Source organism: Paracoccus pacificus (assembly GCF_042680785.1).
Taxonomy (GTDB): Bacteria; Pseudomonadota; Alphaproteobacteria; order Rhodobacterales; family Rhodobacteraceae; genus Paracoccus; species Paracoccus pacificus.
Genome location: NZ_JBHUEN010000020.1, coordinates 1 through 193,918 on the forward strand (window position 1 = coordinate 1; position 193,918 = coordinate 193,918).

The 193,918-nt window shown below is 64.8% G+C and carries 172 protein-coding genes, 3 tRNA genes and 5 pseudogenes; 92 read left to right on the plus strand and 88 right to left on the minus strand.

The window, feature by feature from the left end; all coding sequences use genetic code 11:
* Nucleotides 1-61: 61 nt before the first annotated feature.
* From ACFSCT_RS07200 to pepN, 7 genes are all read right to left on the minus strand, one after another.
* Complete coding sequence (locus ACFSCT_RS07200; protein ID WP_379141423.1) at nucleotides 62-1,549, minus strand: NAD(P)(+) transhydrogenase (Re/Si-specific) subunit beta; 1,488 nt, start codon at nucleotides 1,547-1,549, stop codon at nucleotides 62-64.
* A 10-nt stretch (nucleotides 1,550-1,559) separates the two neighbouring features.
* Nucleotides 1,560-3,134, minus strand: coding sequence for a Re/Si-specific NAD(P)(+) transhydrogenase subunit alpha (locus ACFSCT_RS07205; protein ID WP_379141425.1), 1,575 nt, complete (start codon nucleotides 3,132-3,134; stop codon nucleotides 1,560-1,562).
* Nucleotides 3,135-3,231: 97 nt separating this feature from the next.
* Complete coding sequence (locus ACFSCT_RS07210) at nucleotides 3,232-3,930, minus strand: D-lyxose/D-mannose family sugar isomerase (protein WP_379141427.1); 699 nt, start codon at nucleotides 3,928-3,930, stop codon at nucleotides 3,232-3,234.
* Between the two features lie 52 nt (nucleotides 3,931-3,982).
* Nucleotides 3,983-4,429 carry a methyltransferase family protein gene (locus ACFSCT_RS07215; RefSeq protein WP_379141429.1) on the minus strand — a complete coding sequence of 149 codons (447 nt, stop codon included), beginning with the start codon at nucleotides 4,427-4,429 and terminating at the stop codon, nucleotides 3,983-3,985.
* A 5-nt stretch (nucleotides 4,430-4,434) separates the two neighbouring features.
* Nucleotides 4,435-6,573, minus strand: coding sequence for a malate synthase G (locus tag ACFSCT_RS07220; RefSeq protein ID WP_379141430.1), 2,139 nt, complete (start codon nucleotides 6,571-6,573; stop codon nucleotides 4,435-4,437).
* 145 nt (nucleotides 6,574-6,718) lie between these two features.
* Nucleotides 6,719-7,456, minus strand: coding sequence for an SDR family oxidoreductase (locus ACFSCT_RS07225; RefSeq protein ID WP_379141720.1), 738 nt, complete (start codon nucleotides 7,454-7,456; stop codon nucleotides 6,719-6,721).
* Nucleotides 7,457-7,461: 5 nt separating this feature from the next.
* Nucleotides 7,462-10,065, minus strand: coding sequence for an aminopeptidase N (gene pepN / locus ACFSCT_RS07230; RefSeq protein WP_379141432.1), 2,604 nt, complete (start codon nucleotides 10,063-10,065; stop codon nucleotides 7,462-7,464).
* Nucleotides 10,066-10,229: 164 nt separating this feature from the next.
* Here pepN and ACFSCT_RS07235 point away from each other — a divergent pair, with 164 nt between their 5' ends.
* Nucleotides 10,230-10,958 (plus strand): hypothetical protein, encoded by a 729-nt coding sequence (locus ACFSCT_RS07235; protein ID WP_379141434.1) that lies wholly within the window; start codon nucleotides 10,230-10,232, stop codon nucleotides 10,956-10,958.
* A gap of 415 nt (nucleotides 10,959-11,373) precedes the next feature.
* Here the strand turns inward: ACFSCT_RS07235 and ACFSCT_RS07240 are convergent, their stop codons facing one another.
* Entirely contained in the window at nucleotides 11,374-12,018 is a 645-nt protein-coding gene (locus tag ACFSCT_RS07240) for a transglycosylase SLT domain-containing protein (protein WP_379141436.1), read from the minus strand.
* Between the two features lie 193 nt (nucleotides 12,019-12,211).
* Here ACFSCT_RS07240 and gatB point away from each other — a divergent pair, with 193 nt between their 5' ends.
* The 3 genes from gatB to ACFSCT_RS07255 all read left to right on the plus strand — a co-directional run bounded on the left by gatB (nucleotide 12,212) and on the right by ACFSCT_RS07255 (nucleotide 16,153).
* A complete protein-coding gene (gatB, locus tag ACFSCT_RS07245) occupies nucleotides 12,212-13,771 on the plus strand; it encodes an Asp-tRNA(Asn)/Glu-tRNA(Gln) amidotransferase subunit GatB (RefSeq protein WP_379141438.1) in 1,560 nt (519 codons plus the stop codon).
* Between the two features lie 240 nt (nucleotides 13,772-14,011).
* Nucleotides 14,012-15,496 carry an inorganic phosphate transporter gene (locus tag ACFSCT_RS07250; RefSeq protein ID WP_379141440.1) on the plus strand — a complete coding sequence of 495 codons (1,485 nt, stop codon included), beginning with the start codon at nucleotides 14,012-14,014 and terminating at the stop codon, nucleotides 15,494-15,496.
* A 111-nt stretch (nucleotides 15,497-15,607) separates the two neighbouring features.
* The gene (locus ACFSCT_RS07255) at nucleotides 15,608-16,153 is read left to right on the plus strand and encodes a DUF4177 domain-containing protein (protein WP_379141441.1); all 546 of its coding nucleotides are present in this window, start codon (nucleotides 15,608-15,610) and stop codon (nucleotides 16,151-16,153) included.
* 174 nt (nucleotides 16,154-16,327) lie between these two features.
* Here the strand turns inward: ACFSCT_RS07255 and ACFSCT_RS07260 are convergent, their stop codons facing one another.
* Entirely contained in the window at nucleotides 16,328-16,534 is a 207-nt protein-coding gene (locus ACFSCT_RS07260; protein WP_379141442.1) for a SlyX family protein, read from the minus strand.
* Nucleotides 16,535-16,610: 76 nt separating this feature from the next.
* Here ACFSCT_RS07260 and hisS point away from each other — a divergent pair, with 76 nt between their 5' ends.
* From hisS to lhgO, 10 genes are all read left to right on the plus strand, one after another.
* Nucleotides 16,611-18,092 (plus strand): histidine--tRNA ligase, encoded by a 1,482-nt coding sequence (gene hisS, locus ACFSCT_RS07265; protein WP_379141443.1) that lies wholly within the window; start codon nucleotides 16,611-16,613, stop codon nucleotides 18,090-18,092.
* The gene (locus ACFSCT_RS07270; protein WP_379141444.1) at nucleotides 18,089-19,156 is read left to right on the plus strand and encodes an ATP phosphoribosyltransferase regulatory subunit; all 1,068 of its coding nucleotides are present in this window, start codon (nucleotides 18,089-18,091) and stop codon (nucleotides 19,154-19,156) included. Before hisS ends, ACFSCT_RS07270 begins: the two co-directional genes overlap by 4 nt.
* Entirely contained in the window at nucleotides 19,150-19,830 is a 681-nt protein-coding gene (gene hisG / locus ACFSCT_RS07275; protein WP_379141445.1) for an ATP phosphoribosyltransferase, read from the plus strand. The genes ACFSCT_RS07270 and hisG overlap by 7 nt, the downstream gene beginning before the upstream one ends.
* A 116-nt stretch (nucleotides 19,831-19,946) precedes the next feature.
* Entirely contained in the window at nucleotides 19,947-21,125 is a 1,179-nt protein-coding gene (locus ACFSCT_RS07280) for an alpha-hydroxy acid oxidase (protein ID WP_379141446.1), read from the plus strand.
* A 57-nt stretch (nucleotides 21,126-21,182) separates the two neighbouring features.
* The gene (locus ACFSCT_RS07285) at nucleotides 21,183-21,425 is read left to right on the plus strand and encodes a BolA/IbaG family iron-sulfur metabolism protein (protein ID WP_379141447.1); all 243 of its coding nucleotides are present in this window, start codon (nucleotides 21,183-21,185) and stop codon (nucleotides 21,423-21,425) included.
* A gap of 68 nt (nucleotides 21,426-21,493) precedes the next feature.
* Nucleotides 21,494-21,871, plus strand: coding sequence for a Grx4 family monothiol glutaredoxin (grxD, locus tag ACFSCT_RS07290; RefSeq protein ID WP_379141450.1), 378 nt, complete (start codon nucleotides 21,494-21,496; stop codon nucleotides 21,869-21,871).
* A 166-nt stretch (nucleotides 21,872-22,037) separates the two neighbouring features.
* Nucleotides 22,038-22,994, plus strand: coding sequence for a TAXI family TRAP transporter solute-binding subunit (locus tag ACFSCT_RS07295; protein WP_379141452.1), 957 nt, complete (start codon nucleotides 22,038-22,040; stop codon nucleotides 22,992-22,994).
* Between the two features lie 61 nt (nucleotides 22,995-23,055).
* On the plus strand, nucleotides 23,056-25,149 hold the full coding sequence (locus tag ACFSCT_RS07300; protein ID WP_379141454.1) for a TRAP transporter permease: 2,094 nt from the start codon (nucleotides 23,056-23,058) through the stop codon (nucleotides 25,147-25,149).
* Nucleotides 25,150-25,156: 7 nt separating this feature from the next.
* A complete protein-coding gene (locus tag ACFSCT_RS07305; protein ID WP_379141456.1) occupies nucleotides 25,157-25,516 on the plus strand; it encodes a DUF1850 domain-containing protein in 360 nt (119 codons plus the stop codon).
* Nucleotides 25,513-26,745: an L-2-hydroxyglutarate oxidase gene (gene lhgO / locus ACFSCT_RS07310; RefSeq protein WP_379141458.1), complete on the plus strand. Its 1,233-nt coding sequence runs from the start codon at nucleotides 25,513-25,515 to the stop codon at nucleotides 26,743-26,745. Before ACFSCT_RS07305 ends, lhgO begins: the two co-directional genes overlap by 4 nt.
* Before the next feature lie 85 nt (nucleotides 26,746-26,830).
* Here lhgO and ACFSCT_RS07315 read toward each other — a convergent pair whose 3' ends face one another.
* The 4 genes from ACFSCT_RS07315 to ACFSCT_RS07330 all read right to left on the minus strand — a co-directional run bounded on the left by ACFSCT_RS07315 (nucleotide 26,831) and on the right by ACFSCT_RS07330 (nucleotide 29,995).
* Complete coding sequence (locus tag ACFSCT_RS07315; protein ID WP_379141459.1) at nucleotides 26,831-27,520, minus strand: phage holin family protein; 690 nt, start codon at nucleotides 27,518-27,520, stop codon at nucleotides 26,831-26,833.
* Between the two features lie 25 nt (nucleotides 27,521-27,545).
* Entirely contained in the window at nucleotides 27,546-27,986 is a 441-nt protein-coding gene (locus tag ACFSCT_RS07320) for an ElaB/YgaM/YqjD family protein (protein WP_379141461.1), read from the minus strand.
* 166 nt (nucleotides 27,987-28,152) lie between these two features.
* On the minus strand, nucleotides 28,153-29,700 hold the full coding sequence (locus ACFSCT_RS07325) for a calcium-binding protein (protein ID WP_379141462.1): 1,548 nt from the start codon (nucleotides 29,698-29,700) through the stop codon (nucleotides 28,153-28,155).
* 218 nt (nucleotides 29,701-29,918) lie between these two features.
* Nucleotides 29,919-29,995: transfer RNA gene (locus tag ACFSCT_RS07330), tRNA-His, on the minus strand.
* Between the two features lie 138 nt (nucleotides 29,996-30,133).
* Between ACFSCT_RS07330 and ACFSCT_RS07335 the strand changes: the two genes are divergently transcribed.
* A complete protein-coding gene (locus tag ACFSCT_RS07335) occupies nucleotides 30,134-30,379 on the plus strand; it encodes a DUF6324 family protein (RefSeq protein WP_379141464.1) in 246 nt (81 codons plus the stop codon).
* Between the two features lie 68 nt (nucleotides 30,380-30,447).
* Here the strand turns inward: ACFSCT_RS07335 and ACFSCT_RS07340 are convergent, their stop codons facing one another.
* Nucleotides 30,448-31,380, minus strand: a complete 933-nt coding sequence (locus tag ACFSCT_RS07340; protein ID WP_379141466.1) for a GlxA family transcriptional regulator — start codon at nucleotides 31,378-31,380, stop codon at nucleotides 30,448-30,450.
* A gap of 172 nt (nucleotides 31,381-31,552) precedes the next feature.
* Here ACFSCT_RS07340 and ACFSCT_RS07345 point away from each other — a divergent pair, with 172 nt between their 5' ends.
* From ACFSCT_RS07345 to ACFSCT_RS07380, 8 genes and pseudogenes are all read left to right on the plus strand, one after another.
* Entirely contained in the window at nucleotides 31,553-32,803 is a 1,251-nt protein-coding gene (locus ACFSCT_RS07345; RefSeq protein ID WP_379141722.1) for a sarcosine oxidase subunit beta family protein, read from the plus strand.
* An 8-nt stretch (nucleotides 32,804-32,811) separates the two neighbouring features.
* Nucleotides 32,812-33,111, plus strand: a pseudogene (locus ACFSCT_RS07350) (sarcosine oxidase subunit delta); the annotation flags it as partial.
* A 71-nt stretch (nucleotides 33,112-33,182) separates the two neighbouring features.
* A complete protein-coding gene (locus ACFSCT_RS07355) occupies nucleotides 33,183-36,146 on the plus strand; it encodes a sarcosine oxidase subunit alpha family protein (RefSeq protein WP_379141468.1) in 2,964 nt (987 codons plus the stop codon).
* The gene (locus ACFSCT_RS07360; RefSeq protein ID WP_379141470.1) at nucleotides 36,139-36,732 is read left to right on the plus strand and encodes a sarcosine oxidase subunit gamma; all 594 of its coding nucleotides are present in this window, start codon (nucleotides 36,139-36,141) and stop codon (nucleotides 36,730-36,732) included. Before ACFSCT_RS07355 ends, ACFSCT_RS07360 begins: the two co-directional genes overlap by 8 nt.
* Before the next feature lie 4 nt (nucleotides 36,733-36,736).
* Nucleotides 36,737-37,636, plus strand: coding sequence for a bifunctional methylenetetrahydrofolate dehydrogenase/methenyltetrahydrofolate cyclohydrolase FolD (gene folD, locus ACFSCT_RS07365; RefSeq protein WP_379141472.1), 900 nt, complete (start codon nucleotides 36,737-36,739; stop codon nucleotides 37,634-37,636).
* A gap of 42 nt (nucleotides 37,637-37,678) precedes the next feature.
* Nucleotides 37,679-38,635, plus strand: coding sequence for a formyltetrahydrofolate deformylase (gene purU / locus ACFSCT_RS07370; protein ID WP_379141474.1), 957 nt, complete (start codon nucleotides 37,679-37,681; stop codon nucleotides 38,633-38,635).
* Between the two features lie 82 nt (nucleotides 38,636-38,717).
* The gene (locus tag ACFSCT_RS07375; RefSeq protein WP_379141476.1) at nucleotides 38,718-40,061 is read left to right on the plus strand and encodes an NAD(P)-binding domain-containing protein; all 1,344 of its coding nucleotides are present in this window, start codon (nucleotides 38,718-38,720) and stop codon (nucleotides 40,059-40,061) included.
* Nucleotides 40,062-40,092: 31 nt separating this feature from the next.
* Entirely contained in the window at nucleotides 40,093-42,462 is a 2,370-nt protein-coding gene (locus ACFSCT_RS07380) for a DUF1989 domain-containing protein (RefSeq protein ID WP_379141477.1), read from the plus strand.
* 36 nt (nucleotides 42,463-42,498) lie between these two features.
* On the opposite strand, the gene ACFSCT_RS07385 is transcribed toward ACFSCT_RS07380, so the two are convergent.
* The 4 genes from ACFSCT_RS07385 to gatC are packed head-to-tail and all read right to left on the minus strand — an operon-like array spanning nucleotide 42,499 to nucleotide 45,491.
* Nucleotides 42,499-43,098 carry an N-acetylmuramoyl-L-alanine amidase gene (locus ACFSCT_RS07385; RefSeq protein ID WP_379141724.1) on the minus strand — a complete coding sequence of 200 codons (600 nt, stop codon included), beginning with the start codon at nucleotides 43,096-43,098 and terminating at the stop codon, nucleotides 42,499-42,501.
* A 38-nt stretch (nucleotides 43,099-43,136) separates the two neighbouring features.
* Nucleotides 43,137-43,667 carry a hypothetical protein gene (locus ACFSCT_RS07390; protein ID WP_379141479.1) on the minus strand — a complete coding sequence of 177 codons (531 nt, stop codon included), beginning with the start codon at nucleotides 43,665-43,667 and terminating at the stop codon, nucleotides 43,137-43,139.
* 55 nt (nucleotides 43,668-43,722) lie between these two features.
* The gene (gatA, locus tag ACFSCT_RS07395; protein ID WP_379141481.1) at nucleotides 43,723-45,207 is read right to left on the minus strand and encodes an Asp-tRNA(Asn)/Glu-tRNA(Gln) amidotransferase subunit GatA; all 1,485 of its coding nucleotides are present in this window, start codon (nucleotides 45,205-45,207) and stop codon (nucleotides 43,723-43,725) included.
* Entirely contained in the window at nucleotides 45,204-45,491 is a 288-nt protein-coding gene (gene gatC / locus ACFSCT_RS07400) for an Asp-tRNA(Asn)/Glu-tRNA(Gln) amidotransferase subunit GatC (RefSeq protein WP_379141483.1), read from the minus strand. The genes gatA and gatC overlap by 4 nt, the downstream gene beginning before the upstream one ends.
* A gap of 112 nt (nucleotides 45,492-45,603) precedes the next feature.
* On the opposite strand from gatC, the gene ACFSCT_RS07405 reads away from it, so the two are divergent.
* Both ACFSCT_RS07405 and ACFSCT_RS07410 read left to right on the plus strand, forming a co-directional pair.
* On the plus strand, nucleotides 45,604-46,521 hold the full coding sequence (locus ACFSCT_RS07405; RefSeq protein ID WP_379141485.1) for an AEC family transporter: 918 nt from the start codon (nucleotides 45,604-45,606) through the stop codon (nucleotides 46,519-46,521).
* Nucleotides 46,522-46,586: 65 nt separating this feature from the next.
* Nucleotides 46,587-47,279 carry a metal-dependent hydrolase gene (locus ACFSCT_RS07410; protein WP_379141487.1) on the plus strand — a complete coding sequence of 231 codons (693 nt, stop codon included), beginning with the start codon at nucleotides 46,587-46,589 and terminating at the stop codon, nucleotides 47,277-47,279.
* 21 nt (nucleotides 47,280-47,300) lie between these two features.
* Here ACFSCT_RS07410 and ACFSCT_RS07415 read toward each other — a convergent pair whose 3' ends face one another.
* The 5 genes from ACFSCT_RS07415 to ACFSCT_RS07435 form a co-directional block, all read right to left on the minus strand.
* On the minus strand, nucleotides 47,301-48,230 hold the full coding sequence (locus ACFSCT_RS07415) for an NAD(P)H-dependent flavin oxidoreductase (RefSeq protein ID WP_379141488.1): 930 nt from the start codon (nucleotides 48,228-48,230) through the stop codon (nucleotides 47,301-47,303).
* Nucleotides 48,231-48,402: 172 nt separating this feature from the next.
* Nucleotides 48,403-48,477, minus strand: a tRNA-Val gene (locus ACFSCT_RS07420).
* A 91-nt stretch (nucleotides 48,478-48,568) separates the two neighbouring features.
* Entirely contained in the window at nucleotides 48,569-48,997 is a 429-nt protein-coding gene (locus tag ACFSCT_RS07425) for an HU family DNA-binding protein (protein ID WP_379141489.1), read from the minus strand.
* 111 nt (nucleotides 48,998-49,108) lie between these two features.
* On the minus strand, nucleotides 49,109-51,523 hold the full coding sequence (lon, locus tag ACFSCT_RS07430; RefSeq protein ID WP_379141491.1) for an endopeptidase La: 2,415 nt from the start codon (nucleotides 51,521-51,523) through the stop codon (nucleotides 49,109-49,111).
* A gap of 148 nt (nucleotides 51,524-51,671) precedes the next feature.
* Nucleotides 51,672-53,006: an ATP-binding protein gene (locus ACFSCT_RS07435; protein WP_379141493.1), complete on the minus strand. Its 1,335-nt coding sequence runs from the start codon at nucleotides 53,004-53,006 to the stop codon at nucleotides 51,672-51,674.
* Nucleotides 53,007-53,070: 64 nt separating this feature from the next.
* On the opposite strand from ACFSCT_RS07435, the gene ACFSCT_RS07440 reads away from it, so the two are divergent.
* The 6 genes from ACFSCT_RS07440 (at nucleotide 53,071) to ACFSCT_RS07465 (ending at nucleotide 60,071) form a co-directional block, all read left to right on the plus strand.
* Nucleotides 53,071-53,943: an MBL fold metallo-hydrolase gene (locus tag ACFSCT_RS07440; RefSeq protein ID WP_379141495.1), complete on the plus strand. Its 873-nt coding sequence runs from the start codon at nucleotides 53,071-53,073 to the stop codon at nucleotides 53,941-53,943.
* A 67-nt stretch (nucleotides 53,944-54,010) separates the two neighbouring features.
* Nucleotides 54,011-54,085 (plus strand) — tRNA-Asn (locus ACFSCT_RS07445).
* 400 nt (nucleotides 54,086-54,485) lie between these two features.
* Entirely contained in the window at nucleotides 54,486-56,297 is a 1,812-nt protein-coding gene (locus ACFSCT_RS07450) for a S9 family peptidase (RefSeq protein ID WP_379141497.1), read from the plus strand.
* A gap of 29 nt (nucleotides 56,298-56,326) precedes the next feature.
* Entirely contained in the window at nucleotides 56,327-57,931 is a 1,605-nt protein-coding gene (locus ACFSCT_RS07455) for an ABC transporter substrate-binding protein (protein WP_379141500.1), read from the plus strand.
* 67 nt (nucleotides 57,932-57,998) lie between these two features.
* Entirely contained in the window at nucleotides 57,999-58,997 is a 999-nt protein-coding gene (locus tag ACFSCT_RS07460; protein ID WP_379141502.1) for a serine hydrolase domain-containing protein, read from the plus strand.
* 132 nt (nucleotides 58,998-59,129) lie between these two features.
* A complete protein-coding gene (locus ACFSCT_RS07465) occupies nucleotides 59,130-60,071 on the plus strand; it encodes a LysR family transcriptional regulator (protein WP_379141504.1) in 942 nt (313 codons plus the stop codon).
* A 19-nt stretch (nucleotides 60,072-60,090) separates the two neighbouring features.
* On the opposite strand, the gene ACFSCT_RS07470 is transcribed toward ACFSCT_RS07465, so the two are convergent.
* The 9 genes and pseudogenes from ACFSCT_RS07470 to ACFSCT_RS07510 form a co-directional block, all read right to left on the minus strand.
* Nucleotides 60,091-61,464, minus strand: a complete 1,374-nt coding sequence (locus ACFSCT_RS07470) for an MmgE/PrpD family protein (RefSeq protein WP_379141506.1) — start codon at nucleotides 61,462-61,464, stop codon at nucleotides 60,091-60,093.
* A 21-nt stretch (nucleotides 61,465-61,485) separates the two neighbouring features.
* Nucleotides 61,486-62,253: an ABC transporter ATP-binding protein gene (locus ACFSCT_RS07475; RefSeq protein WP_379141507.1), complete on the minus strand. Its 768-nt coding sequence runs from the start codon at nucleotides 62,251-62,253 to the stop codon at nucleotides 61,486-61,488.
* A 14-nt stretch (nucleotides 62,254-62,267) separates the two neighbouring features.
* Nucleotides 62,268-63,137, minus strand: a complete 870-nt coding sequence (locus ACFSCT_RS07480) for an ABC transporter ATP-binding protein (RefSeq protein ID WP_379141509.1) — start codon at nucleotides 63,135-63,137, stop codon at nucleotides 62,268-62,270.
* Nucleotides 63,130-64,053, minus strand: coding sequence for an ABC transporter permease (locus tag ACFSCT_RS07485; RefSeq protein ID WP_379141511.1), 924 nt, complete (start codon nucleotides 64,051-64,053; stop codon nucleotides 63,130-63,132). Before ACFSCT_RS07485 ends, ACFSCT_RS07480 begins: the two co-directional genes overlap by 8 nt.
* Before the next feature lie 12 nt (nucleotides 64,054-64,065).
* Complete coding sequence (locus tag ACFSCT_RS07490; protein WP_379141513.1) at nucleotides 64,066-65,139, minus strand: ABC transporter permease; 1,074 nt, start codon at nucleotides 65,137-65,139, stop codon at nucleotides 64,066-64,068.
* Nucleotides 65,139-66,737, minus strand: coding sequence for an ABC transporter substrate-binding protein (locus ACFSCT_RS07495; RefSeq protein ID WP_379141514.1), 1,599 nt, complete (start codon nucleotides 66,735-66,737; stop codon nucleotides 65,139-65,141). The genes ACFSCT_RS07490 and ACFSCT_RS07495 overlap by 1 nt, the downstream gene beginning before the upstream one ends.
* Before the next feature lie 103 nt (nucleotides 66,738-66,840).
* On the minus strand, nucleotides 66,841-68,268 hold the full coding sequence (locus ACFSCT_RS07500) for an amidohydrolase (RefSeq protein ID WP_379141516.1): 1,428 nt from the start codon (nucleotides 68,266-68,268) through the stop codon (nucleotides 66,841-66,843).
* A gap of 1,056 nt (nucleotides 68,269-69,324) precedes the next feature.
* Nucleotides 69,325-69,486, minus strand: a pseudogene (locus tag ACFSCT_RS07505) (IS3 family transposase); the annotation flags it as partial.
* A gap of 948 nt (nucleotides 69,487-70,434) precedes the next feature.
* Nucleotides 70,435-71,067, minus strand: a complete 633-nt coding sequence (locus ACFSCT_RS07510) for a hypothetical protein (RefSeq protein ID WP_379141519.1) — start codon at nucleotides 71,065-71,067, stop codon at nucleotides 70,435-70,437.
* A 128-nt stretch (nucleotides 71,068-71,195) separates the two neighbouring features.
* Here ACFSCT_RS07510 and ACFSCT_RS07515 point away from each other — a divergent pair, with 128 nt between their 5' ends.
* Nucleotides 71,196-72,017 carry an enoyl-CoA hydratase/isomerase family protein gene (locus tag ACFSCT_RS07515; RefSeq protein ID WP_379141521.1) on the plus strand — a complete coding sequence of 274 codons (822 nt, stop codon included), beginning with the start codon at nucleotides 71,196-71,198 and terminating at the stop codon, nucleotides 72,015-72,017.
* Between the two features lie 88 nt (nucleotides 72,018-72,105).
* Here the strand turns inward: ACFSCT_RS07515 and ACFSCT_RS07520 are convergent, their stop codons facing one another.
* From ACFSCT_RS07520 to ACFSCT_RS07535, 4 genes are read right to left on the minus strand one after another with little or no spacing between them, the layout of a single operon-like run.
* Nucleotides 72,106-73,260, minus strand: coding sequence for an MBL fold metallo-hydrolase (locus tag ACFSCT_RS07520; RefSeq protein ID WP_379141522.1), 1,155 nt, complete (start codon nucleotides 73,258-73,260; stop codon nucleotides 72,106-72,108).
* Nucleotides 73,257-74,333, minus strand: a complete 1,077-nt coding sequence (locus ACFSCT_RS07525) for an ABC transporter ATP-binding protein (protein ID WP_379141524.1) — start codon at nucleotides 74,331-74,333, stop codon at nucleotides 73,257-73,259. The genes ACFSCT_RS07520 and ACFSCT_RS07525 overlap by 4 nt, the downstream gene beginning before the upstream one ends.
* Nucleotides 74,321-76,024 carry an ABC transporter permease gene (locus ACFSCT_RS07530; RefSeq protein WP_379141526.1) on the minus strand — a complete coding sequence of 568 codons (1,704 nt, stop codon included), beginning with the start codon at nucleotides 76,022-76,024 and terminating at the stop codon, nucleotides 74,321-74,323. The genes ACFSCT_RS07525 and ACFSCT_RS07530 overlap by 13 nt, the downstream gene beginning before the upstream one ends.
* 5 nt (nucleotides 76,025-76,029) lie before the next feature.
* Nucleotides 76,030-77,013, minus strand: coding sequence for an ABC transporter substrate-binding protein (locus tag ACFSCT_RS07535; protein ID WP_379141528.1), 984 nt, complete (start codon nucleotides 77,011-77,013; stop codon nucleotides 76,030-76,032).
* Nucleotides 77,014-77,308: 295 nt separating this feature from the next.
* Here ACFSCT_RS07535 and ACFSCT_RS07540 point away from each other — a divergent pair, with 295 nt between their 5' ends.
* Nucleotides 77,309-78,049: a hypothetical protein gene (locus tag ACFSCT_RS07540; RefSeq protein ID WP_379141529.1), complete on the plus strand. Its 741-nt coding sequence runs from the start codon at nucleotides 77,309-77,311 to the stop codon at nucleotides 78,047-78,049.
* Between the two features lie 4 nt (nucleotides 78,050-78,053).
* Here the strand turns inward: ACFSCT_RS07540 and ACFSCT_RS07545 are convergent, their stop codons facing one another.
* Complete coding sequence (locus tag ACFSCT_RS07545; protein WP_379141530.1) at nucleotides 78,054-78,710, minus strand: GntR family transcriptional regulator; 657 nt, start codon at nucleotides 78,708-78,710, stop codon at nucleotides 78,054-78,056.
* A 115-nt stretch (nucleotides 78,711-78,825) separates the two neighbouring features.
* On the opposite strand from ACFSCT_RS07545, the gene ACFSCT_RS07550 reads away from it, so the two are divergent.
* The 4 genes from ACFSCT_RS07550 to madM are packed head-to-tail and all read left to right on the plus strand — an operon-like array spanning nucleotide 78,826 to nucleotide 82,944.
* On the plus strand, nucleotides 78,826-80,163 hold the full coding sequence (locus ACFSCT_RS07550; RefSeq protein WP_379141531.1) for a malonyl-CoA decarboxylase domain-containing protein: 1,338 nt from the start codon (nucleotides 78,826-78,828) through the stop codon (nucleotides 80,161-80,163).
* Nucleotides 80,164-80,211: 48 nt separating this feature from the next.
* Nucleotides 80,212-81,720, plus strand: coding sequence for a malonate--CoA ligase (locus ACFSCT_RS07555; RefSeq protein WP_379141532.1), 1,509 nt, complete (start codon nucleotides 80,212-80,214; stop codon nucleotides 81,718-81,720).
* Nucleotides 81,721-81,780: 60 nt separating this feature from the next.
* Nucleotides 81,781-82,176 carry a malonate transporter subunit MadL gene (madL, locus tag ACFSCT_RS07560; RefSeq protein WP_379141534.1) on the plus strand — a complete coding sequence of 132 codons (396 nt, stop codon included), beginning with the start codon at nucleotides 81,781-81,783 and terminating at the stop codon, nucleotides 82,174-82,176.
* A gap of 3 nt (nucleotides 82,177-82,179) precedes the next feature.
* A complete protein-coding gene (gene madM, locus ACFSCT_RS07565) occupies nucleotides 82,180-82,944 on the plus strand; it encodes a malonate transporter subunit MadM (protein ID WP_379141536.1) in 765 nt (254 codons plus the stop codon).
* Between the two features lie 77 nt (nucleotides 82,945-83,021).
* On the opposite strand, the gene ACFSCT_RS07570 is transcribed toward madM, so the two are convergent.
* The 10 genes from ACFSCT_RS07570 to ACFSCT_RS07615 all read right to left on the minus strand — a co-directional run bounded on the left by ACFSCT_RS07570 (nucleotide 83,022) and on the right by ACFSCT_RS07615 (nucleotide 94,030).
* Entirely contained in the window at nucleotides 83,022-83,954 is a 933-nt protein-coding gene (locus ACFSCT_RS07570) for a pirin family protein (RefSeq protein ID WP_379141538.1), read from the minus strand.
* 61 nt (nucleotides 83,955-84,015) lie between these two features.
* On the minus strand, nucleotides 84,016-84,957 hold the full coding sequence (locus ACFSCT_RS07575; RefSeq protein ID WP_379141540.1) for a ring-cleaving dioxygenase: 942 nt from the start codon (nucleotides 84,955-84,957) through the stop codon (nucleotides 84,016-84,018).
* Nucleotides 84,958-85,071: 114 nt separating this feature from the next.
* Nucleotides 85,072-86,061 (minus strand): type VI immunity family protein, encoded by a 990-nt coding sequence (locus ACFSCT_RS07580; protein WP_379141542.1) that lies wholly within the window; start codon nucleotides 86,059-86,061, stop codon nucleotides 85,072-85,074.
* Nucleotides 86,062-86,084: 23 nt separating this feature from the next.
* The gene (locus tag ACFSCT_RS07585; RefSeq protein WP_379141543.1) at nucleotides 86,085-87,203 is read right to left on the minus strand and encodes a DUF4150 domain-containing protein; all 1,119 of its coding nucleotides are present in this window, start codon (nucleotides 87,201-87,203) and stop codon (nucleotides 86,085-86,087) included.
* Nucleotides 87,200-88,174, minus strand: coding sequence for a hypothetical protein (locus ACFSCT_RS07590; RefSeq protein ID WP_379141545.1), 975 nt, complete (start codon nucleotides 88,172-88,174; stop codon nucleotides 87,200-87,202). The genes ACFSCT_RS07585 and ACFSCT_RS07590 overlap by 4 nt, the downstream gene beginning before the upstream one ends.
* The gene (locus tag ACFSCT_RS07595) at nucleotides 88,171-89,202 is read right to left on the minus strand and encodes a DUF2169 family type VI secretion system accessory protein (RefSeq protein ID WP_379141547.1); all 1,032 of its coding nucleotides are present in this window, start codon (nucleotides 89,200-89,202) and stop codon (nucleotides 88,171-88,173) included. Before ACFSCT_RS07595 ends, ACFSCT_RS07590 begins: the two co-directional genes overlap by 4 nt.
* Before the next feature lie 3 nt (nucleotides 89,203-89,205).
* On the minus strand, nucleotides 89,206-89,472 hold the full coding sequence (locus ACFSCT_RS07600; RefSeq protein WP_379141549.1) for a hypothetical protein: 267 nt from the start codon (nucleotides 89,470-89,472) through the stop codon (nucleotides 89,206-89,208).
* Nucleotides 89,473-89,484: 12 nt separating this feature from the next.
* Nucleotides 89,485-90,579 carry a hypothetical protein gene (locus ACFSCT_RS07605; RefSeq protein WP_379141552.1) on the minus strand — a complete coding sequence of 365 codons (1,095 nt, stop codon included), beginning with the start codon at nucleotides 90,577-90,579 and terminating at the stop codon, nucleotides 89,485-89,487.
* 54 nt (nucleotides 90,580-90,633) lie between these two features.
* On the minus strand, nucleotides 90,634-91,959 hold the full coding sequence (locus ACFSCT_RS07610) for a hypothetical protein (RefSeq protein WP_379141553.1): 1,326 nt from the start codon (nucleotides 91,957-91,959) through the stop codon (nucleotides 90,634-90,636).
* A gap of 4 nt (nucleotides 91,960-91,963) precedes the next feature.
* On the minus strand, nucleotides 91,964-94,030 hold the full coding sequence (locus tag ACFSCT_RS07615; protein ID WP_379141554.1) for a type VI secretion system Vgr family protein: 2,067 nt from the start codon (nucleotides 94,028-94,030) through the stop codon (nucleotides 91,964-91,966).
* Nucleotides 94,031-94,376: 346 nt separating this feature from the next.
* Here ACFSCT_RS07615 and ACFSCT_RS07620 point away from each other — a divergent pair, with 346 nt between their 5' ends.
* Entirely contained in the window at nucleotides 94,377-95,084 is a 708-nt protein-coding gene (locus ACFSCT_RS07620; protein ID WP_379141556.1) for an epoxyqueuosine reductase QueH, read from the plus strand.
* A 91-nt stretch (nucleotides 95,085-95,175) separates the two neighbouring features.
* Here ACFSCT_RS07620 and modC read toward each other — a convergent pair whose 3' ends face one another.
* The 25 genes from modC to ACFSCT_RS07745 form a co-directional block, all read right to left on the minus strand.
* The gene (gene modC / locus ACFSCT_RS07625) at nucleotides 95,176-96,306 is read right to left on the minus strand and encodes a molybdenum ABC transporter ATP-binding protein (RefSeq protein WP_379141557.1); all 1,131 of its coding nucleotides are present in this window, start codon (nucleotides 96,304-96,306) and stop codon (nucleotides 95,176-95,178) included.
* Entirely contained in the window at nucleotides 96,303-97,016 is a 714-nt protein-coding gene (modB, locus tag ACFSCT_RS07630; protein WP_379141725.1) for a molybdate ABC transporter permease subunit, read from the minus strand. Before modB ends, modC begins: the two co-directional genes overlap by 4 nt.
* 4 nt (nucleotides 97,017-97,020) lie before the next feature.
* Nucleotides 97,021-97,791, minus strand: a complete 771-nt coding sequence (modA, locus tag ACFSCT_RS07635) for a molybdate ABC transporter substrate-binding protein (RefSeq protein WP_379141560.1) — start codon at nucleotides 97,789-97,791, stop codon at nucleotides 97,021-97,023.
* Between the two features lie 62 nt (nucleotides 97,792-97,853).
* Nucleotides 97,854-98,225 (minus strand): winged helix-turn-helix domain-containing protein, encoded by a 372-nt coding sequence (locus tag ACFSCT_RS07640; protein ID WP_379141562.1) that lies wholly within the window; start codon nucleotides 98,223-98,225, stop codon nucleotides 97,854-97,856.
* Nucleotides 98,226-98,272: 47 nt separating this feature from the next.
* Nucleotides 98,273-99,391, minus strand: coding sequence for an ABC transporter permease (locus tag ACFSCT_RS07645; RefSeq protein ID WP_379141564.1), 1,119 nt, complete (start codon nucleotides 99,389-99,391; stop codon nucleotides 98,273-98,275).
* The gene (locus tag ACFSCT_RS07650) at nucleotides 99,388-100,287 is read right to left on the minus strand and encodes an ABC transporter ATP-binding protein (protein ID WP_379141566.1); all 900 of its coding nucleotides are present in this window, start codon (nucleotides 100,285-100,287) and stop codon (nucleotides 99,388-99,390) included. The genes ACFSCT_RS07645 and ACFSCT_RS07650 overlap by 4 nt, the downstream gene beginning before the upstream one ends.
* Nucleotides 100,284-101,228 (minus strand): HlyD family secretion protein, encoded by a 945-nt coding sequence (locus ACFSCT_RS07655; RefSeq protein ID WP_379141567.1) that lies wholly within the window; start codon nucleotides 101,226-101,228, stop codon nucleotides 100,284-100,286. Before ACFSCT_RS07655 ends, ACFSCT_RS07650 begins: the two co-directional genes overlap by 4 nt.
* Nucleotides 101,228-101,893 (minus strand): CerR family C-terminal domain-containing protein, encoded by a 666-nt coding sequence (locus ACFSCT_RS07660; protein ID WP_379141568.1) that lies wholly within the window; start codon nucleotides 101,891-101,893, stop codon nucleotides 101,228-101,230. The genes ACFSCT_RS07655 and ACFSCT_RS07660 overlap by 1 nt, the downstream gene beginning before the upstream one ends.
* A gap of 122 nt (nucleotides 101,894-102,015) precedes the next feature.
* Nucleotides 102,016-103,326 (minus strand): TRAP transporter large permease, encoded by a 1,311-nt coding sequence (locus ACFSCT_RS07665; protein ID WP_379141570.1) that lies wholly within the window; start codon nucleotides 103,324-103,326, stop codon nucleotides 102,016-102,018.
* Between the two features lie 2 nt (nucleotides 103,327-103,328).
* Nucleotides 103,329-103,844, minus strand: a complete 516-nt coding sequence (locus ACFSCT_RS07670; RefSeq protein ID WP_379141571.1) for a TRAP transporter small permease — start codon at nucleotides 103,842-103,844, stop codon at nucleotides 103,329-103,331.
* Nucleotides 103,841-104,845: a TRAP transporter substrate-binding protein gene (locus tag ACFSCT_RS07675; protein ID WP_379141572.1), complete on the minus strand. Its 1,005-nt coding sequence runs from the start codon at nucleotides 104,843-104,845 to the stop codon at nucleotides 103,841-103,843. Before ACFSCT_RS07675 ends, ACFSCT_RS07670 begins: the two co-directional genes overlap by 4 nt.
* Nucleotides 104,842-105,537, minus strand: a complete 696-nt coding sequence (maiA, locus tag ACFSCT_RS07680) for a maleylacetoacetate isomerase (protein ID WP_379141574.1) — start codon at nucleotides 105,535-105,537, stop codon at nucleotides 104,842-104,844. Before maiA ends, ACFSCT_RS07675 begins: the two co-directional genes overlap by 4 nt.
* A 2-nt stretch (nucleotides 105,538-105,539) precedes the next feature.
* On the minus strand, nucleotides 105,540-106,805 hold the full coding sequence (gene fahA / locus ACFSCT_RS07685; protein ID WP_379141576.1) for a fumarylacetoacetase: 1,266 nt from the start codon (nucleotides 106,803-106,805) through the stop codon (nucleotides 105,540-105,542).
* A gap of 171 nt (nucleotides 106,806-106,976) precedes the next feature.
* Entirely contained in the window at nucleotides 106,977-107,459 is a 483-nt protein-coding gene (locus ACFSCT_RS07690; protein WP_379141577.1) for a MarR family winged helix-turn-helix transcriptional regulator, read from the minus strand.
* 253 nt (nucleotides 107,460-107,712) lie between these two features.
* Nucleotides 107,713-108,600 (minus strand): ATP-binding cassette domain-containing protein, encoded by an 888-nt coding sequence (locus ACFSCT_RS07695; RefSeq protein WP_379141579.1) that lies wholly within the window; start codon nucleotides 108,598-108,600, stop codon nucleotides 107,713-107,715.
* On the minus strand, nucleotides 108,597-109,436 hold the full coding sequence (locus tag ACFSCT_RS07700) for an ABC transporter ATP-binding protein (protein ID WP_379141581.1): 840 nt from the start codon (nucleotides 109,434-109,436) through the stop codon (nucleotides 108,597-108,599). The genes ACFSCT_RS07695 and ACFSCT_RS07700 overlap by 4 nt, the downstream gene beginning before the upstream one ends.
* Before the next feature lie 2 nt (nucleotides 109,437-109,438).
* Nucleotides 109,439-110,353, minus strand: coding sequence for an ABC transporter permease subunit (locus ACFSCT_RS07705; protein ID WP_379141584.1), 915 nt, complete (start codon nucleotides 110,351-110,353; stop codon nucleotides 109,439-109,441).
* Nucleotides 110,350-111,357, minus strand: coding sequence for an ABC transporter permease subunit (locus tag ACFSCT_RS07710; RefSeq protein WP_379141586.1), 1,008 nt, complete (start codon nucleotides 111,355-111,357; stop codon nucleotides 110,350-110,352). The genes ACFSCT_RS07705 and ACFSCT_RS07710 overlap by 4 nt, the downstream gene beginning before the upstream one ends.
* A gap of 70 nt (nucleotides 111,358-111,427) precedes the next feature.
* Nucleotides 111,428-113,032 (minus strand): ABC transporter substrate-binding protein, encoded by a 1,605-nt coding sequence (locus ACFSCT_RS07715; RefSeq protein ID WP_379141588.1) that lies wholly within the window; start codon nucleotides 113,030-113,032, stop codon nucleotides 111,428-111,430.
* Between the two features lie 312 nt (nucleotides 113,033-113,344).
* Entirely contained in the window at nucleotides 113,345-114,040 is a 696-nt protein-coding gene (locus ACFSCT_RS07720; protein WP_379141591.1) for an alpha/beta fold hydrolase, read from the minus strand.
* Nucleotides 114,041-114,094: 54 nt separating this feature from the next.
* Entirely contained in the window at nucleotides 114,095-114,898 is an 804-nt protein-coding gene (locus tag ACFSCT_RS07725) for an HpcH/HpaI aldolase/citrate lyase family protein (protein ID WP_379141593.1), read from the minus strand.
* Nucleotides 114,892-115,755, minus strand: coding sequence for an HTD2 family dehydratase (locus ACFSCT_RS07730; protein ID WP_379141594.1), 864 nt, complete (start codon nucleotides 115,753-115,755; stop codon nucleotides 114,892-114,894). Before ACFSCT_RS07730 ends, ACFSCT_RS07725 begins: the two co-directional genes overlap by 7 nt.
* Complete coding sequence (locus ACFSCT_RS07735) at nucleotides 115,752-116,906, minus strand: CaiB/BaiF CoA transferase family protein (protein WP_379141597.1); 1,155 nt, start codon at nucleotides 116,904-116,906, stop codon at nucleotides 115,752-115,754. The genes ACFSCT_RS07730 and ACFSCT_RS07735 overlap by 4 nt, the downstream gene beginning before the upstream one ends.
* Nucleotides 116,906-118,072 carry an acyl-CoA dehydrogenase family protein gene (locus tag ACFSCT_RS07740; RefSeq protein WP_379141599.1) on the minus strand — a complete coding sequence of 389 codons (1,167 nt, stop codon included), beginning with the start codon at nucleotides 118,070-118,072 and terminating at the stop codon, nucleotides 116,906-116,908. Before ACFSCT_RS07740 ends, ACFSCT_RS07735 begins: the two co-directional genes overlap by 1 nt.
* Before the next feature lie 131 nt (nucleotides 118,073-118,203).
* Nucleotides 118,204-119,610: a hypothetical protein gene (locus ACFSCT_RS07745; protein ID WP_379141601.1), complete on the minus strand. Its 1,407-nt coding sequence runs from the start codon at nucleotides 119,608-119,610 to the stop codon at nucleotides 118,204-118,206.
* 198 nt (nucleotides 119,611-119,808) lie between these two features.
* On the opposite strand from ACFSCT_RS07745, the gene ACFSCT_RS07750 reads away from it, so the two are divergent.
* The 3 genes from ACFSCT_RS07750 to ACFSCT_RS07760 all read left to right on the plus strand — a co-directional run bounded on the left by ACFSCT_RS07750 (nucleotide 119,809) and on the right by ACFSCT_RS07760 (nucleotide 123,190).
* Nucleotides 119,809-120,816: a LysR substrate-binding domain-containing protein gene (locus ACFSCT_RS07750; RefSeq protein ID WP_379141603.1), complete on the plus strand. Its 1,008-nt coding sequence runs from the start codon at nucleotides 119,809-119,811 to the stop codon at nucleotides 120,814-120,816.
* A 29-nt stretch (nucleotides 120,817-120,845) separates the two neighbouring features.
* Nucleotides 120,846-122,363, plus strand: coding sequence for a fumarate hydratase (locus tag ACFSCT_RS07755; RefSeq protein WP_379141605.1), 1,518 nt, complete (start codon nucleotides 120,846-120,848; stop codon nucleotides 122,361-122,363).
* 197 nt (nucleotides 122,364-122,560) lie between these two features.
* Nucleotides 122,561-123,190 (plus strand): LysE family translocator, encoded by a 630-nt coding sequence (locus ACFSCT_RS07760; protein WP_379141608.1) that lies wholly within the window; start codon nucleotides 122,561-122,563, stop codon nucleotides 123,188-123,190.
* Between the two features lie 43 nt (nucleotides 123,191-123,233).
* Here the strand turns inward: ACFSCT_RS07760 and rpiB are convergent, their stop codons facing one another.
* From rpiB to ACFSCT_RS07775, 3 genes are all read right to left on the minus strand, one after another.
* On the minus strand, nucleotides 123,234-123,683 hold the full coding sequence (gene rpiB / locus ACFSCT_RS07765) for a ribose 5-phosphate isomerase B (RefSeq protein ID WP_379141609.1): 450 nt from the start codon (nucleotides 123,681-123,683) through the stop codon (nucleotides 123,234-123,236).
* A gap of 201 nt (nucleotides 123,684-123,884) precedes the next feature.
* Nucleotides 123,885-124,889 carry a TRAP transporter substrate-binding protein gene (locus ACFSCT_RS07770; RefSeq protein ID WP_379141611.1) on the minus strand — a complete coding sequence of 335 codons (1,005 nt, stop codon included), beginning with the start codon at nucleotides 124,887-124,889 and terminating at the stop codon, nucleotides 123,885-123,887.
* A 262-nt stretch (nucleotides 124,890-125,151) separates the two neighbouring features.
* Nucleotides 125,152-126,063 (minus strand): LysR family transcriptional regulator, encoded by a 912-nt coding sequence (locus ACFSCT_RS07775; RefSeq protein ID WP_379141613.1) that lies wholly within the window; start codon nucleotides 126,061-126,063, stop codon nucleotides 125,152-125,154.
* A 202-nt stretch (nucleotides 126,064-126,265) separates the two neighbouring features.
* Here ACFSCT_RS07775 and ACFSCT_RS07780 point away from each other — a divergent pair, with 202 nt between their 5' ends.
* From ACFSCT_RS07780 to ACFSCT_RS07815, 8 genes are all read left to right on the plus strand, one after another.
* Nucleotides 126,266-127,312 (plus strand): ABC transporter substrate-binding protein, encoded by a 1,047-nt coding sequence (locus ACFSCT_RS07780; protein WP_379141614.1) that lies wholly within the window; start codon nucleotides 126,266-126,268, stop codon nucleotides 127,310-127,312.
* 2 nt (nucleotides 127,313-127,314) lie between these two features.
* Entirely contained in the window at nucleotides 127,315-128,115 is an 801-nt protein-coding gene (locus ACFSCT_RS07785) for an ABC transporter ATP-binding protein (protein ID WP_379141615.1), read from the plus strand.
* Between the two features lies 1 nt (nucleotide 128,116).
* Complete coding sequence (locus tag ACFSCT_RS07790) at nucleotides 128,117-128,905, plus strand: ABC transporter permease (RefSeq protein WP_379141616.1); 789 nt, start codon at nucleotides 128,117-128,119, stop codon at nucleotides 128,903-128,905.
* Between the two features lie 88 nt (nucleotides 128,906-128,993).
* Nucleotides 128,994-130,346: an FAD-dependent oxidoreductase gene (locus tag ACFSCT_RS07795; protein ID WP_379141617.1), complete on the plus strand. Its 1,353-nt coding sequence runs from the start codon at nucleotides 128,994-128,996 to the stop codon at nucleotides 130,344-130,346.
* Between the two features lie 11 nt (nucleotides 130,347-130,357).
* A complete protein-coding gene (locus ACFSCT_RS07800) occupies nucleotides 130,358-131,521 on the plus strand; it encodes a CaiB/BaiF CoA transferase family protein (RefSeq protein WP_379141619.1) in 1,164 nt (387 codons plus the stop codon).
* Complete coding sequence (locus ACFSCT_RS07805; RefSeq protein ID WP_379141621.1) at nucleotides 131,518-132,297, plus strand: enoyl-CoA hydratase-related protein; 780 nt, start codon at nucleotides 131,518-131,520, stop codon at nucleotides 132,295-132,297. Before ACFSCT_RS07800 ends, ACFSCT_RS07805 begins: the two co-directional genes overlap by 4 nt.
* Nucleotides 132,298-132,322: 25 nt before the next feature.
* Nucleotides 132,323-132,670 (plus strand): ferredoxin, encoded by a 348-nt coding sequence (gene fdxA, locus ACFSCT_RS07810; protein WP_379141623.1) that lies wholly within the window; start codon nucleotides 132,323-132,325, stop codon nucleotides 132,668-132,670.
* Nucleotides 132,667-133,578, plus strand: a complete 912-nt coding sequence (locus ACFSCT_RS07815) for a dihydrodipicolinate synthase family protein (RefSeq protein ID WP_379141624.1) — start codon at nucleotides 132,667-132,669, stop codon at nucleotides 133,576-133,578. The genes fdxA and ACFSCT_RS07815 overlap by 4 nt, the downstream gene beginning before the upstream one ends.
* A gap of 220 nt (nucleotides 133,579-133,798) precedes the next feature.
* On the opposite strand, the gene ACFSCT_RS07820 is transcribed toward ACFSCT_RS07815, so the two are convergent.
* Entirely contained in the window at nucleotides 133,799-134,692 is an 894-nt protein-coding gene (locus ACFSCT_RS07820; protein ID WP_379141626.1) for a serine hydrolase domain-containing protein, read from the minus strand.
* A gap of 221 nt (nucleotides 134,693-134,913) precedes the next feature.
* On the opposite strand from ACFSCT_RS07820, the gene otnK reads away from it, so the two are divergent.
* Together otnK and mprF are read left to right on the plus strand one after the other, a co-directional pair.
* On the plus strand, nucleotides 134,914-136,200 hold the full coding sequence (gene otnK, locus ACFSCT_RS07825) for a 3-oxo-tetronate kinase (protein WP_379141628.1): 1,287 nt from the start codon (nucleotides 134,914-134,916) through the stop codon (nucleotides 136,198-136,200).
* Between the two features lie 246 nt (nucleotides 136,201-136,446).
* Nucleotides 136,447-139,104, plus strand: coding sequence for a bifunctional lysylphosphatidylglycerol flippase/synthetase MprF (gene mprF / locus ACFSCT_RS07830; RefSeq protein ID WP_379141629.1), 2,658 nt, complete (start codon nucleotides 136,447-136,449; stop codon nucleotides 139,102-139,104).
* Nucleotides 139,105-139,266: 162 nt separating this feature from the next.
* Here the strand turns inward: mprF and ACFSCT_RS07835 are convergent, their stop codons facing one another.
* The gene (locus ACFSCT_RS07835) at nucleotides 139,267-140,166 is read right to left on the minus strand and encodes a LysR family transcriptional regulator (protein ID WP_379141631.1); all 900 of its coding nucleotides are present in this window, start codon (nucleotides 140,164-140,166) and stop codon (nucleotides 139,267-139,269) included.
* Between the two features lie 92 nt (nucleotides 140,167-140,258).
* Between ACFSCT_RS07835 and ACFSCT_RS07840 the strand changes: the two genes are divergently transcribed.
* The 10 genes from ACFSCT_RS07840 to ACFSCT_RS07885 all read left to right on the plus strand — a co-directional run bounded on the left by ACFSCT_RS07840 (nucleotide 140,259) and on the right by ACFSCT_RS07885 (nucleotide 152,138).
* Nucleotides 140,259-141,710 (plus strand): aldehyde dehydrogenase family protein, encoded by a 1,452-nt coding sequence (locus ACFSCT_RS07840; RefSeq protein ID WP_379141633.1) that lies wholly within the window; start codon nucleotides 140,259-140,261, stop codon nucleotides 141,708-141,710.
* A gap of 44 nt (nucleotides 141,711-141,754) precedes the next feature.
* The gene (locus tag ACFSCT_RS07845; RefSeq protein ID WP_379141726.1) at nucleotides 141,755-142,768 is read left to right on the plus strand and encodes a membrane dipeptidase; all 1,014 of its coding nucleotides are present in this window, start codon (nucleotides 141,755-141,757) and stop codon (nucleotides 142,766-142,768) included.
* A gap of 86 nt (nucleotides 142,769-142,854) precedes the next feature.
* A complete protein-coding gene (locus tag ACFSCT_RS07850; RefSeq protein ID WP_379141635.1) occupies nucleotides 142,855-144,411 on the plus strand; it encodes a BCCT family transporter in 1,557 nt (518 codons plus the stop codon).
* 60 nt (nucleotides 144,412-144,471) lie between these two features.
* A complete protein-coding gene (locus tag ACFSCT_RS07855; protein WP_379141637.1) occupies nucleotides 144,472-146,169 on the plus strand; it encodes a hypothetical protein in 1,698 nt (565 codons plus the stop codon).
* Nucleotides 146,166-146,942 (plus strand): DUF3726 domain-containing protein, encoded by a 777-nt coding sequence (locus ACFSCT_RS07860; RefSeq protein ID WP_379141639.1) that lies wholly within the window; start codon nucleotides 146,166-146,168, stop codon nucleotides 146,940-146,942. The genes ACFSCT_RS07855 and ACFSCT_RS07860 overlap by 4 nt, the downstream gene beginning before the upstream one ends.
* A gap of 30 nt (nucleotides 146,943-146,972) precedes the next feature.
* Nucleotides 146,973-147,326, plus strand: a complete 354-nt coding sequence (locus tag ACFSCT_RS07865) for a RidA family protein (RefSeq protein ID WP_379141641.1) — start codon at nucleotides 146,973-146,975, stop codon at nucleotides 147,324-147,326.
* Nucleotides 147,327-147,500: 174 nt separating this feature from the next.
* Nucleotides 147,501-148,145: a CatB-related O-acetyltransferase gene (locus tag ACFSCT_RS07870; protein WP_379141643.1), complete on the plus strand. Its 645-nt coding sequence runs from the start codon at nucleotides 147,501-147,503 to the stop codon at nucleotides 148,143-148,145.
* Nucleotides 148,146-148,581: 436 nt separating this feature from the next.
* Complete coding sequence (locus tag ACFSCT_RS07875; RefSeq protein ID WP_379141645.1) at nucleotides 148,582-148,956, plus strand: hypothetical protein; 375 nt, start codon at nucleotides 148,582-148,584, stop codon at nucleotides 148,954-148,956.
* 127 nt (nucleotides 148,957-149,083) lie between these two features.
* Nucleotides 149,084-151,261 (plus strand): TonB-dependent receptor, encoded by a 2,178-nt coding sequence (locus tag ACFSCT_RS07880; protein ID WP_379141646.1) that lies wholly within the window; start codon nucleotides 149,084-149,086, stop codon nucleotides 151,259-151,261.
* Nucleotides 151,262-151,334: 73 nt separating this feature from the next.
* A complete protein-coding gene (locus tag ACFSCT_RS07885) occupies nucleotides 151,335-152,138 on the plus strand; it encodes a DJ-1/PfpI family protein (protein WP_379141648.1) in 804 nt (267 codons plus the stop codon).
* A gap of 182 nt (nucleotides 152,139-152,320) precedes the next feature.
* On the opposite strand, the gene ACFSCT_RS07890 is transcribed toward ACFSCT_RS07885, so the two are convergent.
* A complete protein-coding gene (locus ACFSCT_RS07890) occupies nucleotides 152,321-152,791 on the minus strand; it encodes an Lrp/AsnC family transcriptional regulator (RefSeq protein ID WP_379141727.1) in 471 nt (156 codons plus the stop codon).
* A gap of 95 nt (nucleotides 152,792-152,886) precedes the next feature.
* On the opposite strand from ACFSCT_RS07890, the gene ACFSCT_RS07895 reads away from it, so the two are divergent.
* The gene (locus ACFSCT_RS07895) at nucleotides 152,887-154,056 is read left to right on the plus strand and encodes an MFS transporter (RefSeq protein WP_379141649.1); all 1,170 of its coding nucleotides are present in this window, start codon (nucleotides 152,887-152,889) and stop codon (nucleotides 154,054-154,056) included.
* Nucleotides 154,057-154,154: 98 nt separating this feature from the next.
* Here the strand turns inward: ACFSCT_RS07895 and ACFSCT_RS07900 are convergent, their stop codons facing one another.
* Complete coding sequence (locus ACFSCT_RS07900) at nucleotides 154,155-155,042, minus strand: LysR substrate-binding domain-containing protein (protein WP_379141651.1); 888 nt, start codon at nucleotides 155,040-155,042, stop codon at nucleotides 154,155-154,157.
* A 116-nt stretch (nucleotides 155,043-155,158) separates the two neighbouring features.
* Between ACFSCT_RS07900 and ACFSCT_RS07905 the strand changes: the two genes are divergently transcribed.
* The 11 genes and pseudogenes from ACFSCT_RS07905 (at nucleotide 155,159) to ACFSCT_RS07955 (ending at nucleotide 166,657) form a co-directional block, all read left to right on the plus strand.
* Nucleotides 155,159-156,385, plus strand: coding sequence for an MFS transporter (locus ACFSCT_RS07905; RefSeq protein WP_379141653.1), 1,227 nt, complete (start codon nucleotides 155,159-155,161; stop codon nucleotides 156,383-156,385).
* Nucleotides 156,386-156,809: 424 nt separating this feature from the next.
* A pseudogene (locus ACFSCT_RS07910) lies at nucleotides 156,810-158,603 on the plus strand (methanol/ethanol family PQQ-dependent dehydrogenase); the annotation flags it as partial.
* 729 nt (nucleotides 158,604-159,332) lie between these two features.
* Complete coding sequence (locus tag ACFSCT_RS07915; protein ID WP_379141654.1) at nucleotides 159,333-159,845, plus strand: c-type cytochrome, methanol metabolism-related; 513 nt, start codon at nucleotides 159,333-159,335, stop codon at nucleotides 159,843-159,845.
* Nucleotides 159,845-160,684: pseudogene (locus ACFSCT_RS07920) on the plus strand (substrate-binding domain-containing protein); the annotation flags it as partial. The gene ACFSCT_RS07915 and the pseudogene ACFSCT_RS07920, both read left to right, overlap by 1 nt.
* Nucleotides 160,679-161,314: a PQQ-dependent catabolism-associated CXXCW motif protein gene (locus ACFSCT_RS07925; protein ID WP_379141729.1), complete on the plus strand. Its 636-nt coding sequence runs from the start codon at nucleotides 160,679-160,681 to the stop codon at nucleotides 161,312-161,314. The pseudogene ACFSCT_RS07920 and the gene ACFSCT_RS07925, both read left to right, overlap by 6 nt.
* A gap of 393 nt (nucleotides 161,315-161,707) precedes the next feature.
* Nucleotides 161,708-162,934, plus strand: a complete 1,227-nt coding sequence (locus ACFSCT_RS07930; protein ID WP_379141655.1) for an ABC transporter substrate-binding protein — start codon at nucleotides 161,708-161,710, stop codon at nucleotides 162,932-162,934.
* Nucleotide 162,935: 1 nt separating this feature from the next.
* Complete coding sequence (locus tag ACFSCT_RS07935) at nucleotides 162,936-163,904, plus strand: YVTN family beta-propeller repeat protein (protein ID WP_379141658.1); 969 nt, start codon at nucleotides 162,936-162,938, stop codon at nucleotides 163,902-163,904.
* Nucleotides 163,905-163,916: 12 nt separating this feature from the next.
* On the plus strand, nucleotides 163,917-164,483 hold the full coding sequence (locus tag ACFSCT_RS07940) for a cupredoxin domain-containing protein (protein WP_379141660.1): 567 nt from the start codon (nucleotides 163,917-163,919) through the stop codon (nucleotides 164,481-164,483).
* 58 nt (nucleotides 164,484-164,541) lie between these two features.
* Nucleotides 164,542-165,273 carry an ATP-binding cassette domain-containing protein gene (locus ACFSCT_RS07945; RefSeq protein ID WP_379141661.1) on the plus strand — a complete coding sequence of 244 codons (732 nt, stop codon included), beginning with the start codon at nucleotides 164,542-164,544 and terminating at the stop codon, nucleotides 165,271-165,273.
* The gene (locus tag ACFSCT_RS07950) at nucleotides 165,270-166,079 is read left to right on the plus strand and encodes an ABC transporter permease (protein WP_379141662.1); all 810 of its coding nucleotides are present in this window, start codon (nucleotides 165,270-165,272) and stop codon (nucleotides 166,077-166,079) included. Before ACFSCT_RS07945 ends, ACFSCT_RS07950 begins: the two co-directional genes overlap by 4 nt.
* Complete coding sequence (locus ACFSCT_RS07955) at nucleotides 166,076-166,657, plus strand: hypothetical protein (protein ID WP_379141663.1); 582 nt, start codon at nucleotides 166,076-166,078, stop codon at nucleotides 166,655-166,657. The genes ACFSCT_RS07950 and ACFSCT_RS07955 overlap by 4 nt, the downstream gene beginning before the upstream one ends.
* Here the strand turns inward: ACFSCT_RS07955 and ACFSCT_RS07960 are convergent, their stop codons facing one another.
* The gene (locus tag ACFSCT_RS07960; RefSeq protein WP_379141664.1) at nucleotides 166,658-167,686 is read right to left on the minus strand and encodes an MBL fold metallo-hydrolase; all 1,029 of its coding nucleotides are present in this window, start codon (nucleotides 167,684-167,686) and stop codon (nucleotides 166,658-166,660) included. It lies immediately after the preceding gene.
* Nucleotides 167,687-167,797: 111 nt separating this feature from the next.
* Here ACFSCT_RS07960 and ACFSCT_RS07965 point away from each other — a divergent pair, with 111 nt between their 5' ends.
* From ACFSCT_RS07965 to ACFSCT_RS08015, 11 genes are all read left to right on the plus strand, one after another.
* Nucleotides 167,798-168,580, plus strand: a complete 783-nt coding sequence (locus tag ACFSCT_RS07965) for a quinoprotein dehydrogenase-associated SoxYZ-like carrier (protein ID WP_379141666.1) — start codon at nucleotides 167,798-167,800, stop codon at nucleotides 168,578-168,580.
* Between the two features lie 97 nt (nucleotides 168,581-168,677).
* A complete protein-coding gene (locus tag ACFSCT_RS07970; protein ID WP_379141668.1) occupies nucleotides 168,678-169,367 on the plus strand; it encodes a response regulator transcription factor in 690 nt (229 codons plus the stop codon).
* Nucleotides 169,368-169,394: 27 nt separating this feature from the next.
* Nucleotides 169,395-170,564 carry an FIST signal transduction protein gene (locus tag ACFSCT_RS07975; protein WP_379141669.1) on the plus strand — a complete coding sequence of 390 codons (1,170 nt, stop codon included), beginning with the start codon at nucleotides 169,395-169,397 and terminating at the stop codon, nucleotides 170,562-170,564.
* Entirely contained in the window at nucleotides 170,542-171,882 is a 1,341-nt protein-coding gene (locus ACFSCT_RS07980) for an ATP-binding response regulator (RefSeq protein WP_379141670.1), read from the plus strand. The genes ACFSCT_RS07975 and ACFSCT_RS07980 overlap by 23 nt, the downstream gene beginning before the upstream one ends.
* A gap of 6 nt (nucleotides 171,883-171,888) precedes the next feature.
* Nucleotides 171,889-172,518: a hypothetical protein gene (locus ACFSCT_RS07985; RefSeq protein ID WP_379141672.1), complete on the plus strand. Its 630-nt coding sequence runs from the start codon at nucleotides 171,889-171,891 to the stop codon at nucleotides 172,516-172,518.
* Complete coding sequence (locus tag ACFSCT_RS07990) at nucleotides 172,515-172,877, plus strand: hypothetical protein (protein ID WP_379141674.1); 363 nt, start codon at nucleotides 172,515-172,517, stop codon at nucleotides 172,875-172,877. Before ACFSCT_RS07985 ends, ACFSCT_RS07990 begins: the two co-directional genes overlap by 4 nt.
* Nucleotides 172,878-172,950: 73 nt before the next feature.
* Nucleotides 172,951-173,922 (plus strand): ABC transporter substrate-binding protein, encoded by a 972-nt coding sequence (locus ACFSCT_RS07995; RefSeq protein ID WP_379141676.1) that lies wholly within the window; start codon nucleotides 172,951-172,953, stop codon nucleotides 173,920-173,922.
* A gap of 85 nt (nucleotides 173,923-174,007) precedes the next feature.
* Nucleotides 174,008-174,799: an ABC transporter permease gene (locus ACFSCT_RS08000; protein WP_379141678.1), complete on the plus strand. Its 792-nt coding sequence runs from the start codon at nucleotides 174,008-174,010 to the stop codon at nucleotides 174,797-174,799.
* On the plus strand, nucleotides 174,789-175,391 hold the full coding sequence (locus ACFSCT_RS08005; protein WP_379141680.1) for an ATP-binding cassette domain-containing protein: 603 nt from the start codon (nucleotides 174,789-174,791) through the stop codon (nucleotides 175,389-175,391). Before ACFSCT_RS08000 ends, ACFSCT_RS08005 begins: the two co-directional genes overlap by 11 nt.
* Before the next feature lie 141 nt (nucleotides 175,392-175,532).
* Nucleotides 175,533-176,663: an S-(hydroxymethyl)glutathione dehydrogenase/class III alcohol dehydrogenase gene (locus ACFSCT_RS08010; protein WP_379141682.1), complete on the plus strand. Its 1,131-nt coding sequence runs from the start codon at nucleotides 175,533-175,535 to the stop codon at nucleotides 176,661-176,663.
* 159 nt (nucleotides 176,664-176,822) lie between these two features.
* Complete coding sequence (locus tag ACFSCT_RS08015; protein WP_379141684.1) at nucleotides 176,823-177,263, plus strand: GFA family protein; 441 nt, start codon at nucleotides 176,823-176,825, stop codon at nucleotides 177,261-177,263.
* 446 nt (nucleotides 177,264-177,709) lie between these two features.
* Here ACFSCT_RS08015 and ACFSCT_RS08020 read toward each other — a convergent pair whose 3' ends face one another.
* Nucleotides 177,710-178,615, minus strand: coding sequence for a LysR family transcriptional regulator (locus ACFSCT_RS08020; protein WP_379141685.1), 906 nt, complete (start codon nucleotides 178,613-178,615; stop codon nucleotides 177,710-177,712).
* A gap of 99 nt (nucleotides 178,616-178,714) precedes the next feature.
* Between ACFSCT_RS08020 and ACFSCT_RS08025 the strand changes: the two genes are divergently transcribed.
* Nucleotides 178,715-179,896, plus strand: coding sequence for an MFS transporter (locus tag ACFSCT_RS08025; RefSeq protein WP_379141686.1), 1,182 nt, complete (start codon nucleotides 178,715-178,717; stop codon nucleotides 179,894-179,896).
* Between the two features lie 11 nt (nucleotides 179,897-179,907).
* Nucleotides 179,908-180,945, plus strand: coding sequence for an aldo/keto reductase (locus ACFSCT_RS08030; protein WP_379141688.1), 1,038 nt, complete (start codon nucleotides 179,908-179,910; stop codon nucleotides 180,943-180,945).
* A 43-nt stretch (nucleotides 180,946-180,988) separates the two neighbouring features.
* Here the strand turns inward: ACFSCT_RS08030 and ACFSCT_RS08035 are convergent, their stop codons facing one another.
* On the minus strand, nucleotides 180,989-181,900 hold the full coding sequence (locus ACFSCT_RS08035) for a LysR substrate-binding domain-containing protein (RefSeq protein ID WP_379141689.1): 912 nt from the start codon (nucleotides 181,898-181,900) through the stop codon (nucleotides 180,989-180,991).
* A gap of 95 nt (nucleotides 181,901-181,995) precedes the next feature.
* Between ACFSCT_RS08035 and ACFSCT_RS08040 the strand changes: the two genes are divergently transcribed.
* Complete coding sequence (locus tag ACFSCT_RS08040) at nucleotides 181,996-183,027, plus strand: zinc-dependent alcohol dehydrogenase family protein (RefSeq protein ID WP_379141692.1); 1,032 nt, start codon at nucleotides 181,996-181,998, stop codon at nucleotides 183,025-183,027.
* Between the two features lie 453 nt (nucleotides 183,028-183,480).
* Here the strand turns inward: ACFSCT_RS08040 and ACFSCT_RS08045 are convergent, their stop codons facing one another.
* On the minus strand, nucleotides 183,481-184,299 hold the full coding sequence (locus ACFSCT_RS08045; RefSeq protein ID WP_379141694.1) for an NmrA family NAD(P)-binding protein: 819 nt from the start codon (nucleotides 184,297-184,299) through the stop codon (nucleotides 183,481-183,483).
* A 122-nt stretch (nucleotides 184,300-184,421) separates the two neighbouring features.
* Here ACFSCT_RS08045 and ACFSCT_RS08050 point away from each other — a divergent pair, with 122 nt between their 5' ends.
* A complete protein-coding gene (locus tag ACFSCT_RS08050) occupies nucleotides 184,422-185,021 on the plus strand; it encodes a TetR/AcrR family transcriptional regulator (protein WP_379141695.1) in 600 nt (199 codons plus the stop codon).
* A 313-nt stretch (nucleotides 185,022-185,334) separates the two neighbouring features.
* Here the strand turns inward: ACFSCT_RS08050 and ACFSCT_RS08055 are convergent, their stop codons facing one another.
* The 3 genes from ACFSCT_RS08055 to ACFSCT_RS08065 form a co-directional block, all read right to left on the minus strand.
* On the minus strand, nucleotides 185,335-186,702 hold the full coding sequence (locus ACFSCT_RS08055) for a sulfotransferase family 2 domain-containing protein (protein ID WP_379141697.1): 1,368 nt from the start codon (nucleotides 186,700-186,702) through the stop codon (nucleotides 185,335-185,337).
* A gap of 11 nt (nucleotides 186,703-186,713) precedes the next feature.
* Nucleotides 186,714-187,172: a hypothetical protein gene (locus ACFSCT_RS08060; protein WP_379141698.1), complete on the minus strand. Its 459-nt coding sequence runs from the start codon at nucleotides 187,170-187,172 to the stop codon at nucleotides 186,714-186,716.
* A 271-nt stretch (nucleotides 187,173-187,443) separates the two neighbouring features.
* Nucleotides 187,444-187,863 carry a hypothetical protein gene (locus tag ACFSCT_RS08065; protein WP_379141699.1) on the minus strand — a complete coding sequence of 140 codons (420 nt, stop codon included), beginning with the start codon at nucleotides 187,861-187,863 and terminating at the stop codon, nucleotides 187,444-187,446.
* Between the two features lie 182 nt (nucleotides 187,864-188,045).
* Between ACFSCT_RS08065 and ACFSCT_RS08070 the strand changes: the two genes are divergently transcribed.
* From ACFSCT_RS08070 to ACFSCT_RS08080, 3 genes are read left to right on the plus strand one after another with little or no spacing between them, the layout of a single operon-like run.
* The gene (locus ACFSCT_RS08070) at nucleotides 188,046-188,777 is read left to right on the plus strand and encodes a phosphoadenylyl-sulfate reductase (RefSeq protein ID WP_379141701.1); all 732 of its coding nucleotides are present in this window, start codon (nucleotides 188,046-188,048) and stop codon (nucleotides 188,775-188,777) included.
* A gap of 17 nt (nucleotides 188,778-188,794) precedes the next feature.
* Entirely contained in the window at nucleotides 188,795-190,912 is a 2,118-nt protein-coding gene (locus tag ACFSCT_RS08075) for a glycosyltransferase family 4 protein (protein WP_379141703.1), read from the plus strand.
* Nucleotides 190,909-191,661, plus strand: a complete 753-nt coding sequence (locus tag ACFSCT_RS08080; RefSeq protein WP_379141705.1) for a glycosyltransferase family A protein — start codon at nucleotides 190,909-190,911, stop codon at nucleotides 191,659-191,661. The genes ACFSCT_RS08075 and ACFSCT_RS08080 overlap by 4 nt, the downstream gene beginning before the upstream one ends.
* A gap of 59 nt (nucleotides 191,662-191,720) precedes the next feature.
* Here the strand turns inward: ACFSCT_RS08080 and ACFSCT_RS08085 are convergent, their stop codons facing one another.
* Together ACFSCT_RS08085 and ACFSCT_RS08090 are read right to left on the minus strand one after the other, a co-directional pair.
* Complete coding sequence (locus ACFSCT_RS08085) at nucleotides 191,721-192,929, minus strand: NAD-dependent epimerase/dehydratase family protein (protein ID WP_379141707.1); 1,209 nt, start codon at nucleotides 192,927-192,929, stop codon at nucleotides 191,721-191,723.
* Between the two features lie 336 nt (nucleotides 192,930-193,265).
* Nucleotides 193,266-193,538: pseudogene (locus tag ACFSCT_RS08090) on the minus strand (protein NO VEIN domain-containing protein); the annotation flags it as partial.
* A 113-nt stretch (nucleotides 193,539-193,651) separates the two neighbouring features.
* Here ACFSCT_RS08090 and ACFSCT_RS08095 point away from each other — a divergent pair.
* A partial coding sequence (locus ACFSCT_RS08095; RefSeq protein WP_379141709.1) for a transposase occupies nucleotides 193,652-193,918 on the plus strand: 267 nt, incomplete at its 3' end.

The following is a 193,918-nucleotide window of genomic DNA, read 5'->3' on the forward strand; positions in this document are numbered from 1 at the left end:
TTCAAGGCCTTCGTCTCCATCGCATGCGCCATGGCCTGGTTGGCCTGAATGAAGACGCCCTCTAGTTGATCAGCGGCAGAAGCGCGTCGATCGACTGTTTCGCGTCGCCATAGAACATGCGCGTGTTCTCTTTGAAGAACAGCGGGTTCTCGATGCCGGAATAGCCGGTGCCCTGACCGCGTTTGCTGACAAAGACCTGCTTGGCTTTCCAGACCTCCAGCACCGGCATGCCGGCGATGGGGCTGTTCGGGTCGTCCTGCGCGGCCGGGTTCACGATGTCGTTCGAGCCGATGACGATGACCACGTCGGTATTCGGGAAATCCTCGTTGATCTCGTCCATTTCCAGCACGATGTCATAGGGCACCTTCGCCTCGGCCAGAAGCACGTTCATATGGCCCGGCAGGCGGCCGGCGACCGGGTGGATGGCGAAGCGGACCTTCTTGCCCGCCGCCCGCAGCTTGCGGGTCAGTTCGCTGACCGATTGCTGCGCCTGCGCCACCGCCATGCCATAGCCCGGCACGATGATGATCTCATCGGCATCGTTCAGCGCCGCCGCCACGCCCTCGGCGTCGATGGCGATCTGTTCGCCCTCGATCTCCATTGCCGGGCCGGTGGTGCCGCCGAAGCCGCCAAGGATCACGCTGACAAAGCTGCGGTTCATCGCCTTGCACATGATATAGGACAGGATCGCACCGCTTGACCCGACCAGCGCGCCGGTGACGATCAGCAGGTCGTTCGACAGGGTAAAGCCGATCATCGCCGCCGCCCAGCCGGAATAGCTGTTCAGCATCGAGACGACAACCGGCATGTCGGCGCCGCCGATGCCCATGATCAGGTGATAGCCGATGAAGAAGGCGGCAAGCGCGATCAGGATCAGCCACAGCCCGTCCGGCCCCCAGCCGGCGCAGTAAAGGATGGTGCACAAAAGCGCCAGCAGCGCCGCACCCGCGTTCAGCATATGGCCGCCCGGCAGCTTTTTCGGCTTGCCGTCGATCTTGCCCGCCAGTTTGCCGAAGGCGACGATCGAGCCGGTAAAGGTCACCGCGCCGATGAAGATGCCGAGTGCCACCTCGATCTTCAGCATGGCGATCTCGGGCGGGGTCTTGTGGGCCAGAACGGCCGCGAAACCGTGGAAGGTTTCGGCGGCGTCGGCGGCCCGGGCGCGCAGGACCCGGCCCAGTTCGATCTGGGCGTTGAAGCCGACGAATACCGCCGCCAGACCGACCAGCGAATGCATGGCGGCGACCAGTTGCGGCATCTCGGTCATCTTGACGCGGGTGGCCACGTACCAGCCGACCGCGCCGCCGATGGCGATCATCACCAGCGACAGGAACCAGTTGCCCGCGCCCGGTCCCATCAGCGTGGCGACCACGGCAAGCGCCATGCCGACGATGCCGTACCAGATCGCGCGCTTGGCGCTTTCCTGTCCGGACAGGCCACCCAGCGCCAGAATGAACAGAATGGCCGCGACCACATAGGCGGCGGTGGTAAAGCCGAAGGCCGGCAATTCCTGCATGACCTGGCTTACCGGCGAGATTTGGTTGTCCATGTCCGTCCCCTCACGACTTCTGGAACATGGCCAGCATCCGGCGCGTGACCAGGAAACCGCCAAAGATGTTGATGCCGGCCATCAGGACCGACAAAGCCGCAAGGATCACGATCAGCCAAGACCCGGATCCGATCTGCATCAGCGCGCCCACGATGATGATCGAGGAGATGGCGTTGGTGATGGCCATCAACGGCGTGTGCAGCGAGTGGCTGACGTTCCAGATCACCTGGAAGCCGATGAAAACGGCCAGAACGAAGACGATGAAATGCGACAGGAAGCTGGCCGGGGCGAACAGCCCGATCAGCAGCATGATCACCGCGCCCACGCCCAGAAGCACATATTGGTTCCGGGTTTCGGCCTTGAATGCCGCAGCCTCGGCCGCGCGCTTTTCCTCGGGGGTCAGTTCCTTCGGTTTCTCGCGCGGCTTTTGCGCCGCGATCGCCGCGACCTTGGGCGGTGGCGGCGGGAAGGTGGTGTCGCCGGCATAAGTCACCGTCGCGCCGCGAATCACGTCGTCTTCCATGTTATGGGCGACGACGCCGTCCTTGGCCGGCGTCAGGTCGGCCATCATGTGGCGGATGTTGTTCGAATAAAGCTCGGACGCCTGCGCCCCCATGCGCGAGGGGAAATCGGTATAGCCGATGATCGTCACGCCGTTCTCGGTCACAATCTTCTCGTCCGGGACGGTCAGTTCGCAGTTGCCGCCACGCTCGGCCGCAAGATCGACGATGACGCTGCCCGGTTTCATCGCCATCACCATATCCTCGGTCCACAGCTTCGGCGCGGGCCGGCCGGGGATCAGCGCGGTGGTGATGACGACATCCATGTCGGGCGCCAGCTCGCGGAATTTCTCAAGCTGCTTTTCCCGGAACTCGGGGCTGGAGGGGGCGGCGTAACCGCCCGTGGCGGCGCCGTCCTGCGCCGTTTCCTTGAAATCGAGATAGACGAATTCGGCGCCCATCGAATTGATCTGCTCGGCCACTTCCGGGCGCACGTCGAAGGCATAGACGATCGCGCCAAGCCCGCGCGCCGCCCCGATCGCGGCCAGACCGGCCACGCCGGCACCGACCACCAGCACCTTGGCGGGCTGGGTCTTGCCGGCCGCGGTCACCTGCCCGGTGAAAAACCGGCCAAAATTGTTCGCGGCCTCGATCACCGCGCGGTAGCCCGCGATATTGGCCATCGAGGACAGCGCGTCCATCTTTTGCGCGCGGCTGATCCGCGGCACCATATCCATGGCGATGGTGTTCACGCCCTGACGCCGCGCCAGATCCAGCATGTCCTTGTTCTGGCCGGGGTAGAAGAAACTGATCAGTGTCTGGCCCTCTTTCAGGCGCTTCACTTCGGCTTCGGTGGGCGGGCGGACCTTGACGATCACATCGACCTTGCCGACCAGCGCGGTGGCCGTGGGCACCACGGTGACCCCGGCTGCCTCGTAATCCGCATCCGAAATTCCCGAACCGGTGCCGGCCCCCGCCTCGACGAAAACCTCATAGCCCAGCTTTTGCAGGTGTTTGGCCGAGGCCGGGGTGACCGCCACCCGCGCTTCGCCCGGTTCGATTTCCTTCAATGCCCCGATCTTCACCGGCGTTCCCCCCGAAAAAGGTTATAAGACGTCAGCGCATGTCTAGCATCGCGCAACAATATTTCACAAGTCCGTGGAAGCATAGAATTTAGCGCTATCATACCATGCGGGGACCCAGCCACGCATCATAATCGCTGACCAGAAGATGGGTCGGCGCCTCATCCTCGTCTATTTCGGCGAAGCGGCCGATATCGGCCTCGAAGATATTATCGGTCAGGTCATCGTTCACGGTCGAAACCTCGCCCACCAGCACGGAACCGCCCTCGCCCCAGAAGGCATGCCAGTCGCCGGGCCGAAGCGTGACCGATTCCCCGGGTGCAAGGCGCAGGATGTCCCCTGCCGCGACCTTGCGCGCGATGCCGTCGCAATCGACGGTGACGCCACGGCCGTGGTCGATCGCCCCCGCCGCGTCCGAGCCGTAAAGCTGGATCGCCAGCGTCGCACCCGAGCGGTTGATGATATCCTCGGTCTTGATGACATGGGTATGCATGGGCGTGACCTGCCCTTCGCGCGAAATCAGCAGCTTCTCGGCATAGACCATGCCCCGGCTGGCGTTCAGCTCGGCCAGATCGCCGTTGCGCAGCGTGAACAGGAACAGCCCGGTCTTGCTGAAATCGCCTTGGGCGTAATCGGTGATGTCCCAGCCCATTTGTGCGTCGACGATACGCCGGGCGGCGGGCAGGTTCGCGCTGAATTCTTCCGGTGTCCAGAAGGCGAATGGCGGAAGCGCAAAGCCCCCGGCCCTGATCATCTCCTTGGCATCGGCCATGATCCGGTTGATTTCGCTGCGTTTCATCATCAGCACCCCAAAAAGATGTCGCCCGCCCGACCGCAGGGCCCGGTGCCGATTAAAGCCAGCGGCGCGTGACAGCGCAATAGGCGGCGAAATCGGCACCGTATTCGCGCGACAGCATGGCCTCTTCGGCGCGGATGAACAGCGCGTTGGCCAGAAGGATAAAGGCCGGCACCATGATCAGGCCCAATACCGCGTGGCCGGCCAGCATGATCCCGGTCAGGACCAGCGCGTCGCCCAGATAGATGGGATTGCGGCTGAAGGCGAACGGGCCCCATGTGACCAGCCGCGCCGGCTTTTGCCCCGGCATGACCGTGGTGCCGGCGCGCCGCATGATCAGCGCCGCCCAGATCATCAGCACGATCCCCGCCACGATCAGGAACGTGCCGGCCAGATCAAGACCCAAGGGCAGCCGGACCGGCACCAACCTTCCCAGCAGCCAGCCGATGACCGCGAAACCAAGAACCCAGACCTGCGGCAAACGGATCAGGGTCGCCATCATGCGGCTCAGGCCTCTTCCTTGACCTGACGGCGGCGTTGGTGAAGCACCGGCTCGGTATAGCCCGAAGGCAGGTGGCGACCCCGGAACACCAGATCGCAGGCCGCCTGAAAGGCGATGCCGTCATAGCCGGGCGCCATCGGCTTATACAGGGGATCGCCCTCGTTCTGGCGGTCCACGACCTTGGCCATCTTGCGCAATCCGTCCATGACCTGCTGTTCCGAGATCACGCCGTGATGCAGCCAGTTCGCCAGCGCCTGAGAGCTGATGCGCAGCGTGGCCCGATCCTCCATCAACCCGATGTCATGAATATCCGGCACCTTGGAACAGCCGACCCCTTGATCGACCCAGCGCACCACATAGCCCAGAATACCCTGACAGTTGTTCTCGATCTCGGCCTGAATCTCGTCGTCCGAATAATTGCGCCCCCCGGCCAGCGGAATGGTCAGCAGATCGTCCAGCCGCGCCGGGCGGTTCTCGGCCTGGATTTCCTTTTGCCGGGCGAACACGTCGACGTCATGATAATGGGTCGCATGCAGCGTCGCGGCGGTCGGGCTGGGCACCCATGCGGTATTGGCGCCGGATTTCGGGTGGCCGATCTTCTGCGCCAGCATGTCCGCCATCCTATCCGGCGCCGCCCACATGCCCTTGCCGATCTGCGCCTTGCCGGCCAGCCCGCAGGCCAGCCCGATATCGACGTTGCGATCCTCATAGGCCGAGATCCACGGCTGGGTCTTCATCTCGCCCTTGGCCAGCATCGGGCCGGCCTCGATCGAGGTGTGGATCTCGTCGCCGGTGCGGTCGAGGAAACCGGTGTTGATAAACGCGACGCGGTGGCGCGCGGCGCGGATGCATTCGGCCAGATTGGCGCTGGTCCGGCGTTCCTCGTCCATGATGCCAAGCTTGACGGTATAGCGCGGCAGGCCCAGCGTTTCCTCGACGAAATCAAAGATCTCGCTGGCAAAGGCGACCTCTTCGGGGCCGTGCATCTTGGGCTTGACCACATAGATGCTGCCGGTGACCGAGTTGCGCGAACCTTCGGTCTTTTGCAGGTCGTGCATGGCGCATAGCGTGGTCACCATGGCGTCGAGCAGCCCCTCATAAACCTCATTGCCCTTGGCATCCAGAACCGCGGGCGTGGTCATCAGGTGCCCGACGTTGCGCACCAGCATCAGCGCCCGGCCCTTGTGGGTGCGGGGCTTGCCGTCGGCGCCGGTATAAGTGACGTCGTCGTTCAGGCGGCGGGTGATGGTCTTGCCGTTCTTTTCCAGCTTTTCGGTCAGATCGCCTTTCATCAGGCCCAGCCAGTTGTGATAGGCCAGCGCCTTGTCGGGACCGTCGACCGCCGCAACCGAATCCTCGCAATCCATGATCGCCGAGATCGCCGATTCCAGCACGATATCCGAGATCCCGGCCCGATCCGAGCCGCCGACCCGGGTCGAAGGGTCGATCACCAGCTTGATCAGCAAACCGTGGTTTTGCAGGAATATCTCGGTCGGCTTCGCGGCATCGCCGTTATGGCCGGCGAATTGTGCGGGATCCTTCAGCGCCGGGACAAGCGCGCCGTCCTTGACCGAAAGCGCGTCGATATCGGCCCATGAGCCATCGGCCAGCGGCGCGGCGCGGTTCAGGAAATCGCGGCCCCAGTCGATCACGCGCTGCCCGCGCGCCGCGTCATAGCCTTTGCCGGTGGGCAGATCGCCAAGCGCGTCGGTGCCGTAAAGCGCGTCATAAAGACTGCCCCAGCGGGCGTTGGCGGCGTTCAGCGCATAGCGCGCATTCATCACCGGCACGACGAGCTGCGGGCCGGCGATGCTGGCGAATTCCGGATCGGTGTTCCGGGTGTCGATGGCGAAACTGTCGCCCTCGGGCACCAGATAACCCAGATCGGTCAGGAAATCGCGGTATTCAGCCACGTCGATCGGCTTGCCCCGGCGTTCCACATGCCATGCGTCGATCGCCGCCTGAAGGGTCTCGCGGCGGTCCAGAAGGGCGGCGTTGCGCAATCCGAAATCATGCAGCAGCCGGGCAAGTCCGGCCCAGAAGTGATCGGCGTCCACGCCGGTCCCCGGCAGCGCCTCATCGGTGATGAAACGCGCCAGTTCGTCATTCACCCGCAGGCCGGATTTCTCGATACGCGCCGCCATGACGGTCCCCCTGATCAGCTCAATTCGGTCATAGTGCTAGGGCAGCATGGCGCGGCAGGCAAGCGCCACGGTACAACCAATTGCCGAAAAGACTGTCCTCGGCACGGCGATAATCACCGCCCGCCAGAATCATCGGCCGCCGGAATCACCGCCCGCCGGTCACGTCCAGTATAGCGCCGGTGACATAGCTCGCCTTGTCCGAGCAAAGCCAGACCACGGCCTCGGCGATTTCCTCGGGCCGGCCCGCGCGCCGCATCGGCACCGTCGAAACCCAGTTCCGCAGCCGGTCCGGGTCGCCGCCCTTGCCATGGATCGGGGTTTCGATCAGGCCGGGACGGATGGCTGCGGTCCGGATGCCTTCGGTCGCCACCTCGTCGGACAGTGCCTTGGTCATCAGGTCGATCCCGGCCTTGGCCGCGGCATAATCGGCATAGACATTGGCCGAGCCAAGCCGCGCCGCGCCCGAGGACATGTTGATGATGACACCGCCCTGCCCGCCTTTCGCCGTCGACATGCGCCGCACCGCATGACCCGCGCACAGAAATGGCGCGATCAGGTTAAGGGCGAACATGCGCGCCAGCCGCGCGGCGTCCAGCTGGTCGATGCGGCGCGCCAGATCGACCGCGCCGGCATTGTTGATCAGCGCGTCGAGCCTTGGGAAACGCGCATCAAACGCCTGAAACAGCAGATCCGGCCCGTCGGGCTGTGCCAGATCGGCCTGTAGCACCTCGGCCCGCTGACCCATGTCGCGGATTTCCGCCGCCACCTTTTCGGCGCCTTCACGGTCGCCCCGGTAGTGCACGGCGATATCCCAGCCATCGGCCGCGAGTGCCAGCGCCGAAGCCGCCCCGATGCCCGAGCTTGCCCCGGTGACCAGCGCCACCCGGGTCAAGCGTCATACCCCAAAATGCGGCCGACCATTTCCGCGGTATTGCGCGACAGGCCCGGCTGTTCGGCCAGCCGCTGCAACTCGGCCCGGACCAACGCCTGCCGGGCGGGGTCATAGCGGCGGAAGGTCTCGAAGGCCGAGCACAGCCGCGCGGTGGTCTGGGGATTGACCGGGTCCAGACGCAAAAGCCAGTCGGTATAGAACCGATAGCCCGCCCCGTCGGCGCGGTGAAAGCCCGCGTGGTTCGCCGCAAGCCCGCCCAGAAGCGCCCGGAAACGGTTCGGGTTCTTCCAGTCGAAATCCGGTCGTTCGGCCAGCGCGGCGGCGATCTCGGGGGCGCGGTCGGGGCTTGCGGCCAGCGGCTGGACCATGAACCATTTGTCCATGACCAGACGGTTGGCCCCGAACTGCGCCTCCATCTGGGCAAGCGCATCCCCGGCCCGGTCGGCCTCGATCAGGGCCATCAGCGCGCCCTGCTTTTCGGTCATGTTGCCAGCACTTTCCCACAGCGCCGCCGCCCGCGCCCCGCCGTCGATCCGGTTCAGCAGCCCAAGCGCAGCCAGACGCAGCGCGCGCTGGCCCGCCGGACCGGCGTCGGGCGCGTAGGGGCCCGGCACCGCCATGGCGTCATAGGTCGCCTCCAGCGCGGCGCGGTGGGTGGTGGCGATGTCGCGGGCAAGCGCCTCGCGCGCGGCGTGGATCCGGTCGGGGTCGGGCACGTCGCCGGCGGCGTTGATCGCGGTCGCGATCTCTTCCTCGGACGGCAGGCGCAGGGCCAGCGCCCGGAATGCCGGATCGGCCGCGGTATCCGCCAGCAGCCGCCCCACGGCGGGAATATATTCGGCCGAGGGTTTTCCGCCCTGCGACATGGCGATGATGCTGTCGCGGGCCAGCGCGCGCCCGGCCTCCCACCGCGTGAACGGATCGGTGTCATGGGCCAGCAGGAACGCCTGCGTCGCCGCATCGATCGGCCGTTCCAGCATCACCGGGGCAGAAAAGCCGCGCAGGACCGAGACCACGGGCCGCGCCGCCAGACCGTCAAAGGTGAAATCCTGGCTGGCCCCGGTCATCTCGAGCACCTGCGTCGGCAGCACCTCATCGCCATTGGGCGAGATCAGGCCGACCGCGATCGGAATGACGCGCGGCGGCTTGTCCGGCTGGCCCGGCGTCGGCGGGGTCGTCTGGGTAAATCGCAGCGTCAGCCGGCCGGCATCGCCGTCCCATGCCTCGGTCATGGTCAGGCGCGGCGTGCCGGCGTCGACATACCAGCGTTTGAACTGGCTCAGGTCGCGGCCGGTGGCATCCTCGAACACCTTCAGCCAATCCTCGATCGTTGCGGCGTGGCCGTCATGGCGCTGGAAATACAGATCCAGCGCCTTGGCATAGCCGTCATCGCCCACCAGCCGCTTCAGCATGCCGATGACCTCGGCGCCCTTTTCATAGACCGTGGCGGTGTAGAAATTGTTGATTTCCTGATAGTGATCGGGGCGTGGCGGATGGGCCAGCGGACCCTGATCCTCGCGGAACTGACGCCCGCGCAGGTTCAGCACATCCTCGATCCGCTTCACCGGGGCCGAGCGCATGTCGCTGGTGAACTGCTGGTCGCGGAACACCGTCAGCCCTTCTTTCAGGCAAAGCTGGAACCAGTCGCGGCAGGTGATCCGGTTGCCGGTCCAGTTGTGGAAATACTCATGCGCGATCACCGCCTCGATCCGCTCATAATCGGTGTCGGTGGCGGTTTCGGGGCTGGCCAGCACCAGCTTGGAGTTGAAGATGTTCAGCCCCTTGTTCTCCATCGCGCCCATGTTGAAATCGTCGACGGCGACGATGTTGAACACGTCGAGGTCATATTCGCGCCCATAAACCTGTTCGTCCCAGCGCATGGATTTCTTCAGCGCCTCAAGCGCGAATCCGGCCCGGTCCTCGTCCCCCGGCCGCACCCAGACGTTCAGCGCCACCTTGCGGCCCGACATCGTGGTGAATGCGCCCGAGACCGCCCGCAGGTCCCCCGCCACCAGCGCAAACAGATAGGCGGGTTTCGGCCAGGGATCGTCCCATTCCGCCCAGCCCTCGCCCTGCCCGACCGGATTGCCGTTCGACAGGATCACCGGCTGGTCGGCGGTGATCCTGACCCGGAACGGCGCCATCACGTCGGGCCGGTCTGGATACCAGGTGATATGACGAAAGCCCTGCGCCTCGCATTGCGTGCAATAGATGCCCCCGGACAGATACAGCCCTTCCAGTGCGGTATTCGCGGCCGGGTCGATCTGAACCCGCGCGGCGAAGGTGAAGCCGCCGGGCGGCAGGGCGGCGGCCGCGATGGTCAGGGTTTCCTCGCCTCGGCTCACATGCGTCTCGTCGATCGTCTGGCCGTCGATGGTCAGCGCAAGGGTGTTCAGCCCGGCCCCGTCCAGCACCAGATCCGCCGGACCTTCCGCCCCCGGCCCGTTCTCCCCCGGCCCGAACACGAGCGTGGATTCGACCGTGGTCGCCTGCGGGGCGATGGTGAACGCCAGCCGCGTGCTGTCCAGTTTCCACGGATAGGGCCGCCAGTCGGCAAGCCGGGTTTCGGTGTGTTCTTGGCGGGTTTTTTGGGTGGGCATTGTCGGCCATCCGTATGATTGTGCGAAAAAAACTTGAAATCCGTTGGAACTTCGGGGTTGCGCTGACGTTAGACGTAGCCAGCCCGGCTCGCAACCCAAGGCCAGGGCAGCTTCTCAACACGCATGCCCAACATGCACCTGACGATGCCAATAGGAGGCGCCATATGGCTGATATTGACCCCAAGACCCGCAAAACGGAAACGACGACCACGACGGACGGCACGAATTACACCCGTACGACCTATGTCGAGCCGGTGGAAAAGCGCGCCTCGCCCCTGCCGCTGATCATCGGCATCCTGCTGGCCCTCGCGGTGGCATATTTCCTGCTGACCCGTTTCATGACCGATGAAACGCCCGCGACCACGGCTGAAACGCCGGCCACCACCAGCACGGAAACCCCGACCGCTTCGACCCCCGCCGCCGATGCCGCGAACTCGGCCGCCGATGCCGCGAATGACGCAGCGACCGCCGCCGGTGATGCCGCACGAGCCGCCGGCGACGCAGCCGGCGAGGCCGCCGATGCCGCGACCCAGGCGGCGGGCGCCGCAGCGAATGAGGCCGCGACCGCGGTCGAAAACGCGGCAGGCGATGCCGCGACGGCCGCCGGCAACGCCGCTGAGGCTGCTGGCGAAGCGGCCGGTAACGCCGCCGATGCCGCCAGCAACGCCGCCGATGCGGCGCGCGATGCGGCCGGCAATGCGATCGACGCCGCCGAATCCGCCGCGAAGGATGCCGCGAACGCGGTCGAAGAGGCCGTGACGCCCGCACCCGAGACCCCGGCACCGGCACCGACCACGCCGCCGGCCAGCACGACCCCGGCGCCCGATGCCGTGACGATCGAACCCGCGGCCCCGGCCACCGGCTCGACCACGACGCCGCCGGCGGCGAACTGATCCCCCTACGGATCCCGGGCTTTCACCAGCCCAACCACAAGGAAAACCGCCGCGCAAGACTTGCGCGGCGGTTGTCGTTTGCGAAGGTTTGACGGCGTGGTCTGGCCGAGCCGGTGGCGAACTGAGCGCGGTACGCATCCCGGGCTTTCACCGGTTTGATCACAAAGAAAACCGCCACGCAAATCCTGCGCGGCGGTGGTCGTTTGCGAAGGTCTGGTGGCGCCGGCCAGCACCACCACAGCGCCTGATGCCGTGACGATCGAACCCGCGGCCCCGGCCACCGGCTCGACCACGACGCCGCCGGCGGCGAACTGATCCCCCTACGGATCCCGGGCTTTCACCAGCCAGACCACAAAGAAAACCGCCGCACAGATCCTGCGCGGCGGTTGTCGTTTGCGAAGGTCTGGTGGCGTGGTCAGGCCGAGCCGGCGCCCGAGCAATAGCTTTGCTTGCGGGTCCAGGCCGCGATGTCGTTGCGCTTGGCGCTGTTCCGCATCGGCATCCAGTCCCGCGCGACCCCGCGCCAGCCGCCGTTTGCGCCCTGCGCGATCGCGCCGTCCCGCGACACGTTGCGCGCCATGATCTTCACCGCGCAGGCAACATTATCCTCGCCGTTCAACAAGCCGCCGTCGCAGCCGTATTGCCGGGCCGTCGCCGGCGCGATCTGCATCAGCCCCAGCCAGCGGCCGCCGCCGCCCTTGGCGGCCGGGTTATGACTGCTTTCGAATTTGGAGACCGACGAGACCAGACCCGCCCAGAACGCGCGGCGCTGGTCGGGATCGGCGCGCAGATAGGCCGGGCAGTAAAGGTTGATGTCGGCCGGGACCGTTGTGACCAGCGAAACCCCGCTTGCGCGCAGCTCATCCAGCGCGGCCTGCGTCCAGGCGTCCGATCCGCGCCGCGCGTCCCAGCGCATCACAGGTGCCGCCATGCGCATCGCGGCCGCATCGCCGGCCGCCGCCGGATTCGGTGAGCTCGCATCAATCGCCGAGGTTTCGGCCTCGCAACCCGCCAGCAAGACGATCATTGCCACTACGCCCCAGCGTCTCAATCCAGTCATCACCCGTCGGTCCGTGTTGTTTCGTCACGCTTCGCATAGCGCAATCATGCGGTCCCCGGATACGACGGCGTTGCTGACGGAATCGCGATGGGCGAAAACCTGCCGCCCTGAACAGTGGCGCGGCGCACTTGCCGGGCTGGCGCGCCTGCCCTATCAAGGCGCGAATTTTCCGATAACCACCCGAGGCCCCCCGATGCTGGACCATCTGAGCTATACCCCGCCCGCACCCAAGGTCATTCAGGGCGCGCGTGAGGATTGGGAGCTTGTGATCGGGCTCGAGGTGCACGCGCAGGTTTCCTCGAACGCCAAGCTGTTTTCGGGCGCCTCGACCGCATTCGGGTCTGAGCCGAACAACAACGTGGCCTTCGTCGATGCCGCCATGCCGGGCATGTTGCCGGTGATCAACGAATTCTGCGTGGCACAGGCGGTGAAAACCGGCCTTGGCATCAAGGCGGCGATCAACCTGACCAGCGCCTTCGACCGCAAGAACTATTTCTATCCCGACCTGCCGCAGGGTTATCAGATCAGCCAGCTTTATCACCCGATCGTCGGCGAGGGCGAGGTGATCGTGGACATGGGCCCCGGCATCGCCCGCCGCGTCAGAATCGAGCGGATCCATCTGGAACAGGACGCCGGCAAGTCGATCCACGACATGGACCCGAACATGTCCTTCGTCGACCTGAACCGCACCGGCGTCGCGCTGATGGAGATCGTCAGCCGTCCCGACATCCGCGGCCCCGAGGAAGCGGCGGCCTATGTCGCGAAACTGCGCCAGATCATGCGCTATCTGGGCACCTGCGACGGCAACATGCAGAACGGCAACCTGCGCGCCGACGTGAACGTCTCGGTCTGCCGCCCCGGCGATTACGAGAAATATCAGGAAACCCAGGATTTCAGCCATCTGGGCACCCGCTGCGAGATCAAGAACATGAACTCGCTGCGCTTCATTCAGCAGGCGATTGATTACGAGGCCCGCCGCCAGATCGCGATTCTGGAGGATGGCGGCACCGTCACTCAGGAAACCCGGCTTTACGATCCCGACCGGGGCGAGACGCGCTCGATGCGGTCCAAGGAAGAGGCGCAGGATTACCGCTATTTCCCCGATCCCGACCTGCTGCCGCTGGAGATCGAACAGGCCTGGGTCGATGGCATCGCCGCCGACATGCCCGAGCTTCCCGATGAGAAGAAAGCCCGCTTCGTCAAGGAACTGGGGCTGTCGGAATATGACGCCGGCGTGCTGACCGCCGAATTGGAAAACGCGGCCTATTTTGAAGGTGTTATCTCTGTCGCTGAGGCCGCTCGCCTACATGATGCTGGGAAATATTCTTCTGCTTTTGACAACAAACTTGCGGCGAACTGGGTCATCAACGAATTGTTCGGGCGGCTGAACAAGGAAGGTCTGACGGTCGAGACCTCGCCGGTCGGCGCGGGCCAGCTTGGCGGCATCATCGACCTGATCGCCAAGGGCGACATTTCGGGCAAGATCGCCAAGGACCTGTTCGAAATCGTCTGGACCGAGGGCGGCGATCCGGCCGAGATCGTGGACGCGCGCGGCATGAAACAGGTCACCGATCTGGGCGCGATCGAGGCCGCGGTCGACGAAATCATCGCCGCGAACCCGGCGCAGGTCGAAAAGGCCAAAGCCAACCCGAAACTCGCCGGCTGGTTCGTCGGTCAGGTGCTGAAGGCCACCGGCGGCAAGGCCAACCCGGCGGCGGTGAACGAGCTGGTTGCGAAGAAACTGGGCCTTTAGGTCCCGAATCAACGCGCCTCAGCGCCGACAGCCGGGTCGCCCGTTGGTCACCTGTTGGGCGCAGGTCGTGGGTCGCGGGTCGGGGCGATTGAAGCGCCATTGAACCACCCTTGAAGCGATGTGATAATCCCGGCCCGCGCGTGCGGTTGGGCCCGGGATCATCCCCCGGCCCCGACCGGACAGGCGACCCGATCCGTAACCGAACCCCTTCCGGCAGCTGCGCGGCAGCAAAGGCGAACCATGTCTGACAAGGATCTTGAGGCCCGGCATCTTGAAACGCTGGACCGCGACCTCGGGCGGTTCTCGAATCTGGAGATCGCGGCGGCCTATATCGCGCGGCCGCTGGTCGCGCCGGGCATCGCCCTGGTGTTCATCGTTCTGGCCGGGCTGGCGGCGGCATTTCTGCTGGGTCAGACCGGGGCCGCGCCCATCGTCGTCGCCGCAGCGGTTTTCGGGGCCTATATGGCGCTGAACATCGGCGCGAACGACGTGGCCAACAACATGGGGCCGGCGGTCGGGGCGAATGCGCTGAGCATGGGCGGCGCGATCGCCATCGCCGCCGTCTTTGAAAGCGCCGGCGCGCTGATCGCCGGGGGCGACGTGGTGTCGACCGTGGCCAAGGGCATCGTCGCGCCCGAGACGCTGGCCTCGCCCGCCGTTTTCATCTGGGCGATGATGGCGGCGCTTCTGGCCTCGGCGCTTTGGGTCAATCTGGCGACATGGATCGGCGCGCCGGTATCGACCACCCATGCGGTGGTGGGCGGCGTCATGGGCGCGGGTATCGCCGCGGCGGGTTTTGGCGCGGTGAACTGGTCGCAGATGGTCGCGATCGCCGCAAGCTGGGTCATTTCCCCGGTTCTGGGCGGCGCCATCGCGGCGGCGGTGCTGTGGTTCATCGAAACCCGGATCATATTCCAAAAGGACAAGCTGGCGGCGGCGCGGGTCTGGGTGCCGATTCTGGTCGGCATCATGGCGGGCGCTTTCGCCACCTATCTGGTGATGAAGGGGCTCAAGCAGCTTGTCCATGTCTCGCTGGGCGCGGCGCTGGTGCTGGGGCTGGCGGCAGGTCTGGGGACGTGGCTTCTCATGATCCCGGTGACGCGCCGGCAATCCCGGGGGCTTGAGAACCGGAACAAATCGCTGAAGGTGCTGTTCGGCATTCCGCTGGTGGTATCTGCCGCGCTGCTGAGTTTCGCGCATGGCGCCAATGACGTGGCGAATGCGGTCGGTCCGCTGGCGGCCATCGTGCAGACCGCGCAGACCGGCAGTATCGGCGCCGAGGTCTCGATTCCGGTCTGGGTGATGCTGATCGGCGCCTTCGGCATTTCCTTCGGCCTGTGCCTGTTCGGCCCCAAGCTGATCCGCATGGTGGGCAGCCAGATCACCAAGCTGAACCCGATGCGCGCCTATTGCGTCGCGCTCTCAGCCGCGATCACCGTCATTCTGGCCAGCGCGCTGGGGCTTCCGGTCAGTTCGACCCATATCGCCGTCGGCGCGGTTTTCGGCGTCGGCTTCTTTCGCGAATGGGACGCCGAGCGCCGCCTGCGTCTGGCGCGGATGGCCGTGCCGGAGGCAGAACGCATCCCGGCCGACGAACGCCGGCGCCGCAAGCTGGTGCGCCGTTCGCATGTGCTGACCATCGGCGCCGCATGGGTGATCACGGTTCCGGCCGCGGCGCTTCTGTCGGCAGCGCTGTTCCTGATCCTGCGGCTGATGCCGGGCTAGGATCGCCCGGGGAACCGAAAGACCGGTGACTTCCCCGTGACCGCGGCCCGCGAAACACTGGCGCGCTGCGCGGCGTTGGGGTAGGACCGCACCGACATACAGGAGCGCACGATGCAGCAGTACGAATACACCGTCGTTCCCGCGCCGCTTCGCGGGGAAAAGGCCAAGGGGCTTAAAACCACAGCCGATAGGTTCGCCCATACGCTGACCGCCACCCTGAACGCGATGGCCGCCGATGGCTGGGAATATGTGCGCGCCGAGACGCTTCCGGCCGAGGAACGCAGCGGCCTGACCGGGCGCAACACGACCTGGCAGAACCTGTTGGTGTTTCGTCGGCCGATGCCGGGCGCGGCCATCGCCGCAGCCCCTTCCACGGCGCCGTCTGCGTCCGCGTCCGCCCCGGCCGCCGTGGCTGAACCCGTCACGCCACCGGCACCCGCGCCCGTGCCCCCTGCGGCACCTTCGCCCGCGCCGGTTGCCGCACCCACACCCGCCCCCGCGCCGCAGCCGTCCGTGGCGGCCAGCAGCGGCGGGCCCCGTTTCGCCTCGCCCGTGCGGCTGAACGAAGGGCCCCGGGCGCCGGCACCATCCTCGCCGCAGGTCCCCGACCCGATCGCGCCAAGCGCGGGCCCGCGCCTCGGTCCGGCCGAGAAATAGGATCGGCCGCGCGGCCCTGGTAACTCCCGCCCCGGTAAATTCCGCCCGACAAATCTAGGCGGACGAATCCGGGCCGCCAAATTCTGCCGGACAAATCCCGCACGCCAAATCCCGTGCGAAAAATCCCGACCGGGCCGGTCACGGGGTGCGGCCAGCGGGCCTAGTAATGCGGTCCTAGTAATGCGGCGGTCGCTGATCGGCCAGCGGGATCGTGCCGCCCTGTTCGGCCTCGCGCGCGGCTTCGCGCTCCATCAGCATGCCGACGCGCGATTTCAGCCGGGTGATCTCGATCTGCTGCCGGGCGACGATGTCCGACAATTCCTCGGTCAGCCGGGTCAGATGCGCCACGGTTTCCTCCAGCCGTTCGGCCCGCTTGTCCATCCTTGCCCCTTCCGTTACACCCGCGCCAACCCGTCCCGGCGCCGCAGCCCCGTTTTCACAGCCCTGATCCATAGCCATGACCGACACCCAGAAAAAGCCCCGCCGTCCCCGGGCCGAAACCCCGAAAGGTTTTCGTGACTATTTTGGCGCCGAAGTGACCGAGCGCAAGGATATGCTGGATCGTATCGCCGCCGTCTATCACCGGCACGGCTTCGACGCGCTGGAGACCAGCGGCATCGAGACGGTCGAGGCGCTGGGAAAATTCCTGCCCGACGTGGACCGCCCCAATGCCGGCGTTTTCGCCTTTCAGGAAGAGGAGGTGCCGGGCGGCGGCTCGGGCGACTGGCTGGCGCTGCGCTATGACCTGACCGCACCCCTTGCGCGCGTGGCGGCGCAGTTCAGGAATGACCTGCCCAGCCCCTATCGCCGCTATGCGATGGGGCCGGTCTGGCGCAACGAAAAGCCGGGTCCCGGCCGTTTCCGCCAGTTCTATCAATGCGATGCGGATACGGTCGGCTCGGCCTCGGTCGCCGCCGACGCCGAGATCTGCGCCATGCTGGCCGACGCGCTGGAAGCGGTTGGGATCCAGCGCGGCGATTACATCGTTCGGATCAACAATCGCAAGGTCCTGAACGGCGTCCTTGAGGCCGCTTCGGTCCGCCCCGATCAGGCCGATGACGTGCTGCGCCAGATCGACAAGTTCGACAAGGTGGGCGCCGAGGGCGTGCGGCAGCTTCTGACCGTGGGCCGCAAGGATGACAGCGGCGCCGAGATCGCGGGCGTGGGGCTGACCGACGATCAGGCCGGCCCGCTTCTGGCCTTTCTGACCTCGAAAGGTGCGGATAATGGCGCGACGCTGGCGAACCTGCGCGCCGCCGTCGGCGGCTCGGCCATCGGCGCCGAGGGTGTTGACGAGCTCGCCCAGATCGCCGACATGCTGACAGCAATGGGCTTGGGCGAGGACCGGATCATCATCGACCCCTCGATCGTGCGCGGGCTTGGCTATTACACCGGCCCGGTGTTCGAGGCCGAGCTGACCTTTGAAATCCTTGACGAAAAGGGTCGCAAACGCCAGTTCGGCAGCGTCGCGGGGGGCGGGCGCTATGACGGGCTGGTCGAGCGTTTCACCGGCCAGAAGGTGCCCGCGACCGGGATCAGCATCGGCGTCGACCGGCTGCTGGCGGCGCTGCGGGCCAAGGGGCTGGCCGGGCGGGACAGCGCCGGGCCGGTCGTCGTCACGGTGATGGACCGCGACCGCATGGCCGATTATCAGGCCATGGCGGCCGAGCTGCGCGCCGCCGGGATCCGCGCCGAGGTCTATCTGGGCAACCCGAAGAACTTCGGCAACCAGCTCAAATATGCCGACAAGCGCCGCGCCCCGATCGCCATCATTCAGGGCGGCGACGAGGCTGCGCGCGGCGTGGTGCAGGTCAAGGACCTGATACTTGGCGCGAAGATCGCCGCCGAAGCCTCTGTCGAGGAATGGAAATCCCAACCCGCCCAGACCGAGGTGCCGCGTGACCGGCTGGTTGCCGAAGTGCGGCGCATCCTCGGATGACGGCCAAGCGGGACAAGCAGGCGGTGGGCCAGCGCCTTCTAGCCGCGTTCCGCGACGCCGGCGCGGTCGAGGTCGCGCCCGACATCCTGCTGCCCGCCGGCTCGCTTCTGGATCTGTATGGCGAGGACATCCGCGCCCGCGCTTATGTCACCGACGATCCGTTGCGGGGCGAGATGATGCTGCGCCCCGATTTCACCGTGCCGGTGGTGCAGGCGCATATGGCCAACGGGGCCGAGCCGGCCCGCTATGCCTATCTGGGCGAGGTTTTCCGCAAGCAAGACCACATCGAACGCCGGCCCGAGCATCCGCGCGACAGCGAATATCTGCAGGTCGGCTATGAGGTGTTCGACCGCGACCGCGCCGCCGCCGATATCGAGGTTTTCGCGCTGTTCCATCGGCTGCTGGCGCCTTTCGGCCTGACCGCGACCATGGGGGACATGGCGCTGATCTTCGACGCCGTGGACGGGCTGCCGCTGTCGTCGCCGCGCCGTGCGGCGCTGCGTCATCACATCTGGCGGCCGCAGCGGTTCCGCCGCCTGATCGACCGGTTTTCGCGCCCGGGTTTGGCGCGGAGCTTCGCGGACACCGCCGCGCCCTGGACCGGCGCGCGCCAGCCCGCCGAAATGCAGGAACGGATCGCTACCCTGACCGAGGATGCCGCCCAAGCCCCGCTTGGCGCCGAATGGCACGACCGGATGGAGCGGCTTTCGGCGCTGTCGGGCCCTGCCCCGCAGGCTTTGGCCGCCTTGGGCGAACTCGCCGCCGAATGGCCGGCGTTGCGGGCCGGCGCCGACCGGCTGACGGCGCGCATCGCCGCGTTGGCCACGTCCGGGATCGACCCCGCCACGGTCGGTTTCGATGCCAGTCTTGGCCGGCAGACGCTGGAATATTACGACGGCTTCACCTTCACATTCACCGCGCCCGATCACCCCGACTGGCCCCCGGTCGGCACCGGCGGCCGCTATGACGCGCTGACCGCCGTTCTGGGCACCGGCCGGGCTATCCCGGCGGTGGGCGGCATCATCCGGCCCGGTCTCGTCGCGGAACTGGAGGCGTCATGCTGAAGCTGGGCGTGCCCTCGAAGGGGCGGCTGATGGAGCAGACCTTCGACTGGTTCGCGGCCCGCGGGCTGCGGCTGTCGCGCAGCGGGTCGGACCGCGAATATGCCGGGCGGGTCGATGGCGCGGACGGGGTGCAACTGGTCCTGCTTTCGGCCGGCGAAATCCCGCGCGAACTCGCCGCCGGGCGGATCCAGATCGGGGTCACGGGCTCGGATCTGGTGCGGGAAAAGCTGCCCGGCTGGCGCTCCGACGTGCGCGAGCTGGCGGCGATGGAATTCGGCCATGCCGATCTGGTGCTGGCGGTGCCGGCCTGCTGGACCGATGTCGAGACGCTGGACGATCTGGCCGCCGTCGCGACCGCGTTCCGCCGCGCGCATGGCTTTCGGTTGCGCATCGCCACCAAATATCACCGGCTGATCCGCGCCTTCCTGTCCGAAAACGGCGTGGCGGATTATCAGCTTGTCGACAGTCAGGGCGCGACCGAGGGCACCGTCGCCAACCTGACCGCCGAGGCGATCGCCGACATCACCAGTTCGGGCGCCACCTTGCGGGCCAACCACCTGAAAATGGTCGATGGCGGTCTGGTCCATCAAAGTCAGGCCACCCTGTTCGCCGCGAACAGCGCCGATCCGGCCGAGGTGGACCGGCTGGCCCGGCATCTGGGGCTTGCCGGCTGACCATACACCGCATTCGGCCCCGGTCCGGATGTTTGGGCTTATGTTTGGGCTTGCCGCCGCCGCCGGCCAGTCGCTACACCGGCAATTAGCGGTGTCTGTAAACAGGAGGACGGGTCATGCCGGTCATCACGTCGATCGAGGATCTCAAGCAGATCTACAAGCGGCGCGCGCCGCGGATGTTCTATGACTACACCGAATCCGGCAGCTATACCGAGCAGACATTCCGCGACAATACCGAGGATTACGCCAAGATCCGGCTGCGTCAGCGCGTCGCCGTCGACATGACCGGCCGCTCGACCGCGACCGAGATCATCGGCCAGCCCGCCACCATGCCCGTCGCCCTTGCCCCGGTCGGGATGACCGGGATGCAGATGGCGGATGGCGAGATCAAGGCCGCCCGCGCCGCCGAGGCCTTCGGCGTGCCCTATACCCTGTCCACCATGTCCATCGCCTCGATCGAGGATGTGGCCGAAGCCACCACCAAACCCTTTTGGTTCCAGCTTTACGTGATGCGCGACGAGGAATTCGTCGATGCGACGATCGAGCGGGCGAAAAAGGCCGGCTGCTCGGCGCTGGTGCTGACGCTGGACCTGCAGATCCTCGGCCAGCGCCACAAGGACCTCAAGAACGGGCTGTCCGCGCCGCCGAAACTGACCCTGCCGACGATGATCAACCTGGCGACCAAGGTCGGCTGGGGCCGGCAGATGCTGGGCACGAAACGGCGGTTCTTCGGCAATATCGTCGGCCACGCCAAGGGCGTCGGCGATACCTCCAGCCTGTCAAGCTGGACGGCGGAACAGTTCGATCCGAAGCTCGACTGGTCCAAGATCGCCCGGATCCGCGACCAATGGGGCGGCAAGCTGATCCTGAAAGGCATTCTGGACGGCGAGGACGCGCGCATCGCGGCCGATTTCGGCGCCGATGCCATCGTCGTATCGAACCATGGCGGGCGCCAGCTTGACGGGGCGTTGTCCTCGATCCGCATGCTGCCCGAGATCGTGCGCGCCGTCGGCGGCAAGACCGAGATCCATATCGACAGCGGCATACGCTCAGGCCAGGACGTGCTGAAGGCGCTGGCGCTTGGCGCGCATGCGGCGTGGATCGGGCGGGCCTATATCTATGGGCTGGGCGCGATGGGCGAGGCCGGCGTGACCAAGGCGCTGGAGGTGATCCGCAAGGAACTCGACACCACCATGGCGCTGTGCGGCGAAAGAAACGTCCACGATCTTGGCCCGCAAAACCTTCTGGTGCCGAAGGGATTTTTCGACGCTTACGAGCACCCGCAACCGGCCTGACCCTTGTAGCAGGCACCCCCGCAGCCTAAATCTGGCTTACACCCAGAAGGAAATGAAATGGCGATTGAAGCCCACGAAATCGAAAGCCTGTTGCGGGAAACCTTCCCCGACGCAAAAATCACCATCACGGATCTGGCCGGCGATGGTAACCACTATGCCGCCGAGGTGATCGACGAAAGTTTTCGCGGGCAAAACCGGGTTCAGCAGCAGCGCGCGGTCTATGCCGCGTTGAAGGGCCGGATGGACGGGCCCAGCGGCGCGCTTCACGCGCTGGCCCTGACCACCAAGGCACCAGGCTGACGGCAGCCGCCGCCGATATTCAGATTCACCCGGCAACATTCCCCGGGTTTTGGCAAAGGACGATCAGGATGAACACAACCGCCACGACCGACGCGCAAGCGCAGATCCAGCAGACCATCGACGCCAACCCGGTGGTTCTGTTCATGAAGGGCACTAAGGAAATGCCGCAATGCGGTTTTTCCAGCCGGGTGGCGGGCGTGCTGAATTACATGGGCGTCGATTATCAGGACGTGAACGTTCTGGCCGATGAGTCGATCCGGCAGGGCATCAAGGAATTCTCGGACTGGCCGACCATTCCCCAGCTTTATGTAAGCGGCGAGTTCGTCGGCGGCTGCGATATCGTCACCGAAATGACCCTGTCGGGCGAGCTGGACCAGTTGTTCGATAAAAAGGGCATCAGCTATGACAAGGATGCCGCCGAAAAGATCCGTCAGGCCAACGCCTGAGACCGCGCGCGGCCCCGCCGCCCTCCCGGTGCTCACCGCATAGCCATAAGCCAAGGCCCCGCCCGTCAAGGCGGGGCTTTTGCATTTACCTGTCGCCTTTGGCGCGTTAGGGTTTGGCCATTCGCGGGCCCGGCCCGCCGGACCGATAATAAATCAGGGAGAGACCATGAATATCAGAACAACCTTCGCGGCGCTGATCGCCGGCGCGTCGTTCAGCCTTGCGCCGGTGGCATCGGGCGCGGCCGATTTCATCAACGTGCTGACGGGTGGTACCTCGGGCGTTTATTATCCGATGGGCGTGGCGCTGTCGAAAATCTTTACCACGGCGCTTCCCGACGCCAAGGTTCAGGTCCAGTCCACCAAGGCATCCGTCGAAAACCTCAACCTGCTTCAGCAGGGTAAGGGCGAGATCGGCTTTTCGCTGGGCGATTCGGTCAAGCTCGCGGCCGAGGGCGATGCCGATGCGGGTTTCCCGGCGCCGCTCGACAAGCTCCGCGGCATCGCGGCGATCTATCCGAACTATATCCAGATCGTGGCCAGCAAGGAATCGGGCATCACCACGCTGGCCGATCTGAAGGGCAAATCGGTGTCGGTCGGCGCGCCGAAATCGGGGACCGAGCTGAACGCGCGCGCCATTCTGGAAGCCGCCGGGATGAGCTATGACGATCTGGGCAAGGTCGAATACCTGCCCTTCGCGGAATCGGTCGAGCTGATGAAGAACCGCCAGCTTGATGCGACGCTGCAATCGGCCGGTCTGGGCGTGGCCTCGCTGAAGGATCTGTCGACCTCGATCCCGATCACCGTGGTGTCGGTTCCGGCCGATGTCGTCGAGAAACTGGGGGCGCCCTATGTCGCGGGTGAAATTCCGGCCGGGACCTATGAAGGTCAGGCCGAAACGGTTCCGACCGTGGCGGTGATCAACTATCTGGTCAGCTCGACCGCGGTCAGCGACGATATCGCCTACGCGATGACCAAGGCGATCTTTGAAAATCTGGACGAACTGAAGGCGGCGCATGCGGCGGCCGGCGCCATCGACGTGCAGAAAGCCCTGCTGGGCATGCCGATCCCGGTCCATCCGGGGGCGCAGAAATACTATGACGAAGTTGGCGTGAAAGCCCAATGACGTATCCGGGCCGGGACGCATCAGCGCGCCCCGGCCCATTTCCCTTTTCGAAAGCACCGACATGAGTGACCTGTCCCATCAGCCCGCTGCGGTCGATGTCAGCCTGCACGATCCGCTGGCCGAAAGCTTCCCGCAGAACACGGCGGGGCGCATCCTGTTCTGGATCGCGGTTGTCTTTTCGCTGTATCAGATCGCGACGGCGGCGCATCTGCTTAACCTCAACAGCCAGATCCAGCGGGCGTTTCACCTTGGTTTCCTGCTGTTGCTGGGTTTCCCGCTTCTGACGCTGCTGCGCGGGCGCAGTTCCGGGTGGCAGGTCCTGTCCTGGATGATGGGTCTGGTCGGGGTCGGCATCGCCCTTTACCAGTATTACGAATACGTGCCGCTGATGATGCGCGCGGGCGATATCAACAATATCGACATCTTCGTCGGCATCGTGACGCTGATCGCGGTTTTCGCCGCGGCCTGGGTGGTGATGGGGCCGGCGCTGCCGATCGTGGCGGGCCTGTTCCTGTTCTATGCGATGTTCGGCGAATATTTTCCGGGCGCGCTTCAGACCCGGGGCTATTCGGTCGGACAGGTGGTCGAACAGATGTCCTTCGGGACCGAGGGCATCTATGGCACCCCGCTTTACGTCAGCGCGACCTATATCTTCCTGTTCATCCTGTTCGGCTCTTTCCTTGAGAAAGCCGGGATGATCAAGCTGTTCACCGATGTTTCGCTGGGGCTGGTCGGTCACCGGATGGGTGGCGCCGCCAAGGTCGCGGTGATCTCGTCGGGGCTGATGGGGACGATCTCGGGCTCGGGCGTGGCGAACGTCGTGACCACCGGGCAGTTCACCATCCCGCTGATGAAACGCTTCGGCTATCGCGCCGCCTTCGCCGGCGGGGTCGAGGCGACGGCCAGCATGGGCGGCCAGATCATGCCGCCGGTGATGGGCGCGGTCGCCTTCATCATGGCCGAGACCCTGGGTGTGGCCTATGTCGAGGTCGTCCGCGCCGCGGTCATCCCCGCGATCCTTTATTTCGCCTCGGCCTTCTGGATGGTGCATCTTGAGGCCGGACGCCGCGACCTGCGCGGCATGGCAAAGGCCGATCTGCCCTCGGCGACGCGGGCGCTGCGCGAGGGCTGGTATCTGATCCTGCCGCTTGCGGTGCTGGTGTTTCTGCTGTTTTCGGGCTTCACGCCGCTTTACGCCGGCGCCGTCGGCCTTGCGCTGACGATCATGCTGATCCTTGGCGCCTCGCTGATGCTGGGGGTGCCGAACATCATCATCCGGGTGATCTTCTGGGTCGGCGTCGGCCTGATGGTCGGCTATCTGCTCCAGAACCGGCAGGAAGTGCTGCTTTGGGGGGTCGTTGGGCTGCTTCTGGCGCTCAGCGTATTCACCAATGGCGGCCGCGCGACGATCTGGCAGGTGATCGACAGTCTGGCCGAGGGCGCAAAGACCGCGCTTTCCGTCGGTGTGGCCTGTGCGCTTGTCGGCGTGATCATCGGCACCATGACCCTGACCGGGGCGGCCAATACCTTCGGCATCTTCATCGTCAGCGTGGGGGAAAACCACCTGATGCTGTCGCTGGTCCTGACCATGCTGACCTGTATCGTGCTGGGCATGGGGATCCCGACGATCCCGAACTATATCATCACCTCCTCGATCGCCGCCCCGGCGCTGTTGGAGTTGGGCGTGCCGCTGATCGTCAGCCATATGTTCGTGTTCTATTTCGGCATCCTCGCCGATCTGACGCCCCCCGTCGCGCTGGCCTGCTTCGCGGCCGCCCCGATCGCGCGCGAATCCGGCTTCAAGATCAGTCTCGAGGCGATCAAGGTCTCGGCCGCGGGCTTCATCATCCCCTATATGGCGGTCTATACGCCGACCCTGATGCTGCAAACCGGCGGCCCGCTTGAGGCGGCGATGGGCTTCTATCCGGGTGTCGCCTATATCGTGGCCAAAACCGTGATCTCGATCGGGCTTTGGGGCATCGCGGTGATCGGATGGCTGGGGTGGCGGTTGGCGGTCTGGCAGCGGGTATTCGCGATGATCGCCGCCTTCGTGCTGGTCGTGGCGCATCCGTGGTCGGACGTGATCGGCTATCTGCTGACGGCCCTGTTCGTGCTGGCATGGTGGTACCTGCGCCCAAGCATGCGAACGGCGTAAGCGCGGCATGGGCAGTTGCCTGATGGTCGGCGCGGTTGCCATGACGCTGAGCGGATCCGGTTTCAGTCTGGAATGGAGCCATTCCATCGAGCATTCCGGCTGGCGCGAGTGGTACAGCATCACCCCCGCCGGCCTGACCCTGACACGCGCCGCCGTTCAGGGATCGGGCGCGGGGATGGAGCCGGGGCCGGACGCCGTGCTGCGGGACGGATGGTGGGAATGGGTGCCAAAGCTGCCGCCGCAGCCGTCGATCACGCTTGCGGCCTCGGGCGCAACGGGCGCCGGGTGGCGGCTGTGCGACGGCGACAAATGCCGGGAACTTGGCCGTGATCCGGCACAGCCCATAACCCTGAGGCCCTGCCCATGACCCGATCCGAAGCCCCCGGCCCCGCGACCGATCACCAATATCCCGATCTGGTGATCGTCGGCGGTGGTATCGTCGGCCTTGCCACCGGGCTTGCCGCCCAAAGCCGCTGGCCCGGTGCGCGCATTCTGATCCTTGAGCAGGAAGAACGTGTCGGCCTGCACCAGACCGGCCGCAATTCGGGGGTGATCCATGCCGGGGTCTATTACGCGCCGGGCAGCCTCAAGGCGCAGTTCTGCCGCATCGGCGCCGCCGATATGCGGGCGTTCTGCGATGCGAACGGCATCCCGCATCAGACCTGCGGCAAGCTGATCGTCGCGACCGAACCGGGCGAATTGCCCCGCATGCGCGCCCTTCTGGAACGCGCCCGCGCCAACGGCATCCGCATTGAAGAAATCGCCGCCGAGGACGCCCGCAGGATGGAGCCCAACATCCGCAGCATCGGCGCGCTTTTGTCGCCCGACACCGGCATCGTCGATTTCGGCGTCGTCGCGGCACGCATGGCGCAGATCTTCACCGCAGCGGGCGGCACGATCCGCACCGGCGCGCGGGTGACCGGCGGGCGTGAAACCGGCGCGCAGGTCGAGCTTGATCTGGGGTCCGAGCGGATCCGTGCCGGCCGGGCGGTGTTCTGCGCGGGGCTTTGGGCCGACCGCTTGGCGCGGGCCTTTGGCGCGCCCGAGCCGTTCCGGATCATCCCGTTTCGCGGTGAATATTTCCGCATCCGCAACCAGCCCGCCGATCTGGTCAGCCATCTGATCTATCCGGTTCCCGACCCCGAGCGGCCGTTTCTGGGCGTGCACCTGACCCGCAAGATGGACGGCGGCTTTACCGTCGGTCCCAACGCGGTGCTGGCGGGGGCGCGGGACGGCTATTCTCGGCTGCGGGTGTCGCCGCGCGACATGGCCGAGGCCGTCACCTACCCCGGTTTCTGGCGGATGCTGGCAAGGAATGCCGGCCCGGCCATGGGCGAGCTTGCGGGCTCAGTCAGCAAGCGGCTGTATCTGCGCAAGGTCCAACGCTATTGCCCGCGTGTGGGGCTGACGGATCTGACGCCCTATCGCGCCGGCATAAGGGCGCAGGCGGTTGCACCGGACGGGCGGCTGATCGACGATTTCCTTTTCGCGCGGACGCCGCGGACATTGCATGTCTGCAACGCACCCTCGCCGGCCGCGACCTCATCGCTGCCGATCGGGCGCTATATCGTCTCGAAACTGGGCGACGGCGCATAGCCGGGCGATGAAAAAGACCGCCCTTTGGGGCGGCCTTGTCACCTTTTGCGCTGCTTGCCGGTCCGGAAAACGCGACCGAGCCCGGTCAGCGCAAATCATACTCGTCATATTCGGCGTATTCGGCGACATCATCGTCGTCATAGTCGCCATCATAATCGTCGTCATAGTCATCATCGTCGGACTGGTTCGCGTATCGCCAGTCCTGAACACGCTCGGCAACTTTCATGCCGATCATGAATGCGCCGATCAGGGGCGGCAACACCGCCGCACGCTTGCCGAAACTGCCAAGCATGTTGACGGTTTCAGGGGACATGCCGGTAGCGCGCACCACGGTTTCGCCGGCGTCGCGCGTCAGGCTTTCGACCTTGCGCTCGGCCCGGTTGGCCAGGTCATTGGCCTTGAAGCCGACGCTGTCGACCAGACCCTTGACCTTGTTTTCGGCCAGATTGGCGAACTCATAGACCTTCGCCTCGGCCTGATCGGCCGCGCGGCTCATCGCAAGGTTGACGCGGGTCTGCATCTCGTCGCGCAGATCGTCGACCGAGGGGGGCTGATGACGCACCCTGCCCGCCATGCTCATGACGATCAGCGCCACGACGACAAACACGCCGCCGACCGCGACCGAGGCCCAGAGCGGACCCCAATCCAGATATTCGCGGCGCGCCAGAAACGTCCACAGCGCCGCGATCAGAAACCCGGCACCAATGGCCGCGACGACCCCGGCGGCGGCTTTGATGCCGGTCCGCCGGGCCGTATCGGCCAGCGCGAGTTTCATGTTTCTCGCGTAATCGAACATCAGGTCAGCGACGCGCCAGAATCAGACCGAACAGAAAGCCGACGCCAACGGCGATGCCCAGTGCGGCGGCCGGCTGACGGCGCACCATGTCGGTGACCTCGTCGTAATATTCACCGGCGTGATCCTTGACCTCGACCGCACGATCCTCGGCCGCGCGGTACAGGCGGCGGGCTTCCTGCTTGGCGGAATCCGCCAGATCGGCGCCACGGTCGCGCGCGGCGCTGACGTAATCGGAACCCTTCTCGCGCAGATCATCGACCTTCTGGGCGGCCGCATCCACCAGATCATGGCCCTTTTCCTTGATCCGGTCCACGGTCGAGCCTTCGGTCACGTTGCGGATGCCGTCCTTGACATCGCGCGCCACGTCCTGGGCGGTGTCCTTGACTTCGCGGGCCGCATCCTTGGCGTCCTTTTTCAGATCGGAGGCGGAGTAGTTGCTAGCCATTTGAATGCTCCTTGCAAAGGCTGATCGTCTGATGCCTTTTAACGAACGGCGGATAGGCTTTGTTCCATTCAAATCGTGCAATAAAAATCAGCCCGCGGCAGGTGGCGCGGGCTGATACGGGGTCGTTCGGGACGGCGCGGCCCGAGAACACGGCCCGGGAACGCCGTCAGGTAAAGATGAAATCGGCCGCGCTCAGATCGTTCGCGTCAAAGTTGATGAGCGTGACCTGATCGGCGCCGTAGGCGATGCGGGTTTCGGACCCGACCTGACGGATGGTCAGATCGGCAAAGCTTTCGGCGCCGCTGCTGAACTCGATGCGATCGACGCCGTCCTCGAAATCCGAGATGCGGTCAAACCCGTCAAGGCGGCCAAAGGCGAACCGGTCGGCGCCCGCGCCCCCCGCCAGCAGGTCGTTGCTTTGCCCGCCTTCCAGAAAGTCGTTGCCGCCGCCGCCCAGCAGACGGTCATTGCCGGTGTCGCCCCGCAGCGTGTCATGGCCGTCGCCGCCGAACAGGATGTCGTTGCGCATGCCCCCCAACAGCGTGTCATTGCCGGCGCCGCCTTCCAGCCGCTCGTCACCGCCGCTGCCCTCAAGCCGGTCGTTGCCCTCGCCGCCGACCATGCGGGTGTTGTAGCCCCGAAGAAGCACATCGTCACCGCGGCCACCGATCAAGAGCGTGATGCCGGCGCCGGCGATCATGCGGTCATTGCCGTCGGTGCCCTGCACCTTTTCAATGCTGCTCAGCGTGTCGCGGACGCCACCGACCCATGCGACGCCGGCGGAAAGATCAACCGATACCGCGCTTTCGCCGTGAAAGCTGACCATGTCGATGCCGGTGCCGCCGTCCATGACATCGGCCCCGGCGCCGCCGACCAGCACGTCATTGCCACCGTCGCCCTGCAGCGTGTCGTTGCCCGCATCGCCATAAAGCCGGTCCGAGCCCCAGCCGCCGATCACCCGGTCATTGCCGTCACCGCCGAACAGATACCCCGTGCCGGCGCCGCCATCCAGCGTGTCATTCCCCGCCAGTCCGAACAGCCGGTCAATGCCGCCGGCGCCCCGCAGATGGTTGGCGGCCCCGTTCCCCCTGAAAACGTCGTCGCCCGAGCCGCCCAGAACGTCTTCGATATTCGCGATTCTGTCGATGCCGTATCCGGTCTGCTGGCCGCCCAGATAGGCCAGATTCACCCGCGCCGCTTTGTTGCCGAACGCCAAAAGGTCAACACCGGCGCCGCCGTTATAAACGTCGTTGCCGGCCTCGGCCAGAATACCGTCATCGCCATTGCCGCCGAAAATCTGATCGTTGCCAGCGCCGCCCGACAGGACGTCGGAGCCGTTATGGCCCAGCAACGTATCGTTGCCCGCAAACCCCATCAGCCCATCGTTACCCGACGAGCCCTCGAGTACATCATTGCCACGCAGGACCAGCTCCATCAGCGCGGCCATGTCGCCGTCCACGATCAGATCGGCGACCCGACCGGCATCCGCGTTCGCCCCGGTCACCTGAAACTGAAGATTATCAGAAATCAGGAACTTGTAACCGGTCATCGTTCCGGCGACCCAATCGTCGGGATAGGTGAAGCTGCCGGAATAGATCGACTTGGCCCCCCCTTCTTCCACCCAGATCTCGGAGGCGTTGTATTTCGTGATATCGCCGTAGAAAAAGCCGAGATCGAACATGTTGTAGGGGTAATAAAGCTGAACGCGGGCCATACAGGGTTCCTTATAACAAATTCCAAATCCCGCTAAGCCCAGTCCGGTATCAGCGTCAAGCGGTCCCTTGATTGTCGGATCCGGTCAAGCCGCCGATCGGCTGATTTGACGCATCCCGGCACCCTGCCCGGCGCGATTGCCACGATACGGGGGCACGACGCGCCCCCGCGTGCGGGCGTTCTGGGACAGGTGTTCTGGGGCAGGCGTTCTGAGGGGAATGGTACCGCCTCCCCGGCTTGAACGGGGGACCTCTGGATCCACAATCCAGCGCTCTAACCAACTGAGCTAAGGCGGCACTGAGCGGCCATTTAGCCCCTTGGCGCTCGGGATGCAAGACGGTTCCCGCACGGCGCATGGGCAGGCTTGCCGGATTGGGCGGCAGGCGTTAACTGTGACGGATGCGGCGCGTCATGCGGCAGGAGCGGTCACCGGAATGAGCATCAACAGCGAAAGCAACGTCTCGGCCAACCTTCAGATCGGCCCCACGACGCTGGGCATGGTCCGCATCTATATCGAGGGCGATGGCATAGATCTGCCGCTGGATTTCGACCCCGATGAGGCGACCGAGATCGCCGAGGAATTGCTGGCCGCGGCCGAGGCCGCGCGCGGGGCGGCGAAACAGGGCGGCAAAGCCGGGCCGGGACCGAAGGGCCGCCCCGGCGCGCCCCGACGGCGCTAGGCCCCCACGTCGCGTCCACGCTTCCCGTCGCGCCCACCCTTCGCTTCGCCCCCTTTACGTCGCCCCCTTCACGTCGCGCCCCGCTCGGCCGCCACTTCTTTGCGCAGATGGCCCAGACGACGGTCGCGCGGCGCGGCGCCGTATTCGGCCCGGAAGGCGCGGGCGAAATGGGCCGGGGTGACGAAACCCGTCGCCTGCGCGATCTGACCGACCGAAAGCTGGGTCTGCCGCAACAGGTCATCGGCCTTTTCAAGCCGCAGCCGGCGATAGAAATCCATCATCCGCCGCCCCTGTTGCTGGCTGAACAGCCGCTGCAACTGGCGCGCGCCGATACCGGCAAGTGCGGCAAGCTGTTCGGCATCCAGCGGATCGGCGATATGGGACTGCATCATCTCGATCGCGGTCAGAAGCGCGGCATGGTTCGTGCCCCATTGCTCGGCCAGACCGGCGCGCTGCGGATCGTCCGGTTCGCGGATACGGGTGTGGATGAACCAGTCGCTGACCTGCCGGGCGAAATCCGCGCCGTGATCGGCCGTGATCAGCGCATGCATCATGTCCAACGCCGCCACGCCGCCGGCGCAACTGACCCGGTCGCGGTCGATGACGAAGATCCGCCGCTCCATGATGAAATCGTCGGAAAGGTCCTTCAGCGCGTCGAAATGATCCCAATGCACGGTAAAGCGCCGCCCCGCCATCAGCCCGGCGCGGGCCAGAACCGCCGCCCCGCCCGAGATCCCGCCCAGCCGCACCCCGCGCGCGGCCAGCCGGCGCAGCCAGCCGGTCAGCGCCGGTTCGTTGACCGCGATCGGATTGCCGCCCGCAACCACCAGCACCAGATCGAAATGATCGCCGGCCTCGGACACGGCTTCGGTCTCGAACTGGCTTCCGGCGGACGACCGCACGACGCCGCCGGCGACCGACAGCATGCGCAAAGCGTAAAGCGTGCGTCCGGCCAGCAGGTTCGCGGCCCGCAAAGGCTCGATCGCCGAGGCGGTGGACATCAGCGCATGGTCCGGCAGCAGGACAAATCCGATTCGCTTGGCGTTGGGCTGTTCGGGCGGGCGGGGCTGGCTGGGCAATGTCGCAAATGGATGATTGAATGTCCGTCCAAGAACAATCCCATTGCCCCGCCCATGTCAATCATGACCAATGTCGACCATGGGCGAGGCTGATTTGCGCTATTCCGGTTTCAAGGTTTTTTGGGAGGGGCTGCGCGGCAATACCGGCTGGAAACCGGTTTGGCGCGACCCGGCGCCCAAATCCGAATATGACATCATCATCATCGGCGGCGGCGGTCACGGGCTGGCAACGGCCTATTACCTTGCCAGCGTGTTCGGTCAGGCCCGCATCGCGGTTCTGGAACGCGGCTGGCTGGGCGGCGGCAATGTCGGGCGCAACACGACCATCATCCGCTCGAACTATCTGCTGCCCGGAAACCAGCCGTTCTACAGCTTCTCGATGAAACTGTGGGAAGGGATGGAGCAGGACTTCAACTATAACGCCATGGTCAGCCAGCGCGGCGTGCTGAACCTGTGCCACACCGATGGCCAGCGCGACGCGTTCCGGCGCCGGGGCAACGCAATCCACCTGTCGGGCGACGATGCCGAGCTTCTGGACAGCGCGCAGGTCCGCGCCATGTGTCCGTTCCTGAATTTCGACGATGCCCGTTTTCCGATCAAGGGCGGGTTGTTGCAGCGCTCGGGCGGAACCGCGCGCCATGACGCGGTCGCATGGGGCTATGCGCGCGGGGCCGACATGCGCGGCGTCGATCTGATCCAGAATTGCGAAGTCACCGGCATGCGGATCGAGAACGGCCGGATTCTGGGGGTCGAGACCAAGCGCGGCTATATCGGCGCGAAAAAGGTCGGCGTGGCCGTCGCCGGATCGTCGGGCCTGCTGATGGCGATGGCGGGGATGCGCCTGCCGATCGAAAGCCACGTCCTGCAGGCCTTTGTCTCGGAGGGGCTGAAGGAAACCCTGCCCGGGGTCATCACCTTCGGTGCGGGCCATTTCTATGTCAGCCAGTCCGACAAGGGCGGTCTGGTCTTTGGCGGCGACATCGACGGCTATAATTCCTACGCGCAGCGCGGCAACCTGCCGGTGATCGAGGATGTGGCCGAGGGCGGCATGGCGCTTATGCCGATGATCGGGCGGGCGCGGCTGTTGCGCGCATGGGGCGGGATCATGGACATGTCGATGGACGGCAGCCCGATCATCGACCGCACGCCCGTCGAGGGGCTCTATCTGAACGCCGGCTGGTGCTATGGCGGGTTCAAGGCGACGCCCGCCTCGGGCTACAGCTTTGCCCATCTGATCGCCCGCGACGCCCCGCACCCGACCGCCCGCGCCTATCGTCTGGACCGTTTCCGCCGTGGCTATGCCATCGACGAAAAGGGCCAGGGCGCGCAACCGAACCTGCACTGAGGCCTCAGATGCTTATCCCCCACCCCCTTCTGGGCCTTCGCGACGCGCAGGAATTCGTCTATCTGGGCGATGCCGCGCTGATCGAACGGCCCGAGTTCACCTTTCCGGTCGCGAAAGAGCCCGAGGCGCTGGACCAGATGCATGACTGGCTTTACCTGCGCGACAACCCGGCCGGGCCGCATCGCGAACTTTGGTATCACGAACAGGGCGACCGGTCGTGGCTGGTGGTCACCCGCGACACCCGCACCCATGAAATTCTGGGCGCCGAGCTTGCCGTCGACGTGGCCCGCGCGGCGGGTCGCGGCCGCGGCCCGGAACTGCCCCCCGCCCCGGCAGCCAAGACGGCGAAAACCGGGGCCACAAAAACCGGGGTGACGTCATGAGCGGCGGGACGGCGCAACCGAACCGGCTGGCCGGCGGCGGCAAGATTGACCGCGGCCGGACGCTGAAATTCAGCTTTGACGGCAAGACCTATCACGGCCATCCCGGCGACACGCTGGCCTCGGCGCTGATCGCGAACGGGGTCCGGCTGATGGGACGCAGCTTCAAATACCATCGCCCGCGCGGCGTGCTGACCTCGGGTTCCGAGGAACCGAACGCGCTGGTCGAACTGCGCAGCGGCGCCCGGCGCGAACCCAACACCCGCGCCCCGGTCGTCGAGCTTTATGACGGGCTTGAAGCCAAAAGCCAGAACCGCTGGCCCAGCCTTGGCTTCGACGCGCTGGCGATCAACGATCTGGGTTCGCGGTTTCTGGGCGCGGGGTTTTACTACAAGACCTTCATGTGGCCGAAAGCGTTCTGGGAACGCGTCTATGAACCGATCATCCGCCGCGCCGCCGGTCTGGGCCGGCTGTCGATGCAGCCCGACCCGGACCGCTATGACAAGGGGTTCTTGCATTGCGATCTGCTGATCGCGGGCGCCGGCCCCGCCGGTCTGGCGGCGGCGCTGACCGCCGGGCGTGCGGGCGCGCGGGTCATCCTCGCGGATGAGGATTTCCTGACCGGCGGGCGGCTGAACGCCGAGACCGAGATGCTGGGCGATGTCGCCGGTGCCGATTGGGCGGCGCAGGTGACCGCCGAACTGGCCGCGATGCCGAACGTGCGCATCATGACCCGCACGACGGTGTTCGGCACCTTCGATCACGGCATTTTCGGCGCGCTGGAGCGGGTCTCGGACCACCGCGCCGTGCCTGCCGACGGCCAGCCCCGGCAAACGCTGTGGCGCATCTATGCCAGGCGCGCGCTGGTTTGTGCCGGCGCGCTGGAACGCCCGATCGCGTTTCCGAACAACGACCGGCCGGGCATCATGCTGGCGGGCGCGATGCGGGCCTTTGTCAACCGGTTCGCGGCCGCGCCGGCGATGCGGGTCGCGATCTTTGCCAATAACGACGACGCCCATCGCACCGCCCGCGATTTGTTGGCGGCGGGGGTCGAGGTCGCCGCCGTCATCGACCCCCGCGCCGATGCACCCGCCGGCGACGGCTACCCGGTGATCCGGGGCAAGGTGGTCGACACCAGCGGCCGACTTGGTCTGAAATCCGTCGCGGTCGAAACCGAGGACGGCGGGTCCGAAAACATCGCCTGCGAGGCGCTTGGCGTCTCGGGCGGCTGGAACCCGAACCTTGCCCTGACCTGCCACAAGCGGGGCCGGCCGACATGGGACGAACAGCTTTCGGCCTTTGTCCCCGATCTGGCCGGCCAGCCCGAGCTTGGCGTTGCGGGGGCGGCGGCGGGTCGGATGACCACGGCCGAGGCATTGCGCAGCGGCGCAGGCGTTGCGCAGGCCGCGCTGTCCAGCATCGGCATCGACGCCGATCTGCCCAGCCTGCCGCAGGGCGATGATCAGGCCCCCCGCCTGACGCCGCTGTGGCATGTGCCCGGCAGCGGCAAGCGTGCCTGGGTCGATCTGCAGAACGACGTCACCACCAAGGATGTGGCGCTGGCGCATAAGGAAAACTTCCGCTCGGTCGAGCATCTGAAACGTTACACCACGCTTGGCATGGCCACCGATCAGGGCAAGACCTCGAACGTGACCGGGCTTGCGGTGATGGCCGGGCTGACCGGGCAGACGATTTCGCAGACCGGGACCACGATCTATCGCCCGCCCTTCACCCCGGTGGCGATCGCGGCACTTGCCGGCGGCTCGGTCGGGCCGGATTTCAAGCCCCGCCGGCTGACCCCCACGCATCACTGGGCCGCCGCCCGCAACGCCGTCTTTACCGAGGTCGGCAACTGGATGCGGGCGCAATGGTATCCGCTGCCGGGCGAAACCACGTGGCAGGAAAGCGCCGAACGCGAGGCCCGGGCCGTGCGCTCGGCCGTCGGTCTGTGCGATGTGACGACGCTCGGCAAGATCGACGTGCAGGGCGCCGACGCCGGGCTGTTTCTTGACCGCATCTATGCCAACCGGATGTCGAACCTGAAGGTCGGGATGATCCGTTACGGCCTGATGCTGCGCGAGGATGGCCACGCATGGGACGACGGCACCGCCGCCCGCATGGCCGAGGATCATTTCATCGTCACCACCACCACCGCCAATGCCGTGCCGGTGTTTCGCCACATGGAATTCTGCCGGCAATGCCTGTGGCCCGATCTGGATGTGCAACTGATCTCGACCACCGAGGCATGGGCGCAGATCGCCGTCGCCGGGCCGAATGCGCGCGAGTTGCTGACCCGCGTCATCGATCCCGAACACGACATTTCGGATGCCGCGTTCCCGTTCATGGCCTGCGGCACCGTTTCGGTGGGCGGCACGCCGGCGCGGTTGTTCAGGATCAGCTTCTCGGGCGAGCTGGCCTATGAAATCGCCGTGCCCGCCCGCTATGGCCACGCGCTGATGCAGCTTTTGATGGATCGCGGCGCGGATCTGGGCGTCACCCCCTACGGGACCGAGGCGCTTGGCATTCTGCGCATCGAAAAGGGCCACGCCGCGGGGAATGAGCTGAATGGCCAGACGACGGCGCTGATGCTGGGGCTTGGGCGCATGGTCTCGAACGTCAAGGACAACATCGGCAATCTGATGACCCGGCGCGAGGGGATGGTTCAGGACCATCGCCGCATGGTCGGGCTGATGCCGATTGACCCGAAACTGCCGGTGCCCGCGGGGTCCCATATCGTGGCCGAGGGCATGGCGGTGAACACCGAAAACGATCAGGGGTGGGTGACCTCGGCCTGCCGGTCGCCGCATCTTGACAGCTATATCGCGCTCGCCTTTGTCGAACGCGGAGACGCGCGCATGGGCGAGGTCATCCGGGCGGTGAACCCGCTTCAGGGCTCCGAGGTGCGCGCCCGCATCGTCAGCCCGCATTTCATCGACCCCGAGGGAGGGCGCGTCCGTGGCTGATCAAACCACCCTGCTGAAACCGGTGACCGCTTTCGGGGCCGAGACCGCGCGCGTCGATCGCATCGGCGCGATCACCATCACCGAGGATCCCGGCGTGGCGCTGGCATCGGTCGCGGCGCGTCTGGGCGCGACGCCGGAGGCCATCCCGCGCCCTGAACCCGGACAATATACCGAGGCCGACGGGCGCGGCGCATTGTGGACCGGCCCCGGCCAATGGATGATCATCGCGCCCCTGGCCGATGCCCCCGATCTTGCCGGAACCCTTGCGGCGGAACTGGGCAAGACCGCATCCGTGACCGACCAGACCGACGCATGGGTCTGTTTCAGGATCGACGTGACGGACCGATCGGACGACACCCGCCGACCGAAGCCGGCCACCGCGCTGTTCGAGCGGCTCTGCAATCTGGACATCGCCCGGATGGACGGTCATAGCGGTACCCGCACGATCATCGAGCATCTGGGCTGCCTTGTGATCTGTCATCAGGCGGATCGGCGCTTTACGGTGCTGGGCCCCCGTTCCTCGGCGGGGTCGTTGCATCACGCGCTTACGCTGGCCGCCAAGACGGTCGCCACCAGAGAAGGTTGAACGGATGGACGCGGACAAGCAGGCAAACATCATCGACGGCAAGGCCTTTGCGGCCCGGCTTCGCGGCCGGATCGGGGCCGAAGTGGCGCGGCTGAAGGCCGAACACGACCTGACGCCCGGTCTTGCGGTGGTGCTGGTGGGCGAGGATCCCGCCTCGGCCGTCTATGTGCGCAACAAGGGCATCCAGACCCGCGAGGCCGGCATGAACTCGTTCGAGCACAAGCTGCCGGCGGATACCAAGGCCGAAGATCTGTTGGCGCTGATCGCGAGGCTGAACGCCGATCCGGCGGTCCACGGCATTCTGGTGCAACTGCCCCTGCCCGATCATCTGGACAGCGATCTGGTGATCAACGCCATCGACCCGGCCAAGGACGTCGACGGCTTCACCATTCTGAACGTCGGCCGTCTGGGCACCGGGCAATCGGCCATGGTGCCTTGCACGCCGCTGGGCTGTCTGATGATGCTGAACGACCGCTTGGGCGACCTGTCCGGTCTGAACGCGGTGGTGGTCGGCCGCTCGAACATCGTGGGCAAGCCGATGGCGCAGCTTCTGCTTGGGGCGAACGCCACCGTCACCATCGCCCATTCGCGCACCCGCGATCTGGCGGCCGTCTGCCGCAACGCCGACATCGTCGTCGCCGCCGTCGGCCGGCCCGAGATGATCAAGGGCGACTGGATCAAACCCGGCGCCACGGTGATCGACGTCGGCATCAACCGGGTCGAGCGTGACGGCAAATCCCGGCTGGTGGGCGATGTCGATTTCGCCGGCGCGGTCGGCCATGCCGGGGCGATCACGCCGGTGCCCGGCGGGGTCGGGCCGATGACCATCGCCTGCCTGCTTGCCAATACGCTGACCGCCTGCTGCCGTATCAACGGCCTGGCCGATCCGGCAACGTCCGTCTGAACACTGGCCTGAACCTGACCGAATACGAGGAGCGTCGGAACCATGACCAAAGCCCCGCAACCCGCCCCGAGCACCGCACCCGCCGCGAACGGAGGGGTGGATTCGCACGACCTGCGGGACCGCTATTTCCTTACCGTGACCTGCGCGTCGACCCGGGGGCTTGTCGCCGCGATCTCGAATTTTCTGGCCGAGCATGGCTGCAACATCACCGACAGCTCGCAGTTCGACGATTTCGAAACCGGCAATTTCTTCATGCGGATCAGCTTTTCAAGCGAGACCGGCGCCGGGCTGGAACAGTTGCGCAAGGATTTCGCGCCGGTGGCCGAGAAATTCGGCATGGAGTGGAATTTCCACGCCGAGGACGAAAAGATGAAGACCATCATCATGGTCTCGCGGTTCGGGCATTGCCTGAACGATCTGCTGTATCGCTGGCGGATCGGGGCGCTGCCGATCGACATCGTCGGCGTGATTTCGAACCACATGGATTATCAGAAGGTGGTCGTGAACCACGACATCCCCTTCTACCACATCCCCGTCACCAAGGCGAACAAACCCCAGGCCGAGACCCGGCAGATGGAGATCGTCGAGGAAACCGGGGCCGAGCTGATCGTTCTGGCCCGTTACATGCAGGTTCTTTCGGACCAGATGTGCAAGGCCATGTCGGGGCGGATCATCAACATCCACCATTCGTTCCTGCCCAGCTTCAAGGGCGCCAACCCCTATAAGCAGGCGCATGAGCGCGGGGTGAAACTGATCGGGGCGACCTCGCATTACGTCACCGCCGATCTGGACGAGGGCCCGATCATCGAACAGGATATCGTGCGCGTGACCCACGCCCAAAGCCCGGGCGATTATGTCAGCCTTGGCCGCGATGTGGAAAGCGCGGTTCTGGCGCGGGCCATTCACGCCCATATCCATCGCCGGGTATTCCTGAACGGGAACAAGACCGTAGTCTTTCCCGCCAGCCCCGGCGGCTATGTCTCGGAACGCATGGGCTGATTTCCTGTCACGAAACTTTATTGACGTTGAGGGACAGTTGCCTGCATCATCGCCGATAAGAAACTGACCAGCAGGAGCCGCCATGTCCAAGAAAGTTGCAGTAATCGGCGCGGGCCCGTCGGGCCTGGCCCAGCTTCGCGCCTTTCAATCCGCGAAGCAGAAAGGGGCCGAGATCCCCGAGATCGTCTGCTTCGAGAAGCAATCGAACTGGGGCGGCCTGTGGAACTATACCTGGCGCACCGGGGTCGATGAATATGGCGAGCCGGTGCATTGCTCGATGTACCGCTATCTGTGGTCGAACGGCCCCAAGGAGGGGCTTGAATTCGCGGATTATTCCTTCGAGGAGCATTTCGGCAAGCAGATCGCCAGCTATCCGCCGCGCGCCGTCCTGTTCGATTACATCGAAGGCCGGGTGAAAAAGGCCGGGGTGCGCGACTGGATCCGGTTCAGCTCTCCGGTGCGGAACGTCGAATACGACCCGGATACGGAAAAATTCACCCTGACCGTCCACGATCTGGAAAAGGACAGCGTGTATAAAGAGGAATTCGACTGGGTCGTCGTCGCGACCGGCCATTTCTCGACCCCGAACGTGCCCTATTTCAAGGGGTTCGAGCGGTTCAACGGCCGCGTCGTTCACGCCCATGATTTCCGCGACGCGCGCGAGTTCATCGGCAAGGACATCCTGATCGTCGGCACCAGCTACTCGGCCGAGGATATCGGTTCCCAATGCTGGAAATACGGCTGCAATTCGGTGACCGTTTCACACCGCACCGCGCCGATGGGCTATGACTGGCCCGACAATTGGCAGGAAGTCCCGTTGCTGACCCATCTTGACGGCAAGACGGCGCATTTCAAGGACGGCACCACCAAGGACATCGATGCGATCATCCTGTGCACCGGCTACAAGCATCACTTCCCCTTCCTGCCCGACGATCTGCGACTTAAGACGGCGAACCGGCTGGCGACGGCGGACCTGTGGAAGGGCGTGGTCTGGATCGACAATCCAAAGCTGTTCTATCTGGGCATGCAGGACCAGTGGTTCACCTTCAACATGTTCGATGCACAGGCCTGGTTCGTCCGCGACGTGATCCTCGGCCGGATCGAGGTGCCGAAAGACCGCGACGTCATGCTGGCCGATGTGGCCGACCGGGTCGCGCGCGAGGATGCCGGCAAGGACGCCCATGACGCGATCGAGTATCAGGGCGATTACGTCAAGGAACTGATCGCCGAGACGGATTATCCCAGCTTTGACGTCGATGGCGCCTGTGAGGCATTCTATGAATGGAAGCATCACAAGGCCGAGAACATCATGACCTTCCGCGACCACAGTTATAAATCGGTGATTACCGGCTCGATGGCGCCCAAGCATCATACGCCATGGAAGGACGCGCTGGACGATTCGCTGGAATCCTATCTCCAGAACTGATCCCGCGCCGCCGACCAATCGGGAGGACGACATGAACGACCTTCGCCCCGCCATGTTCCGCGCCGGCCCGCCCCGCGCCAGCCAGATCCGGCTGCCGGGGCTCGCCCCCTTCGCCGGTGGCGCGGAACGCACCGTGGTGCCGGGCGGCGGCATGGCGGTGATGCCGGTCGCGGCCGGCGACAGGCTGCGGATCACCAACAGCGAGGGCGGGCAGCGGTGCGAGTTGCTGGCCGCGGACTCCGATGGCCGGATCGACATGGCCGTTCTGGGCACCGTCGGCGATACCGACGCCGCCGGGATCCGCGCGCTTCTGACCAGCGATCAGGCCAGCCTGAAGCGGTTGCGGGGTCGTCTGGCCGCGCGCGGTATCGGGCTCGAGGGCGCGAAGGGCGCCGGGCTGTTCGGGGCGGATTCGCCCGCCGGCGATCATCAGGAATTCACCGCGACGCGCGACGGGCTGGTCATCGTGGCCGCCCCCGGCAACGCCATGTCGCCATGGGATCAGGACACGCTGTCGCCGCTGACCGTGGTGATCACCCGCGCGGCGCGGCAGGGCAAGCTGCGCCGCCCCCTGCCCGAGCCGCTGGCCGATCCCGGGCTTGACCTGCGCGTCGCATCAGCCACCGCGCGGGCGTACCGGGTAAAGGCGGGCGATTATATCCAGATCATCGACATCGACGGCCGGCAATGCACCGATTTTCAGGCCTTTGACGCGCGCAAGCTGGATCAGGGCATCACCCACCCGCTGGACATGACCACCACGCGGACGCTTCAGGGCCGCGACTATGCCATGCCGGGGCTGCACGGCAAATTCTTCGATCAGGACATGGTGCCGCTGATCGAGGTGGTGCAGGACACCTGCGGCCGTCACGACGCCTTTGCCATGGCCTGCGCGGCCAAATATTACGACGACATCGGCTATCCCGGTCATCCCAACTGCTCGACCAATTTCAACGGCGCATTGGCCGATTACGGCGCCGAACAGCGTCCCGGCTGGATGGCGATGAATTTCTTCTTCAACACCCGGATCGACGAACACGGCGTGATGTATATCGACGAGCCATGGTCGCGGCCCGGCGATTATGTGCTGATGCGGGCGCTGACCGATCTGGTCTGCGTCAGCTCTGCCTGCCCCGACGACACCACGCCCGCCAATGGCTGGGATCTGACCGATATTCATGTGCGGACCTATGACGGGGCCGAGAAATTTCAGCGCGCCACCGCATGGCGCGCCACGCCGGAGGCCATGCCGATCATGACGCGCGAAACGCCATTCCACGACAGCTTCGCCGCCCTGACGCGCGATTTCGTCGAATACAAGGGGTTCTGGCTGCCGAACAGCTTCCCCTCGGTCGGGACGCTGGGCGAATATTGGGCCTGCCGCGAAAAGGCGGTCGTCATGGATCTGTCGCCGCTGCGCAAGTTCGAGGTGACCGGCCCCGATGCCGAGGCGCTGATGAACCATGCCGTCACCCGCGACATGGAAAAGCTGGCGCAGGGGCAGGTCGTCTATACCGCCATGTGCTATCCCCACGGCGGCATGCTGGACGATGGCACGGTTTTCCGGCTGGGACGCGACAATTTTCGCTGGATCGGCGGCAGCGATCTGGGCGGTGAGCATCTGCGCGAGCTGGCCGACCAGCTTGGGCTGAAGGTCATGATCCGCTCGTCCACCGACCAGCTTGGCAATCTTGCCGTGCAGGGGCCGGCCAGCCGCGAAATTCTGTCCCAGATCGTCTGGACCGCACCGCATCAGACCGCGTTCGGGGAACTCGAATGGTTCCGCTTTACCGTCGCGCGGATCGGTGGCCCCTCGGGCCCGCCGGTCGTGGTGTCGCGCACCGGCTATACCGGCGAATTGGGATATGAGGTCTTTTGCCATCCGAAGGACGCCAAGGAGGTCTTTGACGCGATCTGGCAGGCGGGCGAGCCGTTCGGGATGCAGCCGATGGGGCTTGCCGCGCTCGATATGGTGCGGATCGAGTCCGGGCTGATCTTCGCCGGCTATGATTTCAGCGACCAGACCGACCCGTTCGAGGCCGGCATCGGCTTTACCGTGCCGCTGAAATCCAAAGCTGCCGATTTTGTCGGGCGCGAGGCGCTGCAACGCCGCAAGGACCACCCCAGCCACCGCTTTGTCGGGCTGGAGATCGACGGCAATCTGGATGTGGGCCACGGCGACGGCATCTATCTGGGCCGGGCGCAGGTCGGCGTCGTGACCTCATCGACCCGCTCGCCGATCCTGTCGAAAAACGTGGCGCTGGCGCGCGTCGATATCGCCCATGCCGCGCCGGGCACGGAACTGGAGGTCGGCAAGCTCGACGGCGCGCAAAAGCGTCTGCCGGCGAAGATCGTGCCGCTGTCCTTCTATGATCCGCAAAAGACCAAGCCGCGCTCCTGAGATGCCGTCCTGAGACGCGGTCCTGAGATGCGGGCGTCAGCCCGGTAACCGCGCCACCGCATCGGCGATACGCCGGTCGGTCTCGGTCTCGGCCCCGCGCGCGCCCGGACGAAACCGCAGGCGAAACGCGGCCAGACGCTGCGCCGCATCGGCGGGGGGATAGCCGATCGCATCCAGACTTTCGGCCAGCGGCGCGTTCCGGCCCGGGGCGTCGGGCCAGACCGAAAGGCCCATCAAGGCCAGCCGCCGCCAATCAAAGCGCGGACCGGGGTCGATCTTGCGCCCCACGGCCAGATCCGAATGGGCGATCACACCGGCTTTCGGGATAGACCAGCGGTCGAATATCCCGCGCAGGACCGTCTCGAGCGTCAGCATCTGCGGCGCGGTAAAGGGGCGGTCGCCGGGGTTGTCCAGCTCGATCCCGATCGAACGGCTGTTCACATCGTCACGCCCGCGCCATGCCCCCGCCCCCGCATGCCACGCGCGCAGGCTTTCATCCACAAGCTGCTCGGCCCCGCCATTCGCGTCGATCAGCCAATGCGCCGAAACCTCGGCCACGGGATCGCACAGCCGTGCCCGGGCGCCGGCGCAATCGGCCATGCCGGTATAATGCAGGACGATCAGTTCGGGCCGCATGCCGTCACGGCGCGGCCCGTGATTGGGCGAAGGAAAGCTCACAACCGGCGGGGGTTCGGATCCCAGCCGCAGACAAAGCCGTCGCCATCCGGATCCATCCCGGCCGGATCCTGCGCCGGACCGCCCCGCGACAGGAACGCGAGTTGCGCCGCGTCGATCGAGGTATAGGCGGCACAGGCGCGTGCGGCGCGCGACATGTCGGCGGGCGCGGAACGGCTCCAGACCCGGGTTCCGGGCTGATGTTTGACCGAATTGGCATAGCGCGTCAGCGCGGGAACCGAGCCGGGATAGGGTCCGCTGGTCACCGCGCCCTTGGCAGGCACGACAACGGTCGCGGGGGCCGCGGGGGCCGCGACAACGGTGACCGGCGCGGTGCCCATGATCTCGGCGGGGGTGGGTGCGTTGGCGGGCAGCGCCACCGGAATGGTTTGCGATTCCCGTTTGACCTGCCCGGACAGGACGGTTTCGCGGTATGCCTTGTATTCCGCGTAGCGCGGGTTGTTCGCGCATCCGGTGATCGCGATCAGCGCACCAAGCGCGACCGGTATCAGGTATTTTGCCTGCCCCATCCCTGTCCCCTTGCTTATCCCTGTGTCAGCCGGTCGGGCCGGCTGCCGTGCCAGCCTACCACCACCGGTCCGGGCGCGCCACAAATCCCGCTGCGCGTTCAAGAACTTCGGCATGGTTCAGCAAACCGGCCTCGTCCCAGGGACGGCCGATCAGTTGCAGCCCCAGCGGCAGCCCCTGCGCGTCAAGACCCACCGGCACCGAAATGCCCGGCAGTCCGGCAAGGTTCACGGTAACGGTGAAAACGTCGTTCAGATACATCTGCACCGGATCGGCGTCCTGCATCTCGCCCAGACCAAAGGCCGCGCTGGGGGTGGCTGGGGTCAGGATCGCGTCGACGCCCTGTGCAAAGGCCTGATCGAAATCGCCCTTGATCAGCGCGCGGACCCGGCGGGCGCGGTTGTAATAGGCGTCATAGAACCCCGCCGACAGCACATAGGTGCCGATCATCACCCGGCGCTGAACCTCGGCGCCAAAGCCTTCGGCGCGGGTTTTCTCGTACATCTCGGTAATGCCGTCACCGGCCGACAGCTTGGCCCGGCGGCCATAGCGCACCCCGTCATAGCGGGCGAGGTTCGAGGACGCCTCGGCCGGCGCGATGACGTAATAGGCCGGCAGCGCGTATTTCGTATGCGGCAGCGAGATGTCGACGATCTCGGCCCCCGCATCGCGCAGCATCTCGGCACCCTTCTGCCACAGCGCGTCGATTTCCGCCGGCATCCCGTCCATGCGGTATTCGCGCGGAATGCCGATCCGCTTGCCGCGGATATCACCGCTCAGCGCGGCTTCGTAATCGGGTACCGGATAGTCGGCGCTGGTCGAATCCTTCGGGTCGACCGAGGCCATCGCGCCCAGCATGATCGCCGCATCGCGGACCGTGCGGGTCATTGGGCCGGCCTGATCGAGGCTCGAGGCAAATGCCACCACCCCCCAACGGCTGACCCGGCCATAGGTCGGCTTCAGCCCGACCGTGCCGGTGAAGGCCGCCGGCTGGCGGATCGAGCCGCCGGTATCGGTGCCCGTCGCCCCCAGACACAGCCCCGCCGCCACAGCCGCGGCCGAGCCGCCGGACGAGCCGCCGGCGGTCAGCGCCGCATCGCTGCCCTTGCGCCGCCACGGGTTCACCGCCGGGCCGTAGACGCTCGATTCGTTCGAACTGCCCATGGCAAATTCGTCCATGTTCAGCTTGCCCAGCATGACGGCGCCCACGTCCCACAGGTTGCGGGTCACGGTCGATTCATATTCCGGGCGGAAGCCTTCCAGAATGCGGCTGGCGGCCTGGGTCGGCACGCCCTGCACGCAGAACAGGTCCTTGATCCCCAGCGGAATGCCGCAAAGCGCCGGCGCATCGCCCGCTTTCAGGCGCTGGTCGGCGGCCGCCGCCATCTCGCGCGCCTGATCGGCGGTATGGTGGACAAAGGCGTTCAGCGCGCCCGCGCCCTCGATCTGGGTCAGGCAGGCGTCGGTGATCTGGGCCGAGGTCACCTCGCCCTTGCGCAGGTTGTCGCGGGCCGCGGCGATGGTCAGGTCGTTCAGGCTCATTCCACCACCTTAGGCACGGCAAAAAACCCCTCGCGCGCGTCGGGCGCGTTCTTCAGGATACGCGCCTGCATTTTTCCGTCGGTCACCACGTCCGCGCGCCGCTTGAGCCGCATCGGCTCGACGCCGGTCATCGGCTCGACGCCGGTGACATCGACCTCGTTGAGCTGTTCCATGAAGCTCAGGATCCCGCTCAGGCTTTGCGCCAGACGCGGCAGATCCGCATCGGCCACGGCGATGCGGGCCAGTTTCGCGACCTTCTTGGCCTCGGATTCAGAGATGGACATCGGCTAATCCTTTTCGTTGCGGCCGGTTTATCCTCCGCATCCCGGCTGGGCAAGCAGTCGCAGGCCCAAAACGGCAATTGACCTTGCATCCCGGTGCTTTCACTGTGGCGCCATGCATTTCGCCCTGATGATCCTGCCCACGATTCTGGTTATCCTGTGTGGGCATTTCGTGCGGCGTTACGGCATCGTTCCGGCCGCGCAATGGCCGGGCATCGAGACGCTGAGCTTTCGGGTCCTGTTTCCGGCGATCCTGATCGTATCGATCCTGCATTCGCCGTTGCAGATTTCGACGGTCGGCCCCATGACCATCGCGGTGGCGCTGGCCTTTGCGGTGACCGGCGGGCTGATTTTCGTCCTGCACGGCCCGATCCGCCGCGCCGGGCTGGATGATCCGGGCTTTACGACGCTGTTCCAGACCGCGCTGCGCTTCAACGGCCTGCTGGTGCTGGCGCTTGCCTCCGACATCACCGGCCCCGAGGGGTTGGCGCTGATCTCGGTCGTGGTGGCGTTGACCGTGCCGGTCATCAACATCGTCAGCATCGTGGTTCTTGCGCGCTATGGCCGGGGGCAGGCGACGCTGCGCAGCGTCGCGGCGCAGGTGGCGCGCAACCCGATGGTTCAGGGCTGCGGCATCGGGGTGTTTCTGAACCTGAGCGGCATCGGCCTGCCGGATTTCCTGCTGAAACCGCTGGAGATGATGGGTCAGGCGGCTCTTGCCGTGGGGCTTCTGGCGGTGGGCGCCGGCATCCAGATCCGGCGGCTGTGGGCGCGGTCGGGCTGGATGTGGCTTGGCATCGGCATGCGCCTGTTGTTCTGCCCTGCCGTGTTTCTGATCATCGCCACCGCCATGGGGCTAAGCGGTTTGCCGCTTCTGGCGGGGCTGATCACGGTCGCCATGCCGACCGCAACCGCAGGCTTCATCATCGCCCGGCAAATGGGTGGTGACGCGGAACTTTATGCCGACATAATGACTTGGCAAACGGTACTCTCGGCACTGACCATTCCGATATGGCTTTGGGCGCTGTCCTGAACCACGGGGAAGGCGGCACGCCGGGCAGCGGCGGCGCCGGAAAAACGCGACGAAAGGAACGGGCGATGAAACTGACATGGCTGGGACATTCCGGTTTTCGGCTGGAAATCGAGGATGCGGTGATACTGATCGACCCCTGGCTGTCCGGGAACCCGGTTTTCCCCGAGGAACGGCGCGCCGAGGCGATCAAGGATGCGACCCATATCCTGTTGACCCATGGCCATGGCGATCACGTGGGCGACGCCCTGTCGATCGCCAAGGAAAAGAAGATCCCCGTCGTCGGCATCTACGACCTGATCAACTTCTGGACCGATCACGAGGAAATTCAGGGCATCGGCTTTAACAAGGGCGGCACGGTCGATCTGGGCGGCGCCCGGGTGACGATGGTCAACGCCACCCATTCGTCGTCGCTGCAAGGCGCCGAGGGGCCGATCTATGCCGGCCATGAATCGGGCTATATGATCGCGGGCGACGACCATGTGATCTATGTCTCGGGCGATACCGACATCATGGCCGACATGGAATGGATGGGCGAATACCACAAGCCCGACATCGGCATTCTATGCGCCGGAGGTCATTTTACCATGGACATGGACCGCGCGGCATGGGCGGCGCGGAAATACTTTGATTTCAAGACCGTGATCCCCTGCCATTACCGCACCTTCCCGCTTTTGGCCCAGAATGCCGAGCCGCTGGTCAAGGGGCTTCCGGGCGTCAAGGTGATCGAGCCCGAGGTGATGCAGCCGATCGCGCTGTAAGCGCCGAACCGATCGCCGGTCTCAGATGCCCGCAAGCCGTTTGCGGGCATCCTGATATTCGGCGATCAGCCGGGCGACCAGATCGGCGGCGGCGGGAATATCGTCGATTCCGGCGACACCATGCCCGGCTGACCAGACCGTCTTCCAGGCCTTCGCCTCTTCATCCATGTTCAGATCGCCGTGCTTGGCCAGATTGTCGGGGTCCAGCCCGACGGCGCGGATACTGTCGCGCAGAAAGTTCGCGCTGACGCCGCTGATCGCGTCGGTATAAACCACGTCGCCGGCCGCCGCGCCGACGATCATCTGCTTGTATTCGGGCTGCGCCAGCGATTCCCGCGTGGCGATGAAGCGCGTGCCCAGATAGGCCATGTCGGCGCCCATCGCCTGCGCCGCCAGCACCTGACCGCCGGTGTTGATCGCACCCGCCAGAACGATGGTCTTGTCGAAGAACCGCCTGAGTTCGGTTACCAGCGCGAACGGGCTGAGCGTGCCCGCATGGCCCCCCGCCCCGGCGGCGACGGCGATGATTCCGTCCACACCGGCCTCGGCCGCCTTCTGCCCGTGACGCGCCTTGATCACATCGTGAAAGACCAGACCGCCATAGCCGTGAACGTGATCGACCAGATCCCGCACGGCGCCCAGCGAGGTGATGACCAAGGGCACCTTTTCCTCGGCGCAGATCGCCAGATCGGCCATCAGCCGCGGGTTCGAATTATGCACGATCAGGTTGACCGCGAAGGGCGCCGCGTCCGGCGTATCGGCCAGACGTGCCCTGATCTCGCGCAGCCAGTCGCGAAACCCTTCCGAGCTGCGCTGATTCAACGCCGGGAACGCGCCGATCATGCCGGCGCGGCAGGTTTCGACCACCAGATCGGGCCCCGAGACCAGAAACATGGGCGAAGCGATGGCGGGCAGGCGCAGGCGGCCGGCGAAGGCGTCAGGAAGTGACATCGGCGATCCCTAAGATTTCATTGGCCGCGATGCTGGCCCGGGGTTTCGCCTGCGTCAATGCGCCTTGCGCCCGGCGCGGGCCTACCGGACGCAACGTCCCCAAGGCGGGGCAACGCCGCGCCACGGTGCAAACACGGGGGCAAACACGGGGCAAAACGGTAAATAAGGGAAATGGTGGGCGATAACGGATTTGAACCGCTGACATCTTCGATGTGAACGAAGCGCTCTACCGCTGAGCTAATCGCCCGTGGCGGGCTAGATAGCCTCTGCCGCCAGCGGCTGCAAGAGGCTTTTGCAACCCGGGGATCTGCACCGTCGTATGCCGGGATCAGACGGGACTATTCATCGTCGTCGTCATCGGCATCGGCGGTGGCTGCCACGCCGTCGCGGGTCTTGCGGCGCAGGCGCAGGATCAGCACCTCGCCATTGTCCAGATCCTTCTGGCGGCTGACGCGGGCCTTGCCAAAGGGCGGCAGCGCGACCGTCTCGCCGGCCGCGAAGGCCGCGCCCAGTTGTTCCAGCGTGGCTTCGATCACGGGTTTCGCCTCGCGGCGGGTGACACCGCTGGCGGCGACGACGCGGGCGATGAAATCCTTCTTGTGCAAGGTGACCATCGGCGCGGTGACCGGCTTGGTCCGGCTCGCCGACACCGGCTTTTTCTCTGCGGATTTCGCTGTAGCCTTCGCTGCGGCCTTCTCTGCTGTCTTTTCTGCGGCCGGGGCGGCCTTCTTCTCGGCGGGTGGATCGGATTTCTTCCGATGAGCCATCTCGGATCACTCCTGAAACTGCGCGTATCATCTGCGCTACGCATAGCAGAATTATCAAAGGCTGCCGAATGTAAACATCCGGCAGCCCTGTTTTTTTCGGCCTGACCTGACCTAATGGGCCAGGACGCCCCCGACATCGCCGCCGCGTTGCGCGGCAACCCGCGCGGCCTCGGCAGCTTCTTCGGCGGCTTCATCCCATTCGATCGGTTCGGGCATCCGCACCAGCGCGTGTTTCAGCACCTCGCGGACCGATGAGACCGGGATGATCTTCATGCCTTCCTTGACGTTTGCCGGGATTTCGGCAAGGTCCTTTTCGTTATCGGCCGGGATCAGCACCGTCTTGATGCCGCCCCGCAGCGCCGCCAGCAGCTTTTCCTTCAGCCCGCCGATGGCCAGCGCATTGCCGCGCAGCGTCACCTCGCCGGTCATCGCCACGTCCTTGCGGACCGGGATGCCCGTCATCACCGACACGACCGAGGTCACCATCGCCAGACCGGCCGACGGGCCGTCCTTGGGCGTCGCGCCTTCGGGCACGTGGACGTGGATGTCACGCCGCTCGAACTCCGGCGGACGAATCCCCAGTTCAGGGGCGACCGAGCGCACGAAGCTGGAAGCCGCGTCGATCGATTCCTTCATCACCTCGCCCAGTTTCCCGGTCGTCTTCATCCGGCCCTTGCCCGGCAGTTTCAGCGCCTCGATCTGCAGCAGATCGCCGCCGACCTGGGTCCAGGCCAGCCCGGTGACGACACCGACCTGATCCTCTTTCTCGGCCAGACCATAGCGGTGCCGACGAACGCCAAGATATTCCTCGGCCTTCTCGGGGGTCACCTCGACGGATTTGACCTTGCCCTTCAGGATCTCGGTCACGGCCTTGCGGGCCAGTTTCGCGATTTCCCGTTCCAGCGACCGCACGCCCGCCTCGCGGGTATAGTAGCGGATCACATGGGTCAGCGCCGCATCCGAAACCGAGAACTCACCCTTGCGCAGACCGTTGGCGTTGATCTGCTTGGGCAGCAGGTGCTGCCGGGCGATTTCGCGTTTTTCATCCTCGGTATAGCCGGCCAGCGGGATGATCTCCATCCGGTCCAGAAGCGGCCCCGGCATGTTGTAGCTGTTGGCCGTGGTCACGAACATCACGTTCGACAGGTCGTATTCCACCTCGAGATAGTGGTCCACGAAGGTCGAGTTCTGTTCGGGATCCAGAACCTCCAGCATCGCCGAAGCCGGGTCGCCACGGAAATCCTGCCCCATCTTGTCGATTTCATCGAGCAGGATAAGCGGGTTCGTGGTCTTGGCCTTTTTCAGCGCCTGGATGATCTTGCCCGGCATTGAGCCGATATAGGTCCGGCGGTGACCGCGGATCTCGGATTCGTCGCGCACCCCGCCAAGCGAAATGCGGATGAACTCGCGCCCCGTGGCTTTGGCCACCGACCGCCCAAGGCTGGTCTTACCGACGCCCGGAGGGCCGACAAGGCACAGGATCGGGCCTTTCAGCTTGGCCGAACGGTTCTGAACCGCCAGATATTCGACGATCCGTTCCTTGACCTTCTCCAGACCGTAATGGTCGACGTTCAGCACCTCTTCGGCTTTGCTGAGGTCCTTCTTGGTGCGCGACTTCACGCCCCATGGCAGCGCCAGAAGCCAGTCGAGATAGTTGCGGCTGACCGTCGCTTCGGCCGACATCGGCGACATCGACTTCAGCTTTTTCAGCTCGGCATTGGCCTTTTCACGGGCTTCCTTGCTGAACTTGGTCTTTTCGATCCGTGCTTCCAGCTCGGCAACCTCGTTCTGGCCGTCCTCGCCGTCGCCGAGTTCCTTCTGAATGGCCTTGATCTGCTCATTCAGATAGTATTCGCGCTGCGTCCGCTCCATCTGGTTCTTGACGCGCGACTTGATCTTTTTCTCGACCTGCAGAACGGACATCTCGCCCTGCATCAGGCCATAGACCTGTTCCAGACGCTCGGCCACGTTCAGGGTTTCAAGCAATTCCTGCTTGCGGGGCACCTCAATGCCCAGATGGCCGGACACGAGGTCGGCCAGACGGGCGGGTTCGCGCGTCTCGGCGATGGCGGCGACGGCCTCTTCGGGGATGTTCTTGCGCACTTTCGCATAGCGCTCGAACTCATCGCCGACCGTGCGCACAAGCGCGGTCAGGGTATCGCTGTCGCCCGGCTCTTCCGCCAGTTCGACCGCCTCAGCCTCAAAATAATTCTCGTTCTCGACGAAATCGGTGATGGTCACGCGGGATTTGCCCTCGACCAGAACCTTGACGGTTCCGTCCGGCAGCTTCAGCAGTTGCAGGACATTGGCCAGAACACCGGCCCGGAAGATATCCTTCTGGTCCGGATCATCGACCGAGGCATCCTTTTGCGCGGCCAGCAGGATCGGGCGATCCTGCGACATCACTTCTTCCAATGCGCGCACCGATTTCTCGCGCCCCACGAACAGGGGAACGATCATATGCGGGAACACCACAATGTCCCGCAGCGGCAACACCGGATAGGTAGCAGCGTTAAGTTCACTCATCGGATATCGGTCCTTTCTTGCCCGAGGGGGCGTCCCCAAGATTGGCGGATCGCACCCTCCGCGAGACCAAATCTAGGGGTTTGCGGCGCACGGTTCAATGGTTCGTCGCGTGAAGCCATCCGCAAGCCCGGCGGGCGTGGCCATACGGTCAGCGCGGGATGACGATTTCGGCCCGAAGCCCCTTCAATTGCCGCCCCTCGGTCAGGCGAAGCTGGCCGCCATGGGCGCGCGCCACATCGGCGGCGATCGACAGGCCAAGCCCCACACCCGAGCCGCGATCCTGATTGCGGGACTTGTCCAGACGGGTGAACGGGCGCACGGCTTCTTCGCGGCGGTCCTCGGGGATGCCGGGGCCGTCATCCTCGACGGTGATGCGCAGGCTGCGCGGGCCAAGCGTGGCATCGACCACCGCCCGGCCGCCATAGCGCACGGCATTGCCGATCAGGTTCTCGATCGCGCGGCGCAGCGAGCCGCTGCGGAACATGGCGGTGCCCTGCCCCGTCATCGCGCCCAGTTCGACCGGCTGGCCGGCGCGGCGGGCATCGGCCACGATGTTGCGCACGAACTCCATCGCATCGGCCTGTTCGGCCGGGGATTGCTGCACCTCGTCGCGGGTGAACGCCAGAAACGCATCGACCAGCCCGGCCATCTCGTCGACGTCACCTTCAAGCGCGGCGATGTCCTGCCGGTCCGGCGGAACGTCATCGGACAGCATCGACAGACCCAGCCGCATCCGCGTGAGCGGCGTGCGCAGATCGTGGCTGATCCCCGACAACATCAGGGTCCGCTGTTCGTTCAGACGCTCCAGCCGGTTGCGCATGTCCAGAAACGCCGCTCCGGCGCTGCGGATCTCGACCGCGCCCTGTGGCCGGAACGGGATCACCCGCCCCTTGCCGAATTCCTCGGCCGCGCGGGCAAGGCGGCGAATCGGCCGCAACTGATTGCGCAGAAACACCGACGCCACGCCCGACATCACCAGCGAGGTGAAGATCATCAGCACCAGCAATTGATGCGGGTTCGAGGCGCTGACCCGGCGCCGGTCGAAATCCAGCCGAAACGGCCCCCAGCGGCCATCAAGCGTCACGCTTACCTGCCGCTTGTCGCCCAGATCAATCGCCCGGACATTCGGCACCGTCTTGCGCAGCTCGTCGGCCAGGTAATAGCCGGACAGGTCATCCCATGCGCGCCGCTCGGGCGGGTCGGCCGGGGTCGGCAGGGTCAGGGACAGCCCCAGAGGTGCCGCGACCTCCTGCCCGCGCGCGACCGCCGTCACCAGATCCGGCGCCGTCTCGATCCGCGCCGACACGAACGCCAGTTCGCGCGCCATGCTGTCGGTCATCTGACGGGTCACGCCCTCGAAATGGCGCTGAAGGAAAACCACAGTGACCACCAGGATCACCGTGACCATCGGCAGCAACAGGATCAGCGCGGCCCGGCCGTAAAGCCCGCGCGGCATCATCCGCTTCAGCCAGTCGAAATTCATTTCGCCCCTTTCGGCAAGCCGCTAGGTTGCAACCATATCGCGCCGGCCCCAAGGATGGAACGTCATGAAGATGCAACGCCTCATCGCCCCCAATCCGGGGCCTTTGACCGGGACCGGCACCAACACCTATCTGCTCGGCGACGGTGACGCGCTTGCCCTAATCGACCCGGGCCCCGACGATTCGCGGCATCGCGCGGCGATCATCGCGGCGTTGCGCCCCGGCCAGCGCATCAGCCACATTTTCGTGACCCACCCGCACCGCGATCATTCCGAGGGCGCCACAGCACTGGCCACGGCCACCGGCGCGCAGGTGCTGGCCTTCGGGACGCCCGACTCGGGGCGCTCGGCGGCGATGCGGCGGCTGGCTGCGCAGGGTCCGCTTGGCGGGTCCGAAGGGGTTGATGCCGGCTTTCGCCCCGATCAGTCGCTGACCGACGGCCAGATCGTGACCGGCGAGGACTGGCAACTTACCGCGCTGCATACCCCGGGGCATTTCGGCGCGCATCTGTGCTTTGCCCATCCCGGCGCGCAGGGCCCCGAGGTGTTCAGCGGCGATCTGGTGATGGGCTGGGCGACGACGCTGATCTCGCCCCCCGACGGGGATCTGCTGGATTTCTTCCGCTCGCTCGACAGGCTGGCGGGGCTGGCGGCGGCGCGGCTGCACCCAGGCCATGGCGAGCCGGTGACCGAGGTCGCCGCGCGGCTGGACGCGCTTGCCCGGCACCGCCGCGCCCGCACCGGCCAGATCATGCGGGCGCTGGATGACGGCCCGGCCAGCGCCGCCGAACTGGCCGCGCGGATCTATACCGACCTGCCCCCCGCCCTTCTGCCCGCGGCGACCCGCAACGTTCTGGCCCATCTTCTGGCCCTTGCCGATCTGGGCGCCGTCACCGCCCGCGGCCCGATCGCCGCCGACGCGATATTCGAACGCAGCTGAAAGCCAAAAAAACTTGCCCGCCCCCTCTGGACGGGTCGTCACGGTGCCGATATACACCGCCCCGTGTTCCGGCGTAGCTCAGCGGTAGAGCAGTTGACTGTTAATCAATTGGTCGTAGGTTCGATCCCTACCGCCGGAGCCAAAATCTCAGCATATCGTTGAAATGATGGCAGTTTTCTGCGTCAGGTGATACGGCCACGACGCAGATGCACATGGACGCGCAGAATTGCGCGCATATCGGCCGTGCGATCGTGGTGACATCAGGCGCCCCGCGCAGCCTGTCCCTCTTCATCAAGCCGTTTTTATGTTTCGCGCCGCGAACACACGTCCTCCGCAAAATTGCAGAGACGAGCCGGCGCCTTTCAGCCCTCCAGCTAGACGATCCCGTTTGCCAGCAGATTCACAGAACTATGCCTCAGATGACTTGAATCTTTCCAAAGGATTGTTGGAACCGCGCGCAATATCCGGCTCAACTTGAAGGCAATACCGCGCCGCCGAGGAGGAGCCTCATGGACTGCCCGAAACCAACCCGAAGAATTTCCATGTCCGACTATATCGGCATTCCAGAGGTCACCAAGGGCGTCCTCTCGGCCGATGGCGAAATGCTGGTCTATCTGTCGAATCAGACTGGACTCAACCAGATCTGGACCGTGGCGATACGTGACGGGCGCCCCTCTGGCGCGGCGCGGCAACTGACCGATCTGCCCGAGCGGGTGGTCGATCTGGCCTTTGCGCCGGTGGGGAAGAATCTGATCTATACGACAGATTGTGGGATGGACGAGCGTTTCCAGATCTGGCTGCTGGCAGATGGCACGGCGCGACCGCTGACCAACGCCCCCGGTCGCGTGCATGTCTGGGGGTGCTGGGCGCCCGATGGTGGCCGCATCGCCTTTGCCAGCAACGAACGCGACGCGCGGCAAATGGACGTGCATGTACTGGATCTGGCATCCGGGATCCGTCAGACTGTCTGGCAGGGTGAAGGCTATGCGCAGCCGCTGGCCTTCGCCGCTGATGGTCGTCTGCTGATCCGCGATTCTCGCCGGTCGATGCGGGATCAGGATCTTCTGTGGGTCGATCCGGCGACCGGTACGGTCACTGCTGCGCTTCCCTCGCAAGGCCCGGCGCAGCACCTGTCGGTCAAGCTGGCCCCCGACGGAGGGCCCGGGATCGTGCTGACGGATCAGGGATCGGATGTGACCCGCCCCTGCCGGTTCGATACCGCCACGGGCGCTCTGACGCCGGTATACGAAGTACCGGGATGGGAGATCGAAAAGATCGCCCTGCCCCAAGCGCGGGATCGAATGGCTTGTCTTGTCAACCGCGACGGCATGAATGACATCACGCTGATCGACCTGACAACCGGCGCCGAAACGCGGCTTGGTGCCCCCGGCAACGGGATCATCAACGAACTGAGCTTCAGCAAGGACGGCACTCGGCTGCTGCTGGATTTCGCCAGTCCGTCGCAACCTTCGGGAATCTGGACATGGACCGAAGCAGAGGGTTTTCGGAAACTCGACCTGCTTCCGGAGCAACGGGTACAGACCGCGCATGTCTCGCCAGAGGTTCGACGCTTCGACAGTTTCGACGGGCTCGAGGTGCCGTATTTCCTTTATACGCCGCAGGGGCCGCGCCCCGAGGCGGGTTGGCCGGTTCTGTTCCTGATCCATGGCGGCCCCGAAATGCAATGGAAGGCGCAGTATCGTCCCGATATCGCCTGGTATCTGGACCGCGGGATCATGGTCGTCGCGCCGAATGTGCGGGGATCCTCGGGCTATGGCAGGCGCTATTGCGCCGCAGACGATCACGACAAGCGGATGGAGGCGGTCGGCGATCTTCTGGCTTTGCGCGACCATATCGCGGGCTGGCCCGAGACCGACCCCGCGCGGACCGGCGTCGCCGGGCAAAGCTATGGCGGTTTCATGGTGCTGGCCGCGCTGACCGAAGCGCCGGGGCGTTGGTCCTGCGGGATCGACATTTATGGCGTGTCAAATTTCACCACGATGATGAAAACGACAGGTCCCTGGCGTCAGGTGCTGCGGGCGGCGGAATATGGCGATCCCGTCCGGGATGCGGAGCTGCTGCACCGGATTTCCCCGATGACCCGGATCGAGCGGATCGAAGTCCCGCTGCTGATCGTGCATGCCAACGACGATCCCCGCGTGGCGATCGAACAGGGTGAACAGGTTTGGGCGGCGCTGCGCGGTCTGGACCGGCCGGTGGAATATCTGCGGATCGAACACGAAGGCCACGGCTTTTCCCGACTGGCCAATCGCAGCCGCGTTTTCGAAACCATCTCCGATTTTCTCGCCCGCAATCTCTTGGCGCCGGAACAAAGCGCCGGAGACGAAAAATGACAACCCAAAAACCCAACAGGAAAACCATGATGAATATTCACTCTCTTCTGGGCGCAACCGCAGTTGCAACCCTTGCGGCCCTGCCCTTCACCAGTGCGGCAACCGCCGAGACGCCCGACAGCGCGCTGGTGATGGCTTACAATATCGACGCCATCACGACCTTCGACCCGGCCCAGATCGCCGAGGTGGTGCCGGATGAAATTCTCATGAACGCCTGCGATTCGCTGGTGACCTTCGACCCGAAGGACGAAACGGCTTTCGTTCCGGGGCTGGCGGAAAGCTGGGAGGTTTCGGAGGACGGACGACAAGTCACCTTTCGCCTGAAGGATGGCATCGTCTTTCCCGATGGAACGCCGGCAAAGGCCAGTGATCTGGTCTGGTCGATGGAGCGGGTGGTGAAGCTGAATTTCGGCAACGCCGCGCAATTGACGGATTACGGCTTTACCGCGGACAACATCGCCGATCTGATCAGCGCCCCCGATGACCGGACCGTGGTGATGAAGCTGGACAAGCCCTATCCGGTCAATCTGGTGCTCGCCTCGATCGCTGCGAACCGCGTCGCGGTGATGCTGAACCGGGCCGAGATCGAAGCGAACGAACGTAACGGCGATCTTGGCAACACCTATCTTCAGGACAAGACCGCCTGCGTCGGCCCCTATACGCTGCGCCAGTGGAATCCCGGCGAAAGCATCCTTCTGGAGGCAAACGAAAATTACAACGGGACCGCACCCAACCTGCCCCGCGTCCTGGTCCGCCATGTCGCCGAGCCGGGGACTCAGCGGCTGCTGCTGGAAAAGGGCGATGTCGACATCGCGCGGAACCTCACCGCCGAGGATTTGGCCGAAGTCGCGAAGCAGGATGGAATCGAGGTCGTCCGGACGCTGATCCCTTCGCTGTTCTATATGGGCATGAACGCCTCTCGCCCGCCGTTCGACAATCCCAAGGTCCGCTTGGCGATGCGCTACCTGATTGATTATCAGGGGCTGATGGAAACGGTGATGAACGGGGTCGGCGTCCCGCGCGCCTCGTTCGTGCAGCTTGGCGCGTTCGGCGCGCTGGACGAAAAGGAAGGCCAGCCGTTCAAGCTGGACATCGAAAAGGCCAAGGCGCTTCTGGCCGAGGGCGGCTATCCCGACGGGTTCACGACCACGATGATCATCGGCACCCAGCCCTATAGCGATCCGATCGCGCAATCCATTCAGCAGGCGGCGGCGCAGGCGGGCGTCACCATGAATATCGAGCGGATGGCCAATGCCCAGCTTTATGCCCGCAATCGCGGCCGCGATTTCGACACCGCACTGCTGGGCTTCAAGACTACCGTGCCGGACGCCAATGGCATGGCCTCGCGTTTCGTTCTCAACCCCGACAACTCGCCCGAAGCCAAGCTGACGCAATATCCGTCCTGGCGCGTCGGCTATCAGGATAAGGAGATGAACCGCCGCGTCGAAGAAGCCCTGTTCGAGCCGGACCAGGCCAAGCGCGAGCAGATGTATTTCGATCTTCAGCGTGACATCATGGAACAGGGCCCGGTGGCCTATATCATGCAGACCATGAATGTCGCGGCCAAGCGCGACACGCTGAAGAATTGGACGTGGAACGGCTTCCGCGTCTATTACGGCATGGCCTCGAAGTAAGCCGCCCAGCAAAATGCCGCCCCCGCCGCGCCGGCGGGGACGGCGCGACGTCACAAGGGGCAATACCGTGACTCACTTCGATACCAATCCCGGGACGGTCTGGCCGGCCTATGACACGCCTGAGGCTGCCGGCTGGTCCGAAAACGGAACGGCGGCGTTGCGACAGGTTCTTGATGCGCAGAATTCCGACTGTCTGCTGGTTGCACAGGGCGGCAGGATCGTTTTCACCCATGGCGATATCGAGCGGAAATATCTGTGCCATTCGATCCGCAAAAGCTTTCTCGCCGCGCTGATGGGCGAAGATGTGGCAGCGGGCCGGATCAGGCTTGATGCAACCATGGAAAGCCTTGGGATCGACGATCACGATCCGCTGAGCCGGGTCGAGCGGCAGGCAACCGTTCACGACCTGCTGATGGCGCGATCGGGCGTCTATCATCCCGCGGGTTACGAAACCGAATGGATGCAATTGATCAAGGAAAAGCGCCACAGCCATGCGCCGGGCACCTTCTGGTGTTACAACAACTGGGATTTCAACGCGCTTGGCACGATCTTTCGGCAAGCGACCGGGAAAAGCGTCGCGGAGGCCTTTGCCGAACGGATCGCCGGTCCTGTCGGCATGCAGGATTTCACCCTTGGCGGCGAACAGCCGGACGCCTGGATCGAGGAATTCGAGGTATCGCGCCATCCCGCCTATCCATTCCGCATGTCCAGTCGCGATCTTGCGCGTTTCGGCCAGCTTTTTCTGCAGGGCGGCCGATGGTTGGGCCGCATGATCCTGCCCGAAAACTGGGCGGCCGAAAACGTCATGCCCTATTCCCACGCGGGTCATCGCGGCGCCTATGGCTATTGCTGGTGGCTGGAACGCGATGGGGTTTTCGTGCCCGGGGTAAAAACGCCGCCCGGCAGCTATGCGGCACAGGGCGCGGGGGGCCATTACTGCATGGTGATCCCCAATCTGCATATGGTCGTGGTCCACCGCGTCGATACGGACGTCAAAGGCCGCGCCATCACCAAGCACGAATTTGGATATGTCCTCAAGGCGCTGTTAAAAGCGGCGGCTGCCTGACATTATCGCAGAGACCACATATCTTCGCCGGCTCTTTGGGCGGTCCCGTCGGTGCAGCAAGCTTGACAGGGGCCGCATCGTCCCGCCTGATGGAAACGTTGATCCTCAATGAGCCCGCCGGACGTCAGCCGCATGGAACTCAAGCTGCTTGAAGATTTCGTCTGCCTCAGCGATGTGCGCAACTTCTCGCGCGCTGCCGAGATTCGTCATATCACACAATCGACACTGTCCAAGCGCATTCGCACGCTGGAGCATTGGATTGGCGCACCTCTGATCGACCGGTCGAGTTATCCTGTGCAACTGACGGCTGAAGGCCGGGTGATGATCCGGCAGGCCCGCGATCTGGTGCAACAGATCAACAACCTGCGCTCGGGCATCAAAGGCATTTCGGAACAGCCGCGAGATCAGCTTAATATCCTGTCCATGCACACGCTGCGGCTGACCTTTCTGCCGCAATGGCTGAAACGGATCGAGGCGCGGATCGGCAAGCTGTCCGAAACCCCGATCCCCGCTCATTCTGCCTATAGCGACACGATACGCATGTTCCGCAATGACGAAAGCGACCTGCTGGTGAGCTATGTCCATCCGGCGGTTCATTTCGGTCTCGACTCGAAGGAACTCGACCAACTGACCCTTGGCACCGAACGGATTCTGCCCGTCAGCGCGCCGGATGCGGATGGCAAGCCCTTGCACGATCTGGATCGCGGAAATGTGGTCCGCTTTCTCAGTTACGGAACCCAAAGCTTTTTTGCCCAGGTGCTTTCACCGCTGTTGCGTGAAAAGCTGGTGGCGATGAACGTGGTTGCCACCAACCCGATGTGCGTGGGGCTGCATTCTCTGGCCGTCATCGGCTCGGGCATGGCGTGGATCCCCGAAAGTCTTGCGCGCGACGATCTGCGCGACGGGCGGCTGGTGCTGGCGGGCAAGGATGACTGGATCATCCACACCGAGATCGCCATCTATCGCAAGAAGGGTAACCACCGGCCGGTTGTGCAGCGCCTCTGGGCGGCCGCCGAAGAGATGTCGCTGACGCCGATTCCCTTTGAAGAGCATCGGCGCAACCTGCCGTTATGATCCGCGCCCGGGAAAGGGATCACTCCGCCGGGGCGAGGTCCGGCGCCACCTGCGCCGAGATCAAAGCCGCGATCGCCCGAAGATTCGGCTGGTCCCCGATGGTTTCCAGAACCGTCCGGACCTGGGTGTCGAACGGCAACCCCGCATAGGTGAAACAATCGCGCAGCTTGGCCAGCCGTGTCGCCTCATCCAGCGGATCGGCAAGACTGCCCCTGGCATTGGCCAGATCCGCCGACAGCACCCGTCCGTCGCCCAGCCGGATCTCGGCATGGTGCGGCGGGCGATCATGGGCCTGTTCCACCTCAAGCGGCATGACCTTCATGCTGATCCGGCTGAACAGCGCGCGCACATGTGGCCGGGCAACCGCTTCCGGGGTGAAATCGCCGAGCGATAGCAGATCCTGCAGCAGGGCCAAAGCGACGCAATACTGCATCGAAAAGCGCGCCTCCATCGGCGTCTGCGGTGTCGGATAGGCCAGATTGCGATAGTTCGCCCGCGCGACCGTCAGGGTAACGGTTTCGACCTGATCGGCGCTAAAACCGTGCTCTTTGCGCAAGGCCAGGACCATGTCGACGGAATTATGGGTTGATCCGCAGCAGGGATGGATTTTCGGCACAAGGCCCCAGGTCTGAATGACATGCGGCACATCGGCGCCGGGAATGTCCCAGTCGGCCGGCGCTCCGCCCCCCATCAATTCGCCAAAGCCCTGCGCCCGTTCCAGAATATCCGCCCTTCCGTAAAGACCGGCGGCAGCCAGTTGCGCCGCCTCGACCGCGTTCCGCGCCGCCATTCCTGCATGAAAGGGCTTGGCCGGGGTACCGAACTGCCCTTTCATCCCCGAGGCCATGCTGACCGCCAGCGACATGGCCCGCGCGATGCCATCCTGATCCAGACCCAAGATTGCCGCGCAGCCCGCTGCGGTGCCGATGGTGCCAACCGTCGAAGTGCCGTGCCAGCCGGCCACGTAATGCTCCGGCTCAACGCCGAAGCCGACCAGCGCCTGCGCCTCCAAGCCCGTCAGATAGGCCGTGACCAGATCGGCGCCGCTTGCCCCGGTTGCCTGACCAAGCGCCAGCAACGCCGGAACCAGCACCGCCGAGGCGTGGCTCATCCCGGGCGTGAAATTGTCGTCGAAATCGAGCGCATGGGCCGAGGTGCCGTTGACCAGCGCAGCCAGCGGCGCGGATGCGTCGCCGCCGCCCACCAGTGTCGCGGGTCCGCGCGATTCTGCAGTGATGCTTGCCTTGCGGACGGCCTGCGTCGCGATATCCGCCTGCCCCGCCACCAGACAGGCCAGGGTATCGGCTATGGCGTGTTCCGCCGCCAGCCGGTCGGCGGCAGTCACAACGACTCCGCCCGCCGCGCGCGCGGCGATTTCATTCAGAATGGTCATCTTGTCTCTTGCGTCTGTTGGTTAGTCGATACGCATCACTTCGGGGGCGGATGCGGCCAGGAATTGCCGGGTATAATCCTCTTCAACCGCGCCGTGGCGCAGCTGATCAGGGGTCAGTTGCTCAAGGATCCGGCCGTCCTTCATGATTGCGACCTGATCGCACATATGGGCGATGACGGCGATGTCGTGACTGACCATCAGATAGGTCAGGCCCCGTTCGCGGCGCAGCCGGTTCAAAAGATTCAGGATCTCGGCCTGCACCGAAACATCCAGCGCCGAGGTCGGTTCATCCAGCAACAACAGCTCCGGCTCGACCACGAGCGCGCGAGCGATGGCGATGCGCTGCCGCTGGCCACCCGACAGTTCGTGCGGATAACGAAACCGGAAACTGGAATCGAGCCCGACGGCCGCCAGGATGTCGTCGATCCTTGCCTGACGGCGATCCAGCCCCATGATCTCCAACGGCTCCAACAGCACGTTCTGGACCATCTTTCGCGGATGCAGCGAGGCATAGGGGTCCTGAAACACCATCTGGATCTTGCGGTAAAGCGACTTGTCCCGCTTGTGCGGCAACGCGGCACCGTTCAAGGTAAGCGAACCTTCGTAATCCGGGTTCAAACCGGCCACCGCGCGCAGAATCGTCGACTTGCCGCAGCCTGATTCACCGATCAGCCCGAAACTATGCCCCTTTGCGATATGGAAATCGGCATCCTTCACCACGGTGACCCGCGAACGGCCATGTCCGAAGGCGATGTTCAGCGAGGTCGCTCTGAGATAGGCGTTATCCATCACAACTCCATCGCTCAGGCTGCCGGCGCGTCGAGCCATGCCGGATCACGGACCGGCACGGCAAGCTCTTGGCAGGGTTGGTCAAGACGCGGCAGGCTGTCCAGCAATCCGCGCGTATAAGGATGCCGGGCCTGACCAAGCTCTGCCGCCGGCAGATCCTCCAGCACGCGGCCGCGATACATCACCAGCACCCGCTCGCAGAAATCGGCGACAAGATTCAGGTCGTGGCTGATGAAGATCAGGCTGGCGCCCGCGCGGTCCACCAACTCCTGCAGGACGGAGAGCACCTGCCGGCGCACGGTGACATCCAGCGCCGAGGTGGGTTCATCCGCGATGATGACCTTCGGCTCGGCGATCAGCATCATCGCGATCATGATCCGCTGGCCCATGCCACCCGAAACCTCGTGCGGAAGCAGGTCATAGACCCGCTGCGGGTCGCGGATATGGACGTTTTCCAGCATGGCCAGGGCTTTTTCGCGCGCCTCGGACTTGCCGCTGCGGTGATGGAGCCGATAGGCCTCGGCGATCTGGCGACCGACCTTCATCAGCGGATTCAGCGAATATTTCGGATCCTGCAGGATCATCGCGATCTCGTTGCCGCGAATACGCATCATCTGGCGTTCGCTGGCGCCCAGCAGATCGACCGAGCCGTATCGCATGCGTTCCGCCGTGACCCGCGCAGAGGGCGGCGACAACCGCATCAGCGCGCGCCCGGTCTGGCTTTTGCCCGAACCGGATTCGCCGACAATGCCCAGCTTTTCGCGACCGAGATCGAAGCTGACATTGCGAACCGCATGGGTCACCCGACCTTCGCTGGTGAAGGTGATGTTCAGGTCACGCACGCTGAGGATGGGTTCGGGGCGCATGTTCGCGTTCTCATTCATGGCGGGGGTCCAACACGTCGCGCAGCCCGTCACCGACCAGATTGAAGGCGACCGAGGTCAGCAGGATCGCCATGCCCGGCGCGGCCGCGACATAACCGTTCGACAGGATATATTGGCGGGCCGATGACAGCATCGCCCCCCATTCCGGGCTGGGCGGCTGCGCGCCAAGACCCAGGAAACCCAGACCGGCGGCTGAGAGGATGATCCCGGCCATGTTCAGCGTCACCCGCGCCACGACCGAAGGCAGGCACATCGGCACGACATGCCGCATGATGATCCGCAGCGCCGAAGCGCCTTGCAACCGCACCGCCGCAATATAATCCGAACGCCGGATGATCATCGTCTCGGCCCGCGCCAGACGGGCGATGGGTGGCCATGCAGTCAACGAGATTGCGATGATCGCATTGTTGATCCCCGGCCCCAGCGCCGAGACGAAGGCCAGTGCCAGCACCAGCGAGGGGAAAGCCAGAAAAATCTCGGTCACCCGCATCAGGACGGTATCGACCCAGCCACCGAAATAGCCCGAGACCGTTCCGACCAGCAGCCCGATCGGTGCCGCGATGATCGCGGTCAGGCTGGCGATGTAAAGTGTGATCCGCGCCCCGTAAAGCAGCCGCGAATAGATATCCCGGCCCAGTTCGTCCGTCCCCAGCCAATGTTCAGCCGAGGGCAGCGCAAGCCTGTCACCCAGATCCTGCGCATAGATGTTATGCGTCGCCAGCAGCGGTGCGAAGATCGCGGCAAAGACGATCACCATGAGAATCGCCAGCCCCAACAACGCCGAGCCGTTGCGGCGCAGCTTGCGCCACATGCGCCAGCTTTGATGCAGCCGCGCCTGCAAGGGCGAGCGTGGGTTCGGGTCAGACAGCCAGTCGCGCATCGAGGCGCGGCGGGGCGATGAAGCGGTATCGGTCATGCCAGTCTCCTTTCAGCGCGTGCGCGGGTCGATGATGTTATAGAGGATGTCGCAGATCAGGTTCAGGACCACGAAGATCACCCCGATCACCAGCGTGCAACCGACTACCGAATTCATGTCCCCCGCCAACAGCGAATTGGTCATGAAGCGGCCAAAACCGGGCCATGCAAAGACCGTCTCGGTCAGCACCGCCCCCTCCAGCAGAAAGGCATAGGACAAGGCTACCACCGTGATGACTTGAACCGCCACGTTGCGGAACACGTGGGTCCACACGATCCGCCACCGGCCGACGCCCTTGGCACGCGCCGCGACCACGTATTCCTGTTCCAACTGGTCGATCATGAAGGTGCGGGTCATCCGGCTGATATAGGCCATTGCGCTAAGCGCGAGGATGGATGCCGGCAGGATCAGGTGGCTGAACACATTGCCGAACAGCTCCCAGTTGCCGGCTAGCAGGGCATCGACCAGATAGAAGCCGGTGACGGGAACCAGATCGAATTCATAGATCATGTCGATCCGGCCCGGGCCCCCGACCCAGCCAAGGGTCGCATAAAACAGCACCAGCCCCATCAGGCCCAGCCAGAAGTTTGGGGCCGAATAGCCCAGCAGGGACACGATCCGCGCGACATGGTCGATGATCGAATTGCGGTAGACCGCCGCGACCACGCCCAAGGGAACGCCGATGCCGGTGCCGATCAGCATGGCCATCGTCGCCAGTTCGATCGTCGCGGGAAAGACGCGGGCGATTTCGTCGGCCACGGGACGGCCCGACAGCAGCGACACGCCCAGATCAAAATGCAGAAGGCTCCACAGGTAGTCCGCGAACTGGACCAAAAGCGGACGATCCAGCCCCATCTTGGCGGCCATCTTGTCATAGGCTTCCTGCGTTGCATTATCGCCCAGAACGGCCAGCACCGGATCAATCGGCAGCAACCGGCCGATCATGAAGGTCAGCGCCGCCAATCCGACCAGCGTCACCACGACCGATCCGAGCAGTTTCAGCACCCGAAGCGCACGGGGCAGAAAGACACCGCCGCCGCGATCATCGGCCGGGGGCGCTTGTGTGATGGTCCCGATATCGGCCATCACTTGCCCGCCATGCCGTAATAGACCTGAAAGCCATTCCAGGTCCAATTCTTCAGGCTGTCGCGCACGGCAGCGACGTAATAGGTCTGGAACATGACGGCCAATTCGCCGGTCTGCATCCAGTCCTTCTGAAGCTGAGCATACATCGCCTTGCGCTTCGCGGGATCGGGCTCGACGACGGCCTTCAGCACCATTTCATTATAGTTGGCGTCGAAATAACTGGCCCGCCATGACGGGTATTGTGTCGCCTTGGCCTTGGCGCTGTTGTCTGGGTTGAAGACCAGCCGCGAGGCATTGCCATGTGCATCAGGCACGCTGGTCTGCCAGGCCATGATGCCGGACTGATAGTCGCGGGCGCGCACCTTGGCGAAAAACTGGGCATTCGCCATCTGTTCGATATTCAGCTTAACCCCGATCTGCGCCGCATTCTGCTGAACATGCTGTGCGAGCGGCGTCGACCAGGGCAGCGAGCCCACATAAATCGTCGCCTCGAACCCATCGGGATAGCCGGCTTCGGTCAGCAGCGCCTTGGCCTTTTCAAGATCCAGCCCGAACGGCATCGCCTGATTTTCGGGAAGTGCGCCGAACGCGCCGGATTGCACGAAGCTTTGCCACGGCTTGCCCAGATACTGCATCACCGTGTCACCAAGCTGCTGGTAGTCGATCAGATACTTCATCGCCAGCCGCACCTTGGGATCGTCAAAGACCTCATTGGCGGTGTTGAACGTCCAGAAGATAAGCTGTGGTTTCAGGGCCGAGGTGATCTGGATGCCCTCGGTCTGCTCGAGCGCGCGCAGGTCGTCGGGGGTCAGGTCGCGGGCAATATCCACATCGCCATTCTCGACCATCAGCCGCTGCGTTCCGGTTTCGGCGACGTGACGGATCAGGACACGGTCCAGCTTCGGTTTCTCGCCCACATAATTCTGGTTCGCCTCCAGCACGACGGACTGACTCTGGTTCCATTGCTTCAACTGATAGGGACCGTAACAGGCGGTCTTGTCCTTCAGGTATGCATTGCCCAGATCGTCACCCTGCTGGTTTTCCATCAGCAGCTTGCTATCGAGCGTGGCTGAAACGCGATAGGCGGCGATCGCCTGCAACAGAAGCGATGTGGGATAGGGCTCCTCGAAAGTCAGCACCACCGTGTAGTCGTCGGGCGCGGTGATGCGCGCGTCCATGTTTTCGGTGGTAAATCCATATTCGGTAAGCTGCGCCGAATTGCCGTAACCCAGCGTCAGCACCCGCTTCAGCGACCAGACCGTATCCTGTGCGGTGACGGGGTTGCCCGACGGAAAGACCGCATCCCGTCGCAACCGGAAGGTCAGCGTCTTGCCATCTTCCGATCTCTCCCAGCTTTCGGCAAGCGCGGGCAGGATTTCATTCTCGTTTGCGGGATCGAATTTCGCGAGTGCATCGCAGGTGTTCTGCAGGATCTCGTTGGTCACGACCTCGCCCACCTGCGCGGGATCGAAGGTTGATATCGAGTCGATGTTCCATGCCATCACCAGCGCATTGGAAGGGGTTTCAGCCTGCGCCGTAAATGCGCTGACCGACATTGCCATCGCAACCGAGGGGATCAGTAGCCGGGTTACATTCATGATCGTAAGCCTTTTCCTGTTGGTCAGGTCCGGGATACGTCGTCCCGGACATTATTATGACATTCAGCGAAATCGGGGGCGGCAGGCTATTTCTGCCTGCCGGTCATTCCGCCGCTGGTCGCGGTTTCAGCGGTGGCGACACATCTTTTGGAATGGGGCAGGTATAGGGCTCGATCGCCAACCGCTCGCGGTGATCTTTCTTGGCCCGTGCCAGCAGCGTCTCGTCCGTGAACAGCATCCGCCCCGTGGCTGCCATGACCTTGGCGGCATAAATCATGCCCTTATGCGCGGCGGGCGCCTTGCCCTGTGCGGTGATCTGCCAGCTATGGCCGGGCGTGCCGATGGCATGGGTGGCAACCCGCGCCTGAACCGTGGGCACCGCCCAGGACACGTCCGCCACATCCGTCGAACCCAGCATCTTCGTCCCACGATTCTCCAGCGGCACGACGTAATCGCACAGCGGCTCATCCTGACGCGGGGCCAAGCCGACAGCGCGATAGTTCGAGGTGATGTCCTCTGTGGTCAGCGTGGCTTGGATCGCCGCGGCATATTCGCGATCGGCCGCGTCGAATGCGACGCCGCCCAATGCGTCCATCGCCTTTTGCATCGCTTCTTCCAAGGGCGTGTTGCCCAGCATGTTCGACACCGCCGACATGACCGAGATCCGCACCTCGGTGCCGGTCATCAGCGCCGCGCCCCGCGCGATGTCCTGCACGCGATCGTTCAGCGCGAACATCCCCGAAAGCGTCGTCGAGCGGATCGCATAGCGGGTCTTGGCCTTACCCTGCACGACGTTCGGCGCCGTGCCGCCCGCGTCCAGATAGGCATAGTGAATGCGGCTTTCCTGCGGAATATGCTCGCGCAGATATTGCACGCCGACATTCATCAACTCTGCCGCATCCAGCGCCGAGCGTCCCAGATGCGGGGCGGCGGCGGCATGGCTGGAGCGGCCGATAAACTCGAAATCCATCCGGGTGTTGGCCAGGCTTTCAGCCTCGTCGACCTTGGTCATTGCCGCCGGATGCCAGGTGATCGCCACGTCGACATCGTCAAAGGCCCCGTCACGCACCATGAATGCCTTGGCGGCGCCCCCCTCCTCGGCCGGGCAGCCGTAATAGCGCACGCGGCCCGGCGTGCCGGTTTCCGCCAGCCAGTCCTTCATCGCACAGGCCGCCAGCAACGCGGCCGATCCAAGCAGGTTATGCCCGCAACCATGGCCGTTTCCGCCCGCCTCGATCGGCCTCGGTTCGGCGATATTCGCCTCTTGGCTCAATCCGGGCAGGGCATCGTATTCCCCCAGAAACGCGATGACCGGACCGCCTTCGCCAGCTTCACCCAGAACCGCTGTTGGGATGCCGGCGATCTCCTCGGTGACCGTAAAGCCCTTTTCACGCAGCGTCGCGGTATGTTCGGCACAGGACCGATACTCTCCATACAGGATTTCAGGCATGCCCCAGACGCGGTCTGACAGGCCGGTCAGGTCGTCCTGATGGTTTTCCACATGGCGCCAGATAGGCTCGACATTCTGCATCTTGGATTCCCGCTTTTCGATTCCGTGGCATTCCTTGGTGGTTCAGTGTCGCTGCACGCGGTGCGTTGTGTCCAATGACGAAGCGACAACATTCCAGTCACGATTCGAATAGTTACAGGCAAGATTCAGCGCTGCCGGAAACCCGACCTTGCCCGAGATGCAGGCAACGTCGCGAGAGACGACACGCGTAGGCTGACGCAGAGGTTATTCTGAGTCATTATTGCGCCGATCTGTCGTCCCGAATGCCACCTTTTCCTCGGGAAGACCCGGATTCTGCACCGAGTCTTACGACATAACGCTCTGAACACCTGCCGATATTATCGAGCTATAGAGATGGTGATGACGTCTCGCACCGCCGGAGTCGCCGGTAGCCTCAGCAACCCCCCGAAAACGCGCGCGGGTTGGTGGAGCAGATCGCCACAAAGGCGGCGAACAAGGTTCGAGGAGTTCGCTTCAACCTCTGGCCTCGGCGAAAACCTGTGACCAGCTCGGCCTTGATGAGCATTACCCTGCTCACCGATAACCTGCTGCGAACCGGGCCTTCGGTCTTGCAGCGGCGTCGCGACGCCAAACTATGGTAGCCGAAATGCGGAAAAGAGCCTGCCCGACCTCTATCACCTTTCTCGCCGTCTATACAACGCCCAAACAAGTGCGGCGACAGAGGTATGTCGGGACAGAGGACGGCGAGGCGATCTATCAATACACCGTCCCGCACTGACCGACGGCACTCGATTGGAAACGAAAGCTGGAAGATTGGATCAGGCAGGACGGCCAGAAGCTCCCCCCCGCACGGCTATCGCGAAATCTCGCGCACCGGGGGGCAGGAGCATGTCTATGACGGGTCAGCCGTCCCAATGCCGTATAAGGGCATGAATGTGAGGATCGCATGCCGGACGGAAGCAGAGGTAAAGCCGGCGTGACGCCGAACGCTTTGGGCGCCGATCAAGGGGGCACTCTTCAACGTCGATTGACACCTCGTTCACCTCCTAACGGATCGTGCGCAGCGGATGCAGGGCGGGGATCCGCGCCTTGACCTGCCCGCCGTTGATCCCTCGTTCATAACGAGAGTCTGCAGGTTTGATTTTGGTATTCGGGTTCGTATTCTGGCGCAAGCGCGGTGGGCGCGTTGCCCTCAAGTAGCTCAAGCGTCCGGCGCGCTTGCAGCGGCGTCTGATTTGCAAGCGAGGTATGCGGCCTGACGGCGTTGTAATCGTATCGTCACACAGGAGCGCAGATAAGGGGGCAGCCCCGTGTCATGGCGTAGCTATCTTATCGATCCCCCGTGCAGTAATGTGCCAGTTAAACTCCCGATCAAAATAGATATAATGATTATGGTTCGGAAAAAACGGCTCTATCCTCGCGAGATACGACGATTCCTCAACCAAGTATAACCCGTTAGTTTGATGCACGTCCTTAAAATATGGATAACTTTCTGGTGACCAGAGTAGCTCGTCAGCGTACAACACTGACGACACCCAATCGAAGGCTATTGCTGCATTTCCGTTGTCCGGAAACAGCAACCGAAGATCTCCCACGAACTCCGGCAGCAATTGCTGGGCAATTCCCCTGTAGAGCAAGCGCAATGAGGAATAAGATTCTACTTCTTGCTTCACAAAAGAGACACTAACATATTTAGTCATATCGGATCGCTGCCCCGTTCACATATATTGTCGGCGCCCCTATAATAGTGGCAAAACCGTTCTGCGCAATAAGCATGACAAAATATCAGAGCGAGGAACAGGGGGTGAGGGGAGGCGCTACCAGAACACGGGAAATGACCGAAAGCTATCCAAGAGCCGAGGAACGAACACCCCATCCAGATTTAGCCTCATTTCCGCGCCGAGCGTTAGATTTCCTTTCGATATAAGAGGCTCACGCACATACACCACTAGCTCAATATCGCTAGATCTCCGTTCTACACTTAAACGTAGATACTCACTCTGATCTTTGAAAAGAGCGAGCCCTTTAGCTCCGGACTCCAGCATCAAAATAAATTCATCCCACATGCTTGTGTCCAGCCAATATCATCAGCTGAGTAGGAGAATTATCCTGTTGGATGTTTTAATTTAATTCTAACAGACCACCTAGTCGAACCGGGATCATTATCATCGACCTTTAAGAGGTCCATTGAAAGATCAAGCTCATCTGACTGAAAAATAATATCCGTCATGGTGTGTACAACGCGTGGTTAATGACAGGCAGACTATCTCCAAAACGTTGATTGAAAATAATTTCCCATCCATTGACGTTATAGATCTGACCAAACTTAACACTGCCCGATGATGATATTTCATCGCCAGCCCCAAAAAAACTACGCAACGGCCGTTGATCGTTGATCGGGTTCGAAGACTTTTGAAGATACTCACCCATATGCTTAGTTGCATTGGAGTTTACGTAAAACTTATACTCCCCGGACTTCAACTTAAATGTTACGGGAACATTGGTGTTTGGCAGGTTACCAGCAGTTGAAGTGATATTATCCCAAACCGTTCCATTATTTGTCGCCACTCGCGTAGCTGTCAGGACATTCCCACCTTCTGATACGATAGCTACGCCACTAACAACTGTGACGGTAGCGAGACCGGTCTCAGCCCACCTGATCAGCCGGCTGGCATCTTCGGGCTTCATTCCGGCTCCACCCGTTACCCATTCGGCAGGAGTCAGTTGTTCGTTGCCCGTAATGACTTCACTGACGCCGCCGCTGCAACCAAAAATCCCCGAAAAAGCAACTCTTTCACGGCCGCCACCCTCAGTCGACGTCGCAGCCTTCGTTCGCACAAACCCCGGCGAACGGATCACCGTGCGCCCACCGCTCCCGGGCTTGGCAAGGCAGCTTGACGCCCCGGACGATGCCTGCCGCCTTGCCAGTCCTCCACGCGGCGATTACGCATTCTTCGGGATCGGCGCATGCGCTAGCGGGGGGAAAGATGGCGACAGTCCGTTATGTCTCGGTCGAGGATAAGGGTGACGGGGTGGCGCTTCTGACGCTCGATAACCCGCCGCTGAACCTCAACACGCTGACCACGCTGGATAGGCTCCTTGACGCATGCGGGCGGCTGGCGGGGGATCGCACGGTCCGGGCGCTGGTGGTGACGGGCGCGGGGGACAAGGCGTTCTGCGCCGGATCCGACATCACTGAGTTCGCCGCGGTCCGCGAGGATGTGGTGTCCCGCAAGCTGGCGCGCGAAAATGCCGCCTTCACGGCGATCGAACGGCTGCCGTTTCCGGTGATCGGGGCGCTGAACGGTGCCACGCTGGGCGGCGGGGCCGAGATCGCGCTGACCTGCGACATCCGCATCATGGACGAGACCGCGCGCATCGGCTTCCCCGAGGTCAGGCTCGGCGTATTCGCCGGCGCCGGCGGGATCTTTCGCCTGCCCCGCATCGTCGGCCCTGCCCGCGCCTATGAACTGCTTTACAGCGGTGATCTGATCACCGCCGCCGAGGCCGAGCGGATCGGGCTGGTCAACCGGCTGGCGGCCAAGGGGAAGGCGCTTCCCGATGCGCTGGAATGCGCGCGCCGGATCGCGCGCGGGCCGGCCTTGTCGCTGGCGATCATCAAGGCGGGGGTGCGCGATTCGCTTGATCAGACCACGGACCAGGCCATTCAGCGCACGCTGGAGGACAGCCACCGCGTCTTTACCGGCCCCGATATCGACGAAGGCGTCGCCGCCTTTTTCGGTAAACGCCCGGCGGTTTTCACCGCCCTGCGCCCGATCCCGAGCCCGGGCCCGGATGGTGACCGCTGACCGGCGATGCGCCGCCAAGTCGCGCCGTCGCCGTCGGTGATGTCATAACGCTGCGGGGCCACCGATCCCGAATACCCCTCAGCCTTCGCTATAGCCTGTGAACCTGACCGGTGCGGGCCGAGGTGTCGAGGGGCGGGATCGCGGCTTGAAGCGCGATCAGCCCCGGTTCATCGGACGAGTGGCCAAAGACCCGCCCCGCCCCCGCGCCCTGCCAGATCGCCCGGTTCTCCGAGGCGACGGGATGGGTCGGCAGGCGGATCCACGCGGCGCGCCCGGAGTCGTACAGGATACGGGCCGGAGTGTCCGCCGGCAGATGCCCGGTCAGCAGGATCGGCAGTCCGGCCGCGTCGGCCCGTGCCAGCGCCATCGCCGACGGCCCCGTGGCGCCCATCCCGTCCCAGGTCAAAAGCGGCATCGCCGGCAATGGATCGGCATCGTCCCATGGCCGCGCCCGGTCCAGCGCGGCGCGGATCACCGCCACAGCCTCGGGCCGCAGCGCGCCCACGCTTTCAAGCTGGCTCTGGATCGGGGCGATCATGCTGTGATGAATGGCGAAATCACCCTTCAGCAGCGCCAGCACCTCCAACGGCTTGCCCGAGACGGGCAGCGGCAGCAGACAGCCGCCCTTCGCCGCCGCCAGCCAGTCGCGAATTTCCCCGGCGCGCAGCGCCATGCCCCGGTCATCGCCGCCATACGACGCATCAAGCAGGATCACATCGCTGGCCGGGACCGGGTCCATGACCAGCACCGGCGAATGCGGCACCATATCGCCGCAATAGGCGATGCGTTCGCGCCCGGTTTCGACGACATACCATGCGCCGCCCGGCACGTGGCCCGATCGTCCGGTCGGGATACGCAAGCCCCGGCACTCGAGAGTCGCGCCGGGCCGGAACAGATGCAGACGGTGGCCGGGCAAGTCGAACCGGGCCAGATCGGTCGGACAGGCGTAAAGGCGCTGCATGGCGGGGGTCTCGGCCCATGCCTCATGCGACATGTATACCGCGCCCTGAAAGCCGTTGGCGATCAGCCAGCTTAACCCGCCGACGTGATCCTCATGCGCGTGGCTGATGAAAAGCGCATCCAGCCGGGGGATCTCTGCGGGGTCAATCGCCGGGTGATAGGCGTCGGGCCCGGCGCCGACCTTTATCCCCACGTCGAAGATCAGCTTCGCGCCGTCGGTTTCAACACCGACGCTGGTCCGGCCCTTTTCACCGAAACCGCCGTAAAGATGCAGGTTAGTCATGTCGCCGGGTCCGGCGGCAGAACCCACCCCCCGATGACCCTAAGCGCAATCCTGTCGCCGGCCTTCACCCGGCGGTCGTCATCCAGATCAAAGACCAGTTCCAGTTCGGGCTGACCCACCGGATGCGCCTCGATCCGCGAGCCGCCGCCGCGATAGACCGCGCGCGTAACCAGAACCTCGCTGCCGCCGCCGTCATCGCTCACCACGATATCGTGGGACCGCAGGCAGACCTGCGCGCCGATCCCGGGGGGCTGGCCGGCCATGCTGCGCAGCGTGACCTGCTGGCCAAGGATTTCGGCCCTGACCTGCCCGTTCACCTCGGCCGTCAGGACCGAGGCGGGCAGCACGATGCCGTTGGCGATGAAATGCGCGACCATCGCATTCGCGGGCCGGGCGTAAAGATCGCGGGGAGAGGCGAATTGTATCACCCGGCCCCGATCCATCACCGCGATACGGTCGGCCAGCGCCATCGCCTCGGCCTGATCATGGGTGATATAGACGATCGTCGTGCCGGTCCGCTTGTGAAAATCGGCGAACTCATTCTCCATGGCGGCGCGAAGATGCACGTCGAGGTTGGCCAGCGGCTCGTCGAACAGGACCAGCGAGGGCGCCGCGACCAGACAGCGCGCCAGCGCCACCCGCTGCCGCTGCCCGCCCGAAAGGTTCGCCGGGCGCCGGTCGTCCATGCCGGTCAGATCGACCAGCTGCAGCGCCTCGCGCACGCGCCGTTCGCGTTCGGCCTTGGCGACCTTGCCGACGCGCAGCGCGTAGCCCACGTTTTCCGCCACCGACATATGCGGCCACAGCGCGTAATTCTGGAACACGATGCCGACATTGCGCGATTCCGGCGGCTGATGGCGCGACGGCCCCGACATCTCGACGCCATCGATCAGGATCGTACCGGCCGAGATCTTCTCGAACCCGGCGATCGCGCGCAGAAGCGTGGTCTTGCCGCAGCCGGAAGGGCCAAGCACGGCCACGAATTCCCCGTCGCGCAAGTCAAGCGTGACATCCTTCAGCGCCTCGAAATCACCGAACCGCTTGGTGACGCCCTCGATCCTCAGTCCCGCCATGGAAGGACCCCGTTCGGCAGGTGTCTGGCAAGCAGGTTGGTGCCCAGCATCAGCGCGATTGTGGTAAGAACTGTCAGCACCGATACCGCCGCCGCATAAGATGAATCTCCGCCTTGTTCGAATGAAAAGATGATCACGCCGATGGTTTCCGACCCCGACGACCACAGCAGCGCCGACACGGTCAGCTCGCTTAGCGCGGTCAGGAAGATCAGGCAGCCGCCCGCCAGCGTCGCCGGTGCGACCAGCGGAAATATGATCGTGCGCAACCGCATCAAAAGCCCCGCACCCGCGACCTGCGCCGCCTCTTCCAACCCACGGTCAAGCTGGTGGTAACCGACGATGGTCGGCCGCAACGCCAGCACCAGAAACCGCGCGCAATAGGCAAAAAGGATGATCCATATGGTGTTGTAGATCTGGATGCCAAGCAGCGGGATCGGCTTCAGAAACAGCAAAAGCGCCGCGATGGCCAGCACCACGCCCGGCAAGGCATAGGGCAGTTCGACCGAAAAATTCAGGATCTTGGTCCAGCGATTGCGCTGCCAGGCCATCATATAGCCCATCGGCACCGCGATCAGCACCGCAAGCGCGGCGGCCACGAATGACAGCCCGAAGCTGTTGCGAAAGGCGCGGGGCGCGGCGGCATGTTCGGTCAGAACGAATGCGTAATTGGCCAGCGTCAGTTCACTGAGCGTGATCTTGCGGCCATAGGCCGTCACCATCGAGCTTAACGTCAACCCGGTCAGCGGCAGCACCAGAACCAGCACGATCAAAACCGCCAACGCGGCCTCGACCAGCGGCCGCCAACGCCCAAGCCCGAACGGGTCGGGCGGCAGCGAGGTCGCGGTGATGCGATAATCCCGGCGGCGCGAAAACATGTCCTGCAACACGATCCCGGCCAGCGCGATGACGCTGATCAGGATCGACAGGATCGTCACCTCGGTCAGTACCGCCGGCCCGGCGCCGGCCAGTTTCTGATAGATCAGCGTCGGCAGGACCAGATAATTCGCCGGAATCCCCAGAAACGCCGGAATCCCGAAATTGCCGACGCAGGACACGAAACTCAGCGCCGCCGCCCCGATCAGCGCCGGCGTGATCAGCGGCAGGATGATCGTGCGCAATACCGTCCAGCGGGAAACCCCGGCCGATTGCGCCGCCTCGATCAACTCGCGCGGCAGTTTGCGCAACGCGGCGCGGATCATCAGGAACACCAGCGGCCCATACTGAACCCCCAGCAGCAGGACGATGCCCGATTGCGAATAAAGCGGGTTGCGGCTGCCAAGCGGCGGCGCAAGGCCCAGCATCTTCAAAAGCGGGCTGGCCGGTCCGAACAATTGCAGCCAGGCCAGCGCCGTGACCTGCGGGGCGATCAACAGCGGCAGAACATATAGGAACACGAAGATGTGGCGGCCGCGCACGTCCGTCAGCCCAACCGTCAGCGCCACCGCCGTGCCAAGCACCATCGCCAGCGCCGTGCCCATGATGCCGATCTGCAGCGAATTCAGGGTCGCGGTCCAGGTCGACCCGGCCGAGAGTGTTCGGGACAGACTTGCGGCAGCGCTGCCGTTCTGGGGGGCGATCACCTCCCACAACAACCGACCCATCGGCAGGATCGACAGGAGAAAGACAATCGCCGCCACGGCGATGATCAACGCCCGGTCGGAATTGCGATGGTCGCGCGCTGCCGCAGTCACCGGGCTCAGCCCCCGAACATCTCGCCGAATTTGGACTTGTCGCCTTCGGTGGCGGCGGTGATGGCCTTGATGTCGGCGGGGAAGATCTTGATCTCGGCCCCTTCGGGCAGCCATGCCGGTTTTCCGACCGATGCCTTGGCCGGCAGATAACCCTGTTCAAGGGCGAGTTTCTGGCCCGCGTCGGACAGGATGAAATCGACGAATTTCTTCGCATCGGCTTCGTTGTCGGTGGATTTCATGATCGCCACCGGCTCGGTCACGGCGACGACGCCCTCGGGCGGAAACACGAACTCGATCGGCGATCCCTTGGCCTTGGCGTTCAGCGCCATGAAATCGACCAAGATGCCATAGGGCTTTTCGCCAGAGGCGACGGATTTCAGCACCGCGCCATTGCCGCGCACCGCGACCAGACCATTGGCCTTCAGATCCTCGAAGTATTTCCAGCCCATCGAGGTATCGGCGACGAAACTGGACAACAGAAACGCCGCCGCGCCGGAGTAAAGCGGGCTGGGCATGACGATCTGGTCCTTGATCTCGGGCTTGGTCAGGTCGGCCCATGTCGCGGGCTGAACCGGCGCCTCGCTGTTATAGGCGATGCCGGTGGTGATCAGCTTGGACCCGAAATAGGTCTTGTCGGCGTCATAGGTGCCCTCACCCAGCCCGGTCACATCGGCCTCGGGGTAGGACAGCAGGCGATCCTGCGCCTTCAGCCCCTCCATCGAGACGGCATCGGCGATCAGCAGAACGTCGGCCTGCGGCGCGCCGGCGGCGAATTCCGCCGCCATCTTGGACAGGATGTCCGAGGTGCCCGAGCGGAACACCTGCACCTTGACATCGGGGTTAACGGCCTGAAAAGCCTCGACGGTTTTTGCGGCGTCAGCCTCGGGCTGCGAGGTGTAAAGCGTCAGATCGCCGGCATATGCGGCGACCGTCGACAACAATACCGCCGCAGCGGCAGCGGCCCCAAGGCCATTTGCGCGCAGTTTCATCTGGTAGTCCTCCTAGGATCAAATAATCCGTTCCCCCCGGTCGGCCGGGGCCTTGGGTACAGTTGATCTGAACTACTGAGCTCGATCAACAGCAATTGTACAGAACGGCGTGCCATTCGGCGCGCCATACTCCTCGGCATTTGTAACGGCATAGCGACGGTTTTGTATCAGTTTGATGCATATTGCGGGTGCCCGAAGCAAGGTCGAACCAGGCCTCGGTCGCCGCCGGCGCTTGACCCCCGGTTGGCAAAGGCCCAGAGTATTCCGGCCACAACCAAAGCGAACGACATTCGACGTGACCCAGCCCGGCCCCCTGCCCCCCGATCCCGTGCCGCTGCGCGAGGCGCTGCGCGGTTTGCGCCATGCGCTGCGCCGTGGCGGCCGGACCGTCGCCGATACGGTTCCGCTGTCCGCGATGCCGGCCCCGGCGGCCAAGCTGGCGCAGGCGCTGATGCGCCGGGGCGAGGAAATCGCCAGCGGCATCGACACCACGACCTCGATGATCGCGCGGACGCTTCTGCCGGCCGACCGGATGGATGCGCCGACGCTGGCGCTGTTCATCCAGGGCGGCCGCGATGCGGACGGCAGTTTCGCCGCGGTCAGCTATGACGCGCTGTCGGATGTGTTGACCCAGATCGGCGCCGGCGAAAGTTTCGTCAGCGAGGCTGCCGCCCAGCAGGTCTGGACCGCGTTTTCCGCCGACGCGCCGCTTGCGGCGACAGGCGCGAAATCCGCGCTGGCGAAAGAGGCGGCGCGGCTGAGCGTCATGCTTCTGAACGCCCGGGTGATACGCGATGTGAAGCTCGCGCCCGCGACCGACCGGCAGGATCTGACCGCCGAGGCCGTGGCGCCGCTGGCCATCTTTGCGCTGATGCTTTGGCTTCTGGCCGATCATGACGGGCGCGACGATGCGGCGGCGCTGAAATCGGCGGTCGAGGTCTCGGCGCGGATCTCGGCCGATATTTCGCGCGCGGCATCGGTCGGAAACACCGCCCGGCTGGCGCAGTTGCTGGGCGAATTCGCGGCCTGCGTTTAAGCCCCTATCCTTCGGCCCGCAGCGCGGTCACCAGCTCGTGGAAGCGGTCGCCCTGAATGCGGACGTGATCGTTCATCCGCGCCGAGGCCGCATCGCCGTCCCCGGCCTCGATCGCCGCAACGACGCGGACATGTTCCTGCAACGACCGCAACATCCGGCCCCGGACTTGCAATTGCCGGCGGCGATAGGGTTGCAGCATGGTTTGCAGGCGTAGCGCCTCGGATTCCAGAAAGCTGTTGCCCGAGGCGGCATAGATCGCCTGATGAAAGGCCGAGTTCTGGTGATAATAGGCGTCGCTGTCGCCGCGCTCGGCCGCCCGTTCACAGGCCGCCAGCGTGGCGCGGATATGTTCGGCCTGCCCCGGCGTGGCCCGGGTGGCGGCCAGCCGGGCGCAAACCCCCTCAACCTCGGCCATGACCTCGAACCGCTCGGTCAGTTCCACCATGTCAAGCGCGGTCACGAAGGTGCCGCGCTTCGGTTCGATCGAGATCAGCCCGGACACCGCCAGCGCCTGTATCGCCTCGCGGATCGGGGTGCGTGAACAGTTGAACTCGGCCGCCAGCGCATCGAGATCAAGCTTTTCGCCCGGGGCGAATCGCCCGTCGACGATGGCGTTTTCCAGCGTCTGCCGGATCATTTGCGGGCTGCGGCGGTCGGACATCAATGCACCGTGCGTTTTGGCGAATTATCCTTTTTTACCGGTAAAATGTCTATCACCTCCTTTGTTATATACATCACCGATCATTGAATGTATAAGAAAGGCAGGAGGATCACATATGGCACGCCCAAAACTGACGTTCCTGAACGACCTTGTGCAGGCGATCATCGGCGGCGACCGACGCCCGCGCGGCGGCAAGGCGGCCGACGAGGCCGCGACCCGCGATGCGCTGACCCGGCCAGCATCGGAAAGGCTTTCGGCGGCATGCAGCGTGCTGATGGGACGGATCGGGGACGCGGCGCAGGTGGCGGTCGCCGAACAGGCGCTGGCGGCCTATGGCCAGCTCGACCGATCCGAAAAGCAGACCTTCTTCACCCAGCTTCGAGACAATTTCGACGCCGATCCGACGGCCATCCGCACCGCCTTTGCAAACTGGGACGCCGACCCGACGCCGGCCAATCTGGTGCCGCTTTTCGCCGCGGTCGAGCCGCCGCGCCAGACGCTTTTGCGGCGCCTGAACACCGCGCCGGGCGCGACGCTCAGGCTGGTCAACATGCGGGCCGATCTGCTGGCAGCGATCGCCGAGGACCGCGCGCTTGCGCCGCTGGACGCCGATTTCGCGCATCTTCTGTCGTCGTGGTTCAACCGCGGTTTCCTGCGCATCGAACGCATCGACTGGTCCACCCCGGCGGATATTCTGGAAAAGATCATGCGTTACGAATCCGTTCACCCGATGAAAGGGTGGGAGGATCTGCGACGCCGCCTTGCCCCGGCCGACCGCCGCTTCTACGCGTTTTTCCACCCCGCCACGGGCAATGAGCCGCTGATCTTCGTCGAGGTCGCGCTGACCCGCGAGACCCCGGCCGAGGTTGCGCCGATCCTGAACGCGCCCGTGCCAGTGCAGGCCGAGGACGCCGACACGGCCGTGTTCTATTCGATCAACAACACGCTTCAGGGGCTGAAAGGGGTATCGTTCGGCAATTTCCTGATCAAGCAGGTGGTCAGCGAACTTGCCGCCGAACTGCCGGCGTTGAAGACTTTTGTCACCCTGTCCCCGGCACCGGGTTTCGCCAACTGGCTTGCCGCCAACAAGGACAAGCGCGCCGCGGCCCTTTCGGAACAGTTGAAACAGGTCGCATGGCAATCCGACCCGGCCGAGATCGACCGCCTGAAACCCGAGGTCGAGGCGCTGGCCGCAGCCTATTTCACCGCCGCCAAGGATCGGACTGGCGCGCCCCGCGATCCGGTGGCACGCTTTCATCTGGGCAATGGCGCGGCGGCATGGCGTGTCAACTGGCCCGCCGATCTGTCCGAAACCGCCATGAAACGGGCCCATGGCGTGATGATCAACTACCTGTATGAGCCCGGCGCCATCGAGGCCCAGCACGAGGCTTTTGTCCGCGACGGCACGATTGCGACGGGCGCCCCGCTGAAGGACGTTCTGGCGCGCCAATAAAAGAAAGCCAAAAGAAGGCCAATAAAGGAAGGGAGGAAACAGGAACCGATGCAGACGATCTATGAAAGTTTCATCGCCTCGGCCGGGGCCAACCCCGACAAGGCGCTGTTCGAGCAGCCCGGCAAACCGGACATCACCTACGCCGGGACGCGGGATCTGGTCCAGCGGCTGGCCGCCGTCCTGACCGCGATCGGCGTGCAGCCCGGCGACCGGGTCGCGGTCCAGACCGACAAAAGCCCCGAGGTGGTGGCGCTTTATCTTGCCACGCTGCAGGTCGGCGGGGTCTATCTGCCGCTGAATACGGCCTATACCGGCGCCGAGATCGACTATTTTCTGGGCGACGCCGCGCCGCGTCTGTTCGTCTGCACCCCCGCCACGCTGGATCAGCACAAGCCGCGCGAGACCGCCGGGTTGCGGGTCGAAAGCCTTGGCGCCGCGGGCGACGGCTCGCTTCTGGAACGGGCGCAGACCGCCGAGCCGCTGGCAGTGGCCGTGCCGCGCGGGATGGGCGATCCGGCCTCGATCCTTTACACCTCGGGGACAACCGGGCGGTCGAAGGGCGCGGTGCTGACCCATGGCAACCTCGCCTCGAACGCGGCGGCGCTGATACAGGCATGGCGGTTCAGCGGCGAGGATCGCCTGATCCACGCCCTGCCGATCTTTCACATCCATGGGCTTTTCGTCGCCGTGAACATGACGCTGGTCGCCGGCGCCACGATGATCTTTCTGTCGAAATTCGATGCCGAGGAAATCATCGCGCTGATGGGCGATGCGACCGTGTTGATGGGCGTGCCGACCTTCTACACAAGGCTGCTGAAATCCGACCGGCTGACCCCGGATGCGGCCGCGAAGATGCGGCTTTTCGTCTCGGGGTCGGCGCCGCTTCTGGCCGAGGATCACGCCGCATTCGAACGCGCGACCGGCCACCCTATCCTAGAACGTTACGGCATGACCGAAACCGGCATGATCACCACCAACCCCTATGACGGGGCGCGCAAGCCCGGCGCGGTGGGCATGCCCCTTCCCGGGATCGAGATCAGGATCACCGACCGCGAAACCGGCGCGCCGCTGCCCGACGGTCAGATCGGCGCCATCGAGGTGCGCGGCCCGAACGTGTTCGACGGCTACTGGCAGATGCCGGAAAAGACCGCCGCCGAGTTCCGCCCCGACCGTTTCTTCATCACCGGCGATCTGGGCCAGATCGGCGATGACGGCTATCTGCGCATCGTCGGCCGCGACAAGGATCTGGTCATCTCGGGCGGCTATAACGTCTATCCGAAAGAGATCGAGGAGGCGATTGACGATATTCCCGGGGTTCTGGAAAGCGCGGTCATCGGCCTGCCGCATCCCGATCTGGGCGAGGGCGTGACCGCCGTCGTGGTGCCGCAAAAAGGCGCGGATCTGGATGAGAAGGCGATCATCGACGCAATCCGCGACAAACTCGCCAGGTTCAAGCAGCCAAAAAGGGTCCTGTTCGTGGACGAATTGCCGCGCAACGTGATGGGCAAGGTGCAAAAGGCCGAACTGCGCAAGAGCTACGCAAAACTCTATACATAAAATAATCGCGTTACCGGGCATAAACCCGCCCGCCCGACATCATCCAAGGAGGAGTGGATAATGATTATTTACGGAACCGCCATTCTGGCGGCCTGCCTGATCGTGGGCACGATCGTGGGCGACGCGCTTGGCGTCCTTCTGGGCGTGGACGCCAATGTCGGCGGCGTCGGCTTTGCCATGATCCTGCTGATCGTGCTGACCGACCGGCTGCGCCAGCGCGGTCATTTCCCCCCGATCAGCGAACAGGGCGTCCTGTTCTGGAGCGCGATGTACATCCCGATCGTGGTCGCCATGGCCTCGACCCAGAATGTCGTCGCCGCCGTCGCCGGTGGCCCGATCGCGCTTTTGGCGGGCGTCGGGGCGACGGTGATCTGCTGGGCGCTGGTGCCGGTAGTCTCGCGCATCGGAGGTGCCGAGGAACCGCTGCCGCCGCAAAGCGAAGCCGAGGAGGTCTGAGCCATGGAACTGATCTCGGACGTTCTGATCAAAAACGGCCTTCTGTTCGCCTTCGTCATCGTGGGGGTGGTGATGTGGCTCAGCTATCGCGTGTCGAACCGGCTGACGCAGGGGCGGCTGCACGGCTCGGCCGTGGCCATCATCATCGGCCTGGTTCTGGCCTATGTCGGCGGTGAGATCACCGGCGGCAAGAAAGGTTTGTCAGATATTGCTCTGTTCGGGGGGCTTGGCCTGATGGGCGGCGCGATGCTGCGCGATTTCGCCATCGTCTCGACCGCTTATGGCGCGGATTTGGGCGAGATCCGCAAGGCCGGCATCGTCGGCGTGCTGTCGCTTTTCTTCGGGATATTCCTGTCGTTCATCACCGGCGGCGTGGTCGGGCTGATGTTCGGCTATACCGATGCCGTCAGCCTGACCACGCTGGGCGCGGGCGCGGCCACCTATATCGTCGGGCCGGTCACCGGCACCGCGCTTGGCGCCTCAAGCGAGGTGATCGCGCTGTCGGTCGCGGCAGGGCTGGTCAAATCGGTTCTGGTGATGATCGGAACGCCGTTCATCGCGCCGCTGATCGGGCTGAACAACCCCAAGTCGGCGATGGCCTATGGCGGGCTGATGGGAACGACCAGCGGCGTGGCGGGCGGTCTGGCCGCCACCGACAAGCGGCTGGTGCCTTACGGCGCGATGACCGCGACCTTCTACACCGGGCTCGGCTGTCTGCTGGGGCCGTCGGTCATCTATCTGATGTTCCGGGCCATGTTCGGCGCCTGATACCGGCATCCCCGCACCGAAAAGGCCGCCGGGCACAAGCCACGGCGGCTTTTTTTGATCGGTTTCAGCGCATGCGGTCAGGGGATCGGGATGAATTCGTCCCGGTCGTCCTGCGGCAGATCGAACATGCCCTTGCCCCAGTTGGCGGCCTGCCATTCCCGCTTGGCATGCGCGATCTTTTCCTCGGACGAGGCCACGAAATTCCACCACACGTAACGCGGCCCGTTCAGCGTCGCCCCGCCCAAAGCCATAAGCCGCGCGCCCTGCGGACCGGCGGCGACGGTGATGCTGTCGCCCGGGCGGAACACCATCATCTGGCCCGCGTCGAAGCTCTGACCCGCAATCGTGACGCTGCCTTCGGTGATGTAAAGACCGCGGTCCTCGTGATCGTCGGGCAGCGGAAAGCGCGCGCCGGCCGTCAGCGTCACGTCCAGATAAAAGGTTTCCGAATATAGCGTCGCCGGCGCCTTCTCGCCATAGGCATGGCCAAGGATCAGGTTGGCGCGGACGCCCTCGGCCTCGATCACCGGCAGGGTTTCCTTGCCGTGATGTTCGAAGATCGGGTCCATGTCCTCGCGGTCTTCGGGCAGCGCGATCCATGTCTGGATGCCGTAAAGGCTGCTTGGCCCTCGGCGCGCTTCGGCCGAGGTGCGCTCGGAATGGGTGACGCCCTTGCCCGCGACCATCCAGTTCACCGCCCCGGGCAGGATCACCTGATCGGTCCCAAGGCTGTCGCGGTGGTGAAAATCGCCACGGTAAAGATAGGTGACCGTGCCAAGACCGATATGCGGATGCGGGCGCACATCGACCCCCTGCCCGGTCAGAAATTCGGCCGGCCCCGCCTGATCGAAAAAGATGAATGGCCCGACCATCTGCCGCTTGGGCGCGGGCAGCGCCCGCTTGACCTCAAAACCGCCAAGGTCGCGCGCGCGGGGGATGATCAGCGTCTCGATCGCATCCACGCCGATGTCGTCGGGGCAGCCCGGGGCAAGCGCAGGGTTCCAGCTCATCTTGCAGTTCTCCTTCAAATGAAACCGCGGCCCCGCCATCGGACGGGGCCACGGTGTGATGTCAAACCAAGGGCTTCAGACCGGCCTCGATCTGGGCCCGGCGCGGCTCGAGGAACGGCGGCAGGGACAGACCTTCACCCATCGTCTCGAACGGCTCGTCGGTGGCAAAGCCCGGACCGTCGGTGGCGATTTCAAACAGGTTGCCGCCGGGTTCGCGGAAATAGAGGCTGCGGAAATAGTAGCGGTCGACCTCGCCCGAATTCGGCAGCCGCACATCGCGCAACCGCTCGGCCCATTGCCGGATCGACGCATCGTCCGGCGTGCGGAAGGCGACGTGATGGACCGCGCCCGCGCCTTGCCGCGCCACCGGCAAGCCCGGTTGAACGGCGACATGCAGTTCGGCCGAGGGGCCGCCACCGCCCATTTCAAACACATGCACCTGACCCTCACCGTCGGGGCTGGCGTAGTCGCGGACCCGGCGCATGTTCATGACCTGCGTCAGCACCGCCTCGGTCGGTCCCAGATCGGGCACCGAGATGGTGATCGGGCCAAGGCCGCGGATCTGGTGTTCCGCCGCGACCGGGCTTCGCGCCCAAGGGTGGGCCTCGCCGGGCAGGTCGGCGGTCAGACGCAGGCGCTGGCCCTCGGGGTCCTCAAAGTCGAGCGTACCGCGCCCGTCCAGCGTGCCGATATCGCCGACGGTCAGCCCGGCGTCACGCAGCCGGCCGGCCCAGAAATCAAGGCTCGCCTCGTTCACCCGCAGCCCGGTCCGGCTGATCGAATGGGTGCCGCGGCGTTCGCGGCCCACCGGCCAGTCGAAAAAGGTGATGTCGCTGCCGGGGCTGCCGGCCCCATCGGCGAAGAACAGGTGATAGGCCGAAGTGTCGTCCTGATTGACGGTCTTTTTCACCCGGCGCAGGCCAAGCGTATCGGTGTAGAACCGATTGTTCGCAGGCGCGTCGGCGGTGATCGCGGTCAGGTGGTGAATGCCGGTAAGGTCCATGATGACCTCCTTTCGTTGGATCGAATATCGACCCCGAACCCCGACTATACCAGTCCACGGCGGCAGAAGTCAGGGTTCGACAGATGCGAACACCCCGCGCGCACCGCGGCCTGTTCAGGATGCGTCGAAACGCCTGATCCAGTCCTCGGTCGCCTCCATCGCGTTCACATCCTGGGGCGTCGAAAGGAACGGCATCTGCCAGTCGGTAAAGCGCAGCGGCCGCAGCAATTCGTTCACTTCACGATAGGGTTTGGGAATGTCGCCCCGGTTGATGTCGCCGATCCGCGGGGTGGGACCGGCCTGAAACACCATGCCGCCGTCAAAGGGGTGAAGCACGACCTCATCGGACAGAATGTCCTGCGCGGCCTCCATCCCGCCGATTTTTTCGAACATGGCGCTGTCGATGGCGGTCAGCCAGTTCACATCCAGAATGACATCCGTCGCCGGCTCGATCTCTAGCGAAAAGCCGGTCAGGTCATTGTAAAGAAGGCCCGGAAAGCGGCGATAGATCGGATAGGCGTCGCGCTGGGGCCTGTTGCCCAGGGTCAGCAGAGAAAAACCCTGAACGGCATAGAAAATTTTCAGCGCCGCGCAGGTGGCGACGAAATCCGCGACCACGGTGTCGGGATGATCACGCAGCGCCTTCAGACGGGTCAGGTATTGAAGCTCTCCGTTCGTGCTGACGAGGCCCGGTATAAGGCAACTGAACCAATCATGCACCGGATCGCCGTTGCGCATCGGCTCGGGGTAATTGTGCTTGATATAGAACCCGCCGTTCTGCCGCCTGTCCCAATACCGCCGCGCCGCCCGTCCCTCGGTCAGTTTATTCCGGATATCATCCCGCGACTTGATCGTGAACGTCGGGCCGGCGCTCATGAAATTGCAGCGGCCGTCCGTACGGTCGTAATAGCCCTCGGCCAGGTCGATCATGACCTCCCGCCGGTCAACCTGTTCGTCGCGGGCGAAGTAGAAATCCGCCGCCAGCCCGAACAGCCAGCGCGTGACCCCGGTTTCCGGAAATTCCACCGTATCGAGTTCGGCGAGCCGGTCTTCCGCCTCAAGCTTGGCGAGGATCGGGATAAGCTGTGAAAGATCAAGCGCCATGACGTATTCGCCTTTGAACGGGATCAGAATTTCGGAACTGGGATCGGAATACGACCACCGGGTCCCGGCAGGATAATCGGCGCTTTACCCATCGCGTCAATGATGTCGCGCATGGTCTTGTCGAACTGCCGCTGCCTTTCCCATTCATAGTCCTGAATGGCGGCCTCGCAATTCTTGCAGCGTTCAAGAACCCAGAACTCTTCGTATTTCGCCCGATGTTTGCGCGCAATGGTGCGATAGGCGCGGTCCTTGACGTCGTTGTTGGCCTTGTCGCCCGGGAATTTCATGTCGTACATCTCGGTCATATTGCCACGATCAACCTTGACGACATCCATCCAGCGCGAGCCGCGCACGTTGAACCATTTATAGCCCTGCCACGGCGCCCGGCGCGGTATGCGGGGGAAATCATGCTCTCCGCCCGAGAAGATCACCTGACCCGGCGGCTTGGTCGGGGCGATGTTATCCGGATTGGTTGGATCCCAGAACCCGACTTCGGGGATATATCCGTCACCCTGCCATGGTTTTTCGGCGTTCAAGGGCGCAAGCCCGCGGTCCGGATAAATCGCCCGCAGCGACTTTTCCACACAGCGCTGATAACGACCGGGTGCGACATCCTCATCCACCGGCGCGAAGTAGTTATCGACGGCGTCCAATGCCTTGGTTGCAGGGGTTCGCGGCCTCAGCCCGGCGTAACAGAAACAGCCGATACGGCACATCATCTCATAGCTGGTTTCGTTCGGGACCAGCTTATTGGTGTAATACCCCGCCAGCGAGGCCGCGTTGCCGTGGTTCATCAACATGCGGTCGGTCAGCCGAGTGGCCGCGCGTTCGTTCAGATAGACGTTCGGCGACCAGCTCAGCCACGTCGCCTCGTCCTGCACGGTGTTCGACTTGACCCCCTTGCCGCGCCCGGGCTCATCGCCATAGGAAATCCTGAACCGCGATCCGCGAACGCCGCAAATTTCTCCGCCATGCGAGAAGACGTCGGTGGTCGCGTTATCCAGATCGCGGGCAAAGGCGACGTTCACATAGGGGATCGGCGCGCCGGGGGACCGGCACACATCCGGTATCGTCGACATGGTAAAGCCGTCCGATGCCTTGTGGCAAAGCGTCAGCCCGTTGATGGTGACCGTTTCCTTCATGCCGGATCCTCCGTGGCGCGGAACAGGGCCCCGACCCGCAGGCCCGAGGCCGAGCGCGCCGCGACCAGCGCCGGACGTTCGCCCTGACAGGCCAGCGCCGCCAGTATCAACCCCGTGGCCGCGCCGGGATAGCCGATCTGTTCCATCAGCGTCTCGACCCGGTCCGCGAGCCCCGCGACCGCCGGACCGGCCGAGGCGACGGCAAGGCCAAATTCCTCGGTCCCGTCGCGCGAACCGTTCAGATCGACCAGCAACCGCGCCGGCGCGGGCTGACCGTCAAGCGCATCGCGCATGACGGCGGCAAGCGCGCGGCCAAGGATCCCGCGATCCGTGTCCTCGGGTTTTTCAGTCTCGGTCTGGCGGGTGATCCCGGGCAGCCAGGCCATCGGATCGCCGCCCGGCCCGACGGCAAGAACCGCCGCGCCCTCGCCCGGGATCGTCCCCCAGGGGTTGGTCGAACTGAACAGCCGCTGCTGAACGATCATCCAGTCGATCAGGCGCGCGTCGATCAGGCTGTCCACGGCCGCGACATAATGCAACGTGTCGGGTGCCCGCGCTTGCAGCAAGGCCAGCGCCTCGGCCGCCTCGCCATAGACAAACCGGACCTCGCTGACCCGCGGCGCCAGACGATCCTCGATTTCGCGCCGGAACCACGCCTCGCTTTCGGAACCGCCCACCATTTCGGGCAATTGCAGGACCAGCGGCGCGCGCATCCGGATGTCACGCGCGGCAAGCTGGGCCATGCAGTCCACGAACGCGGTTTCGAACAGCATATAGATGCGGTGATGATAGTCGCGCATCTTTTCCGGGGGCATGACCGCGCCCATCACCACCGGAAAGCCGTCGACGCCGATCATGCCGCGATCCTGCGCGATGAAACGCTCGCCCATGCGCAGCGCGGCGGCCACGCTTTGCAGGTTGTCGCCGGCCGGGCAATTTACGCCGGCGGCCTGTATCGCGATCCCGCTCATGCCCTGATCCCCGACATCTGGACCACCAAAAGCGCCGTCCGCTCCAGCAGGTGATCACGTCCGGTGCAGGGGGTCGCGGCGTTCCACACCATGCGGACCCGGCGTTGCGCCGCGTCGATTTGAACAGAGATCAACCGCATCCGGGCCGTGTCGGTCGCGCCGCCGATACGGCAAGTCTGCGCCATCACCACCTGCGGCAGGCGAAAGCTCCATGCGCCTTCCTCGTGCATGCCGGTGATCGTGACCCGCTCGCCCCCCGCCATGATCCCGGGATAGACCTGGTCGGCGGGGGCGGCCTGATGAAAGGCCGGGTCGAAATCGGCCGGCAGCAGCGGCGCCACGTTCCTTTGCCACGCGGCATCGAACGTCCCGGCATGGCGGCCGCGCACCGGCCATGCCGGATGAACCAGACCGGTTCCGGCGGGCGTCGGCATGGGCTTGTCGGGCTGAATATCCTCGCCCGCGCGGATCAGTTGCGGCATGGCGATGCTGTCACCCGAACGGGCACGCGACAGGTTCAGCGACCAGCCCTTGCCGACCGGATTATCGGGGCAAAGCGCATCGTCCTGATCGGGTGCGAACGGGTCGCGGCCGCCAAGCGCCACGTCCCAGCCGATCGCCAGCCGGTCGATGCCGGTCTCTTCCGGCTCGACCTTCCAGCCCCAGCGCCCGCGCCGCAACACGGCTGCCGGCCGCGCCTGCAAGCGGCGCGACAGCTTTCCGATGTCCAGCCCGATGTCGATCCACGGCGCCTTGCGGCCGCCCGGTGCGACCGCATCGCCGGTGATGATGATGTCGGTATTCGGGCGGAAAGGCACCAGATCGGCATCATGCAACAGCGCCGCCGCATCCTTTCCGCCAAAGATCGGCACCAGGCGCGGGTCGCCGGCCTCAAGCTGGCGGCAGGTGTGCTGATCGACGGGTTCGAATACGGCAACGACCGCGCTGCACCGCACCTCGGCCCCGCGGGCGTCGCGCGCGAAACCTGCGGTGGCGGCGAAAGGCGTGTCGTTTGTCAGATCCCACATGAGTCAGTTCAGGTCGATCCAGCCACCCCGAAGGGAGATGTTGCGTTCCGCATCCTGCAATATCCGCTTGCCGGTGATCGAGATCGTGCCGTCCGGGTCCAGACGGATCCGGCATTCGCCATGCGCGATGACCAATGGCCGGTTCGGCCCGGAAAATTCCAGAACCGAGGCGAAATGCGCCAGTTTCATCAGTTGTTCGTCGCTCAGCCGCGGGGTGTCGACGGCCGCCTCCTGATCCTTGTCATCGGTTTCGGGCAGGTCGGTGATCATTGGAACGTCCCCTTACTCACTGGCGCCGAACTGGCGGCGCAAATCGTCGACGACAAGGCGCTGGATGAAATTGGCGTGCATCAAAAGGCCCATCGCCTCCTGATCGGTGGGATAGGCGGTGATCGCCGAATAGCCGACCACATCGGTGGGAAGGGCCAGAAAGAACCCCGCTGCGCCCATCGGCCGGTGTTCGGGCGCGTCCAGCCGGTCCAGAAACAGCATCCCGGGCGTGTCGGGCCTGAAGCCCGATATGTTATCCTCTTGCATCGGCCGGCGCGTGGTCTTGACCTCGGGCAGCAGGTTTTCCAGCAGCAGATCCGAGGTGCCGCTGGCGATGTCGCGCAAGGGCGCGTCGGCGGCCTTCGCGCCTTCAGGCACGGTGATACCGAAAATACCGATGGCGCTGTTGCCGCCCTGATCGGCACGGTCCAGATAGACGGCGGCCGCGATCGGCCGGCCGCCCGCATCGGCGTCGGTGAACACCTTCCAATGCGGCGGCAACCCATAGTCGAATGTCGCCCCGGACGGCAGCGTTATGCTGTGCCGCACCAGCCCGGCCATGATCGGATCGTCGGCCGGTTCGGTGAACTCGAGCGAGCCGATAAAGGCGGCAAGCTGGGGGCGCAGCCGCTCCAGCTCATCGGCGTTGGTCCGGGCGCGGATGATCAGCAGTGCGTCGCCCCGCCGCCAGACGCTGATCCGCACCCGCCAGTCAAAGCCGCTGGTGGTTTCGCCGGTCAGAACCTCGCCGAAATCGAACTGGTTGCCGTCGACGCCGAAATTATCGGGGCCCCATTTCGACGCGAACAGCCGGCCGTAATCGGCGGGCAGCGCGACCCGTTCCGGGATGATGCGGGCGCCGTAGATCGAGATTTCCAGCTTGTCGCGCTCGGCCGGTTCATAGCCCAGCCACAAACGGCGAAATTCGGTGAAAAGCGCGGATTCGGCGAATTCGGTCACCTCCTCCTCATTGTCGAACCAGTCGAGCTGTTCGGGAAACGCGGTGCGGAACACCAGCGTCGGAAAGCCGGGCATGGCCAATTCCAGATCGCTGAGCGCGGCCTTTTCGCGTCCAAGATCGGCGCTGATCTGATCCTCATCTGCCATAGCCTGCCCTTCCAAATAAATTCAAACGCCGCAGCAAGTCCTGCGCACCGCCCGTCACCAGCTGCCGCCGGCGCCCTTGCCGCTGAATCCGCCCCATGAGCCGTTGCCGTACCCTCCGCCACCCGACTGTTGAAGCGAGGCGCCGGTGCCGGGCGTCGGTTTGATCAGGTTCCACAGCTTGTCCAGCCCGGTCAGGCCGCCGCCGGCCTTGGCGCCGAGCCCGACGCCCAAACCAAGTTTGGCACCGGCCTCGGCGCGCAACTTGCCCTTTTTGTATCCGCCTTGCGCATGCGCCTCGGCCTGCGCACCGACGGCCCCGCTGACCTCGCCATTCAGGACGATGCCGAAATCCCAATCATCGTTCAGCCCTTCAAGATTGGTGTCGAATAACCGATTGATCAGCTTGGCGGCGCCGCGGGTAATCCGCGTCGGGGTCAAGGCGATCTCGCCGCCGATCTTGCCTTCGACCACGTTCGCCGAGGCCGAAAGCTTTCCGGTCAGGGTCGCTTCCTCTGCGGTCAGCTTCACCTCGCCCTTGCCTTCTGCCTGGGCGCGCAATACCGCAGCCTCGGCCTCGGCGCTGACAAGGCCGTCCTTGTTCATGGTGGCATTGCCCTTGAGCGCATAGGCCTCGGCCGTTCCGGAGATTTCCCCTTCGACCCCCTTGCTGGTCACCGCACCCTTTAGCTTCCCTTTGGAGCCATAGCCAAGTACCGCGCCGCTGCCCGCAAAGAAGCTGTCGGCGTTACCAAATGTACCGCTAGCTACCGAAGTTTTTTTGACATCTCCCGTGTCCCAGAGTTCCTTCGACACCTCGGCGATGGTGTAATCGGTTTCTTTCCATTTCTTGGCGAAATCCTCGCCGAGATTGTCCCTGAACATGTCGCTCGGGTTTCGGCGCGTATAACCGGATTTGATATATTCGCGAATGCCGGCCTGGCGCCGGCCAAGGAAATCATCGCGCCCCTTGGCGGATTTTTCGGCCTGCCCGAACTCCCATTTCGGATCCTTTTTTTCGTCCGCCTTTTCCTCTTCCTTCTCCTCCTCCTTGGACGGCGGGACCAGATAGTTCCAGCCCATCGGCTGCACATAACTTTGCAACCCGGGGATGGAATAGGGGTCGAACTTCTGGTCCTTCGAGGTCCCGAGCATCGGCGACCACGGCGCGGAAGGTGTCTGCGGCTGCTGCGCCGGCGGCAGGAACGGCGGTCCCTTCCATTGCTGATACTTGCTGGTGTCGACGCGCAGCATGCTGATCGTCGGTTCCCGCCCCTCGCGACGGTTGGGCATCACGCCGGTGATCATCCACAGGTTCGGCTGCGTGCCGCCGGGTGGTGGCGATCCGTTGCCGGGGGTCGCTTTGCCCTGACTGTCGCTCATCGGATCAGTTCTGCGAGATTTTCGGGGCTTTAAGCCGGATATGCTTGCCCTCGATGATGATCTCGCCTTCCTTCGACATCGACAGCATCGAATTCTTGCCGACCTTGATGGTCAGTTGCTCGCCCACGCGGATGTTGTGGATGCGGCCGATGTCGGTATCGGCGCGCCCGCGCACGATCAGGCTGTGCGATTTGCCCACCGTGGTCTGATAGGTATGCCCGACGATCACGCTTTTCGCGGCGCCGACGAGTTCCGACGAGCCGATGCCGACGACCTCCGAGCGGTTCTTTTCGATGAAAAGCTGATAATTGCCCTTGGCGAAGTTGAACGGGTCGGGAAGTTTCAGCTTGCCCATGGCCGAGCCGAGCGCATCGAACAGAAGCTTCGATTTGCTGCGCAGCAGATCGGACAACGGGTTCTTGCCGACCGCGATCGAGACGTTGCCGGCAACCACTTCGTCATGATCGCCGCCGACCTCGATCGACTTGTCGTTCTTGACCACCTCTTGCTGGTTGTGGCCGACCTCCTTGGCGCGGTCGTTCAGCACCTCGATGTTCATGTCCTTCTGGGCATGCATGAAGATTTCTTCACCGCCGGCCTGATCCTCGAAGCGCAGTTCGTTGAAGCCCTTGCCGGTCTGGTTGCCGTCATGGGTGTTGGTGCGGAAGGTCGAGCGGGTCTTGTTGCCCGGCAGGCCGTAAGGCACCCCGTTCCGGCCGTTATAGACACAGCCCGTGACCAGCGGCTTGTCGGGGTCCCCTTCCAGAAATTCGACCACGACCTCCATGCCGATGCGCGGGATGACGATGCCGCCCCAGCCGCCGCCGGCCCAGTTCTGGCTGACCCGGCAGCGCATCGAATGGGCGCCCTGCAGATCCCAGTGGAACCTGACCAGAATGCGGCCATAGTCGTCGCAGTCGATCTCGCCCTCGCCCACCACCATCGCGGTCTGCGGGCCGTTCACCACCGGAATATCGGTGCGGCGCGGCGGCACCATCGGCGCGGTGTCGGGCATCAGCACATAGGAGCCCGAATAGGCATAGCCGTCGCTGCCCATGCCGCCCGAGCCATAGGCCTCGCTGACGAAGTGATGGCTGGCGGAAAGGCAGATGTAACTTTCGCCCGAGCCGGGAACCTTGTCGCCGGTCAGGGTCAGACGCGTGCCGGCGGTCAGGCTGACGCAATCGCCGACCGCCCGGTTGCGCCGGTCGCCGCCACGTTCGCCGGCGGCACGCAGCCGCGATACCAGATTGCCCTGATCCAGCGCCGGATAATCGCCGGGATAGTCGAAACTTTCGATCTTGCCGTTATCATAGGCGGCATCGCCCAGATGATCGGCCTCCATCGCCTGATCGGGTTTCTTGAAATTGTAATCGGTCAGCCGGATCGCGCCGGTGGTGATGTTCCGCTCGGGCGCCCAGTCCCAGAAATGTTCCTGATCATAGTGGTGATGCCCTTCGAACCGCTTGAAGGGCCGCGCGCCGATGCTGTCATGGGACAGCACGTCATCGGTCAGCACCATGGTGTGGCTGCCGTTGGCGTGGCGGAAATAGAAGCTGATCCCGTGCCGCTCCATCTGGCGGCGGGCGAAGTTCAGGTTCGATTCGCGGTATTGCACCGTGTATTCAAGGGTCGGATAATCCTTGGTCAGCTTGAATTCGAAGGCCGGCTGACCCAGCCCGGCGTATTCGCCCAGAAGCTCCTGCAGGATCTGCACCACGGTCATGTTGTGAAAGATGCGCTGGTTCCGGCGCTGCCCGGCCAGCCAGAACCACGGGCGCAGCGTGAGGTCATAGCGGTGCCCGTTCTCACCCACCCCCGCCCAGCGGGCGCTGGTGACGATGCCGTCGAAGGGCCGCATCACCTGATGCGCCTCGATCTCGACCGTGGCATGGGTGCCGATCAGCGCGTCGAAATCCAGATCATCCGTGGCCGCCAAGGCCTCGACCCGATATTCGAACAGATCGTTAAGGTGGTCGCTGCCGTCAAACCGCAAAAGCGCGAGAACATCGGGACCCAACTGGGTGGTCAGACGCCCGAGTCGTTCAACCTGCTTGAACGGCGCATTCATGGCAAACCCCCCTCGCCAACAAAACCTACATATCAGCAACGTGCAGAAGAATGCCCACGACCGCGGACGATTCAACCCCAAAAAAGACCGGAATGGCCGGATATCCCCCGCTTCCGCATCCGTTTCATATTGCCTAAGGCTATGATATCCTAACGGTCTGCCGATTTCACCGCAAACGTTGCGTTCCACCGGCGGTTCTTTTCCGGCGGAGGGCGCGACACACTGGACAAAACCGTTCGGATTGCATTAGGTGCGGCCCCGAAACCTTTCCGCCGGCGTCCCATTGGCGCGCCCTGCCCGCTTTGCCGCCCCGTCCGCTTTTCCGCCCTTCTCGCGAGGATTACCCATGACCGACGTGCAAAGGCCCGTGCTGACGCCGCCCGGCGGCGCGAAAAAGGTGCTGCTGCATTCCTGCTGCGCCCCCTGCTCGGGCGAGGTGATGGAGGCGATGCTGGCCTCGGGGATCGAATACACGATCTTTTTCTACAACCCGAACATTCATCCCCAAAAGGAATACCTGCTGCGCAAGGACGAAAACATCCGTTTCGCCGAAAAGCACGGCGTGGGTTTCGTTGATGCGGATTACGATTCCGATAATTGGTTCGCCCGTGCAAAGGGAATGGAATGGGAACCCGAACGCGGCATCCGCTGCACCATGTGTTTTGACATGCGCTTCGAGCGGACGGCGCTTTATGCCCATGAACATGGTTTTCCGGTGATGACCTCCAGCCTTGGAATTTCCCGCTGGAAGGACATGAATCAGATCAATGATTGCGGAAAACGCGCCGCCGCCCCCTATGAGGGGTTGAGCTATTGGGAATATAACTGGCGCAAGGGCGGCGGTTCCAACCGGATGATCGAAATCTCCAAGCGCGAAGAATTCTATCAGCAGGAATATTGCGGCTGCGTCTATTCGCTGCGCGACACCAACCGGCATCGCCGCGACGTCGGCCGCGGCCCGATCGAGATCGGCAAGCTGTATTACAGCAAGGATGACGGCGCCAAAGACGGCACGGACGCGCCGGTGAAGGATCGCGAAACCACCGGCCGCTGAGGCGCACCGGCCGGAATCCGGTCGCCGCCGTTCACCGCACAGCCCGATGCGCCGCGACTATGGCCCCTGGCAGGGTGCATGATTGCCTGTCTCAGGTTTCCTCCGGCGCGCCCGGCCCGTTCGGAAGGTCGGGACCGGCGGTGCCGATGTCGTCGCGCGACGGCGCCAGCGATTTCACGATCGCGGTCAGCGGCTGGCCCGGCGCCACCTGCAATTCCCGCGCCGAGCGGCGGGTGATCCGTGCCAGAACCGCCCCTGCCGGGGTCATCAGCCGGACCTGCACCCCGCCCTGAACATCCTCTTGCAGGCTTTCGACCCGCCCCGGCAAAAGGTTCAGCGCCGAGATGCCCTCGGGCGCGGTGCGCGCCAGCATCACCTCATTCGCGGCGATGCGCAGGCGGATGCGCGCGCCGGGCGGGGCCTGAATGCGCGGCAGGTACAGCGCGATCCCGCCCGCCGACAGCCGCGTCAGCCCGTCCTGATCGTCATGGCCGCTGACCTCGGCCTCGATCACGGCGCCGGCCGTGCTTGGCGACAGCGCCGCGAATTGCGGGGTCGAGAACACCTCGGACGGCGTGCCGATGCCCGCAACCTTGCCGTCGCGCAGCGCGACCACGGTCGTCGCCAGACGCGCGACCTCGGCCGGGGCGTGGCTGACGTAAAGGATCGGCACCCCGGCATGATCGCGCAGACGCTCGAAATACGGCATGATTTCCTGCTTCCGGGCCTCGTCCAGCGCCGAAAGCGGCTCATCGGCAAGAATAAGCTGCGGCCGCGACAACAGCGCCCGACCGATGGCGACACGCTGACGCTCGCCCCCTGAAAGGGTCGCGGGCGCCCGGTCGAGCAGATGGCCGATGCCCAGAAGATCGACGACCGTATCGGTCCGCGCCCCGCCCGGGCGACCGCGCGCGAACCAGCGGCCGTATTGCAGATTCTGCCGCACGCTCAGATGCGGAAAAAGCCGCCCGTCCTGAAAGATGACGCCGATGCGGCGGCGATGGGGCGGCAGCCGGATGCCCCGGTCCGTGTCGGTCAGCACCGTGCCGTCGACCGCGATCCGCGCCCGGTCGGGGCGCAGCAACCCGGCCACGGCGGCGACCACCGTCGATTTTCCCGAACCGGACGGCCCGAACAGGACCGTGACACCGGGCGGCGCCTGAAATTCCACGTCCAGCGCAAACTCGGGGAATGCGTGTCGGACGCCGATCTCAAGCGTCATGCCCGGCCCGCGCCCCGGCCCGCGACCCGACGCGCGATCCGGCGCGCCAGGATTTCGGACAGCACCAGCGCCGACATCGCCACGACCAGCGAGACAAGCGCCAGCCGCGCGGCCTGCGCGTCACCGTCCGGGATCTGAAGAAAGCTGTAGATCGCCGAGGGCAGCGTCTGCGTCTGCCCCGGAATGTTCGACACGAAGGTGATGGTCGCGCCGAATTCGCCCATCGCCTTGGCGAAGGCCAGGATCATGCCCGCGATCACCCCAGGCAGGATCAGCGGCAGCGTCACCGTCAGCCAGACCCAAGCGTGGCTGGCGCCGAGCGAGCCGGCGGCTTCCTCCAGACGGCCGTCGACCGCCTCGATCGACAGCCGGATCGCGCGCACCATCAGCGGAAAGGCCATCACCGCCGCCGCCAGCACCGCCCCGGTCCAGCGAAAGGCAAAGACGATGCCGAACCACTGGTCCAGCCACTGACCGGCCCAGCCGCGCCGCCCGAACGTCAGCAGCAGCAGATAACCCGTCACCACCGGCGGCAGCACCAGCGGCAGATGCACCAGACCGTTCAGCACCTGCTTGCCGGGAAACCGCCAGCGGGCAAGCGCATGGGCCACCAGAAGCCCAAGCGGCAAACTGGCCAGCGTCGCCCAGACCGAGACGCGCAGCGACAGGCGCAACGCCTCCCATTCCTGCGGCGAAAGCCAGTTTGCCAATGCGTCAATCAAGCGTGGTGAAACCGTTCTTGGTGAAAATCTCGTCCGCCGGGGCGGCGCGCAAGGCCTCGAAGAACGCCTTGTCCGCCGGGTCCGCCGCGGTTTTCAGAAGCGCCGCCGGATAGATGATCGGATCGTGGCTGTCGTCGGGGAACGTGCCCACCACCTTCACATTCGGATCGGCGGCGGCATCGGTCGCGTAGACGATGCCATAAGGCGCCTCTCCGGTCGAGACCAGCGCCAGCGCCGCGCGGACGTTATCGGCCTGCGCGACCGACCCCTGGACGCTGTCCCACAGGCCCAGCTTGGTCAGGGATTGCTTGCCATATTGCCCGGCCGGCACCGAATCGACCATCGCCATGGCCAGCTTGCCGCCATCCAGCGCCCCCTTGAGGTCGAAGTTGCCGTCGATCGTCACCGGGGCGGCATCGCCGTCATGCGCCACCAGCACCAGCTTGTTGCCCAACAGGTCGACGCGCGCGCCGTCAACGACATCGCCGTTCTTTTCGACCGCGTCCATCCAGTCGACCGAGGCCGAGATGAACACATCGGCCGGCGCCCCGTCCTGAATCTGCTTGGCCAGCGTGTTCGAGCCCGCATAGCTGATCGTCACGTCATTGCCGGTCGCGGTCTTGAAGTCAGTGGCGACCTGATCCAGCGCGGTTTTCATCGAGGCGGCGGCAAAGACCACGACCTCTTCCGCCGCGGCAGCGCGCGGCATCAGGGTGGCGCCGCAGACGATGGCGGCGGCGACAGGCAGAAGATGGCGGAACATGGCTGTACCCCTTTCGATATTCCCGCCCGACCATATCCAGATCGGCGATGAGGCGGCAAGCGTTATTTCTTATCGGAAATATCGCTTAGCAGATCGCGCAGCGCCGCGATCCGGTCCTCGACCGCATGGGCGGCCTCGGCCTCGATCTCGCGGTAAAGCGTCAGCACCTGCCGCCCCGAAGGCGTCAGGCTGGCGCCCCCACCCCCGGCACCGCCGCGCGCGCTTTCGACCAGCGGCGCCCGGAACATCGCGTTCATCGTCTCGGTCAATTGCCACGCGCGCTTATAGCTCATCCCCAGCGCCCGGCCGGCGGCCGAGATCGACCCGGTGCGTCCGATCCCCTCCAGCAGTTCCGCCTTGCCGGGGCCAAGCATGTCGCGGTCGCGCAGGTATATGCGGATGAACAGCTCGGGGTGAAGGTGCGGGTCGGGCATCGGGTCGCCTTGCGCTGGGGTCTGACGGGGCATCGCTGCGCGGCAGGTTAGTCCAGCGTGCGCCGGAACCGCAACAACGCAAGCCCGCCAAAGACGGTCACGAACAGGCTCAGCGCGGCGATCGGCTGGGCGACATCGCCGTAACCCGCGCCTTTCAGCATCACCGCCCGGACCAGCCGCAGGAAATGGGTCAGCGGAAAGATCTCGCCCAGCGTCTGCGCCCAACCCGGCATGCCGCGAAACGGAAACATGAAACCCGACAGCATCAGCGAGGGCAGGAAAAAGAAAAAGGTCAGTTGCATGGCCTGCATCTGGGTCCGCGCCACCGTCGAGATGAGATAGCCGAGTATGACCATCGACAGCACGAAGATGAAAATCCCCGTCGCCAGCAGCCCGAGCCCGCCCATGAACGGCACCCCGAACAGCGCCCGCGCCGCCGACAGGACGACGGCGACCTGCACCGCACCGACGGCCATGTAAGGGATGATCTTGCCCAGCATGATCTCAAGCGGCGTGGCCGGCATGGCAAGCAGGTTCTCCATCGTGCCACGCTCGATCTCTCGGGTCAGGGCCATCGAGGTCATCATCACCAGAATCATCTGCAGGATGACGCCCATCAGCCCCGGCACGATATTGTATTGGGTGATCCCCTCGGGGTTATAGCGGCGATGCACCACAATCTGTACCGGGGGCGGCGCGGCCGGCTTGCCGATTTCGCGCGCCAGCGCATCGGCCGCGACCGTGCCCAGCGTCGAGATCGCGCCCGAAGCAACGGCGGGATCGGTGGCATCCGCCTCGATCAGGATCTGGGGATTGTCCTGCCGTTCGACCCGGCGGCCGAAATCGGACGGCACGGTGACGACGAAAGACACGGCGCCGCGCGCGATCAGCGCCTCGGCCTCGGCCTGCGACGCCGCCGGATAGGCAAAGTCGTAATACCCGGTCAGTTCCAGCGCCGTGACCATGGCCCGCGTGAACCGGTCCTGCGTCGGCGCGACCAACGCCGCCGGCAGATGCTTCGGGTCGTTGTTGATCGCATAGCCGAACAGCATGAGCTGCATCAGCGGCACGCCCAGCATCATCGCGAAGGTGATCCGGTCGCGGCGCATCTGGATCAGCTCTTTCACCAGCAGCGCCCGCAAGCGGCCAAGGGAAAACAGGCTCATGCCATGTTGTCCTGACTTTGCTCCATCAGGTGGATGAAGACATCCTCAAGGCTGGTTTCGGCGGGATGAAAGCTGACGCCGGCGGCCTTCAGCGTGGCTTCCAGCGCCGCCCGGTCGGGGCCGGTGACATGCAGCGTGGTGCCGAAGGGCGCCACCTGATCGACGCCTTTCGCCCCCAGCAATTGCCGCGCCACCTGCCCCGGCCGGTCGGTCGTCACAACATAGGTCACCAGACCCGAGGCCGCGATGACCTCGGCGACGGTGCCATGGGTGATCAGGTGTCCATAGGCGATATAGTTGATACGGTGGCAGCGTTCAGCCTCGTCCATGTAATGCGTGCTGACCAGCACGGTCAGGCCACGCGCCGACAGCGCATGGATTTCGTCCCAGAACTCGCGCCGGGCCTTGGGATCGACCCCTGCGGTCGGTTCGTCCAGCATCAGAAGCTGCGGCTGATGCATGATGCAGGCCGCCAGCGCGAGCCGCTGTTTCCAGCCGCCCGACAGGCGCCCGGCCAGTTGCCCCTTGCGCGAGGTCAGCCCAAGATCGGCCAGCGTGTCGCCGACCGCCGCGCGGGGCAGCCCGTAAAGCCCGGCGACGAAATTCAGGTTTTCCTCAATCGACAGGTCCTCGTAGAACGAGAATCTCTGCGTCATGTAGCCGACCTGCCGCTTGATCGCGCGCTGTTGGGTCAGGATGTCGTGTTCCAGAACCCGGCCGGTGCCCGCATCCGGGGTCAACAGGCCGCACATCATCCGTATGCAGGTCGTCTTGCCCGAGCCGTTGGGACCAAGGAACCCGGCGATCTCGCCCTTTGCGACGCTGAGCGATACGTCGTCGACGACCTTGCGTCCGCCAAAGGATTTGGTCAGGCCGTGCACCTCGATCGCGTTCATCCGGACAGATCCACATCCACGATCTGCCCGGGTTTTAGCGCGGCGCCGCCGGTATCGGGGCGGGCCTCGACCAGATAGACCAGCTTCTGGCGGTTTTGCAGTGAATAGATCACCGGCGGCGTGAACTCCGCGGCGTCCGAGACATAGGTCACGGTGGCCGTGGCATCGGCGCAGCCATCGCAGTTCACCTTCAGCCGGCTGCCGGGGGCGATTGCGGCGATCTTGGCCTCGGGGACGTAAAGCCGCAGCTTTACCGCGCCGTCGGGCAGATAGGACAGGACCGGCGCCGACGGGCCGGCAAGCTCGCCCGGCCGGCGGATCAGGTCGAAGATCACCCCCGCGCCGGGGGCGGTCAGCCGGCGCTGATCCAGTTGCCAGAGCGCGGCATCGCGGGTCGCCCGGGCGCGTTCGACATTGGCGCGGGCGGCGTCGATTTCCGGGCGCCGCGCCGGAAGCCGGGCGACGGCCAGTTGCGCCTCGGCCTCGGCCACGCGGGCCCGGGCCATCTCGGCGGTGGTCTCAACCTCGTCAAGCTGGGCCTGCGCCGTGACATTGCGCTGGCGCAGGCTTTTTTGCCGCGCCACCTCGCGCCCGGCCTCGACCGCCTGCGCCCTGGCCGAGGCCAGCGTCGCCTCAAGCACCCGGATCTCCTCGGGGCGGCGCCCTTCTTGCAGGTTCGCAAGCTGGCTTTCTGCCTGTGCCAGCGCCGCGTCGGCTTCGGCCTTGGCGATGCGGGCGTCGCGGCTTTCCAGAACCGCAAGCACATCGCCCGCCCGGACCCGGTCGCCCCGCGCTACCGGAACCTCGATCAGCTGCGCCGAGGTCAGCGGCGCGATCAGCACATATTCGCCCTCGACATATCCGGTGGCGAAAGGCGGCGGCGGCGCGCAATCGGAAAACAGCGCCGAGATCAACGGAATGGCGCAGACGAACCCGATCATCACGGCACCTTCAGCATGGCGTGCATATTGGCCACCAGCCGGTCGGCAATCGCGCGCGCCTCTGCCGGGCCATAGTCTTGCCATTCAAGCTGACGGCATACGATCGGCTGGCCTATCCGGAAATAAAGCACCTGCCCGATCATCGAGAACACCAGCAATTTGGTGTCCTCGGACGCGGGATCGCGGCCCGAGGCCATGCCGACCAGCGCGCAAAGCTGGCGATGCTTGGGACTGATGAAATCGGTGAAGAACAGATCAAGCGCCGGCCCGTCCTCGGCCAGTTCCCGCATCACGAACCCCAGCATCTGCCGGGCGCCGGGGTCCAGCGCCAAAAAGCCGACGATGGCCCGCAGCATCGCCTCGAGCATCTTCGCCGCCCGATCCGGCGGCATCGCCGGCACCGGTCCGGGTGTGCCCGCGACGGACGTCATCCGGCGCAGAACCTCGGCCCCGCAGGCCAGCCGCAAGCCGTCCTTGCCGCCGAAGTGATAGGAAATCGAGGCGATGTTGGTTTTCGCCATCGCCGCCAGCGCGCGGGTCGAAGTACCGGCAAAGCCATCACGCCCGAACAGCGCCAGACCGGCGGCGATCAGATCGGCGCGGGTCCCGGTGGGGGCATCGGAGGGGACGGTTTGTGGGCCGGTGGATGATGTGGAATCGCTCATGCCATTATTTAATCAAACGATTGATTAAATTTCAACTCAAATCCGCCCCCGGCCGCTTAAACGATACGGGCCGCCCCTGTGGGACGGCCCGGAACCGCGGCAAGAGTTCCGTCACAGGCGGGCTAGATCACCAGCCACAGCGACAGCATCGGCACGAAGATGATCAGCAGCAGACGGATGATATCGGCGAACCAGAAGATATAGACGCCGCTGAAAATCGTTTTCAGCGTCACGTCCGGCAGCACCGACCGCAGCACGAAAACGTTCATCCCGATCGGCGGGGTGATCAGGCTGATCTCGGTCACGACGACGACGATGATGGCGAACCAGATCAGCACGGCTTCGGGATCGGCCAGCACGGTCAGACCGAAATCCAGACCGGTGATCACCGGATAGAACACCGGCACGGTCAGCAGGATCATCGACAGGCTTTCCAGAAAACAGCCGAGCACCAGATAGATCACCACGATCACCAGCAACACCCACCACGCCGACAAACCGCTGTCCGCGACCAGCGCCGACAGACTGTCGGGCAACCCGGCGAAGGTGACGAAATTGCTGAAGATCTCGGCCCCGATGACGATGGCGAAGATCATCGCCGAGGCGGTGGCGCTGTCCAGACAGGCGGTCCAGAAGCCATCGCGCGTCAACCCGCCGGTCGCGGCGGCGATCACCATCGCGGCCATGGCACCCATGCCGGCGGCCTCGATCGGGGTGAACAGCCCGCCATAGATGCCGATCATGATGAAGCCGAACAGCGCCAGCACGGCGGCGACGCTGATCGCGTCGCGACGGGTCATCGGCATCACCTCGCCGACTTTCGGGGCCAGTTCGGGCCGCAAGCGCACCGCCACCATCACCGCGATCAGATAGCCGATGATACCGACGATGCCGGGAATGATACCGGCCAGAAACAGCTTGCCGATATCCGCCTCGGTCAACAGGCCGAAGATGATCAGCACGACCGAGGGCGGGATCAGGATGCCAAGCGTCCCGCCTGCCGCGATCGAGCCGGTGGCGAGGCTGTCGGAATAACCGAAGCGCCGCATCGAGGGCATGGCGACCTTGGACATGGTGGCGGCGGTGGCCAGCGACGACCCGCAGACCGCCGAAAAGCCGCCGCAGGACAGCACGGTAGCCATGGCAAGCCCGCCCCGCATCCGGCCGAACACCCGGTCGGCGGCCGAGAACAGCCCCTGCGCGATGCCCGATCCGGCAAGAATATTGCCCATGAAAATGAACAGCGGCACGACCGACAGCGAATAGTTCAGCCCGGTCTCAAACACCGCGTTGCCGACCATGGCGCCGGCCGGGACCCAGCCCCGCAACAGCGCAAAACCCACCCCGCCGACCAGCGCCATGGCGAAGGCGATCGGCACGCGCAGGAACACCATGCCCAGCAGGATGACGATGGCGACTATCGAGATCGTCATCGCTATTCCCGCCGCAATATCATGATGACGGCCGAAGCCGCGCAACTGGCCGCCGCGACAAAGGCAAGCGGCGCCATCGGCAGCGCCAGCGCGGTGGTGCGCGTCCCCTCGTCAAGCTGGGTCAGCCCGATCAGGACCAGCCGCCAGCCGAAGAACGCCAGCACCACCGCCGAGATCAGCCCCGCCAGCCGCCCCAGCAGGCGCTGGACCGGGCGCGGGAACAGATGCAGCGCCAGATCGACCTCGACATGGCCGCCGTCGGCGCTGGTCAGGGGCAGCGCCACAAAGACCAGCGCAGCCAGCAGGATCTGGGTCAGCTCATAGGCGCCGCCGAACGGCCGGTTCAGCGCATAGCGCCCGATCACGTCGATGCAGGTCACCGCGATCAGCAGCATGATCAGAAGCGCCGCGATCCCGGCCAGCCCGCGATACCAGCCGGCGTTCCGATGCGGCGTGCGGCCCGGAATCCGGTCCGGCACCGCATCCCGTTCCCGATCCGAGGGGTGCGGATCGGTCATTCCATCTTGACCCCGGTCATGGCGCGGAACTCGGCCAGCGCGGCCAGGCCGTCATAGCCCTCGCCCAGACTGTCCGACCATGATTTTTCGGCCTTGCTGGCGGTTTCCTTCAGCGCCGCCACCACCTCGGGCGAGGCATCATAGAACTCGACCTTGTCGCCGATCGCCTTGATCGCGGCGGCATCGGCGTCGTTCCACGCCTGCCCGACGCGTTCCGAAAACGCCTCGCCCGAAATCTTGTCGATGGCGGCGCGGTCGGCTTCGGACAGGCTGTTCCACTTGTCTTCATTGATCACAAAGAACCATGTGGTGTTATAAATGCCGCCCGGCACCTTCATCGAATATTTGATGTAGTCGACCAGATTGAACGCGGTCATCGCCTCATAGGTGAAGGCGACGCCGTCGATCACGCCACGGGACAGTTTTTCATAGACCTCGGGCGAGGACATGAACAAGGGCGTCGCCCCCATGGCCGCGACCAGATCGCCGACGTAACCGCCCGGCACGCGCAGCTTCAGCCCCTTCATGTCCTCGGGCTTCTCGATCTTGCGGAGGTTGTTGTGCAAAAGACCGGGGCCATGCATGAACAGCCCAAGGATATGGGTGCCCTTGTGTTCCTCGGCGGCGTTCAACTTGCCCGAATAGATGGTCCAGAACGCCTTGGAATTGGCGACCGCGTCATCACCCAGAAAGCTGAACTGGCCCAGCCGGGCGCGGTTGAACCGGTCATCCTCGGTAAAGGAATGCAGCCCATAGGTGATATCGGCCACACCATCGCGGGCCATGTCGAAATGCGCCGGGGGACTGCCCAGCGGCTTGGCCATGATGCGGACCGTGACCCGGCCATCGGTGACTTTCGCGACCTCGGCCGCCCATGGCTCGAAGGCGTTCACCACGATCGGGTGTTTTGGCGGCAGCCAGGACGACATGATCAGCTCTTCCGCCATGACCGGCGCGGCCGACATCAGCAGCCCGGCAAGGGCGAGTTTCAGTGATTTCATTGGCCTTCTCCCTGTGTGGTGCCTTCGCGTCGCGAAGGGTCGAAATTGTCGGGATGCGCCGCGACAAAGGCGGGATGCGCCGCGCTAGCGCGATCCACGGCCGACAGGCGCGGCAGATGGTCATAGGGCACGTCCCAGCGCCGGGCGTTGTAAAGCTGCGGGATCACCGCGCAATCGGCCAGCCCCGGCGCCGCGCCATGGCAGAACCGGCCGGCATATCCCGGGTGATCCAGCAGTTGCTCAATCGCCTCGAGTCCGGCGGCGATATTGTCGCGGTTCCAGGCCAGCCGCGCGCCGGCGCCGGCCAGCGCCTCGACCCGGGTCAGAACGCCAAGGTTCGATACCGGATGGATGTCGCAGGCCACGGCAAGGGCGATCGACCGCACCCGCGCCCGCGCCACCGGATCCTCTGGCAACAGCGGCGGGTCGGGCCGGATCTCGTCCAGATAGGCGATGATCGCCAGCGATTGGGTCAGCACCGCATCGCCGATCCGCAGGGCGGGCACGATGCCCTGCGGGTTGAGCGCCAGATATGCGGCTGCGCGCTGTTCGCCCGCCACCAGATCGACCGCGACATGATCGCAGGCGATGCCCTTCAGCCCCAGCGCGATCCGCACCCGGTATGCGGCCGACGAACGCCAGTAGCCGTAAAGCACCGGCCGGTCGCTTACGTGCGGGGTTGCCGCCGGCATGATCACGCCTGCGCCGGCAGGATCCGGCCGATGCACGGGCCGAAACCGATGCGATAGCCGTCGCCCTGCGCAAAACCGTAAAGCCCGATCTCGTCCCCGTCCTGAATGAATGTCCGGGGCTGGCCGTTCACCTGAACCGGGTTCGCGCCCCCTTGCGTCATCTCCAGAAGCGCGCCGGTCTGGTCGGGTGCGGGCCCCGAGATCGTGCCGCTGCCCAGAAGATCGCCCACCCGCATCGGACAGCCCGAGCTGGTATGATGCGCCAGTTGCTGGGCGCTGGAATAATACATGACGTTGTAATTCGTCCGCGCCATGGGCTGGCCGTTCATGGTCCAGCCGATGCTGAGGTCATAAAAACCCGGCCGCGCCTCGGCCAGATAGGGCAGCAGCGGGTTCATGCGCGGGGCGCCTTCGCTGCGGAACGGCTCCAGCGCGGCCTGGGTCACGATCCACGGGCTGATCGTGGTGCCAAGCGCCTTGGACTGGAACGGCCCCAGCGGCTGATATTCCCACGCCTGAATGTCCCGCGCCGACCAGTCGTTCAGCAGCACATAGCCAAAGATCATCTGTTCGGCCTGATCGACGCCGACGCGCTCGCCCATCGCGCTGTCGGCCCCGACGATGGCGCCCAGTTCAAGCTCTAGATCCAGCCGGCGGCAGGCGACCCATTCGGGGCCGTCCTGCCCCTTCACCTGCCCCATCGGCCGCCGGATCGGCGTTCCCGAGACCACGACCGACGACGCCCGGCCGTTATAGCCGATCGGCATATGCGTCCATTGCGCCGGCAGGGCGTTTTCGGGGCCGCGAAACAGCACGCCGACATTGAAGGCATGGTTCTTCGAGGCGTAGAAATCGGTGAACTCGGTCACCCGGATCGGCAGGTGCAGCGTGGCGTCGGCCATCGGCACCAATGGCAGCGTCCGGTCGCCGTCCTCGGCCAGAAGCGCCGTCAGCCGCGCCCGGATTTCGTCCCATTTCGCGCGTCCGAGCGCGATGAAATCGTTCAGTTGCGGCTGTGCGAACGTGCCGCCCGCGTCGATCAGCCCGCGCGCCTCGCAAGCGGCAAGATCGACGATCTGGTCGCCGATGGCGACCCCGCAGCGCCGCGCGCCGACCTCGGCCGCCTCCCCTGCCCCAGGCCCGGCGCCGCGCTCGGTCGAAAATACGCCGTAAGGCAGGTTCTGGATCGGAAAATCGCAATCGGGCTGGTTTGCCGTCGTCACCCAGCTACGCAAAACAGTATCGGCCATTTCTAACGTCTCTTTCATTTCGATCGGGACCTGCGCCGCTGTGAGGCCCCGACACGCGCCCGCCTGAGTCCATGCCTAGCAGATTTCGTTTCATTTGCAACCATTTCCGACATCCCCCTTCGATGGTCGGCTTTCGGCGGTGTCGGAACCGTTTCCCGCAGGCGATGAAAAACGGCGGCGCTGACCGCCCTAAACGTCGCGGCCCGGGCGCGGGAAACGCGCGCCGTGGCCGGATTCGGGCTGCGTTACCTTTGCGATCGCCCGGTCAAGCGCCGATATGCCGCGTTCCAGCGCGGCGCGGTCGTCAGGGGGCATCGCGGCGAGTATTTCGTCCGCGCGGGCGCCGACCTCGTGGAACGCCCGGCCGAAAAGCGTCATGCCCATAGGCGTGATCGCATAAGAGCGCAGCCGCCTGTCGCTGCCCAGAATCTCGCGGGTGATCAGGCCCTTCGCCTCCAGTCGCGAGGCCGCGCGGCTGACCTGAACCTTGTCCAGCGAGGTGCGCCGCGACAGTTGCATGGAATCCAGCGCGCCTGCGTCCTCCAGCAGAAACAGCAACCGCCATTCTTCGCGCGACAGCCCGTAAGCGCGACCATAGACGGCGACCAGTTGGCGCGAGAACGCCTCGGCCACGACGGCCAGCCGATAGGGAAAGAATGTGTCCAGTTTCATCGCCACCCCGCAGCCGCATCGAAAAGATTTCAACTGCAACAAAATGCCGCGAACCGGAGCGGGAAAGCAAGGCCATCCTGAGCCGTGACGGGCGACCGGCCGCGCGGGTCTGTGCACGTAGGGGGTTCGGCTGCCGCGTCCGTCGGGCATGCCTGCAAAGCACCAGTCACGGCATCCGGGACACGCATCGCGGCCACGGCAGGACCGCCGGAATGCGGCCGTCGCCCCGGCGCGCCGCCGGTTGGTCGCCCCTTCAGGCTGGCGTCGCCATAGCCGCGCGCGCGGCCTGACGGCGGGCGACACGGGCGCGGATCGCCTCGACATCGGTGATCGGCGTCGCGGCCAGAAGCTGGCGGGTATAGGCGTTCTGCGGATCCTCGAACACCTGTTCGCGGGTCCCCTGCTCGACCGCATCGCCTTTTGAAATCACCATGACCTCATCGGCGATATAGCGCACCACCGACAAATCGTGGCTGACGAAGATATAGGTCAGCTCGAATTCGTCCTGCAGATCGGCCAGCAGGTTCAGGACCTGCGCCTGCACCGACAGATCCAGCGCCGAGACCGGCTCGTCCAGCACCAGCAGCGAGGGGTTCAGCATCAGCGCCCGCGCGATGGCGATACGCTGGCGCTGCCCGCCCGAGAACATATGCGGATACCGGTTGTAATGTTCCGGTCCAAGACCGACCTTGACCAGCATCGCCTCGGCGCGCTCGCGGCGTTCGGAGGCGGGTGTGTTGGTGTTGATGATCAAGGGTTCGGTCAGCACATCGCCGATTTTCTGGCGCGGGTTCAGGCTGCCGTAAGGGTTCTGAAACACCATCTGCACCTTTGACCGCATCGCCGGACCCGGGCGGGTCTTGGTGATGTCGACCTTGCTGCCCTCGATCAGCAGATCGCCCCCGGAGGGCGCGTCGATCAGCGCGATGATCCGCGCCAGCGTCGACTTGCCGGAACCGGATTCGCCCACGATGGCAAGCGTCTTGCCCTTGTCGAGCTTGAAGTCGATGCCGTTCAGCGCGCGAATGGTGCGGGCGCGGTTAAACATGCTGCCCGCGATGTGATAATCCTGCACGATGGCCCGGCCTTCGACGACCGGAACGTGAGAGGGTGCAGCCGAGGCGGTCACGAAATCGCTCATCCTGCGTTCTCCCGCGCGAAAAAGTCCGATACGGTCGGCAGGCGGTCACCGGTCGCGTTCTCGGGCAATGCCGCCAGAAGCGCGCGGGTATAGGGGTTCTTCGGCGCCTCGAACAGGGTCAGCACGTCCGCCTCTTCCATCTTCTTGCCCTTGTACTGCACCACCACGCGGTCGGCGGTTTCGGCCACCACGCCCATGTCATGGGTGATCAGGATCAGCGCCATGCCGTAATCTTCCTGAAGCTTCATCAGCAGGTCGAGAATCTGTTTCTGAATGGTCACGTCCAGCGCCGTGGTCGGCTCGTCCGCGATCAGCAGACGCGGGTTCGAGGCGATGGCCATGGCGATCATCACCCGCTGGCTTTGGCCGCCCGACATCTGATGCGGATAAGCCTTCAGCTTTTCTTCCGGTTCGGGGATGCCGACCGCCCTGAACAGCTCGACCGCGCGGGCACGCGCCTGCTTGCGCGACATGCCAAGGTTGATCCGCAGCACCTCCTCGATCTGGAAGCCGGCTGTGAAGGACGGGTTCAGGGAGGCGATGGGTTCCTGAAAGATCATCGTGATCTCGCGCCCGATCAGACGCCGCCGCTCGGCGTTCGACATGCGCAGCATGTCGCGGCCCTCATAGGTCATCTCGTCGGCGGTAACGGTGGCGGTGTCGGGCAGAAGCCCCATCACCGCCAGCATCGACACCGACTTGCCCGAGCCGGATTCGCCGACGATGGCCAGCACCTCGCCCCGGTCGACCTCCAGGTCGATGCCGTCGACGGCGGTGAAACTGCCGGTAGCGGTGGCGAATTTCACCGTCAGATTGCGGATTTTCAGCAATGCCATGGTCAGCTCCGCTTTAGCTTCGGGTCAAGCGCGTCGCGCAAGCCGTCGCCCATCAGGTTGATCGCAAGGACCGAGATCAGGATCGCAAGCCCGGGGAATGTGACCACCCACCATGCCCGCAGGATGAATTCGCGCGCCTCGGCCAGCATGGTGCCCCATTCGGGCGCCGGCGGCTGCGCGCCCATGCCCAGAAAGCCAAGTGCTGCGGAATCGAGCACCGCCGAGGAAAACGACAGCGTCGCCTGCACGATCAGCGGCGCCAGACAGTTCGGCAGAATGGTTTTGAACATCAGCCGCAGGTTCCGCGCACCCGCCACGCGCGCGGCGGTGACGTATTCGCGCTTTTTCTCGGACATCACGGCGGCGCGGGTCAGGCGGGCGAAATGCGGCTGATAGACGATGGCGATGGCGATCATCGCATTGGTCAGCCCCGGTCCCAGAACCGCAACCAGCACCAGCGCCAGCAGCAGCGAGGGAAAGGCGAGGATCACGTCCATGATCCGCATGATCACCGTATCGACCCAGCCGCCGAAAAAGCCGGCGATCAGGCCGATCACCACGCCGCCGACCAGCGCGATGGACACGACGACGATGCCGATGAACAGCGAATATTGCGCGCCATAGATCAGCCGCGACAGCATGTCCCGGCCAACCGCGTCGGTGCCCAGAAGAAACCGGCTGCTGCCGCCCTCCTGCCAGACCGGGGGCAGCAGAAGCGCGTCGCGGTATTGCACCGTCGGGTCATGCGGCGCGATCAGCGGCGCGAAAACCGCCACGAGCACCAGCAGGATAAAGACGATCAGGCCAAGAACGGCGCCGCGGTTCTGGCGGAAATAGAACCAGAATTCGGCCAGCATCCGCCGGCGGATCGCCGCATCGGACAGCTTGACGGCCGGAACGGGGGCAATATCGGTCATCGGTTACGGATCCTCGGGTTAATCAGGCCATAGGTCAGATCGACCAGCAGGTTCACGACCATCACCAGAACGGCAATCAGCAAAAGCCCCGACTGCACCACCGGATAGTCGCGGCGCGAGATCGAATCGATCATCCATTTGCCGATGCCGGGCCATGAGAAAATCGTCTCGGTCAGGATGGCGCCGGCCATCAGCACGCCGATCTGCAACCCGATCGTGGTCACCACCGGGATCATGGCGTTGCGCAAGGCGTGAACGCCGATGACGCGCCGGCGCGGCATGCCCTTGGCGCGGGCGGTGCGCACATAATCCTCGCCCATGACTTCCAGCATGGCAGAACGGGTCTGGCGCGCGATCACCGCCAGCGGAATGGTCGCCAGCACGATCGAGGGCAGGATCAGGTGGCTGACCGCCGAAAGGAACGCGCCCTTCTGTCCCGACAGAAGGCTGTCGATCAGCATGAACCCGGTGACCGGCGGGAAGAAATACATCAGCGAGATACGCCCCGACACCGGCGTCCAGCCAAGCATGCCGGAAAAGAAGATGATCAGCAGAAGGCCCCACCAGAAGATCGGCATCGAAAACCCGACCAGCGCCGCGGTCATCGAGATCTGATCGAACCAGCTTCCGCGCTTGATCGCGGCCAGAACGCCGACCGGCACGCCGATCAGCGTGGCGATCAGAATGGCGCACAGGCCCAGTTCGACGGTGGCGGGAAACAGGGTCAGGAACTCGGTCAGCACCGGCTTTTTGGTGACCAGCGAATTGCCGAAATCGCCTTGAAGCAGACGCCCCAGAAAATCGAAATACTGCATCACCACCGGCTTGTCGTAACCAAGCTGCGCGCTCAGCTCGGCATGGCGTTCGGGGCTGACGCCGCGCTCTCCGGCCATCAGAAGCACGGGGTCGCCGGGGATGATCCGCACGAAACTGAAGGCGATGATGGTGATGCCGATGAATGTCGGGATCAGGTAAAGCAGCTTGCTTAGGATGAAACGGACCATGCGCGTCTTTCCTTAACGAAGACGCGGGGAGCGATGCCCCCGCGTTTCCGGTTTGTTGTGGTTCTGTCGATTATTCCGGGATGTCCACGGTTTCAAAGGTGAAGTCGCCCAGCGGGCTCATCACGAAACCGGTCACGTCCTTCCGCATCGGCACGTATTGGGTCGAATGCGCGATGGTGTACCAGGGCGCCTGATCCTTGAACACGACCTGAGCCTGCTCATAAAGCTTGGTGCGCTCGGCCTGATCCGAGGTGGTCTTGGCCTTTTTCAGCAGGTCCGAAAATTCCTGATTGCACCAGAAGGCGCGGTTCGCACCGCCTTCCTTGGCGGAATCGCAGGACAGCAGCACCGAAAGGAAGTTGTCCGGGTCGCCGTTGTCGCCGGTCCAGCCCAGAATGACGGCGCCGTCGCGGCCGGGTTCCATCGACTTGGCCAGATACTCGCCCCATTCATAGGACACGATCTCGGCCTTGACCCCGACCTTGGACAGGTCCTCCTGCATCAACTCGGCCGTGCGGCGCGCGTTCGGCATATAGGGACGCTGCACCGGCATCGCCCAGATCTTCATCGACAGATCCTTGACGCCCGCGTCCTCAAGCGCCTTTTTGGCGGCTTCCGGATCATAGGGGTCGTCCTTGATGGCGTCGTTATAGGACCACATGGTCGGCGGGATCGGGTTCTTGGCCGGCTCGGCCGCGCCCTGGAACACCGCGTCGACGATGGCCTGCTTGTTGATCGCCATGTTCAGCGCCTTGCGGACCTCGGGCTTGTCGAAGGGCGGCATGGTGGTGTTATAGGCCAGATAGCCCACGTTCAGACCGGCCTGCTCATCGACCTTGAGGTTCGGATCGGCCTTGATCGCGGCGATATCGGCGGGGGCCGGGTAAGGCATCAACTGGCACTCGCCCGCCTTCAGCTTTTGCAGACGCACCGCGGCATCGGGCGTGATCGCAAAGACCAGATCGTCGATCTTGGGCGCGGTGCCCCAGTAATCCGGGTTCTTCTGATAGCGGATCACCGCGTCTTTCTGATAGGCGACGAATTTGAACGGCCCGGTGCCGATCGGCGCGTTGTTCAGGTCTTCCTTGGTCCCGGCGGCTTCCAGCGCGTCGGCATATTCCTTGGACACGATCGACATGAATGGCATGGCGATATTGGCAAGGAACGGCGCCTCGGGCTGGTTCAGGGTGATCTTGACGGTATAATCGTCTACCTTTTCAACGGACTTGATCAGGTTCGCCATGTCCATCGAGGTGTAATATTCATAGGTGATGCCCGGGATATACTGGTGCCACGGGTTGTCGGCATTGCCCTGACGATCGAACGAGAACACCACGTCGTCGGCGTTGAAATCGCGCGTCGGGGTGAATTTGTCGTTCGACTGCCACTTTACGCCCTGACGCAGCTTGAAGGTGTATTCGGTGCCGTCCTCGGACACTTCCCAGCTTTCGGCCAGACCCGGCTCGACCTCGGTCGTGCCCTTCTTGAACTCGGTCAGGCGGTTATAGATCGGATGTGCCGAGGCGTCGAAGGTGCCGCCGGCAGTATAGGGCGCGGGGTCGAAGCCCTCGGGCGAGGCTTCCGAGCAATAGATGAAGGTCTTGGCCATCGCGGGGGCACCGGCGAAAAGCGCAAGCGCCGAAGCAGCGATCAGGCTGCGGGATAGAAGGGTCATCGGATTCTCCTGTTGGTGTCGTGTTTTGAGGGCCGGCTTGAATGCGGCTTTTCGGTCAGGCAGCGGAATGGGAAACCTCGCTACTCCTCCTTTTCAACCTTTTCGTGATGAGCGAAAGGGTGACCTCGCGTCAACTTCCGCGGTTTGGCGTCCGATCTGCGGCGCTGGCCCGGGTTCACAGCCGACGGCGGGTTATCCGACGCTCACGCCGACCAGCCAATACCAAAGAAGTATCAGCGCGTTTGACGGCAGACAAGATCGACGTTGACAGCCCCCGGCGGCGCGCGCAGGGGGCGGCCCGGGGCCGGATCGTCAGGCCGCTGACAGAAGCTGCGCAAGGGCCTCGCTGACCGCCAGCGGCTGCTCGATCGGTGTCAGATGGCCGCTGTCCGGCACGATGACCAGCCGCGCGCCGGGAATCAGCCGCGCCATGTCCCGGTGCAGCGCCGGCGGGGTCAGCAGGTCGAACGCGCCACACAGCACCAGCGTCGGACAGGTAATACGCGGCAGCAGGGCGCGGCTGTCGGGCCGGTCGATCAGGCTTTGGCGCACGAATATTTCGGCGCCCAGCCGCTCGGTCATACCGCGAACACGGGCCACCATTTCGGCGTTCTCGACATGCGCGGGGGCCAGATAATTGCGCAGCAGCCGCTCGCCAAAGCCGTGAAACCTGCCGGGACCGGTCAGGATCGCGGCCTGGCGCCGGCGCTCGGCCGCGCGCGCCGGCCCGTCGGGCAGCATCGTGGTGTCGAGAAGCGCCAGATGCGTCACCCGGTCCGGCGCCATGCGCATGATTTCCTGCGCCACGATCCCGCCCAGCGAAAACCCGGCCAGCGCGAATTGCGGCTCGGCGATCGCCAGCACATCGCGCGCCATGGCGCCCAGCGTTTCGGCGCGGGTGATGTCGGCCACCACGGGTCGGGCGATCCCGGCAAGGTCCCTGATCTGATCGCGCCAAAGCTCGGCGTCGTTCAGAAGCCCGGGGACAAGGATCAGTTGCGGCGTCATGATTTCGATGTTTTGATCTTTATATATTGGTTTGAAGACTCAATATGCCGCCGCTTAATCTACTTGCGCAAGTATGGCGCGGGCGCGGATGCGGACCGGCTCATCGACCATGGCGCCATCGACGGCAACCGCCCCCGCGCCCGAGGCCAGCACCCGTCGCGCCCAGTCGATTTCCTCGGCGGTCGGGGCAAAGGCGCGTTTCACCGGCGCGATCTGCCGGGGATGAATGCACAGCTTGCCCGACATGCCAAGCGCGCGGGCATGGCGGGCGTCGTCAAAGGTGATCGCCGGATCGTCCAGTTGCGCCGTCACCCCGTCCAAGGGCGCCGCGATCCCGGCCAGACGCGAGGCCAGCACCAGTTCGGAACGCACCGGCAGCAGAACCTCGCGCAGGTGATCGCAGCCCAGATCGGCGCAGAAATCAATCGAGCCGAAGGCCAGCCGGACCACCCCCCGCGCCCCGGCGATCCGCCGGGCATCGGCCAGCCCGCGCGCGGTTTCGATCAGCGCGATCACCGGCAGACCCACGCTGTCGGCGACGGCATTCGCGGCGGCCGCATCCTCGGCCTTGGGCAGGATCACGGCGGCGGGTCTCAGCGCCGCGACCGCCGCCAGATCGGCGTCATGCGGCACGGTGCCCTTTGCGTTGATGCGCACGATCACCGGCAGATCGGTGAAATCGACCCGCAGCAGGGCCCGCGCGCTGTCCTTGGCGTCGGGGCCGATGGCATCCTCGAGATCAAGGATCACCGCATCGGCGCCCGAGATCGCGGCCTTTTCAAACCGCCCGGGCTGACCGGCGGGAACGAACAGCGGCGCGCGGATCGCGCCGATCCCCGGGGGTTTTGTCGCTACCATGTGGCTGTCGCCTCCATCGCCACGGGACCACCCTCGGCATAGGCGGTCCACAGTTTCAGCCCGTCACCGTCTTCGGTGGCGTTCAGCGTGAAATCGGCGTCGTCGAACAAGGGCGAAAGACTACGGAAATCGAACCGCGCCGGGCGTGCGCCACGGATTTTCTGGGCAAGCTGCACCAGCATCGTGGCCTGCATCGGGCCGTGGACGATAAGGCCGGGGTAATGCTCGACCGCGCGCAGGTAGGGGGCGTCGTAATGGATGCGGTGGCCATTGAAGGTCAGCGCCGAGTAGCGGAACAAAAGCGGCGGCGAGGGCGTGACCCGCACCCGGTGGCTTCCCTGCGGCGCGGGTTCCGGCGTCCCTTTGGCGGCGTTTGGCGCGTCCTCACCGCGATAGACGATGTCCTGACGCTCCTCCACCACCGCGCGGCCGTTGCTGTCGATGCGATGATCGACGGTGACGAAGCACAGGATGCCGCTGCGGCCCTGTTTCACCACGACATCGCGGATGGTCGAGCGGCGTGTTACCGTTTCGCCGACCCGCACGTCGTCCAGAAACGCGAAACTGCCGCCCGCCCACATCCGGCGCGGCAGCGGCACCGGCGGCAGAAAGCCGCCACGCGCCGGGTGGCCATCGGGACCAAGGCCCGCGGTCGGCGCCGCCGGCGGTGCAAGGCACAGGTGGATCAGCGCCGGTGCAACGGCCCCGTCATACGCGCCCCCGTCAGGTGCCCCGTCACGCGCCGCATCCTCCAGATCGAAGGTTGCGTTGAAGCGATCGACCAGCGCCGCGCCGGCAATTTCGGATCTGACCTCCTCGCGCCCGATCCATTGGCGCAGATGGTCGATGTCGATCATGGCCTCTCCCCCGCGTTTTCCCCGACCGCGTTTTCTTCGGCCGCGTTTTCCCCGACGGCGTTTTCCCCGACTGCGGGAACCGCGCCATAGCTGCGATCCTCGCCCAGAAAGCGCGCGCCGGGCGCGGGATAGCTGACCGGGCCATTGGGCGTCTCGACGGTGATCCGGCGCAGATGCGGGTGGTCATGCAGCCCCTGCATGTCGTTGACGGCGGCAAAGGCGGTATCGGCGGCGATCAGCTTCGCGACGGCCTCGTCGGCGGTCATGCCGGCGAAGGCCTCCGCCACCGCCGCGTCGGTTTCGGCGCGGTTCCGCACCCGCGCCACATTGGTCGCGAAACGCGGGTCGCGGGCCATTTCGGGCCGGCCCATGAAAACATCCGCCAGCTTGGCGAATTCGCGGTCGCTTTGGATCGAGATCAGGATCTGTTTGCCGTCCCGGGTGGTAAAGGCCGCATAGGGCGCGATCGAGGGATGGGCGAGGCCCAGCCGGCGCGGGGTCTTGCCGGCTTCGTGGTTCAGCAGCGGCACCGTCAGCCAATCCGCCATCACGTCGAACATCGAGACCGAGATATGCGCGCCCTCGCCCGTCACCCCGCGGCGGACCAGCGCCTCGAGGATGGCGGCATGGGCCGTCGCCCCGGTCGCGATATCGACCAGCGAAACCCCGACCCGCGCCGGCTCATCCGGGCCGCCGGTGATGGAGCACAGGCCCGATTCCGCCTGTATCAGCAGGTCATAGGCCTTGCGCCCGGCCATCGGCCCGCCCTCGCCATAGCCCGAGATCGCGCAGGTGATCAGCCCCGGATAGTCGGCCGTCAGCCGCTCGGGGCCGAAACCAAGCCGCGCCAGCGCGCCGGGCTTGAGGTTCTGGACCAGAACATCCGCCCCGGCCAGCAACGCGGCCAGACCGGCCTTGCCTTCGGCGCTGGTCAGGTCCAGCACGACGCTTTCCTTGCCCCGGTTCAGCCACACGAAATAGCTGGCCTGCCCCTTGGCGACATCGTCGTAGCCCCGGGCGAAATCGCCTTCGGGGCGTTCGATCTTGATCACCCGCGCGCCGGCATCGGCCAGACGCGCGGTGGTGAAGGGCGCGGCGACGGCCTGTTCGACCGCGACGACGGTCAGCCCTTCAAGCGGCAGCCGGCCCATCAGAACGACCTCGGCAGGCCAAGCATATGTTCGGCGACATAGGACAGGATGAGGTTGGTCGAGATCGGCGCGACCTGATACAGCCGGGTCTCGCGGAACTTGCGCTCGACATCGTATTCGCAGGCAAAGCCGAAACCGCCGTGGAACTGGATGCAGGCGTTCGCGGCCTCCCACGAGGCTTTCGCGGCAAGGTATTTCGCCATGTTGGCCTGTGCGCCGCAAGGCAGGCCCGCGTCATACAGACGGCAGGCCTCATACCGCATCAGATCGGCAGCCTCGATTTCGATGAACGCCTCGGCGATGGGAAACTGCACGCCCTGATTCTGGCCGATGGGGCGGCCGAACACCACGCGCTCCTTGACATAGTTCACCACCCGGTCGGTGAACCAGTAGCCATCCCCGATGCATTCGGCGGCGATCAATGTACGTTCTGCATTAAGTCCGGTCAGGATGTATTTGAAACCTTCGCCTTCTTCACCGATCAGGCTGTCCTCGGGCAGTTCCAGATTGTCGAAGAACAGCTCATTGGTTTCGTGGTTGACCATGTTCAGGATCGGGCGCACCTCCATGCCCGATTTCATCGCTTCCCTGATGTCGACGATGAAGATCGACATGCCTTCGGTCTTTTTCGCCACATCGGCCAGCGGCGTGGTGCGCGCCAGCAGGATCATCAGGTCCGAGTGCTGGACCCGGCTGATCCAGACTTTCTGGCCGTTGATCACCCAGCGGCCGTCCTTTTTCACGGCGGTGGTCCTGATCTTGGTGGTGTCGGTGCCCGAGGTCGGTTCGGTGACGCCCATGGATTGCAGGCGCAGCGCGCCGCTGGCGATCTTCGGCAGGTATTTCTGGCGCTGCTGTTCCGAGCCGTGCCGGATCAGCGTGTTCATGTTGTACATCTGGCCGTGGCAGGCACCCGAATTGCCGCCGGCGCGGTTGATTTCCTCCATGATCACGCTGGCCTCGGTCAGGCCAAGCCCCGATCCGCCGTATTCTTCGGGGATAAGCGCGGCCATCCAGCCGGCCTTGGTCAGCGCATCGACGAATTCCTCGGGGTAACCGCGCGCCTCGTCGATCCTGCGGTGATATTCGTCGGGAAACTGCGCGCAAAGCGCCCGGACGGCGGCGCGGATTTCCTGATACTGGTCGTCTGGGCGATGATGGCGCATGCCTGCCCCTTCCCGGCTGATTGGATCTGTCCACCTTGGGGTAGCGGCTGGTCAGCGATATATCCAATATATGTTATAGATGCGCATTATACCGAAATCATATAGCCGATGCCCCCCGACGAAACCGGCGCCTACAGCAGCAGATAAAGCGCCGTCACCCAAAGCGACAGCACCATCCCCATCACCAGCACATAGCCCCGGTTCCAGACCAGCCCGACATCGCGCGGCGGGATCCCGCCAAGTTGCCCCACCAGCAGCACCGAGGCGGTAAAGGGCGAGGTCGTGCCGCTAAGCGCCCAGCCGGCGGTGATCGCGGTGATCACCACCGCCGGGCTGACCCCCATCGCCGCCGGCGCCGGCAAAAGCGGCAGGATCAGCGAGACGGCGAGGATCGGGTTCATCCCGATCTGCCCGGTCACCGGGATGATCCACACCAAAGCCAGAAGAATGACCAGCGGCGGCACGGCCGCGAAACTGATGCCTTGCGCCGCCAGAAGCGGCACCAAAATGAAATTGCCCAGACTGCCGATATAGGCCGCCATGAACAGCAGCACCATCTCGCCGCGATAGCCGGGCAGTTCCTGCAACACGAAATGGGCCGCGCGCCGCCCGGTATATGCGGCCCGCGTGACGCCGTCCTGTGGGTCCTGAACATAGATCCAGACCAGCGCGATCAGCGGAACCAGCGTGATCACCGCGCCGACGACCGAAACGCCGGTCAGTTGATGCAGCACCGCCACCGCCGCCACGACGATGCTCAGCAGAACCAGCAACGGGCGCAGATTGGTCAGCCAGCGCCCGGTCTCGGCCGCGCGCGGGGGCGGCGGATTGGTCAGTTGCGGCTTGAAGATCGTATCCATCGCCCAGCCCCCGACCATCAGGATCAGCGCGTTGACCAGACAGAACAGCACCGCGCCGCTCCAGCTTGCGCCGGGGACAAGCGCGGTGCTGATCACCATCGAAAACGCCAGCGGCGACCAGCAGAGCGTCGAGATGAAGCCGCGCTGAATGGCGACCAGCATGCGGCGGGTGCGGTGGCGCCGGATCTCGGGGTCCGGCTCGGCCGCGGCGCTTTCCGTCGCCAGCGACCCCAGAAGCGAGATCGCGCCGTAAAGCAGGATCAACCCGAACAGATGCCCGCCGATGGTCAGGGCGACATAGCGCAGGCCGGGGCGCTGGCGGGCCAGAAACCGCCCGCATTCGACGATCCCGGCCGAGGTGATGGCGGCACTTCGCAACGCCACGAGCGCCGTGAACGTGGCAAGGATCAGGCTGCCGCTACGCGCCGCCGCCGCAACGCCGTCGAACCAGTCGCCACGGCTCAGCACCGCCCAAAGCGTCAGCGCGACACCGATGGCGACGAAGATGGCGCGGGAAAAGCGCGCGTTGATGGAAAAGACCGCGACGGTGGCGATACCCAATATGCCGGCCAGCCAGTCGAACAGCGCGGCATCGCTGTATTGCCGGGCGATCACCGCAAGGATGACCCCGGCCGGCAAGACCCCGGCCCATGACATCATCCGCGTCGCCACCCGCATTTCCGCCTAAGCCCTTCGCCGCATTTCCGGTTGTGGCGCGCATCACACCTGCCGACACCCGGCGCCCATGGAAATCCCGCATACGCCCGGGGTTTCGGAATGTCGAATTGGGTTTTGATCGCCCGGTCATAACATTCCTGTATACCGACCCCGGTAATCGCGCTAAGACCTTACAGCCTTTCCGGAAGGTGCGCCCCGATGCTTGATATCCGCCAGCTACGTTATTTCCGCGCCATTGCCGAACAGGGATCGTTCTCGCGCGCGGCGCGGGTGCTGAACGTGGCGCAGCCGGCGTTGTCCCTGCACGTCCGCAACATGGAGGCGGATCTCGGCACGCCGCTTTTGTTCCGCACCCCGCGCGGCGTTCAGCCGACCGAGGCGGGCGAGATCCTGTTGCAGCATGCGCGCATCATTCTGGATCAGGTCACCGTCGCCGAAGAACAGGTGCGCGGCAGCCTGTCCGACCCAAGCGGAGAGGTCCGTCTGGGCCTGCCGGGCACCATCGCCCAGATCCTCGCCGTGCCGCTGATCACCGCGACCCATCAGCGTTATCCCGGGATACGGCTGCGTATCGCCGAGGCGATGAGCGGCTTCGTTCTGGAATGGCTGCGCGATGGCCGCGTCGATCTTGCCGTTCTTTATGGCGAGACGAATGACCACGGCGTTCGGACCGAGGCGATTCTGACCGAGGAGCTGGAATTTTTCGGCGCGGCGCGGGCAAGCGGCAATGACGGGTTGCCGCCGCCGAACGGCCTGCTGCCCTTCGCCACGGCTGCCCGGATGCCGCTTATCCTGCCCGGACTGGGCCACGGGCTGCGCGATCAGCTTGCCCATATCGCGCAGGATCTGGGGGTGGGGCTGAATTGCGTCATCGACGTTGATTCCTATAGCAACATCAAGGGTCTGGTCGCCGAGGGGCTGGGCTATTCCATCCTGCCGCGCAATGCCATCGCGGCCGAGGTGGCGGCCGGAAAGCTGCTCCGCTGGCGGCTGAGCGACCCGCCCATCCAGCGCAGCGTCTATCTTGCCCACGCCACGGGACGACCGGCGACGAACGCGGTTTCGGTCGTGCAGGCGCTGACCCGCAGCATGCTGCACGATCTGGCGCGCACCGGGCGCTGGATCGGGGCGGTGGCGCTGGATGACGCGGATGATGTCGGGGACGCGGATGATGCGACATTGGACACGGCCGCGGATCGGGCCTAATCAATTTCCGAACTGAGCAAGGATCGGCCATGCCCGCCATCACCGAACGCCATGTCATCGACAGCGTGACCGACGCGCTGCAATTCATCTCCTATTACCACCCGCGTGACTTCATTCAGGCGATGGGCCGCGCCTGGGCCGCCGAGCAAAGCCCGGCCGCCAAGAACGCCATGGCGCAGATCCTGGTCAATTCGCGGATGAGCGCGCTTGGCCATCGCCCGATCTGTCAGGATACCGGGGTGGCGAATATCACCGCGCGCATCGGCGTCCGGGCGGAACTCGAGTGGGACCGGCCGTTGCAGGAGATCGTCGACGACGCGGTGCGGCGCGCCTATCGAAGCGACACCAATCCCCTGCGCGCCTCGGTTGTGGCCGACCCGTTCGGACGGCGCGGCAATACCGCCGATAACGCCCCCGCCATGCTGCATGTCGAAATGGTCGCCGGTGACCGGGTCAAATTCGACGTTTCCGCCAAGGGCGGCGGGTCCGAGAACAAGACCAGATTCGCGGTGCTGAACCCCTCGGCCTCGGTCGCGGATTGGGTGGTCGGCACGGTCGAGACGCTGGGCGCCGGCTGGTGCCCGCCCGGCATTCTGGGCATCGGCGTCGGCGGCAGCGTCGACAAAGCGATGGTCATGGCCAAGCAGGCGCTGAACGAGCCGATCGACGTGACCGATTTGCGCGCACGCGGCCCCCGAACGCCCGAGGAGGAATTGCGGCTGGAAATCATCGACCGGGTGAACGCGCTTGGCATCGGTGCCCAGGGTCTGGGCGGCCAGACGACGGTTCTGGATGTCAAGCTCCGCAGCTTTCCGACCCATGCCGCGTCTTTGCCGGTGGCGCTGGTCCCGAATTGCGCCGCCACCCGCCACGTGCATTTCACGCTGGACGGCACCGGGCCGGCGCAATTCGACCCGCCCGACCTGTCCGACTGGCCCGAGCTGGACTTTCGCGACGCTTGGGCCGGCGCGCGCCGCGTGAACCTTGACACGCTGACCCGCAAAGAGATCACCGAATGGCAGCCGGGCGAGGCGATCCTGCTGTCCGGCCACCTGCTGACCGGGCGCGACGCCGCCCATCGCCGGATCGAACAGATGCTGGCGGCGGGCGAGCCTTTGCCGGTCTCGTTCCGGGACCGGGCGATCTATTACGTCGGGCCGGTCGATCCGGTCGGCGATGAGGTCGTCGGCCCCGCCGGCCCCACGACCTCGACCCGCATGGACCGCTATACCGACATGATGCTGGAGAAACTGGGCGTCGCGGTGATGATCGGCAAGGCCGAGCGCGGCGAGGCCACGGTGGACAGCATCGCCCGCAACCGCGCCGCCTATCTGATCGCGGTCGGGGGCGCGGCCTATCTGGTGTCGCAGGCGATCCGCGAAAGCCGGGTCATCGCCTTCGAGGATCTGGGCATGGAGGCGATCCACGAATTCGTGGTGAAGGACATGCCGGTGACGGTTGCCGTCGACGCCTATGGCAGCGCCGTCCACGTCACCGGCCCCCGGCAATGGCGGATGCCGGCAGGCACGGCGGCGGCGGCGCGTTAAGGCGCCGGCACAGCGAACGGGTTAACCGCGTGAAACAGGCCCCAGCCGGCCTATCCCGGCACATTGCGGCTGACTGATATCAGCGCCAGCGGTCGCCGGGTTCCAAAGCGATTGCGTCCGGCAGTTTTGCATCGACTTCCGACGCGTACTGGCTAGCATCGTGGGAAAACCGGCCCCGCATCCCCGACAGGTTTCACATGCCGACCGAGCATCTTCATCATCTGACCCTTGTCTTTGCCGCCTATCTGATCGCGGTCGCCAGCCCCGGCCCCAGCACGATGGCCATCATGGGTACGGCGATGAACCAAGGCCGCGCAAGCGCCGTAGCCCTGGCGCTGGGCGTCGTGACCGGCAGCATGTTCTGGGCGCTTCTGGCGGCAACCGGCATTTCAACGGTGTTGACCGCTTATGCGCAGGCAATCTTTGCCATCAAGATCGCGGGCGGGCTTTACCTGCTTTATCTGGCGTGGAAATCGGCGCGCGCGGCGTTATCGGCTGAACCCGGCCCCGGAAAACCCGCCCCAAGGGCCGGCAGCACCACGCTTTATCGCCGCGGGCTGATGCTGCATCTGTCGAACCCCAAAGCAATCCTTGGCTGGATCGCGATCATGTCGCTGGGCCTGCGCACGGATGCACCGCCATACACCACGCTGGTCATCATCGCCGGTTGCGCGGTCCTAGGCCTGTGCGTCAATCTCGGCTATGCGCTGATTTTCTCGACCGCTGCCTCGGGCAAGGCCTATCGCAAAGCCCGCCGCTGGATCGAGGGCACGCTGGCGGCACTGTTTGGCTATGCCGGTATCCGGCTGCTGCTGTACCGGCCCTGAAGCCGGCGCCGGCCGCACGGGATGCGGCCGGCCACATGGGTGCTTACTGCTCCAGCGCCGCGATCATCTCGACCCGGGTGGCATGGCGGCCGCCCTCGAACTCGGCCGACAGAAAACCGTCGACAATGGCCAGCGCCAATCCCTCGCCCACCACCCGGGCCCCGAGCGCCAGCATATTGGCGTCGTTGTGCTGCCGGATCATGCGGGCGGAAAACGGCTCGCTGCACACACCGCAGCGGATGCCCGGGACCTTGTTCGCGGCCATCATGATGCCCTGCCCGGTGCCGCAGATGATGACGCCGAACCGGCAATCCTCGGATGCCACGCGCTGCGCCGCCGCCGCGCCGTGCTGGGGATAGGGGGTGCTTTCGGGCGTCGTTGGCCCGATATCGACCGCCTCCCAGCCAAGCGCGTTGATATGGGTGGCGATGGCGCGGCGCAGGGCTATGCCCGCATGATCGCTTGAAAGGACAACTCGTCTGTTCGCCGTCATTGCAAAGATCCCAAAGTGAATTTGGCGCAGGTTTACCGCGATATTCACCGCCAAGACCAGTAGGCGCGCGGGGAATCGCGCGACGGGATCTCTGGCGCGGTGCGGGGTTGGAATGCCTGCCCGCGCGCGCGTGTGAAAAACGCGCGTATGAAAAAGGGGATACGCCGCACGCATCCCCTTCGGCCGTCATGAATTGCCGGATTACTGCGTGCCGAGCGCCTGATAAGCCTGTTGCAGCAATTCCGGGCCGATCCGGTCCGCCATCTTTTGGTGGACCGGCTTCAGGACCTTCAGCCACGCCTCATGCTCCTCGGGCGTCATCTGGTGGAACTCGGTCGTGCCGGCGGCCTTCATCGCCTCGAGTGCGGCCTTGTTTTCATCCTCGGCGATGCTGTTGGCGTATTCGGTCGCCTCGGCCATGGCTTTTTCAAGCTGGCCGCGCACGTCGTCGGGCAAGCCGTCCCAGAATTTCTTGTTCACGATCACCGCGTAACCGATATAGCCGTGGTTCGAGATCGTGCCGTATTTCTGCACCTCGTTCACGCGCTGGGTATAGGTGTTCGAGGGGGTGTTCTCGGTCCCGTCGACAACGCCGGTCTGCAGCGCCTGATAAACCTCGGAGAAGGCCATCACCTGCGGCACCGCGCCCAGCGCCTCCATCTGCGCCTCGAGGATCTTCGAGGACTGGATGCGCATCTTCAGACCCAGAAAATCATCTGGGTTAATGACCGGGGAATTGGCGGTCATGATCTTGAAGCCGTTGTCCCAATAGGCCAGCCCCTTGATGCCCTTGTCCTCCAGCGTGGCCAGAAGGTTCTTGCCGACCTCGCCCTCGGTGATCTTGCGCAGGTCGTCACGGTTCTTGAACAGCATCGGCAGGTCGAACAGCTCGAACTGCTGCGCGCCAAGCGGGCCGAACTTGGCCAGCGACGGCGCCAGCATCTGGACCGAGCCGAGTTGCAGCGCCTCAAGCTCTTCCTTGTCCTTGTAAAGCTGGCTGTTGGGGTAAACCTCGACCTTCACGCGGCCGTCGGTGTATTTCTCGGCCAGTTCCTTGAACTTGTCGGCGCCCTTGCCCTTGGGCGTGTCCGGCGCGACGACATGGCTGAACTTGATGGTGATCTCCTGCGCGGCGGCCGGCAGCCCGAAACCAAGCGCAACGGCCGCGGCGCCTGTAACGGCGGTAAAGCGACGACGGGTCAGCATGTATTTTTTCCTCCCTAGATGCCACCGCGACGGGCGGCGGCGTAAAAGCGCGGCAGCCCGCGCACGGGCCCGCCGATGGCCAGGCATATCCGCCGGTGGCGCGGGTATCGGCCCTGTCATCAGGGCATGGCACCGCAAGGGAGATAGTGCCAATATATAGTTTCTATTCGACGTATAACGGATTTATATGCACCACGGCCCGGCCCGCTGAACACCGCCAGCCGATCGGGCCCGCGATCGCGCCCGCAGCGGGCAACCGGCGTCAGTTCTGAAGATCGACGCTGCGCAACTCGGTTTCGACGGCGCGGATAAAAAGTTGCTTTTCCGGGGAAATCCCCTGCGCCGCCGGGGTCAGCATCCCGATCTTGTATGAGGCCAGCGCCGGCACGTCCAACTGGGCGAATTTCAGTTTGCCGGCCGCGACCTCATCGACAAAGCCGATCTTGGTGTAAAGCCCGATCGCCTCGCCGGCCAGAATGGCCTGTTTGGCGATCATCAGCGCGTTGGTGAACAATGTCGTGGTCAGTGTCGATGCCGCTGCGCTGACCTCGTGGTCGATGATCGAGGTATAGCCGCGCGCGTCCATGGTGCGGACCAGCCGGAACCCGCGCAGGTCCTCGATCGAGACCCGGGTGCGCTCGGCCAGCGGGTGATCGGGCCGCATGACGATGCCGAATGGGGTCGGACGTTCGGCATGGGCGCGCAGGTCGGGATGCACTTCTTTGGTGAAGCTGATGCCGATGTCGCATTCGCCGCTGAGCAGGTCATTGGTGATGTCCTTGGGCAGCGCCACGGCCATCGACAGCGAGATCCCGGGATTGGCGCGGGCAAAGCGGACCATCGCCCGGGGCAGCAGCGTGAAGGTCAGCGAATCTATCGACTGGATGCGCAGATGGCCGGTGCGCAGCGCACGCATGTCGTCGATCTCGGACCGGGCCCGCGCGAAATCGTAAAGCGCGCGCCGGCAATGCTCCACCATGATGCGCCCGGCCTCGGTCAGTTCAACCCCGTCGGGCGAGCGGTGGAAAAGCTGGGTGCCCAGTTCCTCCTCGGCCTCGATCAGGCGCCGGTTCATCGAGGTCGAGGTGACGTTCAGGACGCGCGCCGCCTTGCGGATGGACCCCTGCCGGGCGATTTCGTCCAGTTCGCGCAGTATCGGGCCGTGAAGCGGCATGGCGGTGTTCCTGCCCTGAGAAGCGCAGCATCTGCGCCAATTTCAGGCGGTGCAATTTTTGCACCACTGTTGAGCGATATTACCGCTTCGCGTTCCGCCCAACAACAACTTATCATGTCCGAATTACGAGGTCGGGCCCATCGCGTCCGGGGGAGAGCTGACGCGAGCGCCAACCCGCAACAGGGAAAAGGGAAGCCAGCCGATGAACCAGCCGAACACTAATCTCATGTCTCGTCGTTCACTTCTGGGCCGAGGGTTTGCACTTGGCGCGCTTGGGGTCGGAGGCGCGATGATCGGCGTCCGCCCGGGCTTTGCGCAGGACCTGACCGAGGTCAAGCTTCAACTGGGCTGGCTGGTCACGAACGGCTGCATCGGCGAAATCGTCGCCCAGAGCATGGGCTATTACAAGGAACAGGGGCTGAACCTTACCATTACCCCGGGCGGCCCGAACATCGACGGCGTGGCGGCGGTCGCCTCGGGTGCCGCGAACATGGGGTCGATCTCGTCCAGCCCGTCGCTGATGCTGGCGCGCTCGGAAGGGATTCCGGTCAAATGCGTCGCCACCGGCTATCAGCAGCACCCGTTCACCTATTTCTCGCTGGCCAAGAACCCGGTGAAAACGCCGCAGGACATGATCGGCAAGAAGATCGGCACCAACGCCACCGCCAAGATCCTGCTTCAGGCGCTGCTGGCCAAGCACAACATCCCCGAAGATCAGGTCGAGGTCGTGGTTGTCGGCTCGGACGTCGGGCCGCTGCTCAGCGGTCAGGTCGATGTGATCACCGGCTGGCAGACCACCGTCGCGCTGACCGAGGCGATGGGCGCCGACCGGGTCGAGATGCGGCTGTGGGATCAGGGCGTCCAGCTTCTGGCCAACCCCTATTACGTCACCGACGACACGCTGGCGAATAATTTCGATGTCGTGGTCAAGATGATCAACGCCGGGTCGCGCGGCTGGGGCTGGGTCTATGAAAACCCCGAGAAAGCCGTCGACATCATGGTCGAAGCCTATCCCAACATGGACCGCGACAACGAACTGGCCGCAATTCCGATGGTGCTCAAATACGTGTTCAACGCGCAGACCGCCGCCAATGGCTGGGGCACGATGACGGCGGAAAACTGGCAGGCCCAGATCGACGCCTATAACGCGCTGGGTCAGTTCCAGGGCACGGTGCCGACGGTCGACGACGTGATGACGCTGAAGGTTCTTGAGGCGACCGCCGATGTGCGGCCGAAGCTGGGGTCGTGAAGATGATGGCGCAAGACGTATCCGCACAGGACCGCACCGCCCTGCCCCTTGCGGCCGAGATCCGCAACGCATCGGTCCGTTTCGGCGATTTCACCGCCATTCAGGACCTGTCGCTGGATATCGGCAGCGGCGAGTTCTGGACCATCCTCGGCCCCTCGGGCTGTGGCAAGTCGACGCTGCTGCGCGTGGTCTCGGATCTGGTGCCGGCCGCTTCGGGCAACGTGCAGGTGTTCGGCAAGGAAACCGCCGCCGCGCGGCTGGCGCGCGAATTCGCCTTTGTGTTTCAGGACGCTTCGCTGCTGCCCTGGCGCACGGCGCTGCAGAACGTCGAACTGCCGCTGGAAATCGGCAAGCGCGGCGGCGTCAAGATCCAGCGCGGCCAGTGGACCCCGCGCGAATTGCTGGAGCTGGTCGGTCTGAAGGGGCGCGAGAACGCGCTGCCGGGCGAGCTTTCCGGCGGCATGCGCCAGCGCGTCGCCATCGCCCGGGCGCTGGTCAGCCAGCCGAAGCTGCTGTTGATGGATGAGCCGTTCGGCGCGCTGGACGAAATGACCCGCGACAACCTGAACATGCAGCTTCTGGACATCTGGCGCGAAACCGGGGTCACGGTGATGTTCGTGACGCATTCGATCTCCGAGGCGGTGTTTCTTGGCCAGAAGGTGCTGATGCTGCGCGCCAACCCCGGCCGGCTGCGCGAAATCGTCCCGATCGACCTGCCCTATCCGCGCACGCTGGGCCTGCGCGATGCGCCCGAGTTCACGCGCTATACCGCCCGGCTGCGCGCCCTGCTGGAGACTTGCTGAGATGACCATGGTTCAGGATACCGTCACCCCCGCACGCCGCCCCGCGTTTTCCCCCCGCCTGCAAAAGGCGGTGATCCCGATCGCCACCGTCGTCGCCATCGTGGTGATCTGGGAACTCGCGGTCCGCATCTTCGCGATCCCGCCCTATATCGCGCCCGCGCCTTCGGCGGTGGTGGCCGAGATCGGGGCGAAATGGCCGCAGCTTTGGGCGAACTTCCTGCCGACCCTGTTCGAGGCGGTCGCGGGCTTTCTGATGGGAAATCTGGTCGCCATCCTGATCGCCGTGGCCTTCGTGCATAACAAGACCGTCGAGCGGGCGTTCTTTCCGCTGGCCGTGTTCATCAACACCATCCCGATCCTTGCGATCGCGCCGATCCTCGTGCTGATCTTCGGCACCGGCATGAGCACCAAGGTCATCATCGCGGCGCTGATCTGTTTCTTCCCGACGCTGGTCAACATGGTGCGCGGCCTGGAATCGGTGCCGAACCAGTCGCTGGAACTGGCGCGAATCCTGTCGGCCAGCAAATCCGAAGTGTTCTGGAAAATCCGTCTGCCCTATTCGCTGCCCTTCCTGTTCGCGGCGCTGAAGATCGCCGCCACCACCTCGGTCATCGGCGCCATCGTCGGCGAGTGGGTGGGATCGGACCGCGGGCTTGGGGCGCTGATCCTTGATGCGACCTTCAACTTCCGGGCGCCGCTTCTTTACGCCGCGGTGCTGATGTCCTCGGGGTTGTCCGTGCTGATGTTCGCAGCCGTGGCGATCACCGAACGCCTGACCGTACGCTGGTAGGGCCCGACCGGCCCGCCACCACCGAAATCCCTGCCGCGCGCGCCCTGCGGCGGCCCATGATTGGAGATGCTCAGTTATGTCCGAGCGCATGAACACTTATGTCCTGTCGAAATCCGAACAGGTTCCCGTAATCGGCCATTCCGACGTGGTCGTGGTCGGCGCCGGGCCGGCCGGTCTGACGGCGGCCGTCTCCGCCGCCCGGAACGGCTGCAGCGTGACCTTGCTGGAGCGGTATCACCATCTGGGCGGCATGGCCTCGGGCGGCATGGTTCTGGTGCTGGACGACATGGTGAACATGGGCACCGAAGTCGTGACCACCGGCATCGTGTCCGAATTCGTCGACCGCATGGCGGCGCAGGATGGCGCGGTCTATCCCCCGGCCGAGGATTGCGTCCGCAACTGGGACATGTGGCAGAAATGGTCGCGCTGGGGCTGCATCAACTTTCACGAAACCGGCATGCCGCAAAGCATCCTGCACGCCGTCGCCTTCGATCCCGACTGCTGGAAGCGCGTCAGCCTTGATCTGGTGCGCGAGGCAGGCGTGAACCTGCGCACCCACAGCTGGTTCTCGGAAGCGATCGTCGAGGATGGCCGCATCAAGGGCGTGATCTGCCAGACCAAGCTGGGCCGTCAGGCGATCATGGCCGACATGGTCATCGACGCCTCGGGCGATCTCGACGTGGGCGTTTCGGCCGGCGCCGAATACATTCAGGGCCAGTATATCGTCACCACCGTCTTCCGGCTTTGCGATGTCGACACCGATGCGGCGCAGGCCTTCGAATATGCCGAGCCCGAGCGTTACAAGCAGCTTGACCGTCAGGCGCGCCGGATCATCGGCGGCGCATGGGGTATGTGGTGGCTGAAGACCCCGCTGCCCGGCATCGTCTGGTGCAACTGCCCGCATATGCCCGATTACGACGGGCTTTCGCCCGAAGGTATGGTCGCCGCCGAATACGAAGGCCGCGAGCGGATGATGAAGCTGCTGGCCTTCGCCCGCGAAAACCTGCCGGGGTTTGAAAACGCCAAGATGCTGGGCGCGGCCGAGCAGATGGGCATCCGCCAGACCCGGCTGCTGAAGGGCGAATATGTGGTGACCAAGAAAGACGTGACCGAGCGCCGTTACTTCGCCGACACCGTCTGCCGTGGCCGCGACTATTACACCCCCTACCGTGCGCTGCTGCCGAAGGGCATCGACAACCTGATCGTTGCCGGACGGCATTACTCGGTCGACAGCGATGCGCAGAAATCCTCGCGCGAGATCCCGCCCTGCATGGTGCAGGGCGAGGCGTCGGGCGTGGCGGTATCGCTGGCGCTGAACGCGGGAACGGCCCTGCGCGATGTCGATGCGCGCGCCATTCAGGCCCAGATGCGCGCCCAGGGCGCCGATCCCGGCGACATCCCCTCGGCCAACGCGCTGATCGAGCCCGAGACAGTTTCTTGAAGGATAGTTACATGACCAATCAGTCCCTGCCGCTTTCAGGCATCCGCGTTCTTGATTTCACGCAAGTCATGATGGGCCCGAGCTGCACCCAGATGCTGGGCGATTTCGGCGCCGACGTGATCAAGGTGGAACGCCCGCGCGAGGGTGACCTGTCCCGCGCCTTCTACTCGGATCCGACCGAAAAGGGCATGAACAACGCCGTTTTCTCGTCGCTGAACCGCAACAAGCGCTCGATCGTCGTCGACACCAAGACGCCCGAGGGGCGGCAGATCCTTCTGGACATGATCCCCCAGATCGACGTGGTGGTCAGCAACTTCCGCACCGGCGTGATGGAGCGGATGGGCCTTGGCTATGACGCGCTGTCCAAGATCAACCCGCGGATCATCGTCGCCTCGGGCTCCGGCTATGGCGAAACCGGCCCGCATTCCCACAAGGGCGGTCAGGACGTGCTGGCGCAGGCGATGACCGGCGTGATGGAGAAAACCTCGTCCGAGGACATTCCGAAGTCGATCTATCCCACCACCCTGTGCGATTATTCGGCCGGCATGCATATGGTGCAGGGCATTCTGGCCGCCCTGCTGGCGCGCGAGAAATCGGGCCGCGGGCAAAAGGTCAGCGTGTCGCTTTACGACAGCATCATCGCGATGCAGATGCAGGAAGCCGCGCAATGGTCGGTCCACCGCGAGATCCTGAACTGGGCCGCGATGCCGCTGACCGGGGTCTTTGACGCGACCGACGGCGCGCTGGTGATCGTGGGCGCGTTCAAGCCCCACCCGCTGCGCGACATCTGCAAGGCGCTGGAAATCCCGGACATGTCCGCCGATTACCCGAACCTTGCCGCGCAGCGCAAGAACAAGCCGTTCCTGCAAAAGACCTTTGCCGACCAGATCGCCACCAAGCCGCGCGATTACTGGCTGGAACGGCTGGAGGCCGAGGATCTGCTTTGCGCGCCGGTCCGCTCGCTTGCCGATGCGCTGGCCGATCCGCAGACCCGCGTCAACGACATGCTGCTTGAGGTCGATCACCCGGTGCTGGGCCAGATCACGCTTGTCGGCTCTCCGGTTCATCTGTCCGACGCGCCGGTGACGGTCCGCCATGTGCCGCCGAAGCTGGGCGAACACACCGAAGAGGTTCTGGCTGAATTCGGCATCCACGAACGCGAAGGTGCCCTGTGACGGTCGAACTTGCCATCCGGGACGGCGGCGTCGCCCGCGTCACCATCGACCGCCCCGAGCGGATGAACGCGGTCGATGCGGCGACCGAGGCGCGTCTGGAAGAAATCTGGCGCCAGATCGAGGCCGACGCGGATCTGCGCGTGGTCGTTCTGACCGGAGCGGGCGAGCGGGCGTTCTCGGCCGGGGCGGACATGAAATCGGGCAGCGGCCGCAGCGGCATGGATTATTGGGCGACGCTGAACCCCAACGGCTTCGGCGGCATCGGCATGCGCCGCAGCCTGAAGATCCCGGTGATCGCGCGGGTGAACGGGCTGGCGCTTGGCGGCGGGTTTGAAATGGTGCTGGGCTGCGACATCGTAATTGCCGCCGAGGACGCCCGCTTTGGCCTGCCCGAGGCGAAGGTCGGGCGCCTGCCGCTTGACGGCGGCATGATCCGCCTGCCCCGCCAGATCGCCCCGCGCATCGCCGCCGGGCTGATGATGACCGGCCGGATGCTGCCCGCGCCCGAGGCGGCGCGGCTGGGGCTGGTGAACGCGGTCGTGCCGCGGGCCGATCTCGATGCCGAGGTCGATCGCTGGGTCGCCGACATCCTTGCCTGCGCGCCGCTTTCGGTCCGCGCCATCAAGGAAATCATCACCGAGACCGCCGACATGCCGCTGACCGCCGCGCATGGCGCGCGTCTGCCGGAACTGATGCGGGCAATGAATTCCGAGGATTCCGACGAGGGCGTGCGCGCCTTCAACGAAAAGCGCCCGCCGGTCTGGCGTGGGCGCTGACTGACGCGGGGAGGGGCAACGCGGCATGACACTGGTCATCAAATCGGAATGCATCGACGTCAAGGACGGCGCCTGCACCCGCGTCTGCCCGGTCGACTGCATCTATGAGGGCGGCCGGATGTTCTATATCCACCCGGTCGAATGCATCGAATGCGGATTGTGCGAGACGATCTGCCCGGTCGATGCGATCCGCTATGACGACGAGTTGGGCGACGAGGCGGAATTCGCCGCTATCAACCGCGACTATTTTCAGCTGACCGGACTGGGCGAGCCCGGGGGCTGGTCGGCCGAGACCACCACCGACAAGGACCATCCGACCGTCGCGGCATGGCCGGCGACAGGCAAAACCGAACCGAAGGAAAAAGCATCATGATCAAGGGCGTCATCGCCGCCGTTCCGACCCCGGTCGACCAGAATTTCACCCCGCTGCGCGACGCCTTTGCCGAACATGTCCGCTGGGCGCTGGACAACGGTTGCGACGGGTTGAACATCCTTGGCACCACCGGCGAGGCGACCAGTTTTGGCCGCGACGCGCGGCTTCAGGTCATGCGTTGGGCGACCGAGGCCGGCGACGTGAACCGGCTGATGGTCGGAACCGGCACGCCGGCGCTGTCCGAGACCATCGCCCTGACCGAGGCGGCCGACGATCTGGGCTATCCGGTGGCGCTGGTCCTGCCGCCCTATTACTTCAAACCCGGCAACCATGCCGGGCTGGTCGACTGGTACATGGCGCTGGACCGTGCGCTTGGATCGCGCCGCATTCAGGTGTGGTTCTATAACTTCCCGCAGATGACCGGCATTACCCTCTCGCCCGAACTGGTTGCCGAACTGCATGACGCGCGGCCCGGACGTTTCGGCGGCATCAAGGACAGCTCGGGCGATCTGGATTATTGCCGGGCGCTGGTCGCCGCCATGCCGGGGCTGAAGGTGTTTCCAAGCGCCGAGACCGCGCTTGGCACCGCCGATTCCGACCGTTTCGCCGGCTGCATCTCGGCGACCGTGAACCAGACCGCGCCGCTGGTCCAGAAGCTCTGGCAAGGCCGTGGCGCCGCGCCGCAGCCGACCGAAACCGTGGGCCGGATCCGTGGCGCCATCGCCGGCGCCGGGCTTATTCCGGCGATCAAGCACCTCATCGGGCGCCGCACGGGTCGCCCGGAATGGGATAATGTCGTGCCGCCGCTGGTGGCGCTTGATCAGGCCACCAAGTCCGGCCTTGACGCCCTCGCCGCCGAACTCGCCGCAATTCACGCGGATACGGCAGCGGCGCCCGTCGCCGGCTGAGGCGACCCGCGACCGGCCCGGCTGCCGCTTTTACGCTTGCCTGCCCCGCTGTCCCGCAATGGGCGACGGGGCGCTTTTCCGCACCCGCATCCGGCTGAGCCGGGCGTCACGACCCGGGCGACCCTCGCTTTTACGCCCGCCTGCCGCGCTGTCCCACAACGGGCGGTGGGGCGTTTTTTCGTGCCCACCGCCCGCATGCCCCGTCACGACGCCGGCGGTATCAGCCGTCCCGCGCCAGCCCGGCCGCCGCCCATTCGGCCGCGCCCTCGTCCCGGCCTTCGGCGAAGCTGGCCACCGTCGCGGGCGGATCCTGATCGGGGAAGTGATAGACCGCGCATGCGCCAAGCGGGCCGCCGCCCGTATGCCCGACAGCCCGCCCCGCCGCGCCGAACCGGCCGCTCATCAGGCCAAGCGCATAGCCGCATTCCGTCCATGGCCGCCCCGGGATGGTACCGCCCAGCGGCTGGCGCACCAGCATCTGCCGCAGGGTTTCCGTACCGACGAGCCGCCCGGCGAACAGCGCGTGCAGCAGCCGCGCCGCATCTGCCGCCGTGCCGATCAGGCAACCATGATAGACCCAGCCCGGATCATAGCTCGGCGCGCCAGACCAAGGGACACGGGCGAATTGCGCCTTTGTGGTGGCAAGCGTGATACCATCCAGCCCGGGGATGTCGCGGGTCAGGTGGGCGAGAAGCTGCGCAAAAGACCGGCCCGAAGCAGCCTCGATCAGATCCAGCGCAAGCATGTATCCGATGTTGGAATAGGACCAGCCCGCGCCCGGCGGAAACAGCAACCCCTGCGCCATTGCGGCGCTGAAAACCCGGTCTTTCGGCCATGGCGCGTCCCCATTCGCAACCGCGCGATGGTATTCCGGCAGGGTGGCGTAATCCGGCAGGCCGGCGGTATGGTTCAAAAGCTGGCGCAGCGTGAACCCCTGTCCGGGCAGCGGCGCGTCAAGTTCAACCACGCCCCGCTCGGCCAGCCGCAGGACGCAAATCGCGATCACGGTCTTGGTAAAGCTCCAATAGGGGAAAACCGGCGCCCCGTCGCCGCGGGCGGCTTTGGGTTCCGGGCCCGTGATCCGGCAGGAAATGATGCCTCGGCCGTTGGTCATCCCGCCTGTTACCACGGGCGGGCAATGCGCCGCAAAGGGCACGCGCACCCGTACGCCTACCGGTCGAACCGCGATCCTTCCCCGATCCATGCAGCGCCGCGCGCCTTCGGCTTGACAGAACCGATCAGAGCGGCCAAGTCGCTGTCAGCGTCCGACGAAATGCGCGGCATCTGCCCAGTTTGGTCACCGCATGGCCAATCGCAAAGAACGGAGACCACACAGTGCTATTAGGCGTGATTGCAGATGATTTCACCGGCGCCGGCGACATCGCCAATACTTTGGCCAAGGGTTCGCCGGGCGGTGATGGCGGCCTGAAGGTCATGCAATATATGGGCGTCCCCTCGGGCAGCGCCGACCCGGAGATCGAAGCCGGCGTCATCTCGCTGAAAACCCGGACCATTCCGGCGGCCGAGGCGGTCACGACCTCGCTTGCGGCGCTGTCATGGTTGCTGGCGCAGGGCTGCCGGCAGATCATTTTCAAATATTGCTCGACCTTCGATTCGACGCCCGAGGGCAATATCGGCCCGGTCGCCGAAGCCTTGGCGGATGTGCTGAACGTGCGCGGCGTCATCGCCTGCCCCGCTTTTCCGACCATGGGCCGCACCGTGCATCAGGGCCATCTGTTCGTCGGCGACCGGCTGCTGAGCGAAAGCGGGATGCGCAACCATCCGCTGACGCCGATGACCGACCCGGACCTGCGCCGCTGGCTGGGCCGGCAAAGCCGTGATCCGGTCGGGCTGGTCGCCACCGGCACAGTGCGCAAGGGCCCCGATGCGGTGCGCGCGGCGCTGAACGCGGCCGCCGAGCGGGGCGAGACGCTGGTGATCGCGGACGCGGCCACCGATGACGATCTGATCACGCTGGGCCAGGCCGCCGCCGATGCCCGGCTGATCACCGGCGGTTCGGGCATCGCCATCGGGCTGGCGGCGAATTTCATCGCGCGCGGGTTGGCAAGCGGCTCGGCCCCCGGGACGGGCGCCGTCTCTGGTCCCGGCGTGGTGCTTGCCGGAAGCTGCTCGGGCGCGACGCTGGGTCAGGTCGAGCGGCATGCGGCTGACCACCCGTCGATGGCGGTCTCGCCCGAGGATGTCATGTCCGGCAGCGTGGGCGTCGACGACATCATGGCGTTTTTCCGCGCCAATGCCGGGAACGCGCCGCTGGTCTATTCCTCGGGCTCGCCGGAAGAGGTGACCGCCGCCCAGAACCGCTTCGGCCGCGAAAAGCTGTCGAACCGGCTCGAATCGCTGTTCGCCGACGCCGCGCGCGCCGCGGCGGATGCCGGTTTCAGCCGCATCGTCGTCGCGGGGGGCGAGACCTCGGGCGCGGTCGCGTTGCGCCTTGGCGCCGGGCCGTTGCGGATCGGGGCCGAGATCGACACCGGCGTGCCGATCCTTTACGGGACCGAACGGCCGGTGGCGCTTGCCCTGAAATCCGGCAATTTCGGCGGACCCGATTTCTTCGTCAAGGCGTTGAAGGCGCTGGCCGGCGGGGCCGAAAGCGCCGGCTGATCGGCGCCAACAGGCGATCCACCGCCGACGCGCCCCATCAGACCCGCCCCGTCAGACCGGCCCCGGGGCGCCCGGGCTGGTCCCCCACCTAGGCCCGGAGGGCGCGACGACATAAGATGGCACGCGCAACGGCGCTTGCCTTGACGCGCGATACTCCGCAGATAGTTAGCCACCAGATACGGGATTCCAGACGGAAAATTCCAGACGGGGGCCAACCCCGCACAGCCGCACGCAGAAGGTTCATTTGTGACACCGCCACGCCGAGATCCCACAGCCGCCCCGCCCGGTGGCGCGACCGCCAGACTGCGGGTGCTGTTGCCCTATCTTCTGGTGCTGCTGCTGTTCGTGCTGGGCATCTTCGCGCTCTATCGTCTGCTGGCACCGATAGACATTCAGACCGTGGCCGCCCAGATCAGGGCGACGCCGTGGCATATCGTGCTGCTGGCGCTGATGTCGACCTTCGCGGGCTATCTGTGCCTTGCCGGCTATGACTGGTCGGCGCTGCGCCATCTGGGCAAAAAGCTGCCGTGGCCGGTCATTCTCAGCGGCGGTTTTCTGGCATATGCCTTCGGCAACACCATCGGGCTGTCGGCGATATCGGGCGGCGCCGTCCGCTGGAGGCTGTATTCGGGGCTGGGCCTTGACGGCTATGACATCGCCGCCGTGTCGACCTTTACCGCGATCAGCTTTGGCGTGGCGACCACGCTTCTGGGCCTGGGCGCGCTGGCCGTCCATCCGTCGGCGCTGTCCTCGGTCGTGCCGCTGGCGCCGGAAACCCTGCGGCTGTTGGCGCTTGCGGCGATCGTGGCGGTGCTGGCGCCGCTGATCTGGGCCTCGGTCACCCGCCGGCGGCTGCGGATCGGACGCTTCAATCTGGCGGCGCCGAAACCCGGCATACTGGCGGCGCAACTGCTGATCAGTCTGGGCGACATCACCTTTTCGGCGCTGACCCTGTATCTGTTCCTGCCGGGTAACGGCCCCGATTTCCTGACCTTCGTCGCGGTTTTCGCCGCCGCCACCATGGCCGGGGTCATCAGCCATGTGCCCGGCGGCATCGGGGTATTCGAGACCATCATCATCGCCGCCCTGCCCGCCGTCGGCGGCGTCCATGAGTTCGCTGCCGCGCTGCTTTTGTACCGGCTGGTCTATTTTCTGGTGCCCTTCGCGCTGGCGCTGATCGCGCTGTCGCTGTTCGAGGCATGGCGCATCTTCGGGCGCAAGACCCGCAGCCCGCGTCTGGACCGGATCTTCGCGGCGGTCGAGCCCGCATTTCGCGCCATCCAGCCCGCCGCGCCGCTGCTTTTGGCGGTCATGGTCTTCGGCTCGGGGCTGTGGATGTCGATCTCGGCCCTGCTGCCCCCGGTCAGCGATGCCGCCGAAGCGGCCGAGGCGTTCTTTCCGCTGGCCTTCATCGAGGGCTCGGCGCTGCTGGCAAGCGCCCTTGGGGCCCTCTTGATCGTGGTGTCGCTGGGGCTGGTGCGGCGCAGCCTTGGCGCATTCTGGGTCACCATCGGCGCCATGCTGGCCGGCGCCGTGGTCGCGGTTCTGCAGCAGACCGAGCTTTCGCAGGCCGCGACCCTGTTTCTGGGGGTCGCGATCCTGCTGCCGTTTCACGGCGCATTCCACCGGCGGTCTATGCTGACCCATTCGCCGATCACCCCCGGCTGGATGGCGGTCCTGCTGGCGGCGATCCTCAGCGTCGGCTTCGTGCTGTTCTTCGCCCATAAAAGCACGCCTTACGGTCAGGAATTGTGGTGGCAGTTCGCGACCGACGCCAATGCCCCCCGGGCGCTGCGCTCGGGTCTGCTGATCAGCCTTGTGGTGGGGGCGGGATCGCTGTTCCTGCTGTTGCGCGCGCCGCGTTTCCGCCCCGAGATACCCGACCAGCGCACGCTTGCGACCGCGCGGGCGATCGTCGGGTCAAGCGCCGATCCCGACGCCGGCTTCGCGCTGACCGGCGACAAGGCCATCATGCTGTCCGACAATGAGCGCGCCTTCGTCATGTTCGCGACCTCGGGCACGTCCTGGCTGTCCTATGGCGGTCCGGTGGGCGAGGCCGCGGCGGCCGAGGATGTCGCCTTCACCTTCGTCGACACCGCCCGTCGGGCCGGCGTCCGCCCGGTTTTCTACGAGATCGGGCCCGCGGCCGTGCCCCTGATGCTGGAACTTGGCATGGGGCTGCACAAGATGGGGGAAAAGGCCGTCGTCAATCTGGAACGGTTCTCGCTTGACGGGCCCGACCGCAAGAAGCTGCGCACCACCCATGCCCGCGCCGGCCGCGACGGGCTGACGCTGGAACTGGTGATGCCGCCGCATGATCCGGCGTTGCTGCGGCAATTGCGCGAGATCTCGGACGGCTGGCTTGCGGCGAAAAAGGCGCGCGAAAAGGGGTTTTCGGTCGGCCGTTTCGATCCCGACTGGCTGAACCTGTGGCCGCTGGCGCTGGTCCGGCACAACGGCGATCTGGTCGCCTTCGCCAATATCCTGACCGCCGGCACCGGCGGGCGCTGCGCCGTCGACCTGATGCGTCAGTCCGACCATGCCCCGGGCGGCACGATGGAATATCTGTTCACCGAGCTTCTGCTGCAACTCAAGGCGCGCGGTTACTCGCACATGTCGCTGGGCATGGCGCCGCTGTCGGGGCTGTCGCCCGATCGCAGCGGCCGGATCTGGGACCGTTTCGGCAGCATCATCTATCGCCACGGCGGCGCGTTCTATAATTTTTCCGGGCTCCGCGCGTTCAAATCGAAATTCGACCCGGATTGGGTGCCGCATTATCTGGCCACGCCTTCCGGCCTGCCGCCGCTGTTGCCGCTGGCCGAGGCCGCGCGGCTGATCGCGCGCAGCCCGGACCATCGTTTGTCGCTGTTGCAGAACAAGCCCGCAGGCGACGATACGGTATAGGCCCGGCGCGCCATCCGGGCGGCACGCGCGCCCGTCGTCAGCGGCTGTTCCGCCGGATCACCGACGCCCCGCACCAGCCGACGCGCGCCATGCGTCCGCACGCGTCGGCAACACAAAGCCACGCAGCCGTGGCCGCGATTGCGCTCACGCCATCGGCGCGGATCAGGTCGGCGGCGGAACGTCGGGCGCATGCGTTCCCATCGCGGCCAGCGCATCCCAGAACTCTTGCGCGGCGGGGCTTGGCCGGCGGTCGGGGTTCCTGATCATCCGCAATTCCCGAATGGCGACCGGGTCGCTGGCGACGGCGACGCCCAGCCGGTCCGACATATGGGCGATCGCGCTTTCGGGCAGGACCGTCGCGCCCAGCCCGTCGCGCACAAAGGACAGAAGCGCCGTGGTATTGCGCGCCTCGAGATTGCTTTTCTCCTGCAACCCGGCCAGCCAGTCGCTGTCGACCAGCCGGCACAGCGGATTGACGATCAGCGGCTCCAGCCCCAGCAGCCGCCAGCTTGCTTCCGCCCCGGATGCCAGCGCATGCCCGATCGGGCCGTTCAGGCGATGCACGATGCCCAGCCGGTCGCGCAGGATCGTAACGCCCTCGCCCGGGTCGTCGGCGCCGGCGCTGACGATGCCGATATCGGCCTCATCCAGCCGGATGCGGCGGCGGACCGAGGCGCTGTCCACGTCGCTGATCTCCAGCCGCACCTCGGGGCGGATACTGCGGAATGCCGCGATGGCGCCGGGCAAAAGCGTGATCGTCACCGACGGGACGGCGGCAACCCGCACGATCCCGGCGATGGAGTTGGTCAGCCGCCGGATCGTCTCGCTGCTGCTGCTGAACACGTCGGTGGCGCGGACGGCCTCGGTCAGAACGCCCTCGCCCAGCTTGGTCAGCCGGTTCTTGCGGTCGGTCTCGAACAGCGGCGCGCCGATGTTTTCCTCAAGCTGGGCCAGCATCATCGACACCGCCGAAGGTGTCCGGCCCAGCGCCGCCGACGCCCCGGCAAGCGAGCCATGCTCGGCCACCGTGCGAAACACGCGCAGCATTTCCAGTTTGATCATGATTTCAATTTTCCTGAAATATTCTTCAGAACTTCCAGATTGCCTGAATGTTTGCCGATGGTCTAGCTGTTTCCAAACGGAAGGACTGCGCGATGCCACATTCAAACGGGATCTATGTTGCGGGCCGCTGGCAGGCCGGCGCCGGGACGATCGAGAACCTGAACCCCTCGGATCTTTCTGACGTGATCGGCGCCTACGCCCAGGCCGGCGCCGATCAGCTTGACGAGGCGCTCGAGGCCGCGCGGCGCGCGCAACCGGTCTGGTGGGCGGCGGGCATCCAGAAACGCCATGACGTGCTGATGGCCATCGGAACCGAGCTGATGGCTCGGGCCGAAGAAATCGGCCGTCTTGTATCGCGTGAGGAAGGCAAGCCGCTGGCCGAGGGCAAGGGCGAGGTTTACCGCGCCGGGCAGTTCTTTACCTATTACGCCGCCGAGGCGCTGCGCAATCAGGGTGATCTGGCCGAAAGCGTGCGGCCGGGGATCGAAATCGACGTGCGCCGCGAACCCGTCGGCACCGTCGCCATCATCTCGCCGTGGAATTTTCCCGTGGCCACCCCGGCATGGAAAATCGCCCCGGCGCTGGCCTATGGCAATGCGGTGGTGTGGAAGCCCGCGAACCTGACCCCGGCAAGCGCGGTCGCCCTGACCGAGATCATCGCCCGGCAGGATATTCCGCCGGGGCTGTTCAATCTGGTGACCGGGCCGGGCCGCGCGGTCGGTCAGCGGCTGGTCGACAGCCCGCTGATCGACGCGATCAGCTTCACCGGCTCGGTCGCGGTGGGACGCGGCATCGCGGCCAGCGCCATCGCCAACATGACCAAGATCCAGATGGAAATGGGCTCGAAAAACCCGATGCTGATCATGGATGACGCCGATCTGGATCTGGCCGTCACCCATGCCGCCGGCGCGGCCTTTGGCGGCACCGGGCAGAAATGCACCGCCGCCTCGCGCCTGATTGTGCATGAGGCGATCCACGACGCTTTCGTCGAGAAACTGGTCAAGGCGGCGCAGGCGCTGCGGGTCGGCAATGCGCTGGACGAGGCCACGCAGATCGGCCCGGTCGTGTCCGACGATCAATTGCGCCAGAACCTCGATTACATCAGCCTCGGCATATCCGAGGGCGCCGAACTGCTGTGCGGCGGCGACCGGCTGGAGCGTCCGACCGACGGCTATTTCATGGCCCCCGCGGTGTTCGGTGGCACCCGCAACGACATGCGCATCAACCGCGAAGAGATGTTCGCCCCGATCACCAGCATCATCCGCGCCGGCAGCTATGCCGAGGCGCTGGCCATCGCCAATGACAGCGCCTTCGGGCTGACGGCGGGGATCATGACCCGGTCGCTGGCGCGGGCGGCGCATTTCCGCGCCAATATGCGGGCGGGCTGCGTGATGGTGAACCTGCCGACCGCCGGCACCGACTATCACGTGCCTTTCGGCGGGCGCGGCGCCTCGTCCTACGGTCCGCGCGAACAGGGCCGTTACGCGGCCGAATTCTACACCACCGTCAAGACCGCCTATGTCGCGGCGGGCGTGCCCGAATGAGCCGCGGAATGAGCGCCGGGACAAGCGCCGCGATGGACAACGCGATGAACCCGCTGATCGACGGGCTGCAATATGCCAACTGGTCCGAAAAGATCTTTCGTCAGATGCGCGAAGGCGGTGTCGATGCGGTCCATGTGACCATCGCCTATCACGAGACCTTTCGCGAGACGGTGCTGAACATCGAACGCTGGAACCGCTGGTTCGAGCAGTTCCCGGACCTGATCTTTCAGGGCCGCAGCGGCGATGACGTAACGCTGGCCCGCGAGACCGGGCGGACCGCGATATTCTTCGGCTCGCAGAATCCGTCCTGCATCGAGGACGACATCGGTCTGGTGCAGGTTCTGCACACGCTGGGCCTGCGGTTCATGCAACTGACCTATAACAACCAGTCGCTGCTGGCCTCGGGCTGTTACGAGGCCGAGGATACCGGCCTGACCCGCATGGGCCGCGAGGTGGTGGCCGAGATGAACCGGGTCGGCATGGTCGTGGACATGAGCCACTCGGGCGAACGCTCGACCCTTGACGCCATCGCCCATTCGACCCGGCCCATCGCCATCACCCACGCGAACCCCGCCACCTGGCACAAGGCGCTGCGCAACAAATCCGACCGGGTTCTGCGCGCGCTGGGGCAAAGCGGCGGCATGCTGGGGTTTTCGGTCTATCCCCATCACCTGAAAGGCGGCAGCGCCTGCGGCTTGCAGGAATTCTGCGACATGATCGCGCGCACCGCCGATCTGATGGGCGTCGATCATCTGGGCATCGGCACCGATCTTTGTCAGGACCAGCCGGACAGCATCGTCGAATGGATGCGTGTCGGGCGCTGGACCAAGCGCATCGACTATGGCGAGGGCAGCGCCGATGCGCCGGGCTTTCCGCCGATGCCCGCGTGGTTCGCCGACAATCGCGATTTCGGCCGCATTCAGGACGGTCTGCGCCGGACCGGCATGTCGTCGTCCGACGTGGCCGCCGTCATGGGGGGAAACTGGCGGCGCTTTTTCGGGACCAGCTTCGGGCCGGCCGCCGGCACCCGTCCGGACCTGAGCCGCGCCGCAGAATAAAGGCTGAGTAAAAGCCGAATAAAGACCGAACAAAGGCTGCATAAAGGCTGCGACAGCAGCCGCAATGATCTGGGATGGAGGAGATCATGACGGATTCGACCCAAGAGCGTGGCGCCCGCCGCGAGGGCTGGCTTGACCGCGTAGACAAACCGCTTTTCGCGATAACCGGCGGCTTTATCCTGCTGTTCTGCGCGCTTGCGCTGATCAGCGCCGACACGCTGAACGCCGTCGTCGACTGGGGGTTCAACTTTGCCGCCACCTATTTCGGCCTGTATTGGCAGGTCCTGCTGCTGGCCACTTTTCTGATGAGTCTGGTGATCTGCTTTCTGCCCGGCAGCCGCACCGTGATGGGCGGGCTTGCGCGGCCCGAGTTCAACCGGTTCCAATGGGCGTCGATGATCATGTGCACGCTGCTGGCCGGTGGCGGGGTGTTCTGGGCGGCGGGCGAACCCATCGCGCATTACCTGTCGACCCCGCCCCTGTTCGGCGATCAGGGCGCCGACGCCGGTGCCCGGGCCCAGATCGCGCTGGCGCAATCCTATCTGCATTGGGGCTTTCTGGCCTGGGCGATCCTTGGTTCGCTGACCACGATCATGCTGATGTATTATCACTATGAAAAGGGGCTGCCGCTGGCGCCGCGCACGCTGCTTTATCCGGTCTTCGGCGACCGTGCGATCCATGGCCCGATCGGGCTGATCGCCGATGCCTCGTGCATCATCGCGGTGGTCGCGGGCACGGTGGGGCCGATCGGCTTTCTGGGCTTGCAGATGTCCTATGGCCTGAACGCGCTGTTCGGCATCCCCGACAGTTTCGCGACACAGGCCGTCATCATCATGGCGCTGGCCGCGGTCTATACGCTCTCGGCGATCTCGGGGCTGGAAAAAGGCATTCAGTTCCTGTCGCAGGCCAACATCGTTCTGGCCTTCGTCCTGCTGGCCTTCATGCTTATGGCCGGGTCGGCGGCGCTGGTCTTTACCAGTTTTTTCGACAGCTTCGGTCTGTACCTGAAGAATTTCTTTTCGATGGCGATGTACCGGGGCGAGGCCGGCATCTTCGGACCGCCGGGCTGGCTGAGCTGGTGGACGGTGTTCTTCTGGGGCTGGTTTCTTGGCTATGGCCCGCTGATGGCGATCTTCGTGGCCCGGGTCAGCCGGGGCCGGTCGATCCGCTCGATCATCATCCTGCTGTCGATCGTCGCCCCGATCCTGACCAATTTCTGGTTCACCATCATCGGCGGCACCGGCATCGGGCTGGAACAGGCGAACCCCGGCGTCATCGCGACCGCGTTCGAGGGCTTCAACCTGCCCGCAGCGCTTCTGGCCATCACCCAGGCCATGCCGATGGGCTTCATCCTTTCGGTGCTGTTTCTGATCCTGACCATGATTTTCGTGGCCACCACCAGCGACTCGATGAGCTTTGTCATCGCCACCGCGATGTCCGACGACAATCCTTCGACGCCGCTGCGGGCGTTCTGGGGGCTGGCGATGGGGGTAATGGCGCTTATCCTGATCTCGACCGGTGCGGGCGGAATCGGCAAGCTGCAAAGTTTCATCGTGGTGACGGCGGTGCCGGTCTCGCTGGTGCTGCTGCCCTCGCTTTGGGACGCGCTGCGCATCACGCTGATGCTGGGCCGGCAAAAGTAACCGGGTCGCGGGCGGTCGATACCACCGCCCGCGGCCGTTCCGAACCGAAGGGGGAAAGGCATGCGACAGGCAAGCGACGATGAAACCGGCTTTGACACCGCCGCCCCCGCCGGCGGCATCGGACCGCGACCGGCCGCGACCGTCATGCGGCTGGCGCGGATGGGTTCGGCGCATCCGACCCGGCTGTCCTTTCTGCGGGTCATGCTGCGCCGGATGCGGGCCGAGCACTGGCGCTTTGACCGGCCGCTGTGGCAGATCGACGCGAACGGCGTCGGCCGCGCCGTCTATCGCGCCATCGGGCCGCAGCGCATCTATAGCCTTGTCGCCTTCGCCCATGACCTGCCGGACGAGATGCGCTCGGACCGGGTCATCGCCACCGCCTGGGACGCGACCTTCGCGCTGTTCGACGGCGATCCCTCGCCCGCCGATCTGACCCGTCTGGCCGGTAACGTCCCGCTGCAAGAGGCCGGCCGGATCACCCCGCGAGAGCTGTCGCTCAGCCGCGCCAACCGCTCGGTCAGGCTGTTCGCCCATGTGGTCGAACGTCTTGCGGCGGGGCGGCAGCCCGATCCGGCCGAGGTCGAAGCGGTGGGTTATCTGATGCGCACCACCGCCGTCTATGGTTCGGGGAAATTCGGCGCCGCAGACCACCGCGCCATTGCCGACCGGCCCGAATTCGCAGCACCTTTTCAGGCCGAGATGCTTTCGGTCTGGCTGATCCGGCAGTTCACCACCGATATGGTCGAACATCTGGCGGCCGCGCGGGGCGGCGCGGCGGCGGTGCGGTTGGACCCGGCCATCAAGCGCCGTCTGGGCGTCGGCAATTCGACCGGGCTCGGCATGGCGCCCTTTGTGGTCCGCCATCCGGTCCTGCTGAACAACTGGATGGCCGCGCGGGAAACCGCGCTGGCGCGGGTCCGCAATCTGACCCACGCGACCCCCATGGCCACGGCCGCGCTGCATGCGGCCCATGGCGCGGCCCTCGCGAATGCCGCGGACTGGCGGTCGGACCATCCGGTTCAGACCGAACGGCTGCGGGACCTGCGTCGCGACCTTGACCTGATCGGCGCGCGGCTGGTCGATTTTCCCGGACCCGCGCCCCTGCCCTGGGACACGCTTTGGCGCTGGGGCGAGACGCATCTTGGCCTTGAGGGGCAAGAGGCGTTGCTGGCGCTGATGCTGGAACCTCACGGCGCGCTGATCGACGACCTTTCCGCCCGGATGAGCGCCGATGAGGCCGCGCATTTCCGGCTGGATGGCGGCATGCCGGTCGGACGGCTGCGCGACATCCTGCGGGACCGCTATGACTGGGCGCTGGCGATGGATTTTTCCGCGCCGGACGCACAGGCCCGGTTCTGGTACGTGTCCGAGGAAAAGCTCGAGCCGCGTCTGGGCGATCGCCGCCGCGACGCCGGCGTCGCGCTTGAACAGCCGCTCTGCATCGCCCGCATGGTCCGGGAACTCGCCGATGCGCTGGCCGGGGTCGGCGACGAGATCCCGATCGCGCGGTTCCTGCTGCGCCACCCCGAACATCGCCTGATGGTCCGCCGCGCCCAGATCGCCGCGACCCACCCCTATGCCGAGATCCGCGACAACCTGATCGGACAGGACATGCTGCCCATCGACATGATGCGCTGCAAACTCGCGTTCTTCGGCGCCAGTCACTTTGACCCGCGATCCGACAAATGGGTGCGCATCAACCTGTTTCAGAACGCGCCCTATCCGCTGGACCCCGCATTCGGGGACGACCGGCCATGATCCACGACATCGCACAGGCCAGCGATCCGACCCCGTCCGGCACCCCGATGCCCGCAGCCGGCACCGATTTCATCACCCTGTCGCGTGGCGAGGTCGAGGCGCTTTGCGCCAAGGCGGCGCGCGGCGCGGGGATGAGCTGGGGGATGGCCGACGAGGCGGGCTTCGCCGCCGCGTGGCTGGCCGCGCGCGGGTTCGACGCGGCCGCCGTCCTGCTTGCGCATCTTGAGGCCACGCAGGGCAAACCGTGGTCGCGGATCTGCCCGGTCGTGCGTCCGGGCGCGTGGCGCGCCGCGAATGGCGATCCGCTGTGCCCCATCGCCCTGGGGGCGACACTGTGTGATTTTGCCGCCGACGCCGCCACCGACACCGACGCCGACGCCGAGGGTCTTTGCCCGTCCCGGTCGCTGACAGCCGGTCCGGTCAGCCGCCCGCTTCTGGTCCTGCCGTTTCTGGCCGACATCGCCCGGCGGCTGAACCGCCGGATCCGTCTGGGGTGGAGCGGTGCCGCCGTTCACATCGGGCCCGGTGGAGCCCTTGCGGGCGATCTGTCCGGCCTCGCCCTGCTTCCACGGGCCACGGTGCTTCTGGTCGTGTCGCCGCAGGACGATCCCGGTCACGGCGCTGCCGCGCCTTTGCCCGCCACGCCCGAAGCGCGGCCAAAGACGTCGCGCGAAACCATGGCCCGGCTGAACGCGCTGGCGATGAAAACCACCGTCCCCCCGTCCGACAACTCGCGCGCCGATGCCGGCGCCGGAACCACCGACAACGACTGAAAACCCCTTCGCGACAAAAAGGAACGCCGAATGACCGTCACCCACCTGAACCCCGGCCCGCGGATGAGCGAAGCCGTCCGCATCGGCGACATCGTGTTCCTTGCCGGCCAGATCCCGCAGGATATGTCGGCCGGCATCGAGGCGCAGACCGAACAGGTTCTGGCCGGTATCGATCGGGTCATGGCCGCGTTGGGCGGAACCAGGGCCGACGTCGCCTCGGTTCAGGTATGGCTCAGCGACATGGCGGATTTTCCGGGCATGAATGCGGTCTGGGACAAATGGGTCGATCCCAAAACACCCCCGGCCCGCGCAACCTGCGGCGTGGCGCTTGCCCGACCGGGAATGCGGGTCGAGATGATCGCGGTCGCGAAACTGCCCGGCTGAGGGCATCCGGCCGGCCCCGCGCCGCGCGCCCGGTCCTCTCGACGGATGTCGATAGGGCTGCGGACGTCCGGCGAAAATCGAACGACTTGTTCCTCCGGTGATCAGGCGCCAACTTGCGGCGCACGCGAATCAGCGCGGCGAAAACGCCTTGGAAGCCGGTTGGGGAAAACGACGATGATCAAGCACTGGTCGCAGGTCGAATATCTGCACGAGACCGTCTCCAATCCGAATATCCATCTGCGCGGCACCCACAGCTATTACAGCAGCGCCTGGACCGGCAGTTTCGAGCAAAGCGTCGTGCGCTATCTCTATGGTGACGACTACAGCCGCAATACGTGGGTGTCGCAATGGCCGGTCGATCAGCTTCATATCGGCGATTACGTCTGCATCGGCGCGGAAGCGGTCATTCTGATGGGCGGCAACCACACCCATCGGATGGACTGGTTCAGCCTTTATCCCTTCGCCGAGGTTATTACCGACGCCTATGTCGGCAAGGGCGATACGCATATCCACGATGGCGCGTGGATCGGGATGCGCGCGATGATCATGCCGGGCGTCACGATCGGCGAAGGTGCGGTGATCGCATCGGGCGCGATCGTCACCAAGGATGTGGCGCCCTATACCGTCGTCGGCGGCAATCCGGCCGCCCCCCTGCGCAAGCGTTTCAGCGAGGATACCATCGCCCGGCTGCTCGCGCTGCAGATATACCGCTGGCCCGAGGATAAGTTCACCGCGCTGCGCAGCTTCATCTGCGCGGCCGATATCGGCGCGCTGACGAATGCCAGCGCGGCGTGGGACCGTGAACATCCGGCCGGATAAATTCGGCCATATGCGGCATCCGGCGCTTTATCGACATGCCGCCCGCGCCAAAGGTGACAGCAAAGGGTCTACATGCCGCGCGAGGGTCATCGTTCCGATTCGTTGCGACGGGCCCCCTGCCCCCGCGGGGCGCGTGATCGGCGGTGCGCCCGGGGCGAAGCACGTGGCCGGTTTCTCAATTGCCGTCGACCGGAACGACCGAACGCCGTCCCCGACCCGATCGGCATTTGCCGCCGACGACCGCGCGTTTCGTCAGGGGGGTGAGCCGGATCGCCCTTCCCGCGACATTTGGTCGCTTTCGCCTTCCGCCCCGATCGCGTATCCGTGATGCGACCGTGGCGCAGGCCACGACCCCGCCGACCGACGGAACCATGACCGACCTAATCGCCGTTCCGGGCAAAGTCCCAAGGAAATGCCCGTGCTGAGGGATTTCCGCATGCGCGCGCTATGCTGGGTCCTGATTCTGCCGTTCATCCTGTTCGCGACCGTCAGTCAGGGCACGATGCTGGAAAAATCGGCCTCCGGCGGGATGCGTATCGTGCTGTGCGCCGGCGACAGCGTGGTCGAAATGATCCTTGCGCCGGACGGCAAGCTGATCCCCGCCGATGACGACCGGTTCGGCCAGCATAGCGACGATTCCTTCTGCGACTGGACGATTCACGCGCAGCCCGGGCTCGATTCCGCGCCGGGCCACGAGGTTCAGGCCTCGATGCAGATGTTCGCGGCGGAATATGCGCCGCTGCCGCCGCTTCATGCGCGGCGGGACAGTGTTCTTGCCCCCTCGGCGCGGGGGCCGCCGCTTCCGGTCTGATCCCACTGTCAATCGCGGTGACCGATGCGGCTTTCCCGCCGCTCGGCCGTCCGCGCCTTTTCTGATCGTCCCGCGACATCCCGCGCGGGCCGGGCAGAGCATCTTCTGACACAAGGACCGGAAATCTATGGTCAATCCTTATCTCGGCGGCCTTACGGCTTGCGCCGCCATTGCCGCATCCGCATTTTCGGCGGCGGCTGACGAACCCGTGGAAAACGTGGTGCTGGACGAAATCGTCCTGCGCACGACAGCCCTGCCCGGCCCGTCCGAGGCCTGGGCGCTTCCCCCCGCGGCGACGGGCGGACAGGTCGCGACCGGCACCGGGCTGGGCGTTCTGGGCAACCGGGACGCGCTGTCCACGCCGTTCAGCAGTACCGGCTTTACCGCGGAACTGGCCACGCGGACGCAGGCGCGCAACCTTGGCGACGTGCTGGTCAACGACGCCTCGAACGCGCTGATCGCGCCCCAGGGCAGCTATCGCGACGCCTATCGGATCCGGGGTTTCGGCTATTTCAGCTTTAATACCCTGATGGCCGGATTGCCGGGTCTGGCGCCGAAACAGCGCACCGCCCCGCAGCTTTTCGAGCGCGTCGAGCTGTTCAAGGGCCCCGACACGCTGATCAACGGGCCGGTGCTGGGCGGCGCCGTCGGTGGCAGCGTCAATCTGGTCCCGAAGCGCGCCGGGGATGCGCCGCTGACCGCTGTGAGCCTGTCTTACGGCTCAAAGGCGCAGGGCACCGTCCATGCCGATCTGGTCCGCAGGTTCGGCGCCAATCAGGAATATGGCGTGCGCGCCAACCTGATCTATCGCGATGGCGCGCGCACGCCCGACGGCAATGCCGAACGGCTGGGCGCGGTGGTCGTGGGTCTTGACTATCGGGGCGACCGCTTCCGGCTGTCGGGCGATTTCGGCTATCAGAACAGCCGCGTGCGCAAACAAGACGAGGCGATCGGCCTCGCCCCCGGGGTTCCGGTGCCCGACGCCCCCGACAACGACCTACGGCTGGCCCAGCCATGGGCAAAGTCGCGGACCAAGGATGCGTTCGCGCTGGCGCAGGCCGAATATGACCTGACGGACAGTTGGACCGCCTATGCCAAGCTGGGGGCAGGCTATACCGCGAACCAGAACCTCTATGGCTCGGCCGGCGACCTGCGCGCCGATGGCAGCTATACGGTGACCGGGCTCAGCTTCCCCTCGGGCGGTCAGCACCGCGTCGGCGAGGTCGGTTTGCGCGGCCGGTTCCAGACCGGCGCGGTGCGGCACGATATGGTTTTCGCGGCCTCCTACTGGTGGGCGAACATGACCTCGGCCCGGCCGGCGATGCTGGGCACCGGGGGCACGTCGAATATCTACGATCCGGTCGATTTCCCGGCGCCGAGCCCGGATCTGGTGCCGGATCTGGACGATCTGCGCGTCTCGGCGCGGCACCGCTTTGCCGGCCTCACCATCGCCGACACGATGAGCTTTGCCGATGACAGCCTGCTTCTGACGCTGGCGGCGCGCCAGCAGCGGTTCAGCACCCGCACCTATGACGCGATAACCGGCGAAAAGCGCGGCGATTACACCGAATCCCGGGTCACCCCGGCGGTCGGCCTTGTCTGGCGCATCAACCCCTCGCTTTCGGCCTATGCGAATTATGCCGAGGCCTTGCAGCAGGGTCCGACCGCGCCGATGACCGCCGCCAATGCGGGCGAGGCGTTCGCGCCCACGGTGTCGAAACAGACCGAATTCGGGCTGAAGTTCGACAATGGCGATTGGGGCGGCGCGCTGGCGCTGTTCGATATCCGGCAGGCCAGCGGCATCACCGATCCGCAGACCAACATCTTCGCGGTGAACGGCGAACAGCGCCATCGCGGGATCGAGCTGTCATGGCATGGCGAGTCGCGCGAAGGGCTGCGCATCCTGGGCGGTGTCACCTGGCTCGATGCCGAGCTGACCCGGACGGCGGGCGGGGCGCTGGATGGCCGCACCCCGGTCGGCGTGCCGGAATGGCAGGCGGTTCTGGGGGCGGAATACGACCTGCCCGCGGTTCCGGGGCTGACCCTTTCGGGTCGGGCGATTCATACCGGCAGCCAGTTCGCCGATCTGGACAACACCCAGCGCCTGCCGTCCTGGACCCGGCTGGATCTGGGCGCCTCCTATACGGTCGACCGCCCCGGGCAGGAGCCGGTAGTGCTGCGCGCGGCGGTCGAGAACGTGCTCGACCGCGATTATTGGGCCTCGGCCTCGGCGGGGATGATGGTCAACGGGCTGACCCGCGGCGCGCCGCGCACGCTGCTGCTGTCGGCCTCGATGCGCTTCTGATCGGCCGCCCCCGTCCCGACGGGGGCGTCTTTCCGTTCAATCCGATTTTGAATTCAACACAGGAATGCAGAACATGAACCGTCGAGATTTCAACACTACCGCCGCCATGGCCGCCCTGCTGGCCACCTTTTCCGCCCAGGCCGAGGCGCAGCAATCGCCGCAGAACTCCCAGCAGACATCGCCGCAGCAACCCAAGCGAAAATCCCGACTGCCGCCGCTGAACTACACCATGCTGATCTATCCCGGCATGGTGTTTCAGGACCTGCTGGGGCCGCTGATGGTGTTTCGCCTGACCATGGCGACGCCGCGATTGGTCTGGAAAACGCGCGAGCCGGTATCGACCGATGTGGATCTGCCCGTCCCCCCCACCCATACGCTGGACGATTGCCCGGATCAGGCCGATGTGCTGTTCGTTCCGGGTGGGTTGCGTGGCACCACGGCGATGCTTCAGGACGACGCGGTGCTGGGGTTTCTGCGTGACAAGGCGCCGCATGCGCGTTTCGTCACCTCGGTCTGCACCGGCTCGCTGATACTGGGCGCGGCCGGGCTTTTGCAGGGCAAAAAGGCGACCTCGCACTGGAACGTCACGGATCTGCTGCCGTTGTTCGGGGCGATCCCGACCGACGGCCGTGTGGTTCAGGACGGCAATATCATCACCGGCGGCGGCGTGACGGCGGGCCTGGATTTCGGTCTGACCATCGCCGCAATTCTGCGCGGCGATGACTGGGCCAAGAAAACCATGCTGACGCTGGAATACGCCCCCGAGCCGCCCTTTGTCGGCGGCACCCCGGACCGGGCCGAGCCGGAAAACGTCGCCGCCGTCACGCGGATGCTTGCGCCCAGCAAAGCGGCCGCCCGGAAAGCCGCCGGGGCGTAATACCGGCCCCCGAGCAGGCCCGGCAGCCTTGTCGGATCGTCGACGAGGCTGTTGCGGCATCACCGCCGCCGATGACGTTCCCCCGCGCCAGAAGAAACCCGGCGCGGGGTTTGGAAAGCACGCAGCGCACGGCGCAGACCCTCTGGCCGGTTGCACGGGGCATGCGCCGCCAGCCTCGGCCGTTATGCGTCGGTGCCCGCGTCCGGGATTTCAGGCATCGGTCCGCGTTCCAGATAGGTGCCCAGAACCACATAGCTATGCGTTGCGCGCACGCCCTTGACCGCCTGAATGCGGGTCAGCAGCCGCTCCAGCCCCGCCGGGCCGGAGCAGCGGGTTTTCAGGATCAGGCTGGTGTCGCCCGCGGCGGTGTGGATTTCCTCGACATCAGCCAGATTCCGCAGGGCGAGGATGGACTCCGTCATGCCCCAGCCTTCCGTCGTGACATGGACGAAAGCAAGCAGCGGACAGCCGATCCTGTCGCCGTCAAGCCGCGCGACGATACCCTGAATGAACCCCTCGCGGCGCAGGCGTTTCACCCGCTCATGAACCGCCGGCGGGGAAAGATGCACCAGTGCCGCAAGCTCGGCATAAGGTCGGTCGGCCCGCTCGGCGAGCAGCCTGAGGATCATTCGGTCGGTGCGGTCGAGACCCAAACCATGCCGGGCGCGCGGCCGAACAGCATTCGTTTTTTCGTCTGGCTTGCCGGTTTTCATTTGCGGTCACGTATCGATCTGCGCCTGATTGCCATATGTCATACCAGAAAATACCAAAATGCCGGAATTTCATTCGGACAGCGCAAACCCTCGCCCTTCTGGCCGGCGTTATGCTTGTGGGGTCGAACGCCTTCGTGCTGAGCCCGATCCTTTCGGACGTGGCGCAAGGGTTGGGGACCGAACCGTCCCGCATCGCCTGGGCGATTTCGGTTTTCGGCGCGGCGACGGCGGTGTCGGGGCTGACGCTGGCCCGGATGATCGACAGCCTGCCCGCCGGAAACCTGCTGGGCGGCGCCGCGCTGGTGCTGGCGCTGGCGCAGGCGTCAAGCGGCGCGAGCCCGAACTGGGTCTGGCTGTGCGTGTCGCAGGGGCTTGCCGGGATGGCGACGGGTCTCCTGCTGCCCGGCGTCTATGCGACCGCGGCGGCAAGCGCGACGCAGGGGCGCGAAGCCGCGCGCCTTGGCGCGGTCCTGACCGGCTGGGCGCTTTCGCTGGTGCTGATGGTGCCTTTGGCCGCCTTCATCGCCGAAGGCTTTGGCTGGCGCATGGTCTATGCCGCGCTGTCCGGTTTATCGCTGCTTACCGCATTCGGGATGGCGGTCGGCCTGCGCGGCATTGCCGGCGAAAACCGGGCGCGAACGTCCCTGTCGCGGGCCTTGCGGCTTCCGGGCGTGGCGCGGCTGCTTTTGGTGATCTTCGTCTATATGACCGCCTTCTACGGCAGCTTCGCCTTTTTTGGCGAAGGCGTCCGACAGACATTCGCGCTGACCGCGCGCGGAACCGGGATATTGCTGTCGGCCTATGGGCTGGGGTTCGGATTGGCCGGGATCGGCCTTGCCATGGCGGCCCCGTCGATCACCCGCCGCTATCTGACAACGGTGCTGCTGGGCATCGCTGCAAGTTATCTAAGCTGGCGTTTCGCCCTGAAAACACCCGCGTCGGCGTTCATCGGCGCGGTGGTTTGGGGTATCTTCAACCAGCTTGGGCTGAACGCGCTGGTCGTCTCGCTTAACCAGCGCGCGGCGCAGGTCCGGGGCGCGGTGATGGGCCTGAACACCGCCGTCACCTATTCGGCGGTATTCGCGGGGCCGATGCTCATGGGGCCGATCTTTGCGGATCGGGGGTTTGTCGCGGTCGGCGCGCTTGCCGCCGGGCTGGTGCTGATCGGCGCGCTGCTTGGGTGGAAAGCCGTCCAAGCTGCCTGACCCGGGCGAAACCCTGAACCTGCAACATGGCCGCGCGGTTACGGACAGACGGGTCGATTGACAGGATCGAAAAGCGCAACCGTGGCGCGACCGGCGTTTCAGGAACCGCCCGTCACGCCACCGGCTTCCTTGAGCAGCCATTCCTGAAAACGCGCCACCGCCGGCCGTTGCGACGCCTCGGCGGTTCGCACGACGTAATAGGCAAATCTTGTCGGCCAGCGGACGGAAATCGCCCGCACCAGCCGCCCGGCCCGCAGATCGTCATCCGCATAAGTGTCGCGCACAAGCGCCAATCCCTGACCGGCAACAGCCGCCTTCACCATCAGATGATCCTCAGAGAAAGACAGCCCCTCAATACGGTCGGGAACCTGCACCCCATGGGCCTGAAACCATAGCCGCCAGTCGGCCCGCTCGGTATCATGCAGCAGGGGAAAGCCCAGACAATCGGCCGGGCGCCGGATCGGCGCGCGCGCCTTCAGCAAGGAAGGGCTGGCCACGACGATCAGTTCCGGCGCGACTAGCGGGTCCGAGATCAGGCCCGGGTAATCCCCAAGCCCGTGCCGAATGGCCAGATCCACCGGCTCACGCCGCAAATCGACCAGCCGGCCGTCGGTTTCCAATTCGACGTCGATCCCGGGATGGCTGTCTGAAAAGCGCGACAGCCGCGGCACCAGCCAGTTCGAGGCGAAGGACGCCATCGTGCTGACCCTGACGCGGTGCGCGGCCGGCCGCTCCAACCCGCGTCTTGCGTCGTTTATCCGCTGAAACGGCTCGTCCAGCGCCGCGAACAGCGACTGGCCCGCCGCATTTAACGTCACGCCGGTCTGGGTCCGGTTGAACAGGCGATGCCCGGCCAGTTCCTCCAGCTCGCGCACGCGCTGGCTGATCGCGCCGGGGGTCAGCGACATGATGTCGGCGGCCTCGCGCATGCGGCCGGCGCGGGCGACGGCAACGAAAGTTTCCAGCAGGGTCAAAGGAATGGCCATGCCCCCGTGTTTAGCACAGCTAAACATCAGCCGCAAAACCATCGTTTGCCGAATCCCCGGCGCGCGGGGATTTTTCGCAAAAGGCGGATTTTTCGCAAAAGATCAGCGGGCGATTCATGAGCATGAAGCATTCACCATCAGCAATCCTGCAATGGGCGGTCGTCGGCTTCGGATTTCTGGCCTTGGCGCTTGCCTTTTCGGCCCGCGCCACGCTTGGTCTGGTCATGCCGATCTGGTCGCAGGAACTCGGCTGGTCGCGCAGCTTCATTTCCGGCGCGGCCGCGATGGCGCTTCTGGTCATGGCGGCGGTTGCACCCTTTGCCGGGCGCCTGATCGACCGGCACGGTGTGCGCGAGACGCTCGCGCTTGGGCTGGCGTTCGTCGGCGTCGGCTGCTTGATCGTCGCCGGCACCAGCAACGCCTATGTGTTCATTTTCGGCTTCAGCATCGTCGCGGCGATCGGCTTCGGGATGGTGGCGGCGCATGTCGTGTCGACTGCGGTCGCAAGGCTGTTCGAGGCGAATCGCGGGCTTGCCACCGGCATCGCCACGTCCGGCTCGACCGGCGGTCAATTCCTTATCGTGCCGCTGGTCGCCGCGGTTCTGGCGACGTTCAGCTGGCGCTGGAGTTTCTTTGCGATCGGCATCGCCTGCCTGATCCTGATCCCGGTTCTGTGGTTGACACTGGCGGCAAAGGATGGCGGCGAGGCAGAAACCGCAGCGCCCGCAGCCCCTTCGACGCTGAAGGCCGATCTGGGCACGATCATCCGGAAACCGGCATTCCACGTCCTGTTCTGGAGCTTCCTGCTGTGCGGCTATACCACCGCCGGGGTGATCGAAACCCATCTGATGCCCTATGCCGCCTTCTGCGGTTTCGGCCCGGTGCCAAGTGCCGCCGCTTACGGGGTCCTGTCGGCCGTCAACATGCTGGGGATGATCGGGGCCGGATGGCTGACCGACCGCATGAACCGGGTCGTCCTGCTCGGCTTGATCTATCTGCTGCGCGGCGCGACATTTCTGATCCTGATGAACATCGGGACCAGTTACGAAATGCTGGTGATCTTCGCGGTCGCGTTCGGCGCGGTGGATTATGCGACGGTTCCGGTGACAGCAAGCCTGGTCGCCAGCCATATCGGCCTGCGGGTGATGGGGCTGGCGATGGGGCTGATCTCGGCCGGTCACGCGCTCGGCGCCGCCGCCGGTGCATGGTCCGGCGGCTATATATTCGATCTGACCACGCGATATGATTGGGTCTGGCTGATTTCGGCCGCACTTGCCGCCGGTGCCGGGCTGATGGTGTTTCTGTTGCGCGACCGGCCGGAGCCGGCGCCGGAAACGGCTTAGGGACGGTTTTCCGGCCCCCCCAATCACGAACATCAATGGACCGGAACGGCATAGTGCCTGCGTCCGGCATGGGTGGGCGCGGCACCCAAGCTTAGCGTCACCGTGCCGGGTACCGCAATGCCCCCCCACAAAGGTCGTACACGTTCTCGCCGCGACGGCGCGGTCTTTTCATCGGCGCCAGACCGACCCGCGTCCCTGCTGAACATGACCGCTCCGGCCACCGCCTCAACAACGCTAAGGCTCGGCAAATCACGTGGCGGCGCGGGTTTGCACGGACAAATGCGACATTTTGCGGGTACCATACTTTCCGCGTAGGCCGCCGCAGGCCGCATTGACCCGCGAGGCATTTGCCCTAGCCTGATGCTGGGCGCCGCATGATTGGTGGGAGACGATTGCGCGGCAGAAAGCTTGGGAGGGCTATTACATGAAAATCGCAGCGATAACGGCATCTGTGCTGCTGGCCAGCACAGCCGCCGCATATGCCAACGATTCGGTCACCGCCATCATCGGTGACAGCAAGCAATGGGGTATCCAGACCGGCGACTATGCCAATACCCGCTATTCCGCGCTGGACCAGATCAACAAGGACAACGTCGGCGACCTGCGCGTCGCATGGACCTTCTCGACCGGGGTGCTGCGTGGCCATGAAGGCGGCCCGCTGGTCATCGACGACGTGATGTATATCCATACGCCGTTCCCCAACAACATCATGGCGCTTGACCTCAAGAACGACGGCAAGATCCTGTGGAAATACGAGCCGCAGCAGGATCCGAACGTGATCGCGGTCATGTGCTGCGACACGGTTTATCGTGGTCTGGCCTATGCCGACGGCATGATCCTGACCCATCAGGCCGACACCACGCTGACCGCGCTTGATGCCAAGACCGGCGAAGTCAAATGGTCGGTCAAGACCGGCGATCCCTCGATCGGCGAGACGAATACCGCGACGGTCCTGCCGGTGAAGGACAAGGTGCTTGTCGGCGTTTCGGGCGGTGAATACGGCGTCCGCGGCCGGGTGACGGCCTATAGCCTCGCCGATGGCAAGGAAATCTGGCGGGCCTATTCGACCGGCCCGGACGAGGAAATGCTGGTCGACCCCGAAAAGACCACCGTGCTCGGCAAGCCGATCGGCAAGGACAGCTCGCTGAACAGCTGGGAAGGCGATCAGTGGAAGATCGGCGGCGGCACCACCTGGGGCTGGTATTCCTATGACCCGGAACTTAACCTGGTCTATTACGGCACCGGCAACCCCTCGACATGGAACCCGTCGCAGCGGCCGGGCGACAACAAATGGTCGATGACGATCATGGCGCGCGATGTCGATACCGGCATGGCGAAGTGGTTCTATCAGATGACGCCCCATGACGAATGGGACTATGATGGCGTCAACGAGATGATCCTGACCGATCAGGAGTTCGAAGGGAAGCCGCGCAAGCTGCTGACCCATTTCGACCGCAACGGCTTCGGCTACACGATGGACCGCGAGAGCGGCGAGTTGCTGGTGGCGAAGAAATACGACCCGGTGGTGAACTGGGCCACGGAAGTCGTCATGGATCCGGCCAGCGATCAATACGGCCGGCCGCAGGTGGTCGCGCAGTATTCGACCCAGCAGAACGGCGAAGACACCAACACGACCGGCGTCTGCCCGTCCGCGCTGGGGACGAAGGACCAGCAGCCGGCGGCCTATTCGCCGGATACGCAAACCTTCTATGTGCCGACCAACCACGTCTGCATGGATTATGAACCGTTCCGCGTCGCCTATACCGCCGGCCAGCCCTATGTCGGGGCCACGCTGTCGATGTACCCGGCGCCGAACAGCCATGGCGGCATGGGCAACTTCATCGCCTGGGACAACATCAAGGGCGAAATCAAGTGGTCCCTGCCCGAGCAGTTCTCGGTCTGGTCGGGTGCCCTGGCGACCAAGGGCGGCGTCGTGTTCTACGGCACGCTTGAAGGCTATCTGAAGGCAGTTGACGCCGAGACGGGCAAAGAGCTTTACAAGTTCAAGACGCCCTCGGGCATCATCGGCAACGTGACCACCTACGAATCCGGCGGCAAGCAGTATATCGCGGTTCTGTCCGGGGTCGGCGGCTGGGCGGGTATCGGTCTTGCGGCCGGCCTGACCAACCCGAACGAAGGTCTGGGCGCGGTCGGCGGCTATGCGGCGCTGAGCCAGTATACCGAGCTTGGCGGCCAGTTGACGGTGTTTGAGTTGCCGGGTGACGGCGCCACCACCGGCGCAGCCGATGCCGCGGTAACGCCGGCTGCCGCCGAGGCGCCTGCGGCGACCGATGCGCCTGCCGCCGCTCCGGCTCCGGCCCCCGCCCCGGCTCCGGCCCCCGCTCCGGCTCCGGCGAATTGAACCAGTGTCGACCTGCGTGATCGTAACCGGACTCGGATGATCACCAAGCCGTCCCGGCCAGACAGGTCGGGGCGGCTTTTTTTCTCGGGAGATTTAATGATGCCGCACAAAACCAAGTCGATTATCTGCACCCTGCTTTGCCTGTCCGCCGGGCCGCTTATGGCGCAGGACGCGCCCGCCCCGCCCCCGGTCCCGGTTCCTGCCCCAGCGCCCGCCCCGGCTCCGGCCCCCGCCCCGGCTCCCGCGGCGCCGTCACAGTCTGGCGCAGGTGCCGCAGCGGCGACGTCCGGAAGTGCAGCCCCGGAAGCAGCTCCGGCGGATGCCGCAAAAGCCGGTGCAGGTGCCGCCGCCGCGACCTCCGGTGAAGCGACCGCCCCTGCCGCCCCAGTCCCTGCCGCCCCCGCCCCGGCGGCGCCATCGCAGGCCGGCGCAGGTGCCGCCGCGGCAACGTCCGGAAATGCGGCCCCGACGACGCCCCCGGCGGATGCCGCGCAGGCCGGTGCGGGTGCCGCTGCCGCGACCTCTGGCGATGCGGCCGCCCCAGCCACCCCCGCCACACCGGCGACACCCGGCAGCGCCGATAACGTGCCGCCGCCGACCGAAGCCGACAAGCCGCCGACCGGGGTTGCCGCCGGTGGGACCATTCTGCCGAATGGCATGGACATCACCGCCTCCTATATGGAAAACGGCCGCTGGTATAACGCCGATGGCATCCCGACCTTCAAGATCGAGGATGGCGTCGTCGATTACGCGGTTTTCTCGGGCTATCGGCGGTACTCGGCTGAATGCCATGTCTGCCACGGGCCGGACGGCGAAGGTTCGACCTATGCGCCGGCGCTGAAGAATTCGGTCATGAACATGGATTACTATCAGTTCCAGGAAATCGTCGCCTCGGGCAAGCAGAATACCGGGACCGGAACGGCCAATCAGGTGATGCCGGCCTTTGGCACCAACAAGAACGTCTGGTGCTATATCGACGACATCTATGTCTATCTGCTGGTGCGCGGCACCGATTCGCTTGCCCGCGGGCGTCCGGCGAAGAAGGCCGATAAATCCCCGGAATTCGCCGCGCAGGAAGATTCCTGCATGAACGGCTGATGACCGGCCGCCGCTCTCGCTCGTGGCATCCGCGCCTTGCCGGCGCCACGCTTGCCGCACTGACGGCGCTGGTCGCGCAGACCGGCGCCGCGCAGGTCGCCGATCTGCACTCCAAGACCGCGCTTCGGGTCTGCGCGGATCCGGCGGCGGTGCCGATGTCGTCCAAGGACGGAACCGGGTTCGAAAACAAGCTGGCCGAGCTCTTTGGCCAGAAACTCGGGCTTCCGGTCGAATATTTCTGGTTTCCGCAGGGCATGGGATTTATCCGCAAAACCCTGCGGGACGGGAATTGCGACGTGGTGATCGGCTATGCGCAGGGTGATGAGCTGGTGCAGAACACCAACCACTATTACACCTCGGTCTATGGAATCGTGACCCGCCGCGACGGCGATCTTGCCCGCGTCGACCGGCTGACCGACCCCGCGCTGCGCGGCCGCAATCTGGGCGTCGTGGCCGGGACACCGCCGGCCACGCATATGGCGCGGGCCGGGCTTGCCAAGGATATGCGCGGCTGGGACCTGTTCGTCGATCGCCGGGTCGAGGATCCGGCGGGCGACATGCTGGCCCAGGTCCGTGACGGCAAGCTGGACGCGGCGGTGCTTTGGGGTCCGATCGCGGGGCCGCTGATCAAGGATGATTCCGACCTGCAATTCACCCCGCTTTTGCAGGAACAGGGCAGCCCGCATCTTTTCTTCCGCATCACCATGGGCGTGCGGCCGGGTGAACAGGAATGGAAGCGCGAGCTTAACAGCCTCATCCGCCGCAATCAGGCCGAGATCGACGCCATCCTGACCGAGGCCGGCGTGCCGCTTGTCGATGATTACGGCAAGGCGATGAAAGCCGCCCCGGGCGCGTCGACCGCTGCGCCTCCGGCTGCTGCGGGCGAAACCGCCCCGGCGCCGGGTCCGACCGATGCGGCTGCGGCTGAAGCGCCGACCGCAACGGAACCGGCTGCCGCCGCGGAAACGTCACCCGCCGCGGCAGTACCGGAACCGGACGGGTTCCGCGCGCCGCCCTATCGCGAAGCCACGCCCGCGACGCTTGCCGGCGCGACCGTCATCAATGCGGCCGAGGCCCGGACGCTCCACGACGCAGGCGTCCCCTTCATCGACGTCTATCCGCGCAAGGGACGCCCCGCAAACCTGCCCGAGGGCACGATTTTCCGCGAGGAACCTTATCTGACCATCCCCGGCGCGACGTGGCTGCATGACACCGGCTACGAGGCGCTGAACCCGGTCGAGGAAGCCCGGCTGCGCGACGGCCTCGCACAGATAAGCAAGGGGGACATGGCGGCGCCGATGGTGATTTTCTGCCGCCGCGACTGCTGGCTAAGCTGGAACGCCGCGAAACGCGCTGTCGCCTGGGGCTATACGGGTATCCGCTGGTTCCCCGACGGGATCGAGGGCTGGCAGGAATCCGGCGGCAAGCTGGAGCCTACCACTCCGCCAGAGGACCAGCCGGCCAAGTAAACCCGGCGCCGGAACGCCAACGCCAAGCCCGCCGGCCGGGGGCGGCGTCGGGTCGCTCCCGCTTTCTCACCGGGACGTCCGGTTGTGGATTGGCATCGTCGCAGCCCCCTTGATCTGCCGATGCGGAACCCGGGGCCGGACCGCCACAGACAAGCCCGCGGCCCGGCGACGCCTTGCGGTCGCCGGATTGTTTCGCGTGGCGTTCCGGTTGAGGAAGGATATCGCCGCGCCCCTTCGATCTTCCGACCACCGGAACCCGGCTGTGGACAGCCCGGGAATACATCCCCCAAAACCACGGCGGAACCTCCGGTAATGCGACAAAGGTCGTATCATCGGCCACCCCCCTTGATCCGCCCCGACGATCCGACCAGTCTTGCGGTGGGAGAGGATGCGATGAAGCTGATAGCGAGTGCCGCGGCCGCGGTTCTGCTGGTTGCGGTCCTGCTGGTTGCGCTGCCACTGGCTGCGCAGCAGGCGCCGACCACCGAAGTGACCCAACTGCGCGCGGCGGTTCTGCGCATCGACCGGCAGGCGTTGCGCCCGGTGTCGCGGCTGGACGCTACGCCGCCCGATCTGGGTTTCGCGGGCGCCGTGCTCGCGACCGAGGATAACGCGACCACCGGCCGTTTCATGGGTCAGGAATTCGTCACCGACACGGTCGCCGCATCGCCCGAGAATGCGGTGAAGGCGTTGGACGGCATTCTTGGCGCGGGCACGAAATTCGTCACCGTGCTTGCCGATGACGAAACCACGCTGGCGCTGGCCGACCGGGCGCGGGAAACGGCGCCGGACGCGTTGATCTTCAACGCGCTCGCCCAGGGCGACAACCTGCGAAACGCCGATTGCCGGGCCAATGTGATCCATGTCACGCCCAGCCGGTCGATGCTTACCGACGCGCTGACACAGTTTCTGATGTGGAAGAAATGGGGTCGCTGGGTGCTGATGTCGGGCAGCCACCCCTCGGATCAGGCGCTGAAGGCGGCCTATCAGGCGTCGGCCAAAAAGTTCAACGCCAAGATCGTGGCCGAAAAGGAGTTTGCCGATACCGGAGGATCGCGCCGCAGCGATACCGGCCATGTTCTGGTTCAGCGGCAGATCCCGGTCGATACCCAGTTCGGCGAGGATTACGACGTGCTGATCGCCGCCGACGAAAATCAGGTCTTTGCCGGCTATCTGCCCTTCCAGACATGGGCGGCACGGCCGGTTGCGGGCTCGGCCGGCCTGCGGGCGCGGCTTTGGTCGCCGGCGCTGGAAAGCTGGGGCGCGACGCAATTTCAAAACCGCTTCGAGAAATTGACCCGCCGGCCGATGCGGGACGAGGATTATTCGACATGGCTGGCACTGCGGATGCTGGGCGAGGCGGCGACGCGGACCGGCTCGACCGATCCGACACAGCTCAAGCAGTTTATTCTAAGCCCCGATTTCGCGGTCGCCGGGTTCAAGGGCGAAAAGATGACCATTCGCGACTGGGATCACCAGCTTCGTCAGCCCATCCTGCTGGCCACCGACAATATCGTGGTCTCGGTCAGTCCGCAGGAAGGCTATCTGCATCAGGTGTCGCAACTTGATACGCTGGGCACGGACCGGCCGGAAACGGCCTGCAAATTGGACGGAGGGTGATATGCGCAGCTTTTCCCTTGCACTTCTGGCGGTATTTCTGGCGACCCCCGCGCTCGCCAACCGGGTTTTCGTCAGCAACGAACGCAGCAACGACATCACCGTATTCGACAGCGAAACCTGGGAGGTGATCGGCACTTTCCCCGGCGGCAACCGCCCGCGCGGCATCGCCATCTCGCCCGACGGCAAGGAGCTTTACGTCTGCGCCTCGGATGACGATCTGGTCCGGGTCTTCGACCCCGAGACGATGCAGGAAACCCATACCCTGCCCTCGGGGGCGGATCCGGAACTGTTCGTGCTGCACCCCTCGGGCAATCCGCTTTATATCGCCAATGAGGACGACAATCTGGTGACCGTCGTCGATACCGCGACGCGGCAGGTGCTGGCCGAGATTCCGGTCGGCGTCGAGCCCGAGGGGATGGGCATCAGCCCGGACGGGAAATTCGTCATCAACACCTCGGAAACCACCAACATGGCGCATTTCATCGACACCGCGACCTATGAGATCGTCGGCAATGTGCTGGTCGATTCCCGGCCCCGTTTCGCACAGTACAATTCCGCCGGGACCAAGCTTTACGTCAGCGCCGAAATCGGCGGCACGGTCAGCGTCATCGACCCCGCGACCCGCGAGATCACCAAAAAGATCAGCTTCGAGATCCCGGGTGTGCTGCCCGAGGCGATCCAGCCGGTCGGGGTGCGCGTGACGCAGGACGGCAAAAAGGTATATGTGGCACTCGGTCCCGCGAACCGGGTGGCGGTGGTGGACGGCGAAACCGATGAGGTGATCGACTATCTGCTGGTCGGTCAGCGGGTCTGGCAACTGGCCTTTACCCCGGACGAGAAATATCTGTTCGCCACCAACGGCAACACCAATGACGTGTCGGTGATAGATGTTCAGGCCGACAAGGTGGTGAAATCCGTGCCCGTGGGTCAGCAGCCCTGGGGCGTCGTCGTCGCGCCGAACGGCCCTTAAGAAAGAGATCCCATGACCCGGCTGCTTGCCTCGCTTTTCATCGCCACCCTGCTGTCGCTGCCGGCCAGCGCCCAGGACGCCGCGAAAGATGCCGACCCGAGCGGGACGCAACCCGCCACCGACGCGCAGACCGCCGCACCTGCCGATGCCGAAGACGATGAACAGGAAGGCGAGGACGAAACCGGCGTTCATGAAGCCGCGGGTCAGTTCGACTATGGCTTTTCGGGCATCCTCGCCCGGGACAACCGCACCGATCTGGCGCCGCTGGTGCTTGGCGCGGGCAAGCCGGTCGCGACGGCGGAATATACGCTCAAATCCGGCGGCTATTACCGGATCGCGATCAATGCCGACGGCTCGCAGGAACTTGGGCTTTCGGGCGGAGATTTCTTTCGCGCGATCTGGGTCAACGAGATTGTGGTGAACGACGTGGAGATCCGGCCGATGGGGGTCCATTCGATTGAATTCGACAGTCCCGGCACCGCGGTCATCAGCTTCGTCGCCATCGTGCCGGGCCGCTATACGCTTTCGGTGCCCGGCTCTTCCGGCGACGGCCTGCAGGCGGTGTTCAACATCCAGTAGAAAGGCCGGCCATGCCCGCGACATTCCAGCTTGCGTCACGCCGGGAGCGGGGAACCCCTTGGCCGAGATGATAACGCCAGCCCTGTCGGTCGAAAACGTCGGCTATGCCTATGGCGACCGGCGGGCGCTGACGGATGTCTCGCTTAACGTCGCGCCGGGACAGTTTCATGCCCTGCTGGGCGTCAACGGCGCCGGAAAATCGACGCTGTTCGCGCTGGTGACGCGGCTGCTGGCGCCGGATACGGGCCGGATCCTCGTCGCCGGCCACGACATGGCGGCGGGTGCCGCGACCCTTGGCCGGATCGGTGTCGTGTTCCAGTCCCGCGCGCTCGACCCCGATCTGACCGTGATGGACAACCTGCGCTATCATGCCAGCCTGCACGCCATTCCCCGCGCCAAGGCGCAGACCCGGATCGCCGAGGTGCTCGGCGCGGTGGACCTAACGGAGCGGGCGAGATCGAAGGTGACGACGCTTTCGGGGGGACAGCTTCGCCGGGCCGAGATCGCGCGTGCCATGATCCACAAGCCGTCGCTGATGCTGCTGGACGAACCGACCGTGGGGCTGGACGTGAAGGCCCGCGCCGAGGTATTGGCGCAGACCCGGCGGGTGGTCGCGGAAAGCGGCGCCGCGGCGCTGTGGGCCACGCATCTTCTGGACGAGATCCTGCCCGATGACGCGCTGACCGTGCTGCATCAGGGGCGCGTGCTGTGGCAGGGGCGCGCCGGCGATCTGGCCACACCGGCCGAGATGAACCGCGCCTTCCTTGATCTGACCGGGGTCACCACATGACCGGCTGGCCGATCGTCCTGACCGGGATCATGCGTCGCGAGGGGCTGCGGTTTCTGAACCAGCGCGGCCGTTTCTTTGCCGCGCTGGTCCGGCCGCTGGTCTGGCTGTTCATCTTCGCCGCCGGCTTTCGCTCGGTTCTCGGCGTCTCGATCATGCCGCCTTACGAGACCTATGTGCTTTACGAGGTCTATGTCACGCCCGGACTGGTGGCGATGATCCAGCTTTTCAACGGTATGCAGTCGTCCCTGTCGATGGTCTATGACCGCGAGACCGGGGCGATGCGGGTGCTCTTGACCTCGCCCTGGCCGCGCTGGTTCCTGCTCGGCTGCAAACTGCTGGCCTCGGTCCTTGTCTCGGTGGTGCAGGTCTATGTCTTTCTGGCCATCGCGGCGCTTTGGGACGTGCGGCTGCCCCTGCTTGGCTATGTGACGCTGCTGCCGGCGTTGATCCTGTCGGGGCTGATGCTCGGCGCGCTTGGTCTGCTGCTGTCGTCGGCCTTCCGCCAGCTTGAAAACTTCGCCGGGGTGATGAACTTCGTCATCTTCCCGATGTTTTTCGCCTCGTCGGCGCTTTATCCGCTGTGGCGGATGCAGGAATCGTCGATATTGCTGTGGCGTATCGCCTCGCTCAACCCTTTTACCCATGCGGTCGAACTGATCCGCTTCGCCATGTATGCGAAGATGAACTGGCTTTCGGCCGGCGTCACTGCGGGATGCCTGATCCTGTTTTTCGGCCTCGCGGTGGTTTTGTTCAACCCGGCCCGCAGCTTCCTGTCGCGACCGGCGAAGAAGGAGAAACGGACATGAAAGCCCTGCTTGTCACCCTTGTGCTTTGTGCGTCCCCGGCAATCGCGGCCGGCCCGGATTGGCCCTGCGAAAGCCCGAAGCGGGCGGCCTTGTCAGTCGGCCAGATGTGGGCCGCGCCTGCCCCCGATGCGGCCAGCGCCGAGGCCGCCCGGCGCCCGGATGTGGCGGCGCTGGCGGCGCGGCTGGCCAGCCGCAAGGTGCCGGTCGCCGACCTGACCGCCGATCTGGACGCCTTCGCGGCCAGCGCCGATAACACCGCGCTGACCGGGCTTTTTGAGGCCACATTCGATCAGCTCGAAGGGCGCCGGCAGCTGGTGGTGGCGAAGATCGACGAATTCGCCGGCGCGCAGCGGGCCATCGAGACCCGGATCGAGGGGTTTCGCAGCGAAATGGCGGCGCTGGAAAAGGCCGAAAAACCCGATTTCGACGCCATCGACCTTGCCGAGGAAAAGCTGGACCTGAACACCCGCATGTTCAGGGAACGGCAGGATCAGATCCGCTATATCTGCGATGTGCCGAACCTGATCGAGCAGCGTGTTTTCGCCATATCGCGCGAGATCCAGTCGCGCCTGAAGTGATCACTGCCACTCCAGTTCGGCATAGGCCGTCGCGGCGTTGCGCGCCGTCGTCTCGTCGAAATCGGCCCAGCCGGTCGCAAGCGGCTGCATCGCCTTGACGATCCGGGGAACGGCGTCGGACAGGGGCGTCGCCGCCGCGATTTCGGCCAGCGTCGTATCTTTCAGCGTCTGAAGATAGGTCCGCATCGGCGCCACGGCCTCGTTCCAGTCCGTCGCGACGGGGCCATGACCCGGGACGATCGGGCCCGAGGCCGGCGCCGGGGTTTTCGCCAGCCAATCCAGCCAGCCGGTCAGCGAGCCATCCACCACCGGGGTCAATTCGCGGAATATCAGGTCGCCGGCGAAAACCGTGCCCGAAGACTTGTGCACCGCCATCAGATCGGCGCCGGTATGGGCTTCGGGCGCCGGCAGCAGCGCAAAGCCTTCGGGCGCCTTGGTAGAGGTCGGCGTCGCAAAGGCGCTGCCCAACATTTCGGCCGTGCCGATGCCGTCGATATAGGAGCCGAGCCAGGTCTCGCGGCGGGGCAGAAGATAGCTCTCATACCCCTCGGCCGCGATGATTTCTGCACCCGCCTCGGCAAAGAACGCGGCGCCGAAACTGTGATCCGGATGGGGATGGGTCAGGATCACCGCGCCGATCGGCGCCGCGCTGCGCAGGCGGATCGCGGCATAAAGCGCCTCGGCCTCGGCCCGGCTTCCACCGGGATCGATCACGGTGATGGACGGCCCGATCACCACGCCGATATTGGCGATCCGGCCGCGGTTTTCGGACGAAGCCATCGCCACCGTTCCCTGATGAACCAGCACGCCGGGGGCGATTTCGTCCAGCCGCAGGGCGGGAAGCGCCCCGGTTTCAACACAGCGCGGCCGGTTCGCCGTCAGCCCCTGACGCGCGGGCCAGTCGCCTAGCGCCGCATCGGCCCGCGCCTCACATTCGGCCCGGGTGGGCGCATCCGCAGCCGGCAGCAACCGATCCGCGCAGACAGCCGGATCCGAGGCCAGACAGGCCGTGACCAGAAGGTGGAACATGTTTCCTCCAATTCCCGCCAGCCTAGCATTACGGCCGCCGGGCCGAATTCATACTTTCGGACTATGGACGATGGCGGGCGGTTGCTCCAACATGGATAAGGGGATGAGGAAATGAGACTGTTATTCGTGGCGGCGGTGCTGATGCTTTCGGGGCCGCCAGTTTTTGCCCAGGACAATCCGTTGCAGCCTTCCGAAACATGGGAGGGTTTGCGTTACGACGTCATCCTGCAGGACACCGACCCGCCCGACGCCGCCGGGGTGATGGCCCTCGACGCACCTGCGCGCGCCACCAATCCGGCGCTGGTTCCGGTGCGCATAACCCAGCCCGAAGGCGCGCCCGCGATCCGCAAGCTGATCGTCGTCGTTGATGAGAACCCCGCCCCGGTGGCGGCGACATTCACCTTTGGCGACAGCATGATGCCGCTGGATTTCGAGATCCGACTAAGGGTCGACGCCTATTCGGACCTGCGCGCCATCGCCTATCTGGACGATGGCCGGATGGTCATGGCGGGCCGTTACGTCAAGGCATCGGGCGGCTGCGCGGCGCCGGCCGGTTCCGGCCCCGACGCGCTTGCCCGCGCCGGCGAGATGCGGCTTAAGACGATCAGCGAGGGCGACCGGCAGGTCAGCACGCTGATGATCCGCCATCCGAACTTTTCGGGGTTTCAGCGCGATCAGGTGACATTGCTGAACATTCCTGCCCGCTTTATTGATACGCTTGAGGTGACGCAGGGGGGCGAATCGCTGTTCACCATGGAGGGGGGAATTTCGATATCCGAAAATCCCGTGTTCCGTTTCGCGCACCAACCCTCGCAGGAACCGATGAAGGTGCATGCGACCGACATCGACGGCGCGGTGTTCGATCAGGTCCTTTCGGGCGGCGGCACGGGATAGGCGGATCGGTCCCCGCGGATCGGCCCCCCATGGATCGGTCCCCAACGGATCGCCCGGAAGCATCGCCCGGAAAGATCGCCCGGCAGGAGGAACGCGCATGTCTGATGCAATAATGTCAAAGGAACGCCGGACGGGCGAAACGGTCCGGTCGCTGCTGATCGTCGACGATCACCCGCTGATGTGCGACGCGCTTGCGTTGACGCTGCGGGTGTCGCTGGGGCTGAAATCCGTCGCGACCGAACGCAGCCTGCGCGACGCCGCCGAAAGGGTCGTCGCCGACCCGCCCGATGCGGTCATTCTGGATGTAAACCTGCCCGACGCGAAGGGGATCGAGGGCATCGTGACGCTGCGCCGGCTGCTGCCTTCGGTGCCGATCACGCTGATCTCGGCCGATCAGGAACCGGGCGTCATCGGCGACGCGATGACGGCGGGCGCGAACGGTTTTCTGGCCAAGACGCTGCCCCGGGACGAACTGGTCTCGGCGCTGCTCAGGATCTGGAACGGCGAGGTGGTGCTGCCGGATTTCTACGACCCCGAAGCGCGCAGCGAAGACGACGAGGAGCGCAGCGACATCATCCGCCGCTTTGCGACGCTGACGCCGCAGCAGTTGCGGATCCTGCGTCAGGTCTGCATGGGCAAGGCGAACAAGGAGATTTCATACGAACTGTCGATCGCCGAAGCGACCGTCAAGACGCATCTGACCGCCATCATGTCAAAGATCGACGTCTGCCGCCGCACCCAGGCGGTCCGGCTGGCCAATATTGCGCAGCTTTTCAACGATAGCTGAGCGATGACGCAAAGAGTGTTATCGGCTGTGGGCCCCGGACCCGCGCCTGCCGCGCCGATAAGCCTGTGCCTTGACACCGAGGACGAGGCCGCCGCCATCGCCGGCCTTGCCAGTGCCGCGGCCTCGATCCAGCCGACGCTGGTCCTGCTGTTCGTCTCGCCCGCCCCGCGGCTGCAGGCGATCGCCGACGGCCTGTTTCCGTCCCTGCCGAAGGATTGCCGGCTGATCGCCTGTTCCTCGATGGGCGAATTCCATCACAGCGGTTACATGCATGGCCGGCTGGTCGCGGTGATGTTTCCCCAAAGCAGCTTTCGGGTCAGCGTGGTCCAGCTTTCCGATGTGTCGCGCCTGCCGGTGACCGAATGGATGGACCGGTTGCGCCGCGCCGCGACGGATTTCGCCCGCACCCCGGGGCGCGACAGCTTCGGCATCCTGCTGACCGAATCCGATGCCGGGCAGGAAGAGGTCGTAAGCGCCACACTGGACGCCTCGCTGCCCTGGCTCAATGTGGTGGGGGGCACGGTCGGCGACATGGGCGATTCCAGCGCGGCCTGTCTGACGCTCGACACGCGGCTGATGCGGGATTCGGTTTTGCTGTGCATGATCGAGACCGATTTTGCCGTGCGCGAGGTGGTCTTTTCACACTTCACCCCCACCGCGCAGCGCATGGTCGTCACCGCCACAAGCGACAGTCACCGCACCATCATGCGGCTGAACGACGAACCGGCGGCCGAAGAATACGCCCGGCTGATCGGCGTGCCGCGCGCGGCGCTGTCGCCGGTCTTGTTCGCGCGCCATCCGCTGTTGCTGCACATCGCCGATCAATACCATGTCCGCGCCATCGCCGGCGCCGGTGCCGATGGCGGTTTGGAACTGATGTCGGCGGTCGAGCCCGGCAGCCTGCTGACGCTGGGCGAAGCGAGCGACGATATTTTCGACGATATGGACGCGGCGCTTTCGGATCTGCCGCAGCTTCCCGAACTCGTGCTTGGCTTCGACTGTATCCTGCGCCGGCTGGCAGTAGAAAAAAGTCGTCATGCGCCGGAACTGGCCGAGCTTTTCAACCGCTATCGTATCGTCGGGTTCAATACCTTGGGCGAACAGCATGGCGGCATGCATGTGAACCAGACCTTCGTGGGGCTGGCGTTCATGCCGGCGGGGGGAAATGATACGGATGGCGACGACCGTGCTGCGTGACGAAGACGATGCCGCCCGCCGGCAGGAAAAGCTGGAACGTATCAACGAGGCGCTTCTGGACCGTCTGGCCCGGATCGAAAGCAGGCGCGGCTCGGCCTGGGCGGTTTTTCAGGCGGCTGCGGCACTTGAAAAAGAAGTGGCGGCACGCAACCGGGATCTTGAAAAAGCGTTGCAGAACCTTGGCGAGCGCAATCAGGAACTTGCACTGGCCCGCGCGGCGGCGGAACAGGCCAACCGGTCCAAGACACGCTTCCTGCGTGCCGCAAGCCATGACCTGATCCAACCCATTGCCGCGGCGAAACTGTATCTGGAGACATTGGGTGATACACCGCTGTCCCCGCAGCAGCAGGACCTTCTGGCGCGACTTGGCAGTGCTTTTGCCTCGGTCGAGGAGCTCATGCAATCGGTCATGGAGATGGCACGGCTGGATTCCAGCCGGGTCCGGTTCAACCTTCAGCCGGTCGCGCTTGACGAGATGTTCGGCCGGCTGGCGGATGAATTCGGACCGATCGCGGCGGCGAAGGGGCTGCGGCTGAAGGTCGCGACAAGCTCGGCGACGGTCGAAAGCGATATGGTCTATCTGCGGCGGATCGCGCAGAACCTTCTGTCCAACGCGATAAAATACACCCCCGCCGGAAAGGTCCTGCTGGGCGTCCGGCATGACGGCGACCGTATCTGGATGGAGGTGCATGACACCGGCGTGGGGATCGCCGAGGCCGACCGCAGCCGGATCTTCGACGAATTCCAGCGGCTTCCGAATGACGGCGTCGCGGGCATGGGGCTGGGGCTGTCGATCGTGCGCCGGGCCTGCGGGCGGCTGGGTTATCCGATCGAGATGCGGTCCCAGCCTGGCCGCGGCACCATGTTCCGCGTCGGGCTTCCGCTGGCCGATGAACCGAAAATATCCGAAACGACAAGCGCCGATGCCGCGCCGGCGCCCGAAGGGCTGGCCGGATTGACCGTGATGCTGATCGAGGATGACGCCGGATTGCGCCATGCCTACGAACATCTTCTGGCGGACTCGTTCAGGATGCGGGTCGCAAGCTTTGGCTCCAGCGCCGACGCGCTTGCCGATCCGACCGCGGTGCCGGATGTGATCATGGCCGATTACAACCTCGGCTATGGCGATACCGGGCTGCTGGCGATCGCCGGGCTGCGCAACAAATTCGGCGTGGTGCCGGGGCTGATCATCACCGCCCAACTGGATGACGCCACGGTCGAGGCCTGCGCCGATCTTGGCATTCCGGTCCATCCCAAGCCGATATCCGCGACGCAATTGCGCGCGGCACTGGAAAATGCCGTCCATGAACAGAGGTAAAGGCCCATGTCCCTGCTGCGAATGATCTGTCTGCTTCTGGTGCTGGTCCTGCCCGGCGCCGCCTTTGCCTCCGAGGCAAGCGATCTGGTTTTCGCCGACCGCGCACCCTGGGCACCCCCGTCGGGCGGCCTTGTCTGGCAGATCAGCCGTGACAATGATACGGGCGAAACCCAGGGCGAGCTGCTCTTGGAACAGGTGACCGACGCGGACGGCAGCCCGATCCTTGAGATGTCGGAACGCACCGGCGGCGCCACCCGCCCGCTGACCCGGTTTCCGGTTTCTGCCGGCGATCCGGTGGTGGTCTATTTCCTTGAGGCGGTGACGCGCGACATGGCCCGGATGAGCGGCGGCAGCCCGTTCTATATCCGCAACCGGATCCGGGACGGGATGGGCGCGGGTGCGCAGGTCACGCGCGGGTCTGACGGCGTCACGGTGGTTCTGACGCCTTTCAAGGATAACCCGAATGCGGCGCGGATGGGCGGTTTCGCCTCGCTGTCGCTGACCTTCGATCTTGGCCCCGACCCCAAAGCCCCGATCCGGCATCTGCGGGCCGAGACGAGCGCGCCAACCGGAACCGGGCGGCCCTATGTCGTTGACCTGACGCTGAACCCGGTCGAAGGAGAGGACAAGAAATGACCATTTTCCAACGTCCCACGCTATTCCACGCCGCGATCCTTGCCGCTATGGCCCTGCCGGCCGCCGCGCAGACGCCGGCGGCCCAGAGCGATTTTCCGACCGAGGACCGGGTCCGCTTCGTACTTCTGTGCATGGAGGCGAACGGACGGTCACCCGAAAATCTGCGCCGATGTTCCTGCAAGATCGACGAGATCGGCGCGCTGATTTCCTATGATGACTATGTCGCGGGCGAGACGGTTTTGCGCATGCAGCAGGTGCCGGGGGAAAGGGCCGCCATGTACCGCGGCGCCGGCATGCTGTCGGCCACCGTCGACAAATTGCGCAGCGCCGACGCCGAGGCCGAGCTGGTGTGCTTCTGATCAGACCAAAGTCGCATTTTGACCGGCGTGGCTTCATGCCAGCGTTATCGAACAATGTTCTGGGGGGAAGCGCATGACATTCGTTCACAAATTTACCGTGGCGCTGGCTTTGTCGGCGGCGCTGTTTTCCGGTGCGGCTGTCGCACAGGAAAAGGTGATCAATGTCGGCACCTTGGCCGGCGGCACGGTGATGTGGGAATTGCAGGCGATGCAGGACCTGGGCATCGACCGTGAGAACGGCTTCGATCTTCAGACGACCGAGTTTGCCGGCAATCCGGCGACGCAGGTGGCCATGCAGGGGGGCGCGGTGGACGCGATCGTCTCGGACCTGCTGTGGGTGGCCCAGCAGCGCGCCGCCGGCAGCGATTTCGTGTTTCTGCCCTATTCGACTGCGGTCGGCGGTGTGTTGGTCGGCGCCGACAGTCCGGTCCAGTCGCTGGCCGATCTGAAGGGCAAGAAGATCGGCATCGCCGGCGGTCCCGTCGACAAATCATGGCTGATCCTGCGCGCATGGAACCGCAAGACCAATGGCGAGGATCTGGCCGCGGTCACCGAACAGGTTTTCGGCGCGCCGCCCCTGATCATGCAGGCAGCCCTTTCGGGTGAAGTCGACGGCGCGATCAACTTCTGGCATTTCATGGCCAAGATGAAGGCGGCGGGCATGCGCGAAGTGATGTCGGTCTCGGACGCGGCCAAGGATCTGGGCCTCGACCCGCAAACGCCACTTTTGGGCTATGTATTGTCCGAGGCATGGATCGCCGAAAACAGCGACCTCGCCGCCGCCTTCGCCAAGGCGGTCGGCGAAACCAAGCAGAAACTCGGCTCGGACGATGCGGTCTGGGACAAGCTGCGGCCGATCATGAACGCCGCGGACGACGCCGAATTCGTGGCGCTGCGCGATGGCTGGCGCGCCGGAATCCCGCCCTCCGGGCCAGTCGACAAGGCCGGTGCCGACGCCATGTTCAAGGTGATGGCCGAGCTTGGCGGCGAGGAACTGACCGGCGGCCTGCAGGCGCTGCCCGAGGGTCTGTTCTGGCAGCCGTGACACCGCAGCACCCGCACCTTTGGTCTGCGCGGCGCCTTGGCGCGTGCCATGCCCCGGGGTCGCCGTACAGAGGTAGACCGGAAGCATGACCAAGGCGATCTCTCGCGCGCGCCGCCCCGGAACGCCGCCGGCCTGGCTGCCGGCGCTGGCCTCGGTGGCGGCGATCGTTCTTGGTTGGGCGGTGCTTGCGGTTCTGGTCGATACGCCGCGCACCCTGCCGGCGACGTGGACGGTCGCGCGGCTGATCTGGCGCGCGGCGGTTTCGGGCGATCTGTGGTTTCAGACCGGCATGACGCTGTTCCGGGTCGCGGCCAGCTTCGTTCTGGCCATGGGCATCGGCGCGGTGATCGGGCTTTGGCTGGGGCGCTCGGCCAAGGCCGACGCATGGTTGAACCCGGCATTGGTGATGACCCTGAACATCCCGGCGCTGGTGGTAATCGTGCTCTGCTATATCTGGATCGGCCTTAACGAGGTCGCCGCGATCATCGCCGTGGCGATCAACAAGATCCCGCTGGTCGCCGTTATCATGCGCGACGGCACCCGCGCGCTTCGGCCGGATCTGGACGACATGGCGCGGGCCTATCACATGCGCCCGCTGGACCGTCTGCGCCATGTCATCCTGCCCCAGCTTGCGCCGCATTTCGCCTCGGCCGCGCGGGTCGGTATCGCGCTGATCTGGAAGATCGTGCTGGTGGTCGAATTCCTTGGCCGCTCCAACGGCGTCGGCTTCAAGCTGCACATGTATTTCCAGATGTTCGATGTGGCCAATGTCATGGCCTGGTCGCTGAGCTTTGTGATCGTCATGCTGACCATCGACTATCTGATCCTGCGCCCGTGGGAGCGGCGGGCGAACCGCTGGCGACGCGATGAGGATTGAATTCTCGGGCAAGGCCTTCGGGTCGCATCAGGTCCTCGGGCCGGTCACGCTGGACCTCGCGCCGGGTCGACGGCTCGCGGTGCTGGGGCCGTCCGGCATCGGCAAATCCACCCTGCTGCGGATCATCACCGGACTGGACGGCGCGGCGGATCTGCGCAGGCAGGGCGATACCCGGCTGGCGGTGGTCTTTCAGGAACCCACCCTGCTGCCCTGGCGCGACGCGCTGTCAAACCTGACCCTTGTCGCCGGGGCCACCGACGCCGTTGCCCGCGACTGGCTGGACGCCGTCGGCCTCGCCGGTCTTGAAAACCATTTCCCGCGGCAATTGTCGCTGGGACAGCAGCGCAGGCTGGCGCTCGCGCGGGCCTTCGCGGCGGGGCCGGACGTGCTGGTCATGGACGAGCCCTTCGCCTCGCTCGACCCCGAAACCCGCGACCGGATGCTGACGCTGACCGACAGGCTTCTGAACCGAAGCGGTGCGGGGCTGCTGCTGGTCACCCATGACCGGACCGAGGCCGAGGCGCTTTCCGCCGCCATCCTCCGGCTGGACGGCCGCCCGGCGCTGTTGTCCGCAGAAAAGCGGTCGGGGTGAGTGCTTCTCCAACCTTGGTCTGATTGCGCCTGCCCGCCCCGCGAAACTAGGTTGTGGCAGGTAAGATCCGCCCTGCCCGGCGCGGGCCGTTCGAGGACGGCCGGCTGCCTGTATCGAGGTTGAAGACAAGGAGGAAACGATATGCGAACGCGCGCTGCGGTTGCCGTGGAGGCTGGCAAGCCTTTGCAGGTTATGGAAGTGAACCTCGAGGGCCCGAAGAAGGGCGAGGTTCTGGTCGAGATCAAGGCCACCGGCATCTGCCACACCGATGAATTCACCCTGTCGGGCGCCGACCCCGAGGGCATCTTCCCCTCGATCCTCGGCCATGAGGGCGCGGGCGTGGTGATCGAGGTCGGCGAGGGCGTCACCTCGCTGAAACCGGGCGATCACGTGATCCCGCTATACACCCCCGAATGCCGGCAATGCCCGTCCTGCCTGTCGCGCAAGACCAACCTCTGCACCGCGATCCGGTCGACCCAGGGCCAGGGGCTGATGCCCGACGGCACGACGCGGTTCTCGATGCTGGATGGCACGCCGATCTATCACTACATGGGCTGCTCGACCTTCGCCAACCACACGGTGATGCCGGAAATCGCGCTGGCCAAGGTGCGGGACGACGCGCCTTTCGACAAGATCTTCTATATCGGCTGCGGGGTGACCACCGGCATCGGCGCGGTGATCAACACCGCCAAGGTCGAGATCGGCGCAAAAGCCGTGGTCTTCGGTCTGGGCGGCATCGGTCTGAACGTGATCCAGGGCCTGAAAATGGCCGGGGCCGACATGATCATCGGGGTCGATCTGAACAACGACAAGAAGGAATGGGGCGAGCGTTTCGGCATGACCCATTTCATCAACCCCAAGGAGATCGAGGGCTCGGTCGTGCAGGCGATCGTCGATCTGACGAAAACCCCGTTCGACCAGATCGGCGGCGCGGATTACAGTTTCGACTGCACCGGCAACGTCAAGGTGATGCGCGACGCGCTGGAATGCACCCATCGCGGCTGGGGCGTCTCGGTGGTGATCGGGGTGGCGCCGGCGGGGGCCGAGATCAGCACCCGGCCGTTCCAGCTGGTCACCGGGCGGGTCTGGAAGGGCACCGCGTTTGGCGGCGCGCGCGGCCGCACCGATGTGCCGACGCTGGTCGACTGGTACATGGACGGCAAGGTCGAGATCGACCCGATGATCACCCACACGCTGAAGCTGGAAGACATCAACAAGGGCTTCGACCTGATGCATTCCGGCGAATCCATCCGCTCGGTGGTGGTTTACTGATCGGGTTCCGGATGGCGGCGGCGGTCGCGGATTTCGGGCGCGGGATCGCCCGGACATGCCGCGGCCGTCTACGTCTTTTGACGGAGTTGCCATCCTTCGCCACCCGACTATCCTTTAACAATCCTGCGTCGACGACGCGCGAATCTGGGAGGGTTCACCATGGCCAAATACGAGGGCGGCTGCGAGCACGTCCATGTCACGTCCGATGCCGAGCCGATCGACAATCACGAATGCCATTGCAATGTGTGCAAGTCGGTGACCGGCCAGCAAACCACGCATGTCGCCTTTTTCAACTATGACGACCTGAAGGTCGATCATCCCGAAAAGATGAACCGGCAGCCGTTCAACAAGGACAACCCCGACGGGCCATTGGAGCTGTGCACCTGCTCCATATGCGGCGCGGCGCTGTTGCTGGACGACAAGCAGCACCGGATCCGGGTCGCGGTGCCGAATGTCATGGGCTATGACGACGCCAATTTCCCCGAGGCGACCTATCATGCCTTCTGGGATCTGACGAAAGGCTATCCCAAGCCGGATGACGGACGTCCCGTCTATGAGGCATTGCGGCCCGATTTCGTCTGGCCGACCCCGGCGCCCTGACCCCCGGTTGGTTCTCGCCGCGGCCTGATCCCTGCGGCGAGAACCCGGCCGTTACTTCGGGACGATTATCCATTTTTCCGTGCAGCCGGCGGGTAACCGTTGGACCGTAGGCGGTTGCGCCGAGGAAAACCGGGGACAATCGTCGTCAGCCACGATCCGACCGGCGTGAAGGCGGCCGCACCGATCCTGATCCGATTGCGCCGCGTGCAACACCTGTTTTCGCCTTGGACGGGTGTTTGCCGCCATCCGGCCAATCGGCTTTTCCCTTGGCTCTTCAACAGTTCCCTGAATCGGCCGGCATCGGCGCCACGAACCGCAGACGGCCGGTCAACAGCAACCGGGGCGCCCTGCCCCGCGCACGAAAACCGGGTGCAACGGGCGGCATGTGGAGCCGGCAGCGGGATCGGGATTGCAACCGTTTTCCCCGGACCGCCCGCCGATAGCGCCTAGATTACCCTGCCGCGCTCGGCCAGAAAATCAAGCAGCGCCCGGACGCGCGAGGGCAGCGGTCCACCCTGCCCGACATAGACGGCATGGAAGGCTTCCGTTTCACCGGTATCAAGGTCCCCAAGGACCGGCACAAGCCGACCGGCGGCGATGTCCCCGCGCACCGTGAACGCCGCCAACCGGGCAAGACCCACGCCCGACAGCGCGAGCTGGCGCAGCCCCTCGCCATCGCTTGCCTGCACGCGGCCCGTTACCGGCACGATCGTGGTTTCCCCGTTCTCCCGCAGCGGCCAGCCATCGACGGCGCGGGCATAGCCGAAGCCAAGCCGATTATGCCCGTCCAGATCGGCGATGCGGCATGGCGCGCCATAGCGTTCCAGATAGGACGGCGCGGCGACGATTGTCAGCGCCGTCTCGCCGAGTTTGCGGGCGATAAGGCTCGAGCTTTTCAGCGGCCCGGCGCGGATCGCGACATCGGTGCGCTCGGCCAGCAGATCGACCACGGCATCGGTTTGCACGATGTCGAGCGTGACGCCCGGATGCAGCGCCAGAAACTCTGGCAACACAGGCGCAAGAACGTGATTGAAATAGGACGCGCTGGTGTTGATCCGCACGCGTCCCACCGCCTGTTCACCGACGCCGGCCGAGCGTTCCGCATCCTCCAGATCGGCAAGGATGCGCGTCGCGCGTTCATAGAAGGCGCAGCCCTCGGGCGTAAGCTGCAATTGCCGGGTCGAGCGGTTGAGCAGCCTTGCGCCAAGCCGCCCCTCCAGCCGCGCGATCAGTTTGCTGACCGCCGAGGGTGTCATGCGCGCGGCCCGTGCGGCGGCTGAAAAGCCACCCTGTTCGACCACGCGGACGAACATCTCCATCTCGCCGGACCGGTTGACCTCAAGCCGCGCCATTATGAATTCATCTCACAAGTGATGTTCCACAACCGATTCTATTTCATCCAACCCCGAACGTCTATCTGTCGGTCAACGAAACCTTATCGGATAGTTATCATGCCCGTCGCGCTTTACGCCCTGACGGCCGGGGCCTTCGGCATCGGCGTCACCGAATTCGTCATCATGGGTCTTTTGCTGGAGGTCAGCCGAGAACTGAACGTCACCATCGCCGCCGCCGGATTGCTGATTTCCGGCTATGCGCTTGGTGTCACCATCGGCGCCCCGGTCCTGACCGCGCTGACCGCCGGCTTGCCGCGCAAGCAGGTGCTGGTCGGATTGATGGTGATCTTCGTCATCGGCAACGCCGCCTGCGCGCTTGCCCCAAACTATGGCTGGCTGATGGCCGCGCGCGTCCTGACCGCGCTGACCCACGGCACCTTCTTCGGCGTCGGGGCGGTGGTGGCGACCGACCTTGTTGCCAAGGACAAGCGCGCCTCGGCCATCGCCATCATGTTCACCGGCCTGACGGTCGCCACCGTGCTGGGCGTGCCTTTCGGCACTTGGCTCGGCCAGAACTATGGCTGGCGGGCGAGCTTCTGGGCGGTGACGCTGGTGGGGCTGATCGCGCTTGTCGTCCTTGCCGTTTTCGTGCCGCAGGACCGGACCCGGCCCGAAGCCGCCGACTGGCGCGCCGACCTGCGTGCCATCGCCCGTCGCCCGGTGCTGCTCGGCCTGCTGACCACTGTGCTCGGCTATGCCGGGGTCTTCGCGGTCTTCACCTATATCGCGCCGCTTCTGACCAAGATCACCGGCTTTGCCGACGGCGCCGTCTCGCCGATTCTGCTGGTGTTCGGCGGCGGTTTGGTCATGGGCAACCTGCTGGGCGGCAGGCTGGCCGACCGGAACCTGATCCGCGCCATCCTTGGCACCCTGACCGCGCTTGCCATCGTTCTGGCGGGGATGGGCTTTGCCCTGAACAGCCGGGTCGCCGCCGTCGCCTTTACCGGCCTGCTGGGCGCGGCGGGTTTCGCCACGGTCGCGCCCTTGCAGATGTGGGTGCTGTCCAAGGCCGAAGGCGCGGGGCAAAGCCTCGCCTCCAGCTTCAACATCGGCGCCTTCAACCTCGGCAATGCCATCGGCGCATGGGCGGGCGGAATGGTCATCACCCACGGGCCGGGCCTCGCGCTGGTGCCGATCACGGCGGCGCTGTTTCCTATGCTCGCCATCGCCACCGCGTTGATCGCCGTGCGGACGGGCAAAAGCGCGCCGCTGACACCCTCATGCAAACCCGTTCACTAAGGAGTATTCCGATGGAATATCGCAATCTCGGCAATTCCGGCCTTAAGGTGCCGGTCCTCAGCTTCGGCGCCGGCACTTTCGGCGGCTCCGGCCCGCTGTTCGGCAACTGGGGCACGTCCGATGCGTCCGAGGCCCGTCGCCTCGTGGATATCTGCCTCGAGGCCGGCGTCAATCTGTTCGACACCGCCGACGTCTATTCCGACGGCGCTTCCGAAGAAGTGCTGGGCGCGGCCATCAAGGGCCGGCGCGATCAGGTGCTGATCTCGACCAAGACCGGGCTGCCGATGGGCGACGGGCCGAACGATGCCGGTTCCTCGCGCTTCAGGCTGATCCGAAGTGTCGAGGATGCGCTGCGCCGCCTTGGCACCGATCATATCGACCTGCTCCAGCTTCACGCCTTCGACGCCTTCACCCCGGTCGAGGAAGTGCTGTCCACGCTGGATATGCTGGTGCGCGCCGGCAAGGTCCGCTATGTCGGCGTCTCCAATTTCGCCGGGTGGCAGATCATGAAATCGCTGGCCGTCGCGGAACGCCACGGCTGGCCGCGCTATGTCGCCAATCAGGTCTATTACTCGCTGGTCGGACGCGATTATGAATGGGATCTGATGCCGCTGGGCGCGGATCAGGGGCTTGGCGCGATGGTCTGGTCGCCGCTGGGCTGGGGGCGGTTGACTGGAAAAATCCGCCGCGGGACGCCGCTGCCCGACGGCAGCCGTCTGCACGAAACCGCCAGCTTCGGCCCGCCGGTGGATGACGAACAGCTTTATCGCGTGGTCGATGCGCTGGACGCCGTGGCGAAGGATACCGGCAAGACCGTGCCGCAGATCGCGCTGAACTGGCTGCTGCAACGCCCGACCGTTTCATCCGTCATCGTCGGCGCGCGGAATGAGGCGCAGCTTCGCCAGAACCTTGGCGCGGTCGGCTGGAGCTTGACACCCGAACAGGTGGCCAAGCTGGACGAGGCCAGCGCCGTCACCGCCCCCTATCCGCATTTCCCCTATCGCCGGCAGGAAGGCTTTGCCCGGATCAATCCGCCGATGGCGGGGTAACGGCTGGGACGGGCGGAGTGCGGCGTTTGCCCCCTGACGAAAGCTAAAGCTCGGCGCTGCCCGGCAGCGCCGCGGCCAGCGCGTCGATGGCAAAGCGCACGCGCAAGGGCAAATGCGGGGTTTCGGGCCAAAGCGCATGGGTTCGGAACACAAGGCGCGGGGTGTTTTCAAGCAGCGGAACCAGACCGCCGGTCCGCACCCGGTCGCGGATCAGCCAGCAGGGCAGCCAGGCGAGGCCATGCCCGGCCTCGACCGCATCGGCGATGGCCTCGAGGTCGTCGAAGCGAAGCCGGTTCGGCGGCGTCGCCTCGCGCAACTGCCCGTCCGGCCCGGTCGGGAATTGCCACGTCCGGATGGCCCCTGCGCGGCCATAAACGACGCCGCGATGCGCGCTTAGATCGTCGAGCGTTTCCGGGGTTCCGTGCAAGGCAAGATAGTCCGGCGCGGCACAGACCGTCATGCGCTGCTGGCTGATCGTGCGCGTCATCAACCCCTGACCCGGACCGACCTCGCCATTCCGGATCGCGAGGTCGAAGCCGTCGTCGACGATGTCCACCCGCCGGTCGTTGAAGGAAAGATCAAGCTCCAGCTTCGGATGATCCGCCGCCAGCCGCGCAAGGACAGGCGCCACGCAGCGCCGCCCGAACAGCACCGGCATGGATACGCGCAGCCGACCCGACGCCTCGCGCCGGCCGGAATCAAGCGCCGCTTCGCCAGCGCGAAGTTCGTCAAGCGCCCGCACGCATCGTTCGTAATAGATCTGGCCGTCCTCGGTCAGGCTCTGGCTGCGGGTGGTGCGGTGAAACAGCCTCACCTCAAGGCGCGCCTCGATCCGGGCAATGGTTTTCGCGACGGCCGAGCGGGTCAGATGCAGCCGGTCGGCGGCGGCCGCGAAACTGCCGTTTTCCACGGTGGCGACGAATACATCCACGCCCGACAGCGAAACATCCATCATTGTCACCCTTATGGAACCAATCAACGGAAATCTTATCACCACTGGCAACGTGGTTTCAACGATATGCTGCAGGCTCAACCGCATAGGAGCTTGCGATGCCGCAAATGATGAAACGCTGGGAGATGAACGAGATTGGCCGGAACGCGCTGAAACTGCACGAAGTTCAGGTGCCGGAACCCGGACCGGGCGAGGTTCTGGTGAAGGTCGCGGCGGTTGCGCTGAACTACCGCGACAAGCTGGTGATCGAGGCCGGGATGGGCCTGCCCCTTGAATTTCCGTTTACCCCCGGCTCGGATCTTGCCGGGACGGTCGTGGCGTTGGGTAAGAATGTCAGCCGTGTCCGCGAAGGCGAGCGGGTGATCGCGACTTTCGCCCCCGGCTGGATCGAGGGCGCGCCCTTGGGTGATGCCCGGACCCCGCCCTATCGCACCCTGGGCGGCGCCTATCCCGGTGTGTTGGCGGAATATGTCGCCTTTCCCGAGGATTGGCTGGTCAAGGCCCCGGCGACCCTCTCCGATGCCGAGGCCAGCACCCTGCCCTGCGCGGGGCTGACGGCGTGGACCGGGCTGATCGAAAAGGGCGGGCTTCATGCCGGCGAGACGGTTCTGGTCGAAGGCACCGGCGGTGTCGCGCTGTTCGCCCTGCAGATCGCCAAGGCGCATGGCGCGCGGGTGATCGTCGTCTCGGGAAGCGCCGAAAAGCTGAAAAAGGCCGCGGCGCTTGGCGTCGATCACGGCATTGATCGCAGCGCCGGGGATTGGGTCGAGGCGGTCCTGCGCATCACCGGCGACCACGGCGTGGACCATATCGTCGAACTGATCGGTGGGCTACATCTCGGCAAGGCCGTGCAGGCCGCCGCGATCGGCGGAAAGATCTATCAGATCGGCGTGTTGGAAGGTTTCGATGTCGCGGCGCCGGTCGGCCCGCTGATGCTGAAAAACATTACCATCCACGGCATCAGCGTCGGACACCGCAAGGGACTGGAAAATCTGGTCGCGGCCGTCGATAGCACCGGGATCAAGCCGGTGATCGATGCATATTATCCACTGGGTGATCTGCCGAAGGCGCTTGATCACCTGGAACGCGGAGCCTTCGGCAAGATCGTCGTTGATCTGGAGAGCCGCTGAAATGGGCGCCCTTGTGCGCAGGTATGCCGGATAACGGCGCTCGCCCGGGATGGCCGTCCATCAATCGAACAGGTAAGGTCGGCGGGCGCCCCCCCCCGCCGACCCTTGGGTTGATCCGCCACGAAAACGACCGATGCCGTGATCGTCGTTTCTCGTCGTGCCTCACACCGCATGCCCGGCAGATGAAGCGATGGTGGACGGTCCGGGATAGCCCCTGCCCCGTTCGTGCCGCGCCGCCGGAAAATGCCGTTGCCGATGCGATTGTCGGCAACGCGCCGCACTCCGCCCGGCGTGTCCGGAAGAACGGGTCATCGCTCCGGCTGCCGGGTCAGACCGCGCGTGATTCATCTCCCGGGACCGAAGATGAGCTACCCCTGCCCGGGCATGTTGTTCGATAAGGCAGAGGCCCGGCCTCGCGCATCACCCGTCACCCGGCGGCCGGGAACCCCGGCGTCAGACCTTCCAGACGCCGCTTGCCGCCATTTCCGCCGCATAAACGGCGAAATCGCGCGGCGGCCGGTTCAGCGCCGTCTGGACCCCGTCCGCCACGGCGCTGTTGCGGCCGTCCAGAACCACGGTGAACAGGTCCAGAAGCAGGTCAATGACCTCTTGCGGCGCGTGCCCCTCCATCGACGCCGCAAAGTCGGCGGCGGAAACCTCGCGGAAGCGGATGGTGCGCCCGGCGGCGCGGGAAATCGCATCGACCGCCTCGGCGAAGGTCAGCGCGCGCGGGCCGGTCACCTCATAAAGCCGGTTCAGATGGCGCGGATCGGTCAGGGTCGCCACCGCCACATCGGCGATGTCGCCCGCGTCGATGAACGGCTCGGGCACCGGCCCCGCCGGAAGCGCAAGCTCGCCGTCCAGAATTGAGCCGAGCAGATAGCCTTCCGAGAAATTCTGATTGAACCAGCTTGCCCGCACGACGGACCACGGCAGGCCGCTTTCCCACAGCGCCGCTTCGGCACGCTGCGCCCCGGGTTCACCGCGGCCGGACAGCAGCACCATCTGTTTCATCCCCGCATCGAGTGCCAGCTTCGCCAGATGCGCGATCGCCTCGTCGGCCCCCTCCACCGCCAGATCGGGCTGATAGCTGACATAGGCCCGGGTGACGCCGGCAAGCGCCGCCTTCCACGTTTCCGGCCGGTTCCAGTCGAAAGGTATTTCGGTGCTGCGCGATACCGCCCGCACCGGGATCCCTCGCGCCGTCAGTTGCGCCTTTACGCGGCCGCCGGTCTTGCCGTTCGCGCCGATGATCAGGGTCATGTCGTTCATCTCAAGCTCCATAAAACGAGAAGTTATCGTATTTGACAAAGCGATAAACTCTCGTATTCTGCTAGTCAAGGGGCTTGCGGGCGGGGCACCTGAAGGAAGCGGAGGAGACGGTGAGGGGTGTGGTGGCGGAAGGAACGGTTGAGGGCGTGGTCCGTCTGGTGCCGACGCAGAAGCGCAGCCGCGAGCGGTTCGAGAAAATCCTTAGCGCGGCGCAGGATCTGTTGCTGGAAAAGGGCGCCGAGGGGTTCCGGATGAGCGAGTTGGTGCAGCGTTCGGGCGTGCCTTTTGGCTCGCTTTACCAGTATTTCCCCGATCGGAGCGCCGTGCTTGGCACGCTGGCGGAACGTTACAACGCCGAGGGGCGCGCCTGCGTCGCGGCCGAGCTGACCCGGCTTCGGCAGCCCTCAGATCGTCCGCAGGTGCTTTCACGCATCACCGACGGCTTCTATCGGATGTATCAGGATTATCCGGTGATGCGCGCGGTCTGGCAGGCGACGCAGGCCGATCCGGTCCTACAACGGCTGGACGCGCAGGATTCGGCGCAACTGGCGCGGATGCTGGCCGAAGCGCAGTCCGGCACCACCGCCGATGCCGAAGCCTTCGCCCGGGCCGGACTGGCGATCACCCTGATCGGCGCGGCCGTCCGCCACGCCATCACCCTACCCCCCGCCGAGGCCGACCTTGTTCTGACCGAGTTCAAACGGCTGATCGGGGCGACTTAGCGGGGTTATCGCTATTCAGGGGCACTGCGTTGCCGAGCATAGGCGATGGTTTTGGAGCACCCACCGCGTTGCGTCAGAACGAGCGCTCCTCGACATTCGCGCGCAGAGTTGCCGCATCCCGGCATCGACTGTTCTCAGGCCGCGCTAGCGGCTCGTTCTGGACTAACTTCTGCCCGTCTTCCATGCGTCGATCGTCCGGGTTGGCCTGTCGTCCGTGGCAGACACCGTACAGTCCCCTCCGAAACGCCGTCTTCGTGCCGTCCGGAGGCGGTCGGCAGCCGGAGCTGGTATATCGGTGATCAACGATGACTGCTCAAGTAGGGCGTTGATCGGCTTTGGCGGCATCGGCGAAAAGCAATGGGTCCGCCATCGTCAAAAGCTCGGTCCACGAAGCGATGTCCGGGGCGGACGCCTCCGCATATTTACTGAACTGCGGTAGCCGAGCGAGATAGAGGTTCTCACCCGCGTGACTGATGGACGGGGCGGCGCCGTCACGAACAACCAGCAGCCGGGCCCCGCCATGCGTGCGGACTGCGGCGGCAAGATCTTCGGCTTTTTCGTCCGTGATACCGTGGTTATGCTTGTAGACGAACACCGAAGCCGGGTCCGACAAGGCGGCGGTCAGCTTGCTTCGCAAATGGTCGAGCTTCTTCATCTCGACGGCGTGGATATCTCTGCGCTCGGCTTCGGACGCGATAAACTGCCCCTCGCGCGACAGCATGGCACTGTGAAACTTGATGCCGCTGGCCTTGTCCGAGACCATCTTGTCCGAATAGGGTGAGAGGTTCTCGAACTCGAAAATACCCTCGAAACTGTTCCGAATATTGGCGGCCAGCACGTCGGGAAAGGTGATCGCCCAACGAAGCAAGCCTCCATCTTCGCAACCGTAATGTCGCTGGACGAATCCGAATTCGCAGTTATCGCCCAAGCTGACATACTTCCGCACAAGATCGGACCGAAGGTCGCTGTCTGTCAGAACCGCCGTGGACGCCGTCGAAGCTGCGGCGACGGGTTCGTTAGGCCGTTCAGGCGGGGACACGGGGACGGCCGGGGTCGATTGTTCGCGCCCTACAGGTCCGGGGGCATAACCCAGCGTTTCGAAATCAAGCGCATAGTGCTCGCGCATCCGCAACACGTCGGCGCGATCCCAGACAACCATATCGTCGGTCGTGGCTGTGGCGAGGGTGTGCGGCACGCGATCGGGCGTGGGCAGGCCCAGATCGGCCGATATCTGCGTCAGGATTTGGTCGATCCCGTCTTCGAATCGAAAGATGCGCAGCTTGTCGCTGAGAAAATGCCATTGCGGGCGCAAGTGGTTGTCCATGTGGTTCGGGTTCGCCTGCGCATCCCGCAGCGAGCGTTCAAGCCAACTTGGAAAGCTGAGCTGGCCGCCGAAAAAGCCCTTGCCGCGCAGTTGGTTGCGCATCCGAAACTCGGACTCCATGCGCGAAAAAGGATTGCGGACGACGGTGAAGGAATAGTCGAAATCGTCGCTGCCCCACATCGTTTCGATATCAGCAAAGGTCAGATGCTGCGGCGACACAGACAATCCGACGGGGCGTTGGTCGGAATGCAGGCGCGTGCGAGCGTGCGACTGCATCCAGCGCGTCACAGAGGTGCCCCCGGTCTTCGGAATATGGATGAAAAGTACGCGGCGATCGTTGATCGTGGCTATCGGCAACTGAACTGACCTTAAGTGGACTCAATTGGGTTCGTGGTGTGACCGCTGCGGACCAGCCCCACGACGTGTTCATAAAGGGCTGGGTCGATCTCGGTACGGGCGAAGATGCGGCGACGCTGCTCGATCGTCAATGCCGACCGCGGCAAAACGAGATAGGTTCTTGACGGACGTTCGCAACAACTGTCCTCGGAGATATAGGTATGGTTGCGGCGTTCGACGTTGATGTGACCAAAGGCCAGTTGCCAGATCTGGGCATTATCCTTGTCCTGCGAAAAACGAGGGCGGCGCGTATCCAAGGACCCGTCAAAGCTCATCGCCCGGACGGTCTCCGGTCCGTTATCCACCTGATGTCGATAGGAATAAAGCGACAGGATCCGGTCGAATGGATTGCGCAGCACGGCCATGAGCTCGACGTCCAGCGCTCCCGCCGTCATATGTTTCATATGGATGCAAAACAGACGCTTATGCATGTAATCTCCGCGCGTATTACGGTCGCACTGCGGCTGAAGGCGGAAATCGCAGATATCTCCGGCGGGAAATTCCCGCTACAGCATTGTGCGCGACCAAGTTCCGGTAGATTTCGCGATGTGGACATGGGCGATGCGGGGCAACCTGACAGGTTCGGCATGACGCCTCATGATTTGACCGCTTTCATGATCATCTCCCTCACGGGCTCATAGGCCAGATGCAGCGCCTCTCACCGCTGAGCCCTGAGCTCCCCGGGGGTATAGAAGATCGACGTCATGCGCGACACGTGCACAAAGCGACCGAGAGTAGAATAACCGCTCCACAGACGCCAAGTCTATTTTGGCGCCGCCGGGTGGCGATCAGGCCGCGGTGCCAGTCCGAGAGCAGGGCATCCGGGCGGCGTGCAGCGCCTTCATTGATAAACGCGATGGGGCTCGACCCTGCATCATCCGCAAAAAGCTGCGCCCAGCCCGGCGACTTGCGCAGTGCGGCAAAACGCCGCGTCAGGCCCGACAAATCCTCACAGTGCAGAATATGTTGGGCCGGCATCGGACTCTGCCAGTATCCCCTTTGGAAGCTGCGACCTGGCGTAACATTCTGCACATAAAGCGTCGCACTTGGGTTCCTTACTGCCTGCGCCCCAATCAATGCCGCCGGGAAACCAATCACCGTATCTGAAAAGTTGAAGCCCATCCGGCACTTGGGATACCGGCAGCGTGGCGTCAGGCAGGAAACCAAACGGCCGCAGCGCCCGCTGTTGACATTCCCGGCGCGGCTCCCCTATCGCAGGGCAGGCAGTGACCGCCGGACAGACACCGGGCGCGATCGAATGCAACGACGAAAGTCGACCGGACGGAAACAGGATCGGATCTGAGATGAGCGACAGTTGGCCAGTCGGTGCCCTCGACCCGCTGATCGAGGCGCTCCAGACCTGTTATATTCCGGATCACAGTCCGCCCGACATTGCGGGGTTGGTGGCAGACCGCCGTCTGGGCCGGATGGCGATTGTGTCGTCTTTCGGCACAGAAAGCGCGGTACTTTTGCATCTCATGTCACGGGCGCGGCCAGATGCGGATGTACTGTTCCTTGATACGCTCAAGCATTTCCCCGAGACACACAGCTATGTGGACGAAATAGCCACACGCCTTTCGCTGAACCTGCGGGTGATTTGTCCCGATCCTGCCCTTCTCGCAGATGAAGACCCGGACGATATGCTGTGGGAAAACCACCCGGACGGGTGTTGCCGCATCCGCAAGGTCATTCCCTTGCAAGATGCGCTGGACGGCTATGACAGCTGGGTGTCCGGGCAGAAACGCTATCAGAGTGTCGCTCGCGCTGCTGTTCCGCTCATCGAGCGGGATGGCATCAAGATAAAACTGAACCCGCTGGCACTATGGACGGCGGCAGACATTTCCCGCTATTTCACCGACCATAATCTGCCGCCACATCCGCTGGTCGCTCAAGGGTTTCCGTCCATCGGCTGCGCCCCCTGCAGTCGTGCGGTGCGTCCGGGCGAAGACCCGCGTGCCGGGCGGTGGGCACATACGCCCGAAAAGACGGAATGTGGTATTCACCTCGGGCCCGACGGCAGGTTTCGGCGGGGCTGACAAAAAAAGGAAAAGCCATGAAGAGTTTGGCATCGTGGATCCAACGACGCCTCCATGACAGGAGGGCGGATATCACAGAGGACACAGATATCGCAGAGGATGCGGGTCTCGCAGAGGATGCGGATATCACTGAGGATACGGTGAAACGGGCGCTCGAGCCCTATTTCGACCGCGACTATTACCTCTCAGCCTATCCCGACGTGCAGTTGTCGGGCCAAGACCCGCTGACCCACTATGTCAAGTGGGGCGACCGAGAAGGGCGCCGGCCCAGCGCCACCTTCGACCCGGCGCAATACCGCCTGCGCCATTCGCCCACCCGCGCTAACGCGCTGTATGACGCGATCGTCGAGGGCAAACTCGGCCAAGAAACCAGCCGTGAGACGATGGCGGCTGAATACGATGCGCCGCCCAGGAAATCGGCCGGGAGAGATCCGTCTGGCCCTGTTCCAGCGCCGCCCAATGGCTTCTTCCGTCTTATATCAAAAAAAGACGTTACTCTGATTGCATCCCGGATGAACGAATCCTGGTATTTCGCCCGTTATCCTGACGCGGTCGAGTTCGGCGGTTCGGCCGCTGCGCATTATCTGGGAGTCGGGTGGCTGCTTGGCTATGATCCAACTCCGAGCTTTTCTACCCAATATTATTTGCGCGCAAACCGCGATGTTGCCCGGGACGGGCTCAATCCGTTTCTTCATTACCTGATGGCGGGCCATAAGGAAGCGTGGCGTAAAACCGCAACGGTTGACGAGGCGGAGGTCCACAACGCTTTCGAAGGCCCCTTGGCCGAGGACCTGGCTGAGGCGATTGCCCTTGATCCGATGGTCGCATTGCCGCTTGAGCGTCGCAAGGTTACCAGCCCGTTCGATCTTCCCCGTCCAGCGCGAGATGCGCTGCAAATCCTGCGGCGCGACCTAAGCGCACAAGAATATCCGCACGTCATCCTTATCCCGCAGGTGCGGATGTCCGGCGCGGCGCGGGTCGCGGGAATATATGCGGCAACCTTGGCGGATCAGGTAGGGGCCGAGAACCTTCTGATCGTCCGCACCGATGGCGAAGCCTTCGAACATCCCGAATGGTTTCCGGCCGATGTGCGCAGCTATGATCTTTCGACAGTGCTGGCACCGGTCCGGGAAAAGCAATTGCATCCTCAGTTGCTCGTCGATCTTCTGCGCGGCGTTGGAGCCCGCTCTATTCATCTTTTCAACAGTCGCCTCGGTTGGGATACTTTGCAGGTTTATGGCCGTCAGTTGTCCCAGGAAACCGCGGTGACGGCCTATCTCTTTACGTGGGAAGAAACTGCGGATGGGCGTAAGATCGGCTATCCGATCCAGTGGTTGCACGACACGATTGATTATTGCCATGTGATCGTTTGCGATAGCGACGTGCTGGCTGACCATATCCGACAGCGCTTCGGTTTGCCGGCCAGCGGCTTCGGTGCACCTGTCGTAGCGCTGACGCCGGCGGACCTGCCCGACCCGGCCAGCTTCCAGATCTATCAGCAGCATCGGCTTTCACGCGCGCCCTCGAACCGCGTGCTGTGGGCCGGGCGACTGGACCGTCAAAAGCGCCCCGACCTTCTTGCTGCAATTGCGCGGACGATGCCCGACACCCAGTTCGAGGTCTATGGCCGTGCGGTCCTGGACAAGGCGCCCGAGGGTCTGAAAAAATTGCCCAACATCGCGATGATGGGGGAATATGATGACTTTGCAACGGTTGTTGAGCGGGACTACGACGCGTTTCTTTACACCGCGCAGTGGGACGGAACACCGACGATTCTTTTAGATGCCATAGGTCACGGTCTGCCTGTCGTGGCTTCGGCAGTGGGCGGTATCGCAAAACTTCTTGAAGACGGCCGAGGCCAGGTGATCTCGGATATCGAGAATATCGAAGCGTACCGTACGGCTCTGACCGAAATCATCGAGAACCCCTCGGTGGCTGCCGAATGCGTCGGGCTTGCCTATGACCACGCTCGGACGGCCTATGCCCCCGCGCCTTATGCTGAAACCGTTCGTGAGGTTCTTGACCGAATGGAATACGTCTCGGCTATCGCTGATCCGCAGCCCCAACCGTCCGCGCCAGAAGCAGCCGAAGCGCCGGCCGCAATTACATCCAAAACCGTGTCGGAGACAGTATGATGACCCCAACCATCTCGGCAATTGTCACCGGACACCGCGAACGCCGCCTTTCCATTCCAACGCTGCGCTCCTTCGGCAATGCGATCGCAGACGCACAGGCTCAGGGTTACACCGTCGAGGCAATCCTGTGCCTTGACCGACCTGACACCCTGACCGAGGAAATCTTCCATCGCTTCGCTCCGCCCAAGGCTCGGATTCTGACCATGGATCATGGCGATCAGGGGAAGGTTCGAAACGATGCCGTTGTCGCGGCCACGGGGCAGTTCGTCGCGTTCCTCGACGGCGACGACCTGTGGCAAAAAAGCTGGCTGCATCGCGCGGCTGATTTCCTCATCGCATCAGGGCGCGACGATTACGTCGCCCACCCGGCCTACAATTATTTCTTTGAGGGTCAGGCGACGACTTTCCGTCAGATTGACCAGGACTCGCCCGATTTTGACATCGACCTCCTGCGGATGCGCAACTACTGGGACGCATTGAGCATGGCGCCGCGGTCGATCCATGAGCGGTTTCCCTACGCTCATCGGGACATCCCCAATGGTTGGGCCCTTGAAGACTGGCAGTGGAACGAGGAAACGATCGCGGCGGGTATTCGTCACAAGATCGTCCCGGACACAGTCCTCTTCAAGCGCCGCCAGAAGGAATCGCAACACAGCCGCGCAGCGAAAAGCAAGGCAACGCATCGCCGCAATGGCATGACGTCCTATTCCGCTCCGATCTTTGCCGCATTTGACGGCCCGACCGTCTGATCGAGTTCGTCGCCGGCCCGCACGAAGATGCAGGCCGGCGACATCATTCCGAGGCAGTTTTAGGCCACGGACCTGGCTTCCGGATTGTGATTGATCCGCTGGGCGATATCCTTGGTCCATGCGCTGACCGCAGGGACGCGAGAGCGGTCAATGCGGTGGGCGTATTTCTTTGCTACATCCACGACCTCGCTCAGCAGCCCTTCCTGCAAGGTGATCGGATTGAGACCCAGCGCCAGGAACTGATCGTTCTTAACGATCAGGTCGTTCTCATCCGCCTCTTTCCGCGGGTTGGGAAGGAACTTCACCTCGGCTCCGGTCATCTCTGCGACCATCTTAGCCAGGTCACGGACGCGATGGGTTTCGGTCATCTGATTGAATATCTTGACCCGCTCGCCCGATTTCGGCGCGTCCGACAGCGCCAGCTCGATGCAGCGCACACAGTCCTGCAAGTGGATAAAGGCGCGCGTCTGGCCGCCGGTGCCGTGGACCGTCAGCGGATAGCCGATCGCCGCCTGGATTAGAAAGCGGTTCAGCACTGTACCGTAATCGCCATCATAATCGAAGCGGTTGATAAGCTGTTCATGCCGGCGCGTCTGGTCGGTATGCGTTCCCCACACGATACCCTGATGCAGGTCGGTGATCCGCAGCCCATCGTTCTGGGCATAGAATTGGAACATGATCTGATCGAGGCTCTTGGTCATGTGATAGGCCGAGCCCGGGCGCGTCGGATAAAGGATCTCCATCCCCTTTTTGCCCTTGGGGGCGTCGATCTCGACGTTCAGATAGCCCTCGGGGATCGGGGCGCCGACGCTGGAATAGCCATAAACGCCCATCGTCCCCAGATGCACCAGATGCGCGTCGATACCGGTTTCAACCAGCGCCGCCAGCAGGTTGTGTGTCGCGTTGACGTTGTTGTCGACGGTATAGACCTTATGGCGGTCGGTTTTCATTGAATAGGGTGCGGCGCGCTGCTCGGCAAAGTGGATCACCGCGTCGGGGCGGCATTCGGTCAGCCACTGTTTCACACGCTCGTATTCGTTGGCGAGGTTCAGCAGATGGAAATGAATGGTATTGCCGCTTTCCTGTTTCCAGATCCGGCAACGCTCTTGAATGGAAGCCATCGGGGTAAGCGACTGAACGCCCAGTTCGGTATCTATCCAGCGGCGCGACAGGTCGTCGACGATGTGGACCTCATGGCCCAGATTGGACAGATGCAGCGAAGTTGGCCAGCCCACGAAACCGTCGCCGCCAAGAACCGCGATGCGCATATTGCTTTCTCCTTACAATTGACTAGCTCACGGATGCAACGCCAATCGGAGGTAGGTCAACCGCAAAAATCCTCACTTTTTCGAATTTTGTCGGGGGATGACGGGGGCTGCGTCATGTCGTCACGGGGATGATTGCCCACCGTCACCTGGGACGAGGACCGCCGCGCCCCCCTGCGCGCCGATCTCGAAATCTTCTACCCCCGCGTCTAAGGCCCTGACCCGCGGCGAAGTGCGCGGTACTCTTGACACCACCGGCATGAGACTTGGCAAGAGCAAGGCGGGCGCGCCCTCGGCCGACCATCAATGAAAGCTCGCCTGAAAGGACGTCACGGTTAGTCAAACATGCGCGCCCAGCGCAGGATGCGGCTCAAACCCCAACGGCTTACGCACGAAATTCCAGAGCCGGAACAGCGACCATTCCGAGCGCAGCTCCTCGGCCACGGCCAGTTCGTTATCGGTGATCAGAAACGGCGCGCACTCCCAACCGTTTGTCGTCCTGACATCGATCAGGCGCGGACAGCCATCCGCCGGGAAGCTCTCGATATCGTAGCCCGCGCCATCGCCATCTTCCACCGAACAAACCTTGCTCGCAAGGTCGTCGCGGCCCGCCTATGTTAGGGCCATGGGTTAGATTTTATGAGTCCGCTACCTAGAGGGCGTCTTCATTTAAGGGATTCCCATAGGGTTTGAGTTCTGATTCAAGATCGAAAACGGAGGCGATCTTGAGCAGACGGACTTTGACGGCCACGCAATGGGCGCGGATTGCGCCACTTCTTCCGGGCAAAAAGGGCGATCGGGGCCGCAGCGGATCAGACAACCGGCTGTTTGTGGACGCGGTGCTCTGGCTGGCGCGGACCGCCTCGCCCTGGCGCGATGTGCTCTGGCTGGCGCGGACCGCCTCGCCCTGGCGCGATCTGCCGCCGGAGTTGGGCAACTGGCGGACGGTGCATTGCCGGTTCCGGCGCTGGACGCTGGCGGGCGTGTGGGAC

Bases quoted from the DNA above. Each gene is read 5' to 3' on its own strand.
- ACFSCT_RS07200 (WP_379141423.1), bottom strand. From the start codon at position 1,549: ATGGACAACCAAATCTCGCCGGTAAGCCAGGTCATGCAGGAATTGCCG.
- ACFSCT_RS07210 (WP_379141427.1), bottom strand. From the start codon at position 3,930: ATGAAACGCAGCGAAATCAACCGGATCATGGCCGATGCCAAGGAGATG.
- ACFSCT_RS07215 (WP_379141429.1), bottom strand. From the start codon at position 4,429: ATGATGGCGACCCTGATCCGTTTGCCGCAGGTCTGGGTTCTTGGTTTC.
- ACFSCT_RS07220 (WP_379141430.1), bottom strand. From the start codon at position 6,573: ATGGCGGCGCGTATCGAGAAATCCGGCCTGCGGGTGAATGACGAACTG.
- pepN (WP_379141432.1), bottom strand. From the start codon at position 10,065: ATGCCCACCCAAAAAACCCGCCAAGAACACACCGAAACCCGGCTTGCC.
- ACFSCT_RS07235 (WP_379141434.1), top strand. From the start codon at position 10,230: ATGGCTGATATTGACCCCAAGACCCGCAAAACGGAAACGACGACCACG.
- ACFSCT_RS07240 (WP_379141436.1), bottom strand. From the start codon at position 12,018: ATGACTGGATTGAGACGCTGGGGCGTAGTGGCAATGATCGTCTTGCTG.
- gatB (WP_379141438.1), top strand. From the start codon at position 12,212: ATGCTGGACCATCTGAGCTATACCCCGCCCGCACCCAAGGTCATTCAG.
- ACFSCT_RS07250 (WP_379141440.1), top strand. From the start codon at position 14,012: ATGTCTGACAAGGATCTTGAGGCCCGGCATCTTGAAACGCTGGACCGC.
- ACFSCT_RS07255 (WP_379141441.1), top strand. From the start codon at position 15,608: ATGCAGCAGTACGAATACACCGTCGTTCCCGCGCCGCTTCGCGGGGAA.
- ACFSCT_RS07260 (WP_379141442.1), bottom strand. From the start codon at position 16,534: ATGGACAAGCGGGCCGAACGGCTGGAGGAAACCGTGGCGCATCTGACC.
- hisS (WP_379141443.1), top strand. From the start codon at position 16,611: ATGACCGACACCCAGAAAAAGCCCCGCCGTCCCCGGGCCGAAACCCCG.
- ACFSCT_RS07270 (WP_379141444.1), top strand. From the start codon at position 18,089: ATGACGGCCAAGCGGGACAAGCAGGCGGTGGGCCAGCGCCTTCTAGCC.
- hisG (WP_379141445.1), top strand. From the start codon at position 19,150: ATGCTGAAGCTGGGCGTGCCCTCGAAGGGGCGGCTGATGGAGCAGACC.
- ACFSCT_RS07280 (WP_379141446.1), top strand. From the start codon at position 19,947: ATGCCGGTCATCACGTCGATCGAGGATCTCAAGCAGATCTACAAGCGG.
- ACFSCT_RS07285 (WP_379141447.1), top strand. From the start codon at position 21,183: ATGGCGATTGAAGCCCACGAAATCGAAAGCCTGTTGCGGGAAACCTTC.
- grxD (WP_379141450.1), top strand. From the start codon at position 21,494: ATGAACACAACCGCCACGACCGACGCGCAAGCGCAGATCCAGCAGACC.
- ACFSCT_RS07295 (WP_379141452.1), top strand. From the start codon at position 22,038: ATGAATATCAGAACAACCTTCGCGGCGCTGATCGCCGGCGCGTCGTTC.
- ACFSCT_RS07300 (WP_379141454.1), top strand. From the start codon at position 23,056: ATGAGTGACCTGTCCCATCAGCCCGCTGCGGTCGATGTCAGCCTGCAC.
- ACFSCT_RS07305 (WP_379141456.1), top strand. From the start codon at position 25,157: ATGGGCAGTTGCCTGATGGTCGGCGCGGTTGCCATGACGCTGAGCGGA.
- lhgO (WP_379141458.1), top strand. From the start codon at position 25,513: ATGACCCGATCCGAAGCCCCCGGCCCCGCGACCGATCACCAATATCCC.
- ACFSCT_RS07315 (WP_379141459.1), bottom strand. From the start codon at position 27,520: ATGAAACTCGCGCTGGCCGATACGGCCCGGCGGACCGGCATCAAAGCC.
- ACFSCT_RS07320 (WP_379141461.1), bottom strand. From the start codon at position 27,986: ATGGCTAGCAACTACTCCGCCTCCGATCTGAAAAAGGACGCCAAGGAT.
- ACFSCT_RS07325 (WP_379141462.1), bottom strand. From the start codon at position 29,700: ATGGCCCGCGTTCAGCTTTATTACCCCTACAACATGTTCGATCTCGGC.
- ACFSCT_RS07335 (WP_379141464.1), top strand. From the start codon at position 30,134: ATGAGCATCAACAGCGAAAGCAACGTCTCGGCCAACCTTCAGATCGGC.
- ACFSCT_RS07340 (WP_379141466.1), bottom strand. From the start codon at position 31,380: ATGTCCACCGCCTCGGCGATCGAGCCTTTGCGGGCCGCGAACCTGCTG.
- ACFSCT_RS07355 (WP_379141468.1), top strand. From the start codon at position 33,183: ATGAGCGGCGGGACGGCGCAACCGAACCGGCTGGCCGGCGGCGGCAAG.
- folD (WP_379141472.1), top strand. From the start codon at position 36,737: ATGGACGCGGACAAGCAGGCAAACATCATCGACGGCAAGGCCTTTGCG.
- purU (WP_379141474.1), top strand. From the start codon at position 37,679: ATGACCAAAGCCCCGCAACCCGCCCCGAGCACCGCACCCGCCGCGAAC.
- ACFSCT_RS07375 (WP_379141476.1), top strand. From the start codon at position 38,718: ATGTCCAAGAAAGTTGCAGTAATCGGCGCGGGCCCGTCGGGCCTGGCC.
- ACFSCT_RS07380 (WP_379141477.1), top strand. From the start codon at position 40,093: ATGAACGACCTTCGCCCCGCCATGTTCCGCGCCGGCCCGCCCCGCGCC.
- ACFSCT_RS07385 (WP_379141724.1), bottom strand. From the start codon at position 43,098: ATGCGGCCCGAACTGATCGTCCTGCATTATACCGGCATGGCCGATTGC.
- ACFSCT_RS07390 (WP_379141479.1), bottom strand. From the start codon at position 43,667: ATGGGGCAGGCAAAATACCTGATACCGGTCGCGCTTGGTGCGCTGATC.
- gatA (WP_379141481.1), bottom strand. From the start codon at position 45,207: ATGAGCCTGAACGACCTGACCATCGCCGCGGCCCGCGACAACCTGCGC.
- gatC (WP_379141483.1), bottom strand. From the start codon at position 45,491: ATGTCCATCTCTGAATCCGAGGCCAAGAAGGTCGCGAAACTGGCCCGC.
- ACFSCT_RS07405 (WP_379141485.1), top strand. From the start codon at position 45,604: ATGCATTTCGCCCTGATGATCCTGCCCACGATTCTGGTTATCCTGTGT.
- ACFSCT_RS07410 (WP_379141487.1), top strand. From the start codon at position 46,587: ATGAAACTGACATGGCTGGGACATTCCGGTTTTCGGCTGGAAATCGAG.
- ACFSCT_RS07415 (WP_379141488.1), bottom strand. From the start codon at position 48,230: ATGTCACTTCCTGACGCCTTCGCCGGCCGCCTGCGCCTGCCCGCCATC.
- ACFSCT_RS07425 (WP_379141489.1), bottom strand. From the start codon at position 48,997: ATGGCTCATCGGAAGAAATCCGATCCACCCGCCGAGAAGAAGGCCGCC.
- lon (WP_379141491.1), bottom strand. From the start codon at position 51,523: ATGAGTGAACTTAACGCTGCTACCTATCCGGTGTTGCCGCTGCGGGAC.
- ACFSCT_RS07435 (WP_379141493.1), bottom strand. From the start codon at position 53,006: ATGAATTTCGACTGGCTGAAGCGGATGATGCCGCGCGGGCTTTACGGC.
- ACFSCT_RS07440 (WP_379141495.1), top strand. From the start codon at position 53,071: ATGAAGATGCAACGCCTCATCGCCCCCAATCCGGGGCCTTTGACCGGG.
- ACFSCT_RS07450 (WP_379141497.1), top strand. From the start codon at position 54,486: ATGTCCGACTATATCGGCATTCCAGAGGTCACCAAGGGCGTCCTCTCG.
- ACFSCT_RS07455 (WP_379141500.1), top strand. From the start codon at position 56,327: ATGAATATTCACTCTCTTCTGGGCGCAACCGCAGTTGCAACCCTTGCG.
- ACFSCT_RS07465 (WP_379141504.1), top strand. From the start codon at position 59,130: ATGGAACTCAAGCTGCTTGAAGATTTCGTCTGCCTCAGCGATGTGCGC.
- ACFSCT_RS07470 (WP_379141506.1), bottom strand. From the start codon at position 61,464: ATGACCATTCTGAATGAAATCGCCGCGCGCGCGGCGGGCGGAGTCGTT.
- ACFSCT_RS07475 (WP_379141507.1), bottom strand. From the start codon at position 62,253: ATGGATAACGCCTATCTCAGAGCGACCTCGCTGAACATCGCCTTCGGA.
- ACFSCT_RS07480 (WP_379141509.1), bottom strand. From the start codon at position 63,137: ATGAATGAGAACGCGAACATGCGCCCCGAACCCATCCTCAGCGTGCGT.
- ACFSCT_RS07485 (WP_379141511.1), bottom strand. From the start codon at position 64,053: ATGACCGATACCGCTTCATCGCCCCGCCGCGCCTCGATGCGCGACTGG.
- ACFSCT_RS07490 (WP_379141513.1), bottom strand. From the start codon at position 65,139: ATGGCCGATATCGGGACCATCACACAAGCGCCCCCGGCCGATGATCGC.
- ACFSCT_RS07495 (WP_379141514.1), bottom strand. From the start codon at position 66,737: ATGAATGTAACCCGGCTACTGATCCCCTCGGTTGCGATGGCAATGTCG.
- ACFSCT_RS07500 (WP_379141516.1), bottom strand. From the start codon at position 68,268: ATGCAGAATGTCGAGCCTATCTGGCGCCATGTGGAAAACCATCAGGAC.
- ACFSCT_RS07515 (WP_379141521.1), top strand. From the start codon at position 71,196: ATGGCGACAGTCCGTTATGTCTCGGTCGAGGATAAGGGTGACGGGGTG.
- ACFSCT_RS07520 (WP_379141522.1), bottom strand. From the start codon at position 73,260: ATGACTAACCTGCATCTTTACGGCGGTTTCGGTGAAAAGGGCCGGACC.
- ACFSCT_RS07525 (WP_379141524.1), bottom strand. From the start codon at position 74,333: ATGGCGGGACTGAGGATCGAGGGCGTCACCAAGCGGTTCGGTGATTTC.
- ACFSCT_RS07535 (WP_379141528.1), bottom strand. From the start codon at position 77,013: ATGAAACTGCGCGCAAATGGCCTTGGGGCCGCTGCCGCTGCGGCGGTA.
- ACFSCT_RS07545 (WP_379141530.1), bottom strand. From the start codon at position 78,710: ATGTCCGACCGCCGCAGCCCGCAAATGATCCGGCAGACGCTGGAAAAC.
- ACFSCT_RS07550 (WP_379141531.1), top strand. From the start codon at position 78,826: ATGGCACGCCCAAAACTGACGTTCCTGAACGACCTTGTGCAGGCGATC.
- ACFSCT_RS07555 (WP_379141532.1), top strand. From the start codon at position 80,212: ATGCAGACGATCTATGAAAGTTTCATCGCCTCGGCCGGGGCCAACCCC.
- madL (WP_379141534.1), top strand. From the start codon at position 81,781: ATGATTATTTACGGAACCGCCATTCTGGCGGCCTGCCTGATCGTGGGC.
- madM (WP_379141536.1), top strand. From the start codon at position 82,180: ATGGAACTGATCTCGGACGTTCTGATCAAAAACGGCCTTCTGTTCGCC.
- ACFSCT_RS07570 (WP_379141538.1), bottom strand. From the start codon at position 83,954: ATGAGCTGGAACCCTGCGCTTGCCCCGGGCTGCCCCGACGACATCGGC.
- ACFSCT_RS07575 (WP_379141540.1), bottom strand. From the start codon at position 84,957: ATGGACCTTACCGGCATTCACCACCTGACCGCGATCACCGCCGACGCG.
- ACFSCT_RS07580 (WP_379141542.1), bottom strand. From the start codon at position 86,061: ATGGCGCTTGATCTTTCACAGCTTATCCCGATCCTCGCCAAGCTTGAG.
- ACFSCT_RS07585 (WP_379141543.1), bottom strand. From the start codon at position 87,203: ATGAAGGAAACGGTCACCATCAACGGGCTGACGCTTTGCCACAAGGCA.
- ACFSCT_RS07590 (WP_379141545.1), bottom strand. From the start codon at position 88,174: ATGAGCGGGATCGCGATACAGGCCGCCGGCGTAAATTGCCCGGCCGGC.
- ACFSCT_RS07595 (WP_379141547.1), bottom strand. From the start codon at position 89,202: ATGTGGGATCTGACAAACGACACGCCTTTCGCCGCCACCGCAGGTTTC.
- ACFSCT_RS07600 (WP_379141549.1), bottom strand. From the start codon at position 89,472: ATGATCACCGACCTGCCCGAAACCGATGACAAGGATCAGGAGGCGGCC.
- ACFSCT_RS07605 (WP_379141552.1), bottom strand. From the start codon at position 90,579: ATGGCAGATGAGGATCAGATCAGCGCCGATCTTGGACGCGAAAAGGCC.
- ACFSCT_RS07610 (WP_379141553.1), bottom strand. From the start codon at position 91,959: ATGAGCGACAGTCAGGGCAAAGCGACCCCCGGCAACGGATCGCCACCA.
- ACFSCT_RS07615 (WP_379141554.1), bottom strand. From the start codon at position 94,030: ATGAATGCGCCGTTCAAGCAGGTTGAACGACTCGGGCGTCTGACCACC.
- ACFSCT_RS07620 (WP_379141556.1), top strand. From the start codon at position 94,377: ATGACCGACGTGCAAAGGCCCGTGCTGACGCCGCCCGGCGGCGCGAAA.
- modC (WP_379141557.1), bottom strand. From the start codon at position 96,306: ATGACGCTTGAGATCGGCGTCCGACACGCATTCCCCGAGTTTGCGCTG.
- modA (WP_379141560.1), bottom strand. From the start codon at position 97,791: ATGTTCCGCCATCTTCTGCCTGTCGCCGCCGCCATCGTCTGCGGCGCC.
- ACFSCT_RS07640 (WP_379141562.1), bottom strand. From the start codon at position 98,225: ATGCCCGACCCGCACCTTCACCCCGAGCTGTTCATCCGCATATACCTG.
- ACFSCT_RS07645 (WP_379141564.1), bottom strand. From the start codon at position 99,391: ATGAGCCTGTTTTCCCTTGGCCGCTTGCGGGCGCTGCTGGTGAAAGAG.
- ACFSCT_RS07650 (WP_379141566.1), bottom strand. From the start codon at position 100,287: ATGAACGCGATCGAGGTGCACGGCCTGACCAAATCCTTTGGCGGACGC.
- ACFSCT_RS07655 (WP_379141567.1), bottom strand. From the start codon at position 101,228: ATGATCGGGTTCGTCTGCGCCATTCCGTTGATCTCGGCGCTGTTTTCC.
- ACFSCT_RS07660 (WP_379141568.1), bottom strand. From the start codon at position 101,893: ATGAGCGATTCCACATCATCCACCGGCCCACAAACCGTCCCCTCCGAT.
- ACFSCT_RS07665 (WP_379141570.1), bottom strand. From the start codon at position 103,326: ATGACGATCTCGATAGTCGCCATCGTCATCCTGCTGGGCATGGTGTTC.
- ACFSCT_RS07670 (WP_379141571.1), bottom strand. From the start codon at position 103,844: ATGACCGATCCGCACCCCTCGGATCGGGAACGGGATGCGGTGCCGGAC.
- ACFSCT_RS07675 (WP_379141572.1), bottom strand. From the start codon at position 104,845: ATGAAATCACTGAAACTCGCCCTTGCCGGGCTGCTGATGTCGGCCGCG.
- maiA (WP_379141574.1), bottom strand. From the start codon at position 105,537: ATGCCGGCGGCAACCCCGCACGTAAGCGACCGGCCGGTGCTTTACGGC.
- fahA (WP_379141576.1), bottom strand. From the start codon at position 106,805: ATGAAAGAGACGTTAGAAATGGCCGATACTGTTTTGCGTAGCTGGGTG.
- ACFSCT_RS07690 (WP_379141577.1), bottom strand. From the start codon at position 107,459: ATGAAACTGGACACATTCTTTCCCTATCGGCTGGCCGTCGTGGCCGAG.
- ACFSCT_RS07695 (WP_379141579.1), bottom strand. From the start codon at position 108,600: ATGAGCGATTTCGTGACCGCCTCGGCTGCACCCTCTCACGTTCCGGTC.
- ACFSCT_RS07700 (WP_379141581.1), bottom strand. From the start codon at position 109,436: ATGGCATTGCTGAAAATCCGCAATCTGACGGTGAAATTCGCCACCGCT.
- ACFSCT_RS07705 (WP_379141584.1), bottom strand. From the start codon at position 110,353: ATGACCGATATTGCCCCCGTTCCGGCCGTCAAGCTGTCCGATGCGGCG.
- ACFSCT_RS07710 (WP_379141586.1), bottom strand. From the start codon at position 111,357: ATGGTCCGTTTCATCCTAAGCAAGCTGCTTTACCTGATCCCGACATTC.
- ACFSCT_RS07715 (WP_379141588.1), bottom strand. From the start codon at position 113,032: ATGACCCTTCTATCCCGCAGCCTGATCGCTGCTTCGGCGCTTGCGCTT.
- ACFSCT_RS07720 (WP_379141591.1), bottom strand. From the start codon at position 114,040: ATGACGCCGCAACTGATCCTTGTCCCCGGGCTTCTGAACGACGCCGAG.
- ACFSCT_RS07725 (WP_379141593.1), bottom strand. From the start codon at position 114,898: ATGGTAGCGACAAAACCCCCGGGGATCGGCGCGATCCGCGCGCCGCTG.
- ACFSCT_RS07730 (WP_379141594.1), bottom strand. From the start codon at position 115,755: ATGATCGACATCGACCATCTGCGCCAATGGATCGGGCGCGAGGAGGTC.
- ACFSCT_RS07735 (WP_379141597.1), bottom strand. From the start codon at position 116,906: ATGGGCCGGCTGCCGCTTGAAGGGCTGACCGTCGTCGCGGTCGAACAG.
- ACFSCT_RS07740 (WP_379141599.1), bottom strand. From the start codon at position 118,072: ATGCGCCATCATCGCCCAGACGACCAGTATCAGGAAATCCGCGCCGCC.
- ACFSCT_RS07745 (WP_379141601.1), bottom strand. From the start codon at position 119,610: ATGCGGGTGGCGACGCGGATGATGTCATGGGCCGGGGTCTTGCCGGCC.
- ACFSCT_RS07750 (WP_379141603.1), top strand. From the start codon at position 119,809: ATGCTTGATATCCGCCAGCTACGTTATTTCCGCGCCATTGCCGAACAG.
- ACFSCT_RS07755 (WP_379141605.1), top strand. From the start codon at position 120,846: ATGCCCGCCATCACCGAACGCCATGTCATCGACAGCGTGACCGACGCG.
- ACFSCT_RS07760 (WP_379141608.1), top strand. From the start codon at position 122,561: ATGCCGACCGAGCATCTTCATCATCTGACCCTTGTCTTTGCCGCCTAT.
- rpiB (WP_379141609.1), bottom strand. From the start codon at position 123,683: ATGACGGCGAACAGACGAGTTGTCCTTTCAAGCGATCATGCGGGCATA.
- ACFSCT_RS07770 (WP_379141611.1), bottom strand. From the start codon at position 124,889: ATGCTGACCCGTCGTCGCTTTACCGCCGTTACAGGCGCCGCGGCCGTT.
- ACFSCT_RS07775 (WP_379141613.1), bottom strand. From the start codon at position 126,063: ATGCCGCTTCACGGCCCGATACTGCGCGAACTGGACGAAATCGCCCGG.
- ACFSCT_RS07780 (WP_379141614.1), top strand. From the start codon at position 126,266: ATGAACCAGCCGAACACTAATCTCATGTCTCGTCGTTCACTTCTGGGC.
- ACFSCT_RS07785 (WP_379141615.1), top strand. From the start codon at position 127,315: ATGATGGCGCAAGACGTATCCGCACAGGACCGCACCGCCCTGCCCCTT.
- ACFSCT_RS07790 (WP_379141616.1), top strand. From the start codon at position 128,117: ATGACCATGGTTCAGGATACCGTCACCCCCGCACGCCGCCCCGCGTTT.
- ACFSCT_RS07795 (WP_379141617.1), top strand. From the start codon at position 128,994: ATGAACACTTATGTCCTGTCGAAATCCGAACAGGTTCCCGTAATCGGC.
- ACFSCT_RS07800 (WP_379141619.1), top strand. From the start codon at position 130,358: ATGACCAATCAGTCCCTGCCGCTTTCAGGCATCCGCGTTCTTGATTTC.
- fdxA (WP_379141623.1), top strand. From the start codon at position 132,323: ATGACACTGGTCATCAAATCGGAATGCATCGACGTCAAGGACGGCGCC.
- ACFSCT_RS07815 (WP_379141624.1), top strand. From the start codon at position 132,667: ATGATCAAGGGCGTCATCGCCGCCGTTCCGACCCCGGTCGACCAGAAT.
- ACFSCT_RS07820 (WP_379141626.1), bottom strand. From the start codon at position 134,692: ATGACCAACGGCCGAGGCATCATTTCCTGCCGGATCACGGGCCCGGAA.
- ACFSCT_RS07835 (WP_379141631.1), bottom strand. From the start codon at position 140,166: ATGATCAAACTGGAAATGCTGCGCGTGTTTCGCACGGTGGCCGAGCAT.
- ACFSCT_RS07840 (WP_379141633.1), top strand. From the start codon at position 140,259: ATGCCACATTCAAACGGGATCTATGTTGCGGGCCGCTGGCAGGCCGGC.
- ACFSCT_RS07845 (WP_379141726.1), top strand. From the start codon at position 141,755: ATGAACCCGCTGATCGACGGGCTGCAATATGCCAACTGGTCCGAAAAG.
- ACFSCT_RS07850 (WP_379141635.1), top strand. From the start codon at position 142,855: ATGACGGATTCGACCCAAGAGCGTGGCGCCCGCCGCGAGGGCTGGCTT.
- ACFSCT_RS07855 (WP_379141637.1), top strand. From the start codon at position 144,472: ATGCGACAGGCAAGCGACGATGAAACCGGCTTTGACACCGCCGCCCCC.
- ACFSCT_RS07860 (WP_379141639.1), top strand. From the start codon at position 146,166: ATGATCCACGACATCGCACAGGCCAGCGATCCGACCCCGTCCGGCACC.
- ACFSCT_RS07865 (WP_379141641.1), top strand. From the start codon at position 146,973: ATGACCGTCACCCACCTGAACCCCGGCCCGCGGATGAGCGAAGCCGTC.
- ACFSCT_RS07870 (WP_379141643.1), top strand. From the start codon at position 147,501: ATGATCAAGCACTGGTCGCAGGTCGAATATCTGCACGAGACCGTCTCC.
- ACFSCT_RS07875 (WP_379141645.1), top strand. From the start codon at position 148,582: ATGCGCGCGCTATGCTGGGTCCTGATTCTGCCGTTCATCCTGTTCGCG.
- ACFSCT_RS07880 (WP_379141646.1), top strand. From the start codon at position 149,084: ATGGTCAATCCTTATCTCGGCGGCCTTACGGCTTGCGCCGCCATTGCC.
- ACFSCT_RS07885 (WP_379141648.1), top strand. From the start codon at position 151,335: ATGAACCGTCGAGATTTCAACACTACCGCCGCCATGGCCGCCCTGCTG.
- ACFSCT_RS07895 (WP_379141649.1), top strand. From the start codon at position 152,887: ATGTCATACCAGAAAATACCAAAATGCCGGAATTTCATTCGGACAGCG.
- ACFSCT_RS07900 (WP_379141651.1), bottom strand. From the start codon at position 155,042: ATGGCCATTCCTTTGACCCTGCTGGAAACTTTCGTTGCCGTCGCCCGC.
- ACFSCT_RS07905 (WP_379141653.1), top strand. From the start codon at position 155,159: ATGAGCATGAAGCATTCACCATCAGCAATCCTGCAATGGGCGGTCGTC.
- ACFSCT_RS07925 (WP_379141729.1), top strand. From the start codon at position 160,679: ATGAAAGCCGCCCCGGGCGCGTCGACCGCTGCGCCTCCGGCTGCTGCG.
- ACFSCT_RS07930 (WP_379141655.1), top strand. From the start codon at position 161,708: ATGAAGCTGATAGCGAGTGCCGCGGCCGCGGTTCTGCTGGTTGCGGTC.
- ACFSCT_RS07935 (WP_379141658.1), top strand. From the start codon at position 162,936: ATGCGCAGCTTTTCCCTTGCACTTCTGGCGGTATTTCTGGCGACCCCC.
- ACFSCT_RS07940 (WP_379141660.1), top strand. From the start codon at position 163,917: ATGACCCGGCTGCTTGCCTCGCTTTTCATCGCCACCCTGCTGTCGCTG.
- ACFSCT_RS07950 (WP_379141662.1), top strand. From the start codon at position 165,270: ATGACCGGCTGGCCGATCGTCCTGACCGGGATCATGCGTCGCGAGGGG.
- ACFSCT_RS07955 (WP_379141663.1), top strand. From the start codon at position 166,076: ATGAAAGCCCTGCTTGTCACCCTTGTGCTTTGTGCGTCCCCGGCAATC.
- ACFSCT_RS07960 (WP_379141664.1), bottom strand. From the start codon at position 167,686: ATGTTCCACCTTCTGGTCACGGCCTGTCTGGCCTCGGATCCGGCTGTC.
- ACFSCT_RS07965 (WP_379141666.1), top strand. From the start codon at position 167,798: ATGAGACTGTTATTCGTGGCGGCGGTGCTGATGCTTTCGGGGCCGCCA.
- ACFSCT_RS07970 (WP_379141668.1), top strand. From the start codon at position 168,678: ATGTCTGATGCAATAATGTCAAAGGAACGCCGGACGGGCGAAACGGTC.
- ACFSCT_RS07980 (WP_379141670.1), top strand. From the start codon at position 170,542: ATGGCGACGACCGTGCTGCGTGACGAAGACGATGCCGCCCGCCGGCAG.
- ACFSCT_RS07985 (WP_379141672.1), top strand. From the start codon at position 171,889: ATGTCCCTGCTGCGAATGATCTGTCTGCTTCTGGTGCTGGTCCTGCCC.
- ACFSCT_RS07990 (WP_379141674.1), top strand. From the start codon at position 172,515: ATGACCATTTTCCAACGTCCCACGCTATTCCACGCCGCGATCCTTGCC.
- ACFSCT_RS07995 (WP_379141676.1), top strand. From the start codon at position 172,951: ATGACATTCGTTCACAAATTTACCGTGGCGCTGGCTTTGTCGGCGGCG.
- ACFSCT_RS08000 (WP_379141678.1), top strand. From the start codon at position 174,008: ATGACCAAGGCGATCTCTCGCGCGCGCCGCCCCGGAACGCCGCCGGCC.
- ACFSCT_RS08005 (WP_379141680.1), top strand. From the start codon at position 174,789: ATGAGGATTGAATTCTCGGGCAAGGCCTTCGGGTCGCATCAGGTCCTC.
- ACFSCT_RS08010 (WP_379141682.1), top strand. From the start codon at position 175,533: ATGCGAACGCGCGCTGCGGTTGCCGTGGAGGCTGGCAAGCCTTTGCAG.
- ACFSCT_RS08015 (WP_379141684.1), top strand. From the start codon at position 176,823: ATGGCCAAATACGAGGGCGGCTGCGAGCACGTCCATGTCACGTCCGAT.
- ACFSCT_RS08020 (WP_379141685.1), bottom strand. From the start codon at position 178,615: ATGGCGCGGCTTGAGGTCAACCGGTCCGGCGAGATGGAGATGTTCGTC.
- ACFSCT_RS08025 (WP_379141686.1), top strand. From the start codon at position 178,715: ATGCCCGTCGCGCTTTACGCCCTGACGGCCGGGGCCTTCGGCATCGGC.
- ACFSCT_RS08030 (WP_379141688.1), top strand. From the start codon at position 179,908: ATGGAATATCGCAATCTCGGCAATTCCGGCCTTAAGGTGCCGGTCCTC.
- ACFSCT_RS08035 (WP_379141689.1), bottom strand. From the start codon at position 181,900: ATGATGGATGTTTCGCTGTCGGGCGTGGATGTATTCGTCGCCACCGTG.
- ACFSCT_RS08040 (WP_379141692.1), top strand. From the start codon at position 181,996: ATGCCGCAAATGATGAAACGCTGGGAGATGAACGAGATTGGCCGGAAC.
- ACFSCT_RS08045 (WP_379141694.1), bottom strand. From the start codon at position 184,299: ATGAACGACATGACCCTGATCATCGGCGCGAACGGCAAGACCGGCGGC.
- ACFSCT_RS08060 (WP_379141698.1), bottom strand. From the start codon at position 187,172: ATGCATAAGCGTCTGTTTTGCATCCATATGAAACATATGACGGCGGGA.
- ACFSCT_RS08065 (WP_379141699.1), bottom strand. From the start codon at position 187,863: ATGGGCTTCAACTTTTCAGATACGGTGATTGGTTTCCCGGCGGCATTG.
- ACFSCT_RS08070 (WP_379141701.1), top strand. From the start codon at position 188,046: ATGAGCGACAGTTGGCCAGTCGGTGCCCTCGACCCGCTGATCGAGGCG.
- ACFSCT_RS08075 (WP_379141703.1), top strand. From the start codon at position 188,795: ATGAAGAGTTTGGCATCGTGGATCCAACGACGCCTCCATGACAGGAGG.
- ACFSCT_RS08080 (WP_379141705.1), top strand. From the start codon at position 190,909: ATGATGACCCCAACCATCTCGGCAATTGTCACCGGACACCGCGAACGC.
- ACFSCT_RS08085 (WP_379141707.1), bottom strand. From the start codon at position 192,929: ATGCGCATCGCGGTTCTTGGCGGCGACGGTTTCGTGGGCTGGCCAACT.